This is a genomic window from Paenibacillus amylolyticus (assembly GCF_047302515.1).
Lineage (GTDB): Bacteria > Bacillota > Bacilli > Paenibacillales > Paenibacillaceae > Paenibacillus > Paenibacillus amylolyticus_G.
On record NZ_CP168019.1, the window covers coordinates 5,302,022 to 5,532,707 of the forward strand.

Annotated in this window: 207 protein-coding genes and 2 riboswitches (2 of these 209 cut by a window edge); of the genes, 69 read left to right on the forward strand and 138 right to left on the reverse strand. The window is 46.7% G+C overall.

The window, feature by feature from the left end; all coding sequences use genetic code 11:
- From ACDJ59_RS23100 to ACDJ59_RS23125, 6 genes are all read right to left on the reverse strand, one after another.
- Positions 1-668, reverse strand: partial view of an aminopeptidase gene (locus tag ACDJ59_RS23100; RefSeq protein WP_413406080.1) — the 5' portion only. Its footprint begins 280 nt before the window's first position; 668 of the gene's 948 nt are visible here — the first part of the coding sequence; the start codon lies at positions 666-668; its stop codon lies off the left edge, out of view.
- A gap of 93 nt (positions 669-761) precedes the next feature.
- Positions 762-2,753, reverse strand: a complete 1,992-nt coding sequence (locus tag ACDJ59_RS23105; protein ID WP_413406082.1) for an alpha/beta fold hydrolase — start codon at positions 2,751-2,753, stop codon at positions 762-764.
- A 60-nt stretch (positions 2,754-2,813) separates the two neighbouring features.
- Positions 2,814-3,380, reverse strand: coding sequence for a TetR/AcrR family transcriptional regulator (locus tag ACDJ59_RS23110; protein WP_036607516.1), 567 nt, complete (start codon positions 3,378-3,380; stop codon positions 2,814-2,816).
- A gap of 434 nt (positions 3,381-3,814) precedes the next feature.
- A complete protein-coding gene (locus ACDJ59_RS23115) occupies positions 3,815-5,113 on the reverse strand; it encodes an ABC transporter substrate-binding protein (protein ID WP_413406084.1) in 1,299 nt (432 codons plus the stop codon).
- A 603-nt stretch (positions 5,114-5,716) separates the two neighbouring features.
- Positions 5,717-6,553 carry a carbohydrate ABC transporter permease gene (locus ACDJ59_RS23120; RefSeq protein ID WP_340031783.1) on the reverse strand — a complete coding sequence of 279 codons (837 nt, stop codon included), beginning with the start codon at positions 6,551-6,553 and terminating at the stop codon, positions 5,717-5,719.
- The gene (locus ACDJ59_RS23125) at positions 6,553-7,434 is read right to left on the reverse strand and encodes a carbohydrate ABC transporter permease (RefSeq protein WP_036607341.1); all 882 of its coding nucleotides are present in this window, start codon (positions 7,432-7,434) and stop codon (positions 6,553-6,555) included. Before ACDJ59_RS23125 ends, ACDJ59_RS23120 begins: the two co-directional genes overlap by 1 nt.
- A 143-nt stretch (positions 7,435-7,577) precedes the next feature.
- Here ACDJ59_RS23125 and ACDJ59_RS23130 point away from each other — a divergent pair, with 143 nt between their 5' ends.
- Positions 7,578-9,407, forward strand: a complete 1,830-nt coding sequence (locus ACDJ59_RS23130) for a cache domain-containing sensor histidine kinase (RefSeq protein ID WP_413406087.1) — start codon at positions 7,578-7,580, stop codon at positions 9,405-9,407.
- 5 nt (positions 9,408-9,412) lie between these two features.
- Positions 9,413-11,041 (forward strand): response regulator transcription factor, encoded by a 1,629-nt coding sequence (locus ACDJ59_RS23135; protein ID WP_413406089.1) that lies wholly within the window; start codon positions 9,413-9,415, stop codon positions 11,039-11,041.
- Between the two features lie 360 nt (positions 11,042-11,401).
- Here ACDJ59_RS23135 and ACDJ59_RS23140 read toward each other — a convergent pair whose 3' ends face one another.
- Positions 11,402-12,367: an arsenic resistance protein gene (locus tag ACDJ59_RS23140; protein ID WP_413406091.1), complete on the reverse strand. Its 966-nt coding sequence runs from the start codon at positions 12,365-12,367 to the stop codon at positions 11,402-11,404.
- Positions 12,368-12,592: 225 nt separating this feature from the next.
- On the opposite strand from ACDJ59_RS23140, the gene ACDJ59_RS23145 reads away from it, so the two are divergent.
- Positions 12,593-13,351 carry a tryptophan-rich sensory protein gene (locus ACDJ59_RS23145; protein WP_017690869.1) on the forward strand — a complete coding sequence of 253 codons (759 nt, stop codon included), beginning with the start codon at positions 12,593-12,595 and terminating at the stop codon, positions 13,349-13,351.
- A 116-nt stretch (positions 13,352-13,467) separates the two neighbouring features.
- Here the strand turns inward: ACDJ59_RS23145 and ACDJ59_RS23150 are convergent, their stop codons facing one another.
- The 4 genes from ACDJ59_RS23150 to ACDJ59_RS23165 all read right to left on the reverse strand — a co-directional run bounded on the left by ACDJ59_RS23150 (position 13,468) and on the right by ACDJ59_RS23165 (position 17,583).
- Positions 13,468-13,842: a RidA family protein gene (locus tag ACDJ59_RS23150; protein WP_017690870.1), complete on the reverse strand. Its 375-nt coding sequence runs from the start codon at positions 13,840-13,842 to the stop codon at positions 13,468-13,470.
- Positions 13,843-13,990: 148 nt separating this feature from the next.
- Positions 13,991-14,671 carry an oxidoreductase gene (locus ACDJ59_RS23155; RefSeq protein WP_413406094.1) on the reverse strand — a complete coding sequence of 227 codons (681 nt, stop codon included), beginning with the start codon at positions 14,669-14,671 and terminating at the stop codon, positions 13,991-13,993.
- A 130-nt stretch (positions 14,672-14,801) separates the two neighbouring features.
- Positions 14,802-15,959 (reverse strand): MFS transporter, encoded by a 1,158-nt coding sequence (locus ACDJ59_RS23160; protein ID WP_341005982.1) that lies wholly within the window; start codon positions 15,957-15,959, stop codon positions 14,802-14,804.
- 208 nt (positions 15,960-16,167) lie between these two features.
- Complete coding sequence (locus ACDJ59_RS23165; RefSeq protein ID WP_413406096.1) at positions 16,168-17,583, reverse strand: sensor histidine kinase; 1,416 nt, start codon at positions 17,581-17,583, stop codon at positions 16,168-16,170.
- Between the two features lie 240 nt (positions 17,584-17,823).
- Between ACDJ59_RS23165 and ACDJ59_RS23170 the strand changes: the two genes are divergently transcribed.
- The gene (locus tag ACDJ59_RS23170) at positions 17,824-18,477 is read left to right on the forward strand and encodes a phosphatase PAP2 family protein (RefSeq protein WP_036607365.1); all 654 of its coding nucleotides are present in this window, start codon (positions 17,824-17,826) and stop codon (positions 18,475-18,477) included.
- A gap of 4 nt (positions 18,478-18,481) precedes the next feature.
- On the opposite strand, the gene ACDJ59_RS23175 is transcribed toward ACDJ59_RS23170, so the two are convergent.
- From ACDJ59_RS23175 to ACDJ59_RS23200, 6 genes are all read right to left on the reverse strand, one after another.
- Positions 18,482-19,993 (reverse strand): HD domain-containing phosphohydrolase, encoded by a 1,512-nt coding sequence (locus ACDJ59_RS23175; RefSeq protein ID WP_413406098.1) that lies wholly within the window; start codon positions 19,991-19,993, stop codon positions 18,482-18,484.
- 191 nt (positions 19,994-20,184) lie between these two features.
- Positions 20,185-21,168 (reverse strand): anti-sigma factor, encoded by a 984-nt coding sequence (locus tag ACDJ59_RS23180; RefSeq protein ID WP_413406100.1) that lies wholly within the window; start codon positions 21,166-21,168, stop codon positions 20,185-20,187.
- Complete coding sequence (locus ACDJ59_RS23185) at positions 21,165-21,761, reverse strand: RNA polymerase sigma factor (protein ID WP_413406102.1); 597 nt, start codon at positions 21,759-21,761, stop codon at positions 21,165-21,167. Before ACDJ59_RS23185 ends, ACDJ59_RS23180 begins: the two co-directional genes overlap by 4 nt.
- Before the next feature lie 1,189 nt (positions 21,762-22,950).
- A complete protein-coding gene (locus ACDJ59_RS23190) occupies positions 22,951-23,262 on the reverse strand; it encodes a hypothetical protein (RefSeq protein WP_017690878.1) in 312 nt (103 codons plus the stop codon).
- A 263-nt stretch (positions 23,263-23,525) separates the two neighbouring features.
- Positions 23,526-23,633: a YjcZ family sporulation protein gene (locus ACDJ59_RS23195; protein WP_221825910.1), complete on the reverse strand. Its 108-nt coding sequence runs from the start codon at positions 23,631-23,633 to the stop codon at positions 23,526-23,528.
- Between the two features lie 43 nt (positions 23,634-23,676).
- On the reverse strand, positions 23,677-23,781 hold the full coding sequence (locus ACDJ59_RS23200; protein ID WP_017690880.1) for a hypothetical protein: 105 nt from the start codon (positions 23,779-23,781) through the stop codon (positions 23,677-23,679).
- 443 nt (positions 23,782-24,224) lie between these two features.
- Here ACDJ59_RS23200 and ACDJ59_RS23205 point away from each other — a divergent pair, with 443 nt between their 5' ends.
- The gene (locus tag ACDJ59_RS23205) at positions 24,225-25,349 is read left to right on the forward strand and encodes a PsbP-related protein (RefSeq protein WP_413406105.1); all 1,125 of its coding nucleotides are present in this window, start codon (positions 24,225-24,227) and stop codon (positions 25,347-25,349) included.
- 122 nt (positions 25,350-25,471) lie between these two features.
- On the opposite strand, the gene ACDJ59_RS23210 is transcribed toward ACDJ59_RS23205, so the two are convergent.
- Positions 25,472-25,798 carry an MTH1187 family thiamine-binding protein gene (locus ACDJ59_RS23210; protein WP_017690882.1) on the reverse strand — a complete coding sequence of 109 codons (327 nt, stop codon included), beginning with the start codon at positions 25,796-25,798 and terminating at the stop codon, positions 25,472-25,474.
- A gap of 769 nt (positions 25,799-26,567) precedes the next feature.
- On the opposite strand from ACDJ59_RS23210, the gene ACDJ59_RS23215 reads away from it, so the two are divergent.
- The 4 genes from ACDJ59_RS23215 (at position 26,568) to ACDJ59_RS23230 (ending at position 32,340) form a co-directional block, all read left to right on the forward strand.
- Positions 26,568-28,886, forward strand: a complete 2,319-nt coding sequence (locus ACDJ59_RS23215; protein ID WP_074093315.1) for a ribonucleoside-diphosphate reductase subunit alpha — start codon at positions 26,568-26,570, stop codon at positions 28,884-28,886.
- Between the two features lie 209 nt (positions 28,887-29,095).
- On the forward strand, positions 29,096-30,127 hold the full coding sequence (locus tag ACDJ59_RS23220; protein WP_413406107.1) for a ribonucleotide-diphosphate reductase subunit beta: 1,032 nt from the start codon (positions 29,096-29,098) through the stop codon (positions 30,125-30,127).
- Between the two features lie 182 nt (positions 30,128-30,309).
- Positions 30,310-31,284, forward strand: coding sequence for an SMI1/KNR4 family protein (locus tag ACDJ59_RS23225; protein WP_413406109.1), 975 nt, complete (start codon positions 30,310-30,312; stop codon positions 31,282-31,284).
- Positions 31,285-31,305: 21 nt separating this feature from the next.
- Entirely contained in the window at positions 31,306-32,340 is a 1,035-nt protein-coding gene (locus tag ACDJ59_RS23230; protein ID WP_413406111.1) for a phosphotransferase family protein, read from the forward strand.
- 184 nt (positions 32,341-32,524) lie between these two features.
- Here the strand turns inward: ACDJ59_RS23230 and ACDJ59_RS23235 are convergent, their stop codons facing one another.
- Both ACDJ59_RS23235 and fosB read right to left on the reverse strand, forming a co-directional pair.
- Positions 32,525-34,336, reverse strand: a complete 1,812-nt coding sequence (locus tag ACDJ59_RS23235) for a S9 family peptidase (RefSeq protein WP_413406113.1) — start codon at positions 34,334-34,336, stop codon at positions 32,525-32,527.
- Between the two features lie 141 nt (positions 34,337-34,477).
- Complete coding sequence (gene fosB, locus ACDJ59_RS23240) at positions 34,478-34,897, reverse strand: metallothiol transferase FosB (protein WP_413406115.1); 420 nt, start codon at positions 34,895-34,897, stop codon at positions 34,478-34,480.
- Between the two features lie 155 nt (positions 34,898-35,052).
- On the opposite strand from fosB, the gene ACDJ59_RS23245 reads away from it, so the two are divergent.
- From ACDJ59_RS23245 to ACDJ59_RS23260, 4 genes are all read left to right on the forward strand, one after another.
- Positions 35,053-35,952, forward strand: coding sequence for a glucose 1-dehydrogenase (locus tag ACDJ59_RS23245; RefSeq protein ID WP_413406117.1), 900 nt, complete (start codon positions 35,053-35,055; stop codon positions 35,950-35,952).
- A gap of 124 nt (positions 35,953-36,076) precedes the next feature.
- Positions 36,077-37,687 (forward strand): gamma-glutamyltransferase family protein, encoded by a 1,611-nt coding sequence (locus tag ACDJ59_RS23250; RefSeq protein WP_413409899.1) that lies wholly within the window; start codon positions 36,077-36,079, stop codon positions 37,685-37,687.
- A gap of 367 nt (positions 37,688-38,054) precedes the next feature.
- Positions 38,055-39,062 carry a BMP family lipoprotein gene (locus ACDJ59_RS23255; RefSeq protein ID WP_413406119.1) on the forward strand — a complete coding sequence of 336 codons (1,008 nt, stop codon included), beginning with the start codon at positions 38,055-38,057 and terminating at the stop codon, positions 39,060-39,062.
- A 26-nt stretch (positions 39,063-39,088) separates the two neighbouring features.
- Complete coding sequence (locus tag ACDJ59_RS23260) at positions 39,089-40,741, forward strand: methyl-accepting chemotaxis protein (protein ID WP_413406121.1); 1,653 nt, start codon at positions 39,089-39,091, stop codon at positions 40,739-40,741.
- 176 nt (positions 40,742-40,917) lie between these two features.
- Here the strand turns inward: ACDJ59_RS23260 and ACDJ59_RS23265 are convergent, their stop codons facing one another.
- The 10 genes from ACDJ59_RS23265 to ACDJ59_RS23310 form a co-directional block, all read right to left on the reverse strand.
- A complete protein-coding gene (locus ACDJ59_RS23265) occupies positions 40,918-42,597 on the reverse strand; it encodes an NAD(P)H-hydrate dehydratase (protein ID WP_413406123.1) in 1,680 nt (559 codons plus the stop codon).
- 203 nt (positions 42,598-42,800) lie between these two features.
- Positions 42,801-43,433 carry an NAD(P)-dependent oxidoreductase gene (locus ACDJ59_RS23270; RefSeq protein ID WP_036607440.1) on the reverse strand — a complete coding sequence of 211 codons (633 nt, stop codon included), beginning with the start codon at positions 43,431-43,433 and terminating at the stop codon, positions 42,801-42,803.
- Positions 43,434-43,696: 263 nt separating this feature from the next.
- Positions 43,697-45,454, reverse strand: a complete 1,758-nt coding sequence (locus tag ACDJ59_RS23275; RefSeq protein WP_413406125.1) for an alpha/beta hydrolase family protein — start codon at positions 45,452-45,454, stop codon at positions 43,697-43,699.
- A complete protein-coding gene (locus tag ACDJ59_RS23280) occupies positions 45,436-46,902 on the reverse strand; it encodes a tetratricopeptide repeat protein (RefSeq protein ID WP_413406127.1) in 1,467 nt (488 codons plus the stop codon). The genes ACDJ59_RS23275 and ACDJ59_RS23280 overlap by 19 nt, the downstream gene beginning before the upstream one ends.
- Positions 46,899-47,699: a hypothetical protein gene (locus ACDJ59_RS23285; RefSeq protein WP_413406129.1), complete on the reverse strand. Its 801-nt coding sequence runs from the start codon at positions 47,697-47,699 to the stop codon at positions 46,899-46,901. The genes ACDJ59_RS23280 and ACDJ59_RS23285 overlap by 4 nt, the downstream gene beginning before the upstream one ends.
- Entirely contained in the window at positions 47,677-50,421 is a 2,745-nt protein-coding gene (locus ACDJ59_RS23290; protein WP_413406131.1) for a lanthionine synthetase LanC family protein, read from the reverse strand. Before ACDJ59_RS23290 ends, ACDJ59_RS23285 begins: the two co-directional genes overlap by 23 nt.
- Positions 50,422-50,539: 118 nt before the next feature.
- A complete protein-coding gene (locus ACDJ59_RS23295) occupies positions 50,540-50,677 on the reverse strand; it encodes a hypothetical protein (RefSeq protein WP_161799395.1) in 138 nt (45 codons plus the stop codon).
- A 185-nt stretch (positions 50,678-50,862) separates the two neighbouring features.
- Positions 50,863-52,143 carry an MFS transporter gene (locus ACDJ59_RS23300; protein ID WP_413406133.1) on the reverse strand — a complete coding sequence of 427 codons (1,281 nt, stop codon included), beginning with the start codon at positions 52,141-52,143 and terminating at the stop codon, positions 50,863-50,865.
- Positions 52,124-52,501, reverse strand: a complete 378-nt coding sequence (locus ACDJ59_RS23305; RefSeq protein ID WP_340965666.1) for a hypothetical protein — start codon at positions 52,499-52,501, stop codon at positions 52,124-52,126. Before ACDJ59_RS23305 ends, ACDJ59_RS23300 begins: the two co-directional genes overlap by 20 nt.
- 156 nt (positions 52,502-52,657) lie before the next feature.
- The gene (locus tag ACDJ59_RS23310; RefSeq protein ID WP_405171442.1) at positions 52,658-53,071 is read right to left on the reverse strand and encodes a GNAT family N-acetyltransferase; all 414 of its coding nucleotides are present in this window, start codon (positions 53,069-53,071) and stop codon (positions 52,658-52,660) included.
- Between the two features lie 111 nt (positions 53,072-53,182).
- Here ACDJ59_RS23310 and ACDJ59_RS23315 point away from each other — a divergent pair, with 111 nt between their 5' ends.
- On the forward strand, positions 53,183-54,070 hold the full coding sequence (locus ACDJ59_RS23315) for a hypothetical protein (protein ID WP_413406135.1): 888 nt from the start codon (positions 53,183-53,185) through the stop codon (positions 54,068-54,070).
- Between the two features lie 612 nt (positions 54,071-54,682).
- On the opposite strand, the gene ACDJ59_RS23320 is transcribed toward ACDJ59_RS23315, so the two are convergent.
- The gene (locus tag ACDJ59_RS23320) at positions 54,683-57,394 is read right to left on the reverse strand and encodes an S-layer homology domain-containing protein (RefSeq protein WP_413409900.1); all 2,712 of its coding nucleotides are present in this window, start codon (positions 57,392-57,394) and stop codon (positions 54,683-54,685) included.
- Positions 57,395-57,759: 365 nt separating this feature from the next.
- On the opposite strand from ACDJ59_RS23320, the gene ACDJ59_RS23325 reads away from it, so the two are divergent.
- Positions 57,760-60,081: an AraC family transcriptional regulator gene (locus ACDJ59_RS23325; protein ID WP_413406137.1), complete on the forward strand. Its 2,322-nt coding sequence runs from the start codon at positions 57,760-57,762 to the stop codon at positions 60,079-60,081.
- Between the two features lie 211 nt (positions 60,082-60,292).
- The gene (locus ACDJ59_RS23330; protein ID WP_413406139.1) at positions 60,293-61,933 is read left to right on the forward strand and encodes an extracellular solute-binding protein; all 1,641 of its coding nucleotides are present in this window, start codon (positions 60,293-60,295) and stop codon (positions 61,931-61,933) included.
- 97 nt (positions 61,934-62,030) lie between these two features.
- Here the strand turns inward: ACDJ59_RS23330 and ACDJ59_RS23335 are convergent, their stop codons facing one another.
- From ACDJ59_RS23335 to ACDJ59_RS23360, 6 genes are all read right to left on the reverse strand, one after another.
- Positions 62,031-62,270 carry a YezD family protein gene (locus ACDJ59_RS23335; protein WP_036607453.1) on the reverse strand — a complete coding sequence of 80 codons (240 nt, stop codon included), beginning with the start codon at positions 62,268-62,270 and terminating at the stop codon, positions 62,031-62,033.
- A 156-nt stretch (positions 62,271-62,426) separates the two neighbouring features.
- A complete protein-coding gene (gene cysW, locus ACDJ59_RS23340; RefSeq protein ID WP_076332673.1) occupies positions 62,427-63,302 on the reverse strand; it encodes a sulfate ABC transporter permease subunit CysW in 876 nt (291 codons plus the stop codon).
- 67 nt (positions 63,303-63,369) lie between these two features.
- On the reverse strand, positions 63,370-64,206 hold the full coding sequence (gene cysT / locus ACDJ59_RS23345) for a sulfate ABC transporter permease subunit CysT (protein ID WP_127547780.1): 837 nt from the start codon (positions 64,204-64,206) through the stop codon (positions 63,370-63,372).
- Between the two features lie 87 nt (positions 64,207-64,293).
- Positions 64,294-65,373, reverse strand: coding sequence for a sulfate ABC transporter substrate-binding protein (locus ACDJ59_RS23350; RefSeq protein ID WP_413406143.1), 1,080 nt, complete (start codon positions 65,371-65,373; stop codon positions 64,294-64,296).
- 481 nt (positions 65,374-65,854) lie between these two features.
- Positions 65,855-67,732, reverse strand: coding sequence for a rhamnogalacturonan lyase (locus tag ACDJ59_RS23355; protein WP_413406145.1), 1,878 nt, complete (start codon positions 67,730-67,732; stop codon positions 65,855-65,857).
- Positions 67,733-68,057: 325 nt separating this feature from the next.
- A complete protein-coding gene (locus ACDJ59_RS23360; protein ID WP_413406147.1) occupies positions 68,058-69,113 on the reverse strand; it encodes a lactonase family protein in 1,056 nt (351 codons plus the stop codon).
- Between the two features lie 236 nt (positions 69,114-69,349).
- Here ACDJ59_RS23360 and ACDJ59_RS23365 point away from each other — a divergent pair, with 236 nt between their 5' ends.
- Together ACDJ59_RS23365 and ACDJ59_RS23370 are read left to right on the forward strand one after the other, a co-directional pair.
- Positions 69,350-70,210, forward strand: a complete 861-nt coding sequence (locus tag ACDJ59_RS23365) for an AraC family transcriptional regulator (protein WP_413406149.1) — start codon at positions 69,350-69,352, stop codon at positions 70,208-70,210.
- A 146-nt stretch (positions 70,211-70,356) separates the two neighbouring features.
- A complete protein-coding gene (locus ACDJ59_RS23370) occupies positions 70,357-71,040 on the forward strand; it encodes an S-layer homology domain-containing protein (protein WP_413406151.1) in 684 nt (227 codons plus the stop codon).
- 118 nt (positions 71,041-71,158) lie between these two features.
- On the opposite strand, the gene ACDJ59_RS23375 is transcribed toward ACDJ59_RS23370, so the two are convergent.
- The 3 genes from ACDJ59_RS23375 to ACDJ59_RS23385 all read right to left on the reverse strand — a co-directional run bounded on the left by ACDJ59_RS23375 (position 71,159) and on the right by ACDJ59_RS23385 (position 72,513).
- Entirely contained in the window at positions 71,159-71,785 is a 627-nt protein-coding gene (locus ACDJ59_RS23375) for a nitroreductase family protein (RefSeq protein WP_076215923.1), read from the reverse strand.
- Positions 71,786-71,850: 65 nt separating this feature from the next.
- The gene (locus ACDJ59_RS23380; RefSeq protein WP_047840337.1) at positions 71,851-72,033 is read right to left on the reverse strand and encodes a hypothetical protein; all 183 of its coding nucleotides are present in this window, start codon (positions 72,031-72,033) and stop codon (positions 71,851-71,853) included.
- Between the two features lie 15 nt (positions 72,034-72,048).
- The gene (locus ACDJ59_RS23385; RefSeq protein WP_413406154.1) at positions 72,049-72,513 is read right to left on the reverse strand and encodes an RrF2 family transcriptional regulator; all 465 of its coding nucleotides are present in this window, start codon (positions 72,511-72,513) and stop codon (positions 72,049-72,051) included.
- Positions 72,514-72,943: 430 nt separating this feature from the next.
- Between ACDJ59_RS23385 and ACDJ59_RS23390 the strand changes: the two genes are divergently transcribed.
- Positions 72,944-73,675 (forward strand): MBL fold metallo-hydrolase, encoded by a 732-nt coding sequence (locus ACDJ59_RS23390; RefSeq protein WP_413406156.1) that lies wholly within the window; start codon positions 72,944-72,946, stop codon positions 73,673-73,675.
- The gene (locus ACDJ59_RS23395; protein ID WP_413406159.1) at positions 73,672-74,244 is read left to right on the forward strand and encodes a TetR/AcrR family transcriptional regulator; all 573 of its coding nucleotides are present in this window, start codon (positions 73,672-73,674) and stop codon (positions 74,242-74,244) included. The genes ACDJ59_RS23390 and ACDJ59_RS23395 overlap by 4 nt, the downstream gene beginning before the upstream one ends.
- An 86-nt stretch (positions 74,245-74,330) precedes the next feature.
- Here ACDJ59_RS23395 and ACDJ59_RS23400 read toward each other — a convergent pair whose 3' ends face one another.
- The 4 genes from ACDJ59_RS23400 to ACDJ59_RS23415 all read right to left on the reverse strand — a co-directional run bounded on the left by ACDJ59_RS23400 (position 74,331) and on the right by ACDJ59_RS23415 (position 79,053).
- The gene (locus tag ACDJ59_RS23400) at positions 74,331-74,864 is read right to left on the reverse strand and encodes a hypothetical protein (protein WP_413406161.1); all 534 of its coding nucleotides are present in this window, start codon (positions 74,862-74,864) and stop codon (positions 74,331-74,333) included.
- A gap of 415 nt (positions 74,865-75,279) precedes the next feature.
- Positions 75,280-76,410, reverse strand: a complete 1,131-nt coding sequence (locus ACDJ59_RS23405) for a hypothetical protein (protein ID WP_413406163.1) — start codon at positions 76,408-76,410, stop codon at positions 75,280-75,282.
- Positions 76,411-76,463: 53 nt separating this feature from the next.
- A complete protein-coding gene (locus ACDJ59_RS23410) occupies positions 76,464-77,918 on the reverse strand; it encodes a glycosyltransferase family 2 protein (protein WP_413406165.1) in 1,455 nt (484 codons plus the stop codon).
- Complete coding sequence (locus tag ACDJ59_RS23415; protein ID WP_413406168.1) at positions 77,899-79,053, reverse strand: HEAT repeat domain-containing protein; 1,155 nt, start codon at positions 79,051-79,053, stop codon at positions 77,899-77,901. Before ACDJ59_RS23415 ends, ACDJ59_RS23410 begins: the two co-directional genes overlap by 20 nt.
- A gap of 217 nt (positions 79,054-79,270) precedes the next feature.
- Between ACDJ59_RS23415 and ACDJ59_RS23420 the strand changes: the two genes are divergently transcribed.
- Entirely contained in the window at positions 79,271-79,756 is a 486-nt protein-coding gene (locus ACDJ59_RS23420; RefSeq protein ID WP_413406170.1) for a CcdC family protein, read from the forward strand.
- 120 nt (positions 79,757-79,876) lie between these two features.
- On the opposite strand, the gene ACDJ59_RS23425 is transcribed toward ACDJ59_RS23420, so the two are convergent.
- Together ACDJ59_RS23425 and map are read right to left on the reverse strand one after the other, a co-directional pair.
- Entirely contained in the window at positions 79,877-80,890 is a 1,014-nt protein-coding gene (locus tag ACDJ59_RS23425) for an NADP-dependent oxidoreductase (protein WP_413406172.1), read from the reverse strand.
- Positions 80,891-81,064: 174 nt separating this feature from the next.
- Positions 81,065-81,811 carry a type I methionyl aminopeptidase gene (gene map, locus ACDJ59_RS23430; protein ID WP_076215941.1) on the reverse strand — a complete coding sequence of 249 codons (747 nt, stop codon included), beginning with the start codon at positions 81,809-81,811 and terminating at the stop codon, positions 81,065-81,067.
- 207 nt (positions 81,812-82,018) lie between these two features.
- On the opposite strand from map, the gene ACDJ59_RS23435 reads away from it, so the two are divergent.
- Positions 82,019-82,228 (forward strand): hypothetical protein, encoded by a 210-nt coding sequence (locus ACDJ59_RS23435; protein ID WP_074093270.1) that lies wholly within the window; start codon positions 82,019-82,021, stop codon positions 82,226-82,228.
- A 220-nt stretch (positions 82,229-82,448) separates the two neighbouring features.
- Here the strand turns inward: ACDJ59_RS23435 and ACDJ59_RS23440 are convergent, their stop codons facing one another.
- Positions 82,449-83,270: a serine/threonine protein kinase gene (locus tag ACDJ59_RS23440; RefSeq protein WP_413406175.1), complete on the reverse strand. Its 822-nt coding sequence runs from the start codon at positions 83,268-83,270 to the stop codon at positions 82,449-82,451.
- Positions 83,271-83,405: 135 nt separating this feature from the next.
- Positions 83,406-84,098 (reverse strand): hypothetical protein, encoded by a 693-nt coding sequence (locus ACDJ59_RS23445; RefSeq protein ID WP_413406177.1) that lies wholly within the window; start codon positions 84,096-84,098, stop codon positions 83,406-83,408.
- Between the two features lie 547 nt (positions 84,099-84,645).
- Here ACDJ59_RS23445 and ACDJ59_RS23450 point away from each other — a divergent pair.
- Positions 84,646-85,599, forward strand: a complete 954-nt coding sequence (locus tag ACDJ59_RS23450) for an L-lactate dehydrogenase (protein ID WP_036607494.1) — start codon at positions 84,646-84,648, stop codon at positions 85,597-85,599.
- A 164-nt stretch (positions 85,600-85,763) separates the two neighbouring features.
- Here ACDJ59_RS23450 and ACDJ59_RS23455 read toward each other — a convergent pair whose 3' ends face one another.
- A complete protein-coding gene (locus ACDJ59_RS23455) occupies positions 85,764-88,472 on the reverse strand; it encodes a PAS domain S-box protein (protein ID WP_413406179.1) in 2,709 nt (902 codons plus the stop codon).
- Between the two features lie 679 nt (positions 88,473-89,151).
- On the opposite strand from ACDJ59_RS23455, the gene ACDJ59_RS23460 reads away from it, so the two are divergent.
- The gene (locus ACDJ59_RS23460) at positions 89,152-89,712 is read left to right on the forward strand and encodes an acyltransferase (protein ID WP_413406181.1); all 561 of its coding nucleotides are present in this window, start codon (positions 89,152-89,154) and stop codon (positions 89,710-89,712) included.
- A 94-nt stretch (positions 89,713-89,806) separates the two neighbouring features.
- On the opposite strand, the gene ACDJ59_RS23465 is transcribed toward ACDJ59_RS23460, so the two are convergent.
- From ACDJ59_RS23465 to ACDJ59_RS23485, 5 genes are all read right to left on the reverse strand, one after another.
- Positions 89,807-90,541 (reverse strand): ABC transporter permease, encoded by a 735-nt coding sequence (locus ACDJ59_RS23465; protein ID WP_413406183.1) that lies wholly within the window; start codon positions 90,539-90,541, stop codon positions 89,807-89,809.
- 1 nt (position 90,542) lies between these two features.
- The gene (locus ACDJ59_RS23470) at positions 90,543-91,259 is read right to left on the reverse strand and encodes an ABC transporter permease (RefSeq protein WP_047840344.1); all 717 of its coding nucleotides are present in this window, start codon (positions 91,257-91,259) and stop codon (positions 90,543-90,545) included.
- Positions 91,256-92,170: an ABC transporter ATP-binding protein gene (locus ACDJ59_RS23475; protein WP_036607503.1), complete on the reverse strand. Its 915-nt coding sequence runs from the start codon at positions 92,168-92,170 to the stop codon at positions 91,256-91,258. The genes ACDJ59_RS23470 and ACDJ59_RS23475 overlap by 4 nt, the downstream gene beginning before the upstream one ends.
- An 80-nt stretch (positions 92,171-92,250) precedes the next feature.
- Positions 92,251-93,762, reverse strand: a complete 1,512-nt coding sequence (locus ACDJ59_RS23480) for a histidine kinase dimerization/phospho-acceptor domain-containing protein (RefSeq protein ID WP_413406185.1) — start codon at positions 93,760-93,762, stop codon at positions 92,251-92,253.
- A gap of 44 nt (positions 93,763-93,806) precedes the next feature.
- Positions 93,807-94,490 carry a response regulator transcription factor gene (locus ACDJ59_RS23485; RefSeq protein WP_017690959.1) on the reverse strand — a complete coding sequence of 228 codons (684 nt, stop codon included), beginning with the start codon at positions 94,488-94,490 and terminating at the stop codon, positions 93,807-93,809.
- Between the two features lie 222 nt (positions 94,491-94,712).
- Here ACDJ59_RS23485 and ACDJ59_RS23490 point away from each other — a divergent pair, with 222 nt between their 5' ends.
- A complete protein-coding gene (locus ACDJ59_RS23490; protein ID WP_413406187.1) occupies positions 94,713-96,467 on the forward strand; it encodes an alpha-glycosidase in 1,755 nt (584 codons plus the stop codon).
- A 134-nt stretch (positions 96,468-96,601) separates the two neighbouring features.
- Here ACDJ59_RS23490 and ACDJ59_RS23495 read toward each other — a convergent pair whose 3' ends face one another.
- The 30 genes from ACDJ59_RS23495 to serS all read right to left on the reverse strand — a co-directional run bounded on the left by ACDJ59_RS23495 (position 96,602) and on the right by serS (position 129,978).
- Positions 96,602-97,114, reverse strand: a complete 513-nt coding sequence (locus tag ACDJ59_RS23495; RefSeq protein ID WP_413406189.1) for a PadR family transcriptional regulator — start codon at positions 97,112-97,114, stop codon at positions 96,602-96,604.
- Between the two features lie 54 nt (positions 97,115-97,168).
- Positions 97,169-98,383 (reverse strand): YhgE/Pip domain-containing protein, encoded by a 1,215-nt coding sequence (locus ACDJ59_RS23500; protein WP_413406191.1) that lies wholly within the window; start codon positions 98,381-98,383, stop codon positions 97,169-97,171.
- Positions 98,384-98,647: 264 nt separating this feature from the next.
- A complete protein-coding gene (sdaAA, locus tag ACDJ59_RS23505; protein ID WP_036672202.1) occupies positions 98,648-99,586 on the reverse strand; it encodes an L-serine ammonia-lyase, iron-sulfur-dependent, subunit alpha in 939 nt (312 codons plus the stop codon).
- On the reverse strand, positions 99,576-100,265 hold the full coding sequence (gene sdaAB / locus ACDJ59_RS23510; protein WP_074093257.1) for an L-serine ammonia-lyase, iron-sulfur-dependent subunit beta: 690 nt from the start codon (positions 100,263-100,265) through the stop codon (positions 99,576-99,578). Before sdaAB ends, sdaAA begins: the two co-directional genes overlap by 11 nt.
- A gap of 251 nt (positions 100,266-100,516) precedes the next feature.
- Positions 100,517-100,641: riboswitch (glycine riboswitch) on the reverse strand.
- 354 nt (positions 100,642-100,995) lie between these two features.
- Entirely contained in the window at positions 100,996-102,027 is a 1,032-nt protein-coding gene (locus tag ACDJ59_RS23515; RefSeq protein ID WP_413406194.1) for a phosphotransferase enzyme family protein, read from the reverse strand.
- Positions 102,028-102,211: 184 nt separating this feature from the next.
- Entirely contained in the window at positions 102,212-102,967 is a 756-nt protein-coding gene (gene pstB, locus ACDJ59_RS23520; protein ID WP_036616781.1) for a phosphate ABC transporter ATP-binding protein PstB, read from the reverse strand.
- 12 nt (positions 102,968-102,979) lie between these two features.
- Positions 102,980-103,867, reverse strand: a complete 888-nt coding sequence (gene pstA, locus ACDJ59_RS23525) for a phosphate ABC transporter permease PstA (protein ID WP_026081329.1) — start codon at positions 103,865-103,867, stop codon at positions 102,980-102,982.
- A gap of 2 nt (positions 103,868-103,869) precedes the next feature.
- Positions 103,870-104,805, reverse strand: a complete 936-nt coding sequence (pstC, locus tag ACDJ59_RS23530) for a phosphate ABC transporter permease subunit PstC (protein ID WP_017690972.1) — start codon at positions 104,803-104,805, stop codon at positions 103,870-103,872.
- Between the two features lie 115 nt (positions 104,806-104,920).
- Positions 104,921-105,847: a phosphate ABC transporter substrate-binding protein gene (locus ACDJ59_RS23535; protein WP_413406196.1), complete on the reverse strand. Its 927-nt coding sequence runs from the start codon at positions 105,845-105,847 to the stop codon at positions 104,921-104,923.
- A gap of 488 nt (positions 105,848-106,335) precedes the next feature.
- The gene (locus ACDJ59_RS23540; RefSeq protein WP_413406198.1) at positions 106,336-108,261 is read right to left on the reverse strand and encodes a fructose-specific PTS transporter subunit EIIC; all 1,926 of its coding nucleotides are present in this window, start codon (positions 108,259-108,261) and stop codon (positions 106,336-106,338) included.
- A gap of 15 nt (positions 108,262-108,276) precedes the next feature.
- On the reverse strand, positions 108,277-109,155 hold the full coding sequence (locus ACDJ59_RS23545) for a ketose-bisphosphate aldolase (protein WP_413406200.1): 879 nt from the start codon (positions 109,153-109,155) through the stop codon (positions 108,277-108,279).
- A gap of 17 nt (positions 109,156-109,172) precedes the next feature.
- Positions 109,173-111,038, reverse strand: coding sequence for a BglG family transcription antiterminator (locus ACDJ59_RS23550; RefSeq protein WP_340983622.1), 1,866 nt, complete (start codon positions 111,036-111,038; stop codon positions 109,173-109,175).
- Between the two features lie 307 nt (positions 111,039-111,345).
- Entirely contained in the window at positions 111,346-112,638 is a 1,293-nt protein-coding gene (locus tag ACDJ59_RS23555) for an arsenic transporter (RefSeq protein ID WP_413406204.1), read from the reverse strand.
- Positions 112,639-112,824: 186 nt separating this feature from the next.
- Complete coding sequence (locus ACDJ59_RS23560) at positions 112,825-114,912, reverse strand: methyl-accepting chemotaxis protein (protein WP_413406206.1); 2,088 nt, start codon at positions 114,910-114,912, stop codon at positions 112,825-112,827.
- A gap of 168 nt (positions 114,913-115,080) precedes the next feature.
- Positions 115,081-116,139 (reverse strand): EAL domain-containing protein, encoded by a 1,059-nt coding sequence (locus tag ACDJ59_RS23565; protein WP_413406208.1) that lies wholly within the window; start codon positions 116,137-116,139, stop codon positions 115,081-115,083.
- 212 nt (positions 116,140-116,351) lie between these two features.
- Positions 116,352-118,625: a bifunctional 2',3'-cyclic-nucleotide 2'-phosphodiesterase/3'-nucleotidase gene (locus ACDJ59_RS23570; protein WP_413406210.1), complete on the reverse strand. Its 2,274-nt coding sequence runs from the start codon at positions 118,623-118,625 to the stop codon at positions 116,352-116,354.
- A 477-nt stretch (positions 118,626-119,102) separates the two neighbouring features.
- Complete coding sequence (locus ACDJ59_RS23575) at positions 119,103-119,519, reverse strand: pyridoxamine 5'-phosphate oxidase family protein (RefSeq protein ID WP_017690978.1); 417 nt, start codon at positions 119,517-119,519, stop codon at positions 119,103-119,105.
- 454 nt (positions 119,520-119,973) lie between these two features.
- A complete protein-coding gene (locus tag ACDJ59_RS23580) occupies positions 119,974-120,432 on the reverse strand; it encodes an NUDIX domain-containing protein (RefSeq protein ID WP_074093245.1) in 459 nt (152 codons plus the stop codon).
- Positions 120,433-120,502: 70 nt separating this feature from the next.
- Positions 120,503-121,291: a LamB/YcsF family protein gene (locus ACDJ59_RS23585; RefSeq protein WP_413406212.1), complete on the reverse strand. Its 789-nt coding sequence runs from the start codon at positions 121,289-121,291 to the stop codon at positions 120,503-120,505.
- Entirely contained in the window at positions 121,291-122,322 is a 1,032-nt protein-coding gene (locus ACDJ59_RS23590) for a biotin-dependent carboxyltransferase family protein (RefSeq protein ID WP_413406214.1), read from the reverse strand. Before ACDJ59_RS23590 ends, ACDJ59_RS23585 begins: the two co-directional genes overlap by 1 nt.
- A complete protein-coding gene (pxpB, locus tag ACDJ59_RS23595) occupies positions 122,319-123,035 on the reverse strand; it encodes a 5-oxoprolinase subunit PxpB (RefSeq protein WP_413406216.1) in 717 nt (238 codons plus the stop codon). Before pxpB ends, ACDJ59_RS23590 begins: the two co-directional genes overlap by 4 nt.
- A gap of 39 nt (positions 123,036-123,074) precedes the next feature.
- Positions 123,075-123,908 carry a DUF2785 domain-containing protein gene (locus tag ACDJ59_RS23600; protein WP_413406218.1) on the reverse strand — a complete coding sequence of 278 codons (834 nt, stop codon included), beginning with the start codon at positions 123,906-123,908 and terminating at the stop codon, positions 123,075-123,077.
- Positions 123,909-123,911: 3 nt separating this feature from the next.
- Positions 123,912-124,502, reverse strand: a complete 591-nt coding sequence (locus ACDJ59_RS23605; protein ID WP_413406220.1) for a histidine phosphatase family protein — start codon at positions 124,500-124,502, stop codon at positions 123,912-123,914.
- Positions 124,499-125,089, reverse strand: a complete 591-nt coding sequence (locus ACDJ59_RS23610) for a DUF1572 family protein (protein ID WP_413406222.1) — start codon at positions 125,087-125,089, stop codon at positions 124,499-124,501. Before ACDJ59_RS23610 ends, ACDJ59_RS23605 begins: the two co-directional genes overlap by 4 nt.
- A 69-nt stretch (positions 125,090-125,158) precedes the next feature.
- Entirely contained in the window at positions 125,159-125,488 is a 330-nt protein-coding gene (locus tag ACDJ59_RS23615; protein WP_413406224.1) for a DUF952 domain-containing protein, read from the reverse strand.
- 51 nt (positions 125,489-125,539) lie between these two features.
- A complete protein-coding gene (locus ACDJ59_RS23620) occupies positions 125,540-126,097 on the reverse strand; it encodes a GNAT family N-acetyltransferase (protein WP_413406226.1) in 558 nt (185 codons plus the stop codon).
- A gap of 28 nt (positions 126,098-126,125) precedes the next feature.
- A complete protein-coding gene (locus ACDJ59_RS23625; RefSeq protein WP_413406228.1) occupies positions 126,126-126,533 on the reverse strand; it encodes a DUF2809 domain-containing protein in 408 nt (135 codons plus the stop codon).
- Between the two features lie 4 nt (positions 126,534-126,537).
- Positions 126,538-127,089, reverse strand: coding sequence for a GrpB family protein (locus tag ACDJ59_RS23630; protein ID WP_413406230.1), 552 nt, complete (start codon positions 127,087-127,089; stop codon positions 126,538-126,540).
- Between the two features lie 214 nt (positions 127,090-127,303).
- Positions 127,304-128,410 carry an Ig-like domain-containing protein gene (locus ACDJ59_RS23635; protein WP_413406232.1) on the reverse strand — a complete coding sequence of 369 codons (1,107 nt, stop codon included), beginning with the start codon at positions 128,408-128,410 and terminating at the stop codon, positions 127,304-127,306.
- A 284-nt stretch (positions 128,411-128,694) separates the two neighbouring features.
- Positions 128,695-129,978, reverse strand: a complete 1,284-nt coding sequence (gene serS, locus ACDJ59_RS23640) for a serine--tRNA ligase (protein ID WP_413406234.1) — start codon at positions 129,976-129,978, stop codon at positions 128,695-128,697.
- 387 nt (positions 129,979-130,365) lie between these two features.
- Between serS and ACDJ59_RS23645 the strand changes: the two genes are divergently transcribed.
- Positions 130,366-131,601, forward strand: coding sequence for an MFS transporter (locus tag ACDJ59_RS23645; protein WP_413406236.1), 1,236 nt, complete (start codon positions 130,366-130,368; stop codon positions 131,599-131,601).
- Positions 131,602-132,025: 424 nt separating this feature from the next.
- Here ACDJ59_RS23645 and ACDJ59_RS23650 read toward each other — a convergent pair whose 3' ends face one another.
- The gene (locus ACDJ59_RS23650; protein ID WP_413409901.1) at positions 132,026-132,526 is read right to left on the reverse strand and encodes a hypothetical protein; all 501 of its coding nucleotides are present in this window, start codon (positions 132,524-132,526) and stop codon (positions 132,026-132,028) included.
- A 182-nt stretch (positions 132,527-132,708) separates the two neighbouring features.
- Here ACDJ59_RS23650 and ACDJ59_RS23655 point away from each other — a divergent pair, with 182 nt between their 5' ends.
- The 7 genes from ACDJ59_RS23655 to ACDJ59_RS23685 all read left to right on the forward strand — a co-directional run bounded on the left by ACDJ59_RS23655 (position 132,709) and on the right by ACDJ59_RS23685 (position 138,632).
- On the forward strand, positions 132,709-133,095 hold the full coding sequence (locus ACDJ59_RS23655; RefSeq protein WP_413406238.1) for a VOC family protein: 387 nt from the start codon (positions 132,709-132,711) through the stop codon (positions 133,093-133,095).
- 16 nt (positions 133,096-133,111) lie between these two features.
- Positions 133,112-133,867: an NAD-dependent epimerase/dehydratase family protein gene (locus tag ACDJ59_RS23660; RefSeq protein ID WP_413406240.1), complete on the forward strand. Its 756-nt coding sequence runs from the start codon at positions 133,112-133,114 to the stop codon at positions 133,865-133,867.
- Between the two features lie 145 nt (positions 133,868-134,012).
- A riboswitch (TPP riboswitch) is annotated at positions 134,013-134,125 on the forward strand.
- A gap of 305 nt (positions 134,126-134,430) precedes the next feature.
- Positions 134,431-135,471 (forward strand): ABC transporter substrate-binding protein, encoded by a 1,041-nt coding sequence (locus ACDJ59_RS23665; RefSeq protein ID WP_413406242.1) that lies wholly within the window; start codon positions 134,431-134,433, stop codon positions 135,469-135,471.
- A gap of 254 nt (positions 135,472-135,725) precedes the next feature.
- Complete coding sequence (locus tag ACDJ59_RS23670) at positions 135,726-136,016, forward strand: MTH1187 family thiamine-binding protein (RefSeq protein WP_127551654.1); 291 nt, start codon at positions 135,726-135,728, stop codon at positions 136,014-136,016.
- A complete protein-coding gene (locus tag ACDJ59_RS23675; protein ID WP_413406245.1) occupies positions 136,016-136,774 on the forward strand; it encodes an ABC transporter permease in 759 nt (252 codons plus the stop codon). The genes ACDJ59_RS23670 and ACDJ59_RS23675 overlap by 1 nt, the downstream gene beginning before the upstream one ends.
- Before the next feature lie 37 nt (positions 136,775-136,811).
- Positions 136,812-137,720 (forward strand): ABC transporter ATP-binding protein, encoded by a 909-nt coding sequence (locus tag ACDJ59_RS23680; protein ID WP_413406247.1) that lies wholly within the window; start codon positions 136,812-136,814, stop codon positions 137,718-137,720.
- An 81-nt stretch (positions 137,721-137,801) separates the two neighbouring features.
- Complete coding sequence (locus ACDJ59_RS23685; RefSeq protein ID WP_413406249.1) at positions 137,802-138,632, forward strand: TatD family hydrolase; 831 nt, start codon at positions 137,802-137,804, stop codon at positions 138,630-138,632.
- A gap of 283 nt (positions 138,633-138,915) precedes the next feature.
- Here the strand turns inward: ACDJ59_RS23685 and nfsA are convergent, their stop codons facing one another.
- From nfsA to ACDJ59_RS23735, 10 genes are all read right to left on the reverse strand, one after another.
- The gene (gene nfsA, locus ACDJ59_RS23690) at positions 138,916-139,659 is read right to left on the reverse strand and encodes an oxygen-insensitive NADPH nitroreductase (RefSeq protein ID WP_413406251.1); all 744 of its coding nucleotides are present in this window, start codon (positions 139,657-139,659) and stop codon (positions 138,916-138,918) included.
- The gene (locus tag ACDJ59_RS23695) at positions 139,652-140,251 is read right to left on the reverse strand and encodes a TetR family transcriptional regulator (protein ID WP_413406253.1); all 600 of its coding nucleotides are present in this window, start codon (positions 140,249-140,251) and stop codon (positions 139,652-139,654) included. The genes nfsA and ACDJ59_RS23695 overlap by 8 nt, the downstream gene beginning before the upstream one ends.
- A 155-nt stretch (positions 140,252-140,406) precedes the next feature.
- Positions 140,407-141,567 carry a YhgE/Pip domain-containing protein gene (locus ACDJ59_RS23700; protein WP_036673157.1) on the reverse strand — a complete coding sequence of 387 codons (1,161 nt, stop codon included), beginning with the start codon at positions 141,565-141,567 and terminating at the stop codon, positions 140,407-140,409.
- 350 nt (positions 141,568-141,917) lie between these two features.
- Positions 141,918-144,404, reverse strand: coding sequence for a heavy metal translocating P-type ATPase (locus ACDJ59_RS23705; protein WP_413409902.1), 2,487 nt, complete (start codon positions 144,402-144,404; stop codon positions 141,918-141,920).
- 216 nt (positions 144,405-144,620) lie between these two features.
- Positions 144,621-144,821 (reverse strand): copper ion binding protein, encoded by a 201-nt coding sequence (locus ACDJ59_RS23710; protein ID WP_036673156.1) that lies wholly within the window; start codon positions 144,819-144,821, stop codon positions 144,621-144,623.
- Between the two features lie 59 nt (positions 144,822-144,880).
- The gene (locus ACDJ59_RS23715; protein ID WP_237177576.1) at positions 144,881-145,279 is read right to left on the reverse strand and encodes a metal-sensitive transcriptional regulator; all 399 of its coding nucleotides are present in this window, start codon (positions 145,277-145,279) and stop codon (positions 144,881-144,883) included.
- A gap of 99 nt (positions 145,280-145,378) precedes the next feature.
- Positions 145,379-146,644, reverse strand: a complete 1,266-nt coding sequence (locus ACDJ59_RS23720; protein WP_413406257.1) for a hypothetical protein — start codon at positions 146,642-146,644, stop codon at positions 145,379-145,381.
- Positions 146,645-146,695: 51 nt separating this feature from the next.
- Entirely contained in the window at positions 146,696-147,184 is a 489-nt protein-coding gene (locus tag ACDJ59_RS23725; protein WP_413406259.1) for a GNAT family N-acetyltransferase, read from the reverse strand.
- A 121-nt stretch (positions 147,185-147,305) separates the two neighbouring features.
- Positions 147,306-147,491, reverse strand: coding sequence for a hypothetical protein (locus ACDJ59_RS23730; RefSeq protein ID WP_017691007.1), 186 nt, complete (start codon positions 147,489-147,491; stop codon positions 147,306-147,308).
- A gap of 102 nt (positions 147,492-147,593) precedes the next feature.
- Positions 147,594-147,881, reverse strand: coding sequence for a hypothetical protein (locus ACDJ59_RS23735; protein ID WP_413406261.1), 288 nt, complete (start codon positions 147,879-147,881; stop codon positions 147,594-147,596).
- Positions 147,882-148,016: 135 nt separating this feature from the next.
- On the opposite strand from ACDJ59_RS23735, the gene ACDJ59_RS23740 reads away from it, so the two are divergent.
- Positions 148,017-148,202, forward strand: a complete 186-nt coding sequence (locus tag ACDJ59_RS23740; protein WP_076329734.1) for a hypothetical protein — start codon at positions 148,017-148,019, stop codon at positions 148,200-148,202.
- Between the two features lie 65 nt (positions 148,203-148,267).
- On the opposite strand, the gene ACDJ59_RS23745 is transcribed toward ACDJ59_RS23740, so the two are convergent.
- From ACDJ59_RS23745 to ACDJ59_RS23775, 7 genes are all read right to left on the reverse strand, one after another.
- On the reverse strand, positions 148,268-148,879 hold the full coding sequence (locus ACDJ59_RS23745) for a hypothetical protein (protein WP_341005890.1): 612 nt from the start codon (positions 148,877-148,879) through the stop codon (positions 148,268-148,270).
- A gap of 255 nt (positions 148,880-149,134) precedes the next feature.
- Positions 149,135-149,893, reverse strand: coding sequence for a nucleoside phosphorylase (locus ACDJ59_RS23750; RefSeq protein ID WP_413406264.1), 759 nt, complete (start codon positions 149,891-149,893; stop codon positions 149,135-149,137).
- A gap of 1 nt (position 149,894) precedes the next feature.
- Positions 149,895-150,566: a sulfite oxidase-like oxidoreductase gene (locus tag ACDJ59_RS23755; protein ID WP_017691010.1), complete on the reverse strand. Its 672-nt coding sequence runs from the start codon at positions 150,564-150,566 to the stop codon at positions 149,895-149,897.
- A 47-nt stretch (positions 150,567-150,613) separates the two neighbouring features.
- On the reverse strand, positions 150,614-151,537 hold the full coding sequence (locus tag ACDJ59_RS23760; protein WP_017691011.1) for an ABC transporter permease: 924 nt from the start codon (positions 151,535-151,537) through the stop codon (positions 150,614-150,616).
- On the reverse strand, positions 151,521-152,588 hold the full coding sequence (locus ACDJ59_RS23765) for an ABC transporter permease (RefSeq protein ID WP_017691012.1): 1,068 nt from the start codon (positions 152,586-152,588) through the stop codon (positions 151,521-151,523). Before ACDJ59_RS23765 ends, ACDJ59_RS23760 begins: the two co-directional genes overlap by 17 nt.
- On the reverse strand, positions 152,585-154,084 hold the full coding sequence (locus ACDJ59_RS23770) for an ABC transporter ATP-binding protein (protein ID WP_413406267.1): 1,500 nt from the start codon (positions 154,082-154,084) through the stop codon (positions 152,585-152,587). Before ACDJ59_RS23770 ends, ACDJ59_RS23765 begins: the two co-directional genes overlap by 4 nt.
- A gap of 114 nt (positions 154,085-154,198) precedes the next feature.
- Entirely contained in the window at positions 154,199-155,230 is a 1,032-nt protein-coding gene (locus ACDJ59_RS23775; protein ID WP_036616691.1) for a BMP family lipoprotein, read from the reverse strand.
- Between the two features lie 276 nt (positions 155,231-155,506).
- Between ACDJ59_RS23775 and ACDJ59_RS23780 the strand changes: the two genes are divergently transcribed.
- The 3 genes from ACDJ59_RS23780 (at position 155,507) to ACDJ59_RS23790 (ending at position 159,904) form a co-directional block, all read left to right on the forward strand.
- Positions 155,507-156,928 (forward strand): hypothetical protein, encoded by a 1,422-nt coding sequence (locus ACDJ59_RS23780; RefSeq protein WP_413406270.1) that lies wholly within the window; start codon positions 155,507-155,509, stop codon positions 156,926-156,928.
- Positions 156,929-157,170: 242 nt separating this feature from the next.
- Positions 157,171-157,761 (forward strand): DUF5317 domain-containing protein, encoded by a 591-nt coding sequence (locus tag ACDJ59_RS23785; RefSeq protein WP_413406272.1) that lies wholly within the window; start codon positions 157,171-157,173, stop codon positions 157,759-157,761.
- 310 nt (positions 157,762-158,071) lie between these two features.
- Positions 158,072-159,904: a diguanylate cyclase gene (locus ACDJ59_RS23790; RefSeq protein ID WP_413406274.1), complete on the forward strand. Its 1,833-nt coding sequence runs from the start codon at positions 158,072-158,074 to the stop codon at positions 159,902-159,904.
- A 133-nt stretch (positions 159,905-160,037) separates the two neighbouring features.
- Here ACDJ59_RS23790 and ACDJ59_RS23795 read toward each other — a convergent pair whose 3' ends face one another.
- Positions 160,038-160,205 (reverse strand): hypothetical protein, encoded by a 168-nt coding sequence (locus tag ACDJ59_RS23795; protein WP_017691019.1) that lies wholly within the window; start codon positions 160,203-160,205, stop codon positions 160,038-160,040.
- 305 nt (positions 160,206-160,510) lie between these two features.
- On the opposite strand from ACDJ59_RS23795, the gene ACDJ59_RS23800 reads away from it, so the two are divergent.
- The 4 genes from ACDJ59_RS23800 (at position 160,511) to ACDJ59_RS23815 (ending at position 165,149) form a co-directional block, all read left to right on the forward strand.
- Entirely contained in the window at positions 160,511-161,341 is an 831-nt protein-coding gene (locus ACDJ59_RS23800; protein ID WP_353883122.1) for a sensor histidine kinase, read from the forward strand.
- Position 161,342: 1 nt separating this feature from the next.
- Positions 161,343-161,999, forward strand: coding sequence for a response regulator (locus ACDJ59_RS23805; RefSeq protein WP_017691021.1), 657 nt, complete (start codon positions 161,343-161,345; stop codon positions 161,997-161,999).
- 214 nt (positions 162,000-162,213) lie between these two features.
- Positions 162,214-163,923 (forward strand): copper resistance CopC/CopD family protein, encoded by a 1,710-nt coding sequence (locus ACDJ59_RS23810; RefSeq protein WP_413406277.1) that lies wholly within the window; start codon positions 162,214-162,216, stop codon positions 163,921-163,923.
- 464 nt (positions 163,924-164,387) lie between these two features.
- Positions 164,388-165,149 (forward strand): YcnI family protein, encoded by a 762-nt coding sequence (locus ACDJ59_RS23815; protein ID WP_413406279.1) that lies wholly within the window; start codon positions 164,388-164,390, stop codon positions 165,147-165,149.
- Between the two features lie 224 nt (positions 165,150-165,373).
- Here ACDJ59_RS23815 and ACDJ59_RS23820 read toward each other — a convergent pair whose 3' ends face one another.
- From ACDJ59_RS23820 to ACDJ59_RS23835, 4 genes are all read right to left on the reverse strand, one after another.
- Positions 165,374-165,646, reverse strand: coding sequence for a hypothetical protein (locus ACDJ59_RS23820; RefSeq protein WP_017691024.1), 273 nt, complete (start codon positions 165,644-165,646; stop codon positions 165,374-165,376).
- Between the two features lie 51 nt (positions 165,647-165,697).
- Positions 165,698-167,038, reverse strand: coding sequence for a hypothetical protein (locus tag ACDJ59_RS23825; RefSeq protein WP_413406282.1), 1,341 nt, complete (start codon positions 167,036-167,038; stop codon positions 165,698-165,700).
- 15 nt (positions 167,039-167,053) lie between these two features.
- Positions 167,054-167,335 carry a hypothetical protein gene (locus tag ACDJ59_RS23830; protein ID WP_100527832.1) on the reverse strand — a complete coding sequence of 94 codons (282 nt, stop codon included), beginning with the start codon at positions 167,333-167,335 and terminating at the stop codon, positions 167,054-167,056.
- 351 nt (positions 167,336-167,686) lie between these two features.
- Positions 167,687-168,943 carry a DUF445 domain-containing protein gene (locus ACDJ59_RS23835; protein WP_036616660.1) on the reverse strand — a complete coding sequence of 419 codons (1,257 nt, stop codon included), beginning with the start codon at positions 168,941-168,943 and terminating at the stop codon, positions 167,687-167,689.
- 333 nt (positions 168,944-169,276) lie between these two features.
- Here ACDJ59_RS23835 and ACDJ59_RS23840 point away from each other — a divergent pair, with 333 nt between their 5' ends.
- From ACDJ59_RS23840 to ACDJ59_RS23850, 3 genes are all read left to right on the forward strand, one after another.
- Positions 169,277-170,104: an aldo/keto reductase gene (locus ACDJ59_RS23840; RefSeq protein ID WP_413406284.1), complete on the forward strand. Its 828-nt coding sequence runs from the start codon at positions 169,277-169,279 to the stop codon at positions 170,102-170,104.
- 275 nt (positions 170,105-170,379) lie between these two features.
- Positions 170,380-170,898, forward strand: a complete 519-nt coding sequence (locus ACDJ59_RS23845; RefSeq protein WP_413406286.1) for a sigma-70 family RNA polymerase sigma factor — start codon at positions 170,380-170,382, stop codon at positions 170,896-170,898.
- A complete protein-coding gene (locus ACDJ59_RS23850) occupies positions 170,895-171,749 on the forward strand; it encodes a hypothetical protein (protein ID WP_413406288.1) in 855 nt (284 codons plus the stop codon). The genes ACDJ59_RS23845 and ACDJ59_RS23850 overlap by 4 nt, the downstream gene beginning before the upstream one ends.
- 158 nt (positions 171,750-171,907) lie before the next feature.
- Here the strand turns inward: ACDJ59_RS23850 and ACDJ59_RS23855 are convergent, their stop codons facing one another.
- Entirely contained in the window at positions 171,908-172,366 is a 459-nt protein-coding gene (locus ACDJ59_RS23855) for a cupin domain-containing protein (RefSeq protein ID WP_076216501.1), read from the reverse strand.
- A 200-nt stretch (positions 172,367-172,566) separates the two neighbouring features.
- Between ACDJ59_RS23855 and ACDJ59_RS23860 the strand changes: the two genes are divergently transcribed.
- A complete protein-coding gene (locus ACDJ59_RS23860) occupies positions 172,567-173,418 on the forward strand; it encodes an AraC family transcriptional regulator (RefSeq protein ID WP_341005877.1) in 852 nt (283 codons plus the stop codon).
- A gap of 152 nt (positions 173,419-173,570) precedes the next feature.
- Here the strand turns inward: ACDJ59_RS23860 and ACDJ59_RS23865 are convergent, their stop codons facing one another.
- The gene (locus ACDJ59_RS23865) at positions 173,571-175,181 is read right to left on the reverse strand and encodes a glycoside hydrolase family 28 protein (RefSeq protein ID WP_413406291.1); all 1,611 of its coding nucleotides are present in this window, start codon (positions 175,179-175,181) and stop codon (positions 173,571-173,573) included.
- Positions 175,182-175,661: 480 nt separating this feature from the next.
- On the opposite strand from ACDJ59_RS23865, the gene ACDJ59_RS23870 reads away from it, so the two are divergent.
- The 4 genes from ACDJ59_RS23870 to ACDJ59_RS23885 all read left to right on the forward strand — a co-directional run bounded on the left by ACDJ59_RS23870 (position 175,662) and on the right by ACDJ59_RS23885 (position 178,844).
- On the forward strand, positions 175,662-176,390 hold the full coding sequence (locus ACDJ59_RS23870; RefSeq protein ID WP_413406293.1) for an amino acid ABC transporter ATP-binding protein: 729 nt from the start codon (positions 175,662-175,664) through the stop codon (positions 176,388-176,390).
- Between the two features lie 39 nt (positions 176,391-176,429).
- Positions 176,430-177,260, forward strand: a complete 831-nt coding sequence (locus ACDJ59_RS23875) for a transporter substrate-binding domain-containing protein (RefSeq protein WP_253505182.1) — start codon at positions 176,430-176,432, stop codon at positions 177,258-177,260.
- 101 nt (positions 177,261-177,361) lie between these two features.
- Complete coding sequence (locus ACDJ59_RS23880) at positions 177,362-178,084, forward strand: amino acid ABC transporter permease (protein WP_036616642.1); 723 nt, start codon at positions 177,362-177,364, stop codon at positions 178,082-178,084.
- A 109-nt stretch (positions 178,085-178,193) separates the two neighbouring features.
- Positions 178,194-178,844: an amino acid ABC transporter permease gene (locus ACDJ59_RS23885; RefSeq protein ID WP_413406296.1), complete on the forward strand. Its 651-nt coding sequence runs from the start codon at positions 178,194-178,196 to the stop codon at positions 178,842-178,844.
- A 248-nt stretch (positions 178,845-179,092) separates the two neighbouring features.
- Here the strand turns inward: ACDJ59_RS23885 and ACDJ59_RS23890 are convergent, their stop codons facing one another.
- The 16 genes from ACDJ59_RS23890 to ACDJ59_RS23965 form a co-directional block, all read right to left on the reverse strand.
- The gene (locus tag ACDJ59_RS23890; protein WP_413409903.1) at positions 179,093-180,430 is read right to left on the reverse strand and encodes an FAD-dependent oxidoreductase; all 1,338 of its coding nucleotides are present in this window, start codon (positions 180,428-180,430) and stop codon (positions 179,093-179,095) included.
- Between the two features lie 59 nt (positions 180,431-180,489).
- On the reverse strand, positions 180,490-181,344 hold the full coding sequence (locus ACDJ59_RS23895; protein ID WP_413406298.1) for a carbohydrate ABC transporter permease: 855 nt from the start codon (positions 181,342-181,344) through the stop codon (positions 180,490-180,492).
- Complete coding sequence (locus tag ACDJ59_RS23900; protein WP_413406300.1) at positions 181,328-182,242, reverse strand: carbohydrate ABC transporter permease; 915 nt, start codon at positions 182,240-182,242, stop codon at positions 181,328-181,330. The genes ACDJ59_RS23895 and ACDJ59_RS23900 overlap by 17 nt, the downstream gene beginning before the upstream one ends.
- A 239-nt stretch (positions 182,243-182,481) precedes the next feature.
- The gene (locus tag ACDJ59_RS23905) at positions 182,482-183,192 is read right to left on the reverse strand and encodes a hypothetical protein (RefSeq protein ID WP_413406302.1); all 711 of its coding nucleotides are present in this window, start codon (positions 183,190-183,192) and stop codon (positions 182,482-182,484) included.
- 30 nt (positions 183,193-183,222) lie between these two features.
- Positions 183,223-184,518 carry an ABC transporter substrate-binding protein gene (locus ACDJ59_RS23910; RefSeq protein ID WP_413406304.1) on the reverse strand — a complete coding sequence of 432 codons (1,296 nt, stop codon included), beginning with the start codon at positions 184,516-184,518 and terminating at the stop codon, positions 183,223-183,225.
- A 103-nt stretch (positions 184,519-184,621) separates the two neighbouring features.
- Complete coding sequence (locus ACDJ59_RS23915; protein ID WP_413406306.1) at positions 184,622-185,389, reverse strand: response regulator transcription factor; 768 nt, start codon at positions 185,387-185,389, stop codon at positions 184,622-184,624.
- 5 nt (positions 185,390-185,394) lie between these two features.
- Positions 185,395-187,218, reverse strand: coding sequence for a sensor histidine kinase (locus tag ACDJ59_RS23920; protein WP_413406309.1), 1,824 nt, complete (start codon positions 187,216-187,218; stop codon positions 185,395-185,397).
- A 242-nt stretch (positions 187,219-187,460) separates the two neighbouring features.
- Positions 187,461-187,649: an aspartyl-phosphate phosphatase Spo0E family protein gene (locus ACDJ59_RS23925; RefSeq protein WP_223868875.1), complete on the reverse strand. Its 189-nt coding sequence runs from the start codon at positions 187,647-187,649 to the stop codon at positions 187,461-187,463.
- Between the two features lie 190 nt (positions 187,650-187,839).
- Complete coding sequence (locus tag ACDJ59_RS23930; RefSeq protein WP_339304599.1) at positions 187,840-188,109, reverse strand: hypothetical protein; 270 nt, start codon at positions 188,107-188,109, stop codon at positions 187,840-187,842.
- A 171-nt stretch (positions 188,110-188,280) separates the two neighbouring features.
- Positions 188,281-189,180: an ABC transporter permease gene (locus ACDJ59_RS23935; protein WP_413406312.1), complete on the reverse strand. Its 900-nt coding sequence runs from the start codon at positions 189,178-189,180 to the stop codon at positions 188,281-188,283.
- On the reverse strand, positions 189,173-190,072 hold the full coding sequence (locus ACDJ59_RS23940) for an ATP-binding cassette domain-containing protein (RefSeq protein ID WP_413406314.1): 900 nt from the start codon (positions 190,070-190,072) through the stop codon (positions 189,173-189,175). Before ACDJ59_RS23940 ends, ACDJ59_RS23935 begins: the two co-directional genes overlap by 8 nt.
- Before the next feature lie 99 nt (positions 190,073-190,171).
- Positions 190,172-190,687 (reverse strand): hypothetical protein, encoded by a 516-nt coding sequence (locus ACDJ59_RS23945; RefSeq protein ID WP_091018363.1) that lies wholly within the window; start codon positions 190,685-190,687, stop codon positions 190,172-190,174.
- 482 nt (positions 190,688-191,169) lie between these two features.
- Positions 191,170-191,349: an aspartyl-phosphate phosphatase Spo0E family protein gene (locus ACDJ59_RS23950; RefSeq protein ID WP_091020024.1), complete on the reverse strand. Its 180-nt coding sequence runs from the start codon at positions 191,347-191,349 to the stop codon at positions 191,170-191,172.
- A gap of 479 nt (positions 191,350-191,828) precedes the next feature.
- Positions 191,829-193,154 (reverse strand): helix-turn-helix domain-containing protein, encoded by a 1,326-nt coding sequence (locus tag ACDJ59_RS23955; protein WP_413406317.1) that lies wholly within the window; start codon positions 193,152-193,154, stop codon positions 191,829-191,831.
- 63 nt (positions 193,155-193,217) lie between these two features.
- Positions 193,218-194,588: a helix-turn-helix transcriptional regulator gene (locus tag ACDJ59_RS23960; protein ID WP_340910940.1), complete on the reverse strand. Its 1,371-nt coding sequence runs from the start codon at positions 194,586-194,588 to the stop codon at positions 193,218-193,220.
- A 252-nt stretch (positions 194,589-194,840) separates the two neighbouring features.
- Complete coding sequence (locus tag ACDJ59_RS23965; protein WP_413406320.1) at positions 194,841-196,226, reverse strand: helix-turn-helix domain-containing protein; 1,386 nt, start codon at positions 196,224-196,226, stop codon at positions 194,841-194,843.
- Between the two features lie 264 nt (positions 196,227-196,490).
- Here ACDJ59_RS23965 and ACDJ59_RS23970 point away from each other — a divergent pair, with 264 nt between their 5' ends.
- On the forward strand, positions 196,491-197,615 hold the full coding sequence (locus tag ACDJ59_RS23970; RefSeq protein ID WP_413406322.1) for an LLM class flavin-dependent oxidoreductase: 1,125 nt from the start codon (positions 196,491-196,493) through the stop codon (positions 197,613-197,615).
- Positions 197,616-197,715: 100 nt separating this feature from the next.
- Here ACDJ59_RS23970 and ACDJ59_RS23975 read toward each other — a convergent pair whose 3' ends face one another.
- Complete coding sequence (locus ACDJ59_RS23975; protein WP_413406324.1) at positions 197,716-198,294, reverse strand: TetR/AcrR family transcriptional regulator; 579 nt, start codon at positions 198,292-198,294, stop codon at positions 197,716-197,718.
- A 280-nt stretch (positions 198,295-198,574) separates the two neighbouring features.
- On the opposite strand from ACDJ59_RS23975, the gene ACDJ59_RS23980 reads away from it, so the two are divergent.
- Positions 198,575-199,786: an MFS transporter gene (locus ACDJ59_RS23980; protein WP_413406326.1), complete on the forward strand. Its 1,212-nt coding sequence runs from the start codon at positions 198,575-198,577 to the stop codon at positions 199,784-199,786.
- Between the two features lie 63 nt (positions 199,787-199,849).
- Here ACDJ59_RS23980 and ACDJ59_RS23985 read toward each other — a convergent pair whose 3' ends face one another.
- Together ACDJ59_RS23985 and ACDJ59_RS23990 are read right to left on the reverse strand one after the other, a co-directional pair.
- On the reverse strand, positions 199,850-200,260 hold the full coding sequence (locus ACDJ59_RS23985; protein WP_047840412.1) for a DUF2000 family protein: 411 nt from the start codon (positions 200,258-200,260) through the stop codon (positions 199,850-199,852).
- Positions 200,257-200,820 (reverse strand): hypothetical protein, encoded by a 564-nt coding sequence (locus ACDJ59_RS23990; RefSeq protein WP_413406328.1) that lies wholly within the window; start codon positions 200,818-200,820, stop codon positions 200,257-200,259. The genes ACDJ59_RS23985 and ACDJ59_RS23990 overlap by 4 nt, the downstream gene beginning before the upstream one ends.
- A 217-nt stretch (positions 200,821-201,037) precedes the next feature.
- On the opposite strand from ACDJ59_RS23990, the gene ACDJ59_RS23995 reads away from it, so the two are divergent.
- Positions 201,038-202,279, forward strand: coding sequence for an ATP-grasp domain-containing protein (locus ACDJ59_RS23995; RefSeq protein WP_413406330.1), 1,242 nt, complete (start codon positions 201,038-201,040; stop codon positions 202,277-202,279).
- Positions 202,280-202,345: 66 nt separating this feature from the next.
- A complete protein-coding gene (locus ACDJ59_RS24000; RefSeq protein WP_413406332.1) occupies positions 202,346-203,632 on the forward strand; it encodes an MFS transporter in 1,287 nt (428 codons plus the stop codon).
- A 41-nt stretch (positions 203,633-203,673) separates the two neighbouring features.
- Here ACDJ59_RS24000 and ACDJ59_RS24005 read toward each other — a convergent pair whose 3' ends face one another.
- On the reverse strand, positions 203,674-204,735 hold the full coding sequence (locus tag ACDJ59_RS24005; RefSeq protein WP_413406334.1) for an alkene reductase: 1,062 nt from the start codon (positions 204,733-204,735) through the stop codon (positions 203,674-203,676).
- A gap of 156 nt (positions 204,736-204,891) precedes the next feature.
- Here ACDJ59_RS24005 and ACDJ59_RS24010 point away from each other — a divergent pair, with 156 nt between their 5' ends.
- The 4 genes from ACDJ59_RS24010 to ACDJ59_RS24025 all read left to right on the forward strand — a co-directional run bounded on the left by ACDJ59_RS24010 (position 204,892) and on the right by ACDJ59_RS24025 (position 209,085).
- The gene (locus ACDJ59_RS24010; RefSeq protein WP_211084504.1) at positions 204,892-205,755 is read left to right on the forward strand and encodes a LysR family transcriptional regulator; all 864 of its coding nucleotides are present in this window, start codon (positions 204,892-204,894) and stop codon (positions 205,753-205,755) included.
- A 63-nt stretch (positions 205,756-205,818) separates the two neighbouring features.
- Complete coding sequence (locus ACDJ59_RS24015) at positions 205,819-207,402, forward strand: helix-turn-helix domain-containing protein (RefSeq protein WP_413406336.1); 1,584 nt, start codon at positions 205,819-205,821, stop codon at positions 207,400-207,402.
- 87 nt (positions 207,403-207,489) lie between these two features.
- Positions 207,490-208,380, forward strand: coding sequence for an ABC transporter substrate-binding protein (locus ACDJ59_RS24020; protein WP_413406338.1), 891 nt, complete (start codon positions 207,490-207,492; stop codon positions 208,378-208,380).
- Between the two features lie 132 nt (positions 208,381-208,512).
- Positions 208,513-209,085 carry a nitroreductase gene (locus tag ACDJ59_RS24025; RefSeq protein WP_413406340.1) on the forward strand — a complete coding sequence of 191 codons (573 nt, stop codon included), beginning with the start codon at positions 208,513-208,515 and terminating at the stop codon, positions 209,083-209,085.
- 116 nt (positions 209,086-209,201) lie between these two features.
- Here the strand turns inward: ACDJ59_RS24025 and ACDJ59_RS24030 are convergent, their stop codons facing one another.
- From ACDJ59_RS24030 to ACDJ59_RS24045, 4 genes are all read right to left on the reverse strand, one after another.
- Positions 209,202-211,268 (reverse strand): methyl-accepting chemotaxis protein, encoded by a 2,067-nt coding sequence (locus ACDJ59_RS24030; RefSeq protein ID WP_413406342.1) that lies wholly within the window; start codon positions 211,266-211,268, stop codon positions 209,202-209,204.
- 230 nt (positions 211,269-211,498) lie between these two features.
- Positions 211,499-212,605: a Leu/Phe/Val dehydrogenase gene (locus ACDJ59_RS24035; protein ID WP_413406344.1), complete on the reverse strand. Its 1,107-nt coding sequence runs from the start codon at positions 212,603-212,605 to the stop codon at positions 211,499-211,501.
- 287 nt (positions 212,606-212,892) lie between these two features.
- The gene (gene cdaS / locus ACDJ59_RS24040; protein ID WP_413406346.1) at positions 212,893-213,522 is read right to left on the reverse strand and encodes a sporulation-specific diadenylate cyclase CdaS; all 630 of its coding nucleotides are present in this window, start codon (positions 213,520-213,522) and stop codon (positions 212,893-212,895) included.
- Positions 213,523-213,731: 209 nt separating this feature from the next.
- A complete protein-coding gene (locus ACDJ59_RS24045; RefSeq protein ID WP_413409904.1) occupies positions 213,732-215,246 on the reverse strand; it encodes a DUF6359 domain-containing protein in 1,515 nt (504 codons plus the stop codon).
- A 224-nt stretch (positions 215,247-215,470) separates the two neighbouring features.
- Between ACDJ59_RS24045 and ACDJ59_RS24050 the strand changes: the two genes are divergently transcribed.
- The 3 genes from ACDJ59_RS24050 to ACDJ59_RS24060 all read left to right on the forward strand — a co-directional run bounded on the left by ACDJ59_RS24050 (position 215,471) and on the right by ACDJ59_RS24060 (position 216,908).
- Positions 215,471-215,764, forward strand: coding sequence for a hypothetical protein (locus tag ACDJ59_RS24050; protein ID WP_076253926.1), 294 nt, complete (start codon positions 215,471-215,473; stop codon positions 215,762-215,764).
- 153 nt (positions 215,765-215,917) lie between these two features.
- A complete protein-coding gene (locus ACDJ59_RS24055; RefSeq protein WP_017691064.1) occupies positions 215,918-216,073 on the forward strand; it encodes a hypothetical protein in 156 nt (51 codons plus the stop codon).
- A 277-nt stretch (positions 216,074-216,350) separates the two neighbouring features.
- Complete coding sequence (locus ACDJ59_RS24060; RefSeq protein ID WP_413409905.1) at positions 216,351-216,908, forward strand: GNAT family N-acetyltransferase; 558 nt, start codon at positions 216,351-216,353, stop codon at positions 216,906-216,908.
- Positions 216,909-216,949: 41 nt separating this feature from the next.
- Here ACDJ59_RS24060 and ACDJ59_RS24065 read toward each other — a convergent pair whose 3' ends face one another.
- The 3 genes from ACDJ59_RS24065 to ACDJ59_RS24075 form a co-directional block, all read right to left on the reverse strand.
- Positions 216,950-217,813 (reverse strand): IS3 family transposase, encoded by an 864-nt coding sequence (locus ACDJ59_RS24065; RefSeq protein ID WP_413409867.1) that lies wholly within the window; start codon positions 217,811-217,813, stop codon positions 216,950-216,952.
- On the reverse strand, positions 217,810-218,130 hold the full coding sequence (locus ACDJ59_RS24070; RefSeq protein WP_413405187.1) for a transposase: 321 nt from the start codon (positions 218,128-218,130) through the stop codon (positions 217,810-217,812). The genes ACDJ59_RS24065 and ACDJ59_RS24070 overlap by 4 nt, the downstream gene beginning before the upstream one ends.
- Positions 218,131-218,377: 247 nt before the next feature.
- Positions 218,378-219,154, reverse strand: a complete 777-nt coding sequence (locus ACDJ59_RS24075) for a Crp/Fnr family transcriptional regulator (RefSeq protein ID WP_235193905.1) — start codon at positions 219,152-219,154, stop codon at positions 218,378-218,380.
- A gap of 376 nt (positions 219,155-219,530) precedes the next feature.
- On the opposite strand from ACDJ59_RS24075, the gene ACDJ59_RS24080 reads away from it, so the two are divergent.
- The 8 genes from ACDJ59_RS24080 (at position 219,531) to ACDJ59_RS24115 (ending at position 226,698) form a co-directional block, all read left to right on the forward strand.
- The gene (locus tag ACDJ59_RS24080) at positions 219,531-219,962 is read left to right on the forward strand and encodes a GAF domain-containing protein (RefSeq protein WP_413406349.1); all 432 of its coding nucleotides are present in this window, start codon (positions 219,531-219,533) and stop codon (positions 219,960-219,962) included.
- A 215-nt stretch (positions 219,963-220,177) separates the two neighbouring features.
- Positions 220,178-221,788, forward strand: coding sequence for a helix-turn-helix domain-containing protein (locus tag ACDJ59_RS24085; protein WP_413406351.1), 1,611 nt, complete (start codon positions 220,178-220,180; stop codon positions 221,786-221,788).
- 117 nt (positions 221,789-221,905) lie between these two features.
- Complete coding sequence (locus tag ACDJ59_RS24090; protein ID WP_413406353.1) at positions 221,906-222,904, forward strand: ABC transporter substrate-binding protein; 999 nt, start codon at positions 221,906-221,908, stop codon at positions 222,902-222,904.
- Positions 222,905-223,025: 121 nt separating this feature from the next.
- Positions 223,026-223,676, forward strand: a complete 651-nt coding sequence (locus tag ACDJ59_RS24095) for a response regulator (protein ID WP_017691068.1) — start codon at positions 223,026-223,028, stop codon at positions 223,674-223,676.
- Positions 223,669-224,784, forward strand: coding sequence for a PAS domain-containing protein (locus ACDJ59_RS24100; RefSeq protein WP_413406356.1), 1,116 nt, complete (start codon positions 223,669-223,671; stop codon positions 224,782-224,784). The genes ACDJ59_RS24095 and ACDJ59_RS24100 overlap by 8 nt, the downstream gene beginning before the upstream one ends.
- A gap of 271 nt (positions 224,785-225,055) precedes the next feature.
- A complete protein-coding gene (locus ACDJ59_RS24105; protein WP_413406358.1) occupies positions 225,056-225,550 on the forward strand; it encodes an Lrp/AsnC family transcriptional regulator in 495 nt (164 codons plus the stop codon).
- Between the two features lie 12 nt (positions 225,551-225,562).
- The gene (locus ACDJ59_RS24110; protein WP_413406360.1) at positions 225,563-226,150 is read left to right on the forward strand and encodes a chromate transporter; all 588 of its coding nucleotides are present in this window, start codon (positions 225,563-225,565) and stop codon (positions 226,148-226,150) included.
- Between the two features lie 2 nt (positions 226,151-226,152).
- Positions 226,153-226,698 carry a chromate transporter gene (locus ACDJ59_RS24115; protein WP_017691072.1) on the forward strand — a complete coding sequence of 182 codons (546 nt, stop codon included), beginning with the start codon at positions 226,153-226,155 and terminating at the stop codon, positions 226,696-226,698.
- Between the two features lie 157 nt (positions 226,699-226,855).
- Here ACDJ59_RS24115 and ACDJ59_RS24120 read toward each other — a convergent pair whose 3' ends face one another.
- On the reverse strand, positions 226,856-229,213 hold the full coding sequence (locus ACDJ59_RS24120) for an Ig-like domain-containing protein (protein WP_413406362.1): 2,358 nt from the start codon (positions 229,211-229,213) through the stop codon (positions 226,856-226,858).
- Between the two features lie 226 nt (positions 229,214-229,439).
- Between ACDJ59_RS24120 and ACDJ59_RS24125 the strand changes: the two genes are divergently transcribed.
- Positions 229,440-230,045, forward strand: a complete 606-nt coding sequence (locus tag ACDJ59_RS24125) for a methyltransferase domain-containing protein (protein ID WP_413406364.1) — start codon at positions 229,440-229,442, stop codon at positions 230,043-230,045.
- A 384-nt stretch (positions 230,046-230,429) separates the two neighbouring features.
- On the opposite strand, the gene ACDJ59_RS24130 is transcribed toward ACDJ59_RS24125, so the two are convergent.
- Positions 230,430-230,686, reverse strand: partial view of a glycoside hydrolase family 88 protein gene (locus ACDJ59_RS24130; RefSeq protein WP_413406366.1) — the final stretch only. 880 nt of this gene lie beyond the right edge of the window; only the last 257 of its 1,137 coding nucleotides appear in the window; the start codon falls outside the window, past its right edge; it ends in the stop codon at positions 230,430-230,432.

The window sequence follows — 230,686 nt, forward strand, 5'->3', positions numbered from 1 at the left end:
GACACCAACCGTCCTTCACTAACGGTCAATAGCATCGGTTCACGGAGTGCCCCAATTCCAGCAACGGAACCATCTACAACAATACTGCCCTCGCCCTTGCCCTCAATGGGAGCAATATAAGCTTCTCCTGACGGCAAGTTGCCCGATTCACCAGGGTTCAAATACATACCTGTGCTTGGTACACCGTTACGATCTTCAATGGAAAAGGAAAGACTATGGCCCTGCTTCTCTATTCGCACATGGCGACCTGCGGTTAATAGAGCCGTTACCTTCTCGGTTAATGCCTTTACTTGCGAATATTCAGCTGTAATGGCTCCGTTCACAAACATATCCTCTGTCATGCCTGGCATGGTTGCCACTCGGGTCCCTGAAGCAGCGGCTTTTTTGCGTGCCTGGGTATGTGTTAATGAATATTTCGTTACACACACGGCTACATCTGCTCGAATCATGGCCTCTGCAATCGGCGCCGGTGGCTCTTCTCCAGATCTGCTGCGTTCCTCCATGATTAACAGGACCGACTCTGCACCAAGTGCTTTGCCTGCCTCATAGATGGATTCAGCCAGATCCCGCTTCATATCGTCTGCGACAACCACCAGATTCTCTCCGCTGCGCAGTCCGAGACATTCCGTTAGCACATTTTTACTGATTTCCACACGTTGCTTGCTCATACATTCATCTCTCCTGTCTTTGGTTCAGCTCTCAAAAGTCGACTTGACCCTTTCGACAATTGGCACGGGATTCCTGCATGTCCAAACCTGAACTCACCTCAAGGTATCGGCCCATTCGGCGAGGATTGCAGCTGTTTCCTTATACTGGAACGTCGGAAAGTAATGTCCATAGGGTACATCTATCCGTTTGGCCTGTGAGTTCATATCCTGGGGATAGTGATATTCCTGATCTTGATTGGCCCATACAACTAATACACTCTTGGCATAATGCTGACTTTCCATTTTCGCCCACAACGTTGATCTGGCGCCTTTCCTCTGACCCGAGTGGATCCAGCGCAACAAGTCTGTATGTGCTCCTGCAATGCGAGGGGACTGGAGACTGGAGCGTATTCTCTTGCCCATGGTATCGGCCATAACACTGCTGTCACCTACGCCGCTATGTGAACTGAACATTTGATTCCAACTTTTCTCCGATCTGCCACGCAGCAGGGAGCGAATCACCCCTCTTGGCAAACGGGAAACCCATCTCAGCACATTCGGATTCGAATTGTTAGCTACTGGCTGAAGCAACCCCAGCCGAATGTCTGTCCGCCCGCTACGCATCTGTGCCGCAGCTGCAATAGCTGCACCGATCGAATGACCCACCAGCTTCACCGGACCTTCGAACTCACCAAGAGCCGTAAGCAGTGCATCCACCTGACCTTCAAATGCTTCATCTCCCTGATGCACAGGAGACCGTCCGAATCCAGCGAGATCGATTAACCATACCGGGTTCCCGGTCAGGTCCCTAAGCTGTTGTCCCAAGGGTAACATCTCATCCGCAGATTGAAGCAAACCATGCACAATAATCCAAGGCTCTCCCTCACCCTCCCAACCAAGCATAGCCATATTTCCTCTCCGTGACCGAATATAATCTGTCGGAAAACCCTCAGGTAACGGCGTATACCGAAGACGATAGTCCAGATCGGCTGTAACCAGCGGAAGCTGTTCCCGGATGTCCGGCCAGGATTGCCCCATACGTGTGAACAGAGCCTCAGTCTCTTCAACCGGGAATGACCTGTTGGTAATAAAAGCAACCGACTCCGCTGGAACACCACTGATGCGTGAACCACCTGATCTCATGATCCATTGAATCCATGGTAGTGGCACAGCCCCTTTGGGCTTGGGTACGTCCAATTGCTGCGCCAAGAGTTGCAGCAGTTCCTTCATATTGGGACTGTCTTCCTTCCGCGCCAACAGTGGATAAGTTCCTCCGACTGGAGCAGCTTCCCTGGATAGAAAAACAAGCGTCTGTGCAACAATGTCATTCTCCACAAGCGGTAACCAATAGGATGAACCTCCCGGTACTACCGGCATAAGTCCTTTCTGAATCGCCTGAATGAGCAGCCCAATCCCACCCGTTTGCTCGGTTTCACCTGTGGGACGTGGTCCAACCACTGTACTCGGATTTACAACGGATAAGGGATAGTGATGCTGTTCTGCATGCTCGCGAATATGCAGATCGGCATGGAACTTCATCTCTTCATATGCACTTTCATTGTTATCCACATGCTCAACTTGTAGATAATTCCCCTGTTCATTCCGCTCTCCATAAGGACTCATATAACCAACGACGTGGATAAAGTGTCTCAATCCATGAGTACGGTGGATTTCTTGTGCTAGCTGTGCGACTTCTCTGGCCCCGTTCATAAATATCTGCTCAGCTACTTTTCGTTCCAAAGTGACGTCCATCGTTCCACCCGCATGAATGATCACATTCGCTTCAAGAGCACGCTCCCGGTCCGCTGCGGTAAGCCCAAGACCCGACATGGACAAATCACCTTTAATAAAGGTAATTCGGTCGAAATCCTTGACTCCATAAGCCTCCAGCACAGTTCTGGCTCGCTGTTCCGAACGAACCAGCAAGAGCAATTGTTCGTCTCCCTGCGTGAGTTGTTTGACCGTTTCTTTGCCAATAAAACCTGTGCTCCCTGTCATAAAAATGGTCGTGGCTGTGATATCAGACTTGCGTATTACCTGATTCATGTTTGTTGAATTTGCTGCTGTGTTTTCTTCATTGGATACACGGTTAGTATGTACAATCATTCTGTTACGGCTCCTTTTAGTACTATATAGTACTAGTTATATTCAAAAAAAGAGCTTCGATTAACGAAGCATCTGACAAAAAGTACGTGCCGATTGTTCTATAATCCCTACATCACGCGCAGTTCCCGCTAGGATTAGTGAACCTTCCAGTGCTGCAATAAACAACAACGCAGCCGGTCCCGGTTCGATCTCTTTGCGAAATTCACCGCGATCCAAACCTTGCTGAAACAACTTCTCCACCATAGGTCTAAGCTCACGAAAGAATCTGGATATGCTTTCCTTCACTTGGGGTGCACTGTCCGGTGTCTGCATATATAACGTAACAAAAGGACAGCTCCCTTCGTAATTTCGGCCCTCAATCCCTGCCGACAGCAATGCCATGAATGAGTATATACGCTCCTCCACTCCTCGCTCACGCTGACTGAGCAGCAGATACAGCTCCGACTCATACTGGGCAATCCAGTATTGTACCACGGCCTGGAGTAGTTCCTCCTTGTTTTTAAAATGATAATAAATATTCGACTTCGATACTCCACTCACGCGCACGACTTCATCCATGCTGACGTAGCTGTACCCCTGACGCAGAAATAATTGTGCCGCCACTTCAACTGCCTTGGTCCGGTTCACCGGATTGGAACTTTTGGATTTGGCAGGTCCCGTGTTCATTTTTGGATTTGTCATATTTAGAACTATACAGTACTAGTAAGGTGAAAACAAGTATTTCTGTTAACAAAAGAGGCCCCCCCACTCCAACTACTCCATACTTGTCCACATTTAGAGTGTTATACACACAGGATATCCACATATAGTATTAACTCTGTGTTAAATACGTCATTAGATCGTTAAACTGCTTTTGGGTTATCCACATTTCAGGGATATTACCATCTATCATTTTTCCAGCGAGTAGTTTTTGACTCCTCGGAAAAACAAAAACAGGCCAACCAGAATAAAATATCTGGCTAACCTGTTTCAATTGACTTATTTATCAGAAAAGCTAACTTTTCTATCCGAAAATTTCTGAACAGTTTTCGGTAACCTGTGGATACCGCCCATGATCCGGATTATTTTTTCAGACTATCCCAGTTCTGTTGCAATGCATCAAGCAATCCGGCTTTATCCGATTTGCCTGCAACGTAAGCTTGAATCGTGCTGCCATACTCTTGTGGAACCCCTTCAGGGAAACGGTTGAAGTTCCAGCTAAGTGTTTTATTTTCCTGGCTATACTTCATGATATCTGTGGCGAGGTCACCCAGATCCTCTTCTGATGCCGTGATGGAACTGAACGCCGGGATGAATTTGAATTCTTTTGTCATGTATTGTTTCCCGATATCCGAAGTTACGAGCCACTCCAAAAACTCTTTTGCTTCAGGTTTCACTTGAGAGTTCTTGTTCACAACCCAATAGTTCGGCACACCGACAAACAATTTGTCATTAGGTTCATTATTAATTGGCATTGGCAGGATACCCAGATTCAGATCCGGATCAATTCCATCGATCTGTACTTGAGTCCAGTTCCCTTGCTGCATCATCGCCGCTTCTCCACTCGCAAACAACGTAACTTGCGTATTGTAGTCGGTTGTCAGCGGGTTTTTGTTGCTGTATTTCAGCGTTAAGTCGAGCAAGTTGATCCAGTCGGCGAACACTTGGTTGCCAGGAATTTTCTCCGTACTTTCGTTGAGTCCCTGGATGAATTTCACCGGATCTGCCTGATTTGCAAATGCGACGTTTACGTTATGATTGCCCAGCACCCACCACTCCTGATATCCGTTCGAAAAAGGCGTAATGCCTGCGGCTTGAAGTTTCTGTGCCGCTTGATCCAATTGTTCCAGTGTCGTTGGAATTTCGGTAATACCTGCTTTTTGGAAGAGGTCTTTGTTATAAATGAAACCATAACCCTCCAGCGCCAGCGGCTGTCCATAGAGCTTGCCGTCTTTGGTCATTGGCTCTTTGGCTACTTCGAGTGCATCCTTGGCCCATGATTCTCCAGACAGATCTTCCAGATATTCAAGCCATGTATCCAATTCACGATAACCACCTACGTTGAAAATGTCCGGTTGTTCGCCAGCGGCAAACTTGGCTTTTAATGCAGCACCGTAGTCGCTACCGCCACCTACAGTCTGAATGTCCAGTTTGACGCCTGGATGGGAGGATTCATATTCCGCTTTGAGACGATTGAGCGCTTCCGCAATTTCGACTTTGAATTGGAAGATTTTAATGGTTTTATCTCCAGCAGCAGCCTCGCCACCACCTTGAGCATCCGTGTTGACCGGACTGCCACTCTTGTCTCCATTGCCACAACCCGCGAGCATTACCGAAAAAGCAATCAGCATAAGCAACGTCAACTTTGTCATTCTTTTCATACATACACTCTCCCTATAGTAGTTTCAGTATAACAGTTCCACTAAAGCATATTTACACTGGCACTCCGATGACAGAATAACCTTCCCTTGAAGTGTGTTTTCATTCTAACGAACCGAGCGCACGTTATTCGCACCTATTTGCACAGGCTCCCATTCTAACGAATCACAGCGACGTTATTTCGTCGATTTGGTCGATTTTCAAGGCTCGGACGCTGTTTTGTACCCGAATAACGTTGCTGAGATTCGTTACAATTTGTATTCCTTGATTATCCATCTATTAAGATGCGGTGGGTTCGTTAGCGCTTTGAAAAAGGAGCATACCATCACTCTGTAGAAGAATTCCCTGGCTATACAAGCTTCTTTCATGATCATTTCCCTTTATTAATCTTTTCCCCAGGAGTCATGCCCAGGCTATGCGGGCATGACTCCCCTTTGCACACCTCCATGCGAGGTGGGAGCAAAGGGATCAGGATGCGATGGAGGAGCGGAGCGTTCGCCTTTGATACTCGGTGGCTTCCTTGCCCTAATACATTCAGGCCACCGAGGAGCAACAGCGACCGAAAGCGCAACTTGATCCCGCCAGCGACCCTGCCCTCGCAACCCTTATCCTTTAACTGATCCAGCCGTAATCCCCTGAATGATGTACTTCTGCATCAGCAGGAAGAAGATAATGATCGGCATGATGCCGAGTACAAGTGCCGGCAAGGCCAGATCCCATTGCTTCGTATATTGACCGAAGAGTGCAAAGGTCGCAATTGGGATCGTACGCAGGTTGGAGCTTTGCAGGATCAGCGATGGGAGCAGATAATCATTCCAGATCCAGAGTGTGTTCAGAATGATGACGGTTACATACATCGGTTTCATGAGTGGAAATACGATCCGGAAGAACACTCCGTAGACCGAGCTTCCATCCACCCGAGCCGCTTCTTCAATCTCCAGTGGGACGGATTTCACGAATCCGTGGAATAGGAAGACAGACATCGGTGCCCCGAAACCGAGATAACAGATGATAAGTCCCCCAAGGCTATCGATTAGCCCAAGATTACTGGTTACAGTAACGAGGGGAATCATGATAGACTGGAACGGAATCACCATGGCGGCAATGAACATGCCGAACAAAATCCGGTTGAACCGGGTATCGCTGCGAACCATACGATATGCGGCCATGGAACTGATCAGCACAAGCAACAGATTGCTGACTACCGTAACGATAAGCGAGTTCATCAGCGCGGACGGGAAGTTAATTTTCTCCCAAGCGTTCGCATAGTTTCCCCATTGGAATACCTCCGGCCATGCAGCCGAATTGGTGAGCAGATCACCGAAGGTTTTGACCGAATTCACAAACAGGAAGTAAAACGGAACCAGGAATAAAAGTCCAAGGAGTACCATGACAATCTCGGTTAGAATGGTACTGAAGCGGTAATTTTTTGTCGTCTCCATTAGGCTTCTACCTCCTTGCTCTTCGTCAGACGTACCTGAATCATGGTGATGATGGCAACGATTACGAAGAACACGAGTGCTTTGGCGGTTCCGATGCCATATCTGTTATTTACAAAGGCTTCATTGTAAATATTAAGTGCAACCGACTCTGTCGATCCGAACGGTCCACCTTTGGTTAGTGACAGATTGAGATCGAACATTTTGAACGACCAGGAGATCGCCAAGAACAGACAGATTGTCACACCCGGCATAATGAGCGGAAGAATAATGCTCCGCAGTACCTGCCAGCGACTTGCGCCATCAATCTCGGCGGCTTCCAGCAGATCAGGGGATACATTTGTCAGAGATGAGATGTAGATGACCATTAGATATCCTGCGGTCTGCCATACAAACACAATCACGATTCCCCAGAAGGCGGTTGGTTCGTCTCCCAGCCAAGGAAGGTTGAAGAAGGACCAACCGGTTACATCGCCTACTGCTGAAAACCCTTTCACAAATATGAACTGCCAGATAAAGCCGAGCAACAACCCACCGATCACGTTAGGCATAAAAAAGATCGTACGCAGAATGTTTCTCGTCTTGAGCGGTTTGGTCAGGAAATACGCCAGGAAAAAGCCAATCACATTGGTCAGTACAACACCAACCACGGTGAAGCGCACCGTAAACCAAAACGCCGTTTGGAACTTGGGATCATTCGCAAAAACATGCACGAAGTTATCAAACCCTACCCAATTAATGTTCTCGGATACCCCGTTCCAATCCGTGAAGGAATACACCATGCCAAGCAGGAAAGGGACCACGATGATGAGAATAAAAAACACGATGGAGGGACCCACGAACACAAGCTGCTGTAACAGCTGTGAAGATTTGCGATGCTTCATATCGTTCTCCCCTTCTATAGATGGATGAAATTGGTCTCTTTTTCTATTAAACCCCATTATCGCCGAGGGAAACACCGACCCTTGTGAACAGTTGGGGGTAAAATATTGTCCTTTCTTAACCTGCAACCAGAAGGGGTGTTCCGATGTCCAAATACTACAGTATACGCACCAAATTGATTGCCTTTATGCTCATCGCTACCACACTTCCACTGCTCGCATCGATCAGCATGACGTTTATCCAGACCAAAACGGCCCTACGGGAACAGGCTGTGGAAGAGAACAAACGCCTGATCTATCAAGCTTCCACCAATCTCAATAACTATGTGGATAACGTGGCCAGAGCGTCGCTCGCTGTGTATAACGACCCAAACTTTCTGCGTAACTTGGCAAAAATTCCTGGTGATTATCGTGCGGTGGCCGAGGTGTACACCACTTTGCAGACGATACGCGCGGCTGTGCCGGATGTATTCCAGCTGTATTTGCACTCTTTTGCCGCCAATCAATCCACCTTAATTACAAATCCCTTTCCGAAGCGGGAGGAACGCAAACAGGCCTATTCCGGCTCGCTTCATGGAAAAACAGGCGGTGACAGCCCGGATATCTGGGTGGAATCGGCCCATATGAGTCACACGTACGGATTCAAGGCTGCCTCCCCCGATGACCCTGCCAGAACGGTCATTACCCTGCATCGGGTGATCAAGGATATTCCGTCCACCGAGCGTCTGGGTGTACTCGCCATTGATCTGAATATGAATACCATTGCAGCAATCTGTGGCAGGCTGTATGATCCGGCTAAGGAACAGATCTATGTGGTGGATGGTCAGAATCAGATCATTTACCAAGGGCGTTCCGAGGTCAATCATACGGATGCACTACGAGAGGAAACGGCTAGTGAACTGAATATCGCACGATCTAACGCTGGTACAGCCCAGAATGTCGCAGGGCATTTTGAACAGGATCGATCCATGTATGTATACCAGCAACTTGGCAGCACATACGCCGATTGGACCATCGTCAAACAGATCCCGAATGAGACGTTATATGCCAGAGCCACCACACTTACGTGGAATAACGCGATGATTGCCATTGCAGCACTTGTATTGGTCATTGTTGCAACCTTATTCATCTCCATCCGAATCACCGGTCCACTCAAGCAACTCATGCGGTATATGAACCAGATTCAAGCCGGGCGTCTGCATGTGGATATCCATCTATCCAGCCGCGATGAATTCGGGGTGCTCGCTCGTCATTTCCGGGATATGATGGATACGGTAAATAATCTTATTTTGCGGGAATATCGACTCGAGATCGCTAATAAAACAAATCAACTCAAAGCGTTGCAAGCGCAGATTCATCCGCATTTTCTGTATAATACACTGCAATCGATCGGTACACTTGCCCTTCAACAGCAAGGACAACGGGCGTATACACTACTCTCTAGCCTGTCCAAAATGCTGCGCTACAGCATGCGGGATCAGACCTGCGTGACCTTACGCGAAGAGGCGGAGCATGCCCGATTATATCTGGAACTGCAGCAGGAGCGGTTTGGTGACCGCCTTGAGGTGGATTTGGATTTTGCCGAAGATACCCTGTCTGTCGAAATGCCAAGAATGACGTTACAACCTTTAATTGAGAACTATTTCAAACATGGAGCAGATATTCAGCCTGGCAAAGGTCACATATCCCTATCCAGCCGCCGGATCAACGATCATTGGATTGAAATAGAACTGAATAATAACGGCCCCTCTATACCTGAAGATAAATTACTGGAGATCCGCGGATGGCTACACCAAAGTCATACAACAACCGGGTTATCCACACAAGAATCCGACGAGTCTGAATCCATCGGTCTACGAAATGTAATACGCCGACTTCAATTGAACTCACATCCCGGTCACTCAGCCAGGCTTGAGATCAACAATCAGGAACCCAATGGTGTGAAGATCACGGTTAAACTATACACGGGAGAGTGAACAACATGAAGGCACTGCTTGTAGATGATGAAAAACATGTCCGCGATGCCATAAGGTTGCTTGGTCATTGGAAAGAGTTTGGTATTGATACATTACTTGAAGCAGCAGACGGGGATGAAGCCATTGCCGCCATCACGGCACATCAACCTCAAATCATTCTTAGTGACATGCGTATGCCGGGCAAGGACGGTATGGCATTGCTTGAATGGATATCGGCTCATACCCCGCACAGCAAGGTGCTGGTTATCAGCGGATATGATGATTTTGAACTTGTGAGGCATGCAATCAGGCATGGTGGCATGGACTACCTCCTGAAACCTGTGGAAGCAGATGAGCTGAATGCATCTCTATTACAGGCCGTTACAGCTTGGGAAGAGGAAGACGCCATTCGGATACAATCCACCAGGCAATCCATTGTTGTTAATCGAATGCGCCCCCACTACCAGGATCGTCTGCTCACCGAACTTGCCGTCGGAAGAGGCAGCAGCCCTTCACACATGCAGCGATTGCAGGATGAGTTAAATCTCCCCTGTCTAATCCCTGTCTGTAGTGTCGCTGTCACCAGTCTGTCCCATCTGGATGCAGATTGTCTGGCAAAATACCGCAGTCAACCGGACCTGCTTGTGTTCTCGGTACTCAATATCTGTGCCGAGATGTTATCTACACCAGACGAAGGTGTAATGTTTCGCCAGTTGGATCAACCGGACGAGATTGTTCTGCTGCATTGGGGTCCATCCACTTCATTGGAACATATTCTGGACAAGGTCAATCAGGGATTGGAGCAAACGATTCAGCGCCGGCTTCATTTTGGAATCTCCATCTGTGAGTCTTACCCTGGCGGAATCGCAGCTGCCTATCTGGAAGCAAGTTCAAGGTTGTGGCGACGTAATGCTGTGCAAATTAAACAGCGAATCCATACCTCAGTGGAATCATCAAATGGGAATAAAATCAGGCGTTTAACCGCCCATGAAGAACCCCTGCGTATGGCAGCCATGAGTTGCCGGGCTTCCATTGTATCTGCTGCGGTCGCCGAGTGGCTTGACCCGATTACTGATCTTGAGGTTGTCAGTGCTGAGCAGATCCAGCAATGGATCGACGAGCTGGAATGGATGCTGAGCCGCTGGCTTGATGATACGGCAGGTTCGTCATTCCATGAGGAAGAAGTGACGGAGGAACAGTCTATTCCCTTTGCCGAGTTACCTTTGGACGCTGAAGGACTGTTATCCTTCCCCCTGCTTCGTTCATTATTGGAACAACGACTGCTTGCCGCAGGAAAGGCACTCACCACTCATCACCACGCCAATCCTGATCCCATGAGTGAGATTGCACGTTATATGGACGCCCATTATCAGGAGGACCTGTCCTTACAACAGATTGCCGCACGTTTCTATCTGAGCCGGGAGTATATCTCCCGTAAATTCAAACAGCAATTTGGTCTGAACTGGTCGGAATATCTGGGCAAACTGCGGATCAACAACGCCAAGCTGTTACTGCAAAATCCTTCCCTGCGAGTCGCCAAAATCTCCGAGATGGTTGGATTCCAGGATGAAAAGTATTTCAGCAAAGTGTTCAAAAAAATGGAGGGCATCACGCCAGCGGAATATCGTAAAACATTATTGGAGGCTGGTACGTAACGAGTTACCTGGTCCGAATCAAAAAGAGTACTCCCGGCATGACCCATCGGAAGTACTCTTTTTGATTTTACTTTTACAGAAATAGGCTATATCATGACGATTTGTTGACTCTTTCTTTTCTAAGATAGGATACGATCCGAGAGATTGTACCTATTAAAATTACAGCCATAAACCCATAAGCCATATTATTTCCTGTCTTATGAGCTACTACGGGGAAATAGATGAGGCTGAACAGTAATAGGACAATATCCAGGTAGAACATAATCTTCCGATAAATAGGGATTCTCACCTCCCCTTTTATTTACCAAAAATGGTTTTATTAATCGTAATATATCATAACATAGATACGTCCTAGTCCGCTCACCGATCCCGCAAAATCACCGCAGGTACAAGTCGAATGTAGATTAGCTCCCCTGCAAGCTCCACTATCGTCTGTGTAACGATGACTGCCGCAGCTATAGTTGCCCATTCTGGCGGGAGTGCCAGCGCTAGCGGCAGAACGACCAGCGAATTCCGTGTGGCTGAACTGAAAATTAACGCCCGCCCAGCGCCTGGATTCAATCCAAACCAAGTAGCAATAAGCCGAGATATCCAAGGCATAATGATCAGAAAAGCAATGTAGATCGGGATCACGTCCACGATAATTGCCATATCATTGTAGACTTTGCCAATCTGGGAAGCGACAACCACGATCAGCGCTAGTGCCATCATCGGAACCGGGAGCCATGCCGTCGCATTCATGACCCGCTCTCCGCTCACTTTACCTCTGGAGAGAACCTGTGTAACGACAGCAAGCAACAGTGGAATAACGATCAGGAACAGAAAAGCCTCCACAAACGGCCCTACCTGCATGATCTGCGCTACCTCGGTACCCATCAATAACCATAAATAAAACGGCAACAGGATCATTTGTATAACAAATAAAAGAGGTGTTGCGGCGAGCATCAGTTTCTCATTGCCCCTGCCGAGTTGTGTGAACACAATGACGTAATCAATACAGGGTGTTAACAGTACCAGATAGACTCCGATCAAAACGCCTGGTGATTGCGGAAAGACAAGTGTGAGCAACCATACAACTACAGGTACAACAATAAAATTAGCCACCAGTAGCGCCACCATAAATCGAAGGTTGGACCAGGACTCTTTTAACTGTAGAAAGGGAATCTGTACAAACATGCTGTATAACAGAACAGCAAGAACCGGAGAAACGGTGTAGTGTAAAACATTCCCCCATGCCGGATTACTCAGCCCTATCGCTGCTCCTACGAACAGTGCAACTATGTACGACCAAGTCTGCTGTTTCTCCATCGTTTCTCTTGTGAGCATTCTCTTCCTCCTCTTCTATTGGGACATCGTGGGCATGGACATATTTCTGCTTCGTTTCGCGTACATTGGGACAGAGTGCCGTTCCAACATAGCGGCAGAGCACAAGGATCTGAAGGATCAACTTGTGAATTTTTTGCGGCTGTTATTAGAATGTGCAAGAACTGGGTATATTCATTGTAGACTGACCCGTGGTTCATTCATTCGTCAAACCAAGGAGGAAACACAATGTCACGTAACAATCCGTACAAGTGGTTAAACGCCATTGGTTTTATCGCTGTAATTATCGTGAACTACCTCTCCAACGCTCTGCCGATCGGGGGCAAGACCAATAAAGAAGTATCGGATATGTATCCTGTGCTACTCACACCTTCTGGCTATGCCTTCTCTATATGGGGTTTGATCTACTTGCTGCTGGCAGGATTTGTGATCTATCAGTTCGTGCCCGCTTCCTGGAAAAGGGATTCGATTACCCGTCTCGGGTATTGGTTCCTGGCAAGCTGCGCTTTCAACGTAGCCTGGATTTTTGCTTTTCAAAACTTGCAGACCGGTCTCGCTTTACTGATTATTGTACTGCTTCTGTTGTGCCTGATCATGCTGTATGTAAAAACACGTACCATTACTGTGCCAACCACTGCTGAGATCTGGCTTGTGAAGCTGCCATTCAGCATCTATCTTGGATGGATTAGCGTGGCAACGATTGTCAATGCAGCGGTACTATTATATAAAATAGGCTGGGATGGTTTTGGTATCAGCGAACCGACCTGGACGATCATCATGCTGATTGTCGGTATGGTGCTAGCTGTTCTCGTTAGCTTCCGTTATCGCGATAGCATATACCCACTTGTATTTACATGGGCGTATATCGCCATTGCACTTAAACAAAAGGATGTCACTTCCGTATATTATACGGCAATCATCATTGCGATCGTACTGGCCATCTATGCGGTATGGCTGTTCTTCGCCCGGAATCAGGATCGCGATTGAGTAGTTTCCATCATATATAACGCTTAAATATAACGAAAAAACGTAACGAAAACAGCCGATTCTGGTCTTCGACCTGAAATCGGCTGTTTATGTATAAAAGAACGAATAAGGTTGTCCTATTTCAGGGCAATAACTTCAATCTCCACCAGTGCATCTTTTGGCAAACGAGCAACTTCTACTGCACTGCGTGCAGGATACGGCTGTTCAAAGAACGTGCTATACACTTCATTCACAGGAACAAAATCGTTCATGTCTTTCAGGAACACCGTCGTTTTCACGATTTTATCCATACTTGTACCTGCTGCTTCAAGGATAGCCTTCACATTGCTCAAAGACAGACGTGTCTGCTCCTGTACATCTGCGCCGAACTCTCCCGTTTGAGGATTCAGACCAAGCTGTCCGGAAGTGTAGATGAAATCGCCTGCATCAACGGCTTGACTGTATGGACCAATGGCGCCTGGCGCCTGATCGGTAGAGATTGGTTTTTTCATGGACGAGTTCTCCTTTGTGTTCGTTATCCTGCTGCCGTATGGAGTCAGGGTTCGAACTCATTTTTGTTGCCTATTATACCACGATCTACCTCAAGCGAGAAACGCTCCTCACTTGCCACATGAAGTAAACAGCTCGTTCAAAGGTTTCTTAGCCCCCGTCCACACCAAGGACATGAATTACATCATTCGGATACACATGGTTTCCCTTGGTTTGCACCATCGCAATATTGGTCATGGCCTGTGCAATGGTTGCGGCGTGGACCGCCCGGTATTTGTCCGCTCTGCCTTTCATCCAGCGATCCAGAAACTTCATGGCATAGGCAGCCATCTGCTCACCAAACCGCTTCTCGTTTCGATCTCCCAGAATTAAGGAAGGGCGGAAGATATGCAATGACGGAAAACCGATATCGGACAACGCATCCTCCATTTCCCCTTTGGTCCGACTGTAAAAGACACGGGAACCTGCACTCGCTCCCATGGAGGAGATCACCAGCATCTGTGATACACCATGTTGCTTCGCAATCGTAGCTGCACGAACCGGGTAATGATAATCCACCTGACGGAAATTGTCCTGACTGCCTGCTTTTTTGATCGTTGTACCCAAACAACAGTACAGGTCATCGATTCCATCGAATAAGTGGTCTTGGCTCTCCAGATTTCCCCAGTCCACCACATGCTGTTCCAGTTTGGGATGTTGCAGCTCAAGCGGACGTCTAACCAGAACCCGAACCAAGCTGTATGCCGAGTGCTCCAGCAGATTATGAACCAGTAATTCGCCTACAAGCCCGGTGGCTCCAATCACCATGGCTTTCCGTTCGAGACGATTCAATTACATCCCTCCACTTCGCCAACTTTTTTTGAAGTCATACCAGATACATATGATCAATTTAAACATTTACAAGGTTGTTCTGTCATCGAAGTGCCAGTGTAAATATTCATTAGTTGAAATTATATCGTTTCTATTTTAACAGTACACGACGTCCAAGGGTAAATGTCAGAATCAGCATCACAACACCAACACCAACCTGAAATCCATAGGCTGAGATCCAGGCCAGCGCATCGGACCAAGTTTCCATCTTTTCATACAACCAGCCACCCAACAACGGCCCAAGAAACGAAGTTACTCCGGTCAGAGCCGAATACACCGCGACAAACATCGGTCTTTCACTTTTCGGTGTATCCCCGATCGTAAAGTTAAATGCCAGCTGATTGAATCCACCTACACCGATCCCAAGGAAGATATGAGATAGAAATAGTGCGATCAATACGGGCATGAACGACATTAACCCCCACGACAAACAGGAGAGTGCAATGACTGGCAATGTCCAAAATAGGAGGGTTTTGTTGCTGAATCTGGCATTCAGATTGCCCCAGACATAGAAACCGGCCATCATAACCAGCGTCTGGACTACCGTGATCAGGGATACCGTCTGATAATTGATGTTCAATAGATCCAACATCACATAGGAATAAAGCGGAACAATCAAGGTCTGGATCAATAACCATGAAGCCAGGAACAGCGTTGCTTTCAGGAAAGAACGATCCTGGAACGGCTTGATGAACATACGCCAGAAAACCTTTTCGGTAGAACGTTCAAAGGGAACGTCCGGATAGAAGAAATAGATGACTGTATTGGCAATGGCACAGATCCACACCGGAATAAACAGGATCAGAAAGCCCATTTCTCCAGGGTAACGGTCCAAAACAATACCGCCTGCGAATAAGCATACGCTTCCAAGAGCATTCAGAATCGTATTTCGAATTCCAAAATAACGCCCTCTCACCTTAGCAGGTACGATATCGCCAATCAGTGAAGTCCAGATCATACCGCCGATGGTATTGGATATAAAAGCAACCGTATACACGCCAATATATACGCTTACCCACCACTCTTTGGGGAATATAAACGGGATCAGTCCCGTTGCACTCCACAAGATACGATGTGTGCCCACAAATAACAGCAGCATGCGTTTACGGCTGCGAATACGCTGCATCCAGTAAGCTGCTCCGATCTGGGCAATGTTCACAAACGTCGTAATCGCGAGCACAAAGCCGATATGTCTCGACCCGGCCCCAAGGTACAGCAGAAATCCGGTTAAAAATGGGCCTCCCAGCAAGGTCTGTAAAATAATTGCCGGTACACCCTCCCATGTTGCAATCGATAAATTCGTGCGTTGTGTCGAACCCTTGCGCCGTGGTTTGCTTGCTAACGGGGGAGGGTTAACGTTGACCGTCTTCTGTATGGGGATACACTCCTTAGACCGGGTCTCAAAAGCCGGTCGATGCTAGTTGTCATCCCAAATTCTACTCACGGCGCGAAGGTTGTCAACTCATTTTTTCACGGTCCAACGGGAGATAGAGATGGAAGGTGCTTCCTTTACCTTCAGTGCTCTCCAGTTCAATCGATCCCCCTAGTAATCTCGCTAAATCCCGACTGATCGACAGGCCTAGTCCGGTACCGCCAAATTTTCGACTAATCGACCCGTCAGCCTGCTGAAATGCTTCAAATATGGAATGATGCTTGTCCTCAGAAATCCCAATACCTGTGTCCTGAACGGAGAAAATAAGCCATCGATTTTGAATACCTGCATTCTTAATCTGCTTGGTGCTTACGGTCAGCGTGACCTTCCCTCGGTGAGTGAACTTAATGGCATTGGACATCAGATTCCGCAAAATCTGTTGAACCCGCTGGGGATCAGACCAGAGCGTCTCGGGCAGTCCCTGTTTTTTGTCCAGAACCAACTGAATTCCCTTTTTCTCGGCACCGAGCTGAAAGTGGCTCATGGCATCTTCTGTAAGTTGTGCGACACTGATATCCTCGAGTACAATATCCAGCCGCCCCGCTTCTACTTTGGAAAGATCCAGAATATCGTTAATGAGCGTGAGCAGTTCCTGCCCGGAGTGGTCGATCATATTGGCAAAACGTACAATATCCTCCTGATCCATCGTGTCGGCATTCTCGCTGATCATCTGGGCAAAGTTAATGACACTGTTCAGTGGTGTACGCAGTTCATGGGACATATTGGCGAGAAATTCGGATTTGTACTGTGAGGCAATCATCAATTGTTTCGCTCGATCCTCCAGTACAATCTGGGCTTTCTGTAACTCTTCCTTTTGCACAGACAATAGCCGGTTTGTACTCTGGATCAGCAAAATTCGATTCTGTTCATTCTGAAAATCACGTAAAATAAATGCAAAAATAAGGCTTAATAGAATGCCTGTAGGGAGTGTATAAGGCATAATATGTGAAAAAAAGTATGTAGCCGGGATCACACCAACGATAGCAATGTTTACACTATTGACCACATTGACGATAACTGTAACAAGGATTCCTTTAATAATCAGCCGGTAGTTGCTGCGTCTCATCCATATATTCAGACCTGCACATATCACGCCCAAAATAGACATGTTAAGTACTGCCGCCAATGTAGCATCCGTGATGCCAAAAGTCAGCCTCGACAGCCCAATTCCAATACCCACGATAATTACGCTATAGGGTTGTCTATACGTTAGAACGGCCACAATTAAAGGAACATATCGAAGATCAAAGACCACTTCATCGGTGAGTTGAAACCCAAAAACCGTACTGATCCAACCTGCAAAAATAAGGACAAGCACGGAACTGACCTGCTTCACTCGGGAAGAGGTACGTATTACGACATATTTATAGAACACACTAGCAAGATATGCAATGGTAATAAGCATCCCCATATTCAATACGAACATTTTTGAAAATTGCATTCACTCACTCCTGTTGAACCGACTTTACTGGCCAAATTACCTTCGTCCGTATGTGTCTCTATCATATCATGCCCATTGAAGCTTCGGCATTCCTTCTTCGTCAAAAAAATACACAAAAATACACAAATCAGGATTCAATTTGTGCTCTGGTCGTAGTAGAATATATTGTTGTTTAAATTTGAATTAGTTATTTGCTGGGGTCATGTTCCTCCGGAGCATGAATGAAAGGAGAAAGATGTTGTGCAATTGTTAAAAAGCAAATCCTATTGGCTGTCATTGAGTTTGATGCTGTCTTTGGCCGTCATGGGGCTCTTCTATGATATTCTTAATAGTCCAGAACGCGGGTTCGTAGTGCTTGATTCGCCGCTCGACCGGATCATTCCCTACGTGCCTGGCATGTCCATTCCATATTTGGGCTGGTACCCGTTTGTATTCGGTGTGCTCGCTTACCTGTGTGCCAAGGATCGCCTGACGTATTACCGTGTCTTGTTATCCATGAATATCTGTGTCTGGATATGTTATCTGATCTACTTCAACTTTCAGACCATGGTACCGCGCCCAGAACTGACGGGTACAGGCCTGGGAGCATCTGTTCTCGGATGGCTCTATAGCCAGGATCGTCCTTATAATTGTTTTCCAAGTATTCATTCTCTTCACTCTTATCTGGTTATGCGTGCTGTTCTCTCAGTTCCAAGCATCCGCAAACCCATCAAAATTTTGGTGGCCGCCGGGGCAGCAACTATTATAGTATCCACGCTAATGATCAAACAACATGTGATCTATGACGCCTTGGGTGCAGTCATACTCGGCGAATGTGTTCTCACCATCATAACAGGCCTCGCTCTTCACCGGAGACGCAGAAAAGAATCGAAGTGGACCGAGGGAATCAGCTGATCCCTCACTTCGATGGTTTCTGAAGATGCTGTTGTCGTCTCCATTCATCAATAAACAAACCTGCAAAATAGGGGTCCCATTGGGTCCCTTTTCCTTCTTCCAAAATCGTTAGCGCTTTCTCGTGACTCATTCCATTCCGATAGGGTCGATCAGACGTCATGGCATCAAAGGCATCCGCTACCGCAATGATGCGGCCAAAAAGGGGAATATCATCACCAGCCATCCCATCCGGGTATCCTTTGCCATCATATCTCTCATGGTGAGATCGTACACCTGGCAGAAAGTCGGCCATGGCATCAATAGGCTCTATCTGTAACAAAATACTCTCTCCCTGCACGGGATGTGTGCGAATAATCGCGAATTCTTCATCGCTTAGTTTTCCATCCTTCAGCAGTACCTCATCAGGTATGCCGATTTTCCCGATATCATGAAGCAGGGCTGATTTGTACAATAAATCCGCCTGTTCCTCATTCATTCCGCTCAGCTTACCAATCATCAGCGAATACTCTGCCACACGCATGGAATGTCCTGCCGTGTACTTATCTCGGGCGTCTAAAGCAGCAGCCAGTGTAGAAAAATAACTTTGCAACAGCTGTCGATTGCGCTCCTGTCTCATCTCCAGCCGATTAATCATCATATTAAAGCCAGAGATCAGTGCCGAAAACTCATCCGCATATAGATCCGGAGCTCGTCTGCCAAGATCTCCCCCCTGAATTCGGTTCATCTCATGTGTCAGTTCAGCAACTGGATCACGAACATCACGAATCAACAGCCAGCTTCCCACCAGCGCAAACCCCGCGCCCAGAACAACGATGAGAATTCCCCACAGTATGTACTCTTTCGCAAATTCACTGTCCATATACTGAAGTCTGATATATGTAGCCAGGAAAAATAGAAATAGAGGAAATAATCCAATCAGTGCCGTACTTAGCTGAAATTTACGCTGGATCGATACCAGGATGCGCCCTCCCAGTGAAGGTTCCATCCCATATTGGACTTTGCCTCGATGTCGAATCTCAAGTAACAGGGGTCTAATCGCCCGCACCGTTAGGTAATACTCAATCAGCGCATGCATGATGGCAATCAAAAAGGCACACGCAGCGGCCACGACAATATAGAAGTAAGGAAATTCAAGCCACCCTGTGGATATCATCCATATTGTTAATCCGGCTGCCGGAAGTGAGAAACCAAGCATGTGTGGACCCATGATCCGATATATGGTCTGTCCCGGGAAACGATGAATTTTCTCATACATGTGGTTCAATTCGTCTCTCTCGTGATGCTCGGAAGTGAAAAATTGTCTTATGGGGCCAAGCTGTACCCACAGCGTAATTAATTCTGCAACCAGCATGAACAAGAGTGAAATCAGTACAATGAAGAGGAGCCGAACAAATTGAATATTGGGTATTTGCAGAGTAGATACCATAACTACTGTACCGACAACAAAAACAGCTGCCAATGAACCGATCAGATAATTGCGTATCAGGCGAAAGATAAATGAACGGTATGCTTCCAACTGAACCCCTCACTCTCTATGTGCAACAAGTTCTCCCTTGAGACACAGGGAGATTAAGGGTATTGCCTTCTATTTGTTTATCGGTTGCTCCGACTAAAAAAATTAATAAAATTCAATGGGTGGGCGCCAGAACTGGAAAACACAAAAAGGCTGCTCCACGACGGAGCAGCCTTTGGTGATATATCCTATATTTATCCTTTAATCTTGGCAGCCAGAATCATTGTACCGCGCGGCTCATCTCCCATTGCATCCGGTTCAAGCGTGATGGCAACCGTATCATAGTCGTTGGCCGAATCCAATGTGTAGTATACTGCTCCCGTTCCGTCACGACTAAGGAAAGTACCCGCATTCTGAGGGGTATCTCCTTTGATCAACCAGACCTGAAAAGCCTCGTTGCCTTCCAGGTTCGGCAGGTTCTCAGCCTGCACAACCAGGTGAGTGCCTTTGCTGTCAATAACGATGGTTGCGAGACCCTGAGCTACAATGTCCTGCGTTGCAGGATTCAGCTTCACTGCCTCGCCAGTCTGCATGCCCTGTGCAGGCTTCAGAGCTGATGCCAGCTGCTCTTGCAGCTGTGCATTCTGCGCCTGTGCCTGCACGAGCTGCTCTTGCGTAGCCGACGAGCCTGCCGCTTGCTGCGTCAGCGAGTCGATCTTGCTCTGCAGCTGCGCCGTGTACACGCCCAGCAACAGTGCCGCGGCCGCAAGGCCGGCACTGGCTATGCGCCAGGCGCTGCTGCTGCGCGTACGCGCGCGCGCTTGTGGCTGCCATGGCTGTGCCTGGGCAGCCTCTTCCACCCGGGCCGCAGGCACCGCCGTTATCGGCGGCAAGCCTGGCCCGGGCTGCGCCGCACGTTTGTGCTGCGGCGCAAGATCCTCCTGAAGCACCACGGGTGCTTCAGGCTCTGCAAGAGTAGCCGCTGGCTTCGCCTCGGCGCTCTCCTGCCCATGTCCGAGCACGTTGCCCAGCACACGTGCTCGCATGCCTGGCGGCGGTGCTGCAGGTTCCGCCGCAAGTGGCAGGAAGCCAGTCACTTCCTGCAATTCCCTTACCTCCTGGCGGCAAGGTTCGCAAGTTGCCATATGCGCTTCAAACGCCGCCACTTCCTCTGCTTCCAGTCCGCCCAGCACATACATCGGTGCCAGATCAGACCACTCCTCATGTCGTTCTATCATGGATGTATGCCCTCCCTTCCCGCGTCCGGATGCAATTCAGCATCGGCCAGCAACTTTTGGAGCTGTCGCATGGCAAGCCTGACACGGCTCTTTACTGTACCCAGCGGAATCCCGAATCGGCTGGATACTTCCTGCTGGGTTAATCCCGCATAATAAATCGATTCTATAACTTGTTGCTGATCACCGTTCAATTGGGACAACGCCTCTTTAATCCGGGTACCTTCCCATTTGCGCTGCACTTCTTCTTCCGTGTTTGTATGTTCATCGGCATAGGCCGCCAGTGTCTCGTGTTCAACTGAAGTAGTCGCTGCCCCTTTTGATTTCCGCCTCAGCATGTCCACTGCAATGTTACGCGTGATCGCAAACATCCATGTGGTCAGCTTCCCCTGTGAGGCATCGTAACGTTCAGCATTATTCCAGACCCGCATAAAAAGTTCCTGAACGGTCTCTTCTGCCGTCATGGGATCACCAACGATCCGGTAGGCAAAAGAATACACCACTCGCTCATAACGGTCATATAAAAGCTCCAGTGCGGAGGCATCACGTTCCGCAATCTGCCGCATTAACCTGCTGTCCTCCATCGATTCAGTCATGCGAGGGCCCCTTTCTGTTTCTTCCCTCTTATTATAACCTACGTAGAATCTTTTGAAGAGGATTACCCCTATGAAGAAATAGTTTGAAAAATTTTCTGTATCTTTTCAAACTAACCTTTCACTTTCTAACATAAAAACAGTCCGAAAACATGTTGCTCTGGTCGCGCTTTCCTTTTTATTGCAGAAAATTACAAGCTGTGGTATACTATAAGAGTTGTATTAAACAACCTCATATGATTTCTGTCTTCTTTAAACCCCGGAATATTTTCTTCATGCTGCGACCGCAGCGAACTATAAGCACATTTAACCTATGAAGATTGAAGAACCTGAATCACAATAACCCGGTAGTACAGAGTTTCACAAGATGTTCCCATTCACACTGGCGCGGTCATCGGAGCCGCAAGGACAAAAGAGAGGTAGGGCTTTTGTTGTTTTGGATATCACTTATTCTTGAGAAGATTGAAAACATACACAAAGCACCCGGAATTGGGTTCCGGGTGTTTATCCATGTCTACATATCCAATTTAGCAACATCTACAGACAATCGGCCCCCCACCATTGAGAAAAGTCTTCCTTTCACTTATCAGACTAACCAGATATATTCGGCTCTGCTTTTAAAACTTTTCCATTCTCCCACTGACTGCACTCCTCGATACTTACTTCCTTATTTCCTTACTTCCTTACTTCCTTACTTCCTTACTTCCTTACTTCCTTACTTCCTTACTTCCTTACTTCCTTACTTCCTTACTTCCTTACTTCTCCAATTGTGCAAATAACGCCGGCTTATAAAGCAAATGTTTACGCTCACCAGACGCTAACGAATCCTGCACACCTTATATTGAGGATTTCTGTGCTATGTAAAATCTAACGAATCTCAGCCACGTTAATCCATGTCACTTCATGAATATAGGCTCCAAACATGCCCAGATTCAGATAATAAGACGTCTACGATTCGTTAAACTTGTGAAATGGCGAAAATGCATGGAATAGCGTCTGTGGAGTTCGTTAAAGATAGTAATCCCAACACTTAATTCTAATAAAAAGGGACACCGCAGGATGAAACCCTACGCTGTCCCTTTCTGAATCATAGGTACGTTATGCCCCAACATGGAACTCAAACTCGGAGTTTATTTAGAGCACCTATCGCAACGATCCACGATCAGCAAAGTCTCCTTGCACTCACAAAGACTTAGATAAACATCGTTTTGGAGATGATGACCAGCAAGATGAACAGTACGAGGATCGTACCCATGGAACCCCAGCTTCCGCCGCCATGACCATAGGATACTCCACAACCCTGTTGATAACCGTGCATCATTGGAGCCTGATTGGCATGGTGTCCGTATCCATAGCCATATCCCATTGGCATTGTTCCACAACCATATCCATACCCATGCATTTCATGACCTGTGTATTGGTATCCTTGCATATGCTCATAACCTCCCATATGTCCGTATACGTGTCCCTGTCCGTTCGGTGAATTCGGTTTTACTTCGCTCATTGTTCATTCCTCCTTAACATTTGCCTACACCCCTAAGCTATGTATTCAGCCTACCTCTGGACCGGGCTATCGCCCTCATTTTGACAAAATGGGCGTTTAGCCATTAGGTACCTTCCCCATTTTCGAAGCATACGCCGTCCTTCCATTACTTGAATCCCACCAATTCTTCCGTTCAACCACAAGCTATCTTATCTTCCTGGCTCTCCACCATGCTTGTCCTCTAGAAAAAAAACTCCACCGGTTGCCCGGCAGAGCTCGCCATATTATACCCAGAAAGATTTAGTGATGATTACGAGCAGAATGAACAGAACCAGGATTGCTCCAGTCGATGTCCAGCCGCCGTATCCTGCGCCTCCGACTACTTCACTCATACAGAACCCTCCTTTACGAATATATTAGGGTCCAAGCGGTTTATTAGATCAAGAATGCTTTAGAGATGATGACCAACAAGATAAAGAGAACCAAGATCGCGCCAGTCGATGTCCATGCGCCGCCGTATCCACCTACTACTCCACTCATGTAAACCCCTCCTTTGATTTGAGGTACAGTTCACTATATGCACCAATCACACATGGGACCGGGCTCAGGTCGAAAATGGGCTGTTTTTTTCCACCGACTATTCGTTAATTGCACCTACATAAAGGGTTAGTTTTTAAGTCGGAATGTTATGTTCAAATATGTTTAAGTCATAAATAAATCCCACGGTTATATCAACCAAATGTATGTACTGTCGTTCAAAATGGATACCAATACGGTATATTATTAGCTTCTAACTTGTTAAATACAGATAAATTACCTTTTTAGTAATTATGAATACTGGAATCTTTATTTATGTTATTATTTTACTAATAAAGTAGAAAGGAGTTTCTATGCTCACCGCCTAAACTAGATTATCCCAAACGAATGATGACCTTAGAAAAAATCCCAACCGATGGGAAGCACATTAGGAGAAATTAGACATAATGAAGAAACTTATTACGATTTTGGCATTAACCACATTGCTTACTGCTTGTGGTAATTCAGAAACAAACACAACAACCAATAGCCAAGCGTCCGAAGCATCCAAAGCAACTGAAACTGTCTCAACAGAAGCAAAAGCTACGAAATACACTACATATAGTGGAGAAGGATTTTCTTTTGCATATCCTGAATCCTGGAAAAGCGTAGATACAAGTCAAATGAATGCTCCATCCATTAAAGCTGCTTTTTCAGACCAATCTTCATCAGTCACATTTGCAGATAATATGAATCTGACGATTGAGGCCAGCTCAACCGGTTCAATTAATCCTGAAGAATACGCCAATAATATAGTGGATTATTACACACAAAGCGGTTCAAGCATCGGCATTTCCGATTATAAAAAAACCAGCTACACAAACAAGCCTTATAAAGAATATAGCGCTGGTGTCTTGGAAGGAGCCTATAAGCATTCCTCGGGTACAGATGTTATCCTTGTGCAGTATCTGATTCCGACCAATACAGAACTCTATACCATGACGTTAACCTACGCCAAGGATACTTATAATCAGGATGAGATCAAAGATATCCTTGATTCCCTAAGCATCACTGCTTCTCTGGAGCAAACAGCACCAACTGCAACGACTGGAAATTCATCTGCCACAGCATCAGCTGCCGATTTCTTTAATGAGTTAACTCCGTACATTACAGAAGACACAGCCTTTATGGAGCAGGCATCTTATGATTTCTTTGGTAAACATAACGATGTATTCCCTGCCATTACGGCAGAACTAAGCAAAAAGGTACAGGGGCTCGTTGACTCCAATGTAACGACCCGTCATCTGAATAAAAATGTAGCCAACTATTACAATACTTTCGTACAAGTTAACGGGGAAGTCATTTCCGTTGAAGAAGATAGCTCTCTCGGAGCAACTTTCTCTGTCGTTCATGTCATGGATGAGAACGGAAACGATATTATAGCGTTATATCCTGCAATGACCGGAGATCTGCTTGACGGTGATTACGCTACTGTGATCGGTGCTCCAATTACCAACTTCTCTTTTGAAAATGTTGGCGGTGGTTACACCAACGCCACTTTGATTGGAGCCTCATTGGTAGTTGCAGATTAATTATAATGTTAAATGAGTATACAAAAAGACCAGCTTAATGAACGTTAAGCTGGTCTTTTTGTCTTTCAGTTTATAGATGTCAGAAATTCACGGTAATTACACAGACAGACACAATCTAACCTTTAATTAGGTCTTGCCTGAAGTGACGTCAGTTTATCCTGAACCGATTGTAACTTCTGTATACTTGAGGCATCCGGTTTATCACGACGGTCGTCAATTTTGACGGATGTGGAAACACGCTGAGCTCCTGACAAAAACGGCGCTTCATGCAGAGCCGCAATTGCTGTAAAGATCTCGTTAAGCGGTCCCTCAATAATGGTGCTCATGGAAGTTAACTGATATGTAATGCCCCGTTGATGTTCCAATACCTTTTGCATGTCCGCCACATAACTGCTTAGACTGGTTGTACCCGTTCCGATTGGAATTACAGTCACTTCTGCTATTGCCATTTTGCTCCGCCTCCTCTGGGCCCCGTGAACAACCGCTGCCGCTGATTTTAGTCGATTTTTGACTATTTTTATTCTACCAGTTGAATGCGTTACAATTCAAACTGACGTGATGACGTCATTCAAATTGTTCAAAAATTTTTTTTGATAAATCTTCAAATCTTCCAGTCCTTTTCCTTTGCGGATTCCTGGCTTAAATGGTATACTCGGAATTACGTTTTACTGTATCGGCCCACTTTACAAACACAATATGTTGGGTTACAGTATGTTGACAGCTACAAAATGTAGTAACACTGGATTTCTCCGCTTCTATTAGTCACCTTCTGCATTCTCGCGAAAAACAGGATGAAATCACCTCCAAAGGCACGTCCCTGTAGGTGTAAATCGCTTTCTCGAAACAGAGTTGACACAGAGGTTAACGGGGCTGTTTGGACTGCATCCGGTATCCTCAAACTACAGGCACATCTGCAATAGACAAAAGCTTACATAAGCACCCTTTTCTGTCGATATCCTGAACCTCTAAGACAGTAAGGAGAGCATCCATGGGCATTTTCAGCCGCGAGGCGGGGAGAATGCTTTTTATATGAGCATGTTCTGAATTGTGCTGTTTTGTGCTCCTCAAGTTGAGCGATTTAAGACATGAACTTGTCACCGCCGTTTCAGTCTGCCAAAAGCAACCTTTACCTTTTTCTCACCGTAAGACAACACTCAATTCTTTATATAAAGAATTTCTCCAATTTATCTCTTAAACATGCGAAAGCGAGGAATATTCATGCCACAAGTTGTGACCAAGCCGAACAACCGCCAGCTTGCCTTTGATGATATGCGCATCTCGGTATATGCCGACCGTACTCTGGAAGGACTGGAAATGCTGGACAAGGAACGTCTGGTACGTGGGGTAAACAGCAAGCTCCGCCGTGATGAAGTTACCGGAGACGAAATCAGCAACGCTTTTATCATGAGCGCACTGGAACTGGTAACCAAAGAGGAGCCTAATTGGAAATTTGCAGCGGCACGCTCCCTGCTCACTTCCCTGTACAAAAAAGCGGCTACCAACCGCAGATACAAGTCTTACCCGGACGAGCCTTATGGCGCATTCCATCCCCTTCTTGTAGATCTCGTGAAGAAAGGTATCTACCGCGAAGAATTACTGGAATGTTACACCAAAGAACAGATCGACGAACTTGCTGAGTGCATTGACTACCGCAACGATCTGCTCTTCGATTACATCGGCTTGCTCACACTGGCAGAACGTTACCTCGCACACGATTTTGATGGAAAAGTAATGGAATTGCCGCAAGAGCGTTATATGGTTATCGCCATGTTCCTAATGCACCAAGAGCCTGCCGAGAGACGTATGGATCTCGTCAAGGAAGCATACTGGGCAATGAGCAACATGTACATGACTGCAGCTACTCCTACGATGTCCAATGCAGGTAAAAAAGTAGCCGGTCAACTTTCCAGCTGCTTCATTGATACGGTGGACGACTCACTCGAAGGTATCTTCGATTCCAACACAGATGTAGCTCGTCTGAGCAAAATGGGTGGTGGCATCGGCGTTTACCTCGGCAAAGTCAGAGCTCGTGGTTCGGATATCCGTGGTCACCAAAATACAAGTTCCGGTGTAATCCCTTGGATTCGCCAACTGAATAATACAGCGGTCAGCGTAGACCAGCTCGGTACGCGTAAAGGTGCCATTGCCGTGTACCTGGACGTTTTCCACAAAGACATTCTGGCCTTCCTCGATCTGAAGCTGAACAACGGCGACGAGCGTATGCGTGCGCATGACGTATTCCACGGCATCTGTCTGCCTGACTTGTTCATGGAGCGGGTATCCACCCGTGGCGAATGGAGCCTGTTCTGTCCGCACGAAACAAAGAAAGTGATGGGCTGGAAGGACGAGAATGGTCGTGCACTCGGACTGGAAGATTTCTATGATGAATCCTTTGGCGAAGGTGCGTTCCGTGATAAATACGAAGAAGCGGTGAATCACCCACTGCTGTCCCGGATTACAGTACAGGCGATTGACATCATGAAGCGTGTACTGAAATCCCAACTGGAGACAGGTACGCCATACATGTTCTACCGGGATACGGTTAACCGCTCGAACCCTAACCGTGCACACGGTATGGTATACTCCTCCAACCTGTGTACCGAAATTATGCAGAACCAGTCTGCCACTGTGATTGAAAAGGAAGAACTCGTAACCAAGGATGGACAAACTCGCATCGTGATCTCCAAAGTGCCTGGCGACTTTGTTGTCTGCAACCTGAACTCCATCCATCTGGCACGTGCTATACCTCATAATGTATTGGAGCGCCTCGTTCCAATTCAGGTGCGCATGCTGGACAACGTTATCGACATTAACAACATTGAAGTGCTGCAAGCCCAATATACCAACAGCCAATATCGCGCAGTCGGTCTGGGAACGTTTGGACTTCACCACCTGCTTGCTCTCGAAGGCATTCATTGGGAGTCTGACGAAGCTGTAACGTATAACGATAATCTGTATGAAAAAATTAACTACCTGCTCGTGAAATCCAGTATGGAGCTGTCCAAAGAAAAAGGACATTATCCGAAGTTCAAAGGTTCCGATTGGGAAAGTGGTCATTACTTCGACCAACGCGAGTACACATCAGGTGAGCGCGTAGGCGAGTTCGTGACAACCGAACAGTGGAAAGAACTTCAAGCCGAAGTACGACAAAACGGTGTACGTAATGCCTGGTTGTTCGCCATTGCACCTAACGGTTCCACGTCCATTATTGCCGGTTCAACGGCTAGTATTGATCCGCTCTATGAGCTGTTATCTTATGAAGAGAAAACAACTTACAAAATTGCCAATCCGGCTCCGGATCTGTCCGAAAAAACAAGCCCTTATTACCAAACAGCGTTCCAGGTGGATCAACATGCTTCCATTAATATGGCGGCTGCCCGTCAGCGCCACGTCGATCAGGGACAAAGTTTCAACTTCTACGTTCGACCAGATATTAAAGCAACAGAATTCCTGGAATTGCATCTGCACGCCTGGAGAGCCGGCATGAAATCAACTTATTATGTTCGTAGCCGTGCATTAACGATTGAAGAATCTTGATTTTTGCGCAAGTTACGTTTTATCCATGATAGAGAAGATTTACTAGATTCGAGGTGACCACCAGGGCATCCTGTTTTGATTGCAAAATGGCGTTGCCCTGGTTCTTTTTTGCCTAAAACACGATCACAGCATCGCAAGATGTTGATATAGATGATTTACCAAAGTTCTGTCGGCAGAACATTATGAAATTTCAAGGAGTGAACGGAACAATGCAAGTACAGAAAATTTTCAACACCGAAGCCCCTAACCAATCAACCCGTATTATTGAAGGTGAATGCTCCGGTATCCTGAACTGGAACGACATTCGCATGCCTCATATGTACAAATTGTACAAAGTACTGCTACTTAACCACTGGATCGCAGACGAGATTCCAATGTCCAAAGATGCTTCCCAGTTTGCTCAACTGGACGAGGAAGAGCAACGTACATTCAAAATCAACATCTCCCTGCTCGCGGTACTTGATTCCATGCAGACGATGTTTGTTGGTGATGTAAAACGTTACTTTACTGATTCTTCACTCGAAGCGATCTCGGCCATTATCGGACAACAGGAAGTCGTTCATAACCAATCGTACTCCTACGTCCTGTCTTCGATCGTATCTGATCGGGAGCAGAAGGAAATTTTTGAATACTGGAAACATGATCCAGTCCTGCTTGACCGTAACCGTTTCATCGCAGACATTTACCAAACATTCCGTGACGAGCCGTCTCCACAGACGTTCTTCCAAGCTATGGTAGCCGATCTGGTACTCGAAGGTATCTTCTTCTATAGTACGTTTGCCTTCTTCTACAATCTGGCCCGTGACCAGAAAATGATGGCAACCAGCCAGATGATCTCGTATATCCAGCGGGATGAAAACCAACACTGTTACTTCTTCGCTGAAGTGTACAAACAGTTGCTGGTGGACTTCCCTGAACTGAACACACCTGAGAACATGGAATACGTATACACAACAATCCATCGTGCCGTTGAGCTTGAAACCAACTGGGCACATTACACACTCAGCAACGTGCGTGGTATTGACCTGAACGAATTGGAAGATTACATCAAGTACATCGCCAACAAACGTCTGCGTCTAATGGGTATGGAAAAAGCATATGAAGGTGTAGATGTAAACTGCATGCCTTGGATCAAACCATTCTCCGATGATGCACTAAATGCAACAAAAACCGACTTCTTCGAAGCCAAATCCCGTAACTACGGTAAAGTTGGCGACGATAATGGATTTGACGATTTGTAAAATCTTCTGATCGGGTATCTACTACTTGAGTATATCCGGTATAAATAAACACAAATTAAAGCACTCCCTTTGATAGAATGCCTTCATGGCTATCTGCATGCGGGAGTGTTTTTTTGTCTCTTAACCTTGTAAGATAGTTTTGAAAGAGATTCATACCCCTCCTACGGAAGTGAGGTCTATTCATGGAAAGAGAACTGCTGGAACAAATTAACTTGTGGCATGAGCAGGACCAATTCAGTCTCATTATTGAACTTATTGAAGGTATCCCCGTCGCAGAGCGGGATTATGATCTGATTGGTCAACTCGCCAGAGCCTATAACAATGACGCACGTTACCGCGAAGCCGTTCAACATTTGTTGTCTGTCCAGGAGCAAGGGGTAAGCGACCCTCTCTGGCAATACCGCTTGGGGTACGCCTACTGTTATATCGCCAACTATGAACAAGCACTTTTGGCTTTTGAGAGAGCGGACGAACTCTTGCCGCACGATGAATCTACCTTGGAATTCCTTCGTCAGGTTCGTCCCGAAGCGGACAAGATGCGTCGAGATCGCCAGCGTCATGAAGAGGAGCTTGCCGCATTCGAGCAGAGCGGTATACAGAACCATCTACGAGCCGCTTCAGGGACTTATAATCCCGCAACGTTCTGGGTACAGAGTGATTATGCGCAGGAAAATCATGTATCAGAACCTTTTGATGAAGAAGAGATTTTGACTATTGAGAAAGAACTAGGTTTCAAACTGCCCGCTTCCTATATTCAACTGATGAATACGCAGAACGGCGGCATCCCTGCGCTCACTGTATTTCCCACCAAAGAAGCGACTTCCTGGGCTGAGGATCACATTGCCATTTCAAGCATTATGGGAATTGGACACGATAAAATATACGCACTCGCTGGTGAGCTGGGAAGTCGGTTCATGATCGAGGATTGGGGATACCCCGACCTTGGGATTGTGATCTGTGATTGTCCATCCGCTGGTCATGATGTTGTTATGCTGGATTATCGTTTCTGTGGTCCTGAAGGCGAACCCTGTGTAGTTCATGTGGATCAGGAAAATGATTATGAGATTACATATCTTGCGCCGAATTTTGAAGCTTTCATCCGCGGATTGGTCGATGAGGGTACGTATGACCTGTCTGATGAAGAGAATGAGGACTAAAATCCAGGAGGGTCCGGCCATATGACAACCCGTATATATTTTGGTTCCAATCAACTTGGCGAAGTGGCCGCAGTTTCATTGCAGGATGCGCTGAATGAGCTTGACCTGGGGACCCTTGAAGATTATCGACGAACAGATAAAGGTGTTATGGGTCAGACACTGCTCATTCGCTCTTCCCGTGGAGAGTATATTCTGAAAGGCAACCCTTTATATGCAGGACAGTTACAGGAAGAAAAGTTCTTTGTAGAACAACTGGCAAAACATACGTCCATTCCTGTCCCTGATCCATATTTATTACATGAAGATACCCATCTGCTAGGCTGGAGTTATGCCATAATGCCGCGCCTGCCCGGTAATCACCTGTATGATCCAGCTTTCCAGGCTTCACTGTCACAGCAAGATCAGGAAGAGATCGCCTGTATGTTTGCCCATACTTTGGCTGAACTACACCGCTGGAAGGTGCCTGATGCCGGGGAATACGATCCTGTAGCGCAGCAGATTGTTTCCTTTGCAGGCGATTATCTGGACTGGTTGTACGGAACCATTCGTCACTGGTTACATGATGCTGAACAGTACTCGGTGATTACGGATGAAGATGTTCAGTGGGTGGACGAGCAATTCAAGAATGCTGAACCGGCATTTCGTTCCAGAGCTGTTCCATGTTTTGTTATGGGAGATTTCAAGGTCGAGAATATTCTGATTCAAAATCTGGACGACCGTTCTTCAGGGTGGCAGATTAGTGGTTTGTTCGATTTTACAACGGCCTATTTCGGAGACGGCACAGCCGACTTGACCAAAATGTCCACCAGGTATGTCCGTGAGGGTCAGCCAGAGCTGGCCGCACAGTTCCTTCGCTGCTACCGGGATCTGGTCTGTGCAGCAGATGTGGAGAAATACCAACACTTTCGCACACGTCTCAGCATGCATCTGCTCTATCAACGTATCTTGTGGTGGGGCGAAGCCAAAGCGACAGGACAAGTGACGTGGGCAGCCGACCTGCCTTTTGCACAGTGGGCGCAGCAGTCCATTAATTCGATTGTCGCATTGCTGGATTAGTAGATTAGTTAGTAGATTTGGACAGGTCGCTCAATGGATAGCGACCTTCCAAACTAACTTATGTATCGTTCCATATATATCGCCCAACATGCGGGCGCACGTATAAAACCGCCAGAGATCATCCATGATCTTTGGCGGTTTTCCTCATCTCACTATATTTAAGTCAACGATGGAATCTCTCAACTTAAGCTTGTGCAACGGGTGACTCCTGATGTTTCTGCAAAAACTCCAGCATCCGGCGGTACACAAGAATCTCGTTTGTTTTCCTGGAGAAGCCATGACCCTCATCATCCAGAACGATGTATTCCACATCAAGTCCCTTCGACTGGAGCGCAGCCACGATCTGATCGGATTCGGCCTTCACGACCCTTGGATCATTAGCACCCTGAATGACCAGCATTGGGTTCACCATCTGATCGAGATACGTAATCGGTGAATCCTTCGTTAAACGTTCGCGGTCACGGACCGGATCACCCAGCCAGTTATCCATCATCGGTTTCCAGTCTTCCGGTACGGATTCCAGGAATGTGAACAGGTTACTTGGCCCAAATATATCGACTGCAGCCCGGAACAGCTCCGGATGGCGCCCTGCCAATAACAGGGTCATATATCCCCCATAACTTCCACCTACCACAAACAACCGCTCTGGCGAGGTAATTCCCTGATCAAACAACCAGTTGATGCCGGCAACACAGTCCAGCCTTGGACCCTCACCCCAATCCCGCTCAACCAATTTGACGAATTCCGCACCATATCCGGTACTGCCCCGGAAATTCGGTGCAAAGACATGATAGCCCTGAGCGAGCATCATCTGGAACATCGGCCGAAAAAACTTTGCTTCGGATGCTTGCGGCCCACCATGAGGCCAAAATACGGTATAGCCATTGGCCTGCTCTGGTTTTGCTTTGAACAAGAGAGCTTCGATCTCCAGTCCGTCGTAGGAGTTATACCGAATAACGTCAGGATACACGAGATCACTTGGGTCCAGTCCGGTTACCCGATTGGCAGTCAGCGGCTCCCAGGACTCAGCACCTGCTATTTTGCGATAGATGTTATGCGGTTGAATCGCTCCACGTCCGAGAATATACACATTGCCAGCCTTTGTAACGATCACCTGCTCTATCGTATCCAGTGGCATCTCTATGCGCCGAGGCTCATCGGCATTTTTGCCCAATACGTACATACGATTCTCCGGCCCTGTAAGTGTCCAGAAATATAAGGTCTCGGAAGCCTGATGCCAGCGGATAAACTCCACATCTTCCCCTTCGATTTTGCACAATAAACGGAATTCACGGGTATCGATACGGTACTCAGCCACATAAGCGTATGCGGAGTCATCATTGGTAATGAACAGAAGACGATTATCATCTGCAAAAATCAGATCGGATACCTGACTATGGCGTTCTGAAGCTGGCAGAATCCCCATTTCTTCATTGTTTCGATACAGATGCGCCGTCTGATACGTATTGGAGTACATTTTTAAAATGACATAACTCTTCTCGTCAGGACTTACAGCCACCAGGCTGCTTGTAACCTCTTCTCCACTGTATAACAGTTCATCTTCCCCTGTCTCCAGATCAATGCGGCGTGAATTCAGATAATTCGGATTACCCGCGCTGGTGACATAATAGAGACGTTGTCCATCCTCGGACAACTCAGCGAAATAACAGCGATCATTCGGTTCCGCCGGAACCACAGGCAGTGGAACACCACCCTCGGGTGGAAGTGCATATAGATGATAGTTCTCATCTCCATCCCGATCAAACGCGGTAAGAAGATGACGTCCTTGCGGATCTGCTTTGATAAATTGACTGCTCTGATTCAAGTACGTTAAAGGATACGGGTACCCTCCAGGCAAATCCATCGCCCAAATATTCGGCTGACCGTTCAGATTGCTGTCCATGAACAAACGTTTCTCGTCTGCCGATACGGCAAAATGTGAAATACGGTACGTCTGAAAATATTGCTCGACATCCGGTTTAGGGAACTGAATCATGACAAACCTCCTTGGAATTGAACCAACGAATTTAACATTGGTAAATTAAGGTACCATTTGTCCATATTATAGGTAATGCCAATGTTTAGACAATAGATATGTGAGTTATAATTCCAGATTTTCTCCATCTGCACATGAAACTCACGTATAAAAGGTCATATGCGCTTTGTCTTCGCGATAATAATCCAACCTTTGCTTCATCGTACCTGTATGCAGTTCAAACAGATGACCATCCGGATCGGTAAAATAAACGGATAATGCATCCCGCCGATCTCTTGGCCTTCCGGGAAGAATGTCAGCACCCGCTGCTCGCAGCTGCTGTACAGACTCGTCGAACTCCTCTTCTGTAACGGTAAATGCAATATGGGTATAGGTTCGTTCCGTATAGTTGCGAATAACATCCTCCTGATTCAGGGCAATCCACAGACCAGCAAGCTCAAAATAAGCCAGTTTGCGTCCTTTCACCTGAATTTGGGCACCGAGAGCCTGCTCATAAAAGGTAATGGCCCGCTCCAGATTGGATACGGAAAAACACAAATGATTAATTCCTTGAATATTCATGTGGCTCCTGACACCTCCATTGATTTAAGGATCTATCCTTATTATGGTATATTTTGTGCAAAAAACAACCGCTCTGCTACCTCCCCTCGCACCTTCTTCTGGGCGAATGCATAGGTTATCCGTATCAATGAACGTTCGAGGAGGATGTAAAGCGAATGAATCCTGTCTATCCTTTTTATGGTGAGAAAACGGTATGCAAGGAGCAAAAGCTGGCATTTCCACCCCAGCATCAGGACCAGCAACCCGGTCTGGAAACTCTGATGGTGCCTGAACCGATCAGTGAAGATCCTGCCTATATCGGCAGCTGCAAACTCCAAGGTAAAGTTGCCATTATTACGGGTGGTGACAGTGGAATCGGCCGGGCGGCCGCCATCACTTTTGCCAAGGAAGGTGCGGATATCGTCATTGCTTATCTATATGAACGGACAGATGCCGAAAGGACTCGTGAACGGATCGAAGAACTGGGACAGCGCTGTCTCTTAATCGAGATTGATCTCCGCTTAAAGAAAAACTGTGAAGCCGTCATTCGCACAACCATGGAAACCTACGGGAAGATCGATATTCTGGTCAACAATCATGGCGTACAGTATGTGCAGCCAAGCATCGTTGATATTACAGAGGAACAGCTGTATCACACCTTTCAGACCAATGTGTTCGCCTATTTCTTTCTGATTCAGGCCGCTCTCCCCCATCTGTGCAGAGGTGCCTCCATTATCAATACGGCTTCCATTACAGCATATAAAGGCAACACTCAACTGATCGACTACTCTTCTACCAAAGGAGCCGTCGTATCGCTGACTCGTGTACTCGCCCAATCACTCGCTGCACAGGGAATCCGTGTGAATTCCGTCGCCCCGGGACCCATCTGGACACCGCTCATCCCTGCCAGTTTCTCCGCTGAGGATGTACAGGTATTTGGAACAGATACACCCATGGGTCGAGCTGGTCAGCCTTACGAACTGGCGGCAGCCTACGTTTATCTCGCTTCCCGCGATTCATCCTACGTCACAGGTGAATGCATTCATGTAAATGGCGGCGATATGGTAACGACATAGGCTGATGTCAGGTTGGATTTGGCAAGTGTGGCAGGATATCGGTTGTTCAGTTGCGAAGAGGGTTAGGAGTATGATCCGGTTATGCCGGAGCCTGACATCTAGCGACAAGGAGCTGAACAACCTGATGAACTTCGATCCACTCTACCAACCGTACCCCTCTTACCGCGTGCCTGTGTATGCGAAACAAGGCATGGTCGCCACGTCACAGCCACTGGCTGCACAAGCTGGTCTGGATGTATTGAAAAAAGGCGGCAACGCCATCGATGCCGCCATTGCAACTGCGGCAGCACTCACGGTGCTGGAGCCAACGTCCAATGGCATTGGAGGCGATGCTTTTGCCCTCGTCTGGACCGAGGGCAAACTGCATGGCCTGAATGCCAGCGGCCCTGCGCCTCAGGGCATATCCATTGAGGCGCTTCAAGCGGCAGGCCATACGGAGATGCCGAAGCTTGGGGTTGTTCCGGTGACGGTGCCTGGCGCACCGGCGGGTTGGGCTGAGCTCAGCCGCCGTTTCGGGCGGCTCACGCTGGCGGAAGCACTGGAACCGGCCATCCGCTATGCGGAGGAAGGTTACCCGCTTGCGCCTGGGCTGGCCCGCCACTGGGTAAGGGCAGCCGAGATCTATGCACGCCAGGGTGATGCGGAGGCAGGGCGTGCGTGGTTTGAGACATTTGCTCCAGGCGGGCGTGTTCCCGCAGCTGGAGAGATGTGGCGCTCGCCGGATCATGCGGCGACTTTGCGCCAGATTGGCGAGAGCGAAGCGCGAGACTTTTACGAAGGAGAACTGGCAGAGCGCATTCATTCCTTTATGGCAGAGCACGGTGGTTATCTGACTCGCGAAGATCTGAAGGCTTTCCAGCCTGAGTGGGTTGATCCCATCTCCGTCTCCTATCGTGGTTACGATGTATGGGAGATTCCGCCGAATGGACAAGGATTGATCGCTCTCGCAGCGCTTAATCTCCTGAAGGGATATGATTTTGACGAGAAAGAATCCGTTCTGGCATATCATCAGCAGCTCGAAGCCATGAAGCTGGCGTTTGCCGATGGGGAGAAATATATTACCGAAGAACGCAAAATGGGTGTGACGGTAGAGGAACTGCTGTCCGAGGCATACGCGAAAGAACAGCGCAAACTCATTGGTGATACCGCACGTGCACCTGAGGCAGGTGATCCACGAGCAAGTGGAACGGTCTATCTGGCTACGGCGGACGGTGAAGGCAACATGGTTTCCTTTATTCAGAGCAACTATATGGGCTTCGGGTCCGGACTGGTTGTTCCGGGTACAGGCATTGCATTGCAGAATCGCGGACACAATTTCTCACTCGACCCAAGTCATGCAAACGCTCTGGAGCCGGGCAAACGAACGTATCACACGATTATTCCGGGGTTCCTCACCCGTGGCAGTGAAGCGGTAGGGCCATTCGGTGTCATGGGTGGTTTCATGCAACCGCAGGGTCATGTGCAGGTGGTCATGAATACGATCGATTATCACCTGAACCCACAGGCCACCTTGGATTCTCCGCGCTGGCAGTGGACGAAGGGCAAAACAATTCTCGTGGAACCGGGTTTCCCGCAGCATATCGCTCAGGCACTCGCCCGCAAAGGACATGATATTCAAGTGGCACTCGATCCATCCCAGTTTGGACGCGGTCAGATCATCTGGCGCAACCCGGACAATGGCGTATTATGCGGGGGTACGGAAACCCGAGCGGATGGCTCAATTGCGGCTTGGTAAAACTCGCGTCATTTTTATAATAGGATGATCACCTTATCATTCGTATAGGGTGAAATTTTAAGGCACAACAGAGGTGATTCATGTCATCTCTGTTGTGCCTTTTTTCGACTTCTAACATCAGTAAACAACATACTGTAGATATTTATGTACCCTTTTAACTAGAGAAATGTAAAAATAATGTGTAATTCATGAAAAATATTTATTTTTTCGTAAATTTTCACTACACACCATAAATCACAGTGCCTTTCTGACCGATATAGATAAAGGGAAATCCTCACCATACGTGTCATCATGTACACGTCATTCCCTGGAGCTAAGGAACCATGCAAAACAGAAAAATGCGACTACAGAAATGAGGGTACCACACATGAAAACAAACAAGAACAGACGCGCAGGTCTAGGTCTCACCATAATGATGATCCTGACGGTACTGATCCTGGGGGCATGTTCAGCCAACAATACAACAACGGCAACAGACACAAGAACAAAGGTTGGGATCGTGCTTACGGAAGTGGGTCTGGGTGACCGTTCTTTTAATGATGCTGCTTTTGATGGACTGGTTCAGGCCAGAAATGAGAAAAGCATTGTCTTTGACTATCGTGAACCGGGCGACAATGCCGAAGCTGCATTTGAAGAGTTTGCGCAAGCCAAATTCGATCTGGTTATCGGCCTGAGTGATGCTGTCCAAGCGGATATGGAAAAAGTTGCAGCCAAATATCCTGACCAGCAGTTCCTCATGATTGACAGTCATTCCGAACTGCCTAACATTGCCTCCATTTCATTCCGGGCGGAAGAAGGAAGTTATCTGGCAGGTGTTATTGCCGCTATGGCTTCAACGGAAGATCATGTTGGCTTCCTTGGTGGAATAGAGATACCGGTCCTTCGTAATTTCGAGCAGGGTTTCAAACAAGGTGTTCTGGCTGTCAAGCCGAATGCAACCGTTGATGTCGTCTACGCAGGGGACTTTGGCAATGCCGAGCTGGGTGAACAACTGGCTGCAGAGATGATTCAGGAAAAGGGCGCTGACGTGATCTACGTTGCTGCCGGTCTCACAGGCGTAGGCGCACTGACGGAGATTCAGAAATTAGGGAAATACGCCATCGGTGTAGATACCGATCAATTCTTTTTGGCGGAAAAATCCATTCTTACGTCCATGCTGAAAAATGTGGATGTTTCTATCTATAATGCCGTTAACACGTTTGTTCAAAACAATCATACCTTCCCTCAAAAGGAAATCGTGGAGGGGCTGGCGGAGAACGCCGTGGGTCTGACTGCTCTACATAATATCACGCTCAGTGATGAACAACAGCAAACCTTCGAAGATCTGAAGGCAAAGATCTCTTCCGGTCAAATCAAAATTACGCTTGATCAATAACCCATCGGATACAAGGAGGTACGCACATGAAACTACAGGGAAAACTGATACTTAATGCTCTAATTTCACTACTTCTATGCCTTGTGCTAGTCGCTTATATCATCATGCAATTGCTCAACATGAATGCCAAAAATCAAAATCTGGTACCAGCCATGCTCAAGGTGAGTGAACTGAACGCCAATCAGATTCAGACCCAGCAAGCGCTGGATGTCTACTCATTCTCCATGACAGCAGGAAACCAGGACGCCGTGCTTCGCTTGCTGGATGAAGGCCAAACGATGATTCAGGAACTTACGGACGGATTGCTCGAAACAGATCAGCAGTTACAACTTATTCAGTCCATCGAGACAAAATTACAAGCTCTCAACCAGGGAGCCACCGAAGCGATGAGTGCGATGAACAGTGCGGAAGCGAAACGTTACAGCACTCGGGTTCGGGGTATACAGAATGATATCTATTCGTTAGATGAGATGACTCGGGATCGTTATGATCAATATACCGTCGATTTGGAACATGACATTCAGCAAACGTGGCAAACCGCTCTGGTAGGAGCCATCGTATTGCTCGTCGCCGTAATGCTGTTTAACATGTATACTTCACGTCAGATTGCCAAGCGTATTCGAACACTCAAAGACGCCGCGGGACAAATTGCGGACGGTGACCTGACCGGACAATTACCGGAATCTCGGGGCAAAGATGAACTCGATGACCTGAGTCGCTCCTTCGGTATCATGACTCATAATATCCGCGGCATTATTCAGTCGATTGGTGAAGCGGGTCATCGTGTCGATCTGATGGCGCAAGATATTGACCGCGGTAATGATACAGCCCAAGCGATCGTGCAGCAAGTATCCCGCACCACGGAGGAACTCTCGATTGGCAGTCAAAAAATTGCCGAGGATCTGAGTGAAACAGTGATGGTTGTGGACAAAATGCAGTCTACCTTCAATAACAATCTGGAGGCCACTTCCCAATCGGTAATCGATGGTCGTGAAGTATTAACTACCGTTGAGGAAGGTAATAAGGCTGTAGCGGAGCAACTCCGCTTGGCCGAAGTGAATCGTATGGCGATGGCCGAGGTAGAACAAACGGTGCGGGAACTGGAAGAAAGCGCGGTTCGGATCACTACGATGACGGCATATGTATCGGAGATTGCCAAACAAACGACCATGCTCTCGTTAAATGCCTCCATAGAGGCTGCTCGCGCTGGAGAAGCTGGACGTGGCTTCGCTGTTGTTGCGGGCGAGGTGAATAAACTCGCCGAACAATCTGCGCAATCGGTCAAACATATCTATGCGGCTGTGGGCGAGATCACAACCTCCATGGACAAGGTGAAGAACTCTGTAGCACAGAGCATGCAGTTATTCGGCGAACAGGAACAAGCCACTGGCCAGACTCGCGAATCCTTCTCTGCTATTCGTGAAAGTGTGGAGCGCATTAGTACGGGTATCCATCAGCTTGCTGAGGACATGCAACACTCCAATGAACTCAGTACACAGGTGCAACAGGCCATCGAAAATATCAGTGCCATCACCGAGCAGTCGGCTGCCAGCAGTGAAGAGATTACCGCCTCCACGTCGGAACAACAACGTTCCTTCGCTGATGCAAGTATCAAGGTGAAGTCATTGCGTGATATCAGTGCTGAGATGCATCAGGAACTGCTGCGTTTCCGGCTGTAGGCAGTTCGATTCGATGAATAAGGTACGGCTGGAAAGGATGGAATAGCAGAAAACCTCCAGTTTCTCTTGTAATGAGAGAAGCTGGAGGTTTTGTTGTTGATGCGAGAGAAGCTCGTTCGGGAGAACATCACCTCACTGATAGAGGACCAACACTGAGATTCACGCCTGATCCATCCTCACAGTGCGTCGATGATGTCTCCGGCCAGCAGGGACGATGGGTCACCGCGCAGCAGTGCTGCGCGTTCAGCGGCCTGTCCGTGGAGATATACGCCGAACGTGGCGGCTTGCTCCGCGCTGAGCCCTTGGGCAAGCAGACCGGCGATGATGCCGGTCAATACGTCTCCGGCACCGCCAGTCGCCATGCCGGCGTGCCCGGTGGTGTTGATGTACGCCTCGCCGGACGGCGTTGCGATGACCGTTCGTGCTCCTTTGAGCACAAGGGTCACGCCCTGCTCGCGGGTGTATTTTGCAGCGTGTCCAATGCGGTCACGCTGCACTTCCTGGGTCGACATGCCCAGCAGTCGGCCCATCTCGCCAGGGTGCGGCGTCAGGATTGTCGCCGCACTTCGCTGGCCCCAGTCGCGAGGCCCATGTGGGCCAGCGTCTGCCAGCATGTTGAGGGCGTCCGCGTCGATGACGAGCGGACGATCCGATTGTTGCCACAGACGGCGCAGCCAGTCTGTGTCGCCCTTGAAGCGGCCAAGGCCTGGGCCGGTCGCGAGCACGTCGCGGCTCTCCGCGAGACGCAGCACGGCGTCGGTGGAAGCCGCGTTCCATTCGCCGCTGTCGCCATCGGAGGCGGCAGCAAGCATGAGCTCGGGCACGGTGCCGATGACATGCGGCAGCAGTGCCGCGGGCAACGCCCATGTGGCGAGCCCGCAGCCTGCGCGCAGCGCGGCCTTGGCCGAGAGCAGGCCCGCGCCGCTCATCGGTAGACTTCCTGCGGCCAACAGTACGTGGCCGTAGGTGCCCTTGTGGCCGTCCGGTGCCCGTAGACGGCCTGTATCCACGCGCAGCGCACCGCGCAGCACCTCGTCCGTCAGCAGACGGACCGAGGGGCCATGCTCTGGCGCAAGCCGCGCGGGAATGCCGATGGCGCGCACCACAATGCGCCCCGCGGCAGAAGCACCCGGGTACTGCACCAGCCCGCGCTTGAGCAGCGCGAGACATACGGTCACCCGGGCTTGAATGCAGGACTCGTACACCTCTCCGGTGTCGGCGTCCAGCCCGCTTGGCACATCGGCGGACACGACCGGCTTGCCGCTGTCTTTCGCCGCCTCAATCAGCGCCGCGTAGGCTCCCCGCGGCGCTCCCCGCGAGCCGGTGCCCAGCAGCGCATCCACGATGCCTGTGCACCGGCTGAAGTCCACGGCTTCGCGCCCGTGGACAAGAGCAGGGATGCCAAGCTTCGCGGCGGCATCCCGTTGCACTGCGGCTTCGCCCCGCAGTGCATCAGGGGCATCGGCGTAGACCAATGTCACGCCAAGCCCTGCTTCAACCAAATGGCGCGCGGCCACTAGCCCATCGCCGCCATTATTGCCCTTGCCGATCAGCATGTACCACTGCTGATCTCCCAGGCGCTCCATCACCAGCGCCGGATCGGCGATGATGTCGCCACCATAACCTTGCCGATCACCGGGCCCGGTGTGTGCCCGCCTAGCATCGGTCTTGCTGCTATAGCCAAGCTGCCTTGAATCCACAAGCCGGCCTTCTGTCTGCCCTTCCCGGCACAGCTTGATCACTTCCTCAGCAATGGCTCGGCCTGCATTCTCCATTAGACTGGCAGCAGGAATACCCAGCTGATGAATGGTATACTCGTCCACAGCTCTCATTTGTTCAGCGGTTACGATAAACAACGTTCATCCCTCCCCGTGACAAGCTCATCTCATACTTAAAAGTAGCAACTTTGCACCTAAACGCTGCATCTTATATGTGTATCGCTTTCTTTCCTCTTACCTCATCCAGTTACCACGATCCACTCGATACATCATCGAAAACTCTATCGATCCCGTATACGAGACCTTCAGATTAAATCATCCATCCCAAAGCCTGTCTACGCTTAATAACCTACCGTAAACCGTGCTTGGATAAATTGCGGATCGTCCAGTTCGTCCACCAAAGCCGCTGCAAAATCGCCAACTGAAATCGAGCTTTCCCCGATATCATCCGTAATCACACGGTTCATGCCAACCCGGAACTGGCCTGTCCGACGTCCTGTTGTGATTGTCGCAGCAGGGCTCATGTAGGTCCAGTGAATACCTGATGCTTCAATCAGGTCATATGCTTCTGCATGGGCTTTCGCCAGTGGTTTGACTTCTTCCGGGAATCCCGGCGTATCCATCAGCATATCACCTGAATCGGTTAGCAAACTTCCCGCTCCACCAACTACAACCAGACGTCCTGCTTTTGCCCGGCGCACACCCTCGATCAACGAACGTGTCACTTCCAGCATCTCTTCTTCTCCACCGAACTTCGGTCCATATGCACTCACAACCACTTCTTGACCTGCTGCAAAATCAGCAACCTGATCCGGGTTAAGCAGATCTCCCTGTTCTACACGCAAACGCTCATGAACCATCTCAACCTTCGAAGGATCACGCACCACCGCTGTCACTTCATGCCCACGATCCATCAGCTCCCACAGTATCATCTTGCCAATCGCTCCGGTTGCTCCAAAAATGGCTACTTTCATATGAATTCCCTCTTTTCTGTAGATATCATCTTGTCAACTTACCGTTATTTTAATACTTAATCCTATTGTTATATACCTTAAACGGCTCACGCCATCTTAAACCGGATGTGACATCTTGTAAACGTTAATGTTCATTCTCTTAAGCTCTCCAACTATGCACCAGACCACGAACAACACTTCCCCCACCGCTTTTCCTTTCCATATCCTTACCTTAAATATCGCCAAAAAAGCCGCATTTGCGGCTTAAACATCACGTATTTATCTTACGTGGATACTCTACTGTAGGTTAGAAAATCAACAGCCTTCTGCGCCCAGATTCGCTCCGAATAAACCTCATGCGCCATATCCTGTACAATATGAAGTTCGACCCTGCCTACAGCTCCAGACATTTGCTTGTTTTCCATGATGTCCAGATATAACCTCTCCGTCTGTTCTACGGGACACAGTTGATCAGCCTGACCGTGAATGAGTTGGATATCCACTTCACTGAGCCCAGATACATAAGCTATTGGGCTTCTATCCCGCAGGGCAGATTGATCATGCAAAAGCTCATCGATTTCAGTTTCCAAGAATGATCTCAGCTTCGCTCCGCCGCCTGCGTACAGTCCTTCCAGATCCGTAAACGGTGCACAGGCAACCACAGTACTCCATAGCGCCGGACTTTTACCTGCTACCAGCAATGCCAGATAAGCCCCATAGCTCACTCCATAGAGGGATACATTTGAATAGGAAGATAACATCTGCTCCCGCATGAACTGGATGACATCTGCATCCACGCCGCCCCAATCATTCTGAATGCGCATCCTGTAATCCGTGCCGAACCCTGAACTACCGGGATAGTTCAGCCCGATGACCCGCACTCCTGCCTGATATAATCCGCTGATGACCGGACTAAAGCTGTCAAACAGGCAATTATGAGGCCCACCATGAAGATAGATGACCACCTGTTCTGCGCCCTCCGGGTGCATGTCCATGTACGGAATCATGTCATGTCCATAACGAACCCATCCATAGATTACATCGGGTTCCTTGTCAGGATGGTTACCAATCCTCTCATCTCGCTCAACCGGGAAACGGGTAATCGTACGGGTTTGTTCCGAAAACCGGTATATCCCCGGCACCGGAGGACGTATGATAGATTCATATTTTCCGATCAATCCCTGCCTGTCCCTGCTGAGCACAGCCTGTGTCAAGATTCCTGGATAATCATATAGCTCATACCTCTTCTCTCTGTCCAATGTATATTGAACATATTGCCACCTGCCGCAGGTTATCCCTTCGCAGAGGACTAGCTGTTGATGTGGATCGAGCTGCATTCTAATCAGTTCAGAAAAGGGTTGGGTATCCCTGGAACATTCATGCACCCGATCCTCTCCCTGCCTGATCCATCCGGGCTGGAAGCCACCTTCCACAGGAATAGAAACGGCTATGAGATCCCCCTGCTTATCCATCACAGGGTAGGCATACTCCGTATAGGGTATTTCGGATGATGAAAGGATATCTTCGGAATACGAGTACACTCTTCCAAATCCACCAACGTTTACACCAACCTCTCGTGTTGATGCAGACCAGAATACAAATTGCGGGTTGTCCAGTTCAGGAGTAACCCATCGCGCCTCATCCTTCTCGGGATCGTAAAGACCTATACGGACAGCTCCTGAACGATGTCTAATGGAAAATAGCAGAATTAATTGCTCCTCCTGCCAAGCGGCCTGCATCACAGGAAATGGAAACTTCACTAATAGGCTCTGAACCAGAATTGCTTGCTTCTCATTCTCGTATATATGAAGCCATTTCTCCGACTTGTCCTGTGTAATCACCAGAACACGGTTCCTGCCCATAAACTGAATATGCTGCGTGTGCTGATCTGACTCTGTCCCATGTTCAGAAAGACTCTGACGGCTATCCATGCGGCCTGTATCATCAAGACTGCACCATTCGCATGTATTGTCATCATAGCCCAAGAGCATACTCGTTCGTTCCTTGTTCACACTCATTCGTGTCAGGAATGGATAGCCCAACCGGATTTCCTCCTCTCATTCCAGTGTTTTAACTGCTCCCATCCCTCCAACTGCGATTCCAGTTTATCAATATACTGGTCCTGCGTGTATGCATCTAGGGGCGTAACGGTCCCCAGTCTGCCTAATGTTTCCCGAATCAATCTGATCTGTGGCAGACTGGCAACCGGCAGCCCCATCATCAATAGACGGTACACCCGGGATGCCCGTTCCTCTGACCCTTGAGTAATGAGCGCGCCAGCGATTTCCACCGCACGACCAAGCAGTTTGGGATGGATAGTGTTTGTCTTCATACGTAACAATTGAATCAACAGTTCATATTCCTGCTCCTGCTCTCCCAGCTGTTGATGTAATACCATTTTTAATTGCAGTACATGCCCCAGCCAATCTACATACGCATCAATACATAACTTCTCCGCAGCCAGCAACGTCTTACCTGCCTCTACATAGTGACCCGCTCGGAGGTGCAAGCCCGCAATGTTTAGTAACGTCTGAATCTGAAAAACTTGCTTATCGGGTCCATCAGAAAGCTGGCGTATACGCTGGCCCGCCTGTTGCTCCAACGTAATTGCGCGTTCTACATTGCCCTCCTGCATCTCAATTAATGCTTCACCATTATCAAGTGCAGCCCATTTCCCAGTACGATACGTTTCAGTTAGTTCATCATGGGCAATGATTTCCCGAGCTTTCGAATAACAGTGTCGTGCTTCGGTATACTGCTTCCCGTTTTTGGTCAACAGCTGACCCAACTCAAACCAGAGTACTGCCTGCTGTGTCGCCGACAACTGTTGAAATAACGAATTATGGTCGAAAAAATGAAAACAGGACGTGTAGCGGGCCGGATCAGCCGATTTGGACAACAAAACCCAGGCCAGCCTATTGTAGAGCGCCAATGCTACCTCTTTTTCCTTCCCTTTATCCTTGCTTACCATTTGTAGATGTTCTTCCAACAAACGTCGGGTCTGATCGGGCGTATCCCTGACAATAGATACCGGAAGTTTGGGTATGTCCTCAGGATTACTCGCCATGGTTGGATATCGATGAAAAAAAAGCACTACACTTACTCCCCTTAATTTCTGTCGATACAGGATATAGTGGATGGCTCCCAGATCTGCAGGGTGAAGGTAGGAAGATACTTCAACCAGAACCCATTTCCGATTACCAGGCGTCCACCCTGATCTTTGGAATCTCAATAACGCATTTTTACATGCCACAAGATCATCTATTGGCTGAAATGGATTTAGTTGATAGATCAGCGGGAGAGTAGCATACGGATCACCAACCGCAATTTGTATAGCCTTATCCTGCCAATGCGTTCTCAGTTTGTGAATTTCATGCTTCACCGCATCTGATGTCCCTTCAACGACAAACAATCCAGGTTCATGACTCACACGAAACCATTTACTTCTCAGATCATGATAATCCGTACTTTCCAGTGAGACAGGCATCATGAAAGCTCACTCTCTTTCGTGATTCGGCATACGTGTATAAGTTCAGGCACCTGTTGTAAATTCAGTGCCGTCATCAATTGATAACTGCCCCGGTTGATTGCATCAAGTGAAGCTTTAATCCGCTGATCCGGATCTGAACTGCACCGATGGAGACCATATGCAGCAAGCCATCGGGCCCATCCTTGACGTTTCGCTTCTGGTATTGTGAATATATGAGCAAGGAGTACACTGCCAAACTCATCGCTTAACAGGCAGCCCCCAATCTTACTTCCCTCCAGTTCAACAAGCCCGGAACCTTTCAGCAACTTGCCATATACACCCTGATAAATATCCCCGATAGCTTGACGAGCAGCTTCCCAACCTGGACAGGTAGGATCACTGGCCTGGAGCAAGTGTGCAAGGGAATCCGCCTGCCCCTCTGCAGACATCCAAACCGCGTCTTCATTAGGCATAGCCGGCACGGGAACGTCCTTCAACTTGCCGAAAAATTGATACCGATGTGCAAGAACATCCGCCCGGTATCCAAGCTTCTCCCACGGAAATGAGGCAGGAGCAGTTGCATATAGAGAGGACCATGTGATTGTATCCAAAACGGATGACATCCGATCTTCCCAATAAAGATTGGAATGTGCTTCACTCCATAAATCCATTGTATACTGCCCTTCACCCTGATCAATTAGCATGAATGAAGATAGGGTTTCGTCTTTTCCAGGTTCAACAGCATAATAGCGATCCCCCGCCTTCCCCGATTCTTGCTGGCATTGCGGCAGGATGTCAGATATGGATGTTAGCATCATGCGCTTTCCCCTCCCTGTTATAATCGAAACCTGAGTAAACCAGTGGTTCGGATGCAACAGATGGATAAAACCGGCGTAGCAGGAATGTATAGATCCCCATATAACCGGTCATATAATCCGGGGAGAAGGACTCCATGTCCTCCAGAGGCCACATCCATATGTCTTCCTGTGGATCACTTCGCAATACATACAAGCTCTGTGTATACTCCACCAGTTTGGTTTCATATCTGCCTGGGAACTTGCGGTTAGCCAAAAGTAGAAAATCTCCATTACCTGCAATTCCGTGACACTGCCCAAAAGAAGCAAATACCGTTGCCTGTGCCACTGCATCCGCTGCTTGAAGTCCAAGTCTGGTACAGAGGGGATCTTGCAGAATATCAGCCGCTGCCATTAGAAATCGACCAATACCCGCCGATCCATTACACCAGTGCACCCAGAGTGTATCCGGTTTTTCCGACGATGCAGGCCACAGGCTCACGCCATTCTGTCCTCCATGACTCGTACGATCGAGCGTATCTACAATTCGCTTCACAGCAGAATAGTACGCTTCCTTACCTGTACGCTCCGCCAAGGCAAGCAAATAATATCCGATGCCTGCAATGCCATGAGAGAATCCAAGGGAATGATGGCCTTTTTTGTCCGATTTATCTTTCACTTTCCACAAACTCAATGATTCATCTGTCTGCTCTTCTTGTTCCAAAATATAAACACCCAGTTCCTCTGCTCTTGCCAGAAGTTCAGGGCGGCCGCCAATACGGTATATTTCAAGCAGCATCAATCCCAACCCCGCCGCTCCATGACTAATATTGGTCTGTACTGGCTCATGCCAGGTGATTTCCAATGCCAGATCCTCTGCACGTCGAAGCAACGATGGATCATTTATTCGTTCAGCCGTCTCTGCCAATGCCCAGGGAACAGCGCCATATCCAAAGTATAATGCTACAGGTGTCTCATCTGGAACGTAAGGGTGATTCGTCAAAATCCATTCCAATACTTCACGTGCATATTGATGGTATTGTCTGTTTTGTGTAATCTGACCAAGCTGATTAAAACCAAAGATCATCCCTGTCCAGCCAAAGTTGAAATTCGCCGGATGAAACATCTTGCTCATGCTGTTTTCCGGGAACAGTTGCAAGGGGCTATTAAAATCAAGAGAAGTATACAGTGTCTTTACCATACGCTCGGCCTGACGGAGTACTTCTTCTGGCTCCATATTGCATTCATCCTTCTCTATTACATCCATGCTTCCTCCTGAATTGACCTCTTGCTGCTCCAGCAATGCAACCAGTGTTTCACGAATTTCTGATAACTCCACATGTCCGCCTGACATGATCTCGATGCCCAGACTCCCCAAGCCACGAAGCTGTGTATTACTCTGATAGTCCAGATAAGCCTGTGCAGCTTCCAGATGGGATTGCCGATATTTCAGATAGGGGTCGATGGATGAAGCCATGTAATAGAAGACACCTCCCAGCGCATACAGATCATACGCATAACTGGATCGCCTGCTGTGCTCACGTCCCCGTGGCACATAGCCCGGAGTATGACCGGTCAATGGATCGGCCTGACTCTCATCACTTCTGACATAAGCCAGTTCAAGATCAATCAGGCGTACACTTCCGTCCGTCAGCACAACAATATTGTTGGGCGTCAGATCATTGATCACAATTCCTTTATCGTGACATTGCTGCACCATATCGAGAATATGTATACCCATCCGATGCATATCCGCCCGGTTGTAGTCTGCGGCTACATGTCTGCGATGGATATATTCACGCAAGCTGATGCTTTCAAAATACTCCAGGATCAGATAGCGGTTATTTTCAGTACTAAACAGATCAAGCGGCCTTGGGGTAACCCCCGTATCCTTCATCAGATCAAGCACGCGATATTCATTATCCAAATAGTTATGAGCAGAGCGCCCACCACCGTCTACACGCATGCGGTAGACCGCTTCTTTCATGACAGCCTGTTCATAGGATGTGCCAGAGATGAGAAATACTCCTCCCTTACCGGATTTCTTGAGTACACGTCTCACACGAATATTCCGTATACCAAACTCATTGTTATTGGAATCGGAATGACGAGAATCAGCCCGATTCTTCTCCATCGCCTGAACCCCCAGTAACTCCTCAGGTTCATTCACCCACTCCGGTTTATACCTGCCAGGTGTTCTTCGATCCTCCTCCAGCTTACCTTCTGGATTCTGGATGGCATACACTTTTGCACCCGAATAACGGTCGTAATAGAAACGATCAGTGAATGCACCATATCGATAAAATACACACTGGCTACCGAGGTATGCCCGATCTGTCGGAATAGCTGGTCCTTTCAGATCGCTTGTACACGAATGCATTAGCTCAAGTAACTTCAAGAATTGCTCTTCGTCTCGTGCGTAGATGGTGACACACTTCCCAGTCTGAGGGAGAGGTATGGAACCGTTAGATGTTTCAATTAGTTTCAGACCGCTGCTCACTACTTTCCATTGCACATCATTTTCTGTGAGAACAGGTGCAATGCGTCGCAGTAATTCAGCTCCTTCCACAGGGATAACAGACAGATGAATTTTCCAGCCCTGTGCGGGAAGCCTTAATTCTTCCGGTCTAAAACAAATCCAATGGCCGTCATTCGACCATTGGATGGATTGGGGAAGTTCCCGGATTATATGTTCCAAAGCGTTCTCAAAGGCGTCCTTCTTGGGGGTTACGCTTGCGAATTTCAATGAGAATCACTCCTTTTTGAATAAAATAAGAGGGGGAGGTACAATTATTTTAGTAATGCGCGAAAATCAAAGACTTATCTTTCAAATGATTCAGTGAATAGAGCGTGTAAAGAAGTTCCTAGCTCTCGACAACAATTGTTTGTGAGCTAGTCCAGCTGCACACTGTACACAAGCTTGTTTCCTCAAACATGTTGTTATCCTCTTCAACCTCTAGTGCCATCAAATCCTGTACAGATAAAATTTCCTTGTTTTCCATGATATATTACCTCCCATTTGTCTCCCCCTCTTATAAACCAAATTCTACATAAAATTTGATATTCCTTCTTTTTAATTGAATTATTTTACATAAATTATTTATAGAATCCATTTATTTCGCCTGATCATGTCAAATTATTGATTCCTCGGACAAAAAAGAGGCGCAATGTGACATCAAATTTCAGACTACATACTGGTCGTTTGTTGCCGGGTACGCTTGCTACGTTCTTCACGGAAAGGTCGGACAAATAGGCTTGCCATGCCCATACAAATAACAAATGTACCAATCCCCATGTACACCCATGAAGGGTTGTACGTTTCAATGAACCACCCTCCCAGTAACAAACCTAGCGGATTACTAATGCCACTCATCAAGACCCCCATACTGTTCATGACACGTCCTCTCTTTTCTTCCGGGGTGGATAAAAGAATGGAAGTAACCAATGGTACATTCACAAGAGCAAGTCCCATCATCAACAAAAATGAACACGCAATTGCGATATACAGGTTAGGAAACATCGGCATGAGCAGCAAACTTGTGCCTGAGATGAGATAACTGATCAAAAACCAATGAGCGAGTGAGAGTCGTTTGGCATATTTACCACTGAGCAGAGAGCCTGCAATACTGCCAGCGGCAAAGGCTGACTGAAGCAGACCGTAGCCTTGTGGTCCGGCCTGGAGCACCATATTGGCAAAAATCGGCGTGAAAATGTGCAGTGGCGCACCCGCAAAATTGATAATGGCTCCAAAGATAATGCAGCAGGCCAAAATTTTACGGGAAAACAGGAATGTAATTCCCTGCATGCTATCTTTAACAAAACCGGAGATTCCTTTTTGCTTCACTACTTTGGTTACAGGGATGCGGATAAAGAAAATGGATATGGCGGACAGCAGAAATGTAACGGCATAGAGGAACAGGATGGACTGAACGGAGATGAGCGCGATCAATATTCCCCCCAAGGCGTATCCAAGCAATTCAACCGTTTTGGAGGAAGAGTTCAGTAGTGCATTGGCTGGAGCTAATTGTTTTGCAGGTTCTGGCAAAATAGCGGGGATGACTGTCTGGGTTGCCGGATTGAACAAAAAACCAAGGATTGCAATGAGCAGATTGGCTGCGTAAATATGCCACGGAAGCATGGATCCTGTCATGAACAAAAGAGCCAATATGCAAGCTATGCCTGCACGCAATATATCTGTCCAGATCAAAAGTTGCTTTTTGGGAAGACGATCACTGATCGTAGCCAAAGGAATGCCCAAAAATGCATAGATCAAGTACGGCAACATCGGAATCAGTGCGGCAGCAAGTGCCGACTCCGTTAATTGGAGGATATACCACATCGTCGCCATGGAAAATAAAATCTGCCCTGCGCCAGAAATCAATCTACCAACAAGAAGCACAACAAAAGAAGGAAGGCGCAAAACCGCCCGATAGCTGTCGCCGCGAATTTCATTTTTCATCTTTTTCACGCGCCTCTCCCTCGTACATAACAGATTCATCATCACTAATACGATGCAGACGTGTAACCAAACCTGAATCTCGAATGGTCTGTTGTATCTTGGCTTTTACCCGTTCCAGTTCAGCCGTATACTCGCGTATCTCGTTCAATAAGGTCTGATGGGTTCGTATGCCTTCCCTAATCAACATTGCAGTCGCGTCAGAACGGTTTTTCGCTAATTCAAGAAATACAAGCTGATCTATGATATCAATCTCTTCCTGACTTAATCGAACGGAAACAACTCCCTTGGCTCCCGAAAGGTTTTTGTTCGCCTGCTCCACAGATCGTTCCACCATCTGGTTAAACTGAGCTTTCTGATCATTGTACATATACATTTCCTCCATTCTTCACAAGTGCACCCGTATATCGTAATTTGTAAATCGTAAATTGGTTTTAATTTACATTATACCTGTAAATATATGGTTGTAAAGCAAAAAACCTTTGGATATCCAAAGGTTCGCCGAATATGTTATTTAACTATTTCACTAGTCTCCCTGCCTCCACCACATACCCTCCGATTTTGGGCTGGTGTATTCAAATCCAAATTGAGCATACAGTTGATCAGCCGGAACATCCGCCAGCAGACTGACCAAACCACGGGCAGGTACTGCCTTACGCAGATAATTCATAATCTCGCTCATGATCAGTTTTCCATAACCCATTCCCTGAACATCCGGGTGTACAGCAATATCCACGACCTGAAAGAAACAACCTCCATCTCCAATCACTCGCCCCATGCCTATCAGCATATCCTCTTCACGCAGACATACGGCAAACAGGCTATTCGGTAATCCAATCTCTGCCCCTTCCCTACTCATCGGGCTAAGACCCGAAACCTGCCGTAAGGCAAGATACTCCACTGCTGCGGGTGGTGTGTGTTCAATACTCACATGATCCATGAATTGTGCCCCTTTCTGCTTGAATTCATCTACTTCCTGTGTAATAGTGAGAGAAAGCTTACGTGAAGCGTGTTTCATGATACGTGAAGTTGGTGCAAAGGAGGAACAAATGTGTTTCAACGTTGGATTGAAGATCTAACATCGCGCCCAGGCACTGTGGCTGTGCTGTTTGGAGTCATGGCTTTGCTTCTGGGGATATACATATGGTCTGCCACTGAAGTTCGCCGTAGCCACGAAAGGCGAATGAGAAGGATACGAGATACATTATACATAAGTACAGCCCTCTTGGGACAACTTACCATCCAGGAAAATCGGAATTATGAACGATCGGAACACGAACATGACGATCTGATAACAGCAATGTTAGCCTGCAAAGCTGCATCTTACCTATCTCCTCAGCTACAGGACCAGATCCGTGACTGTATTAAGGATCATGATCCTGCCCGACTTGGACTGATGCACAGAGCACTGGAACGGGAATGCACCGTATTATCGGATGAACTCAGCCGGGATACTCATGCAGATCATTGGGGCACAGCGCTATGGACCATCCTTCGGCCCGCAGCCGAACCATTGGCACTAGCGGCTACAGGGTTTCTAGTTGCAGATCTGATATTTCGTCAGCGGATGTTGGACGTACCTGTGGACTCATGGGACAGCATCTTGCCATGGATTCGCGCAATTTCCCTAATGATCACCATAATATATGGTTACCTGCTCTGGGCCAGCCCACGCCGGGATAGGTCAAGTACAGTAACCAAAATGCTCTCCTTGCTGATCGCGCTATGCTCCTTGCTCCATCTGATAGGACCTATTGCTGTTCCCTATGCACTGGGACTACAGCTAATTATATTTACTTCGGGTTTCGGGTTGACTGGGACACGCTCTCGAAGTGATCGGCCCTACGCAGGACATACGGATCTGGAACCAACGAAGCAAGTCTCTACGGAGATGGAAGGAAATACACGTCGTACATCTGGTACCAACACCGACGAATAACCTACGCATCCAGCCGCTTCCGTATGATTAAACTTAGATACCCACATCGATGATACGAGACTCGGCCCTTCCTCGACTGGATCTTCACAGATCAGGTCGTGTCTCCTTACTCGCATGCTATACGATCATGGATGTCAGTGTCCCAAAATTATCGAACTCCCGTCTGGCTGTTCCTATTGAGTTACCAGTCGATTCTCTAAGGAACACAGGACGTCTTATATTACCTCTACTGTCTCTTTCAAAATTGTAAAGAACCTCAGACACGTTATTTCCCAAAATCGCTCGATAAAAACGCTCTAAAACGCCGTACATTTCGATATAACGTGTCTCAAATTCGTTAGATTTCTGCGGGCGTTTCGAATCCTTGGATAAGATGCCTCAGATTCGTTAGCGCTCACTCCCTACTCATGCTCTGTTCCAAGCGCGACTGAGAGGACAACCTCTAAATTCTGCAGGTCTGTACGCAAAAAGGGCTGAAACTACATTGTAGCTTCAGCCCTTTTCTATATTACTAATTTTGTCTTGCGAAGAATGATCGGAAAGTTATTCTGTCATCGGAGTGGCATGTGTAATATTCTTTAGTTCACTTTATATCATGGATAATTACTTCACTTATTTGGCTACAATATGTGCAATGACGCGGCCCTTTTCGTACGTGACAGTCACGTCATAACCATCTGCCGTTACACTGCCGAATTCACCTGTAATTCCATTAGCCGTGATTAACTTAATATCTTTGGAACCTTCAATCTTATGCTTGGACAAGTCCAGTTTGAGACTTCCTCCATCAATATAGAGTTTTCTGCCGACATTCAGCTGACTGTTGCTGTCAGTCACTACCAATTCCAACGTACCGTTATCCATGGTAAAGTTTCTATTTAAGTTGAGTGCTCCGTCGACATCGACGACAACTGTTCCATTTTCTACATACAGATCACCTGTACCAAAAGCAGTTGCAGATTCAGCTACCAGCGTTCCTGCTTGCAGCAATGTTCCGCCAGTGTAGCTATTTTTCCCTGTCAATGTAAGAGTTCCTGTTCCTTTTTTCGTAAGCATTCCACTACCGGTGATATCATTTCTCCACCAGTCTTGTGCATTAAAGCGCCCTTTGGAAGCGTCCATATCCACAGTTACATTGTTCAAGAATGCACCGTATCCATCCGCAGCCGTGACCAGATCAATTCTACCCCAGCCCTTGGATTCATCCAGTACAGGATATCCAGAGTCAATGGATGTTGTATACAACACTTGTCTGCGTTGCTCATCTGTTAAATACGGTTGACGTGTTTCTAACAGGGCTTCTGCTCCTTGCGGTACAACTGGAGCCAAACCTTTGGTTCCGGTTTGTGGTAGACCGTAAGTCATCTTTTCTCTATAGAAGGCTTTATTGGCATCATGATCTTCCCATTTGTGTTCATCATAAGCACTCTTGAACGTGTAATCCTCTGTTACGGTGTGTGCATACTCATACAGACTCATATTTTTTTCCTTGGCTGCAGCTCCAAATACTTCTCCTGCATTCTCATAACCTTTCTCTAACACATCTTTATTCTCAGCCTTATTAAGTGCATATGCAGCCATGGCTGTGGATTGTATTCTTCCTCCTATAACATCAAGTGGTGAGTGCATCCCCGTTACGACTCGATTCTCGCCCAACTGAGCTGCTCTCGTTAACAATTCAGCGAATCGTTCTGGTGTAGCGTATGCCAAAGGAAATACGGACAAGTAAGCTGCACTGGTATGTCCGCTCGGAAATCCACCATCTTTTCCTCTTCCATCCTCAGCGATTCGTTTGACATAAGTTAACGCAGGAATAAGCTTAACGTTGGTTTCGTATTGCTGGTAATGTTTTTCTCCTGTTGATTTGGTGCCGCCTGAAGCCAAAGGTACTTCGTTTTTCTCACCTTCGCCCAAGGTTTCCCATACAGGTAGTCCTTTGCTGTCAACCACTTCTTTCACTTCTCCATTGGAATTCATTCTCCACGGTCTAGGGGAAGAGTAGAAATATTTAGAAGGATTAGATGAGGCAGGAATTTTGAATCGAACCAGATCAACCAAATTAACCAAGTCTGAAAGCTCCGTCTTTGCTTCCCAATCTCCAATGCCTTGGCTTTCATCTTCCACGGTTTCTTCGGTCAATACCACATTCATCTCGTCCACCGTTCGTTCAACGTTTGTCTTTGGCTTGATGATATCTACATACGTGTTAGCTAACGGACCAAAGCCCTCCATCACACTATAGATCTTATCTCTTTGGTCATCATAATAGGCTGCCAATGTCTCTTCAGCCGTGCGATTTTGCGTGACCTTTTCTACATATTTGATATTGGCTTCCCAAGTCGCTTTATTTCGGATCTCTTCATTTGCATATGTTTTCTGATCGGCGACAGCTACGGTTGGATCATTCTTAAAGCCGTCATAATATGGGGACGGTCCATCTCCATACTTTGCATTTTTTCCGTCAGCTCCAATTTTGGTTGCCGCTGTTCCATCTCTCCAATCCGCTTGGTTCATGGACCACACTTGATCAAAACCGTCCAAAATATCAATAAACGGATTGGTTTCCGCAATATTTTTTAAGGTGTCGTCTCCGGCATTGGCTCCGTGCTTCACGGCGGACAACCGAGCTTCATCTGCCGGGGGATTAACATTCAGTCCGGTTGCCGTTCCTTTTGGCTTAGCTGGTTTGGCAGCTGTAGTAGCATCTGTTTCCACAGCTTTAACGAGCGCAGACACCGCTTCGGCACGAGTAATGGAATTAAGCGGTTTGAAGGTTCCATCTGCATATCCGGAGATAATTTTCGCTGCTGCCGCTCCACCTACAGCTCCCTTGCTCCACGCCGCTATAGACGATGAATCGCTAAATACATTCGCTGCTGTTTCATTTAACTCCAAATTCAAGATGCCAGCGATCACTTTAGCTGCTTCTTGACGGGTGATCGGATCTTGCGGCTTCATTGTGCCATCGGTGTATCCATCTATATATCCATTCGCATTTGCAATAGAAATTGCTTCGTAATACCATGCACTCTCAGACACATCATTAAAGGTAATTTTAGCTTGTCCGGAATATCCAAAAGCACCGTTTACCAAATTCATAAATTCTGCTCTTGTAATATACGTATTCGGTTTAAATGAATGATCCAGGTAACCTCGAATTAATCCTTCATCACCCCATGCTTGAATATTTGCTTCCGCCCAGTGTCCCTTAATATCAGAGAACTGAATCTTCTGATCGGCTGCAAAACTCTTCTCTGCAAACGTCGGACCTACCATAGACAACATTAGAAGTAATGCCAGTGACTTTTTAAGTGGTTTTCTCATGGCTTGCAAATACACGCTCCCATTATGGTAAATTATTTTTTTGCTTCTGCATCTGCAAATGAGTAAGAAAGACTCTATACAGATGTCTGATCTGCCGTTACTGTAGCATTAAGGAGCGTTTCGCATCTATAGAACAAATTCCGTTTTATATCAAAATCGTACGTTCCGGAGCTTATATGCCAAGAAAAATGGAGTTAGATACTACATTTATCAATTAAAGTGCCCACTTTTGTAAACGCTTTATTAACTGGAAGTAAATTATGCAGTGGGAGTTTGTTAAATTTCGATCAACATGATTTCTAGTCCTCGGCCTGCTATATAATGATGAAGTTGTTTAGAAACGAGAAACGAAGGGGGGAAAAAGAATGCATAAGCCATTTCAATCTGTAAGATCTAAGATGGTTCTTTCCTACCTTGCTGTTGTTCTTGTCATTGCGCTTCTTTTCGGCTCCATTCTATACCTCTTCTTCTCCCGTCAATACAGCAAAGAGATTCGAATCAATAATCAGCTGTCGCTGAAAAGCACTGTCAATTATATTGAAAGCTCCGTTATCCAGAAGGTGAATCAGGTCTATCTGTCCCTGGCACTCGGTAACGCCGCAAGTATCGATTTAGATAGTTTAAAAGGAAACCATAGCAAAATCCTGGACATCGAACAGTCCCTCAAAAATATGGTGCAAAATTATTCTGATCTCATTGAAGCTATTCATGTGTACGATACGAAGAACCACTTCATCGTCTCATCTGTATATGGGCTATTGCTCTATGAGGACACGCCTTCGAGTGTGGATCATACGACGGATTGGATTACTGCGATGAAAGAGACTCCAGAAAGCTCCTTATGGATGAAGACTCGCATGGTGCCTCAGGATGTTTATATCGAATCACGAGAACAAGGCAAGATGAGTCCTCTAATTTCCTATGTCCATAGTTACCCGTTTCAATCGTCTGGACAAAACAGTAAGGCCATGATTGCGATTGATATCAAAGAATCAGCGATCAGTCAGATCATTAAAAATATGCTCCCTGCTGACTATGCAAATACATTAATCATCGATCAGGACGGAACCGTCATATCTGCCGCGGACAAAACGTTGATAGGCAGCTCCACGGAGGAGAATCTGACACAGTCGCTGCTCACCTTTCATTCTTCAGATGAGAGCTTCACACCTGTATTTAACTACGACTCTTATGTCGTTACCCAAGATCAATTTAAAGGAAATGCATGGAGAATCTACACAACCACACCTAATGAAAGCTTCTATTATAAATTGGATAGCTTGAAAGAGATTTCGGTTCTTCTCGGTTTATTGGCTGTTGCGGTTGGAATAGCGATGTCGTCCATCTTTACCAGGGCCAACTATAGTCCTCTTAAACGAATCATGAATAACATCAAGAGCCGGATGGATAGCCCAACCAGCTTAAAGCAGGACGAATATCGGTTCATCGATACAACGTTTAACAGTCTGTCCAATAAAGTTGATAGTCTTGAAGAAACTTTACAGGCCAATCACAGCATGATTAAGCATAGTATCATGCTCAATATGTTAAATAATCGATTTACACCCGAGGAACTTACGGAACAGCTCCAGTCTGTTCACATTTCAATGGCCTACTCTCGCTTCCGTTGCATCGTCATTGACCCCGTCAATGAGAAGTGGAAGGATCTGCAGCCACGACAGTTGCAGCATACGTTGTATACGATGATCCAGCAACTGGAGATCGCAGAAATGGATGGAACTCAACTGCTGGCAGAGGAATTGCAGGATCATAAAATAGCAGTAATTATCTGTACCAACCAACCTGGAGAACCGCTCTCTGATCACATTGTAGACTTTATTCACGCTGAGGCGAGCAGCAGATTTGGTCTGGAATTTGTACTATCGTTAGGCGGATGGGTAGAAAACTTCACAAAGATTCACACAAGCTATCATCAGGCGAATACCCTGATTCGATACAGCTACTTCTTCCCCGAGCAGTCTGCCATTCAGGATCTTGATCTTCTGAACAGGGAAGCCAGCAGTTTGGAAATACCGGAGTCATACCTCGTAAACTTTGAAAAGAAATTACAGACTCGGGATGTGCAAGGTACGGTTCAGGCCATTCAGGAATTGGTCGCGATAATAAAAGAAGGCCCCTATTCAGCCGAATACAGTCGGATCATCTTATTAAAAACGGTATCTATTTACGCTGAGTGTATTAATCAGGTGCGCCTGCAACCCACCGAGGCGAGTTCATTGAATATGTACAAGCAATTTTCATTGTTCTACAATATCAACCGCTATTCGGAATGGATGATTCATCTCGTGACCGAATTTGTAATGCATATGGAGAAGCGAAGTGAGGTACGAAGTGTGGATACCATCTCGGCTGTCAAAGCCTATATTCACGAGCACTTATCGGGCGATCTCACATTAGATCATGTCTCAGAGCAAGTATTCATCAGCCCTAAATATCTCAGTAAACTTTTCAAGGAAGAAACCGGGATTGTTTATTCCGAATATGTTACGAATCAGAGAATGGAACGCGCACGGGAACTCATGACTCAACGTGAGATTACGGTTGAGCAGGTCGCAAGTACGGTTGGTTACCGTACCCCTGCCTATTTCATTAAAAAGTTCAAAGAAATTCACGGCTGTACACCAAAAAACTTCATGCGCAATCTAATGGAGCAGGGATCTATATAGGATCAATTAGGAATATTTACACGGACACTCCGATGACAGAACAACCTTCCGATCGCTGTTATTCCCAGATTTTTTCGATCCCTTTTCTAAAAGGGGAAATCCGGGAATAAAGGCGAACGCTTCGCTTCTTCAGGTTCTTTCTGTCCTCTCCGTTTTTGTGTAAATGTTAAATTGAAGCTATATAGAATTTATAATTAGTAAAGGAGCTGCTATGAACATCAACCATCTAAGAACGCTATGTCTATTGATTGCTACATCTATTCTTATAGGATTGATGAGCGGTTGTACCTTTCTAAACAGGGAAGGATCACAAGTGCAACAGCAGGAACATTTGGCAAGCGCTGAGAAAGATACAGCACCGCAGTATACGATATCCTGGACCATGCATCAAAATATCCCTGTTCCTGAAGACGCGGAGATGATTGCATATATTGAGGATCGGTTTGATGTCGATCTGGAGGTGTGGAATCTTGAGAACAAGCGGTACGAGGAACTGCTGGACCTGGAGCTCGCTCAAGGGAAAATACCCGATCTGTTCCGGATCAGACAACCGCATGATCTGCTTAAGTATCAAATGCAAGGGGTCTTAGCGGAAATCACCCCGGAAGTTCTTGAACAATATGCGCCAAATATCGTACAGCGAATTCGCGATTATGATTCACGTTATTTAGAGTATGGAAAAATAAACGGTGGCTTATATGGAATTCCGGCTATTAATCAGACCAACATCTATCGAACCCCTGTTGTATACCGAGAGGACTGGCTTAAACAGCTTGGTCTGGAGGTGCCAAAGACATTAGATGAATTTGAAACGGTTATGTATGCCTTTGCCAAAGGTGATCCGGACGGAAATGGTAAACAGGATACGTATGGTCTATCCAGAGAGGGCTTAAATGTTGTGTTTGGCGCTTTTGGACAGTCCGTTTTCACCGAGCAACTGTATTTTAATGAAAAAAACAACCAACTCGTGATCGGTGCTTTGGAGCCTAAGATGAAAAAAGCCCTGGCTTATATGCAAAAGTGGTATCGGGACGGAATTATCGACCCTGAGTTCATAACCGGTGAAAACAAAGGCGGCTATAAACATCTATCCCATGCTTTTATTAATGGAAAAATTGGGATGACCTCGATGGGCAACTACTATCATTGGAATCAAGAGGGAGACTACAATGTCCTTAATGAAAATGGCCAAGAAACTCCAGTGGGAGCCTCGTTTAATGTTAATGAGCTGTTACAGAAGAACGCAACTGCAGAGGTAGTATTTGGTTCTCCTGTTATTGGTCCTAATGGACATAGCGGTTCAAAAGGGAACAATCTGCTGATGAATTTTATTGCTATAGGTGCTGAGGCTGCGAAGGAGCCGGGAAAACTGGAGAAAATTTTGGAGATTCTCGATTATGTAAGTGCCAACCCCGATCCGGAGGAGCAGATCAAAATGGAGTATGGCCTTCCAGGAAAACACTGGAATTGGAGCGCTGAAGATTCAAACTCGTTCCATTTACTTTACCCATACAACAGAATGGAGAATTATATTAATATGATCGGCTCAAGTATCGGCATGACGGTTCCAGGTACACCCTCGGACAAACGTGAACAGTGGGCTGCATCTGCAGGGTTGACGGAGAATGGTATCTATAATCGCCTGGAAGTTGCAACCCCTGCCCTGATTCAATATTCATCTGAATTGATTCGTATGAGAGACAGAGCGTACATCTCCATCATCACTGGCGATCAGCCTGTGGGGTATTTCGATACCTTTATGGAAGAATTCATGGATGCAGGTGGGCAACAGGTGCTGCTTGAAGCGAATCATTGGTATAAGGAGCATATGGAGACAAGTCGCGCACAATAGATATAACGGTTTGGAACATACATTATGCATTTCCCATGAGTTTCTGGATTTTACATGTGTTTTTATGCACCTATCTTCGCTTCCCTCACGTCACTCTCTATCCCTTCGCACTCGCATTTGATCCGCGTAGTGAACGGGCTGAACTGCTTCTTGCCGTGCTTCCGGATTTGGAGGCGCTGCCTGAGGGCGTGTTTTCAAAACGCTTGCGTTCGGTCCGCTCCATCTGCACAATCTGACCTTCGTGCACCACGATATGCAATGAACCAAACTCCATGTCATTCAGCTGTCCGGCAATTCGGTCCAACCATACCTCATCCACTTTTAACGGCTTAGCCATAGAGCCGCCTCCTCTTCTCGGGCTATTGCCCGCCATATTCCTAAGTACGCTGTCATCCAACGGATTTATAAATCATTCTTATCCAACCTATATACTTGGTTTATACATTAGCAGGGCTTCCAGTAGCTGTCAATCTGTATTTTCTTCTTCTCATAATCACTTTTCTGAAACGGCTTTGTGTCCAAGCCAGCTCTTGAGCAGCAACGTGGCGAGAGCCAGAATCAGGAGCAGGGATGCTACGGCAAACGAAGCCGAGAATTGATATTCGTTATACAAAATCTCCACATGAAGTGGTAACGTATTGGTCTCCCCGCGGATATGTCCGGACACCACAGATACGGCTCCGAACTCACCCATAGCACGAGCATTACACAGAATAATGCCGTACAGCAGCCCCCATTTGATGTTGGGCAAGGTTACACTCCAGAAGATTCGCCACCCGGAAGCACCGAGCGTAACCGCCGCTTCCTCTTCCCGGGTTCCCTGGTCCTCCATGAGTGGAATCAACTCCCTGGCTACGAAGGGGAAGGTAATAAACAGCGTTGCAATGACAATGCCTGGCAGCGCAAAAATGATTTTGATATCATGTTCGGACAGCCACGGCCCAAACCACCCATTTGAACCAAAGACCAATACAAAGATCAACCCGCCCACCACAGGCGAAATTGAAAAAGGAAGATCAATCAGGGTGATCATAAGTCCCTTGCCCTTGAACTGGAACTTGGTAATGACCCATGCAGCGGCCACACCAAATATCGTATTCAGCGGTACGGTAATCGCCGCAACCAATAACGTGAGTTTCAGTGCAGACATGGCATCCGGCTCGGTAAGAGCGGCGATGTATACACCCCAGCCCTGCTTCAACGCCTCCATGAGCACAATGACCAGTGGCAAAATAAGCAGCCATATGAGTACCAGGCTTGCCAGTCCAATCAACAACCATTTGACCCATGGAGCTTCCGTTGTTGCACGGTTCGTTCCACGCCCGGTCTTTACGGGTGGAACAGGGCTTAGTGGGACAGAACCCGCCATATGCTGCACCTCCTTTGGTTTGGGTGAGTGACTTCTTTTAATATCCTTATTCCACCATGTTTCATCGTCATGCTCTGCCCGCCTTCCGGCTCCAACGTTGCAAGGAATTAATGATCAGCAGCAGGATGAAAGAAACAAGAAGCAACAGCAAAGCTACAGCTGTAGCGCCTGCGTAATCGAACTGCTCCAGCTTGGCCATGATCAGCAAGGGAGCAATCTCCGTTTTCATCGGCATATTGCCTGAGATAAATACAACCGAGCCATATTCGCCAATGCCCCGGGCAAAAGCCAGAGCAAAACCCGTCAGCAACGGTGGAATCAGATCTGGCAACAGAATCGTGCGGAATATCCGCCATCTTCCTGCCCCCAGTGTGGCAGCCGCCTCTTCCACCTCAGCTTCCAGCTCCTCCAGCACCGGTTGCACCGTGCGAACTACAAACGGAATTCCGATAAACATCAGCGCCAGTGTAATCCCGGCCTGTGAATAGGCGAGCTTGATACCCAAAGGCTCTACAAACTGCCCAATCCAGCCATTGCCGGCATAGATCGCCGTAAGAGCAACCCCTGCTACCGCTGTCGGCAAGGCAAAAGGCAGATCAATGACCGCATCAAACAACCTTTTGCCCGGAAATTCATACCGAACAAGCACCCATGCCAGGAGTAACCCCAGCACGAGATCAATCAGCGCCGCTGCACCTGCGGTCAGGAAGCTGACCTGGAATGAAGCCAGCACCCTGGGATTGGTCGCAACCTCAATCATGGTTGCCCACGTCAGCCCTGTTGAGTTAAATAACAGCGCAGCCAGTGGAATAAGTACAACCAGGCTCAGGTAGAACACACTGTAACCCATTGTTAATCCAAATCCCGGCAATGTGCGTCTCCGCGCCACAACCACCTTGCTCATGCACGTTCATCCTCTCTGCCTTCAGCCGGTAAGGCTGGTTGGCCGCTCACAGCGCGATTGATCGGGTGTTCTATGAACAGAGCAACCTTAGCTGCCTGGAACATAGATCTGGTCGAAGATACCACCGTCATTGAAATGTTTGGCCTGAGTATCCCGCCATGTACCGAATACATCTTTCAACGTGAACAGCTCAAGTGCCGGGAACTGATCTTTGAATTTTTCCTCCACGCTGTCCAGCGTTGGGCGGTAATAATTTTCAGCGGCAATCGTCTGTCCTTCTTCACTGTACAAATATTTCAGATAGGCATCCGCCACGTCTCGGCTTCCTTTTTTGTCTGCATTTTTGTCCACAATGGCAACCGGTGGTTCGGCCAAGATGCTAACCGATGGCACGACAATATCGAATTTGTCCGGACCCAACTCTTTTACCGATAGGAAAGCTTCATTTTCCCAAGCAAGTAGCACATCCCCAATGCCGCGTTCAACAAACGTTGTCGTAGACCCGCGAGCACCCGAATCCAGCACAGGCGCATGTTTGAACAATTCACCAACAAATTCCTTCGCTTTCTCTTCATCATTGTTATTATGCTTAAGGGCATATCCCCATGCCGCCAAATAGTTCCAGCGTGCCCCGCCGGACGTTTTGGGATTCGGGGTGATGACTTGCGTATCGCCTTTGATCAGATCATCCCAGTCCTTGATGCCTTTTGGATTACCCTTACGTACAAGGAATACAATCGTAGAGGTATACGGAGCGCTGTTATGCTCGTATTTGTCCTGCCAGCCTTCATTAATCAGACCTTTATCTTCAATCGCATCAATATCGTATCCCAATGCCAGTGTCACTACGTCGGCATCCAGTCCGTCAATAACAGAACGACTCTGTTTACCCGATCCCCCGTGGGACTGCTTGATGGTCACTTCCTGGCCTTTCTCTTTCAACCAATGCGCCGCAAACGCTTTGTTATATTGCTCATAGAGTTCCCGCGTTGGATCGTAGGAAACATTCAGCAGCTCGATGGCCTTGGCCCCTTCCTTACCGCCTTCCGCTCCCCCCGATGTTCCTGCTGCACTGGACCCGCCGCTATCCGATCCGCATGCTGTCAGTACCCCTGTTAACACCAGTGCCAGACCAACCAAAATACCCTTATGAATTCTCTTTTTCATAAATAACACTCCCCCCGATATAGATCTGCATGACTACCTCAGGCCGGCTGAACAGGATCGAACGCCCCGTAAAAAACAAGAAGACGGAGGAACCCCCGCGCACTTCTCCCCATAAAGTCATGCCGGCTTAAGGCCGTGCATGCTCCATCTGGAAAGGATGCGCTGCGGTGTTCCTCCGTCTATACGGTGAGAACGTTATTCTGTTCAGGTTGCATGGTTGCATCTGGCTGTAAAATGACCGTTTTCACAATGAAAACAGATTCATTTTTATTATTCCTACCTGTTTAGTAAGTTATATACGTATAATAAAGGCAGTCTATATACCTGTCAAACGTTTTTTCCGATTTTTACCGTATTTCTGGGCTATTGGCAAAAAAAGAGGAACAACGAACCCGCGTCCGTTGTTCCCTTCAGCGAATCCCATACTTCGCTGGCTATTGTAAACATAAACGGAATTGGACGGCCACACCTTGTCCATTCCTCATCTGCCCGCATACCGGATATTGGGTACCGGCGGTGTGCTCATGCCTTCTCCCAGATAAAAACCTGTGTGTGGCGGTTGGTTGTAGGCTACATTTTGCCAAGCAACGCCAAGACGGTACACCGGATCATGCATCAGCGTATAGATGCGTTTGTCCGTAACTGCTGTTGTGGTATAGATCCGCAGTGCTGAGCTGTCATTCGTCCGCCACACAACTTCCTCTCTCCAGTCCCCGAACAGATCGGCCTGCAGATTCGGCGTAGACTTGGTTCCGTTATTGGAAGATACGCCGGAAGCGGTGAGCAGGTTCATCGTTGTGCTGTTGGTATAGTTCCACTTATCGATTCGGTTGCTGTCCAGCAGTTCACGGAGCAGATCCCCATCCCACCAGATGCCAAAATTTGTGGAGGACGGTAGGGTTGTCCCGAGTTTCTGCCCTTTGGCCGTATACAGACTGCCGTCTGCCCATACTTCAGCGCCTTTATATCTTGGATCGATATCTGCCGCCATGCCACGTCCAATATCCTTTGTTGTTTTAACTCCCCAGATTAACTGGCCTGTACCTGCATCCCGGAACTCCACTCCGGCATTGGACGGTGTCTCATGAACCTGAAATACCTCAAGTCCAGGGCGGTCCGGGTCGAGGTCACTCAGGTGCATGGCATCGCCATGATGAAGTCCTGTTGTGTACAATCCTTTGCCGTTGTCATCCACCGCCATCGCACCATAGACGATCTCGTCTTTCCCATCTCCGTCTACGTCCGCCACACTCAGATTATGATTGCCCTGCCCGGCATAGCCCGAGTTACCGGAGGTATTGGAATCAAACGTCCATTGTTTGGTTAGCTGTCCATTCCGCCAGTTATAAGCCACAAGCACACTGCGCGTATAATACCCGCGAGCCATGACTAGACTTGGCCGCTCCCCATCCAGATAAGCAATGGCTGCAAGGAATCGGTCCACCCTATTGCCGTAGTTATCTCCCCAACTGGATACATTGCCACGCGCCGGTTCGTAGTTCACCGTGGAGAGCGCTTTACCAGTCTGTCCATTGAAGACCGTCAGGAATTCGGGACCAGATAATACATAACCGCTGGAATTGCGGTAATCCTTGCTTGCATCCCCGATGACCACGCCAGTACCATCCTTGGTGCCATCGGCTGTTTTCATCGCAACCTCGGCTTTGCCGTCACCGTCGAGATCATACACCATGAACTGGGTGTAGTGAGCGCCGGCACGGATATTTTTGCCCAGACTAATACGCCATAGGCGTGTTCCGTTTAATTTATAAGCATCGATAAACACTTCCCCGGTATAACCGCTCTGGGAGTTATCCTTGGAGTTGGAAGGGTCCCACTTCACAATCAATTCATACTCACCATCACCATCCAGGTCACCTGCACTGGCATCGTTGGCACTGTAGGTGTAGGCTACTCCATCGGGCGTTGTCCCACCTGCGGGTACACTGAGCGGTACAGATAGATAATTGTTGCCCCATACGCTTGCTGCTGCTGAAGCAGCCTGCTCCGTTCCACTGACGACAGCGCGAACGGTATATTTGGAACTGCTTGTCCCACTTGCATCCTGAAGATTGGTGCTGTTCGTTATAGGCGTAGCGTTCACCTTGGTTCCATCTCGATAGACGTTAAACGATACATTCGATCCTTCCGTTCCCAGAAGCCGCCAACTGACAAACACACCTGTCCCGGTCTTCACAGCCACCACACCGCGATCCAGATATTCCATCTGCCTTGCTCCCGCTGCATGTGTTACCGGTGTGTTGCCCAATCCAAGCGAAGTAACCAGTAACGCGGAACTCAGCAGTGATACTCCGGCTGTACGTAATGTGCGCTTCCACAATGATGATCGATTTCCCATAAACAATTGCCTCCCCAATTGTATTGGTAAGCCCGATGCCCTTGTAGCGCCATCTTTTTATGTAAGCGCTTTAATATATTCATTTTAAATTAAACATATAATTCCATCTATAGGTCTAATTTAGTAATTGAATGGTTGGTACATGAAAAATGCCAAAGGATTTCTCCTTCGGTTAGCCGTTGCCCGTTCTTCGATTGCTTCAGTCGACTGGAATCACAATCAACTGACTCACGGATATGGGACGATTCCCATGTTCTCATAAAAAGACTAAAAAAAGCTGTGAAACCATGTGTTTCTCCATGATTTCACAGCTTATAGACAACTTTTATACTACAGGCGTTATACATACCGGACGAGGCAGTTCCAGCTTGAACCCGTTATGCGTCAGACGTCCGTCTTCTTCACTGATCTGGAAACCTACGAGGTTATTGCTGTCCTGATTCGCCACAACCAGAATTCCACCTGGCAAAATATTAAAGTTACGCGGTGTCTGCCCAATTGTGGAGGTCCACTCTACGGCTTCCAACTCACCGCTCTCCTGATCAATATGATAGAGCACGATGCTGTCATCTCCCCGATTGGATGCATACAGGAAACGTCCACATGGAGATATACGGATGTCTGCAGCCGTCCCCTCTCCTTTATGCCCTTCTGGAAGTGTGGAGATGTGCTGCACCGTAGTGAACTCCCCTCTGCGCTCATCGTATAGGAATGCCGTAACGGTGTTGTCCAATTCGTTGATCACATAAGCCCACTTCGAGTTGAGATGGAACACAAGATGCCTTGGCCCTGCGCCTGGTGGCTGATCCATCTCACGATGGGTAACCAGACGTCCCTCTTCCAACCGATACACAATGATCTGATCCAGACCGAGGTCACATACGACAGCATACTGTCCGGACGGATCGGGTTGAATGGAGTGTGCATGTGGCCCTTCCTGCCGTTCTTCGTTGATTCCACTTCCCGTGTGCTCCACCCATGCACTCATCTCACCAAGCGTCCCCTGATCGCCAACCGGGAATACATTGACACTGCCGCTGCTATAGTTGGATGAGAACACCCACTGACCATCCTTGGAGACAGACACATAGCATGGAGAAGCCCCTCTCGTCTGTTTTCGATCCATCAGGTGCAGCTCACTCGTTGCCTTATCTCTCCGATAGACCAACACCTCTCCCTCGTCCGTCTCACTCGCCACATACAGACAGTTTCCATCCGGGCTTAGCGCCAGATAAGACGGATTATCCACACCATCCATGTGATTGACGATTCGCATCTCTCCTGTATCCGTATTCAACACACATAGGAATATTCCGGGTTCATCCGCTGACGCATACGTACCTGTATAGAAAAGCGTTTCCTGAGTTGTGACTGGTTCCATAACTAAATCTCTCCCTTTTCCTATATATTCACTGTTCTGATTCTTCCCACTGATATGTACTTACCCAATTCACGGGAAACTGCTTCACTTCCTGTAAACGTGGCTTTCTAAATCGAGAACAACCACGTTGATCGCTCTCATATCTGTCATTGACGCCCTTATCGCCTCTCACCATAATACAAAGTATGAGACCTAACAACAGACTACCCCTACATCGTAAATCTGACGGATTTCGTATGCAAAAACTCATTGTGCTTCCGGACTCCCTGCTGCAAGAAACCGCAGCTTATCCGGTCACGTCCGGATTATACGTTACCGATATCGGTTACTTTCACGAAGCGGAGCATCATTACCGTGACCGTCCCGATGGTTGTGAATCACACATTCTGATGTACTGTGTCCAAGGCACAGGCTGGTATACGATGGATGGCAGCAAGACATATGATGTCAGCCCGGGAAACCTCGTTATATTACCTGCATATGTCCCTCATGTGTATGGTGCCAACTCAGCTGAACCATGGAGCATCTTCTGGATTCATCTGCGCGGGGAACACGCTTTACCCTACATAGAACCCTTGTTAACTCATCATATTACTACCATGCCACCGGCCAAGGCTCAAAAATGGCTTGAGCTGTTCCATGAATGTTACGGCGCACTTGAGACGGGTTACTCCATGCAAACGATGACGTATGCCTCCCAGATTATTGGTTATATGCTTGGCATGCTCGCTTATGGACCGGAGACAACAGGGACAGATGGTGGGATTGTGAGCAGCAAACGTGCGGCCGAACAATCCGTTCAATATATGTTGGAGCACCTGGAGAATGGAATCACCCTGAAGGAACTGGCGGCACACGCGCGACTGTCTGTCCCTCATTACTCTCAGTTATTTAAGCAAGCTACGGGGCATTCGCCCATCGATTATTTCCTGCGGCTGAAGATTCAGCATTCCTGCCGCTATCTGGATTTTACCGATTGGACCGTGAAGCAGATCAGCTCCGAGCTTGGATTCAAAGACCCGTACTACTTCTCCCGTCTGTTCAGCAAAATGATGGGACGTTCACCCACGGATTATCGAAATAAATCCAAAGGATAGATGCTGTGTGCTTCACTTAAGCCTTTCAGAATCCTCATGAATTCAATTGGCAAATTCCAGCAACCTTTTGAACAGAAGGGTCGTCTATAGGGGCAAATAACTTTTATATAAAGGGATCATCCCTGGAAAAGTGAGGCGAACCTATCATGAAAAAAAATATACTTGCTACATTAACTGCGGGAGCTCTGCTCACGCTGTCTCTAAGTGCAGGCCCGATTAACGCTGCGCAGGCCCAATTCACGGATATTCAAGGTATCGTAGGAGCAGACAAAATTGAATCTCTCCATAAAGATGGATTCATCAAAGGTGTAAGCGACAGCTTGTTCAAGCCTGAACTGGAGTTAAATACCGCTCAGGGCATTCAACTGATTGCGGACGGCCTGAATCTGAATCTGGACACGATTCGTTTTATCAAAATGCCGGTACCAAGTGACTACTTCTCTACTGTAAAAGATGGCGTATGGTACAGTGATGCATTTATCCGCGCCCAATATAATGGCATTCAGATATCACAGGATATCGATCCGTCCAAACCGCTTACTCGTGAACAATTCACACTGTTCCTGATGCAAGGCATCGAGGCCAAAGGCGGTCTGCCGATGATTAATATCAAACCTGTGGACATTACCGACGAACAGGAACTTACGCCAGAGTATCAAGGTGCCATTCAGCGTTCACTCGTTCTCAAAATCAATGAACTGGATGCCGACGGAAACTTCAATCCCAAACAAACGATTACTCGTGCCGAAGCAGCAGTGATGATGTATAACGCAATCGAGTACATGGAATCGTTCCATGCACCACAAATCCCGGAAACACCTGAGAAGTAATATTTTCCTTGGTGGAAGCAATATGCCAAACAGCCGCACCTTCCCTCAACAGGAAAGTGCGGCTGTTTGTATTATACTTATATCACTGATGCAAAATCATCAGATTTAACTTTCTAACTTAGAAAGAACCTTTAACAACAACTTCAGACAACGGTAAACGTCCTGACGGGCGAGCTGGCTGTGCAGCTTTACCTACAGTAATCAACAATGTTGGCACAAATCGTGCAGGAATGTTGAATGTTTCGATCAGTTTTTGTGGATTGTATCCACCGATTGGACATGTATCGTAACCCAGGGAGCGTGCAGCAAGCATAATATTTTGGGAAGCAAAAGATGCATTGCGGATCGCTTCATCGCGAGCGATTTGCGGGCTTTGGTAAGCACCGTTGATCTGTCCAACCAATGCGTCACGAACCTCAGCAGTCAGTGCGCCTGCTTCAACAGCTTGATCGTAGATTACGGTGTTACGGTTTGCTTCCAAATCTCCGAGAACAGCAATCGTAACCGAACTTTCCACGATCTGACTTTGACCGTAAGCAACTGGCAGCAATTTCGCTTTGTCTGCTTCAGATTCAATTACGAGGAATCTCCAGTGTTGCAGGTTCCATGAAGATGGTGCTTCCGCAGCTGCTGTCAGAATCGCATTGAGATCAGCTTCAGGCAATTCAAACCCTTTTTCGTACTTTTTGACAGCATGGCGTTCGCTAATAACGCGAAGTGTTTCATTTTTTTCAATGCCTGACATGTGTTCCACTCCCCAGAATCTAATTTGTTTATACTTCTTTTACTTTCGCAAGGTGATCTCGAAGTTTACTCTACCAGGGATTTTCCTTCCGAAAATAACATCAGCGCAGACGATCTCTCCTCATCTGTGTTCAGGTTATGCCCGGAATCGCTTGAGAACATCAATGGATCTTTCACCGGAGCATACGCCCATGCCGTAACTTGTCCACCATGCCTGACTAAACCAAGACCATATTCATGGAGGACCATTCGTTGTGGACTCCGTCAAGACTTCTCCTTTGCAGATAATCCCTTCAGCGATAAGTTCATCGTTTCCCCATGACCTATGCGTTCTTTCACATCCTGAATGGATATACGATCAAAATAAGCGCTGAGCGCCTCTTCGCCTCCGTTATATATGTTCCCCATCACATCCTGCATATTGGAAGATACCACGCACGATGAACCGGACTCCCCTGAGCACCAGTTGGGACCGAGTGAACCACCAGCTACCAGTCTGTACAATTCTCCAAGCTTGATCTCTTCACTCGGACGGCTAAGCAAGTACCCACCATGAGCACCTTCCTTGGTCGTCAGGTAACCATGCTTGCGCAGAACACTAAGTACCTTACGGACTCTGGCCGGGTGTGTACCCACACTCTGGGACAAATCTTCACTATTGGCCATACACTCATCTCTCATCGACAGAAAAACAAGACAATGCACCGCTATGGTAAATTCGCTGTTCATAACTTACTCCTTCCCGGCTTACAACACCGATGAACTCCAACCCAAGGTAAGTATAACTGTCATTATATGAATAACAGTTATGTTTGTCAACTTTCGTCCAGGATGGAGATCAAACGTGATTTTTCCTGTTATACCAATACTTACAGCTCATCAACACAATTAAGCTAGGATTAACATCCCGTCTTCATTATTAATCCAAAAAGACAAAAAAGTGAGCCTTTCGCTACGCGAAGGGCTCCAATAAGATAGACATATGAAAGGGCTTACGTGATTATTATAATCGGTAATCTTCAATTTGAAAACGCTTTTTTTGTAAAGTGCATCATTATTTTAAATTTTTCTTATTTAAATAAAATGAACAGCAGGTATTGCTAAAACTAATCCCATTAGTTATTATACTAATACCATTAGTTTTAAGGAGGGTTTATCGATGCGCATTACCCGAGAGTTTGATGTCGTTCAAGTTACGTTCCTTCCAAAGCTCTTCCCTGTGAACGTATATCTTGTTGAAGAGGAAGATGGATTAACCCTGATTGATGCCGGAATACCGTTCAGTCTTAAGGGGATTTTGGCAACTGCCCAGTCCCTTGGGAAGCCCATTACCAAGATCATTCTGACTCATGCTCATAGCGACCATATTGGTGCATTGGATCGTCTCAAAGAGACACTGCCCCAAGCCGAGGTTTTCATCTCCAGACGGGATGCCCGGCTATTGGCGGGTGATACTTCCCTTCTTCCCGGTGAGCCACAAACTCCGGTACGCGGCGGGGTGCCTAAGCCTCAAGCGGTGCACACCCAGCCAAACCACTTGCTGGATGACGGTGACAAGATTGGTTCACTGGTCGCCATTGCCTCACCAGGCCATACGCCGGGGCATATGTCCTTCATGGATACGCGCAGCCGCGTGCTCATCGCTGGCGACGCGTACCAGCTGCAAGGCGGCCTTGCTATATCCGGCCGCATGCGCCCGCTCTTCCCGTTCCCCGCGCTGGCGACGTGGAACCGCGAAGCGGCTCTGGCCAGCGCGAAGCGCCTGGCGGAGCTGGAACCGTCCGTGCTGGCTGTAGGCCACGGACGGATGCTGCGCCAGCCCGCGGCCGCCATGCGCGCGGCAACCGCTGATGCACAGCAGCGGTTCGGTCTTGCCGGGGGTCAACGATGAGCCCCCGGCAAGGGCTGGATCGCGGCGCTCTGCTCAGCGCCGCTGCCCAGCTTGCTGACAGCGACGGCTTTCAGGCGCTGACACTGGCCGCGTTGGCACAGCGGCTGGATGTGCGCTCGCCGTCGCTCTACAACCACATCAGCGGACTTCCCGGGCTTCGCCAGGAAATGGCGCTGATGTCCGTGCAACAGCTTAGCCGCGCATTAACCGCGGCTATCGCTGACCGCACTGGCGATGATGCCATTCAGGCCATCGCTGCGGCATACATTGGCTTCGTCCGCGAGCACCCCGGGCTCTACGAAGCCTCATTTCATGCCCCGGATCGCGAGGAGCCACAGCTCGCCGCGGCCAGCACAGCCACGCTCGAGTTGCTGCTGCACAGCTTGCATCCCTACCCGCTAACCGAAGCGGAAGCATTGCATGCCGTTCGTGGTTTGCGTAGCCTCTGCCATGGATTTGCCTCCATTGAGGCACAAGGCGGCTTCGGCATGAACTTTGATCCGGACGAAAGTCTGCGTCTGACCGTATCCGCATTCCTGCACGGACTCCGGCATCTTCACGAAGACTAGTAAGGCCCGCATAGTATCACAAAAAGGACTGCAGATCCTCTGCAGTCCTTTTTGCCTTGCTGTCTCATATTCAAATTTGGAAGCATCTATTTGCCGTTTACTTGTTCCATTGTCTTAGCGATCTCTATTACTGAATTTTTGTCTAATTTAGAAGTATCGATCTCCATATAAGTATCTTCCTGAATCCAAGTCAAAATCCCGCCAGTGGGTTGTTTCCCTATATATGAGACGTACCAACCAGTATTCCCATTAATATCTACTCGTTCCCCCTTAGGCTCCAATTGTACTTTATACGGAATAATCTTTGATTTTTCTGATCCCGTTTTGATGTCTATTGTTACTAGTTCCTTTTCAACGATAGAGTTGTTTTTCAGTTGTCTAATCCCAAAAACATAACGATTGTTCTCATCGAAATAATTGATTAGAATATAATCTATTTTTGGAGCAAGATTTTCAGGCGATTTTATTTCATAATGGGTTGCAGATTTCATTGCCTTTGGTACATATATATTAAAATTCGTCACCCGGTTTAGTTCCTTAATGGCTTCGTTGTCGAGTACTGATACACCCCATAGATTTGACAGTAATAATGTTATAGTTACGCCAATTACTTTTAACAAATTAAAACACCCACTTTATATCATCTTTCATCGTATTGTGTTCTTAACTAATTCTTTTAATACAGAAGAAAAAAGGAGTGCCTCATTTGAGTGATTGCCCTCTGATCGAAATCTAACGAACCGAGGACACTCTAAAACGGCGATTAGAGCGAATAACAAAATCTAACGAGCTCCACACGTCCTATTTCGCAAAAAAACGGCAGTGGGGCGGGCAAAATGAGTATATTCAATCATTTAACGTGTCTGTGATTCGTTACATTTACCAACGTACCAAATTAGGCCGAATAAGACGCACTGAGTTCGTTAGAACCTACAACTAAGCAATTCTCTAATATGTACATCTCCCAATCCGCACTCAACTGGAACGGCATTTCTCTGTCCGCTCTGCATTCGATCGTTTTTCTCTACATCCACTCTACGGCCATTGCTGCCGCCCTTCCTGCACCTCCTGCAAAATATGCTTCATCACTGGCACGTACACCTTCCAGTAGAACATGTCCGGAATATCTTTTTGATCTGGCGTAAGCTTGGACCGGACGACCTCCCATCCCCGGATTCGGCGCCAGAAGGAATAATGCTTCATCTCTCCAAAGGACCCTGCCATGTAATATGATCGATTATAGTCGTCGTACCGGACAAGCGCAGCAAATTCCGCTGGTATTCCTGCATTCCCCAGTTTCTGCTTGCCTGCCTTCGTCAAATCCGTCTTATACCAGGCCAATATGGAATCCTGCTTTTGCGGCACAATGATATCGAACCAGCCATTGTAATGAATATCCTGGGTTATGCCGCTCCAATCCCTGCCCTCCTGTGTGAATGCAACTTGTACATTTCCTGTCTTTACATCCGGGCCTTTCTCCAGCACTATGACCTGCCCATCTAAATGAACTAGCAGAATACCAGCTCCGTGAAAAGACCATTTCTTCTTCTCCTGCTGCTCATAGTTCGTCCGAATCCAACGGGGTACTTCTTCTATACTTTGCAGATTAGATACCGATTTCCCTTGCCATCCACTGCTGTCCACACCCAAGATGGGGTATAGTTGCTCTCTTGTCATCTTCGAAGCCGTATTTGCCAATGCACTGTATTCGGCAACAATCGTTACCCCTTTATACGCAGCCTCGCGGATCTTTTGCACATCATATATCGTTAATCCTTCATAGATTCCGCCTTGTTTCCCTTCACTCTTCTGTGCAGACAGACTACTGCGATTCGCCGTCAGATAGATCAGATCCGTGTCTGTCACCTCATCAGGCAGCAGTTGTTTCATTCGTGGAAGCCCGTCCAGAAGATCATAGCCGTAATAATCCTCTTCATACGAGTAGTATTCCCCTGTGTGCTGTACAATCTTCTGTTGATTCAAAAGCCAGACCAATCCCTTGTGCCCCTGATAGGACAAGTCCGGTCTGCTCTTGTCAATAATCATGATGTTCAGTGGAACCGGGGCCTGAGATTGCCACATAATCCAGGGGACAACCAGCACCACCGATACCACTGTAAAACAAGCCAACGTCCACATCGTGGCTGGCCTGTAACTTTTTTTCATGAAGCGTATTCCTCCTTGCTCTGTTCCAAGGTGTTACCAGGATTACCGTTAGATTACCCCAATCCATTCCTGATCTCCTTCTCCTTTTCCTTTTCCTTTTTCCTCCACAATCCCACAGCCTGCAAAATGCCAAACATACGGAATATATTGTTCAGCGGTCTGAACCAGAACGTCTCCGAACAAGCATACAATAACAGACGCGTCACCTCTCTGGACGTGTACGTTTTGCGTGAACACCATACTTCGAACATTACCATACCTGCGGACAACAGTGAACCATAGAGCGTCAGCAGCAGAGCGAGAATGATGCATAGGTTGATATCCACCAACTGTAGCCCTATGCCTGAGATGAACAGCAAAATCGCTCCCAGTTCCATCACAGGTCCCAGCAATTCGATCAGAATAAAATACGGGATGGATACCATCCCCATCCAGCCATAGGCTGGATTGAAGATCATGCTCCGTTGGGCCCATAGACTGCTCGCAAGCTGCATATACCAGCGGGTACGCTGTGTGCGCAGCTGACGCCATGTACCGGGTACTTCTACCCTGCAGATCGGATCGGGAATATATATAATACGACCACGTTCCCGAGTTCGCTTCATATGTTTCTGCAACCGCATCACCAGTTCCATGTGAGCAACCTGGTCATTGCGCTTGTACCCACCAACTTCCATCACCCGGTTCTTTTTGAATACACCGAATACTTGGGCCGTAAATAAAAGCACATTAATATTGTAACGAACAAGTCCCACACCACCAATTAAAAAAGCACGCACGTATTCAATGGTCTGCATTACATACAACGTACTGCCCATAAGTCGTGTGCTATTATCCGTTAAATCTGTATGATCCGTATTTCTGGGGGGTATGAGATCTACTCGTCCACTACAAGCAACGACCTCTTCTCCTGGGAGAGCATCCATAACGGGTTTCATAATCTTCACCAATGCATCCCGTTCCAGAACTGTCCAGGGTCCAACAGAGGCGATATAAGGATATTGCGAGATATTCAGGCCTGCATTCAGGGAGTCCATTCGTCCTCCATACGCCTTGTCGATTACAATCAGACGATGATGCAGCCTGGATTGGTAGACACATTTAATCTGAGCCGTCTCCTGGCCGAGTCCCGAATAATGAACTTTACTCCGAATAGGCATCAGGTCATAGGTTTCTATTAACTGTGGCATTGTTCCATCCTCTGATCCATCATTAATAATAATAACTTCATAGCGTGCATATTGAATATCCAGCAGACAGCTAATTCGCTGTACGATCGTATCCTCGCTATTCCGCACCGGAACAAGCAGGGATACCGCAGGAGCCAGTTCTTCATCCAACATCTCATGATATTGCAGCGGGTCCAGATCCCTCCGGCGGATCAATGTGCGAGCGGCAGCAACTACCAGAACACTACACATCACAATTGCTAACACCAGATAGATAAATATCCCCTCGTAACATGCTAAAACAAAACTCCGCAGCATCTCAATCCATCTTTCGTCCATACTGCATCCTTTCCAGCGTTTCTTCCGCTATCTGCCTTGCATATTTATCCGGATGGTTTACAGCCGTATCCCGGAGCTCTTCAAGTCCCTGCTCGTATCGGGCAAGAGAGTTCGCCGCTTCCTGTCGGATCTGAAAAGAAGGATCACCCATCATTAACTTCAGGCGAGGAATAAAAGCATCCGCATGAACAGTGCCCATAAGCTGGGTCACTGTTAGTCTTTCAGAGCGTTGCCTTTCCTCACCAGATTCGTTCCATACCAGCAATAGCCCCTTCAACAAATCTTCACGCCCTCTGCCCACTTGAGCCAATGCCTGATAAGCGTGAGTACGCAGCAATGCATCCTCTCCAAGAATGAGCTTCTCCAGTAGAACAACAGCACCATCCGTCTGGTCATCCCGAATACGAATGGCATGTACGATATTAGACTGGACCTGATAAGGTACATCCTTGAAATGATCCTTCAGACGAATCCAGGATGAATCGGTAAGCAACAGCAGAATCTGCAGATACTGCGAATCGGACCATACATATTGCTTACGCAACAATTCTTTAACGATTCTGAAATAACCGGTTCTGGCATATATGCGTAAAATGATGAAGCGTTCAAGCGGCGTACAGGAAGTAACCCGCAGCATATCCTCTAACCTGGGCAGAAGCTCCACCATATGAAACTGTTCAATATATAACAACGTGTTGACCCGTTCACTCCACTTTCCCGTCTTCAGAATCAATCGGTATGAGCTTCCAAAGACTTGCCAAGATAACAGACGAATTCGCAAAATCTCATGCTCTGCGGGACCTTGAGCGAGCCGTTGCAATAACAATTGCTGCAAAACGATCTGTTGATCTCCACTCATATTCAATAAGTCTACGCCAATTTCTCCCTCGTTCAGGTACCGCTGTAGAAATGAACCTTCTGCAAGTAATTCATGCATCAGTGCCGTCTTAACCTTTTCCCTGCGCCTACTGCTATATTTCATCCATAAGATGTAACCGTAGATAACCAGCAAAAAAGCTAGTACACTTGCACATACAAGGCTGACCACATGTACCAACCAATCTGTATTACCTGCAAGCCACCCTCTATGATGTGAGCCGATAAGCTTGATATACATCCATTGTTGTCCAATCATTGCATGATTTCCCCTTAATCGAATAAACGGCCTTACAACGGGCACAATAATACAAAATTTTCAAATACACCCTGTGAATACATATCGGGTATATGATACACTAAGCTTTCTATCGGCTTTCTGCGTTTGTGATATAATAGGAACTGAAAATTCCGGCAATTCGTATTGGGTTCCGGATCCCCGGATAACATATTATTCCAGAAAGAGGGAGTTCTACGTGGCTCAAATCAGTCCGTACTACCTGCAAATCGGAGCAACCGTGGGCATGCTTGTCATGGCACTGCTTGCCATCTTCATCCGCATGAAAGCCAGTCACAGACCGGTGACCATTCGTAAAATCCTTATTCCTCCGCTCGGCATGAGCACAGGATTTCTCATGTTTGTTGTACCGGAGACTCATGTTCCTCTACTCTGGGCATTCATTGCGTTTCTGGTGGGCTGGTTCCTCTTCTCCTATCCCCTCATTCGCAGTACACGGTTTGAACGAGTAGGTGAAGAAATTTTTGCCACACGTTCTCGCAGCTTTGCATTTATCTTGCTTGGATTGCTGGCCATACGCCTGATCTTGCATGAAGTCATTCAGCGATATGTAAGTATTCCGCAAACGGGCGGATTGTTCTTCCTGCTGGCTTTTGGCATGATTGTACGCTGGCGTGTATATATGTACAAACACTACAAAGAAGTGCTGGTTGCCGAACACTAGTCACCCTACATAGACCACGCACAGATTTACAGATAAAAAAGACACGTTCTGCTGCACCCTCGGTGTGCAGAACGTGTCTTTTCGTTTTCAACCTAATTGTACATGTATACCATTCAATATCTATTCAGGATCTGCAACCTTAACCAGTTGCTTGCCCAGATTATCTCCTGAGAAAAGACCCATGAATGCTTCCGGCGTCTGTTCGAACCCGTCCACAATGTTTTCTTCATACTGGATATGACCTTCCTTGATCCATTTCGCCAACTTGGCGCGGCCTTCCTTGAAGGATTTGGTGTAGTCGCCCAGCAGGAAACCTTTCATTAATGCTGTATTTGTTAACAGCAACGTCTGTGGTCGCATCCCGATATCCGGCTTCTCCAGATTATAAGACGAGATCTGACCGCATAACGGAATACGTGCATTCCGATTGATGTGGCGCAAGACTGCATCCGAGATGTCACCACCCACATTGTCAAAGTAGACATCTACACCATCCGGGCAAGCCCGTTCAATGGCCGCTGACATATCCTGCTCCTTCTTGTAGTTCAACACCACGTCGAAGCCCAGCTTATCTTTCAAATAAGCGCATTTCTCATCAGAGCCTGCAATACCAACCACGCGTGCTCCCACAATTTTACCAATCTGACCTGCAATCATGCCTACCGCTCCGGCTGCTCCCGATACAACAACCGTTTCTCCGTCCTTCGGTTTGCCGATGTCCTCCATACCAAAATAAGCCGTCAGACCCGTCAGGCCCAGCGCACCTAGGTAAGCCGTGATTGGTGCTTCTTCGGTATCAATTAGCGAAAGATCAGTCGTATTCACTGCAGCATATTGCTGCCAGCCCCACATACCGGATACGAGGTCACCTTTGCGAAGATTCGGTTCCGAAGATTCCACAACCTGTCCAATGGCTCCACCCTTGATCACTTCATTTAATGCGTACGGTGCAGCATAGGATTTTGTATCTTTCATGCGGCCCCGCATGTACGGATCGACCGACAAATATAATGTACGTACCAGAACTTGCCCAGCTTCCGGTTCAGGAAGAGGTGCATCAATGAATTTGAAATTCTCTCTGGATGGGGCACCTTCGGGACGAGAAGCAAGTACGATCTGTTTATTTAAAGACACCAAAATTACCTCCTTGTTGCCAAGTGGACGCAAGGTTAACCCTTGTCAGCTGAGATCACTTACCACTGGCTCTGTGTTATCACTTCTTAATAGTTTAAACCGAAACAGGCGGTTCACAAACGTGGGCCGCCATGAAATATGCAAATATCGTCACATTGTAGCTGCTTTTGGTTATTATTGTGCTGTCAAAATCACTGGACCATCCGCCGTAATCGCAATCGTATGTTCATACTGGGCAGACAGACTTCCATCCATAGTACGAGCAGTCCATCCATCTGAATCCAGCTTACTTCGGAACGTACCAATATTTAGCATCGGTTCGATCGTAATAACCATGCCTTCCTTGAGACGCGGACCCCGATGAGGCGGACCGTAGTGAGGGACTTGTGGTTCCTCATGCATCTTCTCACCAATGCCGTGTCCGATAAACTCACGCACAACCGATAGGCCTTCACCTTCTGCATACACTTGAATCGCATTGGAGATATCTCCGATCCGGTTGCCCACCACGGCAAGTTCAATGCCTTTGTACAGAGAGTTTTTGGTTACATCCAGCAGATGTTGTGCTTCCGGAGTCACTTCACCTACGGCATATGACCAAGCCGAATCCGCCAGCCAGCCATTCAGATTAACGACCATGTCGATTGTAACGATATCGCCGTCTTTCAATGCATATTTTCCCGGAAACCCGTGACAGATCACATCATTAACCGACGCACATGTCGCATATTGGTATCCGTTATATCCCTTTTGTTCCGGCGTAGCGCCATTTTTCTTCATAAAAGCTTCTGCAAACTGGTCGATCTCCTGTGTCGTAATGCCTGGACGAATCATCTTTGCAATTTCTCTATGGCATGCGGCGAGAATTTCTCCGGCTTTTTTCATATATTCAATCTGTTCTTTGGTCTTTAATGTAATCATAATAACTACTCCTGTCCGTTAAAATCTTATCCTGTCCTCTATTGTAACGCTAAACACTCAAAATAAAAAATTCCGTGCAATCAGCAACATCCTATTATACGCCAAGCTCCTGTCCAATGAATACAATTATCCATGAAAAAATCGAAACCCCTTCTGATCTAGCCACGTATATGCTTAAAACAGTTGAAGTCGAAAGGGTGAAAGCTCATGTTCAAAAAGATTATCGGCAAACTTATCGATTCCAAATCTTCATCTCACCGCAAACGTCATAGCTCCTCCGACAGGCGCTCATATAAACGTCACAGCAGTTCCTCAGGCAAACGTTCCTACAAGCGCTATTCTTCTTCGGATGTGAAATACCGGGATAGCCGCAGTGGCTCCGGGTATTACAAAAGCAGAAAATACAGCTCCAGCTAAGCGGCTTTCACGACTGCTTTTAAAGAGCAATGATCACACCAGCAGCTTATCAGACGCTACAATAAATGAATATGTAATAAAGGGGTGTTCGCTAGCCATACACACGGCTAACAGAACACCCCCTTTATTGTTTCTATATAGCACAAAGGAAAAAGACCCCTACAGATATCATACGAAGAGGTCACGGATAACAAATGCAGGTCCGCCTACAGAGCTTATTTCATTGTAATTTCAGCAACACTTTCTCAATCTCTGCCTGTAACTCTGTCGCCCCACCCTCATAACCTGAACGGAGTCCAAGGAGTCGTTCCAGCATCTGGTACAATTCCGGCGTAAGCTTCAGTTCCTCCTGCCAGCTGGCGGGTTCACGGCCCTTCTCTGGCACATACGCCGAATACAGCATAAAGAGAAGAAAGTGGCCGATATCCTGCAGATCATGATCCGGTGTAGCCGGTTCATCTTCAGGCTCAGGGACTTCACGCATACGTCGCCTTAGCTCCGGCAACAACGGCTCCCCCAAGCGTCTCGCCAGGCCAAAGTCAATCAAATGCACCGTCCCTTCACGTAAAATAACATTGGGAATCCGCACATCTCCATGAATATATCCCTGCTCATGCACATGAGCCACCGGAGCCAGCAGTTGACCTGCCAATTCCACACATTCCCGCTCCGTATATCGAAGACCTTGCTCAAATATGCAATCTTCCAGCGTCTGTCCACGAATATACTCGGTAACGATATAACTTCGTTTCCCGGATGTGAACACATCCAATAGATCAGGGATCGCCGGATGATGCAGACGTCTCATCACGTCCGCCTCCCGCTCCAACAGGTGCGCAGAGAGTCTGCCCTTGCTAGGCTTGGACTCCTTCAATGCCACTTCCCTGCCGTTCTGGTCATCTGTACACAGGTATGTCAGCCCATAACTCCCCATACCCAGCAATTCCTGTATTGTATAACGCTCAGCAATGGTCGTGCCTTCCCGCCGAGGACGATCCGTCCATAGTCCAAGCAATCTTTGCCAACTTCGTCGCAGCTCCACAGATCCTCCCACGCCAGCTTCCTGATCCACTCAGTCTTTATCTATACTGAGCAGTTCGTTGCCAGTCTTCATGTTGTATGGAGCTTATTATATCAGGCCCATAATGCAAAATCACGATGGGTAAATGCCTGTTGCTCAAGCTTCCTTATGCTTCTTGGGCAGGAACCCGAACAACATACGCAGGGATACTCCTTTGGGTTTGCGTTTTCTTCCCTGGAAACTGCGCAGATTGGTTACGAGTTCACGATCCCGCTCCTCTTCCAGCTTCTCGTTCATCCAGAGACGCTGTTTTTCCATCTGTTCCTGGAGCGCCATATGTGTATCAGCCAGATGCTGAAGGGTCAGTTCCAGTTCATCGACCCGCTGTTGCAGCAGCTGTACCCGATCATCCTGCTGTTGTTCCACGGCACCATAAGTCACCTCACTTACCAGTTGCCCCAGACCTTCATAAGATCTCAGATTACCCATTATTTCAGGTTCTTCAGGGAATACGGATGACATGACTGTCGCTGCACATTCCGTCTCTGACAGACCTTCAATTCCCACCACCGGTACATCCACTTCTACTTCTACTACAGCTACAGGTACTTCTGGAGCCAATACAGTCACCACAGCATCAGCCAGGGGTAGATTATGCTCTCTGAGTTCAGTCATCAGACGTTCAATGCACTCGATGTCGTCGGACTTGAATAGTCTGGATTTGTTGGCGGACCGTTCGAACCGGTATCCCTGTTCTTCCAGTGCCGCCGCATATTTACGAAGAGTACTGGCACCTATGCCCAGGCTCTTGGCCGTTTCCGTCGTTGCTCCTGCTTCTTCAATCATCATTAATTCCCTCCCGGAATGAAGTCTTTTGGGAATCAATTTCATAATACCTTTAGTGAGTTATGAAATTGATTCTTGGATAAAAACATTATGGCTTCAGCGTTCCTTTTTTTGGAACCATCATCGGATCGGGGCAACCTGTCTCATGGATCAAGTATGCTTATCTTTTGCTTGTCCGTATGTATTCGTCAACTTCTCGGCAGATCCCTTTGGCGGTTTTGTTCTGTTTCTGCGGATTCCTAAGAAGTTTTGTCAGGTATATGATCCGCACAAATAACCCCCAATCCGACAACGAGCATGAATGCTGTCATGTCGAATGACACAGGTGCAAACGCCGTCAAATCTTATGATTATGAATTATTCATGTCAATTTTGTTAACTCCGTTACTCCAATACGCTCCCGCGATAGCGGATATCATTGCTGCACAGCTTTTCCATGTGTTATCTTATGTAACGTAGAAGTGGATTCCAGCATAAAATAAAGGACTATACTTAACATAGGACGCATTAGTAACGGATAAATATCAATCTAAATGGGGGCTGAACGGCAGTGTTAGGCAAATCAGGCAAAGTAGCGGTGATCGGGGCGGGTCTTGTCGGTTCGAGTTGTGCGTATTCCATGATTAATCAATCGATATGCAGGGAAATTATGATGGTGGACCGGACGTATGACCGTGCTGTAGCACAGGCACTGGATTTTTCCCATTGTATGGACTTCACACATAACCGCACCAAGGTATATGCAGGCACGTACGCCGATTGTGGCAATATGGATGTTATTATCTTAACCGCCGGGGCGAATCCCAAGCCAGGACAGACACGGCTGGATATTCTGGAGGAAGCGGAATCGATTGCCAAAGACATCGTGGTCCCGATCATGAACAGTGGATTTAACGGGATTTTTGTCGTCGCTGCCAATCCGGTTGACATAGTAACTTATATGGTATGGAAATTATCCGGCCTCCCGCGCGAACACGTCATCGGTACAGGCACGTCCATTGATTCTTCACGACTCAAAACGCTGCTATCTGAAGTCTTCTCCATCGATCCACGCAGTGTGCATGGTTATGCTCTCGGAGAGCATGGAGAATCCCAGTTCGTAGCCTGGTCCCATGTGACCATCGGTGGCAAACCGATTATGCATATCATGGATCAGCACAAGGAGCGTTTCAAACATCTGGATCTGGAGGATATTGCACGCAAAACAAAGGATGCCGGCTGGGAAATCTTTACCCGTAAAGGTTCTACCCAATTCGGAATCGGCAATGCCCTCGCGCATATCACTCGTTCCATCCTCAATGACGAACACAAGATCATCGCCGTATCGGCTATTCTGGACGGAGAGTACGAGCAACATAACGTCTGCGTCGGTGTTCCTGCAATCATCGGTGGCAATGGTATTCAAGAGATTATCGAATTGAATCTGGATGCAACGGAACGTGAGAAATTCAACAATTCCTGTGAAATCCTATCAGGTAACATCAATCGTCTGACACTGGTATAAGCCATTTGTATACAACTCCACTTAGTATGCTTCAGCTCAACTTCAAAAGCCTGCCAACGCAAACATGCCAATAACACTCCATGTGAGGAGTCTTATTGGCATGTTTGCGTTTATTATTTTTCACAGCCAGATGAATCAATTTCATAATTGATTTGAGTAGTTGTTCAATTTGGTGCAAGCTGAGGTTCGTCCCTTGGCCCCCATTGCTGTAACACCCGCTTCAACTCACTCAGCATAACCGGTTTGCTAATGAAGTCACGCATGCCCATCTCCAGACAAGCTTCCTTGTCTTCACGTTTGGCATTGCCTGTAACTGCGATGATTGGAGGTATGCGATCCTGTGGAATTAGGCGGCGTAAAAGGTCTGTCGCCTTCAGTCCATCCATCACAGGCATATGAATATCCATCAGGACAATATCATAAGCATTCTGAGAGATGGCATCAATTGCCTCTACACCATTGGTACATACATCTGCGTGGTATCCGAGCTTCTCCAGATATTCTCGTAAAATCTTCCGGTTTACCGGATGATCCTCCGCCACCAGAATACGCATGGCGACCTTGTCACTTTGACGTGTGCGATCATGATGAAACTGACTTGCTGTCTGTTCTGCTGAAGCATCTACACTCGCCGCAGGAACAGCAAACCGGAAGGTTGAGCCTTCCCCTTCTATACTCTCGACACTGATACTGCCTCCCATGATCTCCACGAGTCGCTTGGAGATGACCAGTCCCAGTCCGGTACCACCATACTTCCGGTTAATCACCGGGTGTAGTTGAGAGAAGGACTGAAACAACTGATCCAGCTTGTCAGCGGGGATGCCAATTCCCGTATCTTGCACCGCAAAATCAAGAACACTGTCTTCAGGCTTTCTGCCCTTGATAATATCCACGGCAACCTCAATGCTTCCCTGATCTGTGAACTTGAGCGCATTACCAACCAAGTTCACCAGAATCTGCCGAATACGTATGGCGTCACCGACCATGAACTCAGGGATGCTCGGATTGAGACGATATCTGATCTCTAGATGTTTCTCATCTGCACGCGGTTTAAACAGTTCGGCAACCTGTTCCAACATCTTGCGTAATGCAAATGGTTCATAAGCCAGTGCCATTTTCCCGGATTCCAGCTTACTGAAGTCCAAAATATCATTAAGGATGTTCAGCAGAGCATCGCCACTGTCTCGAATAATCTCGGCATATTCACGCTGTTCTTCCGATAAATCGGTACCGATCAACAATTCTGTCATCCCCACGATCCCGTTCATCGGTGTCCGGATCTCATGGCTAACCATCGACAGAAATTCCGACTTGGCCTGAGCTGCCAGCTCAGCTGTCTCTTTGGCACGTACAATTTCACGTTCGCCAGTCACATCATTAAATACAACCACTGCGCCCTGAATCTGTCCCTGTTCAATAATCGGCGTCACCTGATACTGCACCAGAAAGCTGCTGCCATCTTTACGCCAGAACACATCTTCCTTGATCGAACGTCTCTGTCCATCCAACACGGTCATGTGGATCGGGCACTCTTCTTGTGGCAAATGACTTCCGTCTGCACGGGTGTGATGGATGATGGGATGTGAGTTTTTGCCAATGAATTCTTTCGCCTCATAACCGAACATCGAAGCTGCTGCTGGATTCATAAACATGGTGATTCCATCCGCATCCAAACCATATATTCCTTCCGTAACCGTGTTGAGGATCAGCTCATGTTGCTTGCTAAGCTCCTGAATCCGCTCCGTATATTCCTTGCGCTCGGTAATATCGGACACGATCCCATAGACGCCTACCATTTCCTTATCCACAATAATCGGCACATTCGTAACAGATACTTCAATCTTCCGACCACTTGAATTGACGATTCGAGTCTCATAGTATTGCGGTTCGCCTTGCTTCACCATGTCAAAATAATGTTTGCCATATTGCACTTCGCATTTATCCAGATTGGATAAAAAAGATTGGCCAATAAGCTTATTGCGCGGAATATCCAACATTTGCACCAGTTTGCTGTTAACTGCGCTGTATTTACCTTCCAGATTCAATGAATACACAGCTGCCGGGTTATGTTCGAACAGTGATCTGTATCGCTGACGGCTTTCCCGAAGACGTCTGTCTGCATCCTTATGCTGGGTAATATCCCTGCTGATGCTGACAATCTGGACACTCTTGCCAGGCTCTCCAGCCACAGGCTTCGCCAATGTCTCCATCCAGATATAATGTCCCTTCTTGTGCAACACACGCATCTTGCAGCCATTGCCGATCTTGGAAAGATCAATAGGGTCCGGATAATCTCCCGAATAACAATAATCCTTGAAGGACTTTCCTATGACTTCCTCCGGCTTATAACCCAGTAAGGTGTACACGGAAGGGGAAACGTATAACAACTCTCCATCCGTAGCACAAGTTGTAATCAGATCTTGTGCATGGTCAGCCAGCACCTGATATTTCTCCTGTGCCTCCTTAAGCTCACGTTGCACTTCCAGGATATCGGTAACATCTTTGGCAATGCCATAGATTCCGACAACTTCTTTTCCCTCCGTGATAGGCACATACGTTATCTCTGCCTGTTTCAGGGAACCATCTTTATGATAAAAAGTAATGGGATTACTGACTGAACGTCCAGCCAGTACCTCTTTAATGTATTGTTTGCGTGAATTTTCACTGTCCGGAGGACAGATCTCACTCTGATTCATACGAATTAAGTCATCCAGTGTATACCCAGATATCCGCTCTACCGAGGGATTAGCATCAATATAGTTTCCATGGATGTCCATTACATAAATGGCATCCGGATGGTTAAAAAACAGTGATTGGTAAGAACTTCCCTCAGAAATAATGCGCTTCAGGGTTTCCGTTTTATTAATATCCAAGGCTTACCCCTCTTTTCTCAGCCAATATCTTCATCTAACAGCAGGGATTAATTATCCCTTACAAAAATGGGCCTACCCTCGAATAACCATGAAAGCCTGCCTAGAAACAGCTTTTTTTATTTTACCAGATTCTCGTCTCAGTTTACTTACAATCTATGATCCAATTCACATGATGTGTGAGGTAATACTTGGAATTTTGATTTACTTAGGAGGTGCCTGCAAAGGCAGACATTTTATACAAGGATCAATGTAAGCCTCTAACCAGCTTGAAGTTCAATTCCAAGTCAACTGATTCTGGCGAATGGCTAAACGATTTTCTAAAGAACTCAGGACACCTTATTTGGCGTCCATGTGCTCTTTTTATATTTTAAGGAACATCAAACACGCTAATCCCCATAATCTCCTGTCATAAACACTGCAAACGGTTGTTTCATTGGATATAACATGTCTCAGGTTCCTTAGATTGCTGAGATCACTTCAAATCCATGATTAAGACTCCTCAGATTCGTTAGCGAGCTGAGAGGATGAACCCGCCCCCCGCCTGAAGCAAAGCTTCTCAAAGAAAGAGAGATCATCCGCTCTTATGACGCCTCGATGCAAAATTAACGATACAATTCGTATCAAAAAGGCTATAATCTTTAAAAAAAGTTTTTTTGATTACGGAGAGGACGGATGAATCATGCTGCCCAACAGAGTTAAAATTGCTTACGGTAAACTAAGAGGTTTGGCCATCTTTGGTAAAATTCAGCCCTCTATGGGCCTGCTGCCACGAATCAGGGGTAAGGTTTATCTGAATAGATTGGGTGACTTGCAGGTGGGAAAACGACTTAACATCATAGGCAAACCTTGGGGAACCCAGTTAACCGTGGTCAAAGGCGCGCGATTAACGATTGGCGATGACGTCATGATTAATGCAGGAGTCGGGATTGCCGCTAACGTTGAAGTGACCATCGGCAATAACGTCATGATTGGTCCTCGAACAAGCATATTCGATAGTGCCTATCACCGGATTGACTCTCTGGATGACGGGAGCCAGACTGCCAAGCGGATTGTGATTCAGGATAATGCCTGGATTGGTACAGGCGCACTCATTCTGCCGGGAGTGACTATTGGCAGAAATGCAGTCGTGGCAGCAGGAAGCACGGTGACCAAAGATGTACCCGATAATACACTGGTAGCCGGAGCACCAGCCAAAATCATTCGGGAGTTGACCATTCATGATGGGTGGGTCAGACATTAGAAAAAATCCTCCTCAAGCATACATACAATAGAGCTTTGCATGTTTTGCTTAAAGAGGATTTTGATCTACGATAACCAGGCATATAACGAATTATTCAGATTTCTTTTTTCGCAAAATAAATCATGCCGATTCCAATGAAAATAACAGCACTGCCTCCAACGACTGCCAGCATCGTCATCAGTGGCACGTTGTAGGCTCCGAAACCTGCGCCGTCCACGGGTGTCATCAGAATCATCGGTTGTGCCCATGGATAATACGGCCCATATGTCGCCGAGTTTACAATGAGAATATTCGGTATGGTCAGTGCAAAATTCAGTGCGAGCGGTGCGGCAAAGCTGCTCCACACCAATGAAACGAACATCTGCAGGGCAGCCAAGGGTACACAGGCCAGCAACCCAAGCAGTAGTTTGCCTACCAAGAATCCCCAAGGTACTGTCATCGTAATGCCGTGAATCATGCCTGCCAGCAGAATGGACATCAGCAATAATACTTGTGTACCCGCCAGAAGCATGAGTACAGTCGTCAGTTTACCTGCATATACGCCTGAACGTGTGAGCGGTAAAACCAGCATCTGCTTCCACCCTCCACTCGCATGTTCGAAACGGCAGACAAAGGACGTAAACACGCCAGTCAGCATCGGTAACAATAACAATCCGTGCAGGAAAACCATCGTGGTCATCAATACCTGCCAATTTCCCGATGGCGTTGACAACAGTCCGATGAGCAGCGCAATGAGTGGACTCAGCAGAATCAGGAGCCAGATGGGGGACTTGCCCATTTTCAATCGTTCAGCGGACAAAATTCGGAAGTACGTTGTTGCAAAGCTCATATCAGGCCACATCCTTCCGGCTAAAATGCACCATACCCAGCAACAGGATCAATAACCCTAGTCCTGCCCCCATGCCTGCATACAGGTATGGATTAGGCCCATTCCAGGCCATCTGTGCCCATGCGAGCGGAAAGCTCGGTGAGATACTGAGTGAGAACATACCCGTTATCGCGAGAACGATGCCTAGGGTGACGGGAAGCGCCTGATTCTTGTTAACCATCGTGAGCCACAACTCCAGTGACAACACCGGAAGTGCACCAGCCAAAGGCAATAGCCCCAGCTTGATCGCATGTGTCCAAGGTATTTCGCTGGCATGGAATCCGAGGATCAGACCCAGACCCACAATGCCTGCGGTTAGCAGCAGGCAGGAGATCACCAGCAGCACACAAGCAAGCAGGAACTTGGCTAAATACACGGCTGGTCTGGGAATGGGCATCGCGAGCAACTGTTTCCACGATCCCTGTTCATGCTCAACATTAGCGATCATGGAGCTGAGAATGGTTGCTCCCAGCATCAGAGACAAGGGCACAAAGACAACCACATTGCCGAGCAATCCGCCCCACAAGTTATCTGCATACTGCTCTTTCAGATAGTCCAGCCGTAAGCCAAAATTAAGCGCCTGCATCGCTGTCAATCCAAGAGGGGCCAGAAAGACAAGAAACCAGATCCCTTTCCCCCGAATCTTGAGCCAGTCTGACGATAATGCACGCCCGGTCATATGGAAGCCCCCTCGCCAATGACCCGCATGAACAGATCTTCCAGCGACTGACGCTGTTCCTCTACACGATACACATCATGATCCTGTTCAATTAATCGGCGCACAAGCAGTGCCACTGAACTGTTATCCATATAAGGGAACGTTAACGCAGCACCTTGTTGATGACCAAATTGTCCCTGTTCTTTTGCCAGCTTCATAGCCTCTTCCGGCTCGGAAACCGTTAACCGGATAGAACTACCCGTCTGACTATGCAGACTTGCGATAGTATCCTGAAGCACCATCTTGCCTTCACGGATAATACCGACACGACTTGCCATCTGTTCGACTTCACTCAGCAAGTGGCTGGAAACCAGAACGGTAATGCCATGTTCCAGAGGCATGCGTTTGATCAGTTCCCGAATCTCCTGAATACCGGCAGGATCAAGCCCATTCGTTGGTTCGTCCAGAATCAGCAACTCCGGTTCACCCAGCAAAGCGCTGGCAATACCCAAACGTTGCTTCATCCCAAGGGAATACCCCTTCACTGAACGTTTGGCATCCTTGGTCAGATCTACAATGGACAGCACTTCAGCAATTCTTGATTTTGGTACATTGATGATGCGGCGCAAAGTTTCCAGATTCTCTACTGCGTTCAGATGTCCATAATAGGACGGATATTCGACCAAGGAACCCACACGGCGCAAAATATCCATGCGATCCTTGCGGATATCCTTATCGAAGACACGGATCACGCCTTTGGTTGGTTTAATCAAACCGAGAAGCATGCGAATCGTTGTTGTTTTGCCGGCACCATTGGGACCGAGGAAGCCGTAGATATCTCCCTTTTTAATATGCAGATCAAGTTCACGGACCGCTGCACGGTCCCGGTATGTTTTCCATAGATTAGCCGTTTGAATAATATTTTCACTCACTGTATGATCACCTCAGAACTATCGTAACCTTCCAAGGTTAAAGCCAAAGTAGTCTCCAGTTTAAGTTTAGTTTAAAAAAGCTATTTCAGCGGTTTGTTGTTTCCCTGTTTCCCCTTACCACTGTAGATATATGTCTGGACACCCGTATCGGAACTGTCTACCTGCTTGCGCAGACCCATCTCACGAATCAACAGGTCTACAATGGATAAGCCTAGACCTGTGCCTTTTGTGTCGGAATTCGGTTGCATTCCCGGACCCCGATCCTGAATAACGATGGCCGTCTCACCCTGAATCTCCTGAGTTGATATACCAATATATTTCCCGCTGGCGGCATGGCGGATCACGTTTTGGAACAAATTATCAAGTACACGGCGCATGCCCTGTTCATCCATATGCCAGATCAGCGGTTCCTCCGGAAGGTCAATATCAATATCGAATTGCTCTTTCTCCCAGACCGGGTACCAGGCCGCCGCCGTTTCCCTGACGATCCGCAGTATATCTTTCTCTTCCAGCTTCAGTGTATATTTCCCGCTCGTGAGCAAATTGTAGGATAACATGTTGTCAATGAGCCCGCCGAGGTCTTCCATTTTCGCTTCCATGCGATGTAATGAACGGTCACCTTGCTCGCTCAGCTCTTCCTTGTGTAAAGCATGCATATGTCCACGAATCACCGTTAGCGGGGTACGCAGATCGTGAGAAAGCCCCGCAATGAGACGTTTGCGCAATTGTTCCTCCTCGCGTTCACGGTGACGGCTGTCGGACAGTTGATGCACCATCTGATTGAAGGCTTCTTCCAGTTGACCGATCTCGTCTGACCGGCGGATATCTACCGGAAGCGGGAGGCCTTCCTTGCCGGTGGTCATCATGGCCGTCTGCAAACGAATAAGTCGTTTGCGAATGCGTGCGAAGAAGAGAATCGACATCATGATGAAGATCAGAAAGATGATGGTCATTACAATGCCGAGATACAAAAGTTCCAGCAGCCCGTTACTGTGATTTATTTGCAGAAGTGATCTCGGCACTTCAATGATCATGAAGCCCTGTCCTCTGTCCTTTTCACCCCCGCCAATATATGAAACTACGGTCAACGGATCGCGAAAGGAAGCTTCTTTCATGAATTGCACGGTATTGTTCGCATTCCATTCGGCTGGAATTCGGGTCTCTGCCGTTTGCCCGGAATCCAGTGACCATCTCAATGTCATGTCTGTCCTGCCATCTGGCGACGTGGATTTCAGAAGCGTTACATCTTCACTACCGAGAATAAAGAGGGTCTCACCGCTCGCATTCACACGATACATGGAAGATTTGGGATACGATCCATGTAATTGCTCCAACCGGGCCTTAATCTCTTCATCCGAAGCACCATCCAGGTTCTCCGCTTCAAGCGACCAGAGGTTACTGATCCGGGTAACGTCACCATAAGGTGCAGCTTGATTCGTATTCGTGTTATTCACTACGACAACATATATGACGGACATGATCGGAAGAATGACGGGGACAAATAATACAGCCGCCAAGATAAGGATGATGTATCTGGACATCAAGGACCGCCCAAAGCGAAGCTTGCGCCGCCCGGATTGCTTTTGATCCATGCTTCGTTCTCCCTTCATGATCTTCCGTTCCCTGAACCACCGGATCATGGCTTCTTCACACGATATCCCACACCACGGACCGTCTGAATAACTACAGGATTGGCCGGATCAAGCTCCAGCTTTTCGCGAAGATGTCGAATATGTACCATTAAAGTTTTGTCCCCATCCAGATAGGGCTCGTTCCAGACGGCTTCATAGATCTGCTCTTTGGTTCGAATCATTCCCATATGTCGTAGCAGGTAGGCGAAGATGTGGAACTGTTTTCCCGATAAAATAATCTCATCTCCCGTCTCCTCATTGACAATCCGATTGTCCTTCTCATAGATGGAGAGATGATCCAGCTTCAGGGCTGTATCCGATGAGACCGCTGTTCCTGCCTTACGCAGTTGTACTTCAATCCGGGCAGCCAGTTCATCGGGGTGAAATGGTTTGGTTACATAGTCATCGGCAAAATCAAGACCGTGCAACTTGTCGTCAATGGACGTTCTGGCCGAGAGCATGACAATGGGCACCGCGGGATGTTCTTTTTTCAGCCGCTGGCCCACCGTAAATCCATCCAGCCCGGGCAGCATGACATCCAGAATAATGAGTGAACAACCGACAGCAGCCTCCGCTGCACCTTCACCACTGCCGAGCCATACCACCTCATAACCGCGCTCCTCCAGATCGGCTCTGACCCAAGTCGCAATTTCCGTATCATCTTCAATATATAACAGTTTGGTTTTCATCCGAATATTCGTTTCCTTTCTGTCCCCATTGGGTTAATGATATATCTGAGCATAATAATGATAAAAGCTGCCTATAACATATGAATTTGTCTTATTGAATGTTGAAGTCTCTTACGTTACCACGCATTCTAATTATAGCTTATCCATTAACTTGGGTAACGTCATATCCATCAAGTCTACCAAGTACATACTAGTTCTACACCTGACGGGAGGAAATTCATTATGCTGCTGGAAGCCATCTATCATCAACCGAAACGAAACTGGGCCTATGCCTATGACCAAGATACAATCCATCTGCGTTTGCGTGCCAAAAAGAATGATCTGACCGAGGTACATGCCCTGACCGGGGATAAATATGCGTGGGATGCAACCAAAGCGCTGGTTCCCTTAACCAAGTTTACCTCTGACTCCATGTTCGATTACTTCGAGGGTGAGGTGAAACCTCCCTACCACCGACTGAAGTACTCTTTTCTGCTCAAAAACGGAGACGAACAGATCTGGATGACCGAGACGGACTTCCAGGAAGAAGAGCCAGATGATCCGGGTCGTATGTTCCAGTTCCCTTATATTCATGCTGGAGCTGTATTCACACCCCCTGCATGGGTTAAGGATGCGGTGTTCTATCAGATTTTCCCTGAACGATTCGCCAACGGCAACCCGGATATTAGTCCGGAAAAGGTAGAGCCGTGGGGTGGTGAGCCAACACCTTTCAATTTCTTCGGCGGTGACCTTCAGGGCGTAATCGACCATCTGGATTACATCAGCGATCTTGGCATTAATGCGATCTACTTCACACCCATCTTTGAAGCCACCACCAATCACAAATACGATACAGAAGACTACCTGCGGGTAGACCTGCACTTTGGCGATGCAGATACCGTGAAACGACTGGTCGAGCTGTGCCATGCACGTGGAATTCGCGTACTTCTGGATGCTGTGTTCAACCATTCCGGGAAGACATTTGCGCCGTTTGTGGATGTACAGAAGAACGGAGAACAATCCAAATACAAGGACTGGTTCCATGTACACGAATACCCGCTGGACGTGAAGGACGGCATTCCTACGTATGAGACCTTCGGATTCGAAGCGCACATGCCAAAGCTGAATACGGAGAATGCCGAGGTTAAGGCCTATCTGCTGGAAGTTGCAGAGTACTGGATCAAGGAAGTGGGCGCGGACGGATGGCGGCTGGATGTGGCAGACGAAGTGGACGATGCATTCTGGCGTGATTTCCGCCGTGTAGTCAAAGCCGCTAATCCGGATGCCTATATTCTGGGCGAAGTATGGAACGAGTCTTCTTCCTGGCTGCAAGGCGACCAGTTCGATGCGTCCATGAACTATCCGTTTACCGATGCCGTAAATGCTTTCTTTGTGAAAAATACGATGCACGCCGAACAGTTCGCAAACTCCATCGGGCGACAGTTGTCCCGTTATCCGCTTCAGGCCAGTGAAGTGGCGTTTAACTTGCTGGACAGCCACGATACCCCGCGGCTGCTCACGCTGTGTGAAGGCGACCAGCGCAAGATGAAGCTGGCTGCGTTATTCCAGTTCAGTTACATGGGTGCTCCGTGCATCTATTACGGAGACGAGATTGGCATGGACGGCGAACATGATCCGGGATGCCGTAAATGCATGGAATGGGATGAAGCGAAGCAGGACCGAGAACTGTTCGACTTTTATCAGAAACTGATCTCCCTGCGTCATGCTCATCCTGCCCTGCGTGCAGAAGGCACCGTTCGTTTCCTGCAGGCTCGTCCCGATGGCAGCCAACTGGTATTTGAGCGACAAAATGAGGAGGAACGCATTTTGATTCTGTTCAATCGATCAGAAGAGACGGCTATTGTTGAGCTGGAGGCTGGTGACGAGGAATGGACCGAGTTATTCGGCGGAAACCATCGTACTGCCAAGGAAGATGGCGTGCTCGCCATTGAACTGCCCGCGTATGGATATGCCGTACTGAGTACTAGTCTCACATAAATATCAAGTTACACTTGCTCATATGCAAGACAGGAGTCTATTCAATTCATCGGCATATCAAACGAAATAGGCGCTCACAGATCTGTTCCTGATCTGTGGAGCGCCTATTTCGCATATCAATCACTATCATGGGATTACTCCGGCTGATCCAGTTGTTCCTTGAGCAATTGAATGGTGGCTTCATATTGCACAAGTCCCACTTGCATGCACAACCGTTGTGAAGGCGAAATGTGTTCGCCAAATTCCTTCATCTGACGCTGAAGCTTGTCATATAACAATTCCTTGCGTTTCAACTCTGTTGAAATCCACCCCGTTACAGTATTCTCATCCGCCAACTCTCCGAAATACAACCGCATCAGAAAATCAGAACGGAACACCTCGTCTTCCAGGGGACTCATCAGGTAGGCGTGAAACTGTGCTGCTCCCTCCGGAGTCAATGAGTACACATTCTTGTCGGGTTTCCCTTCCTGCCTCACCGATTCCTTAGTAAGCAACCCTGACTTCTCCATCTTCGCAAGTGTAGGATATATGGTGCCGAAACTGGCATCAAAGAAAAATGAAAAATATTCTTCAAAGTACTGCTTGATCTCGTATCCGGAACTTGGCTGATTGTGCAGTATTCCGAGGATGACATGCTGCGTGTTCATCGGTGCACCGCTCCTTTCCATTCCTCTTAACGTATCACAATCAGCCCCCCATATTCAATGATCGGATGAAGACACGGATGCTTCCAAAGCAGCAGGTACAGTAGCAGGCTGTTTCTCCCTGCGAGGTTCAGAGATTGCCGGGTTGGAACGTCTGATCCAGATGCTAAAAGCACCTAGAGTCAGCGTTGTAACTCCGATTACCCCAAGAAACAATGCATCCCGGCCAATCCCGTTTCCCCCAAGCACAAGGTTCGTCATCCCCTCTACCGCATAGGTCGCCGGCAGATAATGACCGATCCCTTGGTAGAACTCAGACATTACATCGCGCGGAATTGTTGAGCCCGAGGACAACATCAGCAGAGGCAACAGCGCACTGTTTAACCAAGCCCCAGCATTGCCAAGCAACAACAAGCTCAACTGAGCCATGAGTATAAAAGATATGGTGACCAGCAACTGGAACAGCCATAACATTAACCAACCATCTGCTGATGATACTCCCATAACGTGCATCATCCCCGATCCAACGAGCGAAACGATAAATGCCGCACCAACATTCACGATGTTACGCGCCCAGAAGCGCTCCCATTTCCCTGCCCTGCCACTCAGTTCTCCAGAAACCTTTTGCAGATTCATGCCAAGCAACATCGCTCCGGTAAACGTAGCCGTTACAATCAACATCGGTACCATGGAGAAAGCAAAATTATCAACAGGATTCAGTCGCTCCACCTCTGCCTCCACGCGTGAAGACAACCCCAGCGCCAGCGCATCGGACTGATCAGCAGTCATACTGGACTGATTCAGCACTCCGCGAATGCCATTCTCTTGTACTTCACGATTCAATGTCGCTGTAACTTGTGCAGCTACGTTCTGCATCACACTTTTCACGGTAGCCACGTTTGATTCGTTCATCACATACTTCACTGTCATCGGTTTTGACAAGTTTTCTGCCTGCTGCATGAAACCTGATGGAATCTCAATAATCATGTAAACATCCCGATCCGTTAACATCTGTCTTGCTTCTTGCATTGATTCAGATGGTTTGATCTCGAAATTCAGACCTGCCGCCAAAGACTTGGCCACCGGTTCAGCCGCTACCCCATCTTCATTCACGATGGTGACAGCCAACTGAGTCATTCTTTCGTTAACCTGATCATATCCACTAAGCCAGATGATATTAAAAAACACCTGGAACAGAACGGCCGTAATTAAACCTACAATGGTGGCTCCGTTTTTCAAAAACAGTAGACTCGTCTGGAAAATACCTTTCATTCTATCCATCTCCTTTAATTTTGTTTCGCTCTCATATATATCGTATTGATATATGACAGTAGTTAATATATCAATACGATATATATGTCGTCAATGTTTTTTTGTTTTACTTCGTTGGAAAAAGACAAAAAAAGCCGATACATCTCTTCACCAGGAAGGTTTGTATCGGCTTTTCGTATCAAGTAATGAGCTCTTCTTCACCTTTAATAATCAAGGCTCAAGGTTTCACGAGTTAGCGTTAGATTTAATTCATATCAATCCGATTTATGCCTTAGTTTCTACGTCATTTTCAGCAGGGGACTCAGGCTCAGGCTCGGCACGCTTTGCCTTTGGTTTAGCCAACTTCTGCATCATTTTGCGGCCGGTTGGTGTCTGGGCCAACCCGCCCTGGGCTGTCTCCCGATGGCGGCTCGGCATCGCACTGCCTACTTCCAGCATGACATCGATGACTTCGTCTGACGGAATAGCACTACGCACTCCGGCCAAGGCCATGTCAGCCGCAGCCAGCGCCGTAACTGCACCCAGTCCATTACGGACGATGCACGGAATTTCAACAAGGCCTGCCACCGGATCGCAGATAAGGCCCAGTGTATTTTTTAACGCCAAACCAACGGCATGAACGACCTGTTCCGGTGTACCTCCACGCAGTTCAACCATGGCACCCGCAGCCATGCCGATCGCGGAACCAACTTCCGCCTGACAGCCACCCTCGGCGCCGGAGATAAATGAATTGTTGGCGATAACATAACCAATCGCTCCCGCACAGAACAACCCGTTCACCAAATGTTCGTCCGTCCAGCCAAATCGCTCCTGTGAGCTAATAAAAACACCGGGGATGATGCCGCAGGAACCAGCTGTTGGCGTTGCCACGATCCGGCCCATGGAGGCATTCACTTCAGATACACACAGGGCATACGCCATGGCAAGTGCGGAAGCATCTCCTGAACAAGTCTCACCTTTGCGAATGTACTCGGCCATTTTTTTCCCGTCTCCACCTGTTAATCCACTGCGTGATGTCGTATCTTCCGTTAACCCTTTGCGTACCGCTTCCTTCATCACCTGATAATATTCAGACATCTGCTTCACAACATCCGCTTCCGGTGTATTGGTCTCCTGAACTTGCTCCTCGATCATCAGCTGAGCAATGGTTTTGGATTCCGCTGTACAGATCGTATTCAGTTCATGCAAATGTTTAAACCGCATCCGAATCAACTCCTCTCTTCAAATCAATGACACGAATGTCCAATACATGGTCCAGCTCCCTTAGACGCTTGAGCATATCAGGATTAGGCACGCCATCCATTTCCATCGCGGTAAGTGCTTCGCCATCACGGGCTTTCCGGTCCACCTGCATATACCCGATGTTAACCCCGGATGAACTGATCGTGGACGTCACTGACGCGAGTACGCCCGCTTTATCCGCATGCCGTAGAACGAGTGTTGGGAACTCACCACTAATCTGAACACGAAAATCATTCATCGAATGCACCGATACGCTTCCACCACCAATGGATGCACCGATTAAGGAGCAGGCACGTTCTCCATGCCACAACTCTATTTTGACCGTATTTGGATGAGGAGCAGGCAGGCCACTTGTATAAAACTCAACCTCCATGCCTGCTTCCTCTGCGTATTGCTCTGCATCCGGGATACGCGGATCGTCTGTGACATAATCCAGCAGACCGCCGATCAGTGCCAGATCTGTTCCGTGCCCCTGATACGTATCTGCAAATGAACCGTACAGGGTCAGCCGGGCACGATCTGGCGTACATCCCAGCCACTGTCGAGCAATTCTCCCTAACCTTGCCGCTCCAGCTGTATGTGAACTTGAAGGCCCCGTCATCGACGGACCAATAATTGAAAAAACATCTTTAAATCGCACTTGTAACCCTCCAATTGTATTCGTCATTTCCATCCAGAATCTGATCCATATTGTTCCTTATTTACTGAATGATGACATCAAAAAAGGACAGAAGAAGGCCTCAGGCCCTCTCTCTGTCCTCGATACCTGAGAGTTTCACGATCAGCAGTGTCTCACGACAAAGTGCATTGCCTGCGATTACAGACAAGTTCACCAGGCTGACTGATCATATACCCCTTGGGTGGCGCAGTTCGCGCACTCTCCAGAGTTGCGTCCAACGATGGTACATTTACCTGAGAGATTAACCACTGCGCCGGGTGCGCAGCAGCTTGCTCCTTCGGTGCCTGAACACTAGCCATTTTGTTTGGCTAACCCAGGTCTCTCCCGCTCGTTATCATCCGCCGTATGGAACCATTCTGAGCTTATGCAGAACAGTCATGGAAGTCATTCATTTCTTCTTCATTAAGATTAATCGACCGGAAGATCAGTGTCAACAAACTTGACGATTTCTTTGGGTGTATATCCATCATTTCCTATTGAACCGATGATAACCAGAATATTTTGTTAGCTTTCATTACATTAACGCGATAAAAAGATCTTTTAAACAGGTTATTTCGTTCTACTTCAATCAATGATGTGCTTACTATTATTTATGGTATTGTCCATGAAACCGTTCGGGTATTCAGGCAACCAAAATTTCTGAACCACACTGCTCAGTACCCCATCCGAATCTGCACATCAGGATTATAATTCACAACTCATAGAAAATACGCTCATTTTGCACATAGGGTCGGCAATACTTGCTGCATAGCTTCGGCATGCGATCTTTCATCCATTCGTGCCTCGACTCATTCGCCATCTGGAAGGCATAATAACCCAGTGTAAAGATCAACATAAACCCTTCCATTAATCGGATATCACGATCCGTCAGTGGTGCGATCTGTTTGGTATAACCGGATAAGAATATGTCACGTTCCTCCCGATTGAACATAAGCGCTGCCCCTCCGGCATCAAAAAGATAATAACCATAACCGTGTAGACAAAAATCAATCATGGAAATTCCCTGCTCCGTTATCAGCAGATTGTTGCGAGTAATATCCCCATGAATGATCCCCCATGTCCCTGCGTGCTGCGGGTATGTTTCTAACTGTTCATTAATGTTCTCAAACGTCTCACGAAGCAGATCGAAGTCTTCCGTTGTAAAAATCCCCAGTCGGACGCCTTCTTCTAGCTGCCCGAGCATGACCAAGTTCTCATGGCTATTGCCATATGCCGGCCGCACCTTTGTTTGATCTGTCTGATTCTGCTCACGCCCATATTGATGAAGCATCTGCAGTTGTGCCCCAAGATCATAGATCTGCTCTGTTGTCAGGCGTTCTCCCTGCTGGATGTCCCTGCCCTCAATCCACTCCAGTACTGTACAGCAGATTTCTTTACCCGCTTCACTTTTCCATACCGTTACCCATTCACCCGATGCATTGCGTACCGGATGCTGCACGCGCAATGCTGTCGTTGCATTTAACTCTTGAAGCAGGTTCATCTCTGCCTCCAGCGCAGGAAGCGTATGCTGAATGCCAGTCATACTTGCATATGCGGCTTGATGGATACGTAGCAGATACTTCTGCCCGCTTGCTTCATCAACGACATGATACGTCAGATTCTCATTATGACGAATATATGAAACGACAGGTTTCTCAATAGTGTAGTTCTGTATAATCTGAGCTGCCATATGGTCGTAAGGCATCTGATCCGTAGTGATTATTAACATCTCCTTCGAAGTCATGTAAACGTTCTCTTCACACTAAATATCGTAGCATAATGTTTATCCCGCATACAGAAAATCCCACTAAAATTATAAATTAAAAAAGCACAACCCCCGAACAACCGTCCAGGCATTGTGCTTTCTTTTGTCTCTATTATTTCTCTATCTCTCTGTCTGTTGCTCTATGTGACACTCCATGATCCAATTAACCAAAACGACCCATAATGTATTCTTGCGTCAGACGATTGTCCGGGTTCGTGAAAATATGCTCTGTATCCCCGTGCTCAATCATGCTTCCCAGATAGAAATAAGCTGTATAATCCGAGATGCGTGCCGCCTGCTGCATGTTATGGGTAACAATAACAATCCGCAGCTCCTTCTTGAGCTCGGTAATCAACTCTTCAACTTTACCCGTAGATACCGGGTCAAGTGCAGATGCCGGCTCATCGAGCAGCAGAATCTGTGGTTCAACAGACAAAGCGCGAGCGATACACAGACGCTGCTGTTGTCCTCCAGAGAGAGACAGAGCTGACTCATGCAGTCTGTCTTTTACTTCGTCCCAGAGCGCAGCACGGCGCAAGCTTTTTTCCACAATTTCATCCAGTGCCTTCTTACTCTTCGTACCGCGGTAGCGGGGGCCAAACGCGATATTGTTATAGATGGACTTATGAAAAGGATTTGGCTTCTGCCACACCATGCCAATCTTCTGACGAAGCTTGATTACATCGGTTCCAGGCTCATTCAGATCGTTACCGTCCATCCAGATATGTCCCTCTGTACGGGAACCGGCAATCTCGTCGTTCATCCGATTCAGCGACCGGAGGAACGTGGATTTACCGCAACCAGACGGCCCAATAAGAGCCGTTACGCTTGCTTCAGGAAACGTCAGGCTAATCTGCTTGACCGCCTGGAAATGTCCATAATATATGCTTAACTGTTCCGTACCAAAAGGTATGGCCATGTTGGTTCCTCCTTATTTCGAAGCTGTCATGCGGCGGAATACAACCCGACCGATCCAGCGTGCACTTAGATTGAACGCCAGCACGAGAATGACAAGCACGGCGGATGCCCCTGCTGCCACTTCTTTGGAATCTGGACCAATACCTTCACTATTCACTTTCCAGATATGGACAGCAAGTGTCTCTGCCGGACGGAAAGGATTAAGCGGTGATCTTGGACTCGTCGGATTCCAATCTGTAAAGTCCAATGGTGGACTACTCATACCTGCGGTGAACATCAGCGCGGCTGCTTCACCGAAAATCCGGCCCGATGCCAGGATCGTACCCGTAATCAAACTCGGCAATGCCACAGGTAGCAGAATCGAAGTGATAATCTTCCACTTGGACAGTCCCAGCGCCAGACCTGCTTCCTTCTGTTCCTTCGGAACGGCACGGAAGGCCTGCTCCGTAGTACGCACCATCAGTGGCAAGTTAAAGATCGCCAGAGCCAAGGCACCCGAGATCAGGGAGAAACCAAGACCAAATTGATTTACTAGCAGCAAGAGACCAAACAAACCGATAACGATGGATGGGAATGATGACAATACTTCAACGACCAGACGAATGAAGCTGGTAATCTTGCCTGGTTTGGCATACTCCGCCATGTAAATTCCGCCGCCCCACCCGAGTGGAATGGTAACAATCAAAGTCAGGACAAGCAAGAATACGGAGTTGAAGAGCTGTGGACCAATTCCGCCGCCACCCTTAAGCAACTGTGGTGCGCTCGTCAGGAAGTTCCAGCTAATATGCCCAATGCCTCTATACATGATGAAGCCAAGCAGACCGAGCAATAGAATAACAATGAACAGGGCCAGTACAACGATAACGGATGTTGCAATTTTATCTACCGTCTTTGCCTTCATTTTCATACCCGGTTTCTCCTTTCAAGCAGGCGAACCAGAATGACGAAGACAAAGGTCATCACCAACAGGACAAGCGCCATACTCCACAGTGCATTGTTATGAACAGAACCCATCGTGGTGTTACCCATGCTGAGTGTAATTACACTTGTTAATGTTGAAGCTGATTCAAGCAAGGATGTTGGAACATGCGGTGCATTACCGATAACCATCTGCACAGCAAGTGCCTCACCAAAAGCACGGGCCATACCCAAAACGACACCTGTCAACAAAGCTGGCAAAGTTGTTGGGATAATGACACGGTAGATGGTTTGCCAGCGAGTGGCACCCAGTGCGTAGGAGGATTCACGCAATCCTTTTGGCAATGCGGACAATGCATCTGCCATAATACTTGTTACCGTAGGAAGAATCATTACCGCGAGAACAAGACATCCGGCTGCAATCCCGACGCCTGTTCCACCAAAGATACTGCGCAACAAAGGTACGATGACACTCAGACCGATAAATCCGTACACAACGGATGGAATTCCGGACAAGAGCTCAATCGCAGGCTGCAGGATCTTTTTCCCTTTACCCGGGACAATCTCTGTCATGAAGAGCGCTGCACACAGGCCAAGCGGACTTGCGATCAATGCTGCAAGCAAGGTTGTAATGAAAGAACCTGTGATGAACGGTAATGCCCCGTAGAAAGCAGGTTCACCTGTTGGATTCCACGTTTTCCCACCAAGAAACTCGCTTATGCTTATTCCATTTTGGAAAAATGTCGATAGTCCCTTGGACGCTACAAAATAAACAATGGAAAACATGACAACGATCAGGAAAACGACACAAATCGACGTATAGATCCGTCCCGTCCACTCTTCCCAATAATGTTTCTCTTTTAAGGGCCGGCGCGGTTTCAACTTGTTATTCATTACCGTTCCCCCTTCGGTCTGTTCCATAACAACCATCCTTCTATAGTAGAATTAATGCAAAATATGGGATTATTTCAGAGCAAACCGCGTAAAGAGGCGGGACCTAAGTCCGCCTCTTTCGCTGTATGCGCAAGTTCAAAGATTACTCAACCACATTACCTGCTGCATCGCGTTTTACTTTCATACCTGACATTGGAATGTATCCAAGTTCTGTCACGTCGTTTTGTTGAATTTCGTCACTCAAGATGTAGTCCAAGAATGCTTTTGTTGCTGCATCAGGCTCACCTTTTGTGTACATGTGCTCGTAAGCCCACACTGGATAAGTTCCTGCTTCTACGTTCTCAACTGTTGCTTCTACACCTTCGTATTTCAACACTTGCAAGCTGTCATCCAAGTAAGACAGGGCGAGGTAACCAATAGCACCTGGCGTTTCAGCTACCAATTTTCTTACGTTACCTGAAGAATCTTCTTGAATGGAACCTTGGATATCACCCATTTTTTCACCCAATGCATACTTCTCGAAAGTTGCACGAGTACCGGAACTACTTGGACGGTTTACAATAACAATTGCTTGATCCGCGCCGCCAACATCTTTCCAGTTCGTTACTTTACCGGAGAAAATGTCGACCAGTTGTTGCTTCGTCAAATCTTCTACCCCTGCATCTTTGTTGCTAACTGGAGCCATAGCTACTACTGCTACTTGATGATCAACCAGTTCTTTTACTTTGGCTTCGTCCTCCAGTTTCTCTTCTGCAAATACATCAGAGTTACCGATTGTAGCTTGTCCGTCAGATACTTGTGTCAAACCAGTACCACTACCGCCACCTTGAACTTGAACCGTTACGTTCTTATATTCATCAACTGCCATAAATTTCTGTCCAGCTTGTTCTACCAGAGGTAGCAATGCTGTCGATCCGACTGCCAGAATGTTACCGCTAAGCTCAGTAGCAGCTTCTCCTGATCCATTGCTTGCGGCACCCTCTGTACCAGCGTCATTTTTCGATCCGCATGCTGCGAGAACCAGTACGAACGTTAAGGTCATCAAAATAAACGGCAACTTTTTAAACATGTTTTGTTTTCCTCCCCCAATGTAGTGATGGCGTTTTGTGAATTTGTTTGTTCACCATCAACTCTTTACTCATTGTAGTTTCGGTATGTCATCTTAAAATCAGTGTTTTGTAAACGCAATGTTAAAAATATCGGCTGTATATTGAAATTTATCTGAGAGAAATTGCGCTGAAGTGGTCGCTTCGGGAACGGACGTTGTTTCAATCGCTGTTATCCCCGGATCTATATGATTTACTTTTTCTATGGAATACATCCGGGGATAAAGGCGAACGCTTCGCTTTTCCACAATCGTTCCGCTCCCTTCGCTGTGTCAGCTCTGGTTGGATCTCAGGCATTTCAATCTCCTGCCTGGGAAGTAGGCAAAAAGGCCAACCCTATAAAAGGCTGGCCTTGTGTAAATACTTAATGTAGATATTGAATCAATCCGTTATATAGAACAAACAAAAAACTGCCTCACAGCCAGTGCATGGCACCAGCTAGTTAGAGAATTTATGCAGATTTCATAGTTGTTAAGGCTTTTTTATCTGGCGAGTCGCTTGAATTATTCTTTGGTTGATATACAGGTTTCTTTAACAATCCAATCATACAAGCTGTAATGATGGAACCAACTAAAATACAGACAATATACAATAATGGATTACTTGCCGCAATGGGAATAACAAAGATTCCACCGTGAGGAGCTTGTAACGAAATACCTAGAGCCATGCACATTCCTCCACCAATCGCTGCACCTACAATATTGGATGGAATAACTCGCAAGGGATCATTTGCGGCAAACGGAATCGCGGCTTCTGTAATAAACGACGCACCCATAATATAAGCGGCTTTGCCTGCATTACGTTCTTCGATTGAGAATTTATTTTTAAATAATGTTGTAGCTAATGCAATACCCAGTGGCGGAACCATACCTCCAACCATCAGAGCAGCAGAAGGTTCAAAGATTTGATTGGCGAACATCGCCAGTCCAAATGCAGATGCTGTTTTGTTAATCGGCCCACCCATATCAGATGCCATCATTCCTGCCAGAAGTGCTCCTAATAAAATAGCATTAGAACCTGTTAAACCATTTAGCCAACCTTGTAACGACTCATTGATCCAAGCCATCGGACTGTTGATGACAAAATACATAATCAAGGCGGTTATAAATGAACCTACTAATGGCAAGATCAGCACAGGTGACAGGCTTTGCAGTGAGTCAGGAATGCCTTTGACTAATTTTTTCAGAGCTAGGATCGTATAACCGGCGATAAATCCAGCCAGCATACCTCCCAAAAAGCCAGAACCTCCAATAGTTGCCAGCATCCCACCAATCATACCAGGTGCCAATCCTGGACGGTCAGCAATACTATACGCAATATACCCTGCTAATACAGGAACCATCAATGCAAAAGCAGCACTACCCCCTGCTGTACTTAAAAAAGCGGCGAAAGCATTATAATCCGGGCTATTTGGATCAGCCGCATGAATACCAAACATAAACGAAAGCGCAATCAATATACCACCTGCGACCACAAAAGGAATCATAAAGGATACACCATTCATAATATGGCTGTATATTTTAGGCTGCTTTAAGCGTGTTTTTTCTTTTGCTTCTTTAAGATTACTGTTGCCTTGATTCAAAACGACACCTTTTCCAACAATCGCATCTTCAATTAACTCTTGTGCATGATGAACTCCATTTTTGACAGAGGTTTTGATCACTGGACGATCGCCAAAAACATCCATATCGACTTTGACATCTGCCGCCACAATAATACCATCAGCTTCAGCAATATCTTCAGGAGTCAATTGATTTCCAACACCTGTTGATCCATTGGTTTGCACTTTAATGTGTACACCGAGTTCCTTGGCCGCATTTTTCAATGCTTCCGCGGCCATAAACGTATGGGCAATTCCTGTAGGACAGCCTGTAACTCCAACCACTTTTTTGCCAGCATACTTTTTAGGACTATGAAGTGCCTGCGCATCTTGCTCTTCTGCCTGTTCAAATAAACGGACAATCTCTTCTTGATCTCGAGCAAGGATAAGTTTCGCTCTAAATAGTTCATCCATCAAAAAGGTCGAAATTTTGGATAATGTTTGCAAATGTTCTGATGAAGAGCTTTGATCGACTGCAATCATAAAAAATAAATTACATGATTCGGTACTATATTCAATACCGCTTAATGATCTGCCCATAATAATGGCAGGGGACTGTACTCCAGTAGACTTGGCATGTGGAATGGCTATTCCGAATCCCACTTCTGTAGGAACCTGTTCTTCACGTGCCCAGATATCTTTTTTAAATTGCTCAATATCGCTTAAATAGCCGTTATCGTTTAACTTTTGCGACAATTCATCTATTAATTCGGCTTTGGTCGTAGCGGTGACATCTAATATGATATTTTCTGGTTTTAAGACATTAGAAATCTTCATGATGGATCTCTCCTCTTAAATTTCTCCCAGTTTATAAAGGGATGCTCTACCTGTAGAACCGAACAGATCCATTTTTTTCTTCACCAATTCTGTCGCCGCTTTGGTCGCCTCAGGCATCAGTTGATCCGGTTCATATGCATTCGGATTGGCATCGAGTGTCGCTCTTAATTGGTTGTAGAATGCTCGCTTCATATCGGTTGATAAATTGATCTTCGCTATCCCATGCTTCACTGCTTCTCTAATCTCTTCATCAGGATTATCTGATCCACCATGCAGCACTAACGGTATTTTTACTTTTTCATGAATTTGTTTCAAACGATCGATTTTGATCGAATGATCTTTGGATTGAGGATAAATACCATGTGAAGTACCTACAGCGACAGCAAGTGTATCGATACCTGTTTGTTCTACAAAAATCGCCGCTTCTTCTGGATTCGTATACAAAATCTCGTCAGCCCCACCTTCCGAGCTGCCTTCATTACTCCCAATCGTACCTAGTTCACCTTCTACAGATACATCGACCAGATGAGCCAGTTCAACCGCTTCCTTGGTTGCCGCAATATTTTCCTCAAAAGGTAAATGAGATGCATCCATCATGACTGATGTATACCCATTGCGAATCGAACGTGTAATATCTTTGATCGTCGCTCCATGATCCAGATGAATAACAAACGGCACTTTGGACTTGGATGCCGCTTCTCGCACATAAGCTATAAACCCATCAGTGACTAGATCAATTTCATTCGGGTGAATCTGCATGATTGCAGGCGAATTCTGCTCCTCTGCGGCTGTAATGACCACTTTGACGAACTCGCTATTGGCTACATTAAATGATCCGACTGCAAATTTATTTTCATACGCTACTTTAAGTAAATCTTTCATATTAATTAACATTTGAATTCCTCCTAGATTTATTTGGAAGACCAGACTTCCAAAAATTCATCGTAATTGGTGATATGGAGTAGTTTTTCTGTCATATTAGTCTGTTTAAACACATCGTAAATTTCTTCGAAAAATTTGGTGTTATTCACCTTCTGATTTTTCGGCGGAATAAACAGAAAAATGATCTGCGCCATCTGATCACCCCATAGCATTTTCTGCTTATTAATCGCTACCAGTACACGCAGTTTTTTGTTATCTCCACAATCAAATGGATGGGGCATCGCGACCAAATTCCCAATATTGGTACTCGACATTTTTTCTCTTTCCACAATACTGGTATATAAATGCTGAATATCGCCTAGTTCTGTAAGTTTTTTTAACAAATCAATTGGATTGTCTTCATTTAGGAAAAAAACATCATCTGGTGATAAATAATATTTGAGTAGTCCACGATTTAACTGAATCGAAATATTCTTCATATCATCACTTGTAATCATTTCACTTACCAGAATGATATTTTGTACATTTAACTGCTGTTGTTCCGCAATCTCGCTCGTTGTGATAATCGTTTCAATTCCTTCCGGAAGAAGATGTATTTCATGATTAGCTAATAGACTATCGATTCTAATATTCGGAAAATAGAGATTAATCTTACGCTCCAATAGCTTGCCGACTAATAGATTTTTGCCATAAATAATTGCAATACGTTTTCTGTTATCTTGAGAGTTCTCAATAATGCCCATAATGTGTAACGTCAAGTAACCGATTTCATTTTCGGGTATTTTGATATTTAAGCAAAATTGCAATTCTTTTGCCAACACAACTGCGACATTATAAGCATTGGTATATTCTGATTTTATTTGAGCAATAAAAGGATTTTCGACAGGGAAATAATACTTTAATGGGTATAATGATTTGGTAATATGAGCTAATAATCGATCAAGTAACTCTTGGTTTTTGTAGCTGATGAATCCATATTGCTCTCCAACTTTTTGGATCACTGATTTGATTTTTTGTTCCATTTCATTCACGTGTTCATGCCCGATTTCTTCATTTTTTTTAGGTAAGATCTGCAATGCGATCAGCAGGTAACCTAAATACTGATACTCATATTCATCAAAAGGGATATCCATTTCTTGAGCCAGACGGATCAGAATAGATTGGGCTATTTTTAATTCTTCAAAGCTCGTATGATCCAACCTCATATCCTGTTCAGTTATTTTTTGTGTAAGACTTACTCGTTTAAGACTGATCAAAACATTCACACAGATCGAGAATAATTCTTGAAAACTTAGCAATAAATTATACTTGGCAACCTCTTCTTCAATACAAGCGTAGATAAAATGAATAGAAGATTCGTTGAACCAATCGCCAAAATAGTATTGCAGTGCTTCGTCTATCGGCATGTGTTTGAGACAATCGGTAGTGACTAGTTTTTTGAGCAAAATCCGTTTCTCAACTTCGCTTCCTTTAAGCCGGATACCTTGGAAAATAATCGCTTCAATTTCGATGTTCTGCTTTTCTGCTTGAATCGTTTGCACTAATTTTTGCACGTCTTTACGGATCGTTTGAGTCGAAAAATAAAGTGTTCTAGCCAGATCCTCATACGTAATAAAATCAGTCTGCGATAACAGTGCTTTGATAATATGAAATGCTCTTTCTTCGTCATCATCTTCATTTTTATACAGGCTGGATAAATCCCCGACTAACTTGTATCCTTTGCGAGTATTGCCAATAATCATTGCTTTATCTAAATAATTTTCATTCATTTCTTTGATGTCATTGCGAATCGTTCTAGTCGTTACATCAAATAGATTAGCTAATTCGCTTCCACTCACAAAATCATGCTCAGATTGTTTTAAATGCTCTAATAGCTTAATGTAACGTTTCCTCATTTGGCTTTCCTCCTTACACACATACTAATGCAAGCGCTTTATATCCACCAAGCCTATACTCTTTCCTAATAGTTAGGAAGTGATCGTGTATTCGTTTATGATACCCACTTTTTTTAAATTCTAAGTTAGTATTCTATTTAAGAATCGTTTGGGAAGGAAAATAGAACACAAAAAAACCAACCTTCTAAAAAGGTTGGTTTGTGTGTATAGTACCACTACATCCATGACAATAAGCGCGATCCTTACAACACTACCTACTCCAGACACTTAACGGTCTGTGCTAGTTGAAAATGTAAATACGGTTGTACTAACCTAGAATCCATAACCACAATGCCAACCCGGCTAGGGTAAATAACAATGTTGGAATCGTCAGGATGATGCCTGCTTTGAAATAATACCCCCATGTGATCTTCACACCTTTGCGGGATAACACGTGCAGCCACAGCAATGTGGCAAGTGATCCAATCGGGGTCATTTTGGGACCCAGGTCGGAACCAATGACATTGGCATAGATCAATGCTTCCTGAATAATACCTTCGGTATGCGCGCCCTGGATGGCTAGCAGGTTAATCAACACGGTCGGCAGGTTGTTCATCACCGATGATAATACAGCAGCGATGATGCCCATCCCGAGCGAAGCAGCCAGCAGACCATGCTCTGCTATGGCATCCAGCCAGCGGCTCAGATGATCCGTTAACCCTGCATTACGCAGTCCATATACGACGATATACATGCCCACCGAGAACACCACAATCGACCATGGCGCTTCCTTAATTACCCGTTTCAGATCAACAGCCTCGCTCTTGCGTGCCAATAAAGCGAACAGCAACGCAACGGAGCCAACAATAACCGACACGGGAATCGGCAGAAACTCACTGGATGCATAGGCAACCAATAACAGCCCAAGCATGAACCAGGCGATTCGGAACATCCGTGGATCACGTATCGCTTCCTTCGGGTCACGTGCCGCGGAGATGTCGTAGCGAAGGGGTATGCTTTTGCGATAGAACAAAAACAACATCCCCGTACTCGCTACGATTGAGAACAGATTGGGCACGATCATGCGTACCGCATACTCCACAAATGTAATACCAAAGAAATCGGCCGATACAATGTTAACCAGATTGCTGACGACTAACGGTAACGACGTGGTATCGGCGATAAATCCACTCGCCATCACAAAAGCCAGCACCATGCGCTCATCAAACTTCAATGCACGCACCATTGCCAGCACAATTGGCGTCAGGATGAGCGCGGCACCGTCATTCGCGAACAAGGCAGACACCGCCGCTCCCAGCAGAATGGAGTAGAAGAACAGTCTGCGACCGTCTCCTCCAGCCAGCCTAGCCATATGAAGGGCAGCCCATTCGAAGAAACCCGTCTCGTCGAGAATGAGAGAAATCATAATAATGCCGACAAAGGCCAGCGTTGCATTCCATACAATGGATGCTACATCCGAGGCATCGTTTAAGCTGACAACTCCACACAACAGGGCAAGTAATGCCCCACCAGAGGCAGTCCAACCGATACCCAATCCACGAGGTTGCCAGATCACCAAGGTGATCGTCACTACAAAAATCAGTATTGCTACGTATACCATAGAGCCTCCTGCTGTACCCTGTATCAATATATTATTTCGTTAATTCAATCTTATACTGTAAGATTACACCGCTCTATGCGCGGAATGACCAGACGATATATTTATACAGGGCAACAGGAATATTGTCTATCTTTATTTTCTTTTAATATAGAATGTGTGGTAAGTTATGGTGTTCAATGCTAGGAATTATTCTTTACCCTTATCCTTAGGTGTATCCTCCACCATCTTGAACATGCCGAGCAATCCTTGTAATTGTTCCGCCATGCTATTCAGATGTGCCGAGGATGATGCAATCTCTTCTACCGATGCAAGTTGTTCTTGCGAAGATGCCGACACGGATTCTGTATTCGCAGCCGATTCCTGGGTCACATTCGAAATATCACTCATCGCCTTGGCAACGTGGGATGCACCACTCTCCAGTTGCTTCGTTGTTGCGGACAAGTCATCCAATGTATGAACAGCATCTTCCACCGCCTCCCGAATCTGAGCAAAGGATTGTCCTGACGTATTCACGGCCTGAATTCCTTCTCCTACCCGAGTCTGAGCCGCATTCATAGCGATTAGAGCGGCATCCATGTCCTGACGGATATTATGAACCACCTCACCAATCTGCGCTGCCGAACTTCCGGATTCTTCTGCCAGTTTACGCACCTCACCAGCTACAACTGCAAACCCACGACCCGCATCCCCCGCTCTTGCCGCTTCAATAGAAGCATTTAATGCGAGCAAGTTCGTTTGTTTGGAGATGGATGCAATGACGTCAACCATGCTACCAATCTCAACGGAACGTGCATTCAGAGATTGAACCACCGTCCCCAGCTGCTCCACCGTTTCCTGGATACTGTTCATCTGCTCCACAGCCTGTCCTGCTGCCTCATTCCCCGATGAAGCCGCTCCGGACGTATGCCGCATATTTGCCGTAATCGATTGTACACGCTCCGACATCATTCGAACATCTTCTGCCATTCGGCTCATCTGTCCCGATCCGTCTTTCACGCTGTTTACCTGCTGCTCTGCACCTTCAGCCAGTTCCTGAATGGCCAGTGTTGAATGTTCAATCGCTTTGGTGGTTTGTTCTGCACTGGCAGACAACTCTTGAGAAGAAGCAGATACCTGCTCTGTCGTTTCCTGTACACCAAGAATCATCATTCGAAGGTTATCAACCATACGTTCAAAATACTTCGCAAGTTCTCCGACTTCATCTTTACGTCCTGTTTCCATTTTCACGGTCAAGTCACCTTTACTCACGGCTCTGGCAGATTCCTGCAGTCGTTTAATTGGACGCAGCATGGAACGTGTAAACCAGATAATAAAGAGGAGTGTAAGGAACGTAGCCGCCAGAATAACAATAAATGTGGCCATGCGAATATCCTTACTTGCATTAGTTACTTCACTCTTGAGCATCGTGCCGGCAATTTTCCAGCCTGTTGCTTCATTTGTTGAAAAAATCATCATCTTCGGCTGATCGTTGAACACGTAATCGAATTGACCTTCTGAACCTTCATACATCTCATCCAGCAAGCCACTCGTTTCCGGCGTACCTGCATCTGCTACAGGGGATACAACATAGTTTTTGTTTGCATCCATAATAATGACGTAGCCTTCTTTGCCCACCTTAATGGATGCCTGCTCTTGCAGGTCTGTCAGGTCCAGAGATAAACCGATGACACCGGATTGATCCTTTAATGTTTTGGAGATAAACACAACGGCAACACCATCGGTATTAACAGACACAGCTGATACAACAGCTGTACCTGGTTTTTCCATCGCTAGTTTGTACCATTCCCGCTCTCTAGGATCATAAGCATCTCCCCGTGTGCTACTCGCTGTTGGTTTACCTCGAACCATAACTCCGTCTGTTGTTCCTACAAAAATATTCATGGCATCGGGATGCAAGCCCAGATATTGCTCTAGCTTCACCTGAAGCTCCGGACTATCGTTCTCCCCTTTGATCAGGCTCGGATCAAGGGCATCCGCGAAATAGTTAATGTCATGAATCTTGTAATTCACTTGGCTTTCTACAATGGTATTGGCAGTGCTCACACTTTGCATGGCACTATCCACTAATTGTTCTTGTATGCCATCTTCAGCCATCGTTAGCGTGATCAAGCCGATTGCCAAGCTTGGCAGGAGCAGAACGGCCAGGAAGGAGACCAATAGTTTGTTCCTTATATTCCAGACGAAACCTTTCTTTTTCTTCTTTTTATTTTGATTATGTTTTGGTTTGGCAGGTTTCGCTGCTTTCATTGGTTTATTATCCTGAGTTTCACTCATGTCTTTCTCCCCCTCAAAATGTAAAAATGCCCTTTTGTATGTATGGATCAATCTAAAAGGCTTATCTTATATATCGGCTAAATGAGGGTATTTATTTGAGAGAAAAATGTGCAGGCACGCCAAACAAGCCACCTCTGATCAGAAGCGACTTGTACAAGGTACAGGTTACTAATTATTACATGAATTAGATGAAGTATTGCAGTACGGACCGCCTGGCGGTTGTGCCGAGGGTTTACCAAAATAGTAGCCCTGTGCAAGCTCAATACCTATGGAACGACAGAATTCAAACTCTTCCATTCGTTCGATCCCCTCGGCAAGGACTTGCCCTCCAAATCGACTCGACATCTCAACAATATGAAGAATCTTCTGTTGTTTGGTCGAATCCTGATCACAACGTTCAATGAGACTTCGATCTATTTTGACAAAATCCGGTTCTAACCGATTCATCAACTCTATTGTCGAATATCCGGCACCCACATCATCCAGTGCAACCGACATTCCACGGGAACGATATACCTCAAATATTTGCTGCAAGATGGGCATATGCTGAATCTGCTCTGTTTCCACGACTTCAAACACAAAATCTTTAGGGTCAAGCGAAAGGCGTTCAATCGCTTCAAACGTATGTGTCAGACAATATTCGGGATTATATATGGAGGAAGGCAGGAAATTTACGAAGCGTTTGACACCATGCGGCAGAAAAAGAGCACTGGTCTCAATAGCAGTAATACGCGCCAATCGATCCAGAAAAGAATGTAGTCCAGTCTCACGCGCAACTTCAAATAATTCGTAGGAACTGAAGGATTTTCCATTCTCAGCAGGACGAAGCAAAAACTCATATCCGATAATCTGCTCCGATGCATCAACGATGGGTTGCATATGACTGCTGAATTGATGCTCCAGAATAATGGAAACAAGCTCCGCATGCTTGAAACGGGACTCCTGCATGGTTAGACTAATCCAGCTTTCTTCATTGGCCTGTTCGTATATAGGCATAATCTGAACGGTTAGGGAATCACGTAATGTCGGTTCAATTTCGCCGAACTCTTCTATTAAGCTCTGAACCGTCTCAGGATTCGAAAAATGCATCCACATCATGTCATCCGACGTCTCGATAAGTCTTCCCAGCGTTTGTAGCGCTTCCAGCAAAGCGGGGGAAATGGGACGCAAGTACAAGGTACCTTGGCCCTCTATAGGATAGATTGGACTGCAGCCACTGCAATTCATGTAGGACCCCCCTTGCCAATTTAGATTCCATGTCCATTAATGTTCACTTGTATATACCCAAAGTTTGTAAATATTATATCATGGGTCTTAAAATTAATCTCTACTGTTTTGATGACTTCCTGTATGACGGTTCTTGGAACAAATATATTCAAATTTACAGAAAAAAAGACCGACAGTCTGATGACTGTCGGTCTCACTCAACTTATAAAACTTTAAGAAGCGGGAATTACGATTTTCTGTCCAACTTTCAGGTTGTGTACATCTGGGATTACGTTAAATGTGACAATCTTGCGCCAGTCCACACCATATTTTAAGCCGATACGGTACAAGTTATCGCCTTTTTTCACCACATATACCACTTTGCCGCCCGCTGGTTTCTCAGGCTGTGGCTTGGTCGTTGGTTTGGTTGGAGTAGTCGGCTCCGTAGGTTTAGTTGGCTTTGTAGGCGTAGGAACAGGCTCCGCACCTGTTTCAGGTGTTGTCGTTGCTTCACCTGTCAGTTTCAAGCCATACTCTGCAAAACCTTCATTGTTCGTACCGATGAACGACATCGCCGGGTTTGCTTCAACCAGACCTTTTGCATCCGGGGAAGAAGCAAACACAACTTCAAGATCGTTCAGCGCTGCTGCGGTTAACCCAGCAGATGGCTTGATTGGTGCCAGGGACCAGTTGCCGTCCGCTGCCGGATTAATCGTTTTATTCTCACGGATGTAGTCGATGATCACTTGACGGTTCTCATCTGGTGCAGCCAGAACGATCCGTTTACCGTCCGGGTTAGCCAGCTTGGACGAAGAAGCACGGTAGTTATTCGTCGCTACGATGAATTTTTGCGCTGGGTCAATCGGTTTACCGTTAAAACTCAGATCCTTGATCCGGCTTGCGGATGCATTTACAACGGTTGCTTTGCCGTCATACTTGGCTGGTTGTGTCACATCAATCTGATATGTCACACCATCGATAACATCGAAGTTGTACGTCGGGAAGTCGTTGTTGATCAGTTGTTGTTGTCCACCTTTAGCCGGGTCGATCTGGTTGAACTGGCCTGCAGACCATTCCAGCCATTCTTTCAATTCTGCGCCGTTAACCATTACAGCATGTACCGTATTTGGATATACGTACAGGTCAGCAACGTTTTTGATCGCAATGGTTCCTTTAGGGATATTCGTGTAATACGAAGCGCCTGAACGTCCACCGGCTTTGAATGGTGCACCTGCGGACAATACAGGGATTTTCTCATATTCCGTGCCTTGCATATGTTTTTCGACATACCATTTCTGTGCATTCGTTACGATCTGAATGGATGGATCATCCTGAACCAGAGCGAAGAAGCTGTTGATAGGTGCAGTCGTTTCGCCCACCGGACCACGAACATACTCCAATGTACCTTCATGCTCTTCATGAACCGCATCAATGATGTCCTGATCCGCATCTACCAGTGGCTTTTTGTTGGCTGTGTCATAGATCGGGCGTGCTTCCGTTTTGGAATCTACCACTTTCCATTTGCCATCAACCAGCTCCAGATCCAGGTCGATGATACCAAGATGATCACCCCAGAACCCTGGCTCTACAGCAGGAACGCCATTAATTGTACCTTTCTCAAGGTCTACCCCTTTTTTGCCGGCAAAATCAGCACTTGGGAATACTTTGTGAGCATGTCCAAACAGAATGGCATTAATGCCTTCTACCTGGCTCAGGTACAGGACGGAGTTCTCCATCAGATCCGTTTGAGGGATATCCTCAAATCCGGAGTGAGGGATGGCTACAATAATGTCGGCACCTTCAGCCTTCATTTTTGGAATGAATTTTTTCGCGGTAGCAATAATATCCTTGGCGATTACTTTGCCTTCAAGGTTAGCGCTGTCCCACTGCATGATTTGAGGCGGTACAAATCCGATCACACCCACTTTGATCGTATGTTCTTTGCCCGTCTCATCCGTTACTTTTTTATCCAAAATCTCATACGGTGTGAAGTAATTCTTGTCATTTGTCTCATCATCATCACCATCGTCTACATAGACATTGGCATTAATGTAAGGGAAGTTTGCTCCCTCCAGCGTCATGTCCAGGAAGTCCAGGCCATAGTTGAACTCGTGGTTACCGATATTACCTGCATCATAATCAAGCAGATTCATCGCTTTATATACAGGGTGAGTCTCACCCTTTTTCAGTGGATCAATCTTCGCAACATAGTCTCCCAGCGGGTTACCCTGAATCAGATCACCATTGTCGAACAGCAAGCTGTTCTTGGCTTCATCACGCGCTTTTTTGATCAGTGTAGCTGTTTTGGCGAGTCCATACTGGTCTGTCTCTTTGTCGGAATAATAGTCGTAGTTAATCAGATTGTCATGAATATCTGTTGTCTCCATGATCCGCAGTTTAACTTTGGTAGCATCCGCAGCCGACACAGGTACCGGAAATACCGCAAGCACGTTTAATGCAACCAAAGCGGCAGTCAGGCTTGATAATACTTTTTTTCTCATTTTCAAAATAACCCCTCCCGGTTATGTACATTGAATCATGCATTAATGGGCAAACGAAGAGCGCAGAAAAAAGATAGATTTCATGGGTTGTGCGTACTGACGCTCTGATGACATGCATCGGAATTTCAGGTAAGTTTATCTCACATGAACATCTATTTATGTCTGTGCTTGTCGTTTACATTCCAAATCATAACGCAATGTTCAGTCATTGAAAAGCATTATTTTTTACATTACCCGCATATACCTAGGCGAGTTTACATTATCATGCGTGATTTCGACAATTTTTTCAACATTTTAGTAGGTATTTAGTGCTTATTATCTTTAAAATACGTATATTACATGTGTCTTACATGTATATCCAATTCAGCGTTATTCATCCACACCAAAAACCGTGAAACCTTAATGGCTTTCACGGTTGGATTAAACTCTGCGCGTATTTTCGCATAAGGACGCTACTTTGCAGAGGTTATTTTCATATTCGGATTATTGTTCCCACACATGATGTTCATGATCTTTCCCTGTATATTCGATACGAGCCGGGGTGATGTCCAGAATGACATAGTTAGGATCATTAGGTCCATCGAACCACGCCTTCAGTTCGTCGTTCCACACTTGCTCACGCAAGCCTTCGTTCTTTGTCACTTCACAGGTTCCTTCAATCTCAACTACTTCCTTGGAACCACCAGCCTCATAACCTAGTAGCAGGCTAACATTCGGATTATTCTCCAGTTCCTCTACTTTGTGTGTACGGCGGTTCGTTGCCAGATGAATGTTCAGTCCATCGTTGAAAAGCGCCATATAGCGGGACTTCGGTTTACCATTCTCCACAGTGGAGAAGCTACAAAAAGGGTTGTTTTCCAATGCTTTTACAATGTTTTGTTCCAATTCAGTCTGGTTCATGGGAAGTGCTCCTTTCGGTTTGGGGGATATTGGGAGGACTCTGTAGAAGGCCGTTGCGGGTACGGATCGTTCTTTGGATCGCTGTTATCCCCAGATTTTTTTGATTCCCTTTTCTCAAAGGGAAAATCCGGTGATAAAGGCGAACGCTTTGCTTCCTCAGAATCGATTCCGTCCCCTCCACTACGTCTACTGTTCTTCCAATTAAGGGTGAATAATAAAAAGTACAAGAGAAGTGTAGTTGTTACTATCTCTTTGTGTTTAATGACAGTTCATTAATCCCTTATTACTAGAGACAGCTTAATGCAAATGCTTTTGTAATAAGCCTGTACTTATAGTGTACCCACCTCACCTATGGTGAATCCATGAACCGATACGCTAACGTGACAAAATTGGAAATGTTCTTTATAAAAATGTTTACATAAAGGGGTTAGCACGATATTTCTTCTTGGCTGATTTAATTCAAATCTCCAAGATAGATTGAGGAGGAATCCGATTTAAGCAGCAATTCGCCAATTGTTTTTGGATATAAACGAATCTGGGACAGCTCTTCAAGTGCAATCCATTCCACGGCGACTTGGTGGTCGTCTGGATTGGAGCCTTCAAAAATAGTTGCAGCGGGATCTATCAGGCTGCACGCAAAATAAAATTCAACCTGGTGGATGTCTGCATCCCACTCGGCGAATTCATGATTTTTTCCGATATACTCCCGGATATGTAACAGCTCTCCCACGTTCACGGCCTGACCAATCTCCTCCAGACATTCACGTGCGACCGCATCCTTGAGTTCTTCACCTTTCTCCTGTCCTCCACCTGGGAACACATAAGCGGTACCATATTGGTCTTCCAGCCGGATGACCAGCAATCGTCCATCCTGCACAATGACAGCTTTTGCCGAGTTGCGTATGGGTTTCATTCTGTTGATCCACTCCTTGTCATTCCAAAATTTCAAAGTTCAATCCGAACAACCTGATAAAATTATTGTTCTACTGAACAGGCGTATCATCCGTGGTATGCGGGGATAACTTAATGCCTTTCGATTCCAACACACGACGAATCTCTTGAGCAAATGCGAGAGCGTTTACTCCGTCACCGTGGATACAGACCGTCTCTGCCTTAATGGGAACCAATGTACCATCCGTGGATACAACCACGCCGTCTTTCACCATCCGAAGCACTTGAGCAATCGCTTGTCCCGACTCTTCAATGAGGGCTCCAGCTTGGCTTCTAGGGGTGAGCTTACCATCCGCCCCATAGGTTCGATCTGCAAACACCTCGCTCACACTGCGCAGACCGATGCGATCCGCTGCGCGAATCAGCTCACTGCCTGCCAGACCATACAAATACAGATCAGGCTGTCCTCGATAGATTGCCTCGGCGATGGCTTCAGCAAGCTTCGTATCTTCTGCAGCCATATTGTATAAAGCTCCATGTGGTTTTACGTGATGCATTCGCCCTCCGCTTGCCCGGACAAAGGCATCCAGCGCACCCATCTGATATACCACCATGTCATATGCTTCCCGTGGCGTAATGTCCATACGCCTTCTGCCAAACCCTTGCAAATCCGGCAACCCAGGGTGGGCTCCAATCGCAACCTGATGCTCCAATGCCCTCTCCACCGTCAGCCGCATTGTAGCCGGGTCCCCTGCATGAAATCCGCAGGCAATATTGGCTGATGTAATCAAGGGTAGAATGGCTTCGTCCGATAGCGTGCGATATATACCATAACTTTCGCCCAGATCACAATTGATATCCAAGGTTTTCGAGGTATTCATTAAGCGCCCCCCATTCCTGCCATTCTTCTGCGTATCAACTTATCCATGAGCTGCATATTGATTTCCTGTTCCATATACAACTGTCCAGCTTGATCATGTGTAATCTTCTGAAAAGAAATTTGAGTTCCTGGCCTAGCCTGAGCCAGGATTGGCATATCCACCCGAGCTACCTGTGCAATGACAGGATAACCTCCAATCGTCTGATGATCTGCCATCAAGATGATGGGCTGACCATCCGGTGGAACCTGCACCGTGCCATAGGTAACGGCTTCAGACAGCCGATCCAGGGGCTGATCCAGCTCCAGTATGGAGCCTTGCAAGCGATAGCCCATCCGATCGGATCGTGAAGAGATCACGTATTTTTCGGCATAGAATTGTCCCAGACTCGTCTCGCTGAACAGCAAACTATCCTTGCTCTCCATCACACGAATAACAGGTTGCCCATAATAGTCAGGTCTTTCACGTTCAGATAAAAGCCACGCAGGCGCCAATATTCGGTGGTCCCACTCACTCTCCTTTACCTGCTGCTCCATACGCTGCATCCAACCTTGCGCTTCGACAGAAAGTTCACCATTGGATAACAGATCCCCCACGCGCAAGGCTCGCCCATCCATACCGCCAAGACCTGTCTTGAGGTCTGTACTTCGACTGCCCATCACTTCAGGCACAGCTATTCCACCCGCAATCGCCAGATATCCACGCAAACCATGGCGACACGGGCCAAATTTCAGTACACTTCCAGCCCGCACCAGCACAGGACGCCACAAAGGTACAGGCAGATGATCCACCGTTGCCGTCAGATCGGCTCCACATAATGAGACTAGCTGGCTCTCCTGAAATCGAAGCTCCGGTCCCGTCATCGTCATCTCCAGCACTGCCGCATGTCGGGAGTTGCCCACAAGCATATTGGCTGCTCTGGCTGCAAAGGTGTCCATGACCCCGCCAGGATGAATACCATACCGGCGATAACCGGTTCTGCCTTCATCCTGAACGGTAGATAACAGACCAGGGCGAATCACTTCAATACTCATCGCTCGCCCTCCTTCCGCTTCAACGCCAGATACTCCTGCATCGTAATCTGTTCAAATCGAACCCGATCACCTGCTGCCAGCAAACTCGGTACGTTCTCATCCGGCCGAAACAACCGGAGTGGCGTTCGTCCAATACATTGCCATCCTCCGGGTGTGTCCACCGGATAGATTCCCGTCTGTTTAGCACCAATACCTACGGTACCCGCCTCAACCCGAATCCTTGGCGTTGCCCGTCTGGGCGTAGCAATCTGTTCAGACAACCCGCCGAGATACGGAAAACCCGGTGCAAATCCAATCATATGTACGAGATAATCCCCGGATGTATGAATCGCAATAACGTCTTCTGGGGTCAGTCCATGTTCACTGGCAACGTAGTCCAGATCAGGCCCCCACTCGCCACCGTAACATACGGGAATCGTGACCGTTCTGGGTTTGTCTTGTACGGATTCCTTCATTTGATTCAACTGCTGAAGCAGAATCCGGCATAACTTGGGGTACGGGGAGATGAACGGATCATAAAATACTGTAACGGACGTGTAAGAAGGTACCCATTCGATCATAGCTGGCAAAGTGCTTTTTTCCAGCAAAGCACAGACAGACATCACTCTGCGCTGCACCGCGTCAGACAATTGATCTCCACACTGGATGATAACCGCTGCCTCACCCAGCGGATATAAAATCTCCTCCGTCCATGAATACGGCTGTTTGGTCATGCGCCATCTCCCCCTTTGTCCACAAAGTTTAGCGTATCGTTATTTATCTCTCTCCAATGCCTGCAATACCAGTGAACAAACCGCCGGAAACGGCTCATCTTCTTCTGTACGTATCGCAAGATACAGTGTCTGCAAAAACAGGCGCACATTCAGGCTCCTATGACTGGTTTCCAGAAGTGATCTGTTCACCACCTGGTCTCCTTGATGAAGAGAATCGATCCACAACGTAATATCCTTTTGCTCCAACAGATTGCGACGAAGAATGGTAATTACAGCATGTGCTATTCGCTGATCTTCATCATGGATGTAAACCACACTTGATTCCGTTATTTTTACAGCGAGTGCGTGCAGAAGTTCCAGCAGATCCGTTCGCTCCAGATATGGCGACTGTGCCAGATCTTCAACCGCATCCGCCGCATGTGCAGGGGCATGCGCCCAGCCCTTGTTATCGGCGTAGCCGCGAACATCTTTTTCACGTTCCAGATATGTAGTCAACCGATGATGAATCCCTGCGATATCCTCTTTGTCCAGGAAAGGACGCTGACGATCCACATTCAGAATGGGAGGCAGTAACAATACGGAGAACGTCCGCGTAAACACACTATCCGTTCCCTGCTCTCCGATCCCATAGAACAGGTGCTGATCGTCCAGCGCCAACTGCAACATATGCCTTAGCTGATCTTCCGAAAATACACCCTGTCCAATCCAGGTTGCAAACGTAACATAGATCAATTCATCCCGCAGGACACGGTCAGTACTACCAATATGGCTCATCATATGCAGTGCCAATTCGTAAGGCTGTTCCTCGTGATCAATGAAATGATTAGAAGACTGAATATGCTGTAATTTTTGTTTTAACGTCAGAGCATCCATCTATTAAGACTCCCCGGGCGAATCCAAATGCACGCTGCAATTGTACAGTTCGCATTGCCATGCATTCTCATTCTTGGCGATCCGGGTAATGGATGTGTTGGACAGTTTCACGCTGATATCAAGCTCAGGCACCAGACCTCGCAGTGTATTCCGCAGGACGGCTCCGTGACTGACAACGATCACTCTTCCATCGGGGTGCTGCTGTACAATATCCTCAAGCACCGCACTGCCTCGAACAGTCCCTGCATCTGCAAGCTCACGTCCCAGATCCAGAGTACTCCAGTCCGCTCCCCACTTGGCTATACGTTCCTCTTCCGTCGTTCCTTCGACCTGTCCTCCGCCCATCTCGCGAAGTCTAGGGTCCAGATGAATCTCCTGAATGCCCAAGCGATCACCAATAATGTGAGCTGTCTCACTTGCACGTTCCAAGTCACTTGCATAGATGGCATCCCAGGATTCCTCGGCCAGTCTCGCGGCAAGTAATACCGCCTGTTCCCTGCCATCCTGATCCAGCGGATTATCCGTCTGTCCCTGCGAACGTTTTTCCTTATTCCAAGCTGTGCTTCCATGGCGAATCAATGCAATTTGAGTCATTGTTGTTCCTCACCTTTTTCTATATGAAGTTCATCTTCTGTAAAATGTTTACGTGCCTTCGGCTTGGCAAATTTGCCGCCATTATATTGAGCAGACCCGTTTCTCGGAATGGAGAGACTGTCCCAAGCTGTTTCTTTAAGCATTTTCGCGGCAAATACAATCTGCCCGACATGATACGGATAATGCGCCAATTGCCGAATAATTGCCTCCATGACGGTATGACCTTCATTCCGAATATATATGATATGAGACAATTGCTCCGGGGTAAATGAACGAATGGCTTCGAGTAGACAATTCCAGCCTTCTTCCCAATTGGAGAGCAGCTCTTCCCGGGAAGAAATATCATTCACGAATTCGGCGTCCCGTTCACGCCATGGTTTCTCTCCATCTGTTGTCAGTACATCCGTCCAGCGGGACAACATATTGCCCCATAAATGTTTTACGATTACCGCAATGCTGTTCGCGTCTTCATTCCAGGATTGAAACAATTGCTCGGAATCCAGTTGTGCCATGGCTTTTTCCCCGAGCTGCTTGTAATACAAGAATTGCTTCTCGGCTGTCTCCAGAAAAACCTGATTCATATCCATCCGTTAACCACCCTTCGGAAAAGTATGTTGTCCCCAGATCATGTTCAAACAGAAGCGTCACATGTTATTTTATTCAGGAAATGAGAATGTACCGTCTGCATTCGGTTCAAATGGAATGACTTTGCGAACCGCATCCAGATTGAGCTCTCCATAGATATGTGGATATAGTTCATTCAATTCGTAGAGATCCTCATACACCAGTTCCGGCTTCAACGCCTTCTCATCAATACTAAGTAATAACAGATCCGTGCGGCCTGCATAATATTGCCCGGCTACCCATGGGATCTGTTCCTTGGTGGAACAATGAATGAATCCGTCTGTCTCCAGGCTATCTGGTGCATACTCAGTCCCCTTTGACACTTGGTCCCACAACGAACGGGAAATAATACTATAGATCATGGTTCTGCCTCCTTCAATTTCTGTGATGTACCCTATGTGTCATTGGAAGTATTATAGATCATCCCGGATACGGGAGTACACTTTTTGATCCGTAAATACACCTTTGATCTTCAACTGTTTGCGTAGCAAACCTTCGTACGACATGCCCAGCTTTTCCATTACGCGTGCAGAGCCTATGTTGCCTGCATTACATTTCCCCTCCAGCCGATTGCAGTCCAATTCCCGAAAGCAATAATCCACGATGGGTTGCATCGCTTCTGCTGCGAGACCCTTACCCCATTGACTGCTGGCTATCGCGTACCCTAGTTCAGCACTCTGCATGGGCTCATTGAGATGAAAAATTCCACCTCTCCCGATCAAGGTCCCTGTTTCCTTCAAAATAAAAGCCCAGATATGTACCGTTTTCCGTTCATAATTATCCAGTACCCGCTGAATATATTGAATTGAATCCTCCACCGTCTCATGGCAGTTCCACAAGCTTTGCTGACTCACTCGCGGATCAGAGGCAAATGCATAATATTCATCGAGATCATCCATCGCAAGCCGCCTCAGCTTTAACCGCTGTGTTTCGAATTCGGGCAATTCGGCAAAAAGTTTTTCTACATTCATTCAACACACCTCCATGATTCACTTGAGTTCATGATCCAGCCATCTTATTTCTCAGGAAATAACGATCTATCACAAACATGCACAGAATACCGACCGTATATCGAATCAGATCGATCACCAGAAAACCATGTCCCAATATAAGAGCACCTAATACGGTAGAGCGTATCTCAATCAGCCAAGGCGTCTGAATCAACTGTGAGAACTCAATCATCCAGCTGAATACGCAACTCAAACACATCGCCCATACCAAGCTGCGATGAGGCCACACCATGCGTATTCCGAAATAGATCATGCCTGCCCAACATGCATCACCTAAATGTTCATGCACCCAATCCGGCAATCTTTCACCAAAGTGTCTGGATGCGAGTCCTGCCGCCATGGTCATCATGACTGCGAAGAAATAGATCAGCCTGTCTCTGATAAGTACGCTTTTCAATCAATCACACGCCTTCATCAAGCACTTGTAAAATAAATTGCGTTTTGGCAGCGGTATACGATTCCCTATCTTCCTTGTTCTCATCAGCAAGCTTCGTCTTCAGGACGGCGTAAGCTTCCACCAGATCTGGGCGTTTTCTCAGTACATCCCGAAACCGAATTTGACGATCCCAGCGTTCTTCTCCCGGGCGCATAAGATGAAGGTGTACAGCTCTCTTGCCATCCTTAACCCTGACCCAGAATCGTCTGTACTCCCGTCCATCCAGTTCAGGCGGAACGTAATTCCAGCCCACCGGATTCAGCTGATCGGCAATCAGATCCATGTCATCCCATGACTGTACCTCTGCCATCAGATCAATAATGGGTTTTGCGGGTAATCCGGGAATGGATGTGCTTCCGATATGTTCGAATTGCTGGATATTAAACTGCTGTAGAAGACGTTTGAGTTGCAGGATTTCTTCCTGAGCCTGTGCGTCCCAGTTGGGGTTGGCCGGAGCAATCTCTACCGACTCTGTCGCCCAGGAAGGCCAGTTTTCTGGTTGCAATGGATCTTTCATTCAGGAACCTCCTCTTCACCATGACATTTTAAATGGTAACCTTATTGTTGTTAAAGCAGAAGGCATTTCAGATACATATTTCTATATATCCAAAAAAGGAGCGTATGTCTACGCCCCTTGGTTGTCTGTTACCTTGATGATATTGATGATTTTAACGATGTCATGTACTGAAACTAATTTTTGATTCATGCAAGATGTTTCATTATATGAAGATTTATTTTACCGTAACAGGGATCGTCACTTTTTTATTGCCCCACTTGGCCGTGATGGACGTTTTCCCTTTGCCTACAGCCACAATCTTACCATTTGTTACTGTCGCTACGCCCGGCTTTGTGCTGCTCCACACCGCACTGTTGGTCACAACAGTGGTTTTGCCCGTATCATACTGTGCCATCACACTCAGCGTTGTACTTCCCTGTGGGGACAAAACCAGTTTTTTCTGGCCAGTAATCAACTTTTTGAGTAAAGGTACAACAGTAACCTCTGCCTTTATTGTCTGATTTTGATAAGTTCCTGTCAAGGTGGCTTGTCCCTCGGTCAGCGTCTTAACGGCTCCATTTTTCACGATAGCTACATTTGTATTGGAAGAGGTCCATATCACTTGTTTCGAAAGGTTGATCGTTTTGCCGTTTGCGTAGGTGCCGATCACCTTCAACGCTTTGGACTTCTTGATGTTCAGCTGCATTGTGGCAGGAGTGACTTCAACTTTGGTAATCTCGTCCGTCACGGCAACAGGAACTTTTACAATCGTTGTTCCGTACTTGCCTTGCAGCAATACTCTGCCGGGTGTAACGCCTTTGATTTTACCGTTTTCCAGCACAGCTGAAGAAGTGGATACGGACCATACAATCTCAGACGTCACATCCTCTTCCTTACCATTCGCACGGGTAATGCTTACTTTCGGAAGGGTGCTTTCACTGCCTTTAACAAAACTGTAGGATTTCGGTGAAGCTTTGATGCTTTTAATCTTCTCCTGCACTTGGACAACCAACTGGGCTTTAGACCCGTCTACTTCTGCAAAAATGGTTGCTTCGCCCGCAGCCACAGCCTTGACTTTGCCTTTCACCATCGTCGCAACCGCTGCATTACTGGTGGACCAAGTCACGCCTTCGGTAACATCCTGCTTGTTATCAAAACCTTCTACTGTTGCCATCACCTGAAGCGCAGCTGTTTCGGAAACACTCATCTTCTGCGGGCTGCTATTGGTTATTTCAATCGATGTCACGTCACCGGTAGCCGCCAAGGCCAACGAAGGGACCAGTATTGTTAATGCCATAATTAGAGCAAGTGTGCCTCGAAGCGCCAGTTTGATTCTATTCATTTTTAATTTCCAACTCCCATAATCCAATATTTTACTTCTATTATATTATATCGGATACGAACTGCATAAAGTTGAATGTCGTAAATGGGAGTCTTGGAACAATTCATGAGATCTGCGTGTAATCGTTATAAAAAACTTTGAATCTAGCCCAACATAGTAGGAGCTTGGTTTATGTAAATACTATTTCAGTCGAAAATGGGATGTCCATCGTCACATACAACATGACGTGTGGAACATCCCCTTTTTGAATTCCTAAAGCTTTAACCTCTCTAATTCACTTCATCCTACTTTGGCAAAATCAAGCTCTCGGCCCCGCCCATATAGGGCCGCAGGGCTGCCGGAATGTGAATGCTTCCATCCTCCTGCTGATGATTCTCAAGCAAAGGTATCAGGATACGCGGCGACGCTACCGCCGTATTATTGAGCGTGTGACAGTAGGCCAACTTGCCTTCGGCATCGAGGCAACGAATATTTGATCGGCGAGCCTGAAAATCATGCAGATTCGAAGACGAATGTGTTTCTCCATATGCACCGCGGCTTGGCATCCAGGTCTCGATGTCATACTGTTTGTACGTTTTCTGCGACATATCCCCGGTACATACAGCGACAACACGATACGGCAGTTCCAATAATTGCAGCAATTCTTCGGCGTGTCCCGTAATCTCTTGCAGCATACGTTCCGATTCTTCCGCATCAGGGGTACAGAGAATGACCTGCTCAACTTTGGTAAATTGGTGCACACGATACAATCCGCGTACATCACGTCCGCCGGAGCCAACTTCACTGCGGAAACACGTCGATACCGCAGCCAGCTTCACAGGCTCTTGAACATCGACAATCTCATCCGCATAATACGAGACCAGCGGCACTTCAGAAGTTCCCACCAGCCACTTGTTCTCCCCTTCGAGTTCATAGACCTGATCTCGACCGGTTGGGAAGAATCCGGTGTTCACCAGTGCATCCTCCCTGACCATCAGCGGAACCTCCATCGGTGTGAAGCCGTGCTTCAGAAGCAAATCAAGCGCAAGTTGCTGTACTGCTCGATGTAATAACAGGCCAGCGCCTTTTAATACATAGCTTCGCGTACCGCCAATCTTAACTCCACGGGGAATATCGATGAGATCATGCAACTCCCCAAGTTCCACGTGATCTTTGGTGTTATACTCGAACGTTGGCACCTCTCCCACACGTCGCAGCTCTACATTGTCTGCGTCCGACAAGCCATTGGGGGTATCCGGGGACACGATATTGGGTACCAGCCATTGTAGTTTGGTTACTTCCTCCTGCACAGGGGCGAGCCTCGCTTCCACCTGTTCCAACTGTTCATTGATCTGTTTCACCTGAGCCCGCAAACCCTCGGCCTGTTCCCGATTCCCGGCCTGCATGAGTCTGCCAATGTCCGCGGATAACGTATTGCGCAATCTGCGTCCTTCTTCCGATTCCTGCAAAAGTGCCCTGCGTTCCTCATCCCGCTCTAACAATGTGCGAATGTTGATCTTGATTTTTTTCCCGTCTGCCGCTGCCTGAACCTCTTCTGCATGTGCCCGAATCCATTTCATTTCTAACATGGTCACCGTCTCCTTTGGCTGTAAAAATACAAAGAGCGCCCTCATCCCTTGGGACGAGGAGCGCTCTGCTCGCGGTGCCACCCAACTTGCTGAATCAGGATATCCTGCTTCCAGCCTCTTGGTCCGCGATAACGGGCGGTTCCGGTTAACTTGGGGAAATATCGCTCCCCTGGCGAAAACGCCTCCGAGTTGGATGCTCTTCAACGGCATGGTCCGATCTGTAATTGTTGGTCTCAGTATATACGAACGCCGGACCAGATTGCAACCTTCTGTATCGATCAGGAATTCATGGCACAACTTAACATGTCCTGTTATGATAGACTTTGTCTTCAAGATTGCGCTTTATTATGATCCTCAATTTATGTATATAAGTAGAAGGAGTTCTTTATGAAAAAATTACTTTGGATCGGATGTCTGTCCTATTTCCTGATTGGACTTGCCCACGTTGTGCTCGGTTCCATTCTACCGGTTGCACTTGAACATTACGGCAAAGATTATAGCCAAGGCGGAACGCTGATCTTTGCTCAATTTGCCGGATTCCTGGGTGGTGTATTGTTATCTCCATGGCTGAACAGACGCTTTGGTAAACGGGGAGGCCTGTTAATCGCCACAGCGTTGCTCTGTATTGCAGAATTATCCTACATGCTGCTGCCACCATGGGGCTGGATGTTCGTCATTGCACCCGCTGCCGGCTTTGGATTCGGAATGGTTGAAGCTGTTATTGGCACCATTATCATCGCTGCAATCAAAGACAATACAGCCGTTGCTATGAGTCGACTGGAAGTGTTATTCGGGATTGGGGCGATGGTCATGCCGCTCATTGCCAGCGGTCTGATTGCTGCCGGATACTGGCGTCTCTCCTTTCTCGTTGTTGCGATCTGCGCAGCGCTGACCTTTGTTTTCTGGGCGAAAGGATCATTCGGTGAACTCGATAAGTTTCTGGAGCGACAGAGTTCAAATCATGCTTCCGTAAATACGCACTCTGCTGGGACATCGGGTGAGATGAATCCCGCATCTGCAAGTACATCCAGTCCAACCTATCGTGGCCGTAACAGGACTCTTCTGGTATTATTCGTCCTGTTCTTCTTCCTCTATGTTGGCACAGAGATGAGTCTTGCGAACTTCATGCCGGCGATCCTGATTGAGAAAATGAACATGAAGGAAGCAGGAGCAGTGCTTAGTGTCACCTGTTTCTGGATTGCCATGTCCGTGGGACGGCTCTTCGCCGGTTATATCGCAGAAAAATTCCAATACCGCGTATATGTCCTGTACAGTTGTCTTGCATCTGTTCTCTTGTTAATGATATTTCCATTTACAAACCAAATCTGGTCTGCATTTCTCATCATCTTACTGCTTGGACTTGCGATGTCAGGGATATTCTCCATTGCCCTTGTCTTCGCCAGTAAACTGCTGCCCGGAACAGAAGAATCCACACCCAGCATTTTGATTGCCTCAGGTGGGGTTGGCGGTGCCATTCTGCCTTTGACTACGGGATGGAGTCTTGATCATCTGGCGGTTAATCAGTCTGCATGGATGCTTGCGATCTTTGCAGTTGGCCTGCTTGTCATTAGCGTAATCACGTATCAATGGCAGAACAAACATATAGCCAATTCTGCGACTTAACAGTTCTCTGTTGATCCAGTCCTGAGGATTAGAAATACCTATTAAAGAAATCAAGATGTCTACTGTCATGACCTGACGGTGGACATCTTTTTGTAGCATTACTCTGTTCTAACAAACCTAGCACACGCTATTCCCCTCCATTTCCGCATATTTGAAATCTAACGAATCCTAGAGACGTTATTGTAGGTAATTATCTAAAATTCAAGGTCTCGTTGCAGTTTCTTAGCATAATAACGCCGCTGAGATTCGTTAGATTTTTCATTTCCTAAAAACCGGCCTAATAAGGTGTCCTCGATTCGTTAGCACTGTAATCATGGTGGCAAGTGCCCTATCTTTGCCTCTCTAATCACCTTTCATTAAAGGTGAGAATAATATCTATTCATTTCCACAAGATTGCCCAGGAAATACTTCGGAACCAGCTCTATCACACGCTTTTGTTAACGACAGGCATTACGGGCCCGTTATCCTTGATGAATTTACCGAATACATATCGCACGAGTGGACCCAGAATGATCAATTGATATGGAAGCGCCAGGCTGAAGTTACGAGCGATTGTGTGAAGGTACGTACGGAGTAAGGACGCCCCACTTAATTGATCCGCAAGATATGCCGAGATCATTCCATACATGGACATGATCAGAACCATGCCAATCACCATGAAAAATGACATGACGAGCACACCCAAAATCTTGTTGGACTTGTCAAAGGGCAAGGAGAATGCAATCTTTCTCGCCACAGGGCCAACAATGAAAGACTCCACCAGAAACGCGATGACAAAACATAATATGAATTGAAGCAGTATCTCAAGCGGGGACATCTTGCCGAGTAACCCACTGTGCCATAGATTGAAGAACATCATGACCAAGACCATTCCTGTACACATCATTAATCCAAAAATAATCTGTTCCTTCTTGCTGGTTGGCAATTCTCTCATCCTCTCTGTTTACCTCGTAATTATAGAGATGACGAAACCCTCCACATAAGTGAACATTCTGTGAACAATTATGATTTTTCCAAATTAAAACTGGATTTGACAACCATGTAGTATAACCCTATCATATCCCTTAAAATGGTAGAAACATTCACTACATAAGGAGGATTTGGATTATGAGTTTTCAAAAACGCATTGACCACGTCGGCATTGTCGTGCGTGATCTGGAGACCACGCTGCGTTTCTATACGGAGATTGTTGGTCTTGAATTGAAAGACCGGGTAACCCACACCAACGGCGCCATTCAGCTCGCCTTTCTTGGCTTCAATGGAAGTAACGAGACTGAGATTGAGTTAATTCAAGGGTACAGCGACAAGCTACCTGCCGAAGGAACCGTGCACCATTTTGCCATCCACGTGGATAATCTTGATTCTGAGTACAATCGCATTCAAGCTACCGAAGCCGAATTTATCGATGGAGAGATTATCACACTGCCTAACGGTTACCGTTATTTCTTCATCTATGGACCTGAAAAGGAATGGATTGAGTTCTTCCAACGCTAAGAATTGGAGTTGATTTATGAACATTATAATTACCGGCGCAGCCGGAAAAATTGGACGTGACTTGTCCCAACACTTGTCAGAGGCATTTCACCTTCGACTAACGGATTTAAATATCGACAGACTGCATACGTATCAAGGGACCGGCCATGAGATCATGACACTGGATGTGACAGATCCCGAAGCCTGTCAGCATGCTTGCGAAGGCATGGATGTGGTTGTACATCTGGCGGGAGACCCTTCCCCGAATGCCGGGTTTTATGAATCGTTGTTGGACATCAATATCAAAGGTACATTTAATGTATTCCGCGCAGCTAAAGACCAAGGTGTGCAAAGAGTCATTCTGGCAAGCAGTGCACAGACGATTGAGGGGTATCCCATTGATGCTCAAGTCTATCCAGACATGCCGACACGCCCACGGAATTTGTACGGGGTTAGCAAATGTTTTGGAGAATCGCTCGCTTCCTATTTTGCGTATACCGAAGGTTTACAAAGTGTTGCGGTACGTATAGGTGCATATGATGACTTTCAACCGGACGGACCAGCGCTGGAGGCAAGGGATATGAGCGCGTATATTAGTCCGGCTGACTTGTGTGATTTGATGTTCAAAGCAATTACAGCTACCGATCTGGAGCCCTTCACCATACTGCATGGGATCTCGAATAATCGGTTTAAACGATTGAATCTGGAAACCACTCAGAAACAGGTAGGCTATGATCCGAAATCCGATGCTTTTGCACTCAGTCAGATTTCCTTATATGATTCGCCACGATAATTATTGAAAATAACACATCCAAACAGGCTGTTATACATATGTATAACGGCCTCTTTGATAAGTTCATACGTGTACCCATCCAGTTCCTGACTGGACACGTTCCACCGGCTGGCCTATAATTACACCTAGTAATGCCCGTAACTTCATAGTTTCCCAGGGGAGTCGGAATTGGCCGGCTGAGAGTGTATCCCACCAAGATACTAACCCTTAGACCTGATCTGGATCATGCCAGCGTAGGAATCGGAGTATATCGAAATGGCACAGCCCTATGGCTGAACGCCACCTCTCTAACGCCTGCACGCGTCCCGGACTATGGGACGCTTTTTTTGTCTATCAGAGAGTATAAGTTTGGAGGCATCACCTTTCTGATATTGCAAGAAAAACTGCCGCTAAACGCGGTCTGGCTTCTTCGAATGACATCGATAGACGTTTTCTTATGTTTAAAATAACGTCATCCAGAGCTCAACTGGTATAAATCTGTCGATTTATGCAAGATGATTGGATATGAAGCCAAGGAGTACCCCGTGCCAATCGGCCGGATATACCGAAGGAGAGAACCACAGATGAAATGGCGTAAAACGATGGGATTGTTGCTCTTATGCGTGCTTATGGTGACTGTAGCCGCATGTGGTGGCAAAGAAGCTGCCCCAGCTGGGCAGAACGGCAACACAAATACGGAAAGCAGCAACGAAGGTGACACTGCCGCCCTGAAAGATATTAAAGTGGTGCTCGACTGGACACCGAATACGAATCACACAGGCCTGTATGCGGCTGTAGATCAAGGTTTTTACAAGGCCGAAGGCTTGAACGTGGAGATTGTACAACCAGGTGCCGGTGGCGCAGATACGATGGTTGCCTCCAATGAAGTGCCTTTTGGCGTAAGTTATCAGGAGAGTGTAACTCAAGCCCGCACACAGGGTGTTCCACTCGTCTCCATCGCAGCAGTTATTCAGCATAATACATCTGGTTTCGCTGCTCCGGCGGATCGGAATATCAAGTCACCGAAAGATTTTGAAGGTAAAACCTATGGCGGTTGGGGTTCCCCAGTCGAAGAGGCCGTGATGCAATCCATTATGGAAGGCGACGGAGCCGATGTATCGAAAGTAAAAAATATTAACATGGGCGATGCTGACTTCTTTACCGCTGTGAAACGCGATATCGATTTTGCCTGGATTTTCTACGCCTGGACAGGTATTGAAGCCGAACTGCGCGGGGAACCGATCGACATGTTATATGTGAAGGATTATTCAGAAGCATTGGATTACTACACGCCTGTCCTCGTAACAAACGAGCAGACGATCCAAAACGACCCTGAGTTGGTGAAAGCATTCCTGAAAGCCACCTCCGAGGGGTATCAATATGCGATTGATCATCCCGAAGACGCTGCGAACATTCTGATCAAGGCCGTACCGGATCTGGATAAAGACCTCGTGCTCGCAAGCCAGAAATGGCTTAGTCCAAAATACACAGATGACGCCCCGCGCTGGGGAGAACAAAAACAGGAAGTATGGCAGAACTACACCGACTGGATGTTTAGCAAAAAACTTCTCGATGAACAGATCGATGTGAGCAAAGCATATACAAACGAGTTTTTACCCCAATAAAAATTGCTTAAGTTTAACTTTTTTACACAAGAACGAAGAGTGCAGAACCCATCTGAAGAAGCGAAGCGCTCACCTAAAAGCTTTCTGAAAGAAAGCTGCATCGGAAGCATACGCTATCCCCGGATTTCCTCCATTAGAATTCATTAAAGAAATCCGGGGATAACAGTGATCGGAAGAGGGTACTGCAATCGGAGTGATAAGTGTAAACTTGGTTTAATTCATGCAATTTATCACGAAAGGAGCCGTGATCTCTCATGGCAAGCACATTACTTAGCATTCAGGTTATCCCGAAAACGCCAAATGGCGAGAACTCTTATCCTTACGTAGATCGCGCCATTGAAGTTATTCAGCAATCCGGCCTGAAATATCAGGTGAACGCGCTCGACACCACGATGGAGGGGGAACTGGAGGAACTGCTGGAGGTTGTCCGCAAGATGCACGAGGTACTTGTGGAGGCTGGCAGCCCAAGCATCATCTCCCAGATCAAAATCGCCCATAGCCCTGCTGGCTTCAGCATGGATACCCTGACGGAGAAATACCGCTAATGCCTGCCTATTTTAAAAGTGTATGGCCGCCCATTGTGGCGGTTATTCTCTTTATAGCGATATGGCAGGGAGCCGTCTCCCTCTTCCATATTGAGAAATGGATGCTGCCTGCACCGTCCGACATCGCCCGCGAAGCGGCAACCCAGGCCGAACGACTTGGTATGCACGCTTCCGCAACCATTCAGTTAACGCTGATTGGATTCGCCGCTGGAACAGCGGTTGGATTACTGATTGCGATGGTGCTGCATTTGGTCCCTTTTCTCAAGTCAGCCCTGTATCCTTTACTTATTCTTAGTCAAAATATCCCAACCATCGCGCTCGCGCCGCTCCTGTTAATCTGGTTCGGATTCGGGCTACTGCCCAAGCTGATTACGATCATCCTCGTCTGTTTCTTCCCCGTTGCGGTGGCAGCCATGGACGGCTTGACCCGTACAGATGCAGCGATGATGAACTATATGCGCATGGCTGGTGCGAAACGTCATCAGATCTTCTGGAAGCTGGAGCTCCCCCATGCGCTGCCATTCGTGTTCTCCGGTGTCAAAATCGCCGCTACCTATAGCGTGATGGGTGCCATCATCGCCGAATGGATTGGTGCAGACAAGGGTATTGGTTATTATATGATGCTGCAAAAGTCGGCTTATCGTACGGACCGCTTATTCGTGGCGATCATGATTATTGTCGCGCTCAGCTTGCTGCTCTTCCTGTTCATTGCCCTACTGGAGAAGCTTCTCGTGCGCTGGCGGCCACAGAAGCGATAGTAAAGAAGTAATCTGTATATTAGGAAGTGATGACCATATGAATCGGCAACAGGATGAACAAGTCCAGCCTGGACGAGGAGCAAGTGTAATGGAGCCAACGCACGATGAAAAACTCCACCCAGCTACGCCTGATCGACCTGCCAATACTGCTCCTGCTCCGGTTTCACCTGCACTGGACGTCGTTGATGTTCATGTATCATTCCGTGAACGGCGCAGCAAGCTACCGGTTCTGAACGGCCTGTCCCTGACTGTGGAGCAAGGCGAGTTTGTCGCTATCGTTGGTCCATCCGGCTGTGGCAAAAGCACCCTGTTCCATATCATCGGCGGTCTGCTGAAGCCACAGGAAGGCCAAGTGCTTATGAACGGTCAGAATGTAACGGGACAGCGTGGCAAGATTAGTTATATGCCGCAACAGCCCGCTCTTTTCCCTTGGCGTACCATTGAAGATAATGTACTGCTTGCTGGTGAAGTAGCCTCAAGTGCACCCCCTCGGGCCGAAGCACTTTCAGAGGCTCGAAAGTGGTTAAGCAGCGTGGGTCTTGCCGGGTTCGAGCAGGCATACCCTCATATGCTGTCGGGCGGAATGCAGCAGCGTGCTGCATTTTTGCGCGCCCTGCTCAGTCCGCAGGAACTCATGCTGCTGGACGAACCTTTCAGCGCGCTGGATGCACTGACACGTAGCGACATGCAGCGCTGGCTGCTCGATATCTGGGAACAGAACCGCCGCTCGGTGCTGTTCATCACCCATAATATCGAAGAAGCATTGCTGCTAGCGGATCGGGTCTATGTGTTATCCAACCGACCTGCAACGGTGTTGCACGAGGTACATGTTCCTTTTGATCGCCCAAGACGAGAAGAAATTACGGAGGAATCCGCTTTTCTGGAGCGTAAACGGCAGATTGCACAGTGGATGAGAGAAGAACAGCAGAAAGCCCGCCTATCATAATAGTGCGGGTTTTTAAGTTATTATTTTCCTTTAATGGGTGATCCATCACAAGAAATTCTGCGTAACATAGTTAGAATATAAATGACCACAAGGAGGAATTCCCTCGTGCATTCTCAAGCTTTTGCACCATTAATTGATGCTCATATTCACTTCGATCAGTATACCCCTGACAAACAACGCGAGATGCTGTTATCTTTCCCGTCTCAGCAAGTCGAGGCAGTCATTGCTGTGTCCATGAATCTCGCTTCTGCCCAGGCCAATCTGGAGCTTGCAAAACAACATCCACGCACCATCTATCCAGCCTTCGGTTTCCATCCGGAACAGGAACTGCCGCCCGTTGCAGAAATGGACCTGTTCTTCCAATGGATTAAGAAGCATATGGGACAAGCCATAGCCATAGGAGAAGTCGGTCTTCCCTATTACAACCGTCTGGAAGCGGAACAGGCAGGGCAGCGCTTCGATCAGAGCGGGTATATCAAGTTGCTTGAACGTTTCATCCAACTTGCCAAAAAGCATAACAAACCACTTGTCCTTCATGCGGTATACGAAGATGCGGATATCGTCTGTGATCTGCTGGAGCAATATCAATTCCGACGTGCTCATTTCCACTGGTTCAAAGGATCTCGCCAAACCATAAGGCGTATGGCAGACAACGGCTATTTCATCTCTTTCACGCCGGATATTCGGTATGAAGAAGAGATTCGTGAACTCGCCCGGCAATATCCATCAGAACAAGTGATGGCCGAGACCGACGGACCTTGGCCCTTCGAAGGGCCATTTCAGGGACGAATGACACACCCGGCCATGACCAGACAGGTCGTCCAGGCATGGAGTGAAATCACTGGCATGGGAACCGAGCGGGCCGCCCGTCTCTTTTATCAGAACACAAAGCGTTTCTATGGTTTAACTTGATTACAATCTGATAGCAGCAAGCACACTCGCTTGTCCTGCCAGCACAGCACAAAGAAGCCAGTCGGCTTCGCCCCGACTGACTTCTAGTCTACTATTATATATCAGTTGAACTAAATTTTTACACAGGAACGTAGAGGACAGAAATAACCTGAGGAAGCAGAGCGGTCGCCTTTATCACTAGATTTTCACCTTCACAAAAATTGGATCAAAAAATCTGGGGATAACAGCGATCGGAAGGTTGTTCTGTCATCGGAGTGGCAAGTGTAACTACCTTCAGTTCAACTTAACGCTTCAAGAATCCTTTGCCTTCCAGGAACGGTCTCACTTGCAACCTTGTCGGCTCAGTCAGGCGCTTCGCCATCAGTTCGGACCATGGGGTCGTTCGTTCACCGTTAGTCCGTTCTTTCATGTACGCCGTCGTTGTCTCATCATACTGCTCAACACCTTTGATGCTCTGCTCAGCATTATAACGATTATGATGCAGGACTGCATCCAGTGGCAGACGCGGGCGAATTCCCGTTTCCTGATCTGCAACACCAATACACATGCCATACACCGGAAATACCCCTTCCGGCAATCCCAATAACTCAGCTACTTCCTCAATCCGGGTACGAAGCCCGCCGATATATACGATTCCGAAACCGAGTGACTCTGCCGCAAGAGCGGCATTCTGGGAAGCCAGTGCAGCATCAATCGTGGCTACCATGAAATTCTCCGTCGAATCGGCATACGACTCTTTCTCGGGAAGATGGCGTTTCGCAGCATCACTCAGTCGATACAGATCGGCACACCATACAAGAAAGACCGGACATTCATTGACGTAAGCTTGATTGCCTGCCAATTCAGCAAGCTTGGCTTTCTGCTCTATGTCAGTCACAGCAATCACGGTATATGCTTGCACACTACTTGAAGAGGAAGCCATCTGCCCTGCCGCTACGATGGCTGCAAGCTGCTCTTCACTCACCGGGTCTGACTTGAATTTGCGTACAGAGCGGTGTTTCATCATCAACTCAATGGTTTCATTCATGGCTGTTCACTCCCAATCCTCGAAGTACGAACTCAATCGTCTGCTTAGCAAGCTCGTCTGTATTCATATCCTGATAATCAAAACCAAAGCGTGAATTCTTAGCCCGTTTGTGTGCCAAAGCCACACCCATAACCTGAAGCATCGCATAGGATACGGACTCGATCTGGAACAATCCCTGGTCTTTTCCTTCTTGCAGCAGATCCCTCACTCGGGTCCAGACGGGGTCCAGAAAACGAAATACGGTAGCTGTGCGATGTGTGCGCAGTGTAATTTCCAGCTGTACAATATCGCTCATCTCCCTGTCCGTCATCGTGAACTTCACAACTTCACCAATAATTCGTCGGATACCTTCCACAGGCGAGGACATTGACTCTTCCGCCAGCGAGTTCATCATATGCCCAGGGAAAAAATGCTCAAATAATGCTTCGAACACCTTTTCTTTTCCCCCAAAATGATAAGACACCAACGACACATTGGCACCTGCCTCATCACATATTTGACGAACACTCGTCCCGTCATACCCTTGCTGTGCAAAAAGCTTCTTGGCTGCAAGCAATATCCTCGTTTTGATATCCAACTCCGGTTCCGTCATTCCGTCCCGCTCCCTCTTGTCCGTTCATCTCATTCGCTCCAGCTCAAGGACTGCAGCCAGCGAATCATCTGTCTATTATATTACACCAAGCACCCCGATGAAAATCATCGGGGTGCTTGTCCTATCCTATGATGCAATGGAATACATCTGCTGTATTAGTTGTTCGCTTGAGCCGGACTTGGAGCCATAGCTGGCATACGTTGTTTTTTCAACAACGTCACGACCAGTGACAACGCAACGGCAACCAACAGCACAATCACGATAGAGCCCGCAGCAGACTGAACTCCTGGGCCTCCCAACTGCACGCTCAGAATACCCTGAACGGCGTATGTTGCAGGCAGGTACTGCCCAATGCCGCTATAGAAGCTGTTCAGCAATTCACGCGGTACCATTGCGCCGGAAGATACCAGTTGCAAGGACAGTGAGATGATGTTGAACAGACTTCCTGCTGGTCCGAAGCAGATCAGGAAGAACTGGGAGAAGAACATAAACGTGCACAGGAAGAGCGCCTGGAACAACCAGAATGCAACGAATCCTTGTGCAATCTGTCCTCCCAGCGCCACGATCAGCGATGATCCCAGCAAGGAAACAACCAATGCAGAACCCACATTAATGACTACTCTCGCGCCAAACAAAGTCAATCGGGAATAGGTAGATGACAGCATACCCATGGCTGTCTGGAGGTTCATCCCCATGATCATGGCACCTACATAGGAAGCCAGTACCATCATCATCGGCACCATCTGATTATTCATCCCGTTAACCGGGTTGATAGACGTTGTCGTTCCTTCCACTCGGGTAGTCAGATTTGTAGCGGCTTCAGCAGCCTGATCGGCAGGCGCACCTGAAGCGGTTAACACCGTCTGTACTCCTTGTGCTGTAGCTTGTTTGTTAATCGTGTTTGTCACACTTTGTGATACACCTTGCATCATGCTTTTAATCGTAACCGGGTTCGCTTCATTAATGGTGTATTTAATCTCAGCGGTTGAGCCAGCCGTCTGAAGCAATTCGTTAAACCCAGCCGGGATATCCAGCACCATGTGTACTTGGTGATGATTCAGCTGGTCCAACGCTTCAGCCGCACTCAGATTGGATACGGTATGGAAAGGCAGTGTTCCTGCGAGCGAATCTGCGATTCCTTTGGACATTTCTCCGTCCTCGTTCACAATCGCAACCGTCAATTCTTTCGCACGGTCATTTACTCCAGAATATGCGGTCATCCAGATCACGCTAAAGATCACTTGGAACATAAGTGCTGTTACAATCCCTACAATCACTGGCGGTTTTTTAAACAATGTACGTAAAGCCTGTAACATAAAAGGTGTCCTCCATTACTCAAATAGTTCTAATTTGATTTAAACAGTTGTTTGAATCAAACGATCGTTTAAATTTTATGTGAATATGTCCATATTGTCAACTCATTTTTTGAAAAATTCAGAAAACGTAAGCTCTATTCATGAATACAATTGATCCATTTTCACAAAAAAGCATTATGCTTTCCTTTCCGTAGAAAAGAACATCTATACCAACGATTTAGGCTTACTTTCTGGCGACTCAATTATATTTTTCTCACCAAAAAACACGGTCCGCCGCAGCGAACCGCGTATTTATTCATCCTCACTTCATTAACAATGAGGCGTTGAATATATCTCCAAACAAAGGTCGGTCAGTCATTTCTCTTCAGCTTCATGCGTTGCAGACGTAGGGAATTCAGTACAACCGACACGGAGCTGAACGCCATCGCCGCCCCTGCCAGCCATGGAGCCAAGAAGCCAACTGCCGCAATGGGAATACCAATAACGTTATATCCGAGTGCCCAGAACAGGTTTTGTTTGATGTTACCCATCGTGCGCCGGCTCATCTCAATCGCATCTGCAATGCTGTTCAGATCACCACGCATCAACGTAATATCCGCCGCTTCCATCGCTACATCCGTTCCTGTTCCGATGGCCATCCCAATATCCGCTGTAGCGAGTGCCGGAGCATCATTAATGCCGTCACCTACCATCGCAACTTTCAGGCCACTCTCCTGAAGTTTCTTCACTTCCGCAGCTTTACCCTCCGGCAGAACCTCAGCCAGAACTTTACCGATGCCTGCCTGTTCTGCTACAGCGCGAGCTGTTCGCTCATTGTCTCCCGTGATCATGATGACATCAATCCCCATCGCCTGAAGTCGACCAATGGCTTCTCGAGAGGTATCCTTGATGGTGTCAGCCACAGCCACAATCCCTGCCCACTGACCATCCACCGCTACCAGCATCGCTGTACGCCCTTGTTCCTCCAGACGGTTCATCTGCTGAACGGTTGCCTCAGAGACATTCACCTGTGCATCTGCAAGCAAACGACGCGTGCCGACCAGAATTTCCAGCCCCTTTGCTGAAGCTCGCACGCCGTATCCCGGTATGTTCTCAAAATTCTCTGTTGGGGGTAGCTCCAGACCCTTGGCATGAATACCTGCAACAATCGCCTCTGCCAGCGGATGCTCGGAACTCTGTTCGGCCGCTCCCACTTGCTCAAGCAGATCAGATTCCGTCCAATTCGGAGCCGTGATAACATCCGTAAGGACCGGTTTACCTTGGGTTACTGTACCTGTTTTGTCGAGCACCACGGTCTGAATCTGTTGTGCCGACTCCAGATGTTCGCCGCCCTTGAACAAAATGCCATATTCAGCCGCACGTCCTGATCCAGCCATGACAGAGGTCGGCGTTGCCAGCCCCAGTGCACATGGACAGGCAATGACAAGCACGGCAATCGCTTTTTCAAGGGAACCAGCGAAGTCACCCGGACTTGCAAACAGATACCAGATCAAGAATGTCAGCGCGGCAATGCCAACGACAATTGGAACAAATATGCCTGAAATGACATCTGCAATCCGCTGGATTGGTGCTTTGGAACCCTGAGCTTGCTCGACTACTTTGATGATTTGAGACAAAGCCGTGTCCGAGCCCACTCGGGTCGCACGCAGCCGTAATACCCCGTTTTTGTTCAGCGTAGCACCTGTAACGGCATCTCCCGGTTTTTTATCTACGGGAAGACTCTCTCCACTAAGCATGGATTCATCTACTGAGGATTGCCCTTCTTCAACGATACCATCCACCGGGATGCTATCCCCCGGCTTGACCAGGATCAGATCACCCACCGCAACATATGCGGCCGGAACCATAACTTCCTGTCCGTCCCGGATGACACGAGCTTCACGTGGAGCCAGTTCAATCAGGCTTTTGATTGCCTGTGAAGAGCGACCTTTCGCGACAGCTTCGAACCATTTTCCCAGTAAAATTAACGTAATCAGAATTGCACTTGTCTCATAATAGAGTTCTACCGAAGGCATGGCGGCTGTGCTCGTTCCCATTGCCCCATGATCCATCGTTGCAGAAGGCAAGTACCCACTGGATAACGTCAGATAGAGACTGTAGAAAAACGCTGCACTGGTACCCAATGCGACGAGAACGTCCATATTGGCACTGCGGTTACGTAGGGCTTTGTATGCCCCCACATAGAATTGCCATCCAATCACGAACTGTACTGGCGTTGCCAGAATCAGCTGGAACCAAGGGTTCATGAACAGATCTGGGACATAGATTCCGGATGTGAACGAGAAATGCCCCACCATTGCCCACAGCAAAGGAATCGATAACAACGCAGATATCATCCATTTCCACTTTTTGCGTTGCAGCTCACGTTCACGAACCGATGTGGTCTCTTCTTGTGTCAATTGCAGTTCAGCACCGTAGCCCATCTGCTTGATCTTGGCGGTAATATCCGAAGGTTTCAATGCACCAGCGGCATATTCGATATGTCCTGTTTCCAGCGCCAGATTCACATTCGCCTGAGATACCCCCGGTAGTCGGGAAAGACCTTTTTCAATCCGGGCAGAACAGGCGGCACACGTCATACCGGTGATGTTCAGATCAACCGATTCGGACACCGTCCCGTAGCCAAGTGCCTCTACTTTATCCCGCAACGCGTTCACGTTGGTTGTCTTCGGATCATAAGAAACGGTTGCCTGTTCGATGGCAAGGTTCACGTTGGCCTGATGCACCCCTTCCATGCGGGACAAGCCCTTCTCCACTCGTGTCGAACATGCAGCACACGTCATCCCCGTGATGTGAAGTGTTGCCTTCAGTCCTGGTGCTTCTGCCATAGGTGGCATTGGTGTGGGTTCGGATGATCTATCCATTGGTTTATTCGTTGAGTTATCCATCATTTCAGCTCCTTTCATGTCAATTCAATTTTTTATATGTTGCACCCAACATACCCCCAAGGGGTATATATCAGACAGAAAATTAGGCTTAAACCTGACTCTTGGAAAAAGGCACTCTGACCTCTTTGTGCCCATGAGCATGTGCGGTTTAAGCCTGTGATCCCGTTAGACTACATCGTATCCCTGATCTTCAATCGCAGCTTTGATCTGATCCACGTTCACTTTCTGCTCATCATATTCCACCGCTACTGTTCCCGCTGCCAGATCAACCTTACCACTCGCACCGGTATTCTTCACAGCCTCTTCAACCGACTTCACACAGTGATTGCAAGACATTCCCGTAACGTTCAATGTAACATTAGACATTCTAAATTCCTCCTTGGGGTATATTAAAATGATAAATTAAATAGGTGAATTGATATAACTTACTTCATTAACTTCCGCATCGTAACCAGCAGTTCATCCACAACCTCATGTTCACCAGCCTGAATACGCTCAACGATACAGCTCTTCATATGACCTTCAAGTAAAAGTTTGCCTACTGAATTAAGAGCAGACTGAGCCGCCGCAATCTGCGTCAGCACATCATCACAGTACGTATCTTTCTCGATCAATCCCTTGATCCCGCGAATCTGACCTTCCACACGGTTCAAACGAGAAACCAGGTTACTCTTCATCTCCTGCGAATGGTGACTCTTGCGCACATGCTTCCCATCACTGCCCTCGGCATGACAGGATACCGCTTCTTGAACTGTAACCGAAGCTTCCGTTGAATCTGAAATGGAGGATTGCATAGGTTCCTCGGGATGGCTCTGATGTTCCATCTGAACACCCCTTTTCTTTCGTTCTTTTCTAAGAGTAACATACCCCATGGGGGTATTCAAGAGTATTCTGATATTTTGATAAAAATGGATGAATCCTTCCTAAGTAAATAGAGCATGAGCCAACTCAGCTGCTTCAAATGACATCTCTTTCTGAATAGTTATGATCCGGGCACGGGTACTTATTTTCCGATCAAGCTCCTCATTACTATCTGAAGCAGTACATGACTGATCCACCCATTTTAACCACTCAGGAACTTCCCACATACTTCTAGCTGCAACTGCGACACAGTATCCATATCTTGCAAGTCTTTCATCGCCTATCCACCCTGCTGTCCGAAGTCCGTGCACGTAGCGATCGAACACTTCCTCTTTAGCTGCAAATATGTCCTCTGCTGCAATATGCCCAAAACTTGCGTTAACCCCAAACAGCTTCCCTAATTCTTCACCAACGCCAGAAATACTCATGAATTGCCAATCGATGAGAGTAAGTACGCTATCGTCCAGACGTTCTGATGGCAAAAATATATTGCCTTGCGCCAGATCCTGATGAGATAGAACTCGTGGCAATGGGTCTAGTGAATTTATAACCTTTTCCATCTGCCCACTATATTGGTTGAACCACTGCCAGATCGAATGGGCCTGCTCCTGTATACTTCCTGCAATGGCATACCTCTCGGAACCACCTACGCCAATATGCCTTCCTCTAGCTCCAGTATCATCATCACCAAATCCACTTTCCAATTTAGGCTCTTGAATTGAAGGGGCATACTGACGACACCCGCTAACCCAGGATTTGAGCCAATACGGACAGATCCATTCTTGTTGGGGTTGTGAAGTTCCCGTGAGATAAGCTCCGTGAAATTCACCAAGGCATTCCGCAATCCAACCCCAATCGTCCAGAGACCAGACATGATCACACTTCGATTGACCAGACACATCTTCCATCCACAACCCAATGGTTTGATCCGGTCTATCCTGTATAGCGAAACAACGTGGAGCTATGATACGCCCTGGTAAATGATCGAGTAGCCCTGATGAGAATATCTCTGCTTCTCTTTTCCAATAGTTATGGTATGTAACATCTTCCTTCTCTGCTGAGTCCGGTTTAATGCATTTCAAAATAAGTGACCATGACAGCGATGCTCCAACTACGGTAGCCGTTCCACGAATTCGATAAATACCTGATGTGGTGAAATTAAGTAGCCCTGGATTGATGCTTTCAACTTCCCAACATTGTATTACTGTGTCAGGCTCCTCCAACAGTTTTTGCACACTGCGAACAAGATATTCCACATCCTCAGTAGATTGCAGAATGCTATTCTGGCCCAGTTGTTCTTTTTCATTAATGCTTCTCATCCCCTTCATGCACCTCCCTCCCCTCCATGCCCATGTTCCTATCACTCTACTGGTCCCGCCTTACAAGGTATACTCCATCCTGCTGCTGCGGACGACCAGACCCATCTGTTCATAGAAAGCCTGTGCCCCAGAGTTAAAAGTCGACACGGACAATTCCACGCTGTCTGCCTGAAGCTCTCTCCCTAGCTCGATGAATGCTTGTAGTAACTGTTTGCCTGTTCCTTGGCCCCGATGCTTGGTATCTACTACAAGTTCATGGATGTATAACATCTTGCGGTCCACCATTAATGGGTTATCTTGAATAATACTTAACTGCGCACTCCCGTAACCCAGAATCAAGCCCGTTTCCAAAGACTCGGCAACATACAGGTACCGCTTGTCCGTTTCCAGCAGTTCGGTAAACTCCTTTTCCTCCATTCTGGTCTCTAACGCTCTGTATATATCCGGGCGCGCCTCAACATGCATCTGGTGTAGCTCATCCATCAGTAATGACACGCCAGAGTAATCCCTCATTTCTGCCTTTCTGATGTTAATCGTCCCAGTACTCATCCTCATCACTCTTTCATCACATGGATTTTACATTATTATACAACCAAAAAGCAGATACCATCAGGGTACCTGCTTCGCTAAATTTATCTTCATTCCATCAAGCCCATGTGATGCTCATTGTTTATTTTTTCGAAGAAGCATTTCCTTCATTAAAAGCAACAGGTGATGGCTTCGCTGCCCATTCGTCCGCCTGCGGCTCAATGTCGACTCCGCTTAAAATTTTCTTTTTCTCCATCAAGGAATCCCCGTCTTCATCCAGCTTGTTGCGAATTTCCGCCTCGTCCTGAGGTTGATTGTTCTGTGTCATCATAGAGTCCTCCCTTTTTTCGTATTCATGTTGATGTTCCTTTATATAACGTGCCCATTTTCTGCATTATCATTCTCTTTGAGGATCAGGCCGTCCCCCAAGTTATGTGTTATTTGAATTAAACATTAACTTTATTAAGCTAAATCCATCTCTAAACCCTTGCTCGTACATTACTGACTCTGCTGTACCCTGAAGAAGGGTTATTACATTACAATAGTCCAAAAATAAAGCCATCCCCTCTGGCTTAACATATTCACATAGCTCCATAAACAAACGATCACTTTCTTGACTCAATCTTTTATATTCTTTTGAATTATAAATCACAAGATTTCCGATACTCTCCATACGAAGAGCTTTGAACTGGTTAAATATTTCTCCGAAGTCCTCCATGTTCCCCTCCAAAAAAGTGACGTCACTATGAATATAAATATTAGAGTGACATCACTTAGATGTCAATATGATTGTATATTGAATTATTTTGTAATGATACAATATGAACATTACTTTTTGAGGAGATTTTATTTCATGGCTACAGATAAAAGAGTCTTTACACTTAGGCTGCGAGAAAAGAATTTTGAGAAAATTAAAGTGATTGCGGACAAAAACAAACGATCTATTGCAATGCAAATTGAGTATCTTATTGAACAACATATTGAAGAATTTGAGAAAGAACAAGGTGTTATTTCCCCAGATACACATAATGACGTATAGATTTTGCGCCCTTAGTACATGCGCATCATCCATACGTCATTTTTCATGATGTATCATGTTCCCCGTTAATCGAAATCAACCTGTTTATCCAAAATGATTTCCTCTACTTTGTATTCCATCTCCGGTATTGAGGGAATCAAGGAGAATCGAACGTTTTCCAGAGAAGAAGGAAGAGCAGGAACCACTCGGAAACTAATTTGCGTCTCCCCACCTCCTCCACGACTGCCATGTCTCATAGTGATATGTCTCTGTTCGCTGAATATTTCCAGAGCCAAATGTGGAACCATTTGTATACGCTCAGCTTCATTCCCCTTATATTGAATCTCCACAAATACAAGGCTTTCGCCTTCATATTGCATCGAATGCGTGATCATATACTCACACGAATCTTTGATCATTTTCTTCATAATCGGCACCACACTCGTCAATTGAAGAGGTTCACTTGGAAAGTAGTGTCTTTGCGGCATCGGTTGCACGCTACGGAGAACATATCGGATATCTTCCTCCTTCATATCCAGTAAGCTCACCCATTCATCGATGGTATTTTGAGGAGGTTGGTATTGGACTGCTCCGGTTATGTCCTTTCTGGCTGCAACCAGTTTCAAAAGTTGCTCATCAATCCGCTGTACCTCATCGCTGTATTCATTAGGAATTTCACGTAATTCACTCCAGCCCATATCTAATCACTCTCCTAATTTAATGACATGCCATGCAAATACAATTCGCTACTGTACCTGCATCCCCTCTTCTTTTTCAGTTTATTTAAAAAGGCGCCATTTAACTATAAACGGAAAACTTATAAGGAAAGGACGCCCCTTGGGTCATATTCATGACCTTACGGGACGCCCTTTTTATATTGTCCACCTCAAATGGACATCATCTACTGTTTTGCTTGTAACAATGAGCAAAAATGTATACTTGCCTTAACCAACCTACGCCTGATCCTTACGAGCAAGCGCAACTAGCGCGCGTAGCGCTGCATTAATCTCGCGCTCCACCGCTTGTCCAACCGCATCTGTATGCGGATCATACTCGGCTGCCAGGTCGCTGTCCGCGAATCCATCGATCGCGACAATCGCTCCGGCGCGAGCGCCACGCAAGGTGCTGACGATATAGAGCGCCGCAATTTCCATCTCGGCCGCAAGTGCTCCAGCCTGCTTGTATTTGCGGTGTGGAATCTCTTCCACGCCTGCAAAGAACGCATCCAGCGTTACGGTGATACCAACGCCCACTTTGCCCGCAAAGGTTGCAGCGTCCGCGCTTTCTTGCTCACGAGCGGCTTCGATCAACGCTTGTGTCACCCCAATGTCCGCTACCGCTGGGAAACCATCCGGTACCAGTTGGCGAGTCAACCCGTCCGTACGAACAGCGGCTGTACTCACAATCACACTGCCTGCCGGATAATCAGCTGTATACGATCCCGCTGTACCAACACGAATCAGAGTCGTTACACCCGCGCGAATCAATTCCTCGAAGCAGACAGCTGCTCCAGGTGAACCTACACCATGGCTGACCACAGCGATCTGTACCCCTTCATACAATCCAACAAATGTACGATACTCCCGACTGAACGCCAGTTCTCTCGCCTGCTCCAGCTTACGAGAAATCTTCTCCGCACGTGCCGGATCACCACAGACGATGGCATATGCCGGTATGTCTTCCGAATGAATCTGCAAAATAGGCATCAACATATCAATCAAACTCCTTCTTCGTCCACTCGTCTTCCGGAATCGGCAGATCTTCACCCGAGAAGCGTTGTTCCTTGAACGGATCGGCAAAATGGTGGAAACCATTCACTTCCCAGAATCCGTTACGGTCTTCTGTCATAAACTCCAGACCACGTATCCACTTGGCACTCTTCCAGAAGTAAAGTTGTGGCACAACCATACGCAGCGGAAAACCATGCTTGGGTGTTAGTGGCTCACCGTTATATTTGAATGCAAGCAATACATCATCATGCATCAATTCTTCAAGCGGTACATTTGTTTCATAATCATGATCGGCATGGATCATGACGTATTTGGCTTCCGGCTTAACTCCCAGAAGTTTCACAAAATCGGAGAAGCGAATACCTTCCCACGGCGTATCGAATTTCGACCAACGGGTAACACAGTGAATATCACTCACCGTGTTCACCTGAGGCATCGCCTGCAACTCAGCTAGGGAGAACACCTTCTCCTCTTCCACTTCGCCGAATACCTTCAGGTCCCAGGTGGACAGGTCATATTCCGGCACTTCCCCTTCATGCAGAATCGGGAATTTCTCAGTCAGCATCTGTCCTGGCGGCAGTCGATCTCCGTGATCGTTACCTGTTTTGGGTGCCGGGGTTTTACTTTTTTTCAAACGTTCAGCCTTGTTATGCAAGTGGAATTCCTCCTTCTTTTACTGTCTCTAACATAGACATTCAGGAATTAACGCGAGCTTCCGCCCGCTTTCAGTGCATCCTGTGCATAGGTACGGTCTTTGAAAAAGAACATCGCGACCAACGTCACAATATACGGCAGCATCAATGTGAAATGGGTTGGCAAGGAGAATCCTTGCAGACGAATACTCAATGCTTCCATGAAGCCAAACAGTACACTGGAGCCCATCACGCCAAGCGGATTCGCTTGCCCCAGCATCGTTGCCACCAGCGCGATAAAGCCACGACCAGCAGTCATGCCTTCGGTAAACATCGTTACCTGACCGAGCGACAACTGTGCCCCAGCCAGAGCACACAACACACCGCACATCAGAACGGCACCATACTGGATACCGCGTACCTTAATCCCGATGCTCTGTGCTGCAATCGGGTTTTCACCGACCGAGCGCAGGCGGAAGCCGGATACACTTTTGAACAGATAAAATTGTAATGCAATCACGAGCACAATGCCGAGGTAAACCAGGGGACTATGTCCCGATATTACATCGCCGACCCACGGAATGTCCTTAATCAGCGGAATATCCCACTTGGGAAGTCCCACCATGTCTTTGTCGTAGTATGCACCTTTTACATCAAAAATCGCACGCAGTGCAAAGGTCGTCACCCCCGCAGCCAGGAAGTTGAGCGAGATCCCGACCACGATGGCGTTGGCCTTCAGATTAATGCTTATAAAGGCAAAGAGCGCCGAGAATAACATCACAATTATAATGGAAAAGAGTACAGCCAGCAGCACATTGCCAAACAGATAATTGCCGACAATGGCGGAGAACGCACCGATCAGAACCAGTCCTTCAAGACCCACGTTGAACAGACCGACACGAGAACATAAAGCCCCACCGAGCGCTGCAAGCAGGATTGGAGTCATAATCCGCAAGGTTGAGCCAAACATGGCTGCATCAAACAGTTGTTGCATTGGACTTTTTCTCCTTTCTCCGCTTCAGGAATGAATAACCGATCTGAGCTGATACAAATAACGTCAATACAGCCTGGATGACACTGCCAACTTCCAGCGGCACATCTGTGTTCCGTTCCATCCCCATGGCGCCTGTCTGTAGCGCAGCCAGCAAAATAGCTGCTACAGCTGTACCGAGTGGATGCGAGCGGGCAAGCAGCGTTGCCATAATGCCACTCCATGCGTAACTTGCCGATGACAATGAGCCATCAAGGAAACGGTACTGTGTACCGAGCACTTCCCCCGCACCCGCGAGTCCAGCAAGTCCACCACTGATGACCATGGACAGCATCATCATGCGAATGCGGCGAACACCACCGTAGGTTGCAAAGGATGGGTTGCTGCCGAGCATGCGGATCTCGTAACCAGTCACCGTTTTATGCGTGAACCAGTAGATCAGAATGGCCGCTACAATGGCAATAATGAAGCCGGCATGCAGCCCCATGCCCTGGAACAACTTCGGCAACCAGATACTCTGGTCAATCATGGGTGTCTGAGCCATTGCTGCAGATCCTGTGCGGTCCTTGAATGGATAGGAGACCATGTAGCCCCCGAAATAAATGGCAATATAGTTAAGTAGTAAGGTTGTGATCAACAGGTTCATCCCGAAGCGTGCATCCAGCCAGCCTGCAAACAGGGACCAGATTCCCCCGGCAACAATACCTGCCACAATCGCAGCAATACACACAAACCAGCCTGGTCCTGGCAGATAGAGCGCCGTGAGCGCTGCACTAAGCCCGCCAAGAATCATCTGCCCTTCGGCTCCCATGTTGAAAAATCCGGCACGGAATGCCAATGCTACGCCAAGCCCCGCCAAGATGATTGGTGTGGAACGAGCCAACGTATTGGTGAAGAAGTAGAAGTTGCCGAAGGCCCCTTTCCACATCTCCGCATACGTATCCACCACATTACCGCCAACGATCAGAATCGCCACAGCCCCTGCAATCAGACCGATGAATACGGCAAGCAGCGGCTGTACGAGTCCGCGAAGTGTTTCTTTTACCCGATTCATATCCGCTCTTTCCCTCCTGCCATTAACAAGCTGATCTGTTCCTCAGTTGCTTCCTCTGCTCTCAGTTCTCCGGCAATTTCGCCTTCATACATGACAATAATCCGATCAGATAATTGCAAAATCTCCGACAACTCGGATGAAATGAGCAGAATACCCGCGCCCTCACTGAGTTTACGCAGCAATTCGGCATGTATCGTCTCCATCGCTCCGATATCCACACCACGTGTTGGTTCGGCTGCAATTAGAAACGGTGTATCCTGTGCAAATTCACGAGCGGCAATCAGCTTCTGCAAGTTTCCTCCGGACAGAAACTGTGCCTTGGTTTCCGCAGAACCCGTCTTGATGCTGAACTGTTGGATCCAACTCTCTACCATCGCTCTTGCTGCTTTGGCTTTGATAATGCCGCGTGACTGCAAGCGATGATGGTGTCCCATTAGCCCGTTCTCGCGAACACTCGCATCCTTGGCCGCTCCCCACATGTAACGATCTTCCGGGATATGAGCAAGTCCATGCTCCCGAATGCGCCGTACCGGCCAGTTGGTTGTATCCTGCCCGGAGAGTACAACGCGACCACTATCCGCCTTACGCAGTCCAGCAATGATCTGAATCAGTTCCGACTGGCCGTTACCCGAGATGCCTGCTATACCCACGACCTCACCTTTTCGTACCTCCATGTGGATGTCCTTGAGCGCCGAACGATCCTTCGCTCCGGACAGATTAACCCCTTCCACTTGAAGCACGGCTTCGGCCGGAACCGATGGCTGCTTGTCCATACGCACAAGTTCACGACCAACCATCAGACGGGACAATTCCTCCACATGTGTATCCTTCGCTTCCAACGTACCTGTCACCTGACCATCCCGAAGCACCGTGATCCGGTCGGCTACATCCATAACTTCTTGCAGCTTGTGCGTGATCAGTACAAAGGTTTTGCCCAGCTTGGCGAGAGATTTCATATTCGCCAGCAGTTCCTTCACTTCAAGCGGTGTCAGTACCGCCGAAGGTTCGTCCAATATAATGATGTCTGCGCCCTGATGCAGCACCTTGAGAATTTCAACACGCTGCTGCATGCCAAGCGGGCACTCGGACACTTTTTTCCATGGGTCAACCGGCATGCCATATTGTCTGCCCAGCTCATTTACCTGGGCTGCTGCCTTTTTGCGGTCAAATGCGCCTGCCTTAGCCGGTTCGCGTCCGATCACGATGTTCTCCGCCACCGTAAAGGAAGGGAACAGCATGAAATGCTGATGCACCATACCGATGCCACTTGCCATTGCCTGGGACGGCGTAGCAAAGCTCACCTCACGTCCACGGACTTTGATTGTGCCTGACGTGGGCTGTTCCATACCGTACAGCATACGCATCAAGGTTGTTTTACCGGCCCCGTTCTCACCAACAAGGGCATGAATCTCTCCCTCACGTAAATTAAAACGGATGTCACGGTTAGCGGTGAAGCCGCCGTACTTCTTCGTAATCTGCTCCATCTCCAACAGCATATCTTGCGTTCGCTCCTCTCGGTCTCGGTCATTTAATAGCAGCAAAACCGGCTGCCTGATCGGGCAGCCGGCTGATCATTTCCATCACTCATTCATTGAAAAGAACAATCAAAACTATTGTTGCAATGGATCTTTAACTACGATTTTGCCGGATACGATATCATCCTTGATTGCTTTAACCTTGTCGATCACTTCTTGTCCAACAAAAGCATTCAGCGGAGATTCGCTATCACGTGTAACGTACGTCAGGCCTACACCATCTTCTTTCAAACCGTAGTTAACAGCGCCTGCTTTGAAGTTGCCTTCTACAAAATCTTTCACAGTCTCATAAGCAACCGTATCGGTTGACTTCAATTGAGACAGTACGATATGTTCCGGGTCTTCAACTGTACGATCCGTATCCTGACCGGAAGTGTAGAAGCCTTTTTCTTTGGCTGCTTCGAACACGCCGAGATCACCTACAGCGGATGCGCCAGCGATGAAGTCAGCGCCTTTGCCGAATTGTACCAGCGCCAATTCTTTTGCTTTGGCCGGGTCATTAAATCCACCTACATAGTTCACGAGGAATTCTGCACCTGGATTTACGGATTCCAATCCAGCTTTGAAACCTTCCGTATATTTCTTGATCAATGGTACATCCATTGCTGCAATCATGCCGACTTTGTCTGTTTTGGTGGACAATCCAGCAGCTGCACCGAGCAGATACGCCCCTTCATATTCACGGAAACCAACGCTACGAACGTTAGGAAGATCAACGGTTGTATCTACAATCGCAAAGGACTTGTCCGGATTCTCTGCTGCGACTTTCTTCAATGCATCTTCTGCCTGGAAAGTTGCTGTAATAATCAGATCATAATTCTCGGCAACCGCAGCACGCAGATTTTGTTCAAATGCTGCCGGGTCTGTCGATTCAATCGTCTTGGTATCTACTTTGAATTCTTCGCCTGCTTTTTTGAAACCTTCATCCATCTGTACAAAGAAAGGGTTAACCCCTATTTTTTCGGGAAGTACAAGGGCCATCCGAAGAGATTTCTCCGAATCACTGCCTTGGGCGGATTGTTCGTCTTTGGAAGCCGAATTCCCACAAGCTGCCAACAAAATAGCCAACATGATGATCGATAAGACGAACGATAAACCTCTTTTCATTTTGAAAATACCCCTTTTCAACATTCTTTTTTCTTATCCTAGCGGATACTGTCGATCCTTGTCAATAAATCTTTGAGCGTATACACTCAAATAGAATATAATTGACAATTCGCTTTCTACCAAGCTTTGGAAACCGTTCTGTATCAAGCCTTTTTTCGTTGACATCCAGCGCGTCTCCGTGCTAAAGTCAATCCAATTATTCTATTCTTATAGGAATTGTCAGAATTATAACCCAAAGCTGATTATTTTCCAACCCATTTTAAGGAGGCTATTCATTTGAAAAAAATCACCCAGATCACGTTGGCGGCCCTACTCGCCGCTCCGGTAACACTCGGCAGCCTTAGCTTGCCCGCTTCCGCTTCTGCAGCATCTGCAACTCCGGCTAAACCCGCCACCTCACAAAGTGTCAAAGGACCGGTAGCTCAGGCGCCAGTTACCTATACGGAAAGCGCAGCGGATTTTGCTCAATTCTTGCAAGCGAAATACAACATTCAATTGCCGCAACAGATTACCAAAGGTGATTTCATTCAAGCCATTGCAGCCATCACGGAAGCAATTCAAGCAAGTGACAGTGAAGCCAAAGCTCCAGTCTTTACCGATCTGTCTTCTGGTGATTCTTCATATGATGCTGCCGTATCCTTGTACAATAATGGGGTTCTTACCGGTACAGAAGTACGTGCCAAGGATCATCTGAGCACTTATGCAGCGGTCTTCATCGCGGTGAAAGCAGCCGGATTCAAGGAACTGGCTTATACATATCCTGCAGAGAAAACAGCCAAAGCGCTTGCCAAAGTTGGCATTAGCCCGAACCGTGTTCAGGGACAAGCCGCACAGGAACTGGCTGCGGCGATCGATACAGGCCTGATTCCCGAAAGCCTATACCCCGCTCTCCTTAAAGGTGGCGTAGCAAGTAAAGATTTCGCTAATACTTTGCTTGGACGCGTACTAGTCAGTCAAGGGAAATACAAACATGAGATTGGGCGTTCCGGCGATGCGGACATCTATTCCAAATTGTATGCTGCATATCGCACAGCGGATCTGATCGAATCACCTGAGCTGAGAAAGATTGTGGATCAGGCGCTGCGAGATGATCTCGTAACAGGTTACAATCTGAAGGATAGCCGCTTTGATTCCAACTTTATCGATGAACTGACACTTACCTACGGCCACGATAATATTCAACATGCTGTACAGTTGGTTGGTTTGCTGCGTAGCGAAGGTATTGATGCTGATGTTCAATTCCAGCCGAAGACATCTGCCTTCATTTATTTGAAGGAATGGGGCGAGCCGAAGGAAACACCTGATTATAAAGTGACACAGATCGAGAACGGTAACTATATTGCTTCTGCGAAGGAATATGATATTCAGTTAGAGTTCAACAATGTGGCAGACAAAGTTCGCTTCAACGACATTGTGCTGAAATATGCCAAAAAGAATAGTGACAGTACATCTCCACTGATTCTCAGCTCCTGGTGGCAACCGCTGTATTATTCACCAACCGCATTGGCGAACTACCCTGTCATTTCCAATAATAAGATCGCGCTTGGCAATTACTATGCTCAGTCCTTCTCTCTGAAAGAGAATGCCAAATCCATTCGGGAAGGTTTCCTGAAACTGGCACCTGATGCGGACATTACGACGTATGACTTCTGGGTGGACCAGCCTTTCTTCAACTATCTGAACGGTGGATCTGAATAAAATAAATTCCGTCTTCAACCGAATTAAAGCTCGTATTTTGGCACCATAAGCAACCGTCCTTACCGAATTTTACAGGGGTTTCGACCCCTAGATTCGTAAAGGCGGTTTTTTGTTCAGCATTTTGCAAATTTCTTCTACAAAATCATTTTTCTCATGCAGGAATTACCAATATAAGGTCGAATCCTTTATGTACACAAACACGCAATCATATTGCATATCTCCGCACGAACAGGAGTTACTCCATGGTATATGACGGTATTCTACTAGGCTTGATCGTTGGATTTTTTCGGGGCGGGTTGCGGCATGGGCTCAACCAGTTTGCAGCACTCAAGCTGCGAAGTGGCTGGATTTTCCCTGTATTGTTGCTAGTCCAGTTCTTTATTTTCTATCTCCAGGAACGATTCGAATGGGTGGCATCCATTAATGGTTATCTTTTTGCTGCCGTCTACATCACAGGGCTCGCTTTCCTGTGGCTCAACAGACACCATACCGGTTTCATGCTCATCTGGATTGGGGTGTTTCTCAATTTTGCCGTTATGGCTGTAAACGGTGGGCGCATGCCAGTTTCTGTAGAAGCTTCTGCTGTACTGGGACCCTATTATGTAGACATGCTCAGGGAAGGCGGCGCCGTATCAAAGCATTTTATGATGGATGTATCTACACGTTTGCCTTTTCTCGGTGATATCATCCCACTCTCCAGCCCTTATCCACGGACTCAGGTCATCAGCATCGGTGATGTGGTCATGAACGTGGGCATATTCCTTTTTATCCAATACATGATGGTGAATCGGGACAAAAAGGTTGTGCAACCTGCTAAAACTCATCAGGCTTGAAGAAAACAGGTAGACTCCAAGGAAGGGAGGTCTTCTCCATGAAAAAATTTGAAGGTGTGAAATATTCCCGCATTGTCATCAACGCAATCATCGTGGCTTCTGTCGTTGTAGCATTAACTTCGGGATACAAGCTGGGCGGCTAGTATCCATCCCGCCAAACAAGACAAACAGGCTGCCAGCGGCCTGTTTTTTCTTTCTGGATTTTTGGCAGGCAACTTGGTATGTTATACATCTATATAGTATATACCGATACAAGAACACCAATTATATACACATCAGGAGTAGACTAAACTCAAGCAGGAGATTTTTTATGAACTTTATTCGTAACCTTATCCATAAGGCAGATCGAAGCAGTATGTATGTTATTTTGCTTAGTTGTACCGGGATCGGTGTTTTTCTGTACATGAATAAGTGGTCTTATCTTCATCTAACCACGGCGGATTGGGTTATGGTCTACACCATGCTAGGTGCGGCGTTAATCCTGGATTATTTCACGTTCCAGATTCCACCCAAAGGTAATCAGCAATCCATGGATTCATCGGTATACCTTGCCTGTATATTCATGTTTGGCGGAGCTTTCAGTTTATCTGTACTGCTCCCTGTCTCCATCATCCTGTTAATCAAAGAGCGCAAGCTTACCTGGTGGAAACATATTGTCAATTTCAGCATCTACAGTCTCATGATTACGGGAGCAGCTGCCGTGTTTGAGTGGACTGGCGGGCAATCGGGAACTCTGGACGGCTATAACCTGATTCCTTATTTTGCAGCGCTCGCAGCCTACTTCATCATCAACACGATCACACTTGGCTTATTCTTTCATTTCTCAACAAAGGATGCATTACAGCAGATGAAGCGGGCATTCGTTACCGAATCCCTGCTGGTTTATTTATGTACGCTGATTCTGGCGCTTGTATTGACGATTCTGGTTGTGCATAATGGCGTACTCGGTCTGTTGTTGTATCTAAGTCTCAGCATTCTTCTGTCCCACGCATTCAGGCAGTTGTTTGTCATGTATCAGACCATTGAGGAGAAAGCTAACACGGATCAACGCACAGGTCTGTTCAACCATAGTTATTTTGAAAGTATGTTGGAAAATGAACTGACTACCGCTCGTACGCAGGGAACACCGCTCTGTCTGGGACTTATTGATATTGATGATTTCAAAAAGTATAACGATCGGTTTGGCCACCTTCAAGGTGACAGTCTGCTGGCCCTGCTGGGGGATTTTCTGATGCGAAAGACGGAAGGCACACCTGTTACCGCCTTTCGTTATGGAGGGGAAGAGTTCACTTTGCTCATGCCAGGCATGGAGTTGGACGAATCCTACAGGTTTATGAACAAGCTGCGTAAACAACTGAACGACACGCCGTTTGAAGGCGTTGAAGTGTTTCCACACGGTTGTCTCTCCTTCTCTGCTGGCGTCGCGCCCTATCAGGTGGATATGTATAACAAATCCCAGCTCGTGGATCAGGCGGATAAAGCACTGTATTATGCGAAGAAACAGGGCAAGAACAACGTGCACCGCCACGGCAGCAATGATGGCATGGAACACGAGATTGATCTGGTACAGGACGTTCGTGACATCGAGCAGCAGCTCAATCTGTTCAGATATAAGGATATGGATACGTTTAAACATTCCAAACGGGTCTACAAATATGCACTGGATATCAGTGAATTGCTCGCACTGGACAATGCGGAAAAACGTCGTTTCGTGCTGGGAGCACTGATTCATGACATCGGAAAACTGGAGATTCCTTGGTCCATTCTGAACAAAAAGGACAAGCTCACTGCAGAAGAATGGGAAACGATCAAAGGACATGTCACCTGGGGCAAAAAAATGGTGATCACGAACGATCGCTTCGCCGATCTGATTCCGTATATTGAACTTCACCACGAGCGCTACGATGGCAAAGGCTATCCTTACGGCCTGAAGGGTAAAGAGATTCCACGGCTCTGCCGGATGCTGACCGTGATTGACTCCTTTGATGCCATGACGACAGAGCGGCCGTATCAGGAAACCAAGAACGTGGAAGAAGCGATTCGGGAGCTACGCGCATGTTCGGGTTCACAGTTCGATCCGGAGCTTGCCGAGTTGTTCATTCAATATATTGAGAAAAGAACCGCTCAGCAACTGTTGCAATAAGATGAACAGAGCTTCTTCTATAAGCCCAGAAAAAGTAAAAGCGCTATCCCCGGTCTGATCGGAGATAGCGCCATTTTCATTTTCATGGAATGAATCGTACACCAGACAACTTCATTCTCGTGCAGATTCTACATTAAGATTTGGTATTCAGCTCATGTGAGGTCTGATGCAGCTCTTTAATCATCTGCTGCAAAAACATGTTGTCTTGGCGACTGATACCGTGCTGATTGTCTTGAACAAGCATCTGATGAATGTTCTTTTTGAGCAATTCACTGCGACGTTCCAATACTTCTTGACTCATGTTGTTGCGTCACTCCTTAACATGTTTTGTAATGAATTCACGTTCTATATTAAGTATAGAGGACCTTCTCCGATAGGGAAAACGGACTCAGCCTTCCTCAGCTGGTCACACCAACCCTCACCTAGCGTGACAACATTTCACCCCTTGTCGTTCTTAGATATCCTTCTAAATACTCCCTGATCCTCCCCAGCTTTCTCCAAAGACACAGACTAGGGTCTTGGACAAGCTTGCGTTATAATGGTCCCATCCCTGTATAAATAAATTACCTAATTAAGCTAATCCTAGATCAAAGGAGTTCTGCATTCATGTCCTATAAACAAATTAAATGGATGATTCTGCTGATCCCCACATTCACAGTTGGCATCTGGGAATATATTCGCCATCAGTTTCTGATGCCGTACCTTTCGATGGACGCTGGAAACTGGTTAACACCCGTCATCGTTTACCTCGTCAGCGTGACACTGCTCAGCCGATTGTTCCACATGCTCGAAGGTGCCAGGGCTGCTCTGGAGCAGGAACGTGCAGCGAAAGCAGCGCTGGAAGCTCGTGACCAATTGGCAAGAGAACTTCACGACGGCATATCTCAGTCTCTTTTCCTGCTCTCAGTGAAGACCGATAAAGCAGGCCGTAGTCTGGCAGGCAGCGGACATGAGCATGAGATCCAGGAAATTCAAAAAACCGTGCATGAAGTCAATACATATGTAAGGCAAGCTATTGCCCAGTTGCGTTTTGTTCCCTCCTCTACGGTAACGTCAGAAATTATTTCACTGCATGCGCAGGTTGAAGTGCTCGTCAAGGAAACGGTACCTGGTGCACAGATTCATTGGGACCTCAGGGGTGTAACGTTCTCTGCCAAGGAACAAGTGGAACTGCTCGCCTGTATCCGGGAGGGACTACTGAATGTACGCAAACATGCGCAGGCTACCCGCGTTCAGGTTCATGCGGAAGGTAACCCAATTGCCTGGTTCATTTATATTCAGGATAATGGGAATGGACTGAGTGGAGATCCTCTTCATCTGAAGGATCGGTACGGACTGCGAATTACGAAGGAGCGTGCTGCCGAGATGGGTTGGTCTTTTACCCTCGATTCAAGACCGGGGCATACCCGAATGACGATTGGAAAGGAGCATGCTTAATATGGAACATGTACGTGTATTGGTTGTTGATGATCATGCGCATGCGCGTGAAGCGATCTGTAGCATTTTATCCGAGGACAGCCTGTTTGAAGTGATTGGTACAGCTTCGAATGGACAGGAAGCGCTGGAGCTCACCGGACAATGGATGCCTGACCTGATCCTGATGGACGTGCAGATGCCGGACATGGATGGGCTGGAAGCTACCCGTCAGATCAAGCTGCGATTCCCTTATGTTATTGTTGTGATGGTCACGGTATCGGATGATGTGACATTTTTGTTCGAAGCACTGAAACAAGGCGCTCAAGGCTATTTGCTTAAAAATCTAACGCCTTCCACCTGGCTTGAATACCTGCGCGCCATCGTCAGTGACGATGCACCGCTCAGTAAGGAACTGGCCTACCGAATTTTGCAGGAGTTTCCCGCACCACGCAGTGAAGATGTGCAAGATAACCCGCTAACGGCGCGGGAGCTTGAGATATTACAATGGGTATCCGCGGGATATACCAATCGGGAGATCGCCGATCAACTCGGTATTTCAGACCAGACGGTGAAGAATCATCTCAAAAACATTTTGCAGAAGCTCCAGCTTGAAAACCGGGTACAACTCACCCGCTACGCGCTAGAGAGCGGGCTTGCAGGACGTAAACTTCGCAAATAAACATTGTTGCTTCGGATTCAATGATGCGTCCGATATAGGTGAGAAATGACATAGCATTCATGCTTTTGTCACAATTATGTAGACCAAATCGTTTTTTTATAGCCCAATGTAGTCATACGCAGTCATTTTGGACAAAGTTATAATGGGTTAGATTGTGTTTAAAGGACCATGAATGACTACAAATCTATAACCTGAGGGTGATGATTTTTTGATTTTGACACGCTTTACCCTGAAATGGGGCAAACGGCACTGGGCATTGGTCACCTGTCTGTTGCTCGTATGTTGCCTTGTTATGCCACAGTGGGCATCTGCCCATGCTTATATTGTTAAGGCTTCGCCAGGAGAAAATGAGATCCTCGTAGCTGCTCCGGAGCGGCTGACGATGGAGTTCAACGAGTCCTTGCAGACGGCCTTTTATGATATCAAAGTTACCGGTCCTGACGGCAATCAGGCAGACGATGGAAATGTACAGATTGATGTGGATCGCCCTCATATTCTGGAGACTGGCCTGCAGGCTGGACTCGGGAACGGGACTTATGCCGTTAACTGGAAAGCTGTATCTGCCGATGGACACCCAATTCAAGGGGCATATGTTTTCCATATCGGTGAACCATCCGGTTCTCCTGCCGGACTGAGTGATCTTACATCCGGTTCCGGTTCAACAGGTGGGCCACTGAAATGGATCGTATCCCTGACAGACTGGGTTCAATATCTCGGATTGTCTGTCATACTGGGAACACTTGCATTCTTGCTGCTGCGGATTGCTCCGACTTCCATGACAAGAGAACCTATGGACGTTCCGGGTAGCTACAGATTGTTATGGATCAGCTACGCTGCTGCTTCCTTTGCCGCTCTGGTCAGCCTGCCACTGAATACGTTATATGAATCTGGTGTGGCTCTGAACGAACTAAGCTGGAGGCTGATCGGAAGTGCGCTCAAGCTGACATCCTTTGGTCAGATCTGGATGTTACAGATACTCATTGTAATGCTGCTGGCCGTCACGATTCTCTCCGGATATGATCGAGATCGATCCATCCGTGCTCGCATCTGGTCTTCTTACGGGTCACTCGTGCTCGTGCTTGGATGGCTGTTCACGCATGCCATGACGGGACATCCGGCTGCGGCCGATCAACGTGCTCTCGCGATTGCCATGGACTTCGTGCATCTGATCGGTGCCGCTTTCTGGATTGGTGCATTGACTGCCATGGCGATATGTCTGCCCCCACTGGCAGATAAGCTGCCATCGAAGGTTCGAGGAGAAGTCTACTGGGTTGCCATTCGCAGGTTTACCGCCTGGGGAATTGGTGCCGTAGCTGCTCTGGTCGCTACAGGGATATACAGCAGTCTGATTATTCTGCCAGCACCTGTGCTGACTTCCTTGTTCACTACAGCCTATGGCCTTGTCCTGATCGGCAAGATCGTCCTGCTGATTGTGATGGTTCTCTTTGCATGGCGTCATGCCAGATTGGCAAGAGCAGCAACGGGAAGCAGATTATCCGGCAGCCTAAAAGCCGAGCTTGCCACCGGTGCTGTGATTCTCGCTCTTGCTGCCGTACTGACACACCTGTCTCCAGGACAACCGGCTGCGGTCGGGCCGTATCAGGAGACAAAAACTACAGAAGACGGCTCGGCGATCACACTTCAGGTGAGTCCCAATGTGACGGGAGAGAACCAATTCGAAGTCGATGTGAAGCGGGCAGATGGAAGTATCGTTAACGATCTGGAACAGATCACACTTTCACTCACACATCTGGACATGGATATGGGGATCTATGAGATCACCATTCCAAAAAATGACACTGGTGTGTACAAGGCTGAAGATTATATCTCCATGCCTGGACGATGGAATATCAAGGTACATCTTCTGACCAAAACGTTGGATGCACTGGATGCCGAATTTGAGATCGACACCGCCAAGCCATAGTTACACAACGTTTATATTGAAAAGTGACCCAATCTAAAATTAGTGTTTCTACAAACTGCAAATGTAATGAAGGATACGAAATTGATTCTGGAGAAGCGAAGCACTCGCCTTTATTCCCGGATTTCAACTTATTACTATTTAAATTGAACTATTATTTACACTGAAACGGAGAGGGCAGAAAAAACCTGAAAAAGCGAAGCGTTCGCCTTTATCACCAGATTTTCCCCTTTGAGAAAAGGGAATCAAAAAATCTGGGGATAACAGCGATTGGAAGGTTATTCTGTCATCGGAGTGCATGTGTAAACCATCTTTAGTTCAATTTATATAGTTGAATCAATAAAATCCGGGAATAACGGTGATCGAAAGAACAATTCGTAACCGAAACGGCCTTTGCAGAACGTAGACACTCATTTAAGAAAATGGGCTGCATCATATATGATAAGAACTGAGAGGGGTTATTTATTTTGAAGAAAACATCATGGATTTCCAAACTAACATCCACTATCGCAACAGGTACCGCAGCATTCATGTTATTCGCCGGATTCGCGAGCGCTCATGTTACCGTTAGCCCATCCGTTGCACAGACAAGCGCATGGCAGACGTACACGATTAAGATTCCATCCGAGAAAGAACTGCCTACAACCAAAATCACGATGAAAGTTCCGGAAGGTGTTGCATTCAAGCAATATCAACCACTGGCAGGCTGGAAAATCACCACAGAGAAGAACGATTCCAATGAAGTAACATCGATCACATGGGAAATTGACGGCGATAACGAAGGCATTCTGGCAGGACAATTCCAGCAGTTCAACTTCGTTGCACAGAACCCTACGGCTGAAGCTGAAGTAGCTTGGGATGCCTTCCAATATTACAGTGATGGCAGCATCGTAGAATGGACAGGCCAACCAAGTGACGCCAACCCACACAGTATCACGACGATTAGCGAAGATCCGGCTGCTGCTGATAATGCTGCAGCAGGTGGAGGACATGATAGTGCAGGTACAGAAGGCGCCACTGGGGATAATGCAGCTACCGACGATAGCAAAGCAAACGATGACACCACGCTGGGCGATGCACTCAATGACACCGTTACAGGTGAACCAAACAACACGGATACAGACCCGGGTACGCTGAAGCTTCAACAAGCAACGTTGATCGTATCCATCCTGGCTCTGATTCTGTCCTTCCTGGGAATCGCGTTGGCTACACGTCGCAAAAAACGTTAAAAACTAACTTACAGTTCACGATAACCTGAGAAAAATTCAGATAACAAAAAGCCTATGGCATACGGGTTCAAACCCGATGTGCCGTAGGCTTTTTAGCTATCATCATCTTGATTGGCTACCCATGTTCTTACAATCCGTGGTTTAGGACTAATCATGCCGCTCCACGGTCACACTCTTATCGACGCTGATTACCATCCGCAATATGGCATCAGCCTCACCACTCTTTAGCGTTCCTGATCCGTCTGGATCATGATCTCAATGTATTGCAGCAAGCTCTTCTTCTGCTGTTCAATGGATTGAATACGTCTGGACAGGCCCGCAAAAAACTCTTCAATCTGCTGTCTTGTATGATCTGCGGACTGGCCTTTCCAATCGTTCAGGCGACTGTATAGCGCCCTCGCTTCCTGTTCATCGGCTTGCAGACGGGCAAGCAGCTGTGTCAGTTCTTTTTCCGCAATTCGAAGATCATTCAATTCCACCAGCAATTGTCCACCCACTTGCGTTCCCCTCCCCCATGTACGTGATATCGACATTAACCAACCTGGTTCCTAATTAAAATGAACCGGACTCTCGTCCGCCTGCCGGAAGGCATCCGCCTTCTCATCAATAAAGTTCAGGAACTGGCTGGTATGTTTCATATGCCATGTGCTAAGTTCTTGAATCGACGCGTCCAGTTGGGTGACAATCGGCTCCAGCCTGCGACTGCGACTTGTATGCAAGTATTGAGCCATGCGGCTTCGTACCTGGTTCAGCTCGGCATTGCATTGTTGTGCATTTTGCTTCCACCGCGAAGCGACACTTTTCAGTTCTTCCGGCGTTACCTGAATTAGACCTGAAGCCGCAGCAGCCGAAGCCATACCTCCACCGCCGCCAGACTTGGAACGTAACGGACCGAAGTTCTTGCTGAACGGTCCCATGTGATCCATAAGGCGCGGTGAATAGCGGATTCTCTCTCCAGTAATCGGATCGTACAGGTCATTGGATATGTAACCATTTTTGAAATCATATTGATCCAGACTGTGATAGTTTTCCCCGCCAAATGAGTTCTTGGCTTTATCGATAATACTCACGCCATCATTCGCCGAGTCATAATCGGAGTTGATGTAATAGGTCGATCCCACATGCCGGTCATATCCTCCCAGCGTTCCGCTGGCTACCAGATCACTGGGATTGGCATAGTTCACAACCTGCCCGTCAAATGCACCCGATTCAGCCCGGCGCCGCATTTCTGGCGTCAAATTACCCATTACAGATGGTGCACTAAATGTCACGGCTGGAATTCCGGTATAAGCAGACGCATATTGTGCATTTCCCCCGCCCAAGGAATGTCCGGTCATCGAGAAATTCAGATCCTTATGCTTGTTCTGCATGTGATTTGCGTAGTCTTCGGATTGATACATCTGATTGGCCCAGCCTGTAGGGGAAACAGTTTTTTCAATATCCTTTACGCGATCACCCGTCCAGTTCTCCACGTCTCTTACCCTGTCACCAGCCCAATCCTCCACTTTGGATATGCCCGTGAAGTCTTTGACACCTTCGACCCCTTTGTCGAGCCAATCCGGCGTAAGATTATTAACAAAATTCCCGGCCTCCTGCTGACCCTTACGAATCAACTCTCCGCCCCCAATGCGGCCATCCATGACAAAGTCAGGTACAGAGCGATCCAAGGACGCACTTCCTTCTGTACCACGATAAGCAATGACAGCTTCCTTGGTCTCGGGATTATAAAATGTTACAGCATCAAAACCGGAAAATTTGTTGCTTTCCGTCCCCTCAAGGACCTCCCATCCGGGAAGTTCCGTTAATTTGTCTCCCGCCTTTTGATCCTGGTAGGCTAGATCAGACATCGTTTTATACGTTTCATCATCAATATTGGACCCGTTACTCAATAACTACACCTCCCTTTATTTGTCGTATGGATTATGTCCCTTGGCCATCATCACTTCCTCAATCTCAGGGCTAATGACCAGGTTCTTGGTTACTTTCTTTTTGTAGTCGTACGAAATGCCAAAGCTCTGATCTTCATGATCTTTCACATGGCCTTTCAGCCCAATCTGGGACACTGCCATTTCCGGCAACAACTCTTTGCTTGTAATCACAACATCCAATTCGAACTTCTGCTTGAAATGCTGAATTACGGTTGCTTCGGCTTCTTGGTATAGAGCTTCCTTCTCACTTGCATTCATGTTCTGACAACCTCCCAGAAATATAGTAAACACCATCATTAGTGTGAATAAACCCTTCAACCATCCTGCACGTTTAATACGGATCCCCCCTCTTGGTAGAATCGAGGCATTCACATATGTGAAGTACACCCTATTCATCTGTTACCTGCATCATAGTACAAAATCAACATGAGCCATATCGGCTAACAGGATCGTTTTCATGTAACTTTCTTCCTATATGATTCAAGTAGGACACTTTGGTGTACATTACCCACTTTCCTAATTCTTGCATCAAGTACATGATAATTTCCCATCCACGACAAAAAGAGCCTGCTCCTCGAAAGAGCGGCCCTCCTTTTGCATGATTTACTGTTATGCCAATGCCATCTGCAGCGCAGTCAGCGCAATCCCGATAACAAATCCGGTAACGGCTCCGTTGATCCGAATCCATTGCAGATCCTGTCCAACCTTATCCTCAATCATCGAAACCAAAGTGGCATTGTCCATTTTGTCCACATTTTCGCGTACCAGTTTACCGATTTTGGAATGATTTTTCTCCAGCAGTGTTGTGACGCCATTTACGATCTTGGCATTCATGCCTGTCATCAACTCATCATCTGCCCGCAGATCAACCAGTACCCGCTCAATGGCAGGCAGTGCATACGTATCTACATACTGTCCATCTTCCATCGCAGCGAGCGCCTTGTCTCTCAGTTCGGTGAGTTTGTTCAGCACCGTTTCCTCTGCGTTCCAGCCCTCCAACATATTGTTCTTCCAACTGTTGATTCCATCTTGCATAGCCTCGCTCATTGCCAGACGCACCGTCTGGGTACGCACCATATCAAGCACCTTGTACCTAAGAGCGCTGCCTTCACGTTTCATATCCTCTACCCGATCGAAGAGATATCCTTGTAAAATGCCACCCAGACGCTCCTCGTTCATATAACCAAGGAACGCATTCATCGCAAACTGCATCAATCCGTTCATCTGAATGCCGCTGATGGCTTTCATGCCGCTTTCACCCAAAAACATGATCGTCTCAGGTTTAACCAGCCACTCCTCGGCTTGCTTCAGTCCATAGTCCAGCGCTTTGGCGTCATAACCCCGCTCTGTCATCTGGTGGGCAGCCCGTTCCAGAATCGGACCCAGATCAAAGGCGCCCGCTTGTGACTTGATCTCACGTGCTACGAGCGGAGCAATCTGCTCTAACGGCAGACCCGCCAGAATTCGTTTGCAGAGCGTATCAATCATGATCTTAATCCCGTCACTGTGAAGCTCACGGGTCAACGTATCGAGCACCGTCTCTGCTGCTTTGAAATCTGCAATTTTCTCGGTAATGCTGTCTTTGTTGAGCAAGTTATTCTCTACTGCGGAGACCAGACCTTCCGTCATTTTATCGCGATTTTTCGGCAGCAATGCCGTGTGTGGAATGGGAATGCCGAGCGGGTGCCGGAATAATGCGGTAACGGCGAACCAGTCCGCAAGTCCACCCACGAGTCCCGCTTCAAATGATCCTACCAGCAACTTGCCCACTGGAACGCCCTGGAACGGCAAGGATGCAGCAAATCCCGCTCCCATGACTACGAGAGACCAGGCAGCTGCTTTTTTGGTTTGTTTAGGTTTAGCCATTGTATTCTTGCTCCTTTATCGTTAGTCGTACGGTCTGGTCTGTACCCGATTCCGTACTTCGTCTGTTCTTATGTAAACTCTCCAATTACAAAGTCTTGACTTCCATATTTCGTATACTTCATCTTATCACCCACAAGCGTCAAAACCAAACCTCTGGTTGAAGAAAAAAGATAATAGCGGCGTTTACTTCGTAAAATGGATCACTCCCTTTTCCAAGACCAGGCAGATTTTAGTATAATCATTCAAGACGGCCCTTCGATATCGATTGGCTGCTGAACAGCAGGGTAATTACATAGTGGAACAATGAATCAATAAGAGGAGGAATTTCGGACCATGAAACACGTGCAAGACACGACCACGCTCTATAACGGAGTCAAAATGCCATGGCTGGGTTTTGGGGTATTCAAAGTTAAAGACGGAGACGAAGTCGTTCATGCTGTCAAAACAGCCATTCAAGCTGGTTATCGCAGCATCGACACAGCCAAAGCGTATAACAACGAAACAGGTGTCGCTCAGGGTATTCGTGAATCTGGAGTAGCTCGTGAGGATCTGTTCATTACCACTAAAGTATGGAATAGCGATCAGGGATATGAATCCACGCTAGCTGCCTTTGAAGCCAGCATGGAACGACTCGAACTGGAGTATCTGGATCTCTATCTTATCCACTGGCCGGTTAAGGGCAAGTACAAAGATACATGGCGAGCGCTGGAGAAACTCCATAAAGAAGGACGCATCCGGGCGATCGGTGTGAGCAACTTCCAGATTCACCATCTGGAAGACTTGATGATCGATGCCACGATCAAACCAGCGGTTAATCAGGTGGAGCTTCACCCACTTTTGATTCAATCGGAGCTTCGTGAGTATTGCAACAAACATCAGATTCAGATCGAAGCCTGGTCTCCGCTCGGACAAGGTCATCTGATGGATCATCCGTTGCTGAAGGACATCGCCGCCAAATACAGCAAGTCCCCCGCACACGTGATTCTGCGCTGGGATCTGCAGAACGGCATCGTAACCATACCAAAATCCGTTACACCTGAGCGTATTTACGCCAACGCCGATCTCTACGATTTTGAGTTAACTTCGGAAGAAATAGAGCAGATTAACGGACTAAACGAGAACAAACGCTTTGGTTCTGATCCAGACAACTTTAACTTCTAAATATAAAAATCTTAATTCGATTACACCCGCCTTCGATCTTAGAAGAGCGGGTGTTTTGATATGTGATGTTGTAGGCAAACTATTCGTTGTTAAGAATGGAGGCGAGGCTCGTTATCCTATTCGGGGCCGAAAGAAAAAAAGTTTTTTGACCGTTTAGAACTATTTCTTCTCCTCACCAGTCTAACGAGTGTCAAGCGAACTCAAGCACTTATATAGAATCCAGGCCTGGAACGAGCGGTGACTTGAATATTTAGGTTGATCAGGGGGGATCAGGAGTGATTAGACTGAACCATAGAAAGACAAAAGAAGAACAGTTCAGCGAAAAAATAACAGAGATTCAAAATAAATTATATCGACTGGCATACTGCTATGTTAAAAATGAACAAGAAGCGCTGGATATCGTATCCGAAGCGGTCTATAAAGGGTACATCGCTTATGGAAAGATGGAGTCCATGACTTATTTTGATTCCTGGATGTCACGAATTGTGATTAACACAGCGATAGATCATATTCGACGCAACCAGCGAGTGACCTATATGGAGGATCATGCGCAGGAGTTTGTGGCTCCAGAGCGAGGGGCATCGGTGGAAGAGAAAATGGATCTTTATGATGCACTGGATCGACTCGTGCCCGAAGATAGAGCCTATATTATATTAATGTTCTTTGGTAATATGCGTTTCCGGGAGATCGCTGAAGTGCTCTCCCTGTCGGAGAATACCGTTAAGTCAAAATTCTACCGAATTATCAACAAATTAAAAATGGATTTAATCGAAGGAGAGGTTGGAGATCTATGACAGGTAAAGAACGTTACGAAAACATTGAAATTCCAGCTCAACTTACAGATGTTATTCGTCAAGCCCAGCAAAAGGCTGCCGCTCGCAAAAGTTCCTCCCGTATCATTCGCTACACTTCCATTCTGGCAGCATGTGCCGCTTTTCTGTTCATAGTCAACATTCCTACTGTCGCAAACGCCATGGTCAAAATACCTGTGGTCGGAACGATTGTTCAGGTACTTCAATTCGGCGATGGCGGCAAGATTACCGATGGAGTAACTGTGGGATCGGAAGCAACCGAAAATAAGCTAAAAATTAATTTTAGCACCGACGAGCATGATCAGACTAATGATGCACCCCATTATAATGTGGTACACAAAGAAGCACCGAATCGTATCCTCTTCACTTTTAGCGGTGCACGTTACATGGATATAGAGAAAGTCAAAGCCGACTTCATGACCCAGCCTTTAGTGAAAGATGTTTATGGTTCCATGATTTTAGACGACTCTTCCGTCGGATTCGTAGTTGTTTTAAAAGAAGGGGTACAGTATGCCGTAACGGAATTCAAGAACCCTGGATACTTGGAAGTGAAACTGACTTCCGACGGCAAACTGGTCACACCTCGAAAGGTATACTCTCTCCGCACAGAATCAATGCCTTTTGGAGAATCGATGGGTATAATTAAAGAATCCTATCCGGATGAGGACATCTCTTTCCTCAAAACGTCCACTGGTGAGTTTACAGCAGTTATTGGAGAATATCTTACCGCTGAAGAAGCTGAACAGAAGCTCAAAGAACTCGCTCAGCAACCGGATTATCATGAGGAGTTTTATGTGGACAGCTGGATGAGTAACGATAATCCAAGTGATTAGTCATTGCCAAAAGTGATGCTTATTCAAAAGGGAATGATCTATCCCTGAACTGGGTACAGACCTTAGTATACTCAATACGCTCAATACGCTCAATCCAAAAAAAATCCCGATTCGGATGCCTATGCACCTGGATCGGGATTTCGTGATAAAAATTATACTTAGCCTTTGGATACAAGCTTGAAATCATCAAAGTGGAAACCTGGCGCTACTACGCAAGTTACCAGTACAGGCTCATCGCCCAGTGGACGCGCGGTTTGCCATACGCCGGCAGGAACGAGCACCTGCGGTGATTGCCCCGCAGCAATATCCATCCCCAGAACAAGAACTTCCTCGTTCTCAGGATTCTCCCCGTTGCCGCCCAGCTTCAGTTCAACCGGACTGCCGCTGTGCCACAGCCAAAGTTCATCGGACAGAACCGTGTGCCACTCGGAGATTTCATGTGCGTGCAGCAGGAAATACGTGGAACTTGCCGAGAATCGTGGGCCGGAGTACGTATCCGGCAGAACGGACTGTGGAATCTGATAAGATGCCTTCCATTCTTCCTTATACCAACCGCCTTCAACGTGAGGTTGCATATTGAGCGCAGCAACCAATGGCGATAATTCATGTGTCGTCATAACCTGTTTCCTTCCTTCCAAATCATATTGGAGACACTCCTTAACCAGAGTTTCGCCTCTCTCTCCCTACTCTAAAACATCATTCAAGTTTTGTCACCTTGACAGCACACGATTTCCAATGATAGCGTTTACAAAAAGATGGATGTTCCGTTATGATATGGATATCGTTGTTAATCCGTGAAGCAGAGGGGAGCTGTACCATGAGTCTCATAGAGGACCGGATTGGACCCAAATACCGAATCGGTGAACATTCATTTACCATTGAACATATGCGCAGACATGATGGGAATGGTATGCCACAACCTCACGCTCATCCATTCTACGAACTGTATTACTTACTTGAAGGTGAACGAGTGTATTCCATGAATGGTCAGATTCTGTCCGCCCGTAAGGGTGATTTTATTCTGATTAATCCACACGATGTACATACAACCTCCAAAGGAAGTATTCCCGGCTTCGAACGGATATTAATCGGTTTTTCGCCTGCTTTTGCAACAGGGATGGAACTTGGCATATGTGGTCTGCTGCCTTTTAATTGTTCAAGACTCCTTCGCCTGCCTGAAGCGGAACAGCCCGAGATGGAGCGTATATTGTGGCAGATGCTGCAAGAATGCAAAGAGCGACGCCCTCACTATGAGATCGCCGTAAGAAGTCTGCTTGCCCAACTTTTGATCCGTATTCATCGGGTAGAGGAGAACATCCGGCAGTCATGCCCCGGTCCCTTGCATCCGATGCAGGACAAAATCAGTGAAATTGTCACTTATGTGAATAAAAACTATACCGAACCACTTACGCTGGAGGGTGCAGCCAATCGTTTTTATATCAGTCCATCCTATCTGAGCCGAATGTTCAGCCGGTTTACCGGGTTTCGATTTAGCGAATATTTGCGTGTTGTTCGTGTCCGGGAGGCACAACGAAGATTACTGACCACACAAGAGCGTGTCCAGATGATCGCTGAGAAGGTAGGATTTGAGCATACGGCTCATTTTAACAAAACATTCAAACAGGTTACCGGTACAACACCGCTGCGCTATCGCAAGGAACACCGGTAGATCATCAGATAACTTCATATAAAAGCCGAGTGGGTAGCCTCGCTCCAGAGATTACGTACTCCTTATATCCAAAGGCATCACGATTACTGGATCTATGGCTACGCCACTACGGCTGAATTGGACCAACTTGTATAAACCCTACTACATACCTTTTACCTCCGAATGATTACACCACTTCGTACCTCAGGACCAACAGAGATCTGACGACCGTCTGTGTCGGCATCCCCTTCACGACATACAATGCCAGCGGATTCATGTCCGGTCACCATCAGAAGGCGGCCATCTGCGCCTTTGCCCTGAATGCTCTCTAATTCTGCCCCTTTGCACTGGTGCAAATGAACCAGCGGACCTTCAGTGATCTGCGCCTGCAATTCAGCGATATGCAGATGTTTCGCATGAGCACATTGGATACCACTGCGAGCTTGCACGTGGTAACGCTGGATGATCACCCCATCCAAAGGCTGTTCCGGCAATCCACTCACAAGCAACGCAGTGTCGGCACCGGCACAGACCACATCCGATATTCGAATATCCCGGAACACCGGCGTCTCCTCGCTAATCTCCTGAGATAGATCACTGCCCCGGGCGGACCCTTCCTGATTTGCATAGAAAAAGGAAAACGAGATGGCTTCCATAATGATATCTTTCATATATATGCGCTCAATCTGAATGTCCTCAACCACTCCGCCGCGCCCACGTGCGCTTTTGAAGCGAAGTCCTATGTCCGTACCGATAAATGTACAATCCGACACACGCACATGCCGCACACCGCCGGACATTTCACTGCCAATCACAAACCCGCCATGACCGTGATACACCGTGCAATCCCGAATGGTGATGTACTCCGATGGAAGACCCAGTTCACGGCCTTCGGCATCCTTGCCTGATTTCAGACAGATCGCATCATCACCGACATCGAATACACTCTTCTCCACCACCACATGACGGCAGGATTCAACGTCCAACCCATCTCCATTCTGAGAAAACCACGGATTCCGCACACTCACGTTACGAATGGTGACATGCTCAGATGCCCAGGGGTGCAGATTCCATGCAGGCGAGTTCTGGAAGGTTGGACCGTCCAGCAATACCCGGTTGCATCTCCGTAAACTGACCATGTTGGGACGTAAAAAGTCTCTGACTTCTTCATAGGCAGCGACATCACGCACCTGCTCCTGATGCAATCGATTCGCGATGGTGCCACCCTCAAGTGCAGCTGTGGTAGGCCACCAGATTTCTTCATCTCCGCCGGATTGCTCCACAACACCACCGGAAGCGACCAATTGGTTCCATTGTGAAGTGGTCATTTTGGAGCGTTTCACCGGACGCCACGCTTCCCCGCCACCATCCCATATCCCCTCACCAGTAATCGCAATATCCTCCAGTTGATCACCATCGATCGGGGATTGGCAACGTACCACCTGCCAGCCTTCGAAGCTTGATGCAATTAATGGGTATTGATCAAAATCTCGGCTAAACGTAACCAGTGCCCCTGCTTCCACATGTAGTTCGATCCGGCTGCGCATTACAATCGGACCTGTGAGCCACACCCCGGCAGGAATTATGATTCTCCCACCTCCTGCTTCAGCACATGAAGCGATGGCAAGTCGGAACATCTCCGTATTATCTGTTACGCCGTCTCCAACAGCTCCATAGTCTGTAAGCTGAAAATCCTGTACAGGAATGACAGGCAAATTGGCTTCATAAGCTCGAACATCGGACTGGGCACTTGCTCTCGACATTGGGGAGTGATATGTATTCATCGTGCAGAATCATCCTCTCTACATGTAATGGAATTGTTATGGGATCAATACATCGCTTTTACTTTCCTTACTTACGTTCAAACGGACGCTCTCTCACACCATCATATCAATGGCATGACGTGTAGGGTTGAGCTTTCTTGCCATGTACACGTGGAACTTGATGCTATTTGTTTTGTTAATCAGAGTCATAAATCAAACATCACTTTCAGTATACTCTATACAACTATTCCAAAGGTTGGAAAATAACTAGGAGAATAGATTCATTTTTCTGTCAGGATTCGTCACAAGGCATTTAATAACATGACAGATATATAACATATTTTCTGGCTATAGCCCTAGGGAACCCATTACTTATGTCATGTTTTATCACAAACCAATTGCCATAAGCAGGATGACTATGTATGATTAAATAACTAGTTTCAATTTATTCCTTATTATTCCTTTTACACACAGACGTTGCAGAAAGGATGGGGTGTACTCTTGATTGAATTTAGGGGTGTCCAGAAACATTTCGGTCATTTTCATGTCCTCAAGGATATCCATCTTCACATTGAAGAAGGAGAGGTCGTTGTCATTATCGGACCTTCCGGCTCCGGCAAAAGCACGTTACTCCGCTGTATTAACCGCCTGGAGACCATTACCGAAGGTGAACTTGTCGTCAGTGGGATTCCTCTACATCAGAAAAAGGTGGACATTAACCTCTTCCGCCGTGACATCGGCATGGTATTTCAACACTTCAATCTTTATCCTCACAAAAAAGTCATCGATAACATTACCCTTGCACCCATAAAGGTGCGCAAACAACCCAAAGAACAGGCAGCCGCAACAGCAATGAAGTATCTGACCCGGGTGGGCATTGCCGACAAAGCAGACAGTTATCCCTCCCAGTTGTCCGGTGGACAGCAACAACGGGTAGCCATCGCCAGAGGACTCGCCATGGAGCCCAAAATCATGCTTTTTGACGAACCTACCTCTGCTCTCGATCCCGAGATGATCGGGGAAGTCCTCGATGTTATGCGTTCCCTTGCCCATAATGGCATGACTATGGTCGTTGTTACCCATGAGATGGGATTCGCCCGCGAAGTTGCGGACCGGGTCATCTTCATGGACGAAGGCCGAATTGTAGAAGAGGCCAACGCTGCCGAATTTTTTGACAACCCCAGAGAAGAACGAGCACAGCAATTCCTGAGCCGTCTGATTCATCATTGAGAATAATCCACTATTCCATTTTGAAAGGGGTCTTTATTCATGAAGAAATTATTGAAATGGCCATCATTTATGCTTGTCCTCATTCTCTCCCTTGTATTGTCAGGTTGTAGTACAGGTACAGATACACCTTCAGCGAGCGGTGGTGGTGACGCCGAGGCGAAAGGCACGATTGAGCGGATTAAGGAACGCGGCAAGCTCATTGCCGGTGTGAAATACGATACGAAGCTGTTTGGCTTGAAAGATCCTGCAAGTGGCAACGTTGAAGGGTTCGATATTGATATCGCCAAGGCACTCGCCAAACAGATCCTTGGAGATGAGACAAAGATCGAACTGAAAGAGGTCACTTCCAAGACGCGTATTCCCATGCTGCAAAATGGAGACATCGACATCATCATCGCCACAATGACAATTACGGATGAGCGTAAGGAACAGGTAGATTTCAGTGATGTTTATTTCGAGGCAGGCCAATCCCTGCTGGTGAAAAACGACAGTGCGATTACCGGCCTGGAAAGCCTCAGCGGGGTGAAAGTGCTCGCGGTGAAAGGCTCCACATCCGCTCAGAACATTCGCGAGAAAGCCCCGGATGCTGAGGTGCTTGAATTCGATAACTATCAGGATGCATTCACTGCTCTCAAAGCAGGTAAAGGCGAAGCGCTGACCACAGATAACATCATCCTCATCGGTATGCAACAGACGGATAACAGCTTCCAATTGGTTGGTGGCAATTTCACAAGCGAACCTTATGGTATGGCCATTCGCAAAGGCGACACTGCCTTCGTGGAGGAAGTCAACACGCTGCTCAAAAGCATGAAAGACAGCGGGGAATATGACACATTACATGAGAAATGGCTGGGCGCGAAGCCCGAGTAACCCGAATTAAGATAGGTAAGCGGCGAATTCGTCTGTTGGATGCGAAGCATGAGCAGACGTAATCGCCGTTTCTACATCTGGAGAACGGAGGCTTCGCCTATATGGGCACATTGGATTTCAGCGTACTGATGCGACACTCGGATCGTTTTCTGGAAGGATTCCTGAATACGATTCAAGTGAGCATTATGGCTCTCATTGGCAGCTTTATCCTTGGCGCGATCCTGGCTATCTTTCGGATATCCCCTGTGAAACCGCTGAACTGGATTGGCACAGCTTTTGTGGAATTTATCCGAAACATCCCATTGCTGTTGGTTGTGTTTTTCTTCTATCTTGGACTGCCTGCACTAGGCATCTCGCTGGATGGATTTGTCTCCGGTACTCTGGGTCTGACCATCTACACCGCCGCTTTCATTGCCGAAGCGATCCGAGCGGGCATTCAGACGGTGCCGCGTGGACAACTGGAAGCAGCAAGGTCTTCCGGCTTGTCCTATGTACAGGCCATGAACCTGATCATTCTGCCCCAGGCCATCAAGATTGTGTTGCCGTCCATCGGCAACCAGTTTATCAATTTGGTCAAAAACTCATCCATTCTTGCCGTTGTCGCCGGTATGGATCTTATGTATTTTGCCGACCTGGTTAACTCGGATACATTCCAGCCGCTAAGTGTGTACACCATTGTTGCGCTGTTCTATCTGGTGCTGACGCTACCACTCAGCTTCCTAGTGCATTATATGGAGCGCAGATTTGGACAGAGCGATGCAGAAGCGCGCAGCACCAAAGGCAAACCGAAAAAGAACAAACCGGCAGGTCAGGTTACCATGTAACAGATTGACTTGTACCCGCGCAGATTTTTAGGGAAATATTGGCTTGTCCATGCCCCATCTATTGATCTTCGATATTCCATTCCTGCATACAGAAGGAGGCTACTAAAATATGGACTTTAGCGGGGCCTATGCGTGGCCCAACCTTCGTTTCCTGCTTCAAGGATTCCTGATTACCCTGCAGGTAGCAGGGCTATCTATTATATTCAGCTTTGTGCTCGGCACTGTGCTGGGTACGATCCGGTTTACCCGTATCCCTTTTCTGTCACAGATCGTGGCAGTGATCGTGGATACGATCCGGAATCTGCCGCTGCTGCTTATCATTTTCTTCATCCACATGGTGCTTCCACAGCTCGGGATTAAAATGTCCGTCTTCTGGTCCACAGTTGTTGGACTGAGTCTGTTTGAAGGCGCGATGATTGCCGAGATCGTCCGTAGCGGTCTGAAATCCGTTGAGCGTGGTCAGGTGGAAGCTGCCCGCTCCTCGGGCCTGAGTTACATGCAGACTCTCGGTGGCATCATCATGCCACAGGCGCTACGCCGTATGTCCCCGCCGATGGTCAGCCAATTCATTTCACTCCTGAAGGATACTTCACTGGCGATCATCATCTCTCTGCCGGAGCTGATGCACAACGTGCAGATCCTTGGCGGTCAAAGTTTCGATTACATTATCCCGGCCCTGCTGCTCGCAGCCGTATTGTATTTTGTCATCAACTACGCGCTGTCCATTGTCGCAAGGCGACTTGAGGCACGGATGAATTGATAATCAGAGGGAATAACGCATGAAAGCGCCCCAAAGACTCTAAACCCATCTATGCAGTGGATTTGGAGTCTTTGGGGCTAAAAATTATGCTCATCAATTCACGAGCTTCTCACCAATTTCTAACGAACTGAGGGAAGCTTATTTAACTATTTTGGAGATATTTTCTAATCTAACGAATCGTAGACGCTCTATTCTTCCGATTCATCCCGCTTTTACCCCCTTCAATTCGTCCACAATCAGCTCATCCGCTAGATGGCCGCTCCGTTGTGACGTAATCCCGCCTGTAACAGCTCGATCGGCAGATCAACCGGGTCCAGCTTCATCTTCACTGTTAGTGCAGCCGCTGTTCCCGCGGCCTCCCCGGTAGCCATACAGCTTGGAGTCAACCTTGTCGTTGCATGCGCCTCATGTGTGGTGGAGATGCAGCGTCCTGCCGCCAGCAGATTGCGGATATTGCGAGAGATCAGACAGCGATACGGAATATCGTACGCCCCATCTCCCTCTATAAAGGCAGCCACAACACCTTGACCCGAAGGGTCATGAATATCAATCGGATAACCACTTCTGGCAATTACATCGTCAAATTTCCGTCCTGCAACCACATCCACCTGTGTCAAAGCGTAATGACCTATAATCCGCCTGGATTCACGGATACCAATCTGCGGCGCTACTGCCGAGATCGAAGCCCGTTCGAATCCAGGCACATCACGCTGCAAAAACTCAGCGATCATCAGCACCTGCTTCCGGCCTTCCTGTTCCGCAGAGGTCAGATCCTCGGCATCTGTCGCATCAAGTCCCTGCACCCGGGTACAATTAATCAGCACTTCATCCTCTGCCGGTCCGGTAAAAAATAATACCTGGTCGCGATTAATCGGCACACCTGCTTTTTTCCACTGGGAGTAGAAACCACTCACCCCGGTTAACGGAATGCTGTCCAGTTCAGCAAAGGGAGTTTTCACATAGAAATCCTCCGGGTGCTCCAGCATGTATTGTTTCACTCGTCCAAGATCCACACCACGCATGCGGAATTTCATGGTCATCGGCTGTGACTGATGGTCGCCGTCTCGTCCCTTTGCTACAGAAGCACCCGCAAGATAAGCCAGATCCGCATCGCCGCTTGCATCCACGAATACGTTCGCCTGGAACTCCTTTCTTCCAGACTTGTTGGTCACTCGCACCGCTTCCACCCGATCATCTACAACGACCACCTCGTCCACAAAGCTGTGCAATAACAGCCGGACACCGGCCTCCTGCAACATCTCTGCCGCAACCACCTGAAAGATGGCTGGATGGTACGGCGTAACGGTATGCACAAATCCAACTGTATCGCGCAGATGCCCCGGAGAGCCGCCACGTGCCTGCAAACGATCCACAATCTCCTGTGCAATACCTTTAATAACCTGCTCACCTCGCTCTGTGTGGAAAGTCATCCAAGGATAGACCATAGCAGCGGTTGACATTCCTCCAACGAATCCGTATCGCTCCACCAGCACTGTTCGTATACCCTGCCGTCCAGCCGCAATGGCTGCCGCTATACCCGCAGGGCCCCCTCCCACAATAACGACATCTGCTTCTTCCTTTTTCATGTTCATCCGTTCACTCAATTGTTGTCCCTCCTTACTTTCTATTGCACGTATTGCGCGGCTTACTCTTTCAGTCCCGTCATGGCAACCCCCTCAATGAAGCGCCGTTGTGCCAGGAAAAAAACAATTAACAGTGGCAAGGTTGCCATGACGGTGGCGCTCATCAGATATTGCCAGGCTGTACCCACTTCATCTGTGAACAGGGATAATCCAAGCGGCAGCGTCATTAGATCACGCGAGTTAATGAAGATCAACGGATCAAAAAACTCATTCCAGATCGTCACAAACGTGAAGATCGTCAGCGTAGCCATACCCGGCTTGGCAATCGGCAGCATAATTCGCGCATATATCCGGAATCGGTTGCAGCCGTCCATCATCGCTGCTTCCTCCAGCTCGGTTGGCACCGTAATAAAGAACTGCCGCATCACAAAGATGCCAAATACACCACCCGCGCCAAAGATCGGCAATAATATCAGCGGAAGATGGGTATCAATCCACCCCAGTTGTCGCATGAATAGAAACATCGGAATCGCCGTGACCTCATGGGGAATCATCATCGCACTTAGCAGGATGAGAAATACCACATTACGTCCTTTGAACGGAATTTTGGCAAATGCATACCCTGCGAGGGAGGCAAAGAATACAGTTCCCAGCACAACCAAAGCAGAAATGTAGATACTGTTCCAATAAAAACGGTGAAACGGAATCAATTGAAAGACATCGATATAGTTCTGAAATCGGAATGTTTCCGGTATCCACTGCGGTGGATAGGTGAATATGCTCTGGGGTTCCTTGAATGATGTCGATATCATCCAGATAAATGGCACAATCATAATGAGGGAAATCAGGGCCAGCAACAAATACGTCCCCAGAGTACTTCCTATCTTCCGCCCCGAAGGACTAGGCATCGCCTTCATTGAATACCCACCTCTTTCGGAGCTGCCATTGCAGCAGCGTCAGAATTAGCACGATAAAGAACAGCACATATGCGAGAGCAGAAGCGTAGCCAAACTGAAATAATTTGAATGCTTTTTCCCAGATATAATAAACCAATACTTTTGTACTGTTGCTCGGCCCGCCCTGTGTCATCACGTAGATCTGCCCAAATACTTTGAGTGAACCAATCACGGTCATGACTACTGTCAAAAACACGGTTGGCGTGATCATGGGCAGCGTGACGTGAAAGAAGGTTCCCCTTCTGCCCGCCCCGTCTAATGTTGCTGCTTCGTACAGTGAACGCGGTACCTGCTGAATCGCTGCAATGAACAGCACCATATTCAGACCGACATTTTTCAGCACACTTGTCACGATAATCGCTGGCATTGCCAAATCCGGATTGTAAAGCCAGGCCGGACCTTTGATGCCCAGCATCAACAGAAGCTGATTAATCAATCCAGACTCTGTCGCATACATCAGCTTCCACACGATGGCCCATACGATCAACGAGGTCATGACCGGAACAAAGATGGCGGTTCGGAAAATTCCGATGCCCCGCAGATTTCTGGACAGCAACAACGCGAGCAGCAGGGCGAGCACAATATTAAGCGGCACCAGCCCCGCTGTGAAATAAACCGTATTGGCGAGCACTTTCCAGAACATCGCGTCTGTCATAATATCCCGGTAATTCTCCAATCCAATAAAATGATGATCCCCCAGCAGCGGCCAATCGGTCAGGCTCATGTATAACGCGAGACCCATGGGAAACAACAGCAGCAGGGTAAACCCAAGCACCATCGGCGATACAAACAGCCAACCCGCGATCTGGGCCTCTCTGGCGAGCGGCCCCCCTCTTTTGCGCTTGCGTGAATGGGTCACAATCAGGCCCCCCTTTTAATCAAACTTATCCCCTGAAGCTGGACTCTGTGACGATTCTATATAAGGTGAACTATACATTTACACAAGAACGTAGAGGACAGAAAAAACCTGAAGAAGCGAAGTGGTCGCCTTTATCCCCGGATTTCCCCTTTATATATGGGATTCAAAAAAAATCTGGGGATAACAGCGATCGGAAGGTTGTTCTGGCATCGGAGTGGCAAGTGTAAATATTCTTTAGTTCAACTTATATAATCCGGATGGTTCAGACTGTCCACCGCATTGCGGAACCCGTTCACAGCTCTTCGCAGCTGTTCCTCCGTGTTGCCTGTCACGACCGCCCCAAGCATGATCGCCTTGACCCCGGTATCGCGCAGCACTCGAACATCCTCCGGCACCAGCTTGCGCTGGGAAGGAACCAATACCGGTAGCTGGGCTTGCAAGACCAGACGGCGATACTTAAGCACATCCGCGAAACTTAGCGGTGTACCATATTCTTTTCCAGGCACAATGGATGCCTCCAGAGCGGTGAAGCCGAAGTGCGCTGCCGATGTTACGAGGGAAGCATCATATTCTTCATTGATCGCAAACGTTGGGTCCAGCCCCAAGTCATTCAACATGAAGGATGGCAAGTGATGTGCATAGATGGAATAGAAGTCAAAACCCAGTCCGGAAAGCCTTTCCACATCCTCTCGCCTTGCTCCATCAATACTGCCAGAAGGTACGACCCCAAGCGGACCACCAAACTCACTGCGGATCGCCCGAAATACCTCGGCATACATGTCTAATGGACCAAAATGATTCCCACTGGCTCGATGACCGACATTATAATGCACCTTCAGTGCATCAGCGCCCTCTTCCATAGCTGCCCGAGCCAAAGCAATATCATTCTCAGGTAGACTGACCACCAGCGACAGCGGTTTCTGCTCAAGTAATTCTTTGAATTTGCCCATCGTTCTCACCTCCGGTTTCGATCAAATGATTTAGGGTTGCAACACACTTTGGATCTCTTCCTGCATTTGGTTCAGGTTATCCTCAGCTGTCGCTGTCTTTGCAAACAGCCGGTCAAATCCCTGCAATACCGCATTGTCGATATCCTGCCAACGGATATGACCGGGAATTAAGCGCGCTTTGGGCATTTCATCAATGACGGCCTGCACGATATGCTCTTTGCTTGGGTTATTCGGCTGAAGAATGAATGCATCTGAATTCAGAACAGAGGTACGCGGAGGCACAAAGTAGGTGGCTGTCGCCTGAATCCCCTGCTCACTGGCAAAATACTTCAACAGCTTCTTCGTTTCCTCTGGATGTTTGCTGTCGTCGAACATGGCATATCCGGCCTGCCCCAGCATCGGTACACTGCCTTGAGAGCCTGAAGGCATAGGAGCGATGCTCCATTCAAAATCCGTAATTTCTCTCGCTTTGGAAACATAGCTGTAATTATCAAAGAACATGCCCACATTACCCGCATCAAAGCTGACCTGTTCGCCTGCCTTCGGGTGTGATTCATCGGTGAACATCATGCGTTCCAGTAATTCAAAGGTCTGTACGCCATAGGCATCGTTCCAGGTGAACGTTGTCATGCCTTCGTCGAATGGACCGCTTCCATTGGACCAGGAATAGGAGGAAAGCACCGCCCAGGTCTTCCAGTCGCGAAAAAAGTTGGCACCATAGACTCGGTTGGTCGCATCCTTACTGGTAATGGCTTTGGCGGACTCTTCGAACTGTTCCCATGTCCATTGTCCTTGGGTGGCAAGTGTGTTTGGATCAGTCAGGCCGGCTTGGTCGAACAGCGTTTTATTGTAGAACATGACCACCGGAGGTGTAGAAAAAGGTAATCCCAGCAGTTCATCACCATCACGGAACAAATCCAATGTACTTGGAATATAATCATCCAGCTTAAACTGTGCATCATCCTTGAACTCGGATACATCGGCCAGAATGTGGTTGGACTTGAATTGTGGCACCATTCGCTCCGATACCCAGGCGAGATCGGGAAGAGAGCCTCCGGCGGCAAGCACCGAAATTTTTTGCTGGTATTCTGCGAAAGGAACGGATTCCATCGTTACTTTGATGCCTGGATTTTCCTTTGTGAAGTCATCAATCAACTTGTTGTACACATCCATATGCGCCTGATTGCCCCACATCATGAACTTCAGCTCGACCTCTCCATTCTCTCCGCTTGCACTCCCAGATTCACTGTTAGAATTGGAGCTTGTGCACGCGATTGAAGCCATCATCATGAGTATAAACACCAGTATCAGTCCTGCTTTTTTCATGGAAATCCCCCTTATGGACGTCGTGGTATACATGTGCAACCAAAGTATAACGAAAGCATCGTTCCCCCTTAAATCACGTCAACTACAGAAATGGTATGGTTTTTCAAGAGATACTGAATCGGTCTCGATATTCTCCTGCGGTCCATCCCACCTGCTGCTTGAACACCAACATGAAGTGTTTGGGGCTCTGATGCCCGGATAACCGTGCCACATCATAGATTTTGAGACCCGTATTGATCAGCAACCACTTGGCCCGCTCCATACGTGCCTCTGTGATGTATTCGGAATAATTGATGCCTATTTCGTTCTTGAACAACTGGCTTAAATAAGTAGGGTTCAAGTTAACAAGATCTGCTATCGTCTGAAGTCGCAGATCTCCATCGGGATGTTGCTTGATGTGCTCCTTCACATCTCGGATAATCTTCCGTGTATCTCCACCAGCGTGTTCTGTTTTCCCAGATGGCTCCGGGATAGAAAGGGTTGAAATACCGTATCTGCGATCCAGCAGCAATTGAATCTTTTGTATGCATAATGCCAGTTCATAACGATCGATTGGCTTCAACAGGTAGTTCAACACCCCGAACTCCATCGCTCTGCGTGCATATTCAAACTCGCCATAGCCGCTTATGATGAGCATTAGCAATTCAGGATACATGTCTCTGGCTTTGCTTACCAAAGTTAAACCGTCCATTTCACGCATGCGGATATCCGTGATTAACACATCCGGCACCTCACATCTCAGAAAATCCAGCGCCTCGGTACCGCTCGATGCTTCGCCCGTTACCTGAAACTGAGAAGACACTTGTACGATCAGCTCCCTCAGTCCCTGACGGATGACCGTCTCATCCTCTACAAGCAATACTTTATACATGCGCTTCAATCCCCTTTCGGTAGAAGTTGAATGGATATCGTGACCACCAGTCCCTGCCCAGGACTTCCATCAATGCTTAGGCTGCCGCCTTCTCCATATATAAGGCGAAGCCTCTGGGCGATATTGTTAAGCCCCAGACTATCACCGGCATGGCAACGTAATGCCTCATTGGAAGGCTGTTTTGATATGGACTCATTTAACTCGTCAATCTTTGCCTGAGTCATACCCTTACCGTTGTCTCGTACACTAATCAGCAACTCATGGTCGAATTTCAAGGCAGATACCCAGATTACTCCTCCATTTTCCTGCCCTTCAATGCCATGGTAGACTGCATTCTCCACCAGCGGTTGCAGTACCAGCTTGGGAATCAAATACTCCGTTATTGCTTCTTCGATGTCATAGATAATCTCTAACTTGCCGTCGTAACGTACCTGCTGAATGCGTACATAGGATTGTACAAAAGCAAGTTCTTCTCCAAGTGGAACCATCCGGTCCACCTTATCAATCGTATAACGCAAAAGCTTGCCAAGCGCCGTCACCATGTCCGATACCTCCGCATGTTTCTGGCGAATGGCCATCATGTTAATGGACTCCAGCGTGTTGTATATAAAATGGGGATTCATCTGGCTTTGTAACGCTGACAACTCTGCCTCCCGCTCTTGAATGCCCAGCAGAAACACCTCATTGAACAGTCGATGAATCTCCTCCATCATTCGGTTAAAGCCCCGGCTAATCTGTCCGAATTCATCACTGCTGAAGTGTGCTACACGCTGGCTAAAATCTCCCTGCTCCACCCGAATCATGTGGTGCTTCAGTCGAATCAGTGGCCGGGTGATACGATAAGATAACAGAACCGCCAGAATCGCTATAGCCGCCATACACAACACTGCGAACCATATTGTAAAGGTTAGCATCTCACCCGATTCCTTTTGAATCACGGCAATAGGTGTAAGGCTGATCACCGAAAGACCGGAATAGCTGGAATGGTGTTGTACATAGAGATAGGACTGCCCAGCCAGAACAACTTTTTGGTTCCCTACATAGTTTTGAAGCTGTCCATTCATTAACAACTGGTCGTACGCAGACATCCCTCCAGTTGAGGTCCGTTCGAACAGAAGACGCTGCTTGCTGTCAACAATCATCAGACTTGCATCTTGCTCATAATTCAGATTGGATAACAGTTGGCCGAAGGCCTCCAGACGGATATCAATCAGAATGTAACCCAGTCGCTGGAGCGTACCCGGATCTCGAAGCACTCTGCCCACCGATATATACGATTCTTGCTGACCACCCGTGTAATAGCTGGGTTGATGTGGAGGAATCAGGCGCCATGTCCCTTCGGAGTCGTTAAGTTCTGCAAACCATTCATCCTGCCTGCTGTCCCATACCGGCTTGACCGCCAGCGAATCGAGATTGGAGAACAAAATGCCGCTGTTGCTGATCAGATGAATACCCCTAATCTCGGGTCGGTCATAAGCTTGACCCGAAGTGTAAAGCTTCATTTTCAGATAATCCTCAGACCTCGCCCATGCACCCGACCCCATTGAAGCGTTGTATTTCCCTAGAATGCCAAGCACCATCTGATCGTAAAGCGGCAAGAGCGACAACCGCTCAAAGTCCTTCAGCAGCCGATTCAGATTGGCGTTAATCTGGCGAACCAGTTCAATGGTGAACTGCTCGGTCTTGCGATCCATCGTCTGCGAGAAATGCTTGTAGTTCATCACTCCCTGCAAACTTAACGGCAGCAACGTCAGCGCCAGGAACAACAGGAGCAACTTGGTGCGCAGGTTTACGTTTTTTCCGAAAAAAATGCGTACCTTGTCCATCATTTCCGTTCATCCCTCCCTCTCCCGATCATTGTATGAGCCCCCTTCATAGATCAATCTGGGTATAACTGGGGTCATCATATCCAGTTTTAAGGATCATTCGCTATCCTGCCAATCCTGGAATTGGTACGGAATTTCAAGTTATCCGCATTGGTTTCAGGGTGAACGCCAAAAAGCCGACTGTATCGCTACAGTCGACTACGCTATTTCTATAGAACACTAATTAGACCAAAAAACCGACTGCATTACGCAATCGGTTGTCTGTTCCTAAGATGGCTTTTATATTTGAATCGATTATATTCATTAATAAGCTCGTCCAGTACCATGGACTGTCGGAGGACTTGGTTGTCCTGCATGCCATGATTCTCCGCCAAACGACTTAACTCTTGCCTGTTCCGTTCGATTTTATCTGTGATCTGTACCGGTTCACTCACAGCATGCACCCCCTCTTTGTATAACATTTTAGGATACATTGCCAAAAAATTCATATTATATTCCTTTGCAGAATAAAATATTTATTTACAAAGGTTTTCAAAGAAATTCAACCTTTTTCATACTTATATGGTGAACTAAAGATTAAATTGTAAATAAGAAAAAAAGTATTCGGGACCCGAATACTTTTCATTATTTACTTCGTAATGAATTAGCTAAATACAACATTAACATCCCTAAAAATATCAATAATATTCCTTCAATTTTATACGACCAAATCTCTGAGTTTATAAAACTACCAAAGATATCAGAGGTATCAGACTTTACATTTTGGTATTCTGCAAGAACCAACATAGCTTTGTCCATACCCCAATCAGTACTTTGAGCAATAAACTGAAATCCAATAACAAATAATATAAGTGAACAGATAAGGGCTACTAAGGAAATCATTTTACTTTTCAAATTTAAATTCTCCTTTGATAGATGCTATTTTCCACGTGATATTATTCCGAGTCATCCTAAAAATAATTAACCCTAACTTCTAGATTAGGCCCAAAAAATTGTTTAAAAAAGAGCCTATCTTAGAAATAGCTAATTAATGTTAATTTAAGAATGTGGCGGTCTAAAAGTTTTCTATGGCATGAGAGTCCTTTGTTTCTTTAAAGCAATCCATGTTACTAACAGGAAAAACATTGTATACGCTAAGGTAAACAGCATGCTTGTAGTTACAGAATATATGTCAGGCATATCGTAGAATGATACAATTCCTCCATAAGCAGTATCTCTAAATAAAATAGGAAGCATTGATTTTTGAATAAATAAAGGTAAATACTGTCCTATAAACCAACTATGGAACACTGATGATTCAATGGTTGGGTAGATAAAACCAACGATGATCCCCGCCATTAAACTTTTGCTCAAAACAGTGATGCAACCTGCAAACATCCCCCACAATAATAGACTTATAATAGAACCTAAAATTTGTAGAGTATAATCTTTAATCGTTATTATTTTCGTGTTTACCAAATCCATCGGAAGATTAAAAACAGCAGGAGTGACATAGCTAAACATAATTCCTACAAGCATTGTCAGCAACATAAACAAAAGTATAAATGTAAATATAGCCATAACTTTTGTAAGCAGCACTTCTAGACGTGTCAAGCCTTGAACCCATAATTGTCTGAGCGTAAAGCTACGGTATTCTATCCCAAATATCAGCGCACCAATGATAGAGATTACGATCGGTCCTAGGGCATTTACAGAAGCCAGTGAATAGGCTATTGCCATTTTAGGACTTAAGATAAATAACATCGCGGATAAAGAACTGCTGGAAGTATCTGAACCCCTGATAAATTGATATGTTTGTTCCAGAGAATATCCACTATTATTCATAAATGCTTGGAATGAGTTTTGAAAATTTGATCCGACACTTAAATATGTGTATATAACAAATACCAGGAAGATCACAGTTGCCCATATACTGAACGGGTGTTTAATAAGCTTAATGCATTCATTCGTATACGATTTAATCATGATTTCCCCCCTCTACAAGCTGATTGTAAATAGATTCCCATTCTTGTACATGATTCAAAGACATCCATTCGTTAATCGAAACATTTTTTTGGCGTAATGAATCTTGAAAAGACTCAAATGTACAATTTTTATCAAGCGTAATTTTCCAAGAAAAACGATCTAACCTGTTTGCTTTCAGTACTCCATCAAGTTCCAAAAGTTCATTCGTGCTAAACTCTGCATTTACTTTTATTTGAATTAATTTTGGTTGCAAACCATTATTATAATCAGATATATCCAATTCCTTTTCAATTCGTCCATTAATCATCATACCAAGTCTATTACAGCAATGTTCTATTACATCCCACTCATGACTCGCTATAACAAAACAACATTCTTGATTTGACATATCTTGAATTACTTCGACCAACCTATTATAGGAGTAATTATCGAGTCCATTTGTTGGTTCATCCAAAAGATAAACTTTCGCATTCTTCGAAAGAGCAATAGCTATTCCTAGTCGTTGTTTCTGACCAAAAGACAGCGTCTTTACTTTCTTTTTCATTATTTGTGGTGTAGTCAGATCTAGTTTTTTTAATATTTTCAATGCTCTTTGTGGATCAGGGGACAATAATCGCACATTATCGTTACCCGTTAAATGTGCGTAGAAAGAAGTGGGTTGGAATGACATACTCGTTTGATTAAATTGACTTAATTTCTCTTCAATAAAAACATTTCCTGAGGTTGGTGAGAGGAGTCCCGCTAAGCTGGATAATAAAGTAGTTTTGCCAGAACCATTGATTCCGACCAACGCATAAACATCACCCGCATTGAGAGAAAGTGAAATATTATTTAGTATCAGATCATTCTTAAATTTGATCTTCAAGTTATCTACTTTCAGAATTCTGTTCATATTTGCTCCTTTCGACTCTCATCCTTTATACCAACAAATACTTGGATAAGGTCATTATATACCCATCCAAGTATTTGTGTTTTTCATATGTTTTCTAACTTATTGAGCAGTTGAGCTACCAGTCGAAGAAACATTAATTAGAATACGACTTGTAAATTCTGATCCTCCTGCGTGACCCCATGGTGTAGGAATTCCACTCTCAAACAATACGCCTTGGTTTGTTTGACCTGTTGAAGTATATTTATAATTCCATTTGTTCTCTTCGTCTTTGAAACCGTAGAGCGGAGCAGTAGAATTATTTTGCCACAAATTACCGAAGTTTGTTATTTTACCATCATTCCAAGTCCATTGAGCAAATGCTTCTTGAGTTGCAACTGTAATTCCATACAAATTTTTATAACTTTTTTGCCAAGAATGAGTTGAAATTGTCGCAAATGTTGAAAATCCATCGTTATTTGCCCCCGGCACTGGGGCTACATATGATTCAGAACCAATAATTGAAGTATCCGGAATTTCCACGTTCTCCGCTGCGAATGATGGAGCAACACTACCAAATGCTAATCCTGTACTCATAACAGCGACAGACAACATTTTTAAGAATGAAATTTTTTTCATTTTGAAATTCTCCTTTTTTTGGACTGAAAAACGTTAAAGATCAATCAGCAATACTTCAAAAATTATACATCTAAATTTCAATCACCTCCGTTTCCAGAAAAAGAGCAAGAAGCATCAATCTTTTTATAAAACTGAAATAGATTATAATTGCCCCCAATAAAATCTTATAATATTTTGCAAAAAATACTAAAAAACTCTTCTTATGAATAAAAACCTATAAATAAAATATTAGAGAAATAAATGTTTATTGGGAATTAATACTCCTCATCCAAAGACTGATTTTATTTAAGCAAAACATTTGTATTTCGATTTCTCCTTTTTAATTTCATTTTGTACACAATCTCCATGATCGATTTCGATTATTATTATATGTTCTCTGCAGGAAATTTTAGTTCTTCCTTTACTAATGAATACAACGTTTTTTCACCGGTAACATTTTATATATTTTGGGTTGTCTTAAAACCAGGTATGTGTAATGTATTTCATTTTTTAATATTCATATTCATTCCTGAGGTAAATCGATTATATTCATTAATTAGCTCATCCAACGCCATCGACTGTTCAAGCACTTTAACACTAGGAATCCCATATTGATCTACCAAGCGACTTAACTCTTGCCTACCTTGCTCGATCTGGTCTTTCAAGATACTCCGTTCTCTCATAGCAGGTACCCCTCTAGGACATTCTGGAAAAACATTTAATATGAGTAAGCTATTAGTTTCACTAATGACTGCAAGTGCTTTTTAGAACATAATGTGTTTTGCATAATATTGTAAAAAAAAATCTTTAGAAAAGGCATTGTGCTCTGCTTAGTCCTTTATCAAAACACAAAACAGCCTACCTCAAAAGCAGATAGGCTGTTTGTTTTATTTAATATTTATCGTCTTAAATAATTGTGAATACGTCTCTTGCTGAGACAAACTAGCTTGCTGTCTATAAGTCCCGTATAAATCAACACATTTTACTGTCATATGATCGTCTTGGTTAAACATTGAAAGAGATAAGTGTATTAAGAATTACATTTATACCGGTTTGATAAACTTTTAGTCTTGATTTATACTTTGCAAGTTCATAATTAAACAACATATACGGAACGAATATTGTGCATCTTCTTCATCATCCCTTCCCAGATATTTCATTATTAAAAAGTCGGTAAACTTAACTTTTCTATTAATTTTTTGTACTTTCTGATCTGTGTTTCGGCGGCTTCACTCCTATACTCCCCATACAAATCTAAACATTTAATGCACATTAGTTCATCTTTACTTGAAGAAGAGAGATCTAAGCAAATAAGTAAGGCATCAATTCCAAGTGAATAATTATATTGATTTATTTGATATTTTGCCAATTCATAATAAAAAACTCTATATCCATGGTCTATCATTTGATCGGTATAACCACCTTTATTATGAAAGTCCGTATTAAACAAATTAATCGGATATTCAAACTTTTTCAAAGCATGACCAATATTAAATCCATACTGATTAGCTGCTTCCAATATATTTAGCAAACCAGTTAATATCTCTTCTGGATTGTTCTCTAAGTATCCTAAATAAGGAAAGATTACTTCCTCCTGACCTAGCAATATTCGGAATGCATATTGATTCCCCTCTCCCCATTTCTTGAATAGATCTATTATTTTTTGATCCTCTTCTGTAGGATTCTCAATTTCAATTATCTCCATGTATTTTTGCAGATAATTTATGGCCTCATCGTATTCCTTGCGGGTATCATAAACGCTTGATATTAATAAGTTTGCATAGGCTGCATATGTAAAAAGAGGATAGGCTGTTAGCCTTCTTTTATTACTTTTTCGCCTACGAGATTGAATTTTTAATTGGAATTCTGCTTTCCGTTCCAGTTCCCTTGCCCATGCATCAACCTTGTCCCACAAATGTATCGTATTATATACGTTTGCCAAATCTTTAATTGCATCCAATTGCACTTCTTCATTTAATTTATCAATATACGATTCGAACTTTACTGCTGCATTGAGATTATCATATTTACTCAGTGTTTTCTGAAGCAGGAAAATGCGGTACTGGCAAAGAGCCAACCGCTCCGAGTGTTGATACTTCTCACTGTCGGCCACACATTCATATAAAATGAGTGCCGCTTCATTCATGCTTTTACTATAGAGACTCTCTGCCACATCAAATAACTCATCAATATAGGATTGATCATCTGTCACATGAGTAATGACTTGTTCGATAATATCCAGCTTGCCAAGCTCAGCGCAACGATATATAAACGGTTCTAAACGTCTCCAATGAGGTGCAGAATCAATAAAACATTCCACACCATACATATCATAAAAGTATCCCTGCTCTAAACCCATTGCTGATGTGATTTGGTCTAGTTGATTCATTGACATAAGTCTGGTTCCTTTGATGATCGCACTTAATGTACCAACATTAATGTCAGCCATTTCTGAAAATTGCTGTAGCTTATATCCCTTATTTTTCAAGTGACTTTCAATATAGGAACGTATATTGGACATTGTCTTCATCGTCCTTCCCCAGATGTTTTACTATCGAAAAGTCGGTACACTTAACTTATCTATTAGTTTTGTATACTGCTCTTCCTGAGTCTTACTGGCGCGATCTCTATATTTTCCGTATAAATCAATACATTTGATACACATTAGATCTTCATTACATGAAGAAGAACGTTCCAAACTAGTAATTAGATGTTCTATTCCCTGTTCAATTTGGTTCTGATTCAATCTGTATTTTGCTAGTTCGTAGAATAAGCGTATATATCTAAAATTTGATGCCTGTTCGTTATATATTCCTTTTACATGTCTTGCCGCTTTAATTTGATCAATGTGATTTTGGAATCTATTTAATGCATGGTCAATATTAAAAGAGTACTGATTTGCCGCCTGTATAATATAGGCGAGTGCTGTTAAAATTTCGGCATGATTAACATCTAGGTAATTTAAATAACGGTTTAAGCCTTCGAAGTCACCTGATAGTATTTTGTACAAATATCGATTGCCCTCAGCCCAGCCCTTGAATCGATCTATCAATTCTTGCTCTTCCTCTGTTGGATTTTTAATCCCATCCATAATATCCTCATAAACATCTGTGTACTCCAAAGCTTTCATATATTGCTTACGTTCTTCAGATACATTTGCCATGAGCAGATTAGCATAAGCTTTATAAGTAAATAGAGGATAAGAGGCTATTCTTGGTTTTCTGTTCCGTCTCATAGATTGAAGTTGAACTTGGAATTCAGTTCTTTGAATCAATTCATTAGCCAGTTCAAAAACCTTATCCCATAGATTTATCGCGCCATACAAATTAGCTAAATCTTTAATCGCATCCAGTTGTACTTCCTCATTCAATTTTTCGATAAAAGGTTCAAATTTTACTGCGGCATTTAAGTTATTGAATTTATTCAGTGTTTTATGAAGCAGGAAAATACGGTACTGGCATAAGGCCAACCGCTCGGAGTGTTGATATTTTTCACTGTCTGCCACACATTCATACAAAATAAGAGCTACTTCTTTTAATCCTCTAGCAAAAAAGCTTTCAGCTACATCAAATAATTCTTCTATATATGATCGATCGTCCGTTACATGAGTGATGACTTGTTGTATACAATCCAGCTTACAAAGCTCAGCACACTCATATAGATATGGCTCCAAACGTCTCCAGTGGGGCGAAGATTCTATGAAGGATTCAACCCCATAACTCTCATAAAAATACCCTTTCTCTAATCCCATAACAGAAGTAATCTGATTCAGTTGGTTCATAGACATTGGCCTGTTGCCTTTAAGAATGGCACTTAAAGTTCCAACATTAATTCCAGTAATATCGGAAAAATGCTGCAACTTGAGATTCTGCTCTCTCATATATTTCTCAATATGTACTCTTATTTTAGGTACCAATTCCACTGTCTCACCTCCGTCATTAGAATCACTTATAATTCAATTTCATATAATAAATGTTATTTTAATCCTGTATTTTACATTGGTCAATCTATGAAAATACAAAAAAGCTTACTCTCGTTACTTGAAAGTAAACCTTTTTGAAAAATTTAATATATCCACTGTTATAATTTTCCCACTCCATGTGTAATGCCCATTATTTGTATAATTCCATCACTATTAAAATTAGCTAATTGACTTACATTAATAATCATAATACTAAGCAAAATTATATAGTAGATTTTCTTTTTTTTCATAGGATTTCTGAACCTCCATCATGATAAGTTTGTACTGATGCTCGATTTCAGTGGTACCCATGTTTTTGTACTTCTCATACAAGGAAACACAATGAATGATATCTGTTTGATTGTTAAATCGTACAGACTCTCTCAGACAGTGAATAAGTTGCTTCAAACCCTCTGGATATTCATGACGATTTAAGTGATAAAGAGAACGTTCCAACAAGAATGCAGCATAAATTTCATTTTTCATCTGCTCAGTATATCCTTTTAAACAGTTAATTTCCGAGTTAATTCGATCGCTGAACTTATACAAAATATCATCAATATTTCTATCGAACTTATTAGCTGCCTCCAAAATATTAATGATTGCAGGTAAAATTTCCTCTTCATTTTCTTCAATAAATTCCATATAAGCAGGTAAAACACTGTGGTCACCCATCATCAATTTATATAAATAAGTATTGGCTTCCGCCCATCCAGCAAAATTATCAATAAATATTTGATCTTCTTCATCCGGTTCCGAGACATTAGCAAGTTTGGCATAGAACTCTGTGTAGACTAGAGCCTCTTCATACCGCCCCTGCTTCTCGCATACCGATGATTTAAGTAAATTTGAATAAGCTCTATATACAAACAAAGGATAGGCGGTAAGTCTATCAATTTTGTCTATTTTTTTCTTTGTATAAGACTGTAAGATTTTCGTTTTCTGATCTAATTCTTCAGCCAAATTAAATACCTTTTCCCAATATCGAAGAGACGCATACGTATTCGCCAAATCCTTAATCGCATCCAGCTGCCTCTCCTCATCCAGCCGATTAATATATGGCTCAAAGTGCACAGCGGCCCGCAGGTTATCATGTTGATTCTGACCAAGCGAGAGGGTGAAAATGCGATACTGGCACAGAGCCAGACGTTCCGAGTGTTGATATTTCTCACACTCCGCCACACATTCGTACAACATCCGTGCAGCCTTCGTCTGTCCACGTTCAAGCATGCCTTCCGCCATCTCAAACAACTCCGAGATATACGAGCGATCATCCGTCACTTCCTGGATAACCTTATGAATACATTCGAGCTTGTCCAATTCAGCACAGCGTTGCAGGAATGGTTCCAGTCTCCTCCAATGAGGTGCCGATTCCACGAAACATTCAGCCCCATAAATCTCGTAGAAATACCCCTCTTCCAGCTTCATGCCTTGGGTAATCAGATCCAGTTGCGCCATAGCGATGGGCCGAGTCCCCTTAATAATTGCGCTAAGCGTTCCAGCGTTAACTCCCGATATATCGGCAAAATACTGCAGGGTGTACCCCTGTTTCCTGATGTAGTCCTCAATATATGAGCGTATCGTAGTTGTAGGTTCCATGTATCCCACCTCCACAATGAAAATCCATAATTTTGAATTTATATGATAAGCACAATTTTAATCCTAAATTTTACAGCGGTCAATAAAAATCGTGGCAATTTCCTTCACATTTATGCAAGGAGGCCTCGCTGTTCCTGCTTATAGAAAAAATCCATTAGAAGAATCCGTGAGAACGTGATACATTTAATTCAACTTGCATATCCTACTATTTCAATAGGATTATACGACACAGATACTATCAATTCAGTTCGAGGAGAAGGTCAGATGAAATTTGCCTTGTTTAGTCTCATGATGAATCTGCCTAATGCCGTAACCGGGGAAGCTCTGACAACTCAGCAGAAATTCCACAATATATTAGAGCAAGCGAAGCTGGCTGAACGACTGGGATTCGATGCCTATGGGATCGGTGAACGACACGGTGCACCTTTTTTATCTTCCTCGCCACCTGTCGTATTAACCGCAATAGCCGCAGCAACCACACGCATTCGGTTACTAACTACCGTCACTGTTCTTAGTATACTTGATCCAGTCCGGGTTGCCGAGGATTATGCCACGCTGGATCAATTATCGGGCGGACGGCTGGAAATGATCATCGGGAAAGGCAATGACCCTCGGCACTATCCGCTGTTTGGCATAAGCGAAGAGGAACAATGGAACTCACTCGATGAACGCTATCATTTGCTAAAACGGCTGTGGTCTGAAGAGAATGTAACCTGGCAGGGAACGTATCGCCCTCCGCTTGAGGGAGTGACCACGTGGCCCAGGCCGCTTCAGCAATCCATCCCAATCTGGCATGGTAGCGCGTCCAGTACGGTCTCAACCGAACTCGCTGCCAAATATGGCGAGCCGCTCTTCACGTCGAACTCTTTTCACCCTCAGGCCAAATACAAAGCGTTAATTGATCATTATCGGGAACGCCTCGATTATTATGGTCATGATCCGCAGCAAGCAGTGATTGGCTCTGGTGCCGGCAGTCTCTATCTTGCGGATACGGGCGAAGAAGCCATTCGTCGTTATAAGCCATATTATGAAGCGTTCCATGCCACCGCCGCCGCACAGCATAACCAGTCTCCCTTCAGCGATCTGGAAGATAACATTGCACGAGGTCCTGCGTTAATTGGCAGTCCGGAACAGGTCATTGAGAAAATTCTGGACTATCATGCCGCTTACGAACATCAGGTGCTGAGTATCAGCGTAGATGGACTGACGCATAGCGAGCAGTTGGAGCAAGTGGAGCGTTTTGCCAAGGAAGTTGCCCCTGTTTTACGCCGCGAACTGCCCAGTTCGGTCTGGAATGAACCCCCGGTGTTAACCCAGCACTCATCCGTCCTTTCCTCTAATGTTACAGATTCATGGCCCACAGCCATCTCACCTATATTCCAGGTCTAACAATCTCCCACGTACAATATACATGTGCTCCTTCCAGGGTGATTCCTACGAATCGCCCTCTTCCCTCTTCCTCCCACTTGTATCGCGACTATCCCTATATCTACTCGGACTGAATGCCTTCAAACAATGAACGGAGCATCACATCTACAAACGCATCATCCATCGCTTCCCCCGTCACTAACATACGATAGAACACCGGCCCATAGATCAGATCAATGTATAATCCAATGTCCGTCCCACTCTTTAACTCGCCGCGCTCCACACCATTCTCCAGAATCCCCCGAGCTTCACGCCGACGTGGTTGGATGTACCTTGTACGGTATTCTTCGGCAAGCCCTTCATCCGATTGCCCTTCTCCGATAATCTGCGTAATCACCTTACCTTCACGACTGGTCAAAAAACGAACCAGATTACTCGCATGTATGCGTATATCCTCCAATACCGAGCCTGTATCCGGCACTGGCAATCTTGCCGTTGCCGCAGACATATATCCGTCCATGATGACAGCGCCTTTATTCGGCCACCATTTGTAGATAGTGGCTTTGCTCACCTGTGCACGTTCAGCAATCTTCTCGATTGTAACCACCCCGAATCCGTGCTCCAACAACAACTCATACGATGCTGTAAGAATGGCATTCTGGGTTTCCATGTTACGCGGACGTCCTCTTTTGGCAGTCATCTTGAGCCCTCCTGGATGTATAAAATATATTTAGTCAACAGTAATATTCATAAAAACGATACGTTCATTATACTAAACTGCCATGAATACACACAATTCCATCCTCCGCTCACCTTTTCATCCTCATTAACTTTCTCATTAAAATATGTAGAGCCCATTTACAATACTATACGTTTAGTTTATTATATATTTGTAATTAGTAAACACACCGTTTAGTAATAACGTTTTTAAATATCACCTGTTTATTGGGAATACCAATTTAGAACTGTGGAGGATGATAATGATGGATATGAGACAACAAGTGAAGAAGGCCCCTGTGCCCACCTGGATTATTTTTTTGCTGGCATCCGCTTGTGGATTGATCGTGGCAAATCTGTATTATGCTCAGACCGTTATCGGTCCGATCAGCATGACAACGGGTCTGTCTTCTGCCGCTGCCGGATTGATCGTAACGTTGACTCAGATTGGTTATGTCATTGGTTTGCTGTTTATCGTGCCGCTCAGTGACATTACCGAGAATCGACGCCTGGTCGTTCTTTTCCTCATCGTACTGGTTGTTGCCCTGATTGCTGCGGCTTTCTCGCCCACCGCTGTTGTATTTCTGACTGCCTCTCTGTTCATTGGTATAGGTTCTGTGGTCGCTCAAATTCTGGTGCCCTATGCGACATATCTTACTTCCGAGGAACAGCGCGGACGGGTTGTTGGCAATGTAATGAGTGGTCTGTTGCTGGGCATCATGCTGGCTCGTCCTGTCGCAAGCTTTATCACCAGCCTCTTCGGATGGCAGACGGTCTTTGTATTCTCCGCCATTGTCATAACACTTCTCATGCTGCTCCTATCACGTGCTCTTCCTGCTCGCCAGCCTGAACCCACCTTGAAATACGGGCAATTAATCGTGTCCTTGGGCACACTGTTCAGAACGATGCCGCTGCTGCGCCGCCGGGCGTTCTATCAGGCCAGTCTGTTTGGTGCTTTCAGCTTGTTCTGGACCACCGTTCCGCTCAGGCTCGCTAACGATTTTGACATGTCACAGCAAGGCATTGCCTGGTTCGCACTGGCTGGTGTCGGAGGTGCTATTGCCGCTCCTATCGCCGGGAGACTGGCTGATCGCGGACTAACACGTATTCTGACGGGTGCTGCCATGGTGATCGCTGTTGCTTCGTTCGGTCTTGCTTATGTGTTCCAGAGCCACTCCACATTTGCATTGATACTGCTTGTGATCGTCGCGATCACACTGGATATGGCTGTCTCGGGAAATCTGGTGCTGGGTCAACGCATTATCTACTCCTTAGGAAGTGAAGCGAGAGGACGTGTGAATGGCATATTCATGTCGATCTTTTTTGTCGGCGGTGCGATTGGATCATCTCTTGGAAGCTGGTCTTATGCTAACGGAGGCTGGAGTCTCACAACGCTGATTGGCCTGATTATGCCGCTGCTCGCTTTGGTGTATTACTTTACGGAAAAGAAAGCTGCCGTTGTCAGCAACGGATAACAATTCTTTCATATATAAAGAAGGGCAGAGTGATCTCTAAAGATCCGCTTCTGCCCTTTTCCCTTATTTCATGACACTAAATTTTTTGGTCGCTGCCCTAACTTGATCATCCTCGCCCCATACAATGACACCTACCACTTTGGTAGCTTCCAATTCCATCGAAGCAATCTCAACTGCATATTGTTCAAAGGCATTGTTGAGCGACTGGCCTGTCTGTGAAAAAACAACATGGCTCAATCCTCCACTGTCGTCTGAGCAGAGTTTGGCCAGATTGATCAGTTGATTCTCCCCGGCCTTCAGAATGACAGTGCTATATCGGATGCCCGCATGCTGAACGCCGCTATGATCCAGCACAGGTTGATCAGAATATAACCCCGGCTCATTCAGGGCTGCTTGTCCCATTAACAGGGCAGCCACATTGGCGGCGGCGCCAGGTTCCAAATTTTTATCCAGTATAATAGCAATTCTTTTCATATGACTGTATTCACCCTCTGTGTATTTTGTGTAAAACATACCCATGGCATATTGATTCCCTCACGCAATACTTTGTAGGTCACAAGCCCGTAATGATCAGCGCATAGCTGATTCGTGAGCGCAATGGACTTCTCCGTGTTGTGCATGACCTTCCTGCAAGCTTCAGGGTTGGACGATACGGTGCTGTTCTCTCTATAGGTTGTATCAAGTTCAGATAACAAGTATGTGGTTGCTGGATGATGATAGATAATATCGATCTGATCGGGACATACCGCATGGAAGCCGGATAGAACCAGCGCAGGAATTTTCTCCACAAAGCTCTCAGACACCGCTAGTTCAGAATCCATAATGAAGCTGTTGAGCTTGGGATACGCCCCGGGGACCAGCAAGCAGGATATGATCCCTAATCTCAAGTCTTCCGCAGCCGCTTCAAATTCAGGGTATGGCTTGATACGTTCCGAGTTGCCTAATTTCTTCGCGATATGCATGCTGCAAGTCAGGAATCCTTCATCGTCTCCCAGCGTTCCCAGTATGGCATATTTCTCTTTAACGATCTCCATTTATTTCTATTTCCTCCTTTTTATTTCTAATCCGCTAAAGATCGTATACCAAAAAATTCCTATTGTCAATTAACACTTTAACGTAACACAAATATGTATTTCCGTTCATATTTCCCGCCAAAAAGTGTATTGAAAATGGAAAATGTTGAGTTATAATGTTATGAAATGAATTTTTACTATTTTTAGTATTTTGTTGAAAGGGGATATACGAGAACGTATGAAAACCATTGTATACATATCTGATTTCAGGCTTCCAACTGGATTAAACTTCGTTAAACCTTTGCAGAAATTGGCGGATCACAAGAAAATTCTGATTATTGAACGGCATAATTTGCATCATGATGAGGTCCTCAGGGACTTCTTTGATGAAATTAGATATGTCGATCATTTGGAGTCGGTAGATGCCATACGCGAGCATATGGTGCAGATCCGAGAATCCCATTCCATCTCTGCTTTGTTAACGCCGGGTGAGAATGCGATTGAGATCGGTGGTCAGCTCCGTTCCGAGTTCGGGATCCCCGGTATGCAGCGCAATCAGGCTGAGGCTGTTCGCAACAAATGGATCATGAAACAAATGCTGCATCAACGCGGAATTCGGACATCCGAAATTGCCATAGCTCTACATGAACAGGACTATATTTGTTTCACTGCTGTACACGGGTTTCCGATTATTGTGAAGCCACTCAGCGGATATGGAAGTATCAATACGTTCAAATTGTCCAGCATGGATGAACTAGTACATTATCTACACCATACAAGACAAGCACAGCAAAGGGATTTGCTGGAGGAATTCATCCACGGTACGGAGTTTCATTGTGATTCCATTGTGTCCAAGGGCAAAGTTGTATTTGCATCTGTTTCCCAATACCTGTATAACTGCCTGGATATTGCGACAAAGCAGAAACCTCCAGCCAGTATTACGTTCCCTGAGGGCACGAAAGCTGATTTTATCCATCACATCAAAGAACTCAATGAACAGGTCATTGCTGCCTTGGGTATCAATCAATCCGTAACACATGCCGAACTTTTTCTGACTCCGGAAGGAGAAGTGGTATTTGGAGAAATTGGGGCAAGAATCGGGGGATCACATGTTATGCCTCCTTGTATCAAGAACACCCATGGCGTTGATTTCTTCGAAGCCGTCACTGATCTGGAAGTTGGAATATATGAATTCAAGAAACAGGAGACGAGCCAGAAATTCACAGGCATGATCTGCTTCCCTTCACGCGCAGGGGTAATTCAACACATATCCGGGAGAGAGGATTATGCCGATATCCCTGGTATCGTTGAGTTCAATGTATCCTATCAAGTGGGGCAGCGCGCCGGGGACGTCAACGATACCATGACCCGATCAGGGTATGCTATCGTGGAAGGTGATTCGTTCGAGGAATTGCGTCAAACCCTGCTGGATATGTACGATCGCTTCAAGATTGAAGTGACGGTAGCTGAAACCGTATAAGATGTACGGATCATCCTCACTGTTTTTGGTCTGGAGTGATGGTTATCTTGGGGAGGGCTGGAATTATTGTCTTTATTCAAAACCTACGCGGGTCTGAGCCGCGATATCTATTATCTCTGTTTAGCCAGAACGATTAACAGCACGGGAGATTTTGTATTCTCCCTGATTACCTTGGTGCTTACGTTACAGATGGGCATGAATGTGGTCAGTGCAGGGATCTTTGTGTCCATGGCAGCCCTGATTAGCGGACCCGGTGTACTTCTCGGCGGCTATTTAAGCGATGTTATGGGCAAAAAAACAATTATTGTCATCGGGCAACTGTTGTCTGCCATCATGATTATAAGCTGCTCTTTTTGGTCAGGCACCCTTACCGTTGGTTATCTTCTGATTGCAGTCATGTTCTTCATCAGTATTACCCGACCTGCTTATAATGCACTGATTATTCAACTGTGCACGGAGGAGAAAGAGCGAAAGTCCGCCTTTTCCCTCATGTATCTGGGGGCCAATCTGGGTATAGCCATCGGACCACTGGTCGCCGGTTTTTTTATCAAGGATCACGTCAACATTGTCTTTATAAGTATCGGTACCGTGTTTCTGATATCTACTTTTATCATCATCAACCAGGTTAAGATCGGCACACGCAAGGAATTGGCATCAACAAACAGCGAACATGCTGGACAACAACAAGAACAACAACGATCGAGCCAACCGCCTTCACCTTTATTCAGACTACTGCTGAAAAACCCACTTGTTGCCTTCTTCATCGTTGTGTCATTTCTTAATTATTTTATCTATATGCAATACTCATTTAGCCTCCCACTCCAGATGAATCATTCATTTGGCGAGAACGGGGCAGCATATTACGGCTCTGTCATGACCATCAATGCCATTAGCGTCATTATTCTTACCACTGTGATCCTGTCCGCTACACGCAAATTAACTGCCCTAAACTCCATAGCTACAGGCGCACTCTTCTATGGAATCGGATTTGGAGCCTTGAACCTGCTCGGAACCTTCCCCCATTTTTCCATCGTCGCCTTATCCACGGTGCTGTGGACCATTGGAGAGATTCTCGTGCAGACCAATATCAATCTGTATATTGCTTCGCGTGTACCCGATACACATCAGGGCCGGTTTAATGGCTTGCTGTTATTCGTAGGTTGCTTGGGTTATACACTTAGCCCATATTTGACAGGCATTTTCATCAAAAGCATGGACATGGAAAGTGTATGGATCATTATTCTGGCTGTCAGTCTGTTCTATGCGTTGTCTATGATCATTCTCTGGTATATCGAAAAAAGCTCAACAAGAAAAAGCGAAATGAATCCGCTGGATCACTCAAAAAGTATCTGAACCTCAGGGCAGCCTATTCTGCCCTTTTTTTCACTTTATTTTCACACTAAAATAGGCAAATGTGCATTCGCATTATACTCAATCAATTGCTGACCCGCATGCAGTCTCTGTACCAGATCTGGATTGGCGATAAACGGTCTGCCGAACGCAGCCAGGTCTATGCTTCCCTTACCAATCGCGTGCTCTGCGGTCTGAACATCCAAATCCCCCACACCAATGATGATTCCATCCCATTGACTCCGAATTCTCTGGTGAAAAGTGAGTTCTCCGTCCCACGCTTTTGTATATTGAGCTGTTGAGGGATGCAAGATCGTAATTCCCGTCTCGCGGAACAAGTTCAGATATGCATCAATCATTCCAGCTTTGTCTGCCCAAGCATAGGATGCATCATCATCCTTTTTCTCGGAAAATCGTACCGATATGCGATCCACAGGGATCTCTTTTTTCATAGCCACAATAATATCCCGCAAGAACCGCAATCTGCCCGCTGTGTCTCCTCCGTATTTGTCTGTTCTGTGGTTGGTCTTCTCATTGATAAACTGGTCGATCAGATACCCATGCGCAGCATGCAGCTCGATCCCGTCGAACCCTGCCAGAACCGCATTGCGGGCGGCCGTCTGAAAATGCTGAATCGTATCCGCTATATCCTGTGTACTCATCGCTTGAGGAACCTGATACGGCTTATGCAGCTTATGCACTCTTCCCTCTGCCGCAAGGTTGGAAGGTGCCACTGGAGTGGTTCCGATCAGATCGGAGTGGGACAACCTGCCGACATGCCACAGTTGAGCAATAATGGTGCCGCCATGTCTGTGAACAGCATCCGTTACCCTTTTCCAAGAAGTCGTCTGTTCATCTGTATATAAGCCGGGGATGCCGTAAGTGCCTTTGCCTGCCAGATTGGGGTTAATGCCCTCGGTAATAATCAGCCCCACACCATCTCGCGCACGCTGCTCATAATACGCCACCATCTCATCCGTTACGTTCCCCTCCTGATCATCAGCAAATCCCCGGGTCAACGGCGCCATCACAATTCGGTTCCTTAATTGCCACTGGTGAATCTTTACCGGGCTTAATAGTACTGAGCGTGTATTCAAGTTATCCATGTCATATCCCTACTCTCTTCGTCTTTAAGGATATTGTAAGGCGACCCTGATATATCGTAAAATGATTGAAATATATAGTTGTATCTCTCAGAGAGATACCTAACATCAGCATCTGCGGAAGCAATTGAAGTTAATCCACGTTCAGGAGGATACAACATGGAACTTTCCGATATCGATATTGTTCTCGCGGTGGCGCGTTCAGGCAAAATCTCACAGGCCGCCAAAGAACTGAATTACGCGCAATCCAATGTCACTACGCGCATCAAAAAACTGGAGCAGGAATATCAAATCCAGTTGTTCAACCGATTTCCCAAAGGTGTCGTACTGACCTCCAAAGGAGAACAGTTCGTCCAGTACGCCACACAGATTCACAACCTTTTACATGATCTGAAGCAGGATATGACCGATCCCGGTGAGCCTTCTGGCACGCTGAAAATCGGCATTGTGGAAACGGCGGCATCCAGCCGTTTTATGGAGATTCTGAATGAATATCAAATAACCTACCCGAAGGTGTCCATCTCACTCGTTAACGCCACTTCACCCAAAGTACTGCGCAAGAAAATACAGGACGATGAGATTGATGGTGCTTTTATCAGCGGGGCTTGTGTGAAAGAAGGTTTGAAGGTGGAATACGAGATGCAGGACACCGTTCATATCATCTCCAAGCAGATGGATACACCACCCGAAAGTCTGTGCCAAGTATCATGGGTCGTTTTCCCCGAGGGCTGTCCGTATCGTGAAATGACCGAAGAATTTTTGCAGGAAGAGGGGTTGTCCGCACGTAATATCATCGAAGTGAGTACGATGGAAAACCTGCTCAGCTGTGTGGAGTCAGGTATCGCATTTACCATTATGCCGTGCAGCGTTATTCACAAGAAACCGGATGATTTCTCCGTATTTGATCTCGCAGATCGCTATACTCATACCACGACAACCTTTGTCCGCGGTGAGGATCGGTATGTCAGTAGTGCGCTGGATCAATTCATGAAGCTGCTGAATCAGAAGTGCATTACGTTTTGATATAGATAACTTTTATAAGCAGCAGTATAGTATGTACATTCACAGCAGTCAGGAGAAGATCAGATGAAACTCACGAATCTAATATATAGGCTCATTGACGCCCGGCGTGTCGACAACAATGCAGAACAAGTGTCCTTTCCATCCCGTCCACATCATACGCTGCTTGTTGTGATCAAAGGGAGCATAACCGTCAAAGTCGAAGACAAAATCATCTCCCTATGCGCTCCTCAAGTCCTTTCCGTCCCACCTTCTCACACCTGTATCGCAATTACCGAGGTACAGCCTGATTTTGAATGTGTCACCTTAACCTACAATGTCTACAACGAAGAACTGGATGGCAACATGCAGCGAGTTATTGATCCACATCTTGAATTCATTGCCGCTGTTGTTCCCTCAGCTCCCGTTCTCGCCATTCAAATCCATGAAGGTGGGCAGAAGGAAGATCCATGGGCTGGAATGGCACGTCAGATCCTCTTTCAGGAACTGTGTCTTCTCCTATTAAAGCAGAAAAAGCAGAAATTCCAGGAAGATACCGCGATTGAAGCGGTAAGGCAGAGCCAAAAATATATCAATACACATTATCAGGATAACTTCACACGCGAAAAACTGGCTGAAATGGCTGGACTGAGTGTCAACCGTTATTCCAGATTGTTCAAAAAAATGATTGGACAAGGTCCCATTGAATATTTGAACGCCGTACGCATCCGGGAAGCCGGTGATCTGCTACTGGCCTCGGACAACACGATCAAACAAACAGCCCGCCAGGTCGGGTATGAAGATGAATTCTATTTCAGCCGAAAATTCAAAGCAACCACCGGATTGTCTCCCATGGTTTATATTAAAAAACATCGCTCCGTAACACGTATCGCTTCACTTGCCCATCCCTATACGGGGCATCTGCTTGCCCTTGGTATTGAGCCTTATGCGGCACTGATTAATCCGGTCCATAGGACATCATATGAATTCAAAAATGTGATTCAAGTGGGCAGAGATCAGCCTGATCTGGAACTATTAATGAATGCACACCCGGAACTGATCATTGGGTATGAAGGAACCGATTATGAAGAGCCCAAAAAAGCCGAATTATTTCGGCATATTGCCTCCACTTGCACCGTATCTTTTGCAGGAGATTGGCGTAAACAGATGTACTCCATTGCACAATCCGTGGGCAAAATAACAGCTGGTGAAGAATGGCTGGAACGTTATGATCTATCGGTCAAACAAAAAATCTCCAGTATACTGCATGCCATGGATGACCGTCCTGTGGCTGTGGCGCAATACGAAGATGGAAAGTTCCGGGTCTACGGCAACCGTAATCTGGGTACGGTACTCTATGATGATTTGCAGTTATCCGTACCCCAAGCTCTACACCGCGTATCCCATTCCCGTTTAATGTCACTGGAACAGCTGGTTCAGTCGGATATTGAACACTTCATTCTGTTTACAAGTGGTCACGCAGAAGAGCGCACGCACACTGTAGCGTCACTTATGCAAAATTCAATCTGGCAACAATGGAAGGCGGTTCGTACGAATCAAGTCTATGAATTGGGCGATTCCTCCCCCTACTCCTGTTATACTTCCTTGGCTCATAATCTGTTTCTGAATCGGGTTAGTCAATTGTTCCTGAGCCAAACGTCCATGCATTAAACAGGAATATCCATGGATTACGATTTGGAATGCACCTATAATTATTTTGATAATGATAATCAAAATCAATTAAAGGGTGTGTACAACGTGTCTTTACCTAACAACCAACGCTTCTCTACCTTTTTCAAATCAGGACGATTCCTTATAACCGTTCTTATTCTATGCAGCATGCTTGCGGGCTGTGGGACTTCCCAGAACAGCGGGAACTCCGCTTCACCCGAATCTAATGGGGCAAAGCCATCAACCGCTGAACAGGGAAGTGAGAATACACGCACCATTTCCACGATCAAAGGGGATATCGAAATTCCTGCTGAACCCAAGAAAATTGCAGGTATGCTCTACGTCTTTGCTGACCAATTACTCGCTCTCGGCATTGAACCAACAGCCATGGTAACGTATAACGATCTCGGATTCCCTGAATATCTGGCAGATCAGATGAAAGATACCACTGCCGTAGGTTCCGGCGAGTCTCCCAATTTTGAAGCATTGCTCCAGGCTGAGCCGGATCTCATTCTGGCCTCCAAAACGTTAAATGAAGCAAACTATGAGCAACTCTCCAAGATTGCTCCAACGATCCTTTTTGATAATGAAGAAAAAGGAGACTGGGAGCGATTCATAGAAACGGCAACTGTTCTTGGCAAAGAAAAAGAAGCCCAAGCGGTCAAAGATGCCTATGATGCCAAAGTGACCCAAACCCATGATGAGCTTGCCGTAAAAGCCAAAGACGAAACGGTGGCCTACATGCGTGTACAGGATAAACAGCTTCAGTTGATTAAACCTGATGATAACTTCACTCTGTTTGGTGCTCTGGGATTAACCCCTGCTTCAGTAGACAGTGTAGATTTCCAGGGATCATGGAATGTGGCAATTTCCGAGGAAATTCTGCCTGAGCTGAACCCGGATCGACTGTTTATCATTCTGCGTCCAGGTGAAGAAAACAAGGTTGTGCTTAATAACATCATGGATACATCCATCTAGGCCAATCTGAATGCAGTCCAGAACGATCATGTATATATCGGTGATGCCAACCTGTGGTTTGCAGGATACGGTCCCATCGGTCTTAGCAAAATTATTGATGAAATCGCTGCTTCCTTCGAGTTATAGAGGAACATGATGAAACCCAAAACAAGTCTTAGGCAGACCGTGATCGAACGACGGACGATTCAGGAATTTAATGGCCTACCTATTCCCTTGGAAACGATTCATGAGATTCTGGAGGACGCGATATGGGCTCCTTTTCACTCCAAAAAGGAACCTTGGCGCTTCATTCTGTTTATGAATGAGGGCAGAGAAATATTCGCAAGCGCTGTATTGAGTACACGCAATCCTGAATTTATAGCAAAGTACGGACAACAAATCAGAGCTGCCTATTGTGCACAGACACCTGTGCATCTGGTTGTGGTTATGACAGCCAACCTGCCCTCCAAGGCGTGGGAAGAGGCTTTTGCTGCAACCTCGGCACTGATCCAGAACATACAGTTGCTCGCCTGGGAACAACACATCGGCGTTGTATGGAAGACAAGCACTTTCAACGAAAATCCGCTATTCTGTGAAGCCATTGGTGTGACATCTGAGGAAAAAATAGTAGGTACACTACACATGGGGTATTTTAACGCTGAAGATCAGCCTATGCCCAAACCTCGCACACCTCTCCCTCAACTGTTGCATCTCATTGATCACTAAATGGATTAGAGCACATTGATCGAGAGCATAAAAAAGAAAGGGATGTCCTATAAGTCATGAATATGACAGAGGACATCCCTTGTTCGTGTTATTTTGTTTTAATGAACCTGAGACCCTTACTCCACCTTGAATCGCGCAGCCGATTCGGCCAGCTTTTGCGTCAATTGATCGATCGTATCAACCATGTTGGCCAACTGCTGTACTGTTGAAGATTGCTCCATCATGGTTGCTGTTACCTCTTCAACCGAAGCGGATACCTGCTCTCCTGAAGCCGACAAACTATGGGCAGACTCCAGTACGTCATCCTTGTTCTGTAACATCTCCTGCATCTGTCCTGCCATCGTAGCGATCTGTTGATTAATGACCGTTACCTTCTCCAAAATCACATCAAATGCCTGGCGAGTCTGCAAGACAAGCTCATCCTGTCTGGACGAGATGGTGTGAATTTCGGCAACACTTTGGTTGTTCTCGGCGACATCGGCCAGATTCTGCTCGATAATGCTGGAGATTTCCTTGGATTGGCGGGAGCTCTGCTCTGCCAGGTTGCGGATCTCTTCGGCCACAACCGCAAATCCTCTGCCATGCTCACCTGCCCGTGATGCTTCAATTGAAGCATTCAATGCAAGCAGATTGGTCTGCTTCGCAATCTGGCTGATGGCTTCCGTGATCTGACTAATACTGCCCGAACTGGTTTGAAGTTTGACGGTAATCTCCGAGATTTTCTCCACTTCCCGTTCGTTCACCTCGTTGATACGCATCAGTTCATTCACGACTTCATTCCCGTTGTGGAATACCGTTTCGATCTCATCCGCTCTTGCCTTCACATCCTGTGCACTGCTGTTCATGGCAGCCACTTTATCGCCAAAGCTGTTGAATTTGCCTGCAATCTGCTCGGTATCTTCCGATTGAGCCTCCATGGCTTTGGCAATCCCCATGGACGTCGCCGATGTCTCATCAATGGATCTTGCCGTCTGTCTGGATGTCTCCTCCAACTCCTGAGTGCTGGCCTGAAGGACATGAATCGAACTATTCATATCGGTAATCAGGTTTCTGTTCTGCTCCACCATACCATTGAAGCTCTCCGCCAGATCCTTGAATTCGCTGTTATACTTGCCATTGGCCTTAACGGTCAGATTGCCTTGAGCAAGCTGTTGGAACAGACCGCTCAGACGTATGATAGGTCTTGTAATACTGCGAGAAATCAGCAATCCCACACCAATAGCCAGAGCAATCCCGATCAATATCACGATAACCATCTGGCGCTGCATATCCTCTATCGGACGCTTGATATCGGCATAATCGTCAATAATGAGCACAGAGAGATCTGCACCCGGAATCTGATTAATACGATAGTAGGTATCTTCTCGATCCATCGAAGTGATTTTCACTTTGTCAGTGGCTCTAGCCTCGATAATTCCCATCGCGTCCTTATCTTCTTCCAGCGTTTTTCCCACAACGGAAGGGTCCAGTGAATCATACATAATGATGCCGCTCCGACTCAGTACTTCAACTCTGCCTTGACCATTGATTTTAATGTCTCCGAGTTGCCCCAGGAAGAAGCTGCTGTCCACCGACATAGCAAGCACACCCAGGTTATTCCCCTCTTCATCGGTGATAGGCTCCGAGAATACAATAATGAGCTTCTTGCCAGTCTTAGAGACGACCGCGTCACTGATGAAGGATTTCCCCTGTATAGATTCCTTAAAATATTCCCGATCTCCCCGTGACTGACCAATGACTTCTGGCATGGTTCCTGCCACCATGATTCCTTCCTTATCAAAAACGAACAGATCTGGCTTACTTCCTTCCGTTTCCGATATACTGTCGGTCAAGATCGTATTGGCCTTATTGAAATACGGGTTCTCATCCGATAAAAATTCTTCATCCGTCATGTCAGTTGTATCACGCAACTTTAAGAGTTCTTTAAAAGTACTATGTACGGATATCGCATGACTCAATTGTTGTTGAAGCTGCATAGCTGTCCAAAGCCCTTCCCCAAGGCGGTCAGCCATCACATTCATTTCATCCTTGCTTTTCTTGACCACAACATCAGATGAAATCATATAACTTGTGGTCGTTGCACCAAGCAGAACCAAAACAACCAATACACTGATCATGAAAGGCAGCTTGATTTTAAGCGACATATTTTTGATCTTATGTCCTACACCTTTTCTTTTCCCCATTTCCTTCTCCCCACTTCCCTGAACCATCTGCATCTGAACGATGTACATACATTATCGGAAAAATCCATAGTAAAATTGATCAATTAGGGAGATATTGCCACTGTTTTTCTTTTTTTGAAATTCTGATAGCAACATAAAAAAATGGCCTGTCAGATCGACTATCCATCTTTGGAATGGATGTTGCCGTTATCTAACAGACCGTTTTAAGTTTTTTTATGAATCTATTAAGTTTACTTGCGCAATCTCCGGGAACTCAATGAGTGATGACCATTCTGCAAGAATGTACTGCGCGTATTCTTCATCTGTTCAATCCGTCGCTCAGCCAGACGATCTGCGGCAACATAGGTAGCGATGCCCTCGGTACGTGAGCTTTCGAATATTTTCTCCAGATTGGAATAGATCTCTCCGATCTTGCTCCACGCCCGATCCGCGTTATAACCGTTCAACTCATCCGCAATGTTAATTACACCACCTGCATTGATAACATAGTCAGGCGCATATACGATGCCCATATCATACAGCTGATCCCCATGACGGGTCTCCAACAGCTGATTATTGGCACAGCCCGCTACAACCTTTGCCTTGAGCGTTCTGAGCGTATCGTCATTAATCGTGCCGCCCAGTGCACATGGTGCATAGATATCACACTCCACACTAGTGATGTCTGCGGGATCAACTGCTGTCGCGCCGAAGCGGTCCACAGCCTGTTTCACCGAGTCCTTATGGATATCCGTAACGATCAGATGTGCACCTTCCTCATACAGATATTTGCACAGATGCATCGCCACATTGCCGACACCTTGGACCGCTATCGTTTTACCCTCCAGCAGATCGGTACCAAATGCTTCTTTGGCCGCTGCCTTGATCCCCCGATATACACCCCAAGCCGTTGCAGGCGATGGGTTACCGGATGAACCATAACTCGCGGAGATGCCTGTCACATAATCGGTTTCCTGATAGATCAGGTTCATGTCCTCTTCCGTTGTTCCCACATCTTCGGCAGTGATATAACGTCCGTTCAACCCTTGAATATATCGTCCAAACGCCCGAAACATCGCTTCGTTTTTGTCGCGCCGCGGATCTCCGATGATAACGGTTTTGCCACCGCCCAGATTGAGGCCAGATACCGCATTCTTATATGTCATACCACGGGCAAGGCGCAGGGCATCTTCAATGGCTGCTTCTTCTGAAGCGTAAGTCCACATCCGCGTGCCTCCCAGCGCAGGGCCGAGTGTTGTGTCGTGTATGGCGATAATTGCTTTTAACCCTGAATTTCGATCCTGGCACAGAACCAGTTCCTCATAATCGTGATGCTCCATTGCTTCAAACCAACTCATGTGCTAACCGTCTCCTCCAACCATTTTTGCGATCCAATCGCATTGTTCTCTATTCATTGACCATCCTCTATTGTACCCATGAATACCCAGTTTGTGCAAAATCACATCGCAATGTCAGAGAAGCATCGATCGATGTTTCTCATATGGCGGGAGCATAGCGGTCGAATTTCAGATTATAATTTTATCGTCTATCAATAGAAAAACCTCTCTCCCTTACAGGAGAAAGGTACACTTCCCTCAACTGCATCAACTTAATCGCCCCAAGTAGGCCACTTGATCATTCACATTTAAGGGAGCGTTTCGACCACATTGATTGGATGCAAATCGCCATCCACAGCGAATGAAGCCTGTCCTGTCTCCTCGGAGACAACCAACACAACCGCATCCGTCAATTCACTTAAACCCAATGCAGCCCGATGACGAGTGCCTATTTTTCGTTCATGCACTTCCGCTTGCGACAACGGCAGCACATTACCAGCGGATACAATTTGATTGCCACGAATCAACACAGCCCCATCATGCAGAGGTGCACCGGGAATAAATAGCGATTCCAGCAGCGCATGCGTCACTCTTGCATCCACAGCCACACCTGAATGAATGATCGACTCCAACGGAATCTCCCTTTCAATCACAATCAACGCCCCATATCTCCGGTCAGATAGATGCTGCACGCTCGATGTTAATTCGGCAAACTTCTCGGTAAAGGGTGACAGATAACAATCCAGATAAAACGAAGAGGCGAGCACCTCAATCTGCTTGATTTCCGCTCGAATCTCTGCAAATTGCCCCAGCAGGCAGGCACTGTCATTGTCAAATTGGGATAACGTCAGATTCATACGCTCTGCTACACGATGGAGGTCTGCCTTAAGCTTCTGCCTCATCGAGGAACTGTCACAGTCTGCTTGCTGAGTCATCATTCGCCGCCTCCTTGGTTGGGTTGGGCTTCACGCCGCATCATTAGTACCCATACCTTCCCCTCTGGAGCAGATATTTATGCAATGGCAGGGTGGTAGGAGCTAATCATGGGCTTCATTGTAACTGATATAACAAGCAAAAAAAGAGCCTGTCCGAAAAACTGCACGGTCAGACTCTATTCGCATAATAATTTGATGTTTGTCTACTTTACTTATTGCGCTTTGCCGTATGAACCTGTCTTAAATGTAGTCGGATCATACCATTTGTACCCTGCCGCTGGTGCAGCCCATGGCTCAAGTTGCGGCTCGGTTGATGCAGCCGGAGCTTCGATAGGAAGCAGGCTTGTTGCCGTATCCAATGTCAGTCCTGGCACTTGTGCCAGACTGGTGTAACTCTCTTTGACCGCGAGCCATTTCACAGTATTCACAAGGAACGTTGCATCGTCCACTTCTTTGAATCCATCATAGGTCTTCTTGGTAGCACCGGTCTCTTCACGCAAATATTTCGGAGTCGCGTCTTCCACAGGTGAAGAGTCACCGATAAATGCGGCTTTGCCCGCACCAACCTTTGCAATGGCTGCATAGGCTCCTTCAGCTCGTCCACCACCATTATATACGCCCTGATCCACAGCATTGCCCCACTTGGACACACCACTTGGTACATACACCAAGCCTTTGGCCTTGTTCGGGTCTATTATCGCAATGGTCGATCCCGCATGCATGGCTACAGAATTGACACCGGCCGTAATGCCAAAGGATTGTGCAGGTGCAACGATATCCGATGCGTTCACATCTCCCAGGGCATTGTAGCGGAAACGGACACCAAAGTTCGTCGCGAGCCAGTCTGAACTCGTCACACTCTGCATGGCTGGTGATTCGGCTTCAGCCGAAGACATGCCTTTGGCTGGATTCAAGAAGGCACCGCGGCGATAACCGTTGAATACTTCGGAAGAATCCCAGCGGTTTTTGTTGCGGTCTGCATTATAGTGGTCGGAAATGAAGAAGATACTTCCTCCGTTCTGCACGTACTGCACCAGCGCAGCCTGCTCAGTCGCTTTGAACGGCACGTTGGCTTCGCCAATGACAAAGACGTGGTAATCTTTCAATTTATTATAGGTGATGGCTTGCTCACCGAATGTATACGGGATGCTGCGTTCCAGCTGATCCACGGCAAAGCCTGCGTTTCGCAAACCATTGGCAAAATCCGAAAATGCCCCGTCAATAATCCAGTCGGCAGCACCTGCTGTCTGGGCGTGGGTATTATCGAACAACACCTTCTTGCCGGTACCATCCGGCAGTGTTGTGCCCGGGTTTGGTTCTGGATCAGGATTGGTTGTTCCGGAGGAAAGCGCGATGGACGTTGGGTTTTTGACTCCTGCATAGCTGTTGTAGGCACCGAGGGTTCCGGTTACGATGATCTTTTTGCCTACAAGACTGGGGTTGGACGCCAATCCATATTGCGAACGGAAAGATGAGGGAACCTGTACATCCAATAATCTGGCGTTAGTTCGCTCTGACGCTGAATCCGCAATCAGAACATTAAAATCATTGGCATACGGAGATGTAAACTTCGCGGTAAGCGACCCGGTAGCATGTCCAACAATGATTCCTTCAACCGTTGCTGTTCCTCCACCGCTCTGGGCAGCGATGGCCTGAGATACCGTAAGTGGTGCTGCAGCTTGTACCGGACTTTGCGAACCCGGCCCCAGCAGTGCGGTTGCCATCATGATAAAGACCAGGAATGCCCCGATCCAGTGCTGCCATAACGCCTTTTTCATATTCCCTTTCTCCTCCTCATAATTACCTGATAATGGGTTATCCTCCTTTAATTTAATTGTTCATATGCTGAATTCCTCTTTCTTTTTGTAAAGTTTATGAAAAAGTTTAGAAGTTGAGTCTATTGGCCCATACTGATAATCATTAGGATTCCATTTACCGAAGGAGTAAAACGATGATGAAATTGGTGTTTTTGTTGCTCTTGTTGATTGTTCCGCTGATTATGGCTTATGTTGCTCTTCGTTCCCGGATGGTTAGACGATTGTTTCATATTCTTGCGCTACTCTGTTTCTATAGTGCGGCAACCGTCATTGCTGGTGATGTGTATGCGACGAATGCTCATATGACCACATTCACCACCGAGATTCATCATTTCCTGTTGAATGGCTGGTTCCTGTATCCGTCTGCATATCTCGGTGTATACATTCCCTATGTGCTGTGGATGAGCCTATTTTCAGAAAAAAGTTAAATTAGATGCGGACTTGGGATTGCATTTTACCAGCGTTCATTGCATAATGAATATATAAACGTGATAATGATTATCATTCTTGAACTTGTCTCTTTGTAACTTTCTACTGCATATGATTTTACGATTTTATAGATAAAGGGGAACGAACATCGAATGAATACAACTCTGCAAAAGGCTGATCTGCAGCTTGACGATTATTTGGATCTTCTGAACCTGGCAACCAACCTGGGTGATACGAGATGGCAAAAGGAAATTATCCGTAAGTTGGCTTATACTTATCCCGCAGTTCAATGTAAACAACCACAATAGCATTCCACATACATCAGAGCTCAATAACCCATTCTTTACATGAATCGGTTATTGGGCTATTTTTATTTTACAATATAATTGATCTAAACATTTACACGAGAAACGGAGAGGACAGAAATAACCTGAAGAAGCGGAGCGTTCGCCTTTATCCCCGGATTTTCCCTTTTGAAAAAGGGGATCAAAAAAATCTGGGGGTAACAGCGATCGGAAGGTTGTTCTGTCATCGGAGTGGCAAGTGTAATATTCTTTAGTTCAATTGATATAGGAGTGAACAATGATGCAACTGGAGACCGACAGACTGATCATCCGGGATATTCTTGAGACCGATTGGGAGAGGATTCATGCCTATACTTCCATGCCGGAAGTTACACAGCATACAGCGTGGGGGCCGAATACCGAAGAAGATACACGAGCATACGTGCAGTTTGTATTGGACACACAGCAGGCACATCCAAGAGAGGGCTTTGAACTTGCAATATGTTTGAAAAGTGATGGAACTCTCCTTGGCGGAGTGGGCATTCACGTTATGGAGAAAACCAATGCAGAGATCGGTTACGTCCTTAATCCCGCCTATCAAGGAAAAGGGTATGCGGCCGAAGCAGCCAGTGCTCTACTAGGCTTCGGTTTCAACGAACTCGGCATTCACCGAATTTACGCCAAATGTCGTCCGCACAACACAGCTTCGGAGAACGTCATGAAGAAGATTGGCATGCAGCGTGAAGGTCTGCTGCGGGAGCACTGGTTCTACAAAGGTTCCTTTCATGACTCTGTGATCTATTCGATTCTTGCAAAGGAATATGCAGGTGAACAATTACAAAGAAACACAAAAAGCTGACTCCCTGGTCATACCCCTGTCAAGTAGACAGATGAAAAAAGCTATGCTGCCAGTGCGCATCGATATTCAATCGGTGCGCGCTGTTTGAGTTTGGCTTGAAAGCGTCGGTAGTTGTAATTGTACATGTAATCTTCCACGGCTTGTCGAATCTCTGCTTCTGAATTACACTGGTTAAGGTACAGCTTCTCTGTCTTGAGATGCGAAAAGAAAGATTCGATGCATGCGTTATCCAGGCAGGTTGCTTTGCGAGAGTGGCTGCCTTTGACGCCAAATGCTTCTAATCGTGAGTTGTACGCCTGAGACGTGTACTGGAAGCCCTGATCCGAATGGAGCACGGCTTCCGAAACGTCTCTTTTTTGTGTCCATTGTTCCACCGTATCCAATACGAGCTGAACATCGTTCCGTTTAGATAACTGCCAAGCTACAATCTCGTTGTTGAACAAGTCTTGAATGACAGACAGGTAAACGAATGCGCTCCCATCCGAAATATAGGTAATATCCGTTACCATTTTTTGCTGGGGTGCTGTAGCGTGAAATTGGCGCTTCAGGCGATTCGGATAGATCACAGATGGCGTATAGCTGGACTTCTTCCGCTTCTTACGAATTACCGATTGGATCGATAGTTCCCGCATGATTCGCCATACTTTCTTGTGATTAACGTTCAGACCAGCCTCCCACAACGCCGTTGTCATGCGAGGATAACCAAACTCTCGGTTTGCAAAATGAATAGCCATCATGTGTTCTTTGATCTCACGGTCACGTTCTTGTCTTGCGTCTCGCTGCGGCTGGGTTGCTCGCCATTTATAGTAACTGGATCGGGGTATTCCTGTAATCGATAGTAGGCGTGTAATGCCATGCGAGCAGCGCAATTCATCGATGATATCGTAGTTCTCCCGTTGGCTCAGCGCTTCTCCTTTACTAGATTTGGATACCGCTTTTTTAAATAATCCACCTGTGCTTGAAGATAGTCTCGTTCTTCCTCCACGCTACCAAAGGCTGTACGGGGACGTCCCTTCAATGGATTGGGCACACTGTTTTTTCGTTCATCGAACGCTTCCCCGTTTTTCCACTTTTTCACCCACACCTTCAGTTGTGAACAGTTGCGAATTCCTTCGCGTTCAGCGACTACTTTGTAACTTGAAGAACCTTCGACATAGGATCTAACTGCATTCAATTTGAATTCTTCCGTATACGTCTGAAATGTTTGCCCTTTTTTCGCCATAAAAATATCCCCTCCAAGTATCACTTGAACCTCCATGATAACATGAAGGTTTTTTTAAGTGTCTACTTAAAGGGGATAATACCACCCATATATGGGACGCCAGCTTTTTTTCTTTTACTCCGTAACGACCCCAATCGCCAATGGAGGTGAAGCCTTGAAGCCTCATTTGGAATCCAAATCGAATTTGTTCCTCGGGAATGCAACCGTTGATCTTTCCTTATATAGGATTACCTCGGAACAAGTTATTTTACAGTCGGCAGAGCTCTACCGGGCAGCTTGGGAATGTCGGACATCCGCACATACAGCGCAGGGCTGCCAGGTCACGAATCATCAGTTTGCCGTCCATCATATCCAGCGTACCTTGTTCCTTCCATGCCCCCAGCATCCGCGTTACGCTCTCCCGGGTAGCTCCAATCATCTCGGCAAGATCGGTATGGTTCAGCTTCATGTCCAGCACAATGCCATCCGGTGTAACCCTGCCATACGAATTGCTAGCACGGATCAGTGTCGAAGCGAGCGCACCCGCCTTGCCATAGAGCAGCAAATCACGGAATCTCGACTGGGTAATCCGCTGCGACAGTGCCATCCATTGCAAGAATTTCAAGGCAAGGTCGCCATGTTTGCTGAGTATACTTTCCAGATCGCTAAGCGAGATAATGGCCAGTTCCCCTTTTTCTGCCATCTCTGCACTGTAGCTATGATTCAATCCGCCGATGCCGCCGAATTCACCGATGAGATCGCCGCTTTGCTGAATGGATAAAATAATTTCCTTGCCATCCTCCGTCGACTTGGTCATTTTCACTCGTCCCGAACGAATGTAGTACAGATATCCGGCTTCATCGCCTTCGAGAAAGAGACTATACCCCGACTTCACCCGTTTGGGCTGCATCTTTGCTTCAATCAGGCCCCATTGCTCAGATGTAACGAACGAAAGGATTCCGCCTGTTTCTCGTGTCATTTTGCCCGCCTCCGTTTGTTTCTGCTCTGCTCTTTGGGTTGTTCTTTCTACAAATACTGTACCCATAACCATCGTCCCCCTCGGTGATTCCTTATGTATCCATCATACCGCGAAAGTAGCGCGAGGGTTATCGGGGGATTACCTGATCATTAACGAGAAACTCCCTGAGTTTGCTGTGAGAAAAGTCACATTTCACCGTTATGCCTCATCCTTCGCATTTCTTCAATCCCTTGGTGCACCTGACTCAGGAGTCCTCCACTGCCCAAGTTCAGTAAATTATAGAACGGAAATAGGGGTTTTCCCTGAATTACAACGTAAGAGAAAGGGTCTACAATAGAACTAACAATGTAATACCCTTACTTTAAGATGATCCTGTTCAATGGTTAATGATAATAATTCCACTTTACGTACGTTATAATTCCGAAAAAGGAAGTGTCCTCTCATGCATGATGAACTGCCATCTGGCATTCAGGAGATGATCGACGGCCTGCGCCTGAACACATCCAGCGACTTCTGTGGACTTGCCTGTCTGAACGGGACGATGCTGCGCTGGAAGTATACCTCTGGGGCTAGTAATGAACGGGTGAAACGCATGGAAATGCGCCCCGGACAAGATCTGGTGGGCACAGCCCTTCGGACTGGACGCACAGCTCGATCTGATGCACAATCCACCGGGGAGCATACACCCGGTCGTTGCCCGTTAATGCTTGCTGAGCGGCTGGTATGTGCCATAGCGGTACCTGTGTTCCAGGAAGGAAGCGTGCCTGGCGCCGTGCTGCTCGTTGGCAGCAGACTGCCTTGCACCTTCTCCCCGGACATGATCCGGCAGACGGAGCAAATCGCTCTACATCTTCAGCCGCACGTATATGGATAACGACATCTGTCTTTAATATGGAAGAAGTCTTGTTATTTCCTTAGGGGAGTACCAAGACTTTTTTTATTATAGTTATTCACAGTGGAGCGAGCCTTAGTCTGTTCACCTGTCTTCGCTCATCTGTATACATCGACGTCACTCACACAGATTGATATAATCGAGTCCATACATCCATATGCTCATAGATAGTATATACAGCTAAGGAGGCCACAGATATGTTTGTACTGACAAATGCCAGTGTTATTCCATGGGAATCCACACAGCACAACAGTGCCATTTCCATAAAAACGCCTTCGTTGGTTACCTGCACAGCGACGGTGAACTATAGATATGGTAATGAACATGGTGTTTTACATAAAGGGCAGTTACTTTTTCTACATTCCCAGTGCTCCCTGGAGCTTATACATATCCCGCCTTCTGCCTTCACCTTGTATCATATCGGTTTTCAGGATTACGCATTAACGGAAGAGAGTCCTGACAAGCGTGTTTATCAGCTTACATCAGTGCACTTGCCCTCACATGGTTCGAAGACCGGAGCAAGTCCACAGGTTCTGCGAATGCTCGCAATCATCCAGGAACTTTCCGAAACCAGGACAGGAAGTGCCCAGACCGAAGAAGCCAGATCCCATTATCTGCTGAGTGAATTGCTTGAATTATTCAAGCTGGCGATTAAACCTTCTACAGAGATGGTAGACAGTATAATTCGTGAAGCACTTCGCTATATTAACCATCACTATGACAGTCATCTGACCCGTAAAGAACTCGCCAGATTAACCGGGTTTAATGCGAGCTACTTCTCCAGGTTCTTCCAAAAAGAGGTTGGACGCAGCTTCCAGGCTCACTTGACCCGAGTTCGTATGGACAAGACGAAGCAATACCTGTTGTCCACGCATGCCACCTTAAATGAAATTGCGCTGCTTGTGGGATACTCCGACGGTTTATACTTAAGTCGAAAATTTAAGCAGTTTACTGGGATTAGTCCAAGTGAATACCGACTACAGCCCCGCGCAAGACGAATTGCTACCGTACAATACACAGGAGATCTGTTAGCCTTAGGCGTTCAACCCATTGCCGCCTCATTCCTACCCTGGGCTATGTCACCGCTGATTCAAGACGAGTTGCATGATGTACTGGATTTGGATCAATATGGTGTGGAAGAAATCCTCCGAACTGAGCCACCTGATCTGATCATCACGCCAGATTATCTATACTATTTGCCCCATAAGCTCGAACAACTGGAACAGATTGCTCCGGTTATGGTCCTGCCATGGGACAAGTTAAATCGATTGGAGACCGTTCAACTTATCGGACGAATCATAGGTCGAGAGCAGGCTGCCGAAGACTGGATAAGGCATTACACCGCACTAGTCAGCAGTGGAGCTGAACGGCTTGGGGCTGCAATCCAGCCTGATGAAACCGTTGGGTTATATGAACTCTGGGAAGATGGCACGATCTGTATCTGGAATGTAACCGCCAGAGCGGCATACAACGTCTATTATGGACTCAATCTTACACCTCCTCCCAGTATTCTGCGTGACGTTCTGGAACCTAATAATCATCAGTTCATCCAGGAAGATCAATTGACGGAATATGCAGCAAACCATATGTTTCTCGTGCTTTCCTCACATGAAGGCGGTCTGTATCATGATGCACAAGTCAAACTCAGGGAACGACCACACTGGAACAAGATTATGAATAACGGAAATAGCCGGATATATCCTCTCAAGCTGGAACAATTCTGGTGTAATGATGCGCTGGCTCTGGAAAAGCAACTTCAGCTTATGGTAGATATCCTGATTCGGGAGAATGGTGAAAAGAACAGGTAACCATTGTCCATGCTCAAGAGGTCACATTTTGAGATGGACGATACTTGTATCCAAAAGCTACGATACTAAGGAGGTTTTATTGAGAAAGATAATCATTATTGATTGGGGAGAAGCAGAATGACAGGGGTTAAATCAAAATGGTGGACTGGGCTTATGTTCCTGGTACTGGTGATTGGAATTATTGGCTGCTCAAGCCAAGTGGAAGAAACGACAGAAAATAAACCTTCCTCACCTGTTGCTACAGAAGAACAACCGGCAGACAGCGCCGCAAAAACGCAGATCATATCCACCGTTAATGGAGACGTTGAAATACCCGCGAACCCACAGCGGATTGTGACACAGGGCTACCTCGCTGATTTTCTCGCACTTGGTATCAAACCCGTAGGCGCACCGGATTATGAGCTGGAAAGCCCTTATGTGCTTGATCTGGTTGAAGGCGTAGCAGACATTGGTCGTATTGACGGTGGTTCAGTGGAAAAAATCCTTTCACTTGAGCCTGACCTGATCGTCACTGTAGGTGGAGATGAGAAGCTGAATGAGCAATATCGCAAAATCGCACCAACCCTCATCATCCCTTATGGTACATACGACAATGTGCATGAGGAAATCACTGCTTTTGGAGAAATCTTAAACAAACAAAAGGAAGCCGCAGACTGGTTGTCCCAATTCGAAGTAAAAGTGAAGTCAGCCAAGGACTCCATTCAAGGGTTGGTCCAGGAAGGTACGACTTTTTCCAACTTCAGCCTTTTTGGTAAGGATTGGTATATTAACGGAGATGGTGTCAACCGCGGTGGGCAAGCCATCTACCAACAGCTCGGACTGAAAGCACCAGACATTGTACAAAAGGAACTGATTGATCAGGATAAAGATACTGTAACTGTATCCGAGGAGAAACTGGCGGATTATGCCGGTGATTATATTTTCCTGGATTTATCCAATGGTGGTTCGCTGGATGAAACATCACCCGTCTGGTCATCCCTGGACGCCGTGAAGAACAATCGAGTGTTCAAGCTGGATGGGGAACGGTTCTGGCCATATGATCCTCTTGCCGTGGAGGCACAGGTCCAGGAAATTGCCAATATGATTCAGGAACGTTTCAGCCAAACAGAACATTAAGGTTCAATGTTTCTATCCCACACGTTGAGTAAGAGAAGCTATTCGGAGATTAAAGCTCTGAATAGCTTCTTTTTTTGTTATGATATAGATAGAACTAAGGAAGCGGACAGGGGGAAATCATGTGATTCAACTATTAGTTGTAGACGACCATGTTGTCGTGCGTTCCGGGCTGATCGCCTTACTTGAAGGAAAGAATGATATACATATCGTTGGAGATGCCGCAGATGGCGATGAAGCCATTGCCAAGGCTCAAGAGTTGAAGCCAGATGTGGTCTTGATGGATTTCAGCATGCCACCAGGCAAAGACGGTCTGACCGCTACCGCTGAATTGAAGAAATTGATGCCAGATGTCTCCATTTTGATACTAACCATGCATGACGATGAAGAATATCTGTTCCGCGCCATCCACGCGGGAGCATCCGGATATATACTCAAAAGTGCGCCGCATGAAGAATTGCTTGCTGCGATTCGTTCCGTAGCAGAGGGTAGCGCCTATCTGTACCCCAGTGCGACCAAGCGGCTGATGAGTGAATACCTGGACAAAGCCAAACAGGAAAACGCCGGACCGTATGACACGTTATCCGAGCGGGAGAAAGAGATTTTGTCCTGGATTGCCAAGGGTTATGCCAACAAGGAAATCGCCGAACATCTGATCATCAGTGTCAAAACGGTCGAATCCCACAAAAGCAATCTAATGGAGAAACTTGGCCTGCGTACACGACCGGAACTGGTGAAGTTCGCTATGAAAAAGGGGTTGCTGAACTTTGAGTAGTGCACGCAAGAACAGACTAAGTGGACTCGCAGACCAGCCCGTACGCCTATTGCTAAACGAAATCGATAATCACATTACGGATAATGAATTTCGCAGCAGATTGAAGGGTTCCCTGCATCAACTGAGTGATCTGAAATTTGCCTTGGATGAATCCTCCATTGTAGCCCTGACAGACCGCAAGGGTAAAATCCAGTATGTGAATGATAAATTCTGTGAAATCTCGCAGTATGAGCGCGATGAACTGATCGGTAAGGATCATCGAATCATTAATTCCGGATACCATGGCAAAAGCTTTATGAAAAACCTGTGGGACACGATATCCTCAGGTAAGGTATGGAACGGGGAAATTCTCAATCGTGCCAGAGATGGCAGTCATTATTGGGTCAACACCACCATAGTGCCTTTCCTTGATAACGACGGCGAACCATATCAATACCTGGCTGTACGTAGTGAGGTCACCAAGCTGAAATCCGTCGAAGCCGAATTGCAAAAGATGATGTCCCAAGTGATGAATATTCAGGAAGAGGAACGACGCCGGATCTCGCGTGAACTGCATGACGGGATTGGACAGAGTCTCTTCTCTCTGGTGATTCAGATGGATCGCCTGCTGGCAGACCAGCCTCACCCCGGGGTTGAAGCACTTCGTAAACAGGTCACGGGTATCATGGAAGATGTACGCGGTATGGCATGGGAGCTGAGACCATCCGTTCTGGATGACCTGGGTGTTGTTCCGGCGATTCGTACGTATATCGAGAATTACACCCGTCACTACGGGATCGAAGTTGATCTGGAATGTAATTTGCGCAAACGACTGGAGATGAACCGGGAGATAGCTATCTACCGGATTATTCAGGAAGCCTTAACCAATGTCGCGAAGTATGCCGATGTTGCCGAGGCACGTGTTACTATAGAAGACGCTGAGAACATGACGATGGTTATTATTGAAGACCAAGGTGCTGGATTCAGCGAAGCAATCGCAGGCAATGGCGTTGGATTGTTCAGTATGGAAGAGCGTGCCCGTGGTGCAGGAGGAACGTTGAGAGTTTCTTCCGAGCCTGGCGAAGGGACCACCGTTACCCTTTTACTGCCCAAGACAGCCCAAGTATAACCGGACATGCTTCGTATCACACTTTGCGCTTCACTCCAGCTTATCTATTATTTAACGGCTGCTCGCTATTGGACTGTGCGAGTGGTCTTTTTATTTTCCGATTGGCCGAAATGACAAAATGAAGGCTAAAAATCGGTTAAATTCAATAATCATGATAAATAGATTGACTCCAGTTACGATTCGTCATTAAACTATGAATGCCACATACACATTGTATGTTTAGTGAAATTTTATTGTTTATTTCATATAGCGAGAGAAAAGGATGGTCAACATGTCAGAGAAACGCTCCTCCAAAGGAGGAGAAATTCCACAAATGTACAATCTGGACGAGATGGATCGCAAAATTATCGCCGCGCTTCACCACAACAGCCGAATATCCTATACGGATCTGGGGACACAGATCGGATTGTCACGTGTAGCTGTTCAGGCCCGCATTAATGCTTTATCCGAAAAAGGAATCATCGAACGCTTCACCGTTGTAATCAACCCTGGCAAGGTTGGGCTTCAGGTCTCGGCCTTTTTCAATGTCGATGTTGAACCGCCCTTCCTGGATGAAGTCGCTGAGAAACTGGATGAAGAGCCAGCCGTCACCAGCCTTTATCATATGACAGGCCCGAGTACACTGCACATGCACGGTATTTTTTCGGATATGGAAGAGATGGAGCAGTTTTTGCTGGAGAAGCTCTATAAGATGCCGGGTATCGTCAAAGTGGAATCACAGCTATTGTTGAAACGTTATAAAAGCCGGATGGGCATGAGACTCTAGGAGGAAATCAGCATGGGTTGGAAAGATTACAACGGTCTCGTCATCGGAATGGTACGAACCGGAATTCTCGGATATGGCGGCGGCCCTTCGGTGATCCCGTTAATCCGTTACGAAGCCGTTACGCGTTACAAATGGGTCAGTGATGAGGAGTTCGGCGAGATTTTGGCTATCGCCAACGCCTTGCCGGGTCCCATCGCGACCAAGATGGCCGCATATCTCGGTTATAAAACCAAAGGTGTGCTGGGCGCGATCGTGTCCGTACTCGCTCATATTTTGCCGACAAGCATTGCCATCATTGCTCTGCTCGGTTCCATGTACGCGCTACGCGAGTCGAAAGTGGTAGCAGGCATGGTAGCCGCCGTGCGGCCGGTCATTTTTGTCATGCTGGGCATGATGGCTTATGAATTTGCCATGAAAGCCTGGAAGGGACTTGGCAAAGCTTTTGCCGCCCTATTTGGCGTAATTGCTTTTGTACTATTGCAGCTACTGGATATCCATCCAGGGATTGTGATCGCAGTTTTCCTTGGATATGGTGTCTTCCATCTGGATATAGTCCAACGCTTCAAATCCAAAGGCAAATCCGATAAGGGGGTGTCCTAAGGATGCTCCAGACCTGGTGGGAATTATTTTGGGGATTTTTCGTAGCAAACATCTTGGGATATGGGGGCGGTCCGGCTTCCATTCCGCTCATGCAGGAAGAGATTGTGAACCATTACCAATGGATGACCACAGAGCAATTCGGTGATGTACTGGCGATTGGTAACGCCCTTCCCGGGCCGATTGCAACCAAAATTGCTGCATTTGTCGGGTACCACGTAGCAGGCTGGTTTGGGGCATTTATCGCAAGTTTTGCCACAATCGTACCTTCCGCAACCGCACTAATTATATTACTTCGTCTGTTGAACAAACATCGCACGTCACCAAAAGTCAAAGGCATGACCCTACTTGTGCAGCCTGTTATCGCTGTACTCATGATTCTGCTCACATGGGAATTCGGTCAGTTATCCACTGATTCCATCGGCATCTGGCAGACATTGATCATTGCAGGCATCTCGCTCTGGGTTATGACCAAGACCAAGCTGCACCCAGCCATCCTGATCGTGATCGCTTTCGCCTATGGTGCGCTGGTATTGTCTCACACGATGTAGTTATAGAACATACAGGGAACGATCCCTGATAAGACGTTTCAGATTCGTTAGCGCTTGAAGACATGCCTAGTTTATAAACAAAAAAACGGTGATACCAGCTATTAGCTGGCATCACCGTTTTTATTTGCGCGTTTCACACTCACATTTGGAAAAGCAATTACTTCGCTTCAACCACTACCGTTACTTTGGTTTTCACACCTGCAAATGTCACCGTAATCGTTGCTTTACCTTTGCCGTTCGCCTGAATAATGCCATCTTTCACCGATGCTGTTGCAATACGGGAAGATTTCCAGAGAGCCGGTTTGGATACATTAGCTTCACTGCCATCGGCATACGTTGCAGTAGCCGCCACAGTTACCTTTTCACCAGGTTTCATGGTCAACGTTACTTTATCCGTCTGCAAGTATTTCAGTGTATCCACATCTACAGCAATAGTGACGGACTTGCTACCGTATTTTGCTGTGATTTTGGCTTTACCTGAACCTGTAGCTTTGACTTTACCTTTGGTCACTTGAGCTACTTTGTAGCTGTTCGTTTTCCATTCAGCTTTGTCCGTAACATCACGCTCGCTACCGTCGCTCAAGAAGGCAGTTACCGTCAGATCAGCTGTATCGCCTGATTTCAGGGAAAGAACCGGCTCGGAAGCTTCAATACGTGTGATGACATCCACTTCAACTTGGATCGTCACTTTTTTTGAGCCGTATTCTGCTGTGATGTTGGCTTTACCACTGCTGTTACCCGTAATCACGCCTTTTTTCACATCCGCTACACGTGCATTGCTGGATTTCCAGGTTGCTTCGGATGTAACATCCAGCGTGTTGCCGTCCTCATCCGTACCTGTTAGAAGGATGGTCTGAGTTTCTTTGGTAGACAGAACAACGAAGTTCACATCTGCTTCCAGTCCACTTGCCATACCTACTTCAACAGGCAGAGTCAGTGTTTTGCCTTCAATTTTCGCGGTAATGGTTACCTTACCTATAGCAACACCTGTGATAACCCCTTTGCTATCTACCTCAGCGATTTTGTCGCTGCTGCTGCTCCAAGTTGCATCTTCAGATACATCTTTGGATGTTTCACCATACAACGCCAGTACTTTGGCAGATGTCGTTCCACCAACGGCTACCGATGCTTTCTTCTTGTCCATCTCATACTTGTCTGCTACGTCTACATTCACTGTGAATTTAACCGTTTTACCGCCATAAGCTACAGTGATCGTAGCCGTACCGGATTTGTATGCAATCAGATCGCCGTTTGATACATATACGACATCTGGGTTGCTTGAAGTCCATGTTGCTTTGGAAGTTACATTTTCTGTACTGGCATCAATATATTCGGCATTGGCTACCAATGTCTTAGACTTGTTATCACCGGTAACACTCATGGCGAGTTTGTCATTTACATCTTTGATATCCAGATATCTTGCCGTATCTACATCTACAGCAATTTCTACTGTTTTTCCACTGTAGGTTGCTTTGATCGTTGTTGAACCTGCGCTAATGGCTGTGATCTGTCCCTTGAATACCGTTGCAACCTTCTCGTTGCTGGATGTCCATGTTGCTTGATCCGTTACATTCACATCGCTGCTGTTTGGATAAGAAGCCGTTACAACGACATTAGCCGTTTTGGTTGTCTCGCTCAAACGGAAGAAAATGCTTTGTTTCTCCACACTCAGCTTGCTCGTCAGATCCACATCCACGTCAACGGATACGGATTTCGTACCGTATTTGGCTGTGATCTTGGCAGAACCTGCCGAGTATCCTGTAATTTCGCCTTTAAGAACGTCTGCGACCTTCTCATTGCTGGATGTCCACTCCGCCAGATCCGTTACATCTTTGGTTGTGCCATCTGGGTAAGTAGCCGTCACTTTCACACTTTCACTTTTGTTCAACAACAGGTTAACCTGCTGTTTATCTACATCTACACGTTTAACCACTTCAACGTTAACATCCACCGTCACGCTTTGGCTGCCAACTTTCGCAGTAATAACTGCCGTACCCGCACTTTGTCCAGTTACTTTACCATTCACAACGGTAGCAACCTTCTCATCACTGGTAGACCATTCTGCAGTACTTGCTGCTGCATTATTTGTTTCATTGTCACTATACGTTGCTGTCAAAATAATTTCTTTTGTATCTCCCGTGCGTAAATCCAGACTTTGCACGTTTTTCGAAAGGGCTTTGACCTTCTTCGTTACTTTCACTTGAACGGTCTGGCTCTGACCCTGGTAAGCTGCGGTAATCGTCGCTTTACCTTCCTTTTTGGCCGTGATTGCACCATTATATACAGTTGCTATCGAAGTATCTTCGCTACTCCAGGTTGTACTAATCGTTACATTAGCCGAGGTATTATCTGAATATACCCCTGTCACCGTAACAGACCCAGAATCACCAACTTCGAGCGACATCTCATTCTTGGAAACCACAATTTTGGACAGTTCTTTGTCTGCCGCAGCGGCCAAGCCTACGTTGGAAATACTCAGCATCAACACCAGCATCATCACCATGTACTTGGTCAATCTTGGCTTTAACATCATTTCCCCCCGATTATCATCATTTTTTTCCTTATGTTTTATGTCGGCAAGTCCTTTCCAGATGTTTAGACTTTCAGGAAATTTTCAGGTAATTCTATGGAAATTAATTTATCTTCGATTCCTGTTTCAACCGATCATACCTGCGAATATTGCGCATACCTATGTATATTGACTGTCTTGAACTTCTTTTAACAGGATTGGAGGAAACATAATGGTTCAGCCTTTTGATTACATCGGGTATTGGGAGGAAACATATCGTTCGGGTGAAACTTCTGGGAGGGGTTCATACGGGGTTTTGGCTGAATTCAAGGCCGAGGTCGTGAACGGACTGATTCAACGTGAAGGGATTCATCGTGTCATTGAGTTTGGATGTGGGGATGGCAACCAGTTGCAACACATGAATTATGAGGACTACCTGGGCGTGGATGTAGCGGCTTCTTCAGTAAAGCGTTGTGCTTCCCAATTTGCCAAGGATTCTTCCAAAAGCTTCATGCTGTATACACCAGGCCTATGGATTAACCGAGGTTTCCTGCAAGCCGACCTGACGGTCTGTCTGGATGTGTTATATCACATCACGGATGAAACAGATTTTCGCAATACCCTCTATGATATTCTGCACTCCTCAACAGCATGGGTGGTGCTTTACACCCGTTTGAAAGAAAACGGCAACCCGGGGATTGATACAATCCAGGACCGTAATCTGTTCGAATATCTCTTCGACTACCCTGATTTCAAAGTTCATGAGATTATTCCGCAGCGCTATCCAGATCAATCTTCTGCCGACTTTGTCATCCTGAGACGTACGCCTTCGAAGTGAAAAGTGGTTCTTTCAGTAGAGCATAGCTAAGTCTGCACCCAACTGGACCCGTAAGAATGAGATATTTATAGGCCAGATACTTCTTTTGTCTTCCTTCGTTTATGTACACCATCCACCTGTCCGCTCACCTTAATTTTCTATTCAAAGCTCAAATTTAGGTATACTCCATCTCCAATAGAAGGGATATTGTTCCTAATACTGGAGACAGCCGCACGCGGACAGGTGATGATGGTTTGCTAATGACGCTACTGACAACTAAATACTGAATATATAACTGGTTAACTGGTTGAATCTAATCAAATAATTTGAAGGCTCACAACACTAATACCTTACTAATCCGTTCTCATCTTCGGTTCTTCCAGCCCGTAGTTCTCAATTCTTCTTTTAAAATAACCCCGCATGTCCACGCAGCTTCGCCAGCGCTTCCATATAGAAATAATCGCCGTATATAATCGGTACATTCAACCCTCGCCCTTCCGGGTAATGCACCGTTCCCTGCATGATCAGACCTTCTTCCGCTGCCGAGTCGCCGGAGCTATAGTGCTCATGCAACCCGCGGACGATACGTTCTCCCGCGGCAGCATAGGTTTCCTCGCGCGGCGACAGCTTCGCCAGCTCAAGCAACCCGCTCGCGGCAATCG

Bases quoted from the DNA above. Each gene is read 5' to 3' on its own strand.
- ACDJ59_RS23105 (WP_413406082.1), bottom strand. From the start codon at position 2,753: ATGATTGTACATACTAACCGTGTATCCAATGAAGAAAACACAGCAGCA.
- ACDJ59_RS23115 (WP_413406084.1), bottom strand. From the start codon at position 5,113: ATGAAAAGAATGACAAAGTTGACGTTGCTTATGCTGATTGCTTTTTCG.
- ACDJ59_RS23120 (WP_340031783.1), bottom strand. From the start codon at position 6,553: ATGGAGACGACAAAAAATTACCGCTTCAGTACCATTCTAACCGAGATT.
- ACDJ59_RS23125 (WP_036607341.1), bottom strand. From the start codon at position 7,434: ATGAAGCATCGCAAATCTTCACAGCTGTTACAGCAGCTTGTGTTCGTG.
- ACDJ59_RS23130 (WP_413406087.1), top strand. From the start codon at position 7,578: ATGTCCAAATACTACAGTATACGCACCAAATTGATTGCCTTTATGCTC.
- ACDJ59_RS23135 (WP_413406089.1), top strand. From the start codon at position 9,413: ATGAAGGCACTGCTTGTAGATGATGAAAAACATGTCCGCGATGCCATA.
- ACDJ59_RS23140 (WP_413406091.1), bottom strand. From the start codon at position 12,367: ATGCTCACAAGAGAAACGATGGAGAAACAGCAGACTTGGTCGTACATA.
- ACDJ59_RS23145 (WP_017690869.1), top strand. From the start codon at position 12,593: ATGTCACGTAACAATCCGTACAAGTGGTTAAACGCCATTGGTTTTATC.
- ACDJ59_RS23150 (WP_017690870.1), bottom strand. From the start codon at position 13,842: ATGAAAAAACCAATCTCTACCGATCAGGCGCCAGGCGCCATTGGTCCA.
- ACDJ59_RS23165 (WP_413406096.1), bottom strand. From the start codon at position 17,583: ATGCAATTTTCAAAAATGTTCGTATTGAATATGGGGATGCTTATTACC.
- ACDJ59_RS23180 (WP_413406100.1), bottom strand. From the start codon at position 21,168: ATGATAGAACGACATGAGGAGTGGTCTGATCTGGCACCGATGTATGTG.
- ACDJ59_RS23185 (WP_413406102.1), bottom strand. From the start codon at position 21,761: ATGACTGAATCGATGGAGGACAGCAGGTTAATGCGGCAGATTGCGGAA.
- ACDJ59_RS23190 (WP_017690878.1), bottom strand. From the start codon at position 23,262: ATGAGCGAAGTAAAACCGAATTCACCGAACGGACAGGGACACGTATAC.
- ACDJ59_RS23195 (WP_221825910.1), bottom strand. From the start codon at position 23,633: ATGAGTGAAGTAGTCGGAGGCGCAGGATACGGCGGCTGGACATCGACT.
- ACDJ59_RS23200 (WP_017690880.1), bottom strand. From the start codon at position 23,781: ATGAGTGGAGTAGTAGGTGGATACGGCGGCGCATGGACATCGACTGGC.
- ACDJ59_RS23205 (WP_413406105.1), top strand. From the start codon at position 24,225: ATGAAGAAACTTATTACGATTTTGGCATTAACCACATTGCTTACTGCT.
- ACDJ59_RS23210 (WP_017690882.1), bottom strand. From the start codon at position 25,798: ATGGCAATAGCAGAAGTGACTGTAATTCCAATCGGAACGGGTACAACC.
- ACDJ59_RS23215 (WP_074093315.1), top strand. From the start codon at position 26,568: ATGCCACAAGTTGTGACCAAGCCGAACAACCGCCAGCTTGCCTTTGAT.
- ACDJ59_RS23220 (WP_413406107.1), top strand. From the start codon at position 29,096: ATGCAAGTACAGAAAATTTTCAACACCGAAGCCCCTAACCAATCAACC.
- ACDJ59_RS23225 (WP_413406109.1), top strand. From the start codon at position 30,310: ATGGAAAGAGAACTGCTGGAACAAATTAACTTGTGGCATGAGCAGGAC.
- ACDJ59_RS23230 (WP_413406111.1), top strand. From the start codon at position 31,306: ATGACAACCCGTATATATTTTGGTTCCAATCAACTTGGCGAAGTGGCC.
- ACDJ59_RS23235 (WP_413406113.1), bottom strand. From the start codon at position 34,336: ATGATTCAGTTCCCTAAACCGGATGTCGAGCAATATTTTCAGACGTAC.
- fosB (WP_413406115.1), bottom strand. From the start codon at position 34,897: ATGAATATTCAAGGAATTAATCATTTGTGTTTTTCCGTATCCAATCTG.
- ACDJ59_RS23245 (WP_413406117.1), top strand. From the start codon at position 35,053: ATGAATCCTGTCTATCCTTTTTATGGTGAGAAAACGGTATGCAAGGAG.
- ACDJ59_RS23250 (WP_413409899.1), top strand. From the start codon at position 36,077: ATGAACTTCGATCCACTCTACCAACCGTACCCCTCTTACCGCGTGCCT.
- ACDJ59_RS23255 (WP_413406119.1), top strand. From the start codon at position 38,055: ATGAAAACAAACAAGAACAGACGCGCAGGTCTAGGTCTCACCATAATG.
- ACDJ59_RS23260 (WP_413406121.1), top strand. From the start codon at position 39,089: ATGAAACTACAGGGAAAACTGATACTTAATGCTCTAATTTCACTACTT.
- ACDJ59_RS23270 (WP_036607440.1), bottom strand. From the start codon at position 43,433: ATGAAAGTAGCCATTTTTGGAGCAACCGGAGCGATTGGCAAGATGATA.
- ACDJ59_RS23280 (WP_413406127.1), bottom strand. From the start codon at position 46,902: ATGATGCCTGTCTCACTGGAAAGTACGGATTATCATGATCTGAGAAGT.
- ACDJ59_RS23285 (WP_413406129.1), bottom strand. From the start codon at position 47,699: ATGATGCTAACATCCATATCTGACATCCTGCCGCAATGCCAGCAAGAA.
- ACDJ59_RS23295 (WP_161799395.1), bottom strand. From the start codon at position 50,677: ATGGAAAACAAGGAAATTTTATCTGTACAGGATTTGATGGCACTAGAG.
- ACDJ59_RS23305 (WP_340965666.1), bottom strand. From the start codon at position 52,501: ATGTACAATGATCAGAAAGCTCAGTTTAACCAGATGGTGGAACGATCT.
- ACDJ59_RS23310 (WP_405171442.1), bottom strand. From the start codon at position 53,071: ATGGATCATGTGAGTATTGAACACACACCACCCGCAGCAGTGGAGTAT.
- ACDJ59_RS23320 (WP_413409900.1), bottom strand. From the start codon at position 57,394: ATGAGAAAACCACTTAAAAAGTCACTGGCATTACTTCTAATGTTGTCT.
- ACDJ59_RS23325 (WP_413406137.1), top strand. From the start codon at position 57,760: ATGCATAAGCCATTTCAATCTGTAAGATCTAAGATGGTTCTTTCCTAC.
- ACDJ59_RS23330 (WP_413406139.1), top strand. From the start codon at position 60,293: ATGAACATCAACCATCTAAGAACGCTATGTCTATTGATTGCTACATCT.
- ACDJ59_RS23335 (WP_036607453.1), bottom strand. From the start codon at position 62,270: ATGGCTAAGCCGTTAAAAGTGGATGAGGTATGGTTGGACCGAATTGCC.
- cysW (WP_076332673.1), bottom strand. From the start codon at position 63,302: ATGGCGGGTTCTGTCCCACTAAGCCCTGTTCCACCCGTAAAGACCGGG.
- cysT (WP_127547780.1), bottom strand. From the start codon at position 64,206: ATGAGCAAGGTGGTTGTGGCGCGGAGACGCACATTGCCGGGATTTGGA.
- ACDJ59_RS23350 (WP_413406143.1), bottom strand. From the start codon at position 65,373: ATGAAAAAGAGAATTCATAAGGGTATTTTGGTTGGTCTGGCACTGGTG.
- ACDJ59_RS23355 (WP_413406145.1), bottom strand. From the start codon at position 67,732: ATGGGAAATCGATCATCATTGTGGAAGCGCACATTACGTACAGCCGGA.
- ACDJ59_RS23360 (WP_413406147.1), bottom strand. From the start codon at position 69,113: ATGGAACCAGTCACAACTCAGGAAACGCTTTTCTATACAGGTACGTAT.
- ACDJ59_RS23365 (WP_413406149.1), top strand. From the start codon at position 69,350: ATGCAAAAACTCATTGTGCTTCCGGACTCCCTGCTGCAAGAAACCGCA.
- ACDJ59_RS23370 (WP_413406151.1), top strand. From the start codon at position 70,357: ATGAAAAAAAATATACTTGCTACATTAACTGCGGGAGCTCTGCTCACG.
- ACDJ59_RS23375 (WP_076215923.1), bottom strand. From the start codon at position 71,785: ATGTCAGGCATTGAAAAAAATGAAACACTTCGCGTTATTAGCGAACGC.
- ACDJ59_RS23380 (WP_047840337.1), bottom strand. From the start codon at position 72,033: ATGGTCCTCCATGAATATGGTCTTGGTTTAGTCAGGCATGGTGGACAA.
- ACDJ59_RS23385 (WP_413406154.1), bottom strand. From the start codon at position 72,513: ATGAACAGCGAATTTACCATAGCGGTGCATTGTCTTGTTTTTCTGTCG.
- ACDJ59_RS23390 (WP_413406156.1), top strand. From the start codon at position 72,944: ATGCGCATTACCCGAGAGTTTGATGTCGTTCAAGTTACGTTCCTTCCA.
- ACDJ59_RS23395 (WP_413406159.1), top strand. From the start codon at position 73,672: ATGAGCCCCCGGCAAGGGCTGGATCGCGGCGCTCTGCTCAGCGCCGCT.
- ACDJ59_RS23405 (WP_413406163.1), bottom strand. From the start codon at position 76,410: ATGAAAAAAAGTTACAGGCCAGCCACGATGTGGACGTTGGCTTGTTTT.
- ACDJ59_RS23410 (WP_413406165.1), bottom strand. From the start codon at position 77,918: ATGGACGAAAGATGGATTGAGATGCTGCGGAGTTTTGTTTTAGCATGT.
- ACDJ59_RS23415 (WP_413406168.1), bottom strand. From the start codon at position 79,053: ATGATTGGACAACAATGGATGTATATCAAGCTTATCGGCTCACATCAT.
- map (WP_076215941.1), bottom strand. From the start codon at position 81,811: ATGATTACATTAAAGACCAAAGAACAGATTGAATATATGAAAAAAGCC.
- ACDJ59_RS23435 (WP_074093270.1), top strand. From the start codon at position 82,019: ATGTTCAAAAAGATTATCGGCAAACTTATCGATTCCAAATCTTCATCT.
- ACDJ59_RS23445 (WP_413406177.1), bottom strand. From the start codon at position 84,098: ATGATGATTGAAGAAGCAGGAGCAACGACGGAAACGGCCAAGAGCCTG.
- ACDJ59_RS23460 (WP_413406181.1), top strand. From the start codon at position 89,152: ATGCTGCCCAACAGAGTTAAAATTGCTTACGGTAAACTAAGAGGTTTG.
- ACDJ59_RS23465 (WP_413406183.1), bottom strand. From the start codon at position 90,541: ATGAGCTTTGCAACAACGTACTTCCGAATTTTGTCCGCTGAACGATTG.
- ACDJ59_RS23470 (WP_047840344.1), bottom strand. From the start codon at position 91,259: ATGACCGGGCGTGCATTATCGTCAGACTGGCTCAAGATTCGGGGGAAA.
- ACDJ59_RS23480 (WP_413406185.1), bottom strand. From the start codon at position 93,762: ATGGATCAAAAGCAATCCGGGCGGCGCAAGCTTCGCTTTGGGCGGTCC.
- ACDJ59_RS23485 (WP_017690959.1), bottom strand. From the start codon at position 94,490: ATGAAAACCAAACTGTTATATATTGAAGATGATACGGAAATTGCGACT.
- ACDJ59_RS23490 (WP_413406187.1), top strand. From the start codon at position 94,713: ATGCTGCTGGAAGCCATCTATCATCAACCGAAACGAAACTGGGCCTAT.
- ACDJ59_RS23495 (WP_413406189.1), bottom strand. From the start codon at position 97,114: ATGAACACGCAGCATGTCATCCTCGGAATACTGCACAATCAGCCAAGT.
- ACDJ59_RS23500 (WP_413406191.1), bottom strand. From the start codon at position 98,383: ATGAAAGGTATTTTCCAGACGAGTCTACTGTTTTTGAAAAACGGAGCC.
- sdaAA (WP_036672202.1), bottom strand. From the start codon at position 99,586: ATGCGGTTTAAACATTTGCATGAACTGAATACGATCTGTACAGCGGAA.
- ACDJ59_RS23515 (WP_413406194.1), bottom strand. From the start codon at position 102,027: ATGACTTCGAAGGAGATGTTAATAATCACTACGGATCAGATGCCTTAC.
- pstB (WP_036616781.1), bottom strand. From the start codon at position 102,967: ATGGCCATACCTTTTGGTACGGAACAGTTAAGCATATATTATGGACAT.
- pstA (WP_026081329.1), bottom strand. From the start codon at position 103,867: ATGAAGGCAAAGACGGTAGATAAAATTGCAACATCCGTTATCGTTGTA.
- pstC (WP_017690972.1), bottom strand. From the start codon at position 104,805: ATGGAACAGACCGAAGGGGGAACGGTAATGAATAACAAGTTGAAACCG.
- ACDJ59_RS23535 (WP_413406196.1), bottom strand. From the start codon at position 105,847: ATGTTTAAAAAGTTGCCGTTTATTTTGATGACCTTAACGTTCGTACTG.
- ACDJ59_RS23540 (WP_413406198.1), bottom strand. From the start codon at position 108,261: ATGAAGATTTCTAATGTCTTAAAACCAGAAAATATCATATTAGATGTC.
- ACDJ59_RS23545 (WP_413406200.1), bottom strand. From the start codon at position 109,155: ATGTTAATTAATATGAAAGATTTACTTAAAGTAGCGTATGAAAATAAA.
- ACDJ59_RS23550 (WP_340983622.1), bottom strand. From the start codon at position 111,038: ATGAGGAAACGTTACATTAAGCTATTAGAGCATTTAAAACAATCTGAG.
- ACDJ59_RS23555 (WP_413406204.1), bottom strand. From the start codon at position 112,638: ATGGTATACGTAGCAATACTGATTTTTGTAGTGACGATCACCTTGGTG.
- ACDJ59_RS23560 (WP_413406206.1), bottom strand. From the start codon at position 114,912: ATGAGTGAAACTCAGGATAATAAACCAATGAAAGCAGCGAAACCTGCC.
- ACDJ59_RS23565 (WP_413406208.1), bottom strand. From the start codon at position 116,139: ATGAATTGCAGTGGCTGCAGTCCAATCTATCCTATAGAGGGCCAAGGT.
- ACDJ59_RS23575 (WP_017690978.1), bottom strand. From the start codon at position 119,519: ATGAACCAGACTGAATTGGAACAAAACATTGTAAAAGCATTGGAAAAC.
- ACDJ59_RS23580 (WP_074093245.1), bottom strand. From the start codon at position 120,432: ATGAAACCCATACGCAACTCGGCAAAAGCTGTCATTGTGCAGGATGGA.
- ACDJ59_RS23585 (WP_413406212.1), bottom strand. From the start codon at position 121,291: ATGAATACCTCGAAAACCTTGGATATCAATTGTGATCTGGGCGAAAGT.
- ACDJ59_RS23590 (WP_413406214.1), bottom strand. From the start codon at position 122,322: ATGAGTATTGAAGTGATTCGCCCTGGTCTGTTATCTACCGTTCAGGAT.
- pxpB (WP_413406216.1), bottom strand. From the start codon at position 123,035: ATGACCAAACAGCCGTATTCATGGACGGAGGAGATTTTATATCCGCTG.
- ACDJ59_RS23600 (WP_413406218.1), bottom strand. From the start codon at position 123,908: ATGGATGCTCTGACGTTAAAACAAAAATTACAGCATATTCAGTCTTCT.
- ACDJ59_RS23605 (WP_413406220.1), bottom strand. From the start codon at position 124,502: ATGACTCAAATTGCATTGATTCGCCATGGAAGCACAGCTTGGAATAAG.
- ACDJ59_RS23610 (WP_413406222.1), bottom strand. From the start codon at position 125,089: ATGGATATGAATCAGGTTTTTCTGGAGACAGCCGAGAAGCAATTCTTG.
- ACDJ59_RS23615 (WP_413406224.1), bottom strand. From the start codon at position 125,488: ATGATCTATAGTATTATTTCCCGTTCGTTGTGGGACCAAGTGTCAAAG.
- ACDJ59_RS23620 (WP_413406226.1), bottom strand. From the start codon at position 126,097: ATGAATGTAGAAAAACTTTTTGCCGAATTGCCCGAATTCGAAACACAG.
- ACDJ59_RS23630 (WP_413406230.1), bottom strand. From the start codon at position 127,089: ATGAAAGATCCATTGCAACCAGAAAACTGGCCTTCCTGGGCGACAGAG.
- ACDJ59_RS23635 (WP_413406232.1), bottom strand. From the start codon at position 128,410: ATGAATAGAATCAAACTGGCGCTTCGAGGCACACTTGCTCTAATTATG.
- serS (WP_413406234.1), bottom strand. From the start codon at position 129,978: ATGTTAGAAATGAAATGGATTCGGGCACATGCAGAAGAGGTTCAGGCA.
- ACDJ59_RS23645 (WP_413406236.1), top strand. From the start codon at position 130,366: ATGAAAAAATTACTTTGGATCGGATGTCTGTCCTATTTCCTGATTGGA.
- ACDJ59_RS23655 (WP_413406238.1), top strand. From the start codon at position 132,709: ATGAGTTTTCAAAAACGCATTGACCACGTCGGCATTGTCGTGCGTGAT.
- ACDJ59_RS23660 (WP_413406240.1), top strand. From the start codon at position 133,112: ATGAACATTATAATTACCGGCGCAGCCGGAAAAATTGGACGTGACTTG.
- ACDJ59_RS23665 (WP_413406242.1), top strand. From the start codon at position 134,431: ATGAAATGGCGTAAAACGATGGGATTGTTGCTCTTATGCGTGCTTATG.
- ACDJ59_RS23670 (WP_127551654.1), top strand. From the start codon at position 135,726: ATGGCAAGCACATTACTTAGCATTCAGGTTATCCCGAAAACGCCAAAT.
- ACDJ59_RS23675 (WP_413406245.1), top strand. From the start codon at position 136,016: ATGCCTGCCTATTTTAAAAGTGTATGGCCGCCCATTGTGGCGGTTATT.
- ACDJ59_RS23680 (WP_413406247.1), top strand. From the start codon at position 136,812: ATGAATCGGCAACAGGATGAACAAGTCCAGCCTGGACGAGGAGCAAGT.
- ACDJ59_RS23685 (WP_413406249.1), top strand. From the start codon at position 137,802: ATGACCACAAGGAGGAATTCCCTCGTGCATTCTCAAGCTTTTGCACCA.
- nfsA (WP_413406251.1), bottom strand. From the start codon at position 139,659: ATGAATGAAACCATTGAGTTGATGATGAAACACCGCTCTGTACGCAAA.
- ACDJ59_RS23695 (WP_413406253.1), bottom strand. From the start codon at position 140,251: ATGACGGAACCGGAGTTGGATATCAAAACGAGGATATTGCTTGCAGCC.
- ACDJ59_RS23700 (WP_036673157.1), bottom strand. From the start codon at position 141,567: ATGTTACAGGCTTTACGTACATTGTTTAAAAAACCGCCAGTGATTGTA.
- ACDJ59_RS23705 (WP_413409902.1), bottom strand. From the start codon at position 144,404: ATGCCACCTATGGCAGAAGCACCAGGACTGAAGGCAACACTTCACATC.
- ACDJ59_RS23710 (WP_036673156.1), bottom strand. From the start codon at position 144,821: ATGTCTAATGTTACATTGAACGTTACGGGAATGTCTTGCAATCACTGT.
- ACDJ59_RS23715 (WP_237177576.1), bottom strand. From the start codon at position 145,279: ATGGAACATCAGAGCCATCCCGAGGAACCTATGCAATCCTCCATTTCA.
- ACDJ59_RS23720 (WP_413406257.1), bottom strand. From the start codon at position 146,644: ATGAAGGGGATGAGAAGCATTAATGAAAAAGAACAACTGGGCCAGAAT.
- ACDJ59_RS23725 (WP_413406259.1), bottom strand. From the start codon at position 147,184: ATGAGTACTGGGACGATTAACATCAGAAAGGCAGAAATGAGGGATTAC.
- ACDJ59_RS23730 (WP_017691007.1), bottom strand. From the start codon at position 147,491: ATGACACAGAACAATCAACCTCAGGACGAGGCGGAAATTCGCAACAAG.
- ACDJ59_RS23735 (WP_413406261.1), bottom strand. From the start codon at position 147,881: ATGGAGGACTTCGGAGAAATATTTAACCAGTTCAAAGCTCTTCGTATG.
- ACDJ59_RS23740 (WP_076329734.1), top strand. From the start codon at position 148,017: ATGGCTACAGATAAAAGAGTCTTTACACTTAGGCTGCGAGAAAAGAAT.
- ACDJ59_RS23745 (WP_341005890.1), bottom strand. From the start codon at position 148,879: ATGGGCTGGAGTGAATTACGTGAAATTCCTAATGAATACAGCGATGAG.
- ACDJ59_RS23750 (WP_413406264.1), bottom strand. From the start codon at position 149,893: ATGTTGATGCCTATTTTGCAGATTCATTCGGAAGACATACCGGCATAT.
- ACDJ59_RS23760 (WP_017691011.1), bottom strand. From the start codon at position 151,537: ATGCAACAACTGTTTGATGCAGCCATGTTTGGCTCAACCTTGCGGATT.
- ACDJ59_RS23765 (WP_017691012.1), bottom strand. From the start codon at position 152,588: ATGAATCGGGTAAAAGAAACACTTCGCGGACTCGTACAGCCGCTGCTT.
- ACDJ59_RS23770 (WP_413406267.1), bottom strand. From the start codon at position 154,084: ATGCTGTTGGAGATGGAGCAGATTACGAAGAAGTACGGCGGCTTCACC.
- ACDJ59_RS23775 (WP_036616691.1), bottom strand. From the start codon at position 155,230: ATGAAAAGAGGTTTATCGTTCGTCTTATCGATCATCATGTTGGCTATT.
- ACDJ59_RS23785 (WP_413406272.1), top strand. From the start codon at position 157,171: ATGGTATATGACGGTATTCTACTAGGCTTGATCGTTGGATTTTTTCGG.
- ACDJ59_RS23790 (WP_413406274.1), top strand. From the start codon at position 158,072: ATGAACTTTATTCGTAACCTTATCCATAAGGCAGATCGAAGCAGTATG.
- ACDJ59_RS23795 (WP_017691019.1), bottom strand. From the start codon at position 160,205: ATGAGTCAAGAAGTATTGGAACGTCGCAGTGAATTGCTCAAAAAGAAC.
- ACDJ59_RS23800 (WP_353883122.1), top strand. From the start codon at position 160,511: ATGTCCTATAAACAAATTAAATGGATGATTCTGCTGATCCCCACATTC.
- ACDJ59_RS23805 (WP_017691021.1), top strand. From the start codon at position 161,343: ATGGAACATGTACGTGTATTGGTTGTTGATGATCATGCGCATGCGCGT.
- ACDJ59_RS23830 (WP_100527832.1), bottom strand. From the start codon at position 167,335: ATGAATGCAAGTGAGAAGGAAGCTCTATACCAAGAAGCCGAAGCAACC.
- ACDJ59_RS23835 (WP_036616660.1), bottom strand. From the start codon at position 168,943: ATGGCTAAACCTAAACAAACCAAAAAAGCAGCTGCCTGGTCTCTCGTA.
- ACDJ59_RS23840 (WP_413406284.1), top strand. From the start codon at position 169,277: ATGAAACACGTGCAAGACACGACCACGCTCTATAACGGAGTCAAAATG.
- ACDJ59_RS23850 (WP_413406288.1), top strand. From the start codon at position 170,895: ATGACAGGTAAAGAACGTTACGAAAACATTGAAATTCCAGCTCAACTT.
- ACDJ59_RS23855 (WP_076216501.1), bottom strand. From the start codon at position 172,366: ATGACGACACATGAATTATCGCCATTGGTTGCTGCGCTCAATATGCAA.
- ACDJ59_RS23860 (WP_341005877.1), top strand. From the start codon at position 172,567: ATGAGTCTCATAGAGGACCGGATTGGACCCAAATACCGAATCGGTGAA.
- ACDJ59_RS23865 (WP_413406291.1), bottom strand. From the start codon at position 175,181: ATGAATACATATCACTCCCCAATGTCGAGAGCAAGTGCCCAGTCCGAT.
- ACDJ59_RS23875 (WP_253505182.1), top strand. From the start codon at position 176,430: ATGAAGAAATTATTGAAATGGCCATCATTTATGCTTGTCCTCATTCTC.
- ACDJ59_RS23880 (WP_036616642.1), top strand. From the start codon at position 177,362: ATGGGCACATTGGATTTCAGCGTACTGATGCGACACTCGGATCGTTTT.
- ACDJ59_RS23885 (WP_413406296.1), top strand. From the start codon at position 178,194: ATGGACTTTAGCGGGGCCTATGCGTGGCCCAACCTTCGTTTCCTGCTT.
- ACDJ59_RS23890 (WP_413409903.1), bottom strand. From the start codon at position 180,430: ATGAAAAAGGAAGAAGCAGATGTCGTTATTGTGGGAGGGGGCCCTGCG.
- ACDJ59_RS23895 (WP_413406298.1), bottom strand. From the start codon at position 181,344: ATGAAGGCGATGCCTAGTCCTTCGGGGCGGAAGATAGGAAGTACTCTG.
- ACDJ59_RS23905 (WP_413406302.1), bottom strand. From the start codon at position 183,192: ATGGGCAAATTCAAAGAATTACTTGAGCAGAAACCGCTGTCGCTGGTG.
- ACDJ59_RS23910 (WP_413406304.1), bottom strand. From the start codon at position 184,518: ATGAAAAAAGCAGGACTGATACTGGTGTTTATACTCATGATGATGGCT.
- ACDJ59_RS23915 (WP_413406306.1), bottom strand. From the start codon at position 185,389: ATGTATAAAGTATTGCTTGTAGAGGATGAGACGGTCATCCGTCAGGGA.
- ACDJ59_RS23920 (WP_413406309.1), bottom strand. From the start codon at position 187,218: ATGATGGACAAGGTACGCATTTTTTTCGGAAAAAACGTAAACCTGCGC.
- ACDJ59_RS23935 (WP_413406312.1), bottom strand. From the start codon at position 189,180: ATGATTAAATCGTATACGAATGAATGCATTAAGCTTATTAAACACCCG.
- ACDJ59_RS23940 (WP_413406314.1), bottom strand. From the start codon at position 190,072: ATGAACAGAATTCTGAAAGTAGATAACTTGAAGATCAAATTTAAGAAT.
- ACDJ59_RS23945 (WP_091018363.1), bottom strand. From the start codon at position 190,687: ATGAAAAAAATTTCATTCTTAAAAATGTTGTCTGTCGCTGTTATGAGT.
- ACDJ59_RS23950 (WP_091020024.1), bottom strand. From the start codon at position 191,349: ATGAGAGAACGGAGTATCTTGAAAGACCAGATCGAGCAAGGTAGGCAA.
- ACDJ59_RS23965 (WP_413406320.1), bottom strand. From the start codon at position 196,226: ATGGAACCTACAACTACGATACGCTCATATATTGAGGACTACATCAGG.
- ACDJ59_RS23970 (WP_413406322.1), top strand. From the start codon at position 196,491: ATGAAATTTGCCTTGTTTAGTCTCATGATGAATCTGCCTAATGCCGTA.
- ACDJ59_RS23975 (WP_413406324.1), bottom strand. From the start codon at position 198,294: ATGACTGCCAAAAGAGGACGTCCGCGTAACATGGAAACCCAGAATGCC.
- ACDJ59_RS23980 (WP_413406326.1), top strand. From the start codon at position 198,575: ATGATGGATATGAGACAACAAGTGAAGAAGGCCCCTGTGCCCACCTGG.
- ACDJ59_RS23985 (WP_047840412.1), bottom strand. From the start codon at position 200,260: ATGAAAAGAATTGCTATTATACTGGATAAAAATTTGGAACCTGGCGCC.
- ACDJ59_RS23990 (WP_413406328.1), bottom strand. From the start codon at position 200,820: ATGGAGATCGTTAAAGAGAAATATGCCATACTGGGAACGCTGGGAGAC.
- ACDJ59_RS23995 (WP_413406330.1), top strand. From the start codon at position 201,038: ATGAAAACCATTGTATACATATCTGATTTCAGGCTTCCAACTGGATTA.
- ACDJ59_RS24005 (WP_413406334.1), bottom strand. From the start codon at position 204,735: ATGGATAACTTGAATACACGCTCAGTACTATTAAGCCCGGTAAAGATT.
- ACDJ59_RS24010 (WP_211084504.1), top strand. From the start codon at position 204,892: ATGGAACTTTCCGATATCGATATTGTTCTCGCGGTGGCGCGTTCAGGC.
- ACDJ59_RS24015 (WP_413406336.1), top strand. From the start codon at position 205,819: ATGAAACTCACGAATCTAATATATAGGCTCATTGACGCCCGGCGTGTC.
- ACDJ59_RS24025 (WP_413406340.1), top strand. From the start codon at position 208,513: ATGATGAAACCCAAAACAAGTCTTAGGCAGACCGTGATCGAACGACGG.
- ACDJ59_RS24030 (WP_413406342.1), bottom strand. From the start codon at position 211,268: ATGGGGAAAAGAAAAGGTGTAGGACATAAGATCAAAAATATGTCGCTT.
- ACDJ59_RS24035 (WP_413406344.1), bottom strand. From the start codon at position 212,605: ATGAGTTGGTTTGAAGCAATGGAGCATCACGATTATGAGGAACTGGTT.
- cdaS (WP_413406346.1), bottom strand. From the start codon at position 213,522: ATGATGACTCAGCAAGCAGACTGTGACAGTTCCTCGATGAGGCAGAAG.
- ACDJ59_RS24045 (WP_413409904.1), bottom strand. From the start codon at position 215,246: ATGATGGCAACCGCACTGCTGGGGCCGGGTTCGCAAAGTCCGGTACAA.
- ACDJ59_RS24050 (WP_076253926.1), top strand. From the start codon at position 215,471: ATGATGAAATTGGTGTTTTTGTTGCTCTTGTTGATTGTTCCGCTGATT.
- ACDJ59_RS24055 (WP_017691064.1), top strand. From the start codon at position 215,918: ATGAATACAACTCTGCAAAAGGCTGATCTGCAGCTTGACGATTATTTG.
- ACDJ59_RS24060 (WP_413409905.1), top strand. From the start codon at position 216,351: ATGCAACTGGAGACCGACAGACTGATCATCCGGGATATTCTTGAGACC.
- ACDJ59_RS24070 (WP_413405187.1), bottom strand. From the start codon at position 218,130: ATGGCGAAAAAAGGGCAAACATTTCAGACGTATACGGAAGAATTCAAA.
- ACDJ59_RS24075 (WP_235193905.1), bottom strand. From the start codon at position 219,154: ATGGGTACAGTATTTGTAGAAAGAACAACCCAAAGAGCAGAGCAGAAA.
- ACDJ59_RS24080 (WP_413406349.1), top strand. From the start codon at position 219,531: ATGCATGATGAACTGCCATCTGGCATTCAGGAGATGATCGACGGCCTG.
- ACDJ59_RS24085 (WP_413406351.1), top strand. From the start codon at position 220,178: ATGTTTGTACTGACAAATGCCAGTGTTATTCCATGGGAATCCACACAG.
- ACDJ59_RS24090 (WP_413406353.1), top strand. From the start codon at position 221,906: ATGACAGGGGTTAAATCAAAATGGTGGACTGGGCTTATGTTCCTGGTA.
- ACDJ59_RS24105 (WP_413406358.1), top strand. From the start codon at position 225,056: ATGTCAGAGAAACGCTCCTCCAAAGGAGGAGAAATTCCACAAATGTAC.
- ACDJ59_RS24110 (WP_413406360.1), top strand. From the start codon at position 225,563: ATGGGTTGGAAAGATTACAACGGTCTCGTCATCGGAATGGTACGAACC.
- ACDJ59_RS24115 (WP_017691072.1), top strand. From the start codon at position 226,153: ATGCTCCAGACCTGGTGGGAATTATTTTGGGGATTTTTCGTAGCAAAC.
- ACDJ59_RS24125 (WP_413406364.1), top strand. From the start codon at position 229,440: ATGGTTCAGCCTTTTGATTACATCGGGTATTGGGAGGAAACATATCGT.